Source organism: Gemmata sp. SH-PL17, from assembly GCF_001610855.1.
Lineage (GTDB): Bacteria > Planctomycetota > Planctomycetia > Gemmatales > Gemmataceae > Gemmata > Gemmata massiliana.
Genome location: NZ_CP011271.1, coordinates 2,072,803 through 2,298,353, shown reverse-complemented (window position 1 = coordinate 2,298,353; position 225,551 = coordinate 2,072,803). Strand labels below are relative to the sequence as shown.

Annotated in this window: 227 protein-coding genes, 5 tRNA genes and 1 pseudogene (2 of these 233 only partly in view); 96 read left to right on the top strand and 137 right to left on the bottom strand. The window is 64.7% G+C overall.

The features are described from left to right. The 4 genes from VT84_RS09645 to VT84_RS09630 all read left to right on the top strand — a co-directional run. Positions 1–1,610: the 3' portion of a proton-conducting transporter membrane subunit gene (locus tag VT84_RS09645; RefSeq protein WP_204249734.1), read on the top strand. 265 nt of this gene lie to the left of the window's left edge; the window shows 1,610 of its 1,875 coding nt (coding positions 266–1,875); its start codon lies beyond the left edge, outside the window; it ends in the stop codon at positions 1,608–1,610. Beyond that, complete coding sequence (locus tag VT84_RS40670) at positions 1,552–2,559, top strand: proton-conducting transporter membrane subunit (protein WP_315850305.1); 1,008 nt, start codon at positions 1,552–1,554, stop codon at positions 2,557–2,559. Before VT84_RS09645 ends, VT84_RS40670 begins: the two co-directional genes overlap by 59 nt. 80 nt (positions 2,560–2,639) lie before the next feature. After that, entirely contained in the window at positions 2,640–3,161 is a 522-nt protein-coding gene (locus VT84_RS09635) for a helix-turn-helix domain-containing protein (protein ID WP_052554143.1), read from the top strand. A 29-nt stretch (positions 3,162–3,190) separates the two neighbouring features. Next, complete coding sequence (locus VT84_RS09630; RefSeq protein WP_082839376.1) at positions 3,191–3,745, top strand: transposase; 555 nt, start codon at positions 3,191–3,193, stop codon at positions 3,743–3,745. A 217-nt stretch (positions 3,746–3,962) separates the two neighbouring features. Here VT84_RS09630 and VT84_RS09625 read toward each other — a convergent pair whose 3' ends face one another. Next, positions 3,963–4,601 carry an NAD(P)-dependent oxidoreductase gene (locus tag VT84_RS09625; protein ID WP_082839375.1) on the bottom strand — a complete coding sequence of 213 codons (639 nt, stop codon included), beginning with the start codon at positions 4,599–4,601 and terminating at the stop codon, positions 3,963–3,965. Between the two features lie 51 nt (positions 4,602–4,652). Then, positions 4,653–5,075 (bottom strand): Rrf2 family transcriptional regulator, encoded by a 423-nt coding sequence (locus VT84_RS09620; RefSeq protein WP_082839374.1) that lies wholly within the window; start codon positions 5,073–5,075, stop codon positions 4,653–4,655. Between the two features lie 833 nt (positions 5,076–5,908). Between VT84_RS09620 and VT84_RS09615 the strand changes: the two genes are divergently transcribed. Beyond that, on the top strand, positions 5,909–6,256 hold the full coding sequence (locus tag VT84_RS09615) for an antibiotic biosynthesis monooxygenase family protein (protein WP_410000390.1): 348 nt from the start codon (positions 5,909–5,911) through the stop codon (positions 6,254–6,256). 60 nt (positions 6,257–6,316) lie between these two features. Here VT84_RS09615 and VT84_RS09610 read toward each other — a convergent pair whose 3' ends face one another. Then, on the bottom strand, positions 6,317–7,678 hold the full coding sequence (locus tag VT84_RS09610) for an outer membrane beta-barrel protein (protein ID WP_052560031.1): 1,362 nt from the start codon (positions 7,676–7,678) through the stop codon (positions 6,317–6,319). Between the two features lie 480 nt (positions 7,679–8,158). Here VT84_RS09610 and amt point away from each other — a divergent pair, with 480 nt between their 5' ends. The 10 genes and pseudogenes from amt (at position 8,159) to VT84_RS09555 (ending at position 19,069) form a co-directional block, all read left to right on the top strand. Then, positions 8,159–10,636 (top strand): ammonium transporter, encoded by a 2,478-nt coding sequence (amt, locus tag VT84_RS09605; RefSeq protein WP_082839372.1) that lies wholly within the window; start codon positions 8,159–8,161, stop codon positions 10,634–10,636. A 118-nt stretch (positions 10,637–10,754) separates the two neighbouring features. Beyond that, on the top strand, positions 10,755–11,108 hold the full coding sequence (locus VT84_RS09600; protein ID WP_052560035.1) for a P-II family nitrogen regulator: 354 nt from the start codon (positions 10,755–10,757) through the stop codon (positions 11,106–11,108). A gap of 189 nt (positions 11,109–11,297) precedes the next feature. Next, positions 11,298–11,525, top strand: a pseudogene (locus tag VT84_RS42170) (Hpt domain-containing protein); the annotation flags it as partial. Between the two features lie 361 nt (positions 11,526–11,886). Then, positions 11,887–13,515, top strand: a complete 1,629-nt coding sequence (locus VT84_RS09585; RefSeq protein WP_239465757.1) for a chemotaxis protein CheW — start codon at positions 11,887–11,889, stop codon at positions 13,513–13,515. A gap of 42 nt (positions 13,516–13,557) precedes the next feature. Then, positions 13,558–13,989 (top strand): chemotaxis protein CheW, encoded by a 432-nt coding sequence (locus tag VT84_RS09580; protein ID WP_052560039.1) that lies wholly within the window; start codon positions 13,558–13,560, stop codon positions 13,987–13,989. A 25-nt stretch (positions 13,990–14,014) separates the two neighbouring features. Then, the gene (locus VT84_RS09575) at positions 14,015–15,997 is read left to right on the top strand and encodes a methyl-accepting chemotaxis protein (RefSeq protein ID WP_082839370.1); all 1,983 of its coding nucleotides are present in this window, start codon (positions 14,015–14,017) and stop codon (positions 15,995–15,997) included. Positions 15,998–16,309: 312 nt separating this feature from the next. Next, complete coding sequence (locus tag VT84_RS09570; RefSeq protein ID WP_052560041.1) at positions 16,310–16,684, top strand: response regulator; 375 nt, start codon at positions 16,310–16,312, stop codon at positions 16,682–16,684. Between the two features lie 2 nt (positions 16,685–16,686). Next, positions 16,687–17,790 carry a chemotaxis response regulator protein-glutamate methylesterase gene (locus VT84_RS09565; RefSeq protein ID WP_082839369.1) on the top strand — a complete coding sequence of 368 codons (1,104 nt, stop codon included), beginning with the start codon at positions 16,687–16,689 and terminating at the stop codon, positions 17,788–17,790. Further along, complete coding sequence (locus VT84_RS09560) at positions 17,787–18,611, top strand: CheR family methyltransferase (protein ID WP_082839368.1); 825 nt, start codon at positions 17,787–17,789, stop codon at positions 18,609–18,611. Before VT84_RS09565 ends, VT84_RS09560 begins: the two co-directional genes overlap by 4 nt. Next, positions 18,608–19,069, top strand: coding sequence for a chemotaxis protein CheX (locus tag VT84_RS09555; RefSeq protein ID WP_162271649.1), 462 nt, complete (start codon positions 18,608–18,610; stop codon positions 19,067–19,069). The genes VT84_RS09560 and VT84_RS09555 overlap by 4 nt, the downstream gene beginning before the upstream one ends. Before the next feature lie 36 nt (positions 19,070–19,105). On the opposite strand, the gene VT84_RS09550 is transcribed toward VT84_RS09555, so the two are convergent. Continuing rightward, the gene (locus VT84_RS09550) at positions 19,106–19,336 is read right to left on the bottom strand and encodes a hypothetical protein (RefSeq protein WP_082839366.1); all 231 of its coding nucleotides are present in this window, start codon (positions 19,334–19,336) and stop codon (positions 19,106–19,108) included. Positions 19,337–19,723: 387 nt separating this feature from the next. On the opposite strand from VT84_RS09550, the gene VT84_RS09545 reads away from it, so the two are divergent. The 3 genes from VT84_RS09545 to VT84_RS09535 all read left to right on the top strand — a co-directional run bounded on the left by VT84_RS09545 (position 19,724) and on the right by VT84_RS09535 (position 24,534). Next, on the top strand, positions 19,724–22,042 hold the full coding sequence (locus VT84_RS09545; RefSeq protein ID WP_082839365.1) for a PQQ-binding-like beta-propeller repeat protein: 2,319 nt from the start codon (positions 19,724–19,726) through the stop codon (positions 22,040–22,042). Positions 22,043–22,079: 37 nt separating this feature from the next. After that, complete coding sequence (locus tag VT84_RS09540; RefSeq protein ID WP_052560049.1) at positions 22,080–23,834, top strand: PQQ-binding-like beta-propeller repeat protein; 1,755 nt, start codon at positions 22,080–22,082, stop codon at positions 23,832–23,834. Positions 23,835–24,054: 220 nt separating this feature from the next. Then, positions 24,055–24,534 (top strand): MaoC family dehydratase, encoded by a 480-nt coding sequence (locus tag VT84_RS09535; RefSeq protein ID WP_052560050.1) that lies wholly within the window; start codon positions 24,055–24,057, stop codon positions 24,532–24,534. A 79-nt stretch (positions 24,535–24,613) separates the two neighbouring features. Here the strand turns inward: VT84_RS09535 and VT84_RS09530 are convergent, their stop codons facing one another. From VT84_RS09530 to VT84_RS09520, 3 genes are all read right to left on the bottom strand, one after another. After that, the gene (locus tag VT84_RS09530; RefSeq protein WP_082839364.1) at positions 24,614–27,160 is read right to left on the bottom strand and encodes a DUF4159 domain-containing protein; all 2,547 of its coding nucleotides are present in this window, start codon (positions 27,158–27,160) and stop codon (positions 24,614–24,616) included. A gap of 93 nt (positions 27,161–27,253) precedes the next feature. Then, positions 27,254–30,136, bottom strand: coding sequence for a phosphoribosylformylglycinamidine synthase subunit PurL (purL, locus tag VT84_RS09525; protein ID WP_082839363.1), 2,883 nt, complete (start codon positions 30,134–30,136; stop codon positions 27,254–27,256). Next, positions 30,120–30,965, bottom strand: a complete 846-nt coding sequence (locus tag VT84_RS09520; RefSeq protein WP_082839362.1) for a prephenate dehydrogenase — start codon at positions 30,963–30,965, stop codon at positions 30,120–30,122. The genes purL and VT84_RS09520 overlap by 17 nt, the downstream gene beginning before the upstream one ends. Positions 30,966–31,036: 71 nt before the next feature. Between VT84_RS09520 and VT84_RS09515 the strand changes: the two genes are divergently transcribed. Next, complete coding sequence (locus VT84_RS09515; RefSeq protein WP_082839361.1) at positions 31,037–32,425, top strand: DUF1501 domain-containing protein; 1,389 nt, start codon at positions 31,037–31,039, stop codon at positions 32,423–32,425. A 17-nt stretch (positions 32,426–32,442) separates the two neighbouring features. Continuing rightward, positions 32,443–33,108 carry a DUF1080 domain-containing protein gene (locus VT84_RS09510; protein WP_082839360.1) on the top strand — a complete coding sequence of 222 codons (666 nt, stop codon included), beginning with the start codon at positions 32,443–32,445 and terminating at the stop codon, positions 33,106–33,108. A 124-nt stretch (positions 33,109–33,232) separates the two neighbouring features. Here the strand turns inward: VT84_RS09510 and VT84_RS09505 are convergent, their stop codons facing one another. Then, positions 33,233–34,312, bottom strand: a complete 1,080-nt coding sequence (locus VT84_RS09505; protein ID WP_082839359.1) for a M24 family metallopeptidase — start codon at positions 34,310–34,312, stop codon at positions 33,233–33,235. 618 nt (positions 34,313–34,930) lie between these two features. Next, positions 34,931–35,575: a phospholipid scramblase-related protein gene (locus VT84_RS09500; protein WP_157469368.1), complete on the bottom strand. Its 645-nt coding sequence runs from the start codon at positions 35,573–35,575 to the stop codon at positions 34,931–34,933. Positions 35,576–35,644: 69 nt separating this feature from the next. Here VT84_RS09500 and ubiE point away from each other — a divergent pair, with 69 nt between their 5' ends. The 5 genes from ubiE (at position 35,645) to VT84_RS09475 (ending at position 41,614) form a co-directional block, all read left to right on the top strand. After that, complete coding sequence (gene ubiE, locus VT84_RS09495; protein WP_082839357.1) at positions 35,645–36,373, top strand: bifunctional demethylmenaquinone methyltransferase/2-methoxy-6-polyprenyl-1,4-benzoquinol methylase UbiE; 729 nt, start codon at positions 35,645–35,647, stop codon at positions 36,371–36,373. 118 nt (positions 36,374–36,491) lie between these two features. Beyond that, entirely contained in the window at positions 36,492–37,511 is a 1,020-nt protein-coding gene (locus tag VT84_RS09490; RefSeq protein WP_082839356.1) for a uroporphyrinogen decarboxylase family protein, read from the top strand. Between the two features lie 70 nt (positions 37,512–37,581). Beyond that, entirely contained in the window at positions 37,582–39,102 is a 1,521-nt protein-coding gene (locus VT84_RS09485) for a trypsin-like peptidase domain-containing protein (protein ID WP_082839355.1), read from the top strand. Further along, positions 39,099–39,911: a sugar phosphate isomerase/epimerase family protein gene (locus VT84_RS09480; RefSeq protein ID WP_082839354.1), complete on the top strand. Its 813-nt coding sequence runs from the start codon at positions 39,099–39,101 to the stop codon at positions 39,909–39,911. Before VT84_RS09485 ends, VT84_RS09480 begins: the two co-directional genes overlap by 4 nt. 314 nt (positions 39,912–40,225) lie before the next feature. Continuing rightward, entirely contained in the window at positions 40,226–41,614 is a 1,389-nt protein-coding gene (locus tag VT84_RS09475) for a neutral/alkaline non-lysosomal ceramidase N-terminal domain-containing protein (RefSeq protein ID WP_082839353.1), read from the top strand. On the opposite strand, the gene truD is transcribed toward VT84_RS09475, so the two are convergent. From truD to VT84_RS09460, 3 genes are all read right to left on the bottom strand, one after another. Then, positions 41,589–42,764: a tRNA pseudouridine(13) synthase TruD gene (gene truD, locus VT84_RS09470; RefSeq protein ID WP_082839352.1), complete on the bottom strand. Its 1,176-nt coding sequence runs from the start codon at positions 42,762–42,764 to the stop codon at positions 41,589–41,591. The genes VT84_RS09475 and truD overlap by 26 nt on opposite strands. Positions 42,765–42,930: 166 nt before the next feature. Further along, positions 42,931–43,734, bottom strand: coding sequence for a hypothetical protein (locus tag VT84_RS09465; RefSeq protein ID WP_157469366.1), 804 nt, complete (start codon positions 43,732–43,734; stop codon positions 42,931–42,933). 148 nt (positions 43,735–43,882) lie between these two features. Then, positions 43,883–44,908 (bottom strand): Gfo/Idh/MocA family protein, encoded by a 1,026-nt coding sequence (locus VT84_RS09460; protein ID WP_082839350.1) that lies wholly within the window; start codon positions 44,906–44,908, stop codon positions 43,883–43,885. Positions 44,909–45,595: 687 nt separating this feature from the next. On the opposite strand from VT84_RS09460, the gene VT84_RS09455 reads away from it, so the two are divergent. From VT84_RS09455 to VT84_RS09430, 6 genes are all read left to right on the top strand, one after another. Next, positions 45,596–46,984, top strand: a complete 1,389-nt coding sequence (locus VT84_RS09455) for an RNA polymerase sigma factor (RefSeq protein WP_157469364.1) — start codon at positions 45,596–45,598, stop codon at positions 46,982–46,984. A gap of 416 nt (positions 46,985–47,400) precedes the next feature. Next, entirely contained in the window at positions 47,401–47,820 is a 420-nt protein-coding gene (locus VT84_RS09450; RefSeq protein WP_052559698.1) for a hypothetical protein, read from the top strand. A gap of 146 nt (positions 47,821–47,966) precedes the next feature. Then, entirely contained in the window at positions 47,967–48,416 is a 450-nt protein-coding gene (locus VT84_RS09445) for a hypothetical protein (RefSeq protein ID WP_052559697.1), read from the top strand. 147 nt (positions 48,417–48,563) lie between these two features. Further along, positions 48,564–48,941: a hypothetical protein gene (locus VT84_RS09440; protein ID WP_157469362.1), complete on the top strand. Its 378-nt coding sequence runs from the start codon at positions 48,564–48,566 to the stop codon at positions 48,939–48,941. A gap of 95 nt (positions 48,942–49,036) precedes the next feature. Then, positions 49,037–49,489 (top strand): hypothetical protein, encoded by a 453-nt coding sequence (locus tag VT84_RS09435; protein ID WP_052559695.1) that lies wholly within the window; start codon positions 49,037–49,039, stop codon positions 49,487–49,489. Positions 49,490–49,622: 133 nt separating this feature from the next. Further along, complete coding sequence (locus VT84_RS09430; RefSeq protein WP_082839349.1) at positions 49,623–50,096, top strand: hypothetical protein; 474 nt, start codon at positions 49,623–49,625, stop codon at positions 50,094–50,096. A 70-nt stretch (positions 50,097–50,166) separates the two neighbouring features. On the opposite strand, the gene VT84_RS09425 is transcribed toward VT84_RS09430, so the two are convergent. Beyond that, a complete protein-coding gene (locus tag VT84_RS09425; protein ID WP_082839348.1) occupies positions 50,167–51,252 on the bottom strand; it encodes an NAD(P)H-dependent flavin oxidoreductase in 1,086 nt (361 codons plus the stop codon). Positions 51,253–52,293: 1,041 nt separating this feature from the next. Between VT84_RS09425 and VT84_RS39550 the strand changes: the two genes are divergently transcribed. From VT84_RS39550 to VT84_RS09395, 7 genes are all read left to right on the top strand, one after another. Next, positions 52,294–55,059 (top strand): spermidine synthase, encoded by a 2,766-nt coding sequence (locus VT84_RS39550; protein ID WP_162271648.1) that lies wholly within the window; start codon positions 52,294–52,296, stop codon positions 55,057–55,059. Further along, complete coding sequence (locus VT84_RS39545; protein WP_162271647.1) at positions 55,056–56,300, top strand: ATP-grasp domain-containing protein; 1,245 nt, start codon at positions 55,056–55,058, stop codon at positions 56,298–56,300. The genes VT84_RS39550 and VT84_RS39545 overlap by 4 nt, the downstream gene beginning before the upstream one ends. Beyond that, entirely contained in the window at positions 56,297–57,244 is a 948-nt protein-coding gene (gene mch, locus VT84_RS09415) for a methenyltetrahydromethanopterin cyclohydrolase (protein ID WP_082839347.1), read from the top strand. The genes VT84_RS39545 and mch overlap by 4 nt, the downstream gene beginning before the upstream one ends. Next, positions 57,241–58,095, top strand: a complete 855-nt coding sequence (locus VT84_RS09410; protein ID WP_082839346.1) for a RimK family alpha-L-glutamate ligase — start codon at positions 57,241–57,243, stop codon at positions 58,093–58,095. The genes mch and VT84_RS09410 overlap by 4 nt, the downstream gene beginning before the upstream one ends. 1 nt (position 58,096) lies before the next feature. Then, on the top strand, positions 58,097–58,993 hold the full coding sequence (locus VT84_RS09405; protein WP_082839345.1) for a triphosphoribosyl-dephospho-CoA synthase: 897 nt from the start codon (positions 58,097–58,099) through the stop codon (positions 58,991–58,993). 2 nt (positions 58,994–58,995) lie between these two features. After that, entirely contained in the window at positions 58,996–59,487 is a 492-nt protein-coding gene (locus VT84_RS09400) for a 6-pyruvoyl trahydropterin synthase family protein (protein ID WP_052559687.1), read from the top strand. 191 nt (positions 59,488–59,678) lie between these two features. Continuing rightward, on the top strand, positions 59,679–60,557 hold the full coding sequence (locus VT84_RS09395) for a sugar phosphate isomerase/epimerase family protein (protein WP_082839344.1): 879 nt from the start codon (positions 59,679–59,681) through the stop codon (positions 60,555–60,557). 273 nt (positions 60,558–60,830) lie between these two features. Here VT84_RS09395 and VT84_RS09390 read toward each other — a convergent pair whose 3' ends face one another. Then, a complete protein-coding gene (locus VT84_RS09390) occupies positions 60,831–62,138 on the bottom strand; it encodes a Gfo/Idh/MocA family protein (RefSeq protein ID WP_082839343.1) in 1,308 nt (435 codons plus the stop codon). A 136-nt stretch (positions 62,139–62,274) separates the two neighbouring features. Continuing rightward, positions 62,275–63,390 (bottom strand): formylglycine-generating enzyme family protein, encoded by a 1,116-nt coding sequence (locus tag VT84_RS09385; protein ID WP_052559683.1) that lies wholly within the window; start codon positions 63,388–63,390, stop codon positions 62,275–62,277. Between the two features lie 305 nt (positions 63,391–63,695). On the opposite strand from VT84_RS09385, the gene VT84_RS09380 reads away from it, so the two are divergent. The 5 genes from VT84_RS09380 (at position 63,696) to VT84_RS09360 (ending at position 68,593) form a co-directional block, all read left to right on the top strand. Next, a complete protein-coding gene (locus VT84_RS09380; RefSeq protein WP_082839342.1) occupies positions 63,696–64,607 on the top strand; it encodes an FAD:protein FMN transferase in 912 nt (303 codons plus the stop codon). A gap of 61 nt (positions 64,608–64,668) precedes the next feature. Then, entirely contained in the window at positions 64,669–64,875 is a 207-nt protein-coding gene (locus VT84_RS09375) for a hypothetical protein (RefSeq protein ID WP_052559681.1), read from the top strand. A 274-nt stretch (positions 64,876–65,149) separates the two neighbouring features. Continuing rightward, positions 65,150–66,499 carry an IS701 family transposase gene (locus VT84_RS09370; RefSeq protein WP_162271646.1) on the top strand — a complete coding sequence of 450 codons (1,350 nt, stop codon included), beginning with the start codon at positions 65,150–65,152 and terminating at the stop codon, positions 66,497–66,499. 316 nt (positions 66,500–66,815) lie between these two features. Further along, positions 66,816–68,036 (top strand): Gfo/Idh/MocA family protein, encoded by a 1,221-nt coding sequence (locus tag VT84_RS09365; RefSeq protein ID WP_052559680.1) that lies wholly within the window; start codon positions 66,816–66,818, stop codon positions 68,034–68,036. Between the two features lie 107 nt (positions 68,037–68,143). Beyond that, complete coding sequence (locus VT84_RS09360) at positions 68,144–68,593, top strand: transposase (RefSeq protein ID WP_052559679.1); 450 nt, start codon at positions 68,144–68,146, stop codon at positions 68,591–68,593. Positions 68,594–68,874: 281 nt separating this feature from the next. On the opposite strand, the gene VT84_RS09355 is transcribed toward VT84_RS09360, so the two are convergent. Next, the gene (locus VT84_RS09355) at positions 68,875–70,197 is read right to left on the bottom strand and encodes a glutamate--cysteine ligase (RefSeq protein WP_162271645.1); all 1,323 of its coding nucleotides are present in this window, start codon (positions 70,195–70,197) and stop codon (positions 68,875–68,877) included. A 659-nt stretch (positions 70,198–70,856) separates the two neighbouring features. On the opposite strand from VT84_RS09355, the gene VT84_RS09345 reads away from it, so the two are divergent. Further along, entirely contained in the window at positions 70,857–71,522 is a 666-nt protein-coding gene (locus VT84_RS09345) for a hypothetical protein (RefSeq protein WP_052559676.1), read from the top strand. Between the two features lie 26 nt (positions 71,523–71,548). Here the strand turns inward: VT84_RS09345 and VT84_RS09340 are convergent, their stop codons facing one another. Further along, positions 71,549–71,914, bottom strand: coding sequence for a VOC family protein (locus VT84_RS09340; protein ID WP_052559675.1), 366 nt, complete (start codon positions 71,912–71,914; stop codon positions 71,549–71,551). A 142-nt stretch (positions 71,915–72,056) separates the two neighbouring features. Here VT84_RS09340 and VT84_RS41655 point away from each other — a divergent pair, with 142 nt between their 5' ends. Together VT84_RS41655 and VT84_RS09335 are read left to right on the top strand one after the other, a co-directional pair. Beyond that, positions 72,057–72,188, top strand: a complete 132-nt coding sequence (locus VT84_RS41655; protein ID WP_255359539.1) for a hypothetical protein — start codon at positions 72,057–72,059, stop codon at positions 72,186–72,188. Between the two features lie 12 nt (positions 72,189–72,200). Next, positions 72,201–72,821: a DUF1559 domain-containing protein gene (locus VT84_RS09335; protein ID WP_082839340.1), complete on the top strand. Its 621-nt coding sequence runs from the start codon at positions 72,201–72,203 to the stop codon at positions 72,819–72,821. A 6-nt stretch (positions 72,822–72,827) separates the two neighbouring features. On the opposite strand, the gene VT84_RS09330 is transcribed toward VT84_RS09335, so the two are convergent. Beyond that, positions 72,828–74,183, bottom strand: a complete 1,356-nt coding sequence (locus VT84_RS09330) for a mandelate racemase/muconate lactonizing enzyme family protein (RefSeq protein ID WP_082839339.1) — start codon at positions 74,181–74,183, stop codon at positions 72,828–72,830. 103 nt (positions 74,184–74,286) lie between these two features. Between VT84_RS09330 and VT84_RS09325 the strand changes: the two genes are divergently transcribed. Then, positions 74,287–75,123, top strand: coding sequence for a class I SAM-dependent methyltransferase (locus VT84_RS09325; RefSeq protein ID WP_082839338.1), 837 nt, complete (start codon positions 74,287–74,289; stop codon positions 75,121–75,123). 152 nt (positions 75,124–75,275) lie between these two features. Here the strand turns inward: VT84_RS09325 and VT84_RS09320 are convergent, their stop codons facing one another. The 17 genes from VT84_RS09320 to lexA all read right to left on the bottom strand — a co-directional run bounded on the left by VT84_RS09320 (position 75,276) and on the right by lexA (position 95,871). Beyond that, on the bottom strand, positions 75,276–77,420 hold the full coding sequence (locus VT84_RS09320; protein ID WP_052559671.1) for an elongation factor G: 2,145 nt from the start codon (positions 77,418–77,420) through the stop codon (positions 75,276–75,278). Positions 77,421–77,549: 129 nt separating this feature from the next. Further along, positions 77,550–78,026, bottom strand: a complete 477-nt coding sequence (rpsG, locus tag VT84_RS09315) for a 30S ribosomal protein S7 (protein ID WP_052559670.1) — start codon at positions 78,024–78,026, stop codon at positions 77,550–77,552. Positions 78,027–78,133: 107 nt separating this feature from the next. Beyond that, complete coding sequence (gene rpsL, locus VT84_RS09310) at positions 78,134–78,508, bottom strand: 30S ribosomal protein S12 (RefSeq protein WP_052559669.1); 375 nt, start codon at positions 78,506–78,508, stop codon at positions 78,134–78,136. A gap of 186 nt (positions 78,509–78,694) precedes the next feature. Then, positions 78,695–83,095 (bottom strand): DNA-directed RNA polymerase subunit beta', encoded by a 4,401-nt coding sequence (gene rpoC, locus VT84_RS09305; protein WP_082839337.1) that lies wholly within the window; start codon positions 83,093–83,095, stop codon positions 78,695–78,697. A gap of 159 nt (positions 83,096–83,254) precedes the next feature. Beyond that, the gene (gene rpoB, locus VT84_RS09300) at positions 83,255–87,019 is read right to left on the bottom strand and encodes a DNA-directed RNA polymerase subunit beta (RefSeq protein WP_052559667.1); all 3,765 of its coding nucleotides are present in this window, start codon (positions 87,017–87,019) and stop codon (positions 83,255–83,257) included. A 500-nt stretch (positions 87,020–87,519) separates the two neighbouring features. After that, positions 87,520–87,906, bottom strand: a complete 387-nt coding sequence (rplL, locus tag VT84_RS09295; protein WP_082839336.1) for a 50S ribosomal protein L7/L12 — start codon at positions 87,904–87,906, stop codon at positions 87,520–87,522. Positions 87,907–88,086: 180 nt separating this feature from the next. After that, positions 88,087–88,632, bottom strand: a complete 546-nt coding sequence (gene rplJ, locus VT84_RS09290) for a 50S ribosomal protein L10 (protein ID WP_052559665.1) — start codon at positions 88,630–88,632, stop codon at positions 88,087–88,089. Positions 88,633–88,769: 137 nt separating this feature from the next. Next, positions 88,770–89,432: a 50S ribosomal protein L1 gene (gene rplA / locus VT84_RS09285; RefSeq protein ID WP_052559664.1), complete on the bottom strand. Its 663-nt coding sequence runs from the start codon at positions 89,430–89,432 to the stop codon at positions 88,770–88,772. A gap of 393 nt (positions 89,433–89,825) precedes the next feature. Next, a complete protein-coding gene (gene rplK / locus VT84_RS09280; RefSeq protein ID WP_052559663.1) occupies positions 89,826–90,290 on the bottom strand; it encodes a 50S ribosomal protein L11 in 465 nt (154 codons plus the stop codon). Positions 90,291–90,385: 95 nt separating this feature from the next. After that, positions 90,386–91,309: a transcription termination/antitermination protein NusG gene (locus VT84_RS09275; RefSeq protein WP_082839335.1), complete on the bottom strand. Its 924-nt coding sequence runs from the start codon at positions 91,307–91,309 to the stop codon at positions 90,386–90,388. A 37-nt stretch (positions 91,310–91,346) separates the two neighbouring features. Then, positions 91,347–92,324 (bottom strand): preprotein translocase subunit SecE, encoded by a 978-nt coding sequence (gene secE, locus VT84_RS09270; RefSeq protein WP_082839334.1) that lies wholly within the window; start codon positions 92,322–92,324, stop codon positions 91,347–91,349. A gap of 243 nt (positions 92,325–92,567) precedes the next feature. Continuing rightward, positions 92,568–92,639, bottom strand: a tRNA-Trp gene (locus tag VT84_RS09265). Between the two features lie 106 nt (positions 92,640–92,745). Beyond that, positions 92,746–94,047, bottom strand: coding sequence for an elongation factor Tu (gene tuf / locus VT84_RS09260; RefSeq protein WP_052559660.1), 1,302 nt, complete (start codon positions 94,045–94,047; stop codon positions 92,746–92,748). 81 nt (positions 94,048–94,128) lie between these two features. Next, positions 94,129–94,201: transfer RNA gene (locus VT84_RS09255), tRNA-Thr, on the bottom strand. A gap of 282 nt (positions 94,202–94,483) precedes the next feature. Then, complete coding sequence (locus VT84_RS09250; RefSeq protein WP_082839333.1) at positions 94,484–94,885, bottom strand: hypothetical protein; 402 nt, start codon at positions 94,883–94,885, stop codon at positions 94,484–94,486. After that, positions 94,882–95,196: a hypothetical protein gene (locus tag VT84_RS09245; RefSeq protein ID WP_082839332.1), complete on the bottom strand. Its 315-nt coding sequence runs from the start codon at positions 95,194–95,196 to the stop codon at positions 94,882–94,884. Before VT84_RS09245 ends, VT84_RS09250 begins: the two co-directional genes overlap by 4 nt. Positions 95,197–95,238: 42 nt before the next feature. After that, positions 95,239–95,871 (bottom strand): transcriptional repressor LexA, encoded by a 633-nt coding sequence (gene lexA / locus VT84_RS09240; protein WP_082839331.1) that lies wholly within the window; start codon positions 95,869–95,871, stop codon positions 95,239–95,241. Positions 95,872–96,038: 167 nt separating this feature from the next. Between lexA and VT84_RS09235 the strand changes: the two genes are divergently transcribed. Next, positions 96,039–96,374, top strand: a complete 336-nt coding sequence (locus tag VT84_RS09235; RefSeq protein ID WP_082839330.1) for a hypothetical protein — start codon at positions 96,039–96,041, stop codon at positions 96,372–96,374. Here the strand turns inward: VT84_RS09235 and VT84_RS09230 are convergent. Continuing rightward, positions 96,371–96,595 carry a hypothetical protein gene (locus tag VT84_RS09230; protein ID WP_082839329.1) on the bottom strand — a complete coding sequence of 75 codons (225 nt, stop codon included), beginning with the start codon at positions 96,593–96,595 and terminating at the stop codon, positions 96,371–96,373. The genes VT84_RS09235 and VT84_RS09230 overlap by 4 nt on opposite strands. Positions 96,596–96,723: 128 nt before the next feature. On the opposite strand from VT84_RS09230, the gene VT84_RS09225 reads away from it, so the two are divergent. The 7 genes from VT84_RS09225 (at position 96,724) to VT84_RS09190 (ending at position 99,723) form a co-directional block, all read left to right on the top strand. Then, complete coding sequence (locus VT84_RS09225; protein ID WP_082839328.1) at positions 96,724–97,062, top strand: hypothetical protein; 339 nt, start codon at positions 96,724–96,726, stop codon at positions 97,060–97,062. Positions 97,063–97,073: 11 nt separating this feature from the next. Next, positions 97,074–97,370 carry a hypothetical protein gene (locus VT84_RS09220; RefSeq protein WP_082839327.1) on the top strand — a complete coding sequence of 99 codons (297 nt, stop codon included), beginning with the start codon at positions 97,074–97,076 and terminating at the stop codon, positions 97,368–97,370. Between the two features lie 14 nt (positions 97,371–97,384). Further along, complete coding sequence (locus tag VT84_RS09215; RefSeq protein ID WP_082839326.1) at positions 97,385–97,831, top strand: hypothetical protein; 447 nt, start codon at positions 97,385–97,387, stop codon at positions 97,829–97,831. A 191-nt stretch (positions 97,832–98,022) separates the two neighbouring features. Beyond that, on the top strand, positions 98,023–98,226 hold the full coding sequence (locus VT84_RS09210) for a hypothetical protein (RefSeq protein WP_082839325.1): 204 nt from the start codon (positions 98,023–98,025) through the stop codon (positions 98,224–98,226). A gap of 235 nt (positions 98,227–98,461) precedes the next feature. Beyond that, on the top strand, positions 98,462–98,716 hold the full coding sequence (locus VT84_RS09200) for a hypothetical protein (RefSeq protein ID WP_082839323.1): 255 nt from the start codon (positions 98,462–98,464) through the stop codon (positions 98,714–98,716). A gap of 136 nt (positions 98,717–98,852) precedes the next feature. Next, positions 98,853–99,266: a hypothetical protein gene (locus VT84_RS09195; RefSeq protein ID WP_082839322.1), complete on the top strand. Its 414-nt coding sequence runs from the start codon at positions 98,853–98,855 to the stop codon at positions 99,264–99,266. 154 nt (positions 99,267–99,420) lie between these two features. Next, the gene (locus VT84_RS09190) at positions 99,421–99,723 is read left to right on the top strand and encodes a hypothetical protein (protein ID WP_082839321.1); all 303 of its coding nucleotides are present in this window, start codon (positions 99,421–99,423) and stop codon (positions 99,721–99,723) included. Positions 99,724–99,892: 169 nt separating this feature from the next. Here VT84_RS09190 and VT84_RS09185 read toward each other — a convergent pair whose 3' ends face one another. The 10 genes from VT84_RS09185 to VT84_RS09135 all read right to left on the bottom strand — a co-directional run bounded on the left by VT84_RS09185 (position 99,893) and on the right by VT84_RS09135 (position 106,942). After that, complete coding sequence (locus tag VT84_RS09185) at positions 99,893–100,345, bottom strand: hypothetical protein (RefSeq protein ID WP_082839320.1); 453 nt, start codon at positions 100,343–100,345, stop codon at positions 99,893–99,895. Then, on the bottom strand, positions 100,342–100,764 hold the full coding sequence (locus VT84_RS09180; RefSeq protein ID WP_082839319.1) for a hypothetical protein: 423 nt from the start codon (positions 100,762–100,764) through the stop codon (positions 100,342–100,344). The genes VT84_RS09185 and VT84_RS09180 overlap by 4 nt, the downstream gene beginning before the upstream one ends. 40 nt (positions 100,765–100,804) lie before the next feature. Further along, positions 100,805–101,209: a hypothetical protein gene (locus tag VT84_RS40665; RefSeq protein ID WP_239465756.1), complete on the bottom strand. Its 405-nt coding sequence runs from the start codon at positions 101,207–101,209 to the stop codon at positions 100,805–100,807. A 136-nt stretch (positions 101,210–101,345) separates the two neighbouring features. Then, positions 101,346–101,741, bottom strand: coding sequence for a hypothetical protein (locus tag VT84_RS09170; RefSeq protein ID WP_082839318.1), 396 nt, complete (start codon positions 101,739–101,741; stop codon positions 101,346–101,348). A gap of 30 nt (positions 101,742–101,771) precedes the next feature. Next, positions 101,772–102,374: a hypothetical protein gene (locus tag VT84_RS09165; RefSeq protein WP_157469360.1), complete on the bottom strand. Its 603-nt coding sequence runs from the start codon at positions 102,372–102,374 to the stop codon at positions 101,772–101,774. Beyond that, the gene (locus tag VT84_RS09160) at positions 102,371–103,924 is read right to left on the bottom strand and encodes a hypothetical protein (protein ID WP_082839316.1); all 1,554 of its coding nucleotides are present in this window, start codon (positions 103,922–103,924) and stop codon (positions 102,371–102,373) included. Before VT84_RS09160 ends, VT84_RS09165 begins: the two co-directional genes overlap by 4 nt. Next, complete coding sequence (locus VT84_RS09155; protein ID WP_082839315.1) at positions 103,921–104,769, bottom strand: M12 family metallopeptidase; 849 nt, start codon at positions 104,767–104,769, stop codon at positions 103,921–103,923. The genes VT84_RS09160 and VT84_RS09155 overlap by 4 nt, the downstream gene beginning before the upstream one ends. 130 nt (positions 104,770–104,899) lie before the next feature. Then, a complete protein-coding gene (locus VT84_RS09150; RefSeq protein WP_082839314.1) occupies positions 104,900–105,604 on the bottom strand; it encodes a hypothetical protein in 705 nt (234 codons plus the stop codon). 10 nt (positions 105,605–105,614) lie between these two features. After that, the gene (locus VT84_RS09145; protein ID WP_082839313.1) at positions 105,615–105,983 is read right to left on the bottom strand and encodes a hypothetical protein; all 369 of its coding nucleotides are present in this window, start codon (positions 105,981–105,983) and stop codon (positions 105,615–105,617) included. Between the two features lie 485 nt (positions 105,984–106,468). After that, positions 106,469–106,942, bottom strand: a complete 474-nt coding sequence (locus VT84_RS09135) for a GNAT family N-acetyltransferase (protein ID WP_082839311.1) — start codon at positions 106,940–106,942, stop codon at positions 106,469–106,471. A 149-nt stretch (positions 106,943–107,091) separates the two neighbouring features. Between VT84_RS09135 and VT84_RS09130 the strand changes: the two genes are divergently transcribed. The 8 genes from VT84_RS09130 (at position 107,092) to VT84_RS09100 (ending at position 111,954) form a co-directional block, all read left to right on the top strand. Beyond that, positions 107,092–107,325 (top strand): hypothetical protein, encoded by a 234-nt coding sequence (locus VT84_RS09130; protein ID WP_082839310.1) that lies wholly within the window; start codon positions 107,092–107,094, stop codon positions 107,323–107,325. 183 nt (positions 107,326–107,508) lie between these two features. Next, on the top strand, positions 107,509–108,210 hold the full coding sequence (locus VT84_RS09125; RefSeq protein WP_082839309.1) for a hypothetical protein: 702 nt from the start codon (positions 107,509–107,511) through the stop codon (positions 108,208–108,210). Then, complete coding sequence (locus VT84_RS09120; protein WP_082839308.1) at positions 108,195–108,686, top strand: hypothetical protein; 492 nt, start codon at positions 108,195–108,197, stop codon at positions 108,684–108,686. Before VT84_RS09125 ends, VT84_RS09120 begins: the two co-directional genes overlap by 16 nt. Further along, a complete protein-coding gene (locus tag VT84_RS09115) occupies positions 108,683–109,672 on the top strand; it encodes a hypothetical protein (RefSeq protein ID WP_157469356.1) in 990 nt (329 codons plus the stop codon). Before VT84_RS09120 ends, VT84_RS09115 begins: the two co-directional genes overlap by 4 nt. Next, positions 109,669–110,349 (top strand): hypothetical protein, encoded by a 681-nt coding sequence (locus VT84_RS09110; protein WP_082839306.1) that lies wholly within the window; start codon positions 109,669–109,671, stop codon positions 110,347–110,349. Before VT84_RS09115 ends, VT84_RS09110 begins: the two co-directional genes overlap by 4 nt. Beyond that, complete coding sequence (locus VT84_RS09105; RefSeq protein WP_082839305.1) at positions 110,343–110,609, top strand: helix-turn-helix domain-containing protein; 267 nt, start codon at positions 110,343–110,345, stop codon at positions 110,607–110,609. The genes VT84_RS09110 and VT84_RS09105 overlap by 7 nt, the downstream gene beginning before the upstream one ends. Further along, a complete protein-coding gene (locus VT84_RS39540) occupies positions 110,603–111,223 on the top strand; it encodes a hypothetical protein (RefSeq protein WP_162271644.1) in 621 nt (206 codons plus the stop codon). Before VT84_RS09105 ends, VT84_RS39540 begins: the two co-directional genes overlap by 7 nt. Next, positions 111,217–111,954 carry a phosphoadenosine phosphosulfate reductase family protein gene (locus tag VT84_RS09100; protein WP_162271643.1) on the top strand — a complete coding sequence of 246 codons (738 nt, stop codon included), beginning with the start codon at positions 111,217–111,219 and terminating at the stop codon, positions 111,952–111,954. Before VT84_RS39540 ends, VT84_RS09100 begins: the two co-directional genes overlap by 7 nt. A gap of 8 nt (positions 111,955–111,962) precedes the next feature. Here VT84_RS09100 and VT84_RS09095 read toward each other — a convergent pair whose 3' ends face one another. After that, the gene (locus VT84_RS09095; RefSeq protein ID WP_082839303.1) at positions 111,963–112,232 is read right to left on the bottom strand and encodes a hypothetical protein; all 270 of its coding nucleotides are present in this window, start codon (positions 112,230–112,232) and stop codon (positions 111,963–111,965) included. A gap of 133 nt (positions 112,233–112,365) precedes the next feature. On the opposite strand from VT84_RS09095, the gene VT84_RS09090 reads away from it, so the two are divergent. The 5 genes from VT84_RS09090 to VT84_RS09075 all read left to right on the top strand — a co-directional run bounded on the left by VT84_RS09090 (position 112,366) and on the right by VT84_RS09075 (position 113,844). Continuing rightward, on the top strand, positions 112,366–112,602 hold the full coding sequence (locus VT84_RS09090; RefSeq protein WP_082839302.1) for a hypothetical protein: 237 nt from the start codon (positions 112,366–112,368) through the stop codon (positions 112,600–112,602). Between the two features lie 91 nt (positions 112,603–112,693). Beyond that, positions 112,694–112,876: a hypothetical protein gene (locus VT84_RS09085; protein WP_082839301.1), complete on the top strand. Its 183-nt coding sequence runs from the start codon at positions 112,694–112,696 to the stop codon at positions 112,874–112,876. An 86-nt stretch (positions 112,877–112,962) separates the two neighbouring features. Further along, on the top strand, positions 112,963–113,136 hold the full coding sequence (locus VT84_RS38330) for a hypothetical protein (RefSeq protein WP_157469354.1): 174 nt from the start codon (positions 112,963–112,965) through the stop codon (positions 113,134–113,136). A gap of 64 nt (positions 113,137–113,200) precedes the next feature. Next, positions 113,201–113,566 carry a hypothetical protein gene (locus VT84_RS09080; RefSeq protein ID WP_082839300.1) on the top strand — a complete coding sequence of 122 codons (366 nt, stop codon included), beginning with the start codon at positions 113,201–113,203 and terminating at the stop codon, positions 113,564–113,566. 71 nt (positions 113,567–113,637) lie between these two features. Beyond that, on the top strand, positions 113,638–113,844 hold the full coding sequence (locus tag VT84_RS09075; RefSeq protein WP_082839299.1) for a hypothetical protein: 207 nt from the start codon (positions 113,638–113,640) through the stop codon (positions 113,842–113,844). Between the two features lie 88 nt (positions 113,845–113,932). On the opposite strand, the gene VT84_RS09070 is transcribed toward VT84_RS09075, so the two are convergent. Genes VT84_RS09070 through VT84_RS09045 form a run of 4 tightly spaced genes read right to left on the bottom strand, consistent with a single transcriptional unit; the run spans position 113,933 to position 119,336 of the window. Beyond that, entirely contained in the window at positions 113,933–116,383 is a 2,451-nt protein-coding gene (locus VT84_RS09070; protein ID WP_082839298.1) for a glycosyltransferase, read from the bottom strand. Between the two features lie 22 nt (positions 116,384–116,405). After that, positions 116,406–117,728, bottom strand: a complete 1,323-nt coding sequence (locus tag VT84_RS38325) for a hypothetical protein (RefSeq protein WP_157469352.1) — start codon at positions 117,726–117,728, stop codon at positions 116,406–116,408. Further along, positions 117,725–118,819 carry a hypothetical protein gene (locus tag VT84_RS09050; RefSeq protein WP_082839294.1) on the bottom strand — a complete coding sequence of 365 codons (1,095 nt, stop codon included), beginning with the start codon at positions 118,817–118,819 and terminating at the stop codon, positions 117,725–117,727. Before VT84_RS09050 ends, VT84_RS38325 begins: the two co-directional genes overlap by 4 nt. 31 nt (positions 118,820–118,850) lie before the next feature. After that, positions 118,851–119,336: a hypothetical protein gene (locus tag VT84_RS09045; RefSeq protein ID WP_082839293.1), complete on the bottom strand. Its 486-nt coding sequence runs from the start codon at positions 119,334–119,336 to the stop codon at positions 118,851–118,853. 116 nt (positions 119,337–119,452) lie between these two features. Here VT84_RS09045 and VT84_RS09040 point away from each other — a divergent pair, with 116 nt between their 5' ends. Genes VT84_RS09040 through VT84_RS09015 form a run of 6 tightly spaced genes read left to right on the top strand, consistent with a single transcriptional unit; the run spans position 119,453 to position 122,600 of the window. Next, a complete protein-coding gene (locus VT84_RS09040) occupies positions 119,453–119,878 on the top strand; it encodes a hypothetical protein (protein ID WP_082839292.1) in 426 nt (141 codons plus the stop codon). 12 nt (positions 119,879–119,890) lie between these two features. Then, positions 119,891–120,286 carry a hypothetical protein gene (locus VT84_RS09035; RefSeq protein ID WP_082839291.1) on the top strand — a complete coding sequence of 132 codons (396 nt, stop codon included), beginning with the start codon at positions 119,891–119,893 and terminating at the stop codon, positions 120,284–120,286. Between the two features lies 1 nt (position 120,287). Next, a complete protein-coding gene (locus tag VT84_RS09030) occupies positions 120,288–120,632 on the top strand; it encodes a hypothetical protein (protein WP_082839290.1) in 345 nt (114 codons plus the stop codon). Further along, a complete protein-coding gene (locus tag VT84_RS09025) occupies positions 120,629–121,207 on the top strand; it encodes a hypothetical protein (protein WP_082839289.1) in 579 nt (192 codons plus the stop codon). The genes VT84_RS09030 and VT84_RS09025 overlap by 4 nt, the downstream gene beginning before the upstream one ends. A 38-nt stretch (positions 121,208–121,245) precedes the next feature. Further along, positions 121,246–121,521, top strand: a complete 276-nt coding sequence (locus tag VT84_RS09020) for a hypothetical protein (protein WP_082839288.1) — start codon at positions 121,246–121,248, stop codon at positions 121,519–121,521. Continuing rightward, positions 121,488–122,600: a hypothetical protein gene (locus VT84_RS09015; RefSeq protein WP_082839287.1), complete on the top strand. Its 1,113-nt coding sequence runs from the start codon at positions 121,488–121,490 to the stop codon at positions 122,598–122,600. Before VT84_RS09020 ends, VT84_RS09015 begins: the two co-directional genes overlap by 34 nt. On the opposite strand, the gene VT84_RS38320 is transcribed toward VT84_RS09015, so the two are convergent. After that, positions 122,597–122,986 (bottom strand): hypothetical protein, encoded by a 390-nt coding sequence (locus VT84_RS38320; RefSeq protein WP_157469350.1) that lies wholly within the window; start codon positions 122,984–122,986, stop codon positions 122,597–122,599. The two genes, VT84_RS09015 and VT84_RS38320, sit on opposite strands and share 4 nt — an antisense overlap. A 667-nt stretch (positions 122,987–123,653) precedes the next feature. Between VT84_RS38320 and VT84_RS42165 the strand changes: the two genes are divergently transcribed. Both VT84_RS42165 and VT84_RS38315 read left to right on the top strand, forming a co-directional pair. Then, a complete protein-coding gene (locus VT84_RS42165) occupies positions 123,654–124,163 on the top strand; it encodes a DUF6575 domain-containing protein (protein ID WP_082839286.1) in 510 nt (169 codons plus the stop codon). After that, positions 124,163–124,663 carry a hypothetical protein gene (locus tag VT84_RS38315; protein ID WP_157469348.1) on the top strand — a complete coding sequence of 167 codons (501 nt, stop codon included), beginning with the start codon at positions 124,163–124,165 and terminating at the stop codon, positions 124,661–124,663. Before VT84_RS42165 ends, VT84_RS38315 begins: the two co-directional genes overlap by 1 nt. Here the strand turns inward: VT84_RS38315 and VT84_RS09005 are convergent. Further along, positions 124,660–125,403 carry a hypothetical protein gene (locus VT84_RS09005; RefSeq protein ID WP_082839285.1) on the bottom strand — a complete coding sequence of 248 codons (744 nt, stop codon included), beginning with the start codon at positions 125,401–125,403 and terminating at the stop codon, positions 124,660–124,662. The genes VT84_RS38315 and VT84_RS09005 overlap by 4 nt on opposite strands. Further along, positions 125,400–125,771 (bottom strand): hypothetical protein, encoded by a 372-nt coding sequence (locus VT84_RS09000; RefSeq protein WP_082839284.1) that lies wholly within the window; start codon positions 125,769–125,771, stop codon positions 125,400–125,402. The genes VT84_RS09005 and VT84_RS09000 overlap by 4 nt, the downstream gene beginning before the upstream one ends. Before the next feature lie 76 nt (positions 125,772–125,847). On the opposite strand from VT84_RS09000, the gene VT84_RS08995 reads away from it, so the two are divergent. After that, a complete protein-coding gene (locus tag VT84_RS08995) occupies positions 125,848–126,453 on the top strand; it encodes a hypothetical protein (protein WP_157469346.1) in 606 nt (201 codons plus the stop codon). Here VT84_RS08995 and VT84_RS08990 read toward each other — a convergent pair. The 9 genes from VT84_RS08990 to VT84_RS08945 all read right to left on the bottom strand — a co-directional run bounded on the left by VT84_RS08990 (position 126,443) and on the right by VT84_RS08945 (position 138,084). Next, positions 126,443–127,516, bottom strand: coding sequence for a hypothetical protein (locus tag VT84_RS08990; RefSeq protein ID WP_082839282.1), 1,074 nt, complete (start codon positions 127,514–127,516; stop codon positions 126,443–126,445). The genes VT84_RS08995 and VT84_RS08990 overlap by 11 nt on opposite strands. Further along, on the bottom strand, positions 127,516–127,755 hold the full coding sequence (locus VT84_RS08985; RefSeq protein ID WP_082839281.1) for a hypothetical protein: 240 nt from the start codon (positions 127,753–127,755) through the stop codon (positions 127,516–127,518). Before VT84_RS08985 ends, VT84_RS08990 begins: the two co-directional genes overlap by 1 nt. A 55-nt stretch (positions 127,756–127,810) precedes the next feature. Continuing rightward, on the bottom strand, positions 127,811–128,317 hold the full coding sequence (locus tag VT84_RS38310; protein ID WP_157469344.1) for a hypothetical protein: 507 nt from the start codon (positions 128,315–128,317) through the stop codon (positions 127,811–127,813). Between the two features lie 4 nt (positions 128,318–128,321). Further along, the gene (locus VT84_RS08970; RefSeq protein ID WP_082839278.1) at positions 128,322–133,202 is read right to left on the bottom strand and encodes a fibronectin type III domain-containing protein; all 4,881 of its coding nucleotides are present in this window, start codon (positions 133,200–133,202) and stop codon (positions 128,322–128,324) included. Then, a complete protein-coding gene (locus VT84_RS08965) occupies positions 133,202–134,032 on the bottom strand; it encodes a hypothetical protein (protein ID WP_082839277.1) in 831 nt (276 codons plus the stop codon). The genes VT84_RS08970 and VT84_RS08965 overlap by 1 nt, the downstream gene beginning before the upstream one ends. An 80-nt stretch (positions 134,033–134,112) precedes the next feature. After that, positions 134,113–134,598 carry a hypothetical protein gene (locus VT84_RS08960; RefSeq protein ID WP_082839276.1) on the bottom strand — a complete coding sequence of 162 codons (486 nt, stop codon included), beginning with the start codon at positions 134,596–134,598 and terminating at the stop codon, positions 134,113–134,115. Positions 134,599–134,691: 93 nt separating this feature from the next. Then, positions 134,692–135,804: a major capsid protein gene (locus VT84_RS08955; protein ID WP_082839275.1), complete on the bottom strand. Its 1,113-nt coding sequence runs from the start codon at positions 135,802–135,804 to the stop codon at positions 134,692–134,694. Positions 135,805–135,885: 81 nt separating this feature from the next. Beyond that, the gene (locus tag VT84_RS08950; RefSeq protein WP_082839274.1) at positions 135,886–136,647 is read right to left on the bottom strand and encodes a hypothetical protein; all 762 of its coding nucleotides are present in this window, start codon (positions 136,645–136,647) and stop codon (positions 135,886–135,888) included. Positions 136,648–136,719: 72 nt separating this feature from the next. Then, on the bottom strand, positions 136,720–138,084 hold the full coding sequence (locus VT84_RS08945; RefSeq protein WP_157469342.1) for a hypothetical protein: 1,365 nt from the start codon (positions 138,082–138,084) through the stop codon (positions 136,720–136,722). A gap of 100 nt (positions 138,085–138,184) precedes the next feature. Here VT84_RS08945 and VT84_RS08940 point away from each other — a divergent pair, with 100 nt between their 5' ends. The 3 genes from VT84_RS08940 to VT84_RS08930 are packed head-to-tail and all read left to right on the top strand — an operon-like array spanning position 138,185 to position 139,584. Beyond that, positions 138,185–138,661, top strand: a complete 477-nt coding sequence (locus tag VT84_RS08940) for a hypothetical protein (protein ID WP_082839272.1) — start codon at positions 138,185–138,187, stop codon at positions 138,659–138,661. Then, the gene (locus VT84_RS08935) at positions 138,661–138,891 is read left to right on the top strand and encodes a hypothetical protein (RefSeq protein ID WP_082839271.1); all 231 of its coding nucleotides are present in this window, start codon (positions 138,661–138,663) and stop codon (positions 138,889–138,891) included. Before VT84_RS08940 ends, VT84_RS08935 begins: the two co-directional genes overlap by 1 nt. An 18-nt stretch (positions 138,892–138,909) precedes the next feature. Further along, positions 138,910–139,584 carry a TIGR02996 domain-containing protein gene (locus tag VT84_RS08930; protein ID WP_082839270.1) on the top strand — a complete coding sequence of 225 codons (675 nt, stop codon included), beginning with the start codon at positions 138,910–138,912 and terminating at the stop codon, positions 139,582–139,584. On the opposite strand, the gene VT84_RS38305 is transcribed toward VT84_RS08930, so the two are convergent. From VT84_RS38305 to VT84_RS08890, 10 genes are all read right to left on the bottom strand, one after another. Beyond that, positions 139,581–139,727, bottom strand: a complete 147-nt coding sequence (locus VT84_RS38305; RefSeq protein ID WP_157469340.1) for a hypothetical protein — start codon at positions 139,725–139,727, stop codon at positions 139,581–139,583. The genes VT84_RS08930 and VT84_RS38305 overlap by 4 nt on opposite strands. A gap of 3 nt (positions 139,728–139,730) precedes the next feature. Beyond that, positions 139,731–141,866 (bottom strand): hypothetical protein, encoded by a 2,136-nt coding sequence (locus VT84_RS08925; protein WP_082839269.1) that lies wholly within the window; start codon positions 141,864–141,866, stop codon positions 139,731–139,733. Continuing rightward, complete coding sequence (locus VT84_RS08920; RefSeq protein WP_082839268.1) at positions 141,863–144,259, bottom strand: DUF935 family protein; 2,397 nt, start codon at positions 144,257–144,259, stop codon at positions 141,863–141,865. The genes VT84_RS08925 and VT84_RS08920 overlap by 4 nt, the downstream gene beginning before the upstream one ends. Continuing rightward, on the bottom strand, positions 144,259–144,591 hold the full coding sequence (locus VT84_RS08915) for a hypothetical protein (RefSeq protein WP_082839267.1): 333 nt from the start codon (positions 144,589–144,591) through the stop codon (positions 144,259–144,261). The genes VT84_RS08920 and VT84_RS08915 overlap by 1 nt, the downstream gene beginning before the upstream one ends. Positions 144,592–144,665: 74 nt before the next feature. Beyond that, a complete protein-coding gene (locus VT84_RS08910; RefSeq protein ID WP_082839266.1) occupies positions 144,666–144,845 on the bottom strand; it encodes a hypothetical protein in 180 nt (59 codons plus the stop codon). Positions 144,846–144,997: 152 nt separating this feature from the next. Then, positions 144,998–145,120, bottom strand: a complete 123-nt coding sequence (locus tag VT84_RS41650) for a hypothetical protein (protein WP_255359537.1) — start codon at positions 145,118–145,120, stop codon at positions 144,998–145,000. Between the two features lie 202 nt (positions 145,121–145,322). Then, entirely contained in the window at positions 145,323–146,252 is a 930-nt protein-coding gene (locus tag VT84_RS08905; protein ID WP_082839265.1) for a hypothetical protein, read from the bottom strand. Then, on the bottom strand, positions 146,189–146,704 hold the full coding sequence (locus VT84_RS08900) for a hypothetical protein (RefSeq protein WP_082839264.1): 516 nt from the start codon (positions 146,702–146,704) through the stop codon (positions 146,189–146,191). Before VT84_RS08900 ends, VT84_RS08905 begins: the two co-directional genes overlap by 64 nt. Then, entirely contained in the window at positions 146,704–146,916 is a 213-nt protein-coding gene (locus tag VT84_RS08895) for a hypothetical protein (RefSeq protein ID WP_082839263.1), read from the bottom strand. The genes VT84_RS08900 and VT84_RS08895 overlap by 1 nt, the downstream gene beginning before the upstream one ends. Further along, positions 146,903–147,556 carry a terminase small subunit gene (locus tag VT84_RS08890; RefSeq protein WP_157469338.1) on the bottom strand — a complete coding sequence of 218 codons (654 nt, stop codon included), beginning with the start codon at positions 147,554–147,556 and terminating at the stop codon, positions 146,903–146,905. Before VT84_RS08890 ends, VT84_RS08895 begins: the two co-directional genes overlap by 14 nt. Positions 147,557–147,637: 81 nt before the next feature. Here VT84_RS08890 and VT84_RS08885 point away from each other — a divergent pair, with 81 nt between their 5' ends. Then, on the top strand, positions 147,638–148,552 hold the full coding sequence (locus VT84_RS08885; RefSeq protein WP_157469336.1) for a hypothetical protein: 915 nt from the start codon (positions 147,638–147,640) through the stop codon (positions 148,550–148,552). Here the strand turns inward: VT84_RS08885 and VT84_RS08880 are convergent. The 21 genes from VT84_RS08880 to VT84_RS08780 all read right to left on the bottom strand — a co-directional run bounded on the left by VT84_RS08880 (position 148,538) and on the right by VT84_RS08780 (position 164,129). Then, on the bottom strand, positions 148,538–148,720 hold the full coding sequence (locus tag VT84_RS08880; RefSeq protein WP_082839260.1) for a hypothetical protein: 183 nt from the start codon (positions 148,718–148,720) through the stop codon (positions 148,538–148,540). The two genes, VT84_RS08885 and VT84_RS08880, sit on opposite strands and share 15 nt — an antisense overlap. Further along, the gene (locus VT84_RS39535) at positions 148,717–149,811 is read right to left on the bottom strand and encodes a DUF5131 family protein (RefSeq protein WP_162271642.1); all 1,095 of its coding nucleotides are present in this window, start codon (positions 149,809–149,811) and stop codon (positions 148,717–148,719) included. Before VT84_RS39535 ends, VT84_RS08880 begins: the two co-directional genes overlap by 4 nt. A gap of 1 nt (position 149,812) precedes the next feature. After that, on the bottom strand, positions 149,813–150,247 hold the full coding sequence (locus tag VT84_RS42160; RefSeq protein WP_082839259.1) for an endonuclease domain-containing protein: 435 nt from the start codon (positions 150,245–150,247) through the stop codon (positions 149,813–149,815). A 109-nt stretch (positions 150,248–150,356) separates the two neighbouring features. Further along, a complete protein-coding gene (locus VT84_RS08865; protein WP_162271641.1) occupies positions 150,357–151,202 on the bottom strand; it encodes a DNA adenine methylase in 846 nt (281 codons plus the stop codon). Further along, complete coding sequence (locus tag VT84_RS08860; RefSeq protein WP_082839257.1) at positions 151,199–153,151, bottom strand: DNA cytosine methyltransferase; 1,953 nt, start codon at positions 153,149–153,151, stop codon at positions 151,199–151,201. The genes VT84_RS08865 and VT84_RS08860 overlap by 4 nt, the downstream gene beginning before the upstream one ends. Before the next feature lie 185 nt (positions 153,152–153,336). Then, positions 153,337–154,044 carry a hypothetical protein gene (locus VT84_RS08855; protein ID WP_082839256.1) on the bottom strand — a complete coding sequence of 236 codons (708 nt, stop codon included), beginning with the start codon at positions 154,042–154,044 and terminating at the stop codon, positions 153,337–153,339. Positions 154,045–154,077: 33 nt separating this feature from the next. After that, positions 154,078–154,440 (bottom strand): hypothetical protein, encoded by a 363-nt coding sequence (locus VT84_RS08850; RefSeq protein ID WP_082839255.1) that lies wholly within the window; start codon positions 154,438–154,440, stop codon positions 154,078–154,080. Between the two features lies 1 nt (position 154,441). Beyond that, complete coding sequence (locus VT84_RS08845; protein WP_082839254.1) at positions 154,442–154,675, bottom strand: hypothetical protein; 234 nt, start codon at positions 154,673–154,675, stop codon at positions 154,442–154,444. A gap of 54 nt (positions 154,676–154,729) precedes the next feature. Next, on the bottom strand, positions 154,730–155,920 hold the full coding sequence (locus VT84_RS08840; protein WP_082839253.1) for a hypothetical protein: 1,191 nt from the start codon (positions 155,918–155,920) through the stop codon (positions 154,730–154,732). After that, entirely contained in the window at positions 155,908–156,207 is a 300-nt protein-coding gene (locus VT84_RS08835) for a hypothetical protein (RefSeq protein ID WP_157469334.1), read from the bottom strand. Before VT84_RS08835 ends, VT84_RS08840 begins: the two co-directional genes overlap by 13 nt. Before the next feature lie 5 nt (positions 156,208–156,212). Then, a complete protein-coding gene (locus tag VT84_RS08830; protein ID WP_082839251.1) occupies positions 156,213–156,587 on the bottom strand; it encodes a hypothetical protein in 375 nt (124 codons plus the stop codon). Positions 156,588–156,591: 4 nt separating this feature from the next. After that, the gene (locus VT84_RS08825; RefSeq protein ID WP_082839250.1) at positions 156,592–157,560 is read right to left on the bottom strand and encodes a DUF1376 domain-containing protein; all 969 of its coding nucleotides are present in this window, start codon (positions 157,558–157,560) and stop codon (positions 156,592–156,594) included. 29 nt (positions 157,561–157,589) lie between these two features. Further along, positions 157,590–158,852 carry an AAA family ATPase gene (locus VT84_RS08820; RefSeq protein WP_082839249.1) on the bottom strand — a complete coding sequence of 421 codons (1,263 nt, stop codon included), beginning with the start codon at positions 158,850–158,852 and terminating at the stop codon, positions 157,590–157,592. A gap of 35 nt (positions 158,853–158,887) precedes the next feature. Further along, positions 158,888–159,958, bottom strand: a complete 1,071-nt coding sequence (locus tag VT84_RS08815; RefSeq protein ID WP_082839248.1) for an AAA family ATPase — start codon at positions 159,956–159,958, stop codon at positions 158,888–158,890. A gap of 41 nt (positions 159,959–159,999) precedes the next feature. Continuing rightward, positions 160,000–160,860 (bottom strand): PD-(D/E)XK nuclease-like domain-containing protein, encoded by an 861-nt coding sequence (locus tag VT84_RS08810; protein WP_082839247.1) that lies wholly within the window; start codon positions 160,858–160,860, stop codon positions 160,000–160,002. Positions 160,861–160,920: 60 nt separating this feature from the next. Beyond that, on the bottom strand, positions 160,921–161,850 hold the full coding sequence (locus tag VT84_RS08805) for a hypothetical protein (RefSeq protein WP_082839246.1): 930 nt from the start codon (positions 161,848–161,850) through the stop codon (positions 160,921–160,923). A 357-nt stretch (positions 161,851–162,207) separates the two neighbouring features. Continuing rightward, on the bottom strand, positions 162,208–162,432 hold the full coding sequence (locus VT84_RS08800) for a hypothetical protein (protein ID WP_082839245.1): 225 nt from the start codon (positions 162,430–162,432) through the stop codon (positions 162,208–162,210). A gap of 7 nt (positions 162,433–162,439) precedes the next feature. Beyond that, on the bottom strand, positions 162,440–162,670 hold the full coding sequence (locus VT84_RS08795) for a hypothetical protein (protein ID WP_082839244.1): 231 nt from the start codon (positions 162,668–162,670) through the stop codon (positions 162,440–162,442). Positions 162,671–162,702: 32 nt separating this feature from the next. Beyond that, a complete protein-coding gene (locus VT84_RS08790) occupies positions 162,703–163,410 on the bottom strand; it encodes a hypothetical protein (protein ID WP_082839243.1) in 708 nt (235 codons plus the stop codon). 12 nt (positions 163,411–163,422) lie between these two features. Next, a complete protein-coding gene (locus VT84_RS08785) occupies positions 163,423–163,641 on the bottom strand; it encodes a hypothetical protein (protein WP_082839242.1) in 219 nt (72 codons plus the stop codon). 41 nt (positions 163,642–163,682) lie between these two features. Then, positions 163,683–164,129, bottom strand: a complete 447-nt coding sequence (locus VT84_RS08780; protein WP_082839241.1) for a hypothetical protein — start codon at positions 164,127–164,129, stop codon at positions 163,683–163,685. Positions 164,130–164,297: 168 nt separating this feature from the next. Here VT84_RS08780 and VT84_RS08775 point away from each other — a divergent pair, with 168 nt between their 5' ends. After that, entirely contained in the window at positions 164,298–164,600 is a 303-nt protein-coding gene (locus VT84_RS08775) for a hypothetical protein (RefSeq protein ID WP_157469332.1), read from the top strand. Between the two features lie 7 nt (positions 164,601–164,607). On the opposite strand, the gene VT84_RS08770 is transcribed toward VT84_RS08775, so the two are convergent. From VT84_RS08770 to VT84_RS08755, 4 genes are all read right to left on the bottom strand, one after another. Continuing rightward, positions 164,608–165,930, bottom strand: coding sequence for a tyrosine-type recombinase/integrase (locus tag VT84_RS08770; RefSeq protein ID WP_082839239.1), 1,323 nt, complete (start codon positions 165,928–165,930; stop codon positions 164,608–164,610). 150 nt (positions 165,931–166,080) lie between these two features. Further along, a tRNA-Gly gene (locus VT84_RS08765) sits at positions 166,081–166,152 on the bottom strand. 181 nt (positions 166,153–166,333) lie between these two features. Continuing rightward, positions 166,334–166,416: transfer RNA gene (locus tag VT84_RS08760), tRNA-Tyr, on the bottom strand. 67 nt (positions 166,417–166,483) lie between these two features. Beyond that, a tRNA-Thr gene (locus tag VT84_RS08755) sits at positions 166,484–166,555 on the bottom strand. 387 nt (positions 166,556–166,942) lie between these two features. On the opposite strand from VT84_RS08755, the gene VT84_RS08750 reads away from it, so the two are divergent. After that, positions 166,943–168,118 (top strand): alpha-hydroxy acid oxidase, encoded by a 1,176-nt coding sequence (locus VT84_RS08750; RefSeq protein WP_082839238.1) that lies wholly within the window; start codon positions 166,943–166,945, stop codon positions 168,116–168,118. A gap of 710 nt (positions 168,119–168,828) precedes the next feature. Then, a complete protein-coding gene (locus VT84_RS08740) occupies positions 168,829–169,407 on the top strand; it encodes a hypothetical protein (protein WP_082839236.1) in 579 nt (192 codons plus the stop codon). A gap of 51 nt (positions 169,408–169,458) precedes the next feature. Here VT84_RS08740 and VT84_RS08735 read toward each other — a convergent pair whose 3' ends face one another. The 4 genes from VT84_RS08735 to VT84_RS08720 form a co-directional block, all read right to left on the bottom strand. Further along, entirely contained in the window at positions 169,459–170,829 is a 1,371-nt protein-coding gene (locus tag VT84_RS08735) for a hypothetical protein (protein ID WP_157469330.1), read from the bottom strand. Between the two features lie 132 nt (positions 170,830–170,961). Next, positions 170,962–171,888, bottom strand: a complete 927-nt coding sequence (locus tag VT84_RS08730) for a hypothetical protein (protein WP_157469072.1) — start codon at positions 171,886–171,888, stop codon at positions 170,962–170,964. Positions 171,889–172,022: 134 nt separating this feature from the next. Next, positions 172,023–172,313, bottom strand: coding sequence for a hypothetical protein (locus tag VT84_RS08725; protein ID WP_052551189.1), 291 nt, complete (start codon positions 172,311–172,313; stop codon positions 172,023–172,025). Between the two features lie 112 nt (positions 172,314–172,425). Continuing rightward, on the bottom strand, positions 172,426–173,661 hold the full coding sequence (locus VT84_RS08720) for a hypothetical protein (RefSeq protein ID WP_082839234.1): 1,236 nt from the start codon (positions 173,659–173,661) through the stop codon (positions 172,426–172,428). 193 nt (positions 173,662–173,854) lie between these two features. Here VT84_RS08720 and VT84_RS08715 point away from each other — a divergent pair, with 193 nt between their 5' ends. From VT84_RS08715 to VT84_RS08705, 3 genes are all read left to right on the top strand, one after another. Then, the gene (locus tag VT84_RS08715; RefSeq protein ID WP_052559655.1) at positions 173,855–174,334 is read left to right on the top strand and encodes an MmcQ/YjbR family DNA-binding protein; all 480 of its coding nucleotides are present in this window, start codon (positions 173,855–173,857) and stop codon (positions 174,332–174,334) included. A gap of 195 nt (positions 174,335–174,529) precedes the next feature. Beyond that, positions 174,530–175,711: an acyl-CoA dehydrogenase family protein gene (locus VT84_RS08710; RefSeq protein WP_052559654.1), complete on the top strand. Its 1,182-nt coding sequence runs from the start codon at positions 174,530–174,532 to the stop codon at positions 175,709–175,711. A gap of 117 nt (positions 175,712–175,828) precedes the next feature. Beyond that, entirely contained in the window at positions 175,829–176,506 is a 678-nt protein-coding gene (locus tag VT84_RS08705; RefSeq protein ID WP_052559653.1) for a ComEA family DNA-binding protein, read from the top strand. Between the two features lie 19 nt (positions 176,507–176,525). Here VT84_RS08705 and VT84_RS08700 read toward each other — a convergent pair whose 3' ends face one another. The 21 genes from VT84_RS08700 to VT84_RS08600 form a co-directional block, all read right to left on the bottom strand. Then, on the bottom strand, positions 176,526–177,560 hold the full coding sequence (locus VT84_RS08700; protein WP_082839233.1) for a hypothetical protein: 1,035 nt from the start codon (positions 177,558–177,560) through the stop codon (positions 176,526–176,528). Positions 177,561–177,615: 55 nt separating this feature from the next. After that, positions 177,616–179,277, bottom strand: coding sequence for a urocanate hydratase (hutU, locus tag VT84_RS08695; protein WP_082839232.1), 1,662 nt, complete (start codon positions 179,275–179,277; stop codon positions 177,616–177,618). Beyond that, positions 179,274–180,224 (bottom strand): formimidoylglutamase, encoded by a 951-nt coding sequence (gene hutG, locus VT84_RS08690; RefSeq protein ID WP_052559650.1) that lies wholly within the window; start codon positions 180,222–180,224, stop codon positions 179,274–179,276. Before hutG ends, hutU begins: the two co-directional genes overlap by 4 nt. Then, positions 180,217–181,449: an imidazolonepropionase gene (hutI, locus tag VT84_RS08685; RefSeq protein ID WP_082839231.1), complete on the bottom strand. Its 1,233-nt coding sequence runs from the start codon at positions 181,447–181,449 to the stop codon at positions 180,217–180,219. Before hutI ends, hutG begins: the two co-directional genes overlap by 8 nt. Positions 181,450–181,494: 45 nt before the next feature. Then, positions 181,495–182,142 (bottom strand): SCO family protein, encoded by a 648-nt coding sequence (locus VT84_RS08680; protein ID WP_052559649.1) that lies wholly within the window; start codon positions 182,140–182,142, stop codon positions 181,495–181,497. Between the two features lie 99 nt (positions 182,143–182,241). Further along, positions 182,242–183,207 carry a heme o synthase gene (gene cyoE / locus VT84_RS08675; protein WP_052559648.1) on the bottom strand — a complete coding sequence of 322 codons (966 nt, stop codon included), beginning with the start codon at positions 183,205–183,207 and terminating at the stop codon, positions 182,242–182,244. 53 nt (positions 183,208–183,260) lie between these two features. Beyond that, positions 183,261–184,427, bottom strand: a complete 1,167-nt coding sequence (locus tag VT84_RS08670) for a hypothetical protein (protein ID WP_052559647.1) — start codon at positions 184,425–184,427, stop codon at positions 183,261–183,263. Between the two features lie 52 nt (positions 184,428–184,479). Next, entirely contained in the window at positions 184,480–185,652 is a 1,173-nt protein-coding gene (locus VT84_RS08665; protein WP_082839230.1) for a c-type cytochrome, read from the bottom strand. A gap of 24 nt (positions 185,653–185,676) precedes the next feature. After that, positions 185,677–186,024: a cytochrome C oxidase subunit IV family protein gene (locus VT84_RS08660; protein WP_082839229.1), complete on the bottom strand. Its 348-nt coding sequence runs from the start codon at positions 186,022–186,024 to the stop codon at positions 185,677–185,679. 89 nt (positions 186,025–186,113) lie between these two features. Beyond that, positions 186,114–186,809, bottom strand: coding sequence for a cytochrome c oxidase subunit 3 family protein (locus tag VT84_RS08655; RefSeq protein ID WP_204249732.1), 696 nt, complete (start codon positions 186,807–186,809; stop codon positions 186,114–186,116). Then, positions 186,799–188,559 carry a cbb3-type cytochrome c oxidase subunit I gene (locus VT84_RS08650; protein ID WP_157469328.1) on the bottom strand — a complete coding sequence of 587 codons (1,761 nt, stop codon included), beginning with the start codon at positions 188,557–188,559 and terminating at the stop codon, positions 186,799–186,801. Before VT84_RS08650 ends, VT84_RS08655 begins: the two co-directional genes overlap by 11 nt. Before the next feature lie 3 nt (positions 188,560–188,562). After that, on the bottom strand, positions 188,563–189,666 hold the full coding sequence (coxB, locus tag VT84_RS08645; RefSeq protein WP_239465755.1) for a cytochrome c oxidase subunit II: 1,104 nt from the start codon (positions 189,664–189,666) through the stop codon (positions 188,563–188,565). Continuing rightward, positions 189,663–190,712 (bottom strand): SCO family protein, encoded by a 1,050-nt coding sequence (locus VT84_RS08640; protein ID WP_082839228.1) that lies wholly within the window; start codon positions 190,710–190,712, stop codon positions 189,663–189,665. The genes coxB and VT84_RS08640 overlap by 4 nt, the downstream gene beginning before the upstream one ends. Continuing rightward, positions 190,709–191,437: a hypothetical protein gene (locus tag VT84_RS08635; RefSeq protein ID WP_082839227.1), complete on the bottom strand. Its 729-nt coding sequence runs from the start codon at positions 191,435–191,437 to the stop codon at positions 190,709–190,711. Before VT84_RS08635 ends, VT84_RS08640 begins: the two co-directional genes overlap by 4 nt. Further along, complete coding sequence (locus VT84_RS08630) at positions 191,424–192,938, bottom strand: hypothetical protein (RefSeq protein ID WP_082839226.1); 1,515 nt, start codon at positions 192,936–192,938, stop codon at positions 191,424–191,426. Before VT84_RS08630 ends, VT84_RS08635 begins: the two co-directional genes overlap by 14 nt. After that, positions 192,935–193,789 carry a c-type cytochrome gene (locus tag VT84_RS08625; protein WP_082839225.1) on the bottom strand — a complete coding sequence of 285 codons (855 nt, stop codon included), beginning with the start codon at positions 193,787–193,789 and terminating at the stop codon, positions 192,935–192,937. Before VT84_RS08625 ends, VT84_RS08630 begins: the two co-directional genes overlap by 4 nt. After that, on the bottom strand, positions 193,786–194,391 hold the full coding sequence (locus VT84_RS08620; protein WP_239465752.1) for a DUF3341 domain-containing protein: 606 nt from the start codon (positions 194,389–194,391) through the stop codon (positions 193,786–193,788). The genes VT84_RS08625 and VT84_RS08620 overlap by 4 nt, the downstream gene beginning before the upstream one ends. Continuing rightward, positions 194,388–195,770, bottom strand: coding sequence for an NrfD/PsrC family molybdoenzyme membrane anchor subunit (nrfD, locus tag VT84_RS08615; RefSeq protein ID WP_052559637.1), 1,383 nt, complete (start codon positions 195,768–195,770; stop codon positions 194,388–194,390). Before nrfD ends, VT84_RS08620 begins: the two co-directional genes overlap by 4 nt. A gap of 144 nt (positions 195,771–195,914) precedes the next feature. Then, positions 195,915–199,256 (bottom strand): TAT-variant-translocated molybdopterin oxidoreductase, encoded by a 3,342-nt coding sequence (locus VT84_RS08610; RefSeq protein WP_082839224.1) that lies wholly within the window; start codon positions 199,254–199,256, stop codon positions 195,915–195,917. 116 nt (positions 199,257–199,372) lie between these two features. After that, positions 199,373–200,125: a cytochrome c3 family protein gene (locus VT84_RS08605; RefSeq protein ID WP_082839223.1), complete on the bottom strand. Its 753-nt coding sequence runs from the start codon at positions 200,123–200,125 to the stop codon at positions 199,373–199,375. A gap of 107 nt (positions 200,126–200,232) precedes the next feature. Further along, on the bottom strand, positions 200,233–200,562 hold the full coding sequence (locus VT84_RS08600; RefSeq protein WP_157469326.1) for a hypothetical protein: 330 nt from the start codon (positions 200,560–200,562) through the stop codon (positions 200,233–200,235). A 455-nt stretch (positions 200,563–201,017) separates the two neighbouring features. Between VT84_RS08600 and VT84_RS08595 the strand changes: the two genes are divergently transcribed. Next, the gene (locus tag VT84_RS08595) at positions 201,018–201,206 is read left to right on the top strand and encodes a DUF6496 domain-containing protein (protein WP_082839222.1); all 189 of its coding nucleotides are present in this window, start codon (positions 201,018–201,020) and stop codon (positions 201,204–201,206) included. A gap of 66 nt (positions 201,207–201,272) precedes the next feature. Here VT84_RS08595 and VT84_RS08590 read toward each other — a convergent pair whose 3' ends face one another. The 3 genes from VT84_RS08590 to VT84_RS08580 all read right to left on the bottom strand — a co-directional run bounded on the left by VT84_RS08590 (position 201,273) and on the right by VT84_RS08580 (position 203,865). Further along, on the bottom strand, positions 201,273–201,533 hold the full coding sequence (locus tag VT84_RS08590) for a DUF2171 domain-containing protein (RefSeq protein WP_082839221.1): 261 nt from the start codon (positions 201,531–201,533) through the stop codon (positions 201,273–201,275). Positions 201,534–201,598: 65 nt separating this feature from the next. Beyond that, positions 201,599–201,820, bottom strand: coding sequence for a YqaE/Pmp3 family membrane protein (locus VT84_RS08585; RefSeq protein ID WP_082839220.1), 222 nt, complete (start codon positions 201,818–201,820; stop codon positions 201,599–201,601). Positions 201,821–202,419: 599 nt separating this feature from the next. Then, entirely contained in the window at positions 202,420–203,865 is a 1,446-nt protein-coding gene (locus VT84_RS08580) for a c-type cytochrome (RefSeq protein ID WP_082839219.1), read from the bottom strand. A 185-nt stretch (positions 203,866–204,050) separates the two neighbouring features. Here VT84_RS08580 and VT84_RS08575 point away from each other — a divergent pair, with 185 nt between their 5' ends. Further along, positions 204,051–207,851 (top strand): PQQ-binding-like beta-propeller repeat protein, encoded by a 3,801-nt coding sequence (locus VT84_RS08575; RefSeq protein WP_082839218.1) that lies wholly within the window; start codon positions 204,051–204,053, stop codon positions 207,849–207,851. Positions 207,852–208,023: 172 nt separating this feature from the next. Beyond that, positions 208,024–209,073, top strand: coding sequence for an AAA family ATPase (locus VT84_RS08570; protein WP_082839217.1), 1,050 nt, complete (start codon positions 208,024–208,026; stop codon positions 209,071–209,073). A 305-nt stretch (positions 209,074–209,378) separates the two neighbouring features. Here the strand turns inward: VT84_RS08570 and VT84_RS08565 are convergent, their stop codons facing one another. Further along, positions 209,379–210,482, bottom strand: coding sequence for a DUF1573 domain-containing protein (locus VT84_RS08565; RefSeq protein ID WP_082839216.1), 1,104 nt, complete (start codon positions 210,480–210,482; stop codon positions 209,379–209,381). A 161-nt stretch (positions 210,483–210,643) separates the two neighbouring features. Next, positions 210,644–211,504 (bottom strand): sugar phosphate isomerase/epimerase family protein, encoded by an 861-nt coding sequence (locus VT84_RS08560; protein ID WP_052559629.1) that lies wholly within the window; start codon positions 211,502–211,504, stop codon positions 210,644–210,646. A 147-nt stretch (positions 211,505–211,651) separates the two neighbouring features. On the opposite strand from VT84_RS08560, the gene VT84_RS08555 reads away from it, so the two are divergent. Together VT84_RS08555 and VT84_RS40660 are read left to right on the top strand one after the other, a co-directional pair. Beyond that, positions 211,652–211,906, top strand: a complete 255-nt coding sequence (locus VT84_RS08555; RefSeq protein ID WP_052559628.1) for a hypothetical protein — start codon at positions 211,652–211,654, stop codon at positions 211,904–211,906. Positions 211,907–212,181: 275 nt separating this feature from the next. Next, a complete protein-coding gene (locus tag VT84_RS40660; RefSeq protein WP_082839215.1) occupies positions 212,182–212,535 on the top strand; it encodes a transposase family protein in 354 nt (117 codons plus the stop codon). 146 nt (positions 212,536–212,681) lie between these two features. Here VT84_RS40660 and VT84_RS08545 read toward each other — a convergent pair whose 3' ends face one another. The 4 genes from VT84_RS08545 to VT84_RS08525 all read right to left on the bottom strand — a co-directional run bounded on the left by VT84_RS08545 (position 212,682) and on the right by VT84_RS08525 (position 217,992). Then, positions 212,682–213,944 carry a DUF1501 domain-containing protein gene (locus VT84_RS08545; protein WP_239465749.1) on the bottom strand — a complete coding sequence of 421 codons (1,263 nt, stop codon included), beginning with the start codon at positions 213,942–213,944 and terminating at the stop codon, positions 212,682–212,684. 158 nt (positions 213,945–214,102) lie between these two features. Then, entirely contained in the window at positions 214,103–214,561 is a 459-nt protein-coding gene (locus VT84_RS08540) for a hypothetical protein (protein ID WP_082839214.1), read from the bottom strand. Between the two features lie 952 nt (positions 214,562–215,513). Then, on the bottom strand, positions 215,514–216,011 hold the full coding sequence (locus VT84_RS08530; RefSeq protein WP_157469324.1) for a ParB N-terminal domain-containing protein: 498 nt from the start codon (positions 216,009–216,011) through the stop codon (positions 215,514–215,516). 355 nt (positions 216,012–216,366) lie between these two features. Beyond that, complete coding sequence (locus VT84_RS08525) at positions 216,367–217,992, bottom strand: DUF1549 domain-containing protein (protein ID WP_082839211.1); 1,626 nt, start codon at positions 217,990–217,992, stop codon at positions 216,367–216,369. A gap of 127 nt (positions 217,993–218,119) precedes the next feature. Between VT84_RS08525 and VT84_RS08520 the strand changes: the two genes are divergently transcribed. Beyond that, on the top strand, positions 218,120–219,307 hold the full coding sequence (locus tag VT84_RS08520) for a hypothetical protein (protein ID WP_082839210.1): 1,188 nt from the start codon (positions 218,120–218,122) through the stop codon (positions 219,305–219,307). Positions 219,308–219,324: 17 nt separating this feature from the next. Here VT84_RS08520 and VT84_RS08515 read toward each other — a convergent pair whose 3' ends face one another. The 3 genes from VT84_RS08515 to VT84_RS08505 all read right to left on the bottom strand — a co-directional run bounded on the left by VT84_RS08515 (position 219,325) and on the right by VT84_RS08505 (position 222,009). Next, positions 219,325–220,248 (bottom strand): DUF58 domain-containing protein, encoded by a 924-nt coding sequence (locus VT84_RS08515; RefSeq protein ID WP_239465748.1) that lies wholly within the window; start codon positions 220,246–220,248, stop codon positions 219,325–219,327. A gap of 87 nt (positions 220,249–220,335) precedes the next feature. Continuing rightward, complete coding sequence (locus tag VT84_RS08510) at positions 220,336–221,556, bottom strand: BBP7 family outer membrane beta-barrel protein (protein ID WP_082839209.1); 1,221 nt, start codon at positions 221,554–221,556, stop codon at positions 220,336–220,338. 138 nt (positions 221,557–221,694) lie between these two features. Then, the gene (locus VT84_RS08505; RefSeq protein ID WP_239465745.1) at positions 221,695–222,009 is read right to left on the bottom strand and encodes an AAA family ATPase; all 315 of its coding nucleotides are present in this window, start codon (positions 222,007–222,009) and stop codon (positions 221,695–221,697) included. Between the two features lie 245 nt (positions 222,010–222,254). On the opposite strand from VT84_RS08505, the gene VT84_RS38290 reads away from it, so the two are divergent. The 3 genes from VT84_RS38290 to VT84_RS08485 all read left to right on the top strand — a co-directional run bounded on the left by VT84_RS38290 (position 222,255) and on the right by VT84_RS08485 (position 223,702). After that, the gene (locus VT84_RS38290) at positions 222,255–222,635 is read left to right on the top strand and encodes a hypothetical protein (RefSeq protein WP_157469322.1); all 381 of its coding nucleotides are present in this window, start codon (positions 222,255–222,257) and stop codon (positions 222,633–222,635) included. A 124-nt stretch (positions 222,636–222,759) separates the two neighbouring features. Beyond that, positions 222,760–223,215 carry a transposase gene (locus tag VT84_RS38285; RefSeq protein ID WP_157469320.1) on the top strand — a complete coding sequence of 152 codons (456 nt, stop codon included), beginning with the start codon at positions 222,760–222,762 and terminating at the stop codon, positions 223,213–223,215. Then, a complete protein-coding gene (locus tag VT84_RS08485; RefSeq protein WP_082839206.1) occupies positions 223,160–223,702 on the top strand; it encodes a transposase in 543 nt (180 codons plus the stop codon). Before VT84_RS38285 ends, VT84_RS08485 begins: the two co-directional genes overlap by 56 nt. Positions 223,703–224,055: 353 nt before the next feature. Here VT84_RS08485 and VT84_RS08480 read toward each other — a convergent pair whose 3' ends face one another. Both VT84_RS08480 and VT84_RS08475 read right to left on the bottom strand, forming a co-directional pair. Then, positions 224,056–225,219: an AAA family ATPase gene (locus tag VT84_RS08480; protein ID WP_082839205.1), complete on the bottom strand. Its 1,164-nt coding sequence runs from the start codon at positions 225,217–225,219 to the stop codon at positions 224,056–224,058. 95 nt (positions 225,220–225,314) lie between these two features. Next, a protein-coding gene (locus VT84_RS08475; RefSeq protein ID WP_157469318.1) for a PQQ-binding-like beta-propeller repeat protein crosses the window boundary here: on the bottom strand, positions 225,315–225,551 show its 3' end. 801 nt of this gene lie beyond the right edge of the window; the window shows 237 of its 1,038 coding nt (coding positions 802–1,038); its start codon lies off the right edge, out of view; it ends in the stop codon at positions 225,315–225,317.

Here is a 225,551-nt window from a genome sequence, read left to right as displayed (position 1 = left end):
ACTACCACTTCGCGGTGAAGTTCGAGTTCGACCGGCTCTCGGTCCCGCTCGCGCTGCTGTCGTTTACCTTGTGTGGAACGATCGGCGCGTTCGCGGTCAAGTACCTACACCGCGAACCGGGGTACAACCGGTTCTTCGTGCTGTTCTCGGTGTTCCTCACCGGAATGGTGACGGCGTCGCTGGCCGACACGATCGAGACCCTGTTCGCGGGGTGGGAACTGGTCGGGCTGTCGAGCGCGCTTTTGGTCGCGTTCTTCCACGAGCGCCCCGCGCCGTCGCGGAACGGGCTGCGGGTGTGGATCGTGTACCGCGTGTCCGACGCGGCGCTCCTGTTCGCGGCGGTCGTGCTCCACCACGTGACCGGCGAGGGGGACTTCGACCAACTCATGGGAGCCGAAGCGTGGCCCTACGGGCGCGTGGCACTGCCCGAACTTCAAGCCCTGGGAATCGGGTTGCTGCTGTTGCTCGCGGCGGCCGGGAAGTCGGCGCTGGTGCCGTTCTCGGGGTGGTTACCGCGGGCAATGGAAGGGCCGACGCCGTCGAGTGCCGTGTTTTATGGCGCGCTGTCGGTTCACCTCGGGGCGTTCCTGCTGCTCCGGCTCAGCCCGCTCATTGCCGTTTCCATGTGGCTCGCGCTGGCGGTCGTGGCGCTGGGGCTTACCACCGCGGTGTATGCCTACCTCGCCGGGACCGTTCAGACGGACATCAAGAGCGCGCTGTCGTTCGCGTCGCTGGCTCAAGTCGGGATCATCGTTACGGAGATCGGGTTGGGACACTGGGTGTCGTTCCTGTGGTACGTGGCCCTCGCCCACCTGCTCAGTCACGCCTGTCTGCGAACGCTCCAGTTCCTCCGCGCCCCGACGCTGTTGCAGGACTACCGCATTCTCGAAAACGCGATCGGCGGCCGGCTCCCGCGCCCGCCCGGCCCCTGGCCGCGGCCCCCGGCCCGCTGCGCACGCGGCTCTACCGCTTCGCGCTCGAGCGCGGGTACCTGGACACGTTCCTGGCCGACTTCGTGGCGCGGCCGTTCGTACTCGTGTTCCGGTGGTTCGACCGGTTGGAACACCGGTGGACCGCGTTCCTCAACGGGACGCGCGAGCCGGCCCCGCCGCCCGCACCGCCCGCCGATAAGCTCAAACAGGTTCCGGAACTCGCGGAGCATCAATCATGAACTTCGCGTCCGTTCCCTGGCTCGAACTGGCGGTCGCGGTCCCTCTATTCGGCGCGTTCTGCCTCGCACGGAGCCGGGACGCATTGTCGGCGTCGCGCTGGTGCCTCGGGTTCCTGGGGGCCGGGTTGGTGTGCGCGGTCACGGCCTGGGGCGGGCTCGCGGGCGGGCTGACCGCCGATGGGACGAGCCGCTTCGACCTGCTCCCGCTGCTGTTCGATCGCAAGGTGTTTTCCCTGGACGCGCTCAGCGCGCCGTTGGTCCCGTTGCTCGCGCTGCTCCACTTCCTGACGGCGCTGGCCACCGCGCGAACGAAGATGTCGCGCTTCTCGTTCGCGTGGCTGTTGGCGAGTTCCGCGCTGCGGATCGCGGTGTTCTCGTGCATGATGCCGTGGGATCTGGGCGTGCTGCTGGTGCTTGCCGTTGTACCGCCGTACTTTGAGCTGCGCCGGCGCGGGAGCCCGACGCGCGTGTACGTCATCCACATGGCCATGTTCGTGGGGCTGCTCGTCGCGGGGCTGATGACGGAAGGCGAACTCTCGCTGGCCCTTTTAATGGGGGCGGTGCTGGTGCGTAGCGGAACGGTACCCGTTCACGTTTGGGTGACGGACCTGTTCAAGAACTGCTCGTTCGGCACCGCGCTCCTGGTCGTTACGCCGATCACGGGCATGTACGCGGCCATGCGACTCGTTCTGCCGGCGCAACCACCGGAGTGGGTGCTGCAGGGGATCGGCGGCGTGTCGCTGCTCACCGCGGTCTACGCGGCGGGCATGTCGGTGGTACAAACGGACGCGCGGCGGTTCTTCGCGTTCCTGTTTTTGAGCCACGCATCTCTGGTGCTAGTCGGGCTGGAATTGCATACCACGATCAGCCTTACAGGGGCGCTGGCCCTTTGGGGATCGGTGATCGTATCGCTGGGCGGGTTCGGGCTGACGCTCCGCGCCATTGAAGCCCGGTTCGGGCGGCTCTCGCTGTCCGAGTTCCGCGGGCTGTATGCAGCGTCGCCGTCGCTGGCAGTGTGCTTCCTGCTGACCGGGCTGGCGAGCGTCGGGTTCCCGGGGATGTCCGGGTTCGTGGCGGCCGAGTTGCTGGTGGACGGAGCAGTAGTGGCGAGCCCGGTCGTCGGGTTGGTCGTACTCGTTGCCGCGGCGCTGAACGGGGTCGCGGTCCTGCGTGCGTACTTCGCGCTGTTCACCGGGGACCGGTACACACCGCGTGTCCCGCTGGGCATCACCGTTCGTGAACGCGGCGCTGTGCTGGCGCTCACGGTGCTGATCTTCGCCGGCGGATTCTTTCCGCAAACCTACATCGAGTCCCGTCACCAGGCCGCAGAAATGACGCTCGAAGACCGGAGTGCCGAAAAGCCGGCGGTGGCACCGGCTCATCCGTGATAGCAGCCCGCCAGGGGTTGCGCTAGTGCAGCCTAATTGCTGACCGTTTGCGAATCCGGTCGGGGTCGTATGTTGTCGGGATGAACAAGCCCCGTAAATTCGTCCGCACGCTCACGGCCGCCGAGCGGCGGGCGTTGGAGCGAGGCCGTAAGTCGGCCGATGCGTTCACCGTCCGCCGGTCGCAGATCCTGTTGGCGAGTGCCGGGCGGATGGGGCCGGCCGAAGTCGGGCGGGTGGTCGGGTGTACCGCCCAAGCGGTCCGCAACGCCGTCCGGGCGTTCGAGACCGACGGCCTGGGATGCTTGGGCGCCAAGTCGCATGCCCGCAAGGATCCCGGCCGGGTATGGGACCGGGGGCGGGACGAGGACCTCAAGGATCTACTCCACCGCCGGCCCCGAGAATTCGGCAAGCCGACGAGCCTGTGGACCCTGGCGTTGGTGGCCGAGGTGTGCCACCAGAAGGGATGGACGCCCCGGGTGCTGTCGGTCGAGCCGATCCGACAGGCGTTGAAGCGTCTCGGGGTCGGGTGGAAGCGGGCCAAGCACTGGATCACCAGCCCGGACCCCGAATACGTCAAGAAAAAAGGCGTCGGGACCGGCTGATCGCTGAGGCGGCGAAGCATTCGGACTGGGTGCTGGGCTTTCAAGACGAGTGCTGGTGGACGCGACTGGCCCAGCCCGATCTGTTCGCCTGGACGACCTCCGGCCCGCTCCGGCTCGGGGGCAACGCCCGGGATCCGAAGGGCGGCGGGCCCGAGCCGGTGGCGTGCTATGGGGTGCTGCGGGCCGACACGGGCGGGATGATGCTGCGGTTCTGCGACGGGCGCCCGGTAAGTGCCACCACCGAGGCGTTCCTGGGGTGGGTGTGCGAGGTGCTGGCGACCGAGGGGAAGGCGGTGTTGGCCCTGGTGTGGGACAACGCCGCGTGGCACGTGAGCCGGCGCGTGCGGCGGTGGATCGAGGCCCACAACCGGCGGGTCCGGCGAGCGAAGACCGGGTGCCGGATCCGGGTGTGCGGACTTCCCGTGAAGGCCCCGTGGCTCAATCCGATCGAACCCAAGTGGGTCCACGGCAAGCGGGCCATCGTCGAGCCCGACCGGAAACTTACCGCCGCTGAGGTACGGCAACGAGCGTGCGACTACTACGGCTGCACGCTCCACCCCACATTGCCAAAACCTCAGCCATGATCCTGCACTAGCGCGTCACCCGAGCCATCCCCGGTGTGAGGCACGGCAGTCCGCCAGGGGTTGCGCTAGCGCTCCACCCCTGGCTACTCGCTTCCGCCCCTACCGGGGCTAAAACGCGCTCTATTGTCTGATCCGCGTTATCGGCGTTATCCGCGGCTCTTTTTCTGCTTCTCACCCACCGCCCTTGCGGGCGGGGTTCACCTACCAACACAAACCATTAGTACGCCACCGTGAACCGCTTGCGGACGTGCTTCGGTGTTTCGACCTCGTCGACCAGCGCGATCGCGTAGTCTTCGGCGGAGATCCGGCTCTGGCCGTTCGCGTCAACGAGGAGCTGGTCGCCGCCCACGCGGAACGTGCCCGTTCGCGTGCCGGGTTCGATCAGTGCGGGTGGGCTGATGTAGGTCCATTCCAGGTCGTTGCCTTCTTTCCGGTACACTTCGAGCGCGTCGCGGTGCGCCAGAGCGATCCCCTTCCACGCGGCCGGGAACTCGGGCGTATCGACCACCTGCACGCCCGGCGCGACTTCGAGGCTCCCCGCCCCGCCGACCACGATGAGCCGCTTCACTCCGGCATCCTTCAGCCCCGCGATCTGTGCGCGAGCCGCGTCGACCGTCTTCGATGCGTCCTGACCGCCGCTCGGACCGAACGCGCTCACAACCGCATCGTGCCCGTTCGCCACACTCGCGAGGCTCTTGGCATCGAGAACATCGCCCTTCACGGCTTTCACCCGGTCTTGCGCCGGGACTTTGGACGGGTCGCGTGTCACGGTGGTGACGGTGTGGCCGCGTGAGAGCGCTTCGGCCAGGATGCGTTGACCGATCGTTCCGCTCGCACCAATCAGTAGGATCTTCACGGCTGGCCCTTTCTGTAATCAATTCAGTTACAGTAGCGAGTAAAAAAACACCTATTTTGCTGTTTTCACTTGGCGAACAACGTCCGCAACGGTCGTCTGCGCGAGGCTCTTGGTCATCGCTTCTTCGGCCGCGTCGAGAGCGGGCGCGAGTGCTCCCTGAATGTGGCACCCGACCGGGCACGCCGGGTTGGGCGGCTGCGGGTGCGAAGCGAACAACTCCCCCGTCTCGACCGCGCGGTACACGGAGAGCAAGTTGATCTCCTCTGCCGGCCGCGCGAGCCGCGTTCCGCCTCGCGCCCCCTCTTGTGTCGCCACCAATCCCGCCTTCGCGAGCAGCGCTAGGATGCGGCGAATGACCACTGGGTTCGTATTGACGCTCCCCGCGATCCAGTCGGACGTGAGCGGCTCACCGTCGCCGTGCGCGAGCAAGGCGAGAACGTGCGACGCGATCACGAATCGGCTGCTTTTTGTCATGACTTCCGGCACGTCGTTGACTGTGCCAATCTTAGTTACAGTTACCTCGAACCGCGCCGGACCTTTCAGGAAATTTGCGAACAGAATCCAGACCGCAGCGAACTCCCTGTTGTTATACCCGCGCTTGCTCTGGGGGTTGGTTCGGGTAAGCTGTGGATGTTCTCGTGGTTCGTTTAGCTCGCTGCTCTGTAGCAGGCTGATGTTGCGTCAGCCGAGTACATTCCATCACACCCCGCGCGCGGAACGCTGTTCCAGCACCGCTTTCGCCGCAGATCCGCGGCGCGGCGGCTCAGGCTGGAACAACCCCGCCGGTCGTGGTTCTGAGCCGCCGCGCCGCGGATCTGCGGCGAAAGCGGTGCTGGAACAGCGTTCCGCGCTCCAGGTCGAATAGTAGACGCCACGAGAGCACCACGGTCCGGGGAACCTCTTCCCCGGACCGTGTCATTTCTGTGTCCGCGTTCACGATGGATTAAACCACTTGTATTCTTTTGTTCACATGCGTAAAATCCAGTACACTTTGAACCCGACACACGAACGCACCGCGTTCTGCGCTTTTGAAAAAATGGAGGCGAGTCGCGTGATTGTTAGCTTAATGGGGTGACTGATCCCCACACACAAGCCGGTAATCGCCAGTTTTTTGATGCATTGCAGCAATTGTTAGCACGAAGTCGTCGCGTTTTGGATGACCCACGAAGGGAGCCGGCGTCGAGAGTCTTGGAATTCTGGCAACTGAGACATCAGTCGCCTTTTGACCCGATTAATGCGCCCGATGCGGTCCCAAAAGGTTAGCAATTGTTAGCCCGAAGCCGTTTGTCGCGGAAATAGTCCGGAGGATCAACGTGCCCGAGCCACCGTATTACGCGATCATCTTCACGTCGCGCCGCAGAGTCCAACCGGGCGACGGGTACGGCGAAACGGCGGACCGCATGGAGGAACTCGCGGCACAACAGCCCGGGTTCCTGGGCGTCGAGTCCGCACGCGGCTCCGATGGACTCGGAATCACGGTCTCGTACTGGGCTACCCTCGCCGACGTCCGCGCGTGGGGACGCCATGCGGAGCACCTGCTGGCCCAGAAGTTCGGCCGCGAGAAGTGGTACCAGTGGTTCGCGCTGCGGGTGAGCCGCGTCGAGCACGCGACCGAGTTCACATACTCGGCAGACGCCCCCACACAAGAGGGGTGAAAACGAACAACGGCCGGGTTTCCCCGGCCGTCGCGTGCGAACGAATCGCGGTCACTCAGATCAGTAGCGGATGATGACGTCCATCGCCGCGGTGAACAGGTTCGAGCTGCCGTCGAACGGGCGGCTCGTGTTGTTGTGGTCGTAGCGGACCGTCGGGCGGAGGATCACCGACCGCGTCGGCGAGTACGCGAGGCCGTAGGTCACCTCGGTGTACAGGCCCTTCGACCCGGTGCGGAACCCCTTGGTGTCCTCGAACAGTTCCACGCGGAAGTTGCTCGTCACCTGGTCCGTGTGCTTGTAGAGGAGGTAGTTCGCGGCCCCGTACCACGTCGCCGACCCGGACGCCCCGCCCTCGCTCGGGAGCGGCGCCCCGTCGATGTGCGAGAACGAGGAGTCGAAGACGTAGGTCAGTTTGTCGGTGAAGTTGTGCGACACCTGGAAGTTGTACACGTTGTAGAACGGGTACGAGCCACTGGTCGAGAACCGCGGGTCGGTCGCCATCACGTTCAACAACGCGGTGGTCTTCCCCTCCTTCGGCGCCCACTTCAACTGGCCGATGTAGGTGGGCTGCGAGGTACCGAAGAAGTTATCGGCCCCCAACACGAGCCCGTTGCTCACGGTCCAGGTGTCGTTGAGCGGGGTGATCGCCCACGTACCGGTGTGGGTGAACGGGTTGTACTGAAACAGGTAAGCGCGTTGCAGGAACGGCGTTTCGGCCCCTTGAACGAGTTCGTACCCGATGTGGGTGGCGAACTTACCGACGCGGAGGGTGGTACCCTTCGGCCCGATGTTCGGCAGGAACGCATCGACGTAGGCCTGGAACAGGTCGACCGGGTAAGCGTCCTTTGCACCGGGGGCACCGACGCCGTTCTGGTTCGAGAGCAAGCCGCGGGAGATCGAGTACCGGGCGTCGGTACCGGGCAGGATCCAGTCCGTGCGGAAGCCCAACTGGAACTCGCTCTTGCTCGTGTCAACGGTCTTCTCGATCTTGAGGTAGTTCTGGTTGAACTGCCAGAAGTCGGAGCGGTCGTTGAACGTCACCGGTTGGTTGTTCCGGCGGGCGGTGCTGGTCGAGTAGTTACCCTGCAACCAACCGGAGATCGTGATCCCGTTCTCTTCGAGACGGGCACCGAACCGGGTGGTCGAGAGGATGCGCTGCAGCGCGTAGGGTTCCGGGGGCGGCGTCTGGTCGTCTTCCTTCTTCTCTTCTTCCTTGGCGTCGCCGTTGCCGTTCGCGGGCGGCATACCGGCCGGTGGCATCCCGGCGGGAGGCATGCCAGCAGCGGGGGGCATCGGCTTCACGGGCTGAGCGGCCGGCGGTTGCGCCCCGGCGAACTGAGCCGGCGGCAGGTAAACACCGGGCGGGGGAGTATCGGGCAGTTGACCACTGGCGAGGGCCGTAAACAGGATGAGCGAATTCATGAATATCTTCCTTGAAGCTGCTGGAGCAGCGGGACTCGTCGGAGTGATCTCACCCGACCCATCCGTGGACCGGGAAGAACGTTTGGTGTGACTCCAGCGAGGTTACGAATCGGCACGTCTGAATTGGAAGTAAGAGCCGAACCAATAATCTCCGTCCGAATTGATCGCTGAAAGTATCGATTGTTCCGGCTGTGCCGAGAGCGAGTTCTAAATTGCACCGAAGGCACTTCAAGTTGCACATTATCGATAGGCACAGTTGCCCACGAATTAGGCATGCCAACGAGTTGGGCATTTCGTGTTGAACCCTGTCTCACGCCACAACATTCTGATTTCACAGTAGTTAAAATTATTCCCGCACTTTGACACAGCACGGCACCTGTCGTGCTTTCCCGCACCAGATGTATCACCGAACTTATTGTTCGTGACTCGTGCTGAAGTATTGGCTTTCTCCCGCTGAATTGTGCGTAACCAAGGTGCGTAATGCAAGTTCGTCGCCTCTCGTTAGCCCTCCTCCTCTTCGCGGGCTGTAGTATGATGCCCGGTCTGTGGGCACCAATGGGAGGAACTGCCTCCGCCCAGGACGAGAAGAAGTCAGCGGCCAAATCCGATCTGGCGGCTGTCGAAAAGTCGATTGCAGATCTGAAAAAGGCGTTCGACGCCACTGAGAAAGAACTCGCCAACACGAAAAAGGCTCTCGGCGATCTGAAGACCAGTTCGAGCGCGGACGCGAAAGCCGCGGCCGACAAGGTCACCGCGCTCAAGAAGGAGATCGACGCAGCCACGACGACCGGGCTTGTCACCAAAAAGGATCTCGAAGGCCTCACGACCAAGGCTAACACCTTGACCGCAGAACTCGCCGCGGTCAAAGCCGCTAGTGGCGATCCGAAAGCTGCGGCCGACAAACTCGCCGCGCTCGAAAAGGGCGCGGAAGAACTCAAAAAGACCGCGGACAAGGGCGTGTCCGACGCGGGAACCGCTCGGGCGCGTGGCGACACTGCCTGGATGCTAACCTCCAGCGCGTTCGTGCTGTTCATGGTGCCGGGTCTGGCGCTCTTCTACGGCGGTATGGTGCGTCGTAAAAACGTGCTGGCCACGATGATGCACAGCATGGCGGCTCTCGCAGTCGTCGGTGTGTACTGGGTTGTCATCGGGTACGCGCTCGCGTTCGGTCCGTCGGTCATCAAGATCGACGTTGCCGGCGTCACGGACGGCGGGTTGTTCGGGTGGAGCTGGGATCTGGTATTCCTGAAGGGCATCGAACCGGGCGCGACGCTCGCGGGTTACGACATCCCCGTTTACGTCCACGTCATGTTCCAGGGCATGTTCGCCATCATCACCCCGGCACTCATCAGCGGGGCGATCGCGGAACGCATCCGGTTCTGGCCGTTCTGCCTTTTCATGCTGCTGTGGGTCACGTTCGTGTACTGCCCGCTGGCCCACATGGTTTGGGCGTGCGACTGGTTCGATACGAGCATCCCCGCGGGTAAGCGCGGCGTCGCAATCGGGCTCTTCGGGAAGATGGGGGCTCTGGACTTCGCCGGCGGTACGGTGGTTCACATCGCCGCGGGTATGGCGGGTCTGGCGTGCTGCCTCGTGATCGGGAAGCGGGCCGGGTACCCGAAGCAAATTGCCCACCCGAACAGCATGGTGCTCACGCTCCTCGGGGCCGGGTTGCTGTGGTTCGGCTGGTTCGGGTTCAACGGCGGTAGTTCGGGTCGCGGCGACAGTCTGGCCGGGTCCGCGTTCGCGGCGACGCAAGCCGCTGCTGCCGCCGCCGGGTTGGGGTGGATGTTGGTCGAATGGCTCCACAAGGGCAAGCCGACCGCGCTGGGTCTGGCGTCCGGGATCGTTGCGGGGTTGGTCGCGGTCACGCCCGCGAGCGGGTTCGTGTACATGTGGGGCGCGGTCCTCATCGGGTTGGCCGCGGCCGTGCTCTGCTACCTCGCGGTCGCACTGAAAAACGTTCTCGGGTACGACGACTCGCTCGACGCCTTCGGCGTCCACGGGGTCGGCGGGTTCGTCGGGGCCATCCTGACCGGGGTGTTCTGCTCCACGTTCGTTAACTCCGCCGGCACCGACGGCCCGTTCGCGTTCTCCGCACACCGCAGCCGTCTGGAAGCGCTGAAGAAAGACGACGGCAAGATGATTAAGGACGCGAAGGCAGAAGCCGAAAAAGCCGCCGCCGACGCGAAGGCCAAAGAAACAGAATCCGCGTCGCAAATCGAGGCGCTGACTAAGGCTAAGGAAGAAGCCGAAAAGAAGTTCGCCGACGCGACCGTTGGAAAGCGCGACGCCGAAGCCAAGGCGCTCACCGAAGCCAAGGACAAGCTGAAGGAAGCGACCGATCCGGTGGACAAACTCAAAGACGAGGCGGCGCTGAAGGCCGAAGCCTTGAAGAAACTGGAAGACGATCTGCCCGTGCTGCAAGCACTCGCGGACAAGCAAGATGCGGACGGTAAGTCCGGACTCTCGCAGGTGTTCATTCAGATCAAGGCTTCGGTGTTCTCGGTGGTGTACGCCTTCGTGCTGAGCATCGGCTTGGTGCTGCTCACGCAGGCGATCACGCTCGGCAACTTCAAGACCGACCCGAAGTCGGAAGCCGAGGGCCTCGACCGCACGGAGCACGGCGAAGTCGGGTTCGACTTCAGCGGTGCAACGGAATCGGTCACCGTTGCGTCTGCTGAACCGCGGCCGGCGAGCGTGCCCCGTGGGAACGGGCGCTTCGACGTGCAGATCACCGGCGCCGATCCAAAGGAGCTCATGGCGATCTGGTCCGAACTGTGCAAACCGACCGACGGGGCGCCGGACAAGGACTTCATCGCGGTTTACCCGCACGTGACCACGATCCGCGGGACCACGTTCCGCTGCCGCGACGGTGACGCGGAGGCGATCGCGAAGCGCCTGTCGGCGCTGTTCACGCGCCTCGCGAAGAAGCCCGTTACGGCCACGAAAGTGTGAGTGCGGGCGCGTAAGTGAGTGGGAGCGAGGGGCCGACCGACGGCCCTTCTCTTCCGCCCACACGCGCGCCCCTCACGCTGGTTCCTCCCCTAATACACTCACACTCACATTCACTCTCATGAAGCTCATTGTTGCGATCATTCGCCCGGAAAAGCTCGAAGACGTGCAGAAGGCGCTCGCGGAGCGCGACGTGTACCTGATGACCGTGAGCGACGTCCGCGGGTGCGGCCGGCAGCGCGGGTACACCGAAGTGTACCGGACCACGGAAGTGCAGATCCGGCTCATCCCGAAGCTGAAGCTGGAAATCGCGGTCAACGAGGCGTTCGTCGAGGCCACGGTGGAGGCCATCATCCACGCGGCCCGCACCGGCGACACGGGGACCATCGGCGACGGGAAGATTTTCGTGCTGTCGCTCGAAGACTGCGTTCGCATCCGGACCGGTGAGCGCGGGTCCGAAGCGATCGGCCCGTGACGTCACAATCCGCGTCGCTCGCCTGAACCGGGCGACGCGGAAGGGTTGTAGGGCCGGCACGTTCGGCAAATTGCTCTTACTCACGTCCCGTTTTCTTGCACAGTCCTCCCAAGTTACCAAGAATACCGGTACTCACCTCCGGCACGGGTTTTCTCGTGCCGCGGGGCCGTTTTCCGCTCGTGATGTACCGTGAACGACATCATCCGCGAGTTCCTGGTCGAAAGCCACGAGAGCCTCGCGCAGCTCGACCTCGACCTCGTCACTCTCGAAAGAGAACCGGGGGAACGGGAGACGCTCGCGCGAGTGTTCCGGATCATTCACACGGTCAAGGGCACGGCCGGGTTCCTCGGGTTGATGAAGCTCCAGGCCGTCAGTCACGCCGGTGAAACGCTTCTGAGTAAAGTTCGCTCCGGTGCCCTCACATTCAATGCTGAGATCGCGACCGCACTGCTAGGCGTTGTGGACGCGATCCGGAAGATCCTCGCGGCCCTCGAAGCGACCGAAACCGAGGGCGAAGGGGATTTTTCAGCCGCAATCCAGGCGCTCGATCGACTGCTACCGGTCGCTCCCGCGCGCTCACCGGTACTCCCCCCACCCGCAGTTCGAGAAGCTCCGGTTGTTCCTCCCGCTCCCCCACCTCCGCCTCCCGTTGCGGTCGTTCCTCCACCACCGCCTCCGCCCCCGGTCGTGGAAGTCCCGAGTGAGCCGGTAAAGCCCCCCCCCTGCCCCACGACCAAAGCAGCCTGCACTCGAAACATCCGAAGGGCGCGGATCGGCCGTGTCCGGCTCCAACATCCGCGTGGACGTCGGTTTACTCGACAAGCTCATGACACTCGTGGGCGAACTGGTTCTCGCGCGAAACCAGATCGTGCAATACAGCAACGGACACGAGGACTCCGGGCTCCAGGGCGCGGTCCAGCGCCTGAACGCGCTCACGACGGAACTGCAAGCGGGCGTGATGAAAACGCGCATGCAGCCGATCGAGAACGTGTGGGCGAAGTTCCCGCGCGTCGTGCGAGACCTGGCCGTCGCGTGCGGCAAACAGGTCCGGCTCGAAATGGACGGGCAGGAAACGGAACTCGATCGGACCATCATCGAAGCCATCCGCGACCCGCTCACGCACATCGTTCGCAACGCGGTCGATCACGGGATCGAGGCCCCGAACATCCGCGCTGAGCGGGGGAAATCGCCCGAAGGCCGGTTGCTCCTTCACGCGCTCCACGAGAGCGGCAAAGTCGTCATCGAGATCGCCGACGACGGGGGTGGAATCGACCCGCAGCGCGTGCGCGACAAGGCGGTTTCGGCCAAGATCGTGACGCCCGAAGTCGCCGCGCGCATGACGGACGCGGAGTTGCTCAACCTGATCTTCCTGCCAGGATTCTCGACGACGGACCGAGTGACGCACTTCTCCGGCCGCGGCGTGGGCATGGACGTGGTGCGCACCAACATCGAGAAAATCGGCGGTACAGTCGACGTGGAGAGCCGCCCCGGGCACGGCACCACCGTCAAAATGAAGATCCCGCTCACGCTCGCGATCGTCCCGGCCCTTACCGTCGTCACCGGCGGCGACCGGTACGCGATCCCGCAAGTGAACCTGCTCGAACTGGTCCGGCTCGAAGGCGATCAAGTTCGCAGCGCGATCGAGTTCGTCCACGGCGCACCGGTGTACCGGCTCCGCGGGCGCCTGCTCCCGCTGGTTTATCTCGCGCGGGAACTGCGCGTCGAATCGGTCCCGAACCCCGACAACGAAGTTAACATTGTCGTCCTCCAGGCCGACGATCGGCGATTCGGGTTGGTGGTCGATGAGATCCGCGACACCGAAGAGATCGTGGTCAAGCCGCTGCAAAAGCTGCTCAAGAGCCTCACGGTGTTTGCCGGCGCGACCATCATGGACGACGGGCGGGTCGCTCTGATCCTCGACGTAATGGGACTGGCAGTGCGCGCGAACGTCGTGCGCGGCACGAGAGAAAGGGCGCTCGTCGACCGGGCCGCTGAGGTCACGGAACGGGCCGGCACGCGCCCGATGCTCCTCTTATTCGCGACGCCCGGTGACGGGCGCGTGGCGGTCCCGCTGGACCAGGTCGCGCGCCTCGAAGAGTTCGAGCCGGAACGCATCGAAACGGTCGGCGGCGAGGTCATGGTTCAATACCGCGGAACGATCCTGCCGCTGGTTCACGCGCTCGGGGCGCCCGCGCCGAGTACGGGCGAACTGGTTCAGGTGGTGGTGTTCGCGGGGGCGGGCGAGCGCGTCGGGCTGATCGTCGAGCGCGTCCTCGATATCGTCGAATGCCCGACCGTGAACCGGTCGAAGGCGACGCGCCCCGGTGTGCTGTTCAACGCCGTGGTCCACGACCGCATCACCGAGTTCCTCGACGTGGACGCGATCACCCAACACGCGCGCGGATGAAACGCGCTTCGACGGTAGCAGCGAGAGCGCCCGGAGACCGCCGTGAACGAGTCGCACCAGTTCTGCACGTTCTACCTCGACGGCCATTATTTCGGCATCGACGTGCTGAAGGTGCAAGAGGTGATCCGCTACCAGGAAATGACGCGGGTACCGCTGGCCACGCCCGTTGTGCGCGGGCTGATTAACCTGCGCGGGCGGATCGTGACCGCGATCGACCTCCGGCGCCGGCTGGAACTGCCGGACCGCCCGCTCGATCAGTGCCCGGTGAACATCGTCATCCCGACCACCGACGGCGCGGTGAGCCTGCTCGTGGACGACATCGGAGATGTGCTGAACGTTGCGGGGGCGCCCTTCGAGCCGGTGCCCGAAACGCTCGTGAGTGCCGCCCGCGAGTTGATCCGCGGGGCGTACCAGCTCGACGAACAGTTGCTCCTGATCCTTGATGTGGCCCGTGTGATCGCCGAACCAAATTAAACGTTCACATACAAACGAGTCCGCCATGACCCGCCCCGTACTCGCGCTCCTCACGAACGTCCCGATCGGCCCGCGGCTCGTCGGCGGGTTCTTTCTGATCGCCCTGATCTGCGCGTTCGTCGGCTACTGGGGCGTGCGCTCGATGAACAAGGTGAACGCGATGCTGACGAACTCCAGCACCAACCTTGTGCCGTCCATCTACGCGATCTCGAAAATGCGGGCCGGTGTGCTCACCGCTCAGCGAGCCGAGCGCACGACCCTGATGGCGATCCGGGCCAAAGACGAAGGGGTACGACTCTCGACCGTGTCGGCAAAAGAGACCGCGTGGCGGAACATCCGCGAGGGCACGGCGGAGTACGAAGCCCTGCCAATGACCGATCGCGAGAAGCACCTGTGGGCGCAACTCCTCCCCCGGTTCGACGAGTGGAAACGGGACTACGACGCCTCGGAAACGGCGGTCCGGGCCGGTGAACTGGACCGCGCCGAGCGGATCATTTATTCCGAGATCCCGAACGCGACCCGACTGAACGAACTACTCAGCGAGCTGATCGAGTGCCAAAACGAGCAAGCCAAGGCACAACAGGACCAGGCCGTTGAGTTACACACGAGCACTCAGGCAACCCTCTGGAGCATCAGCGCGGTCGGGGTTCTCGGGGCCGTCGCATTAGGCGTGGTGCTCACGGTGTCTGTAACCCGGCCCCTCGGCCGGGCGATGACGGTCCTCGAAGCCGTTGCCAAGGGCGATCTGACCCAACGGGCCGAGATCCGGTCGCGCGACGAGGTCGGCCGCGTCGGTCACGCACTGGACACGGCCATCGGCGTGCTCCAGACCGCGCGCGAGCGGGACGCTTATTACGCGAGCCAAATCGCGGCCTTCGGGCGCGTTCAGGCGGTCGTCGAGTTCGAGTTAGACGGCACGGTCGCGAACGCGAACCCGAACTTCCTTCAGATGATGGGCTATTCCATTGAGGAGGCCCGCGGACACCACCACAGCATGTTCGTACCCGAAGCCGAGCGCAACAGCCCCGCGTACCGCGAGTTCTGGGCGCGATTGGCGCGCGGCGAGTACCAGACGGGCGAGTTCCGGCGCGTCGGTAGGGGTGGCAAGGAAATCTGGACCCGCGGCGCGTACTTCGCCATTCTCGATTTGAACGGGAAGCCGTACAAGGTCGTCAAGTATGTCACCGATGTGACGCACCTCAAGAAGATCGAAACGAGCCTGGAACAAACGGTGGAATCACTAGCCGGTTCCGCCCGCGAGTTAACGGCCGTGAGCCAACAAATGGCCGCGAACGCCGAGCAGACCGCGAACCAAGCGAACGTCGCGTCCGGTGCCGCCGAACAGGTGAGCGAGCACATCGGCACCGTCGCGGCGGGCACGGAAGAGATGGGCGCTAGCATCAAGGAAATCGCCAAGAACGCGAACGATGCCGCGAAGGTCGCAACCACTGCGGTGAAAGTCGCCGAGAAGACCAACGCAACCATTGCAAAACTCGGCGAAAGCAGCACGGAAATCGGCAACGTAGTGAAGGTCATCACGTCGATCGCTCAGCAAACGAACCTGCTGGCCCTGAACGCGACCATCGAGGCCGCCCGCGCCGGTGAAGCGGGTAAAGGGTTCGCGGTCGTGGCCAACGAGGTCAAGGAACTCGCCAAACAAACCGCGCGGGCGACCGAGGACATCAGCCGCAAGATTGAGGCGATTCAAACCGACACGCGAGGTGCGGTCGAGGCCATCGGCCAGATCGGGAAGATCATTAACCAGATCAACGACATCCAGAACAGCATCGCGTCGGCGGTCGAGCAACAAACGGCCACAACGGGAGAAATGAGCCGCAACGTGTCCGAGGCCGCCCACGGGAGCGGTGAGATCGCACTAAATATTACGGGCGTGGCTCAGGCCGCGCGCAGCACCACCGAAGGCGCTAACGACACGAAACTGGCTGCCGATGAGTTGGCCCGCATGGCGATCGGACTCCAACAACTGGTCGCGCAACTCAAGGTATAGACGCGGTGTGAGTCGCGCCGCGGGGCGAATCGGAAGCGCTCTGTGGCGCGAAAATTACCACCGGGGCGTATGAGCACCTGTTTCGGTCACAAGCGTTTCGATCCTTCCGTTCGCGCCGGCGCGATGCACCCCGAATCGCGCCCTAGAAATCGGAAGCCGCATTAATGCGCCCAGAGCGCGTCGGCTCCTCCCAAATGTGACGAACCCGTTTCCAACCGAGACGTTCGGTACAACGGTAGCAAAGTCGTCTGGAAGCTCAGGCGGTGCTCGGCCCCGAGCGCTTACCGAACCCGGTTTACGGGAGAGTGACGAATGCGCGCGATGGTGCTCGACGACTCCCGAACGGTCCGACTCATCATCGGCCAGATCCTCACCGAAATGGGGATCGAGGTGATCGAGGCCGGGAACGGGCGCGAGGGCCTGGACCAGATGCGCGCGACCCCCGATCTGGACCTCGTGCTCGTGGACTGGAACATGCCCGAACTGAACGGGCTGGAGTTCATCAAGGCGGTGCGCGCGACGCCCGCATACGACCCGGTCCGGCTCGTGATGGTGACCACGGAGACCGAGCAGGAGCAGGTCGTCCGGGCGCTCGACGCGGGGGCCAACGAGTACGTGATGAAGCCCTTCACCAAAGAGATCCTCGTCGCCAAGTTGAGCCTCCTCGACGTCTTCGGGGAGTCGTGAGCGTGCCCAAGATCCGCGTCTTCGTCGTGGACGATTCCGCCCTGTTCCGGCGCATGGTCACGGAAGAACTGTCCGCGGACCCGGCCCTCGAGGTCGCGGGCACCGCGGCCAACGGCAAAATCGCGCTCACCCGGCTCGCGCAAGTGAAACCCGACGTCGTGCTCCTGGACGTCGAGATGCCCGAACTCGATGGCCTCGCGGCGCTACGCGAGATCCGCAAAAAAGCTCCTCAACTCCCGGTCATTATGTTCAGCGCGCTCACCGAGCGCGGCGCCACAGAAACTTTGGAAGCGCTTTCGCTGGGCGCCACGGAATACTTCACGAAGCCCGCCTCGGCGGGCGGTTTGGAAGACTCGCTCCGCATCATCCGCAATGAGTTAATCCCCGAAATCAAAGCAATTTGCGGCACGCGGGCACAATCGCCACCGTCCGGTGTGTACCGGTCCCTGTGCCAGACCCCACCGAGCACCAAGCGCCCACTGGTCAGTCCGTCCGGGACGCTCCCCGCGCTCCCGGCGCGCGTCGACGTCGTTGCCATCGCTGCTTCGACCGGTGGACCGAACGCGCTCACCACCCTGTTCGCGGACCTACCGGCGGACCTCGGGGTTCCCGTACTCATCGTCCAGCACATGCCCCCGGTGTTCACGGGACTGCTGGCCCAGCGCCTGACCGCTCAGAACCCGTTACCAATCGAAGAGGGGCGCGCCGATGAACTCCTCGCCCCGGGGCGCGCGTGGCTCGCTCCCGGCGACTACCACATGGGTGTGGAACGCAACGCGACCGGTACGCGCCTCGTTATTGACCGCAATGCTCCCGAGAACTCGTGCCGCCCGGCGGCCGACGTGCTGTTCCGGTCGGTCGCCCGAGCCTACGGCCCGAACGTACTCGCCGTGGTCCTCACAGGAATGGGACAAGACGGGCTGCGCGGGTGTGAGGCGGTAAAGGCCGCCGGCGGACAGGTCGTAGTTCAGGACGAGGCCACGTCGGTCGTTTGGGGGATGCCAGGGTTCGTGTCGCGCGCGGGACTGGCCGACAAGGTCGTACCGCTCCCATTGATCGCCCCCGAAATCGTGCGCCGGCTCCGCGTCGGTCGGGAGGCGAGATGACCCCCGAGGAATTCGACTACGTTTGCAAGTTCGTCCGCGAGCGCAGCTCGATCGTGCTCGAACCGGGCAAGGAGTACCTCGTTGAAACCCGGCTCGCACCGGTCGCGCGCGAGTTCCAACTCGAGTCCGTGAGCGCGGTCATCGCGCAACTCCGCGGCGCGCGTGCCGACCTCCAGACCCGCGTCGTCGAGGCGATGGTCACGACCGAGACGCTGTTCTTCCGCGACCGCGAGCCGTTCGAGAGCATCCGGACGACGGTCCTCCCGGACCTGATCCGGCGCCGGGCCGACGAGCGCCAGTTGAACGTGTGGTCGGCCGCGTGCTCGACCGGCCAGGAGCCGTACAGCTTCGTGATGCTGGTCCGCCAGCACTTCCCGGAACTGGCCGATTGGAAAATCAATGTCCTGGCGACCGATTTGTCCGAGGAAGTTCTCGCGAAGGCGCGGGCGGGGCGGTACAACCAGGTCGAGATCAACCGCGGGCTACCGGCCCCGCTCCTTGTGCGGTACTTCAAACAGACCGGAACGACGTGGCAACTGGCCGACGACGTGCGCCAAAGGGTCGAGTTCCGCGCGATGAACCTGACCAAACCGTGGCCGGCGCTCCCGCGAATGGACCTCGTGTTCCTGCGGAACGTGATGATCTACTTCGACTTGGACACGAAGAAAGCCATCCTCCAGCGCGTGGCCCGTGTCCTACGCCCGGACGGTTACCTGCTCCTGGGCGGGGCCGAAACGACCCTCAACCTCGACACCGCGTTCCAGCGCGCCGAGAGCATCAAGGGCGGATTCCACCAATTCGCGAAACAGGTGTCGCGGTGAATACGTCGGACGAACTGGTCGCGACTCTCCATGAAGCCGTTACGGGCGCTCTCCGCGCACTGGGCGACATTGAAGTTTCGGTGCGCGAGGCCCGAAACACATTCGCACTCGAAGGGTTCGCGGACGTATCCGCGGTCCTGAAAGTGACGACGCAAGCCGGCGAGGGGTATTTCGTACTCAGTGTGACCGAAGCCATCGCGACCGCGCTCGCAAAGTTGGTCTTAGCCGGAGTTGTGTCCGAACCGAACACGGGAATGGTGCGCGACTGCCTCGGTGAGATCGTGAACGTCGTCGCAGGTCAGGCAAAAACGCTTCTTTTTGGTACCCCCATCCACTTCGTACTCGGCACCCCGACTGTTGTGACCGGCACCCCAACGCTCGCGCCTCCCGAGCGCGTGTTCGTCACTTTCGCCAGCGACTTCGGCGAATTCGCGCTCCACGTCCGCCTGCCGGCGTAACCGAGCCCCACGTCGCAAAATGGCGTATTGGTGAACTCAATCGAACCGCGCGTTCGAGCGTTTGGGGCGAACTCGGGGCCGAAACGCCGGCGCGAAGATCGTACCGAGGACCAAGCCCCCGACGACCAACACTGCTAGAGTTAAACCAGCGGCGATCCCGCGCGAGATGAGCCCCAAACCGGCCGTGGCAAGTACCGCCAGCGCCACGACGGTAACGAAGGTACTCGCCAGGATTAGGCCGAACAGACCGCGCACGTCCGATCGCATGAGGAGTTCCCGTCCGCGTGAGGGGTCCGTCCGGGTTAGAGAGGCCGCGACAACGGTCCCGAGTTCGCGTCCCCTACTTCACTTCGCAACTCGGGGATGTTCCTTGCACCAAATCTTTGATAACCTCACCCAACGAACGGGCGCCGACCCGACGAGCCTTCTCGTACAATTCTGGGAGCCGTGTGTAAGCGCAGGGGCGCAGCACGGTACGGTCGAGAAGCCAGTCGGGAATGACGTTTCCGGTTCCCACCACAACACGGTCTCATCCGTACCTTATCTCCCACTTAAGGACGCGAGCGCTCTGAGACCGCGTCTCCTCGTCCGGCGCCGGCCCAAAGGCGCCACGAGACGCTAGTAACGACTACCTGCCACACGTGAGGAGTAACGATGTCCCTCTCGCGAAATCTTCCTCTCTTCCTGCTCTCGCTCGCATTTGTTACGGCCGGATCTTCGGCGCGGGCCGCGGACTGGATTCACTGGCGCGGGCCGGAACAGAACGGGTTCTCGCGCGAGAAGAACCTTCCCGGCGAGTTCAACCCGGCGAATAAGGCGCAGGGGAACGTCGTTTGGACCGCGCCTTACGGCGGGCGTTGTGCGCCACTGGTGATGGACGGCCGCGTGTACGTCCTCCAGGGAACCGGGAGCGGCTTGGAAGAAGCCGAGCAGATGGTCTGCGTGAACGAGAAAACCGGAAAACTGCTCTGGACCTACCGCGTCAACGTTTTCCACACCGACATCGTGTCCACGCGGCTCGCCTGGGCACCGCTCACCGGCGACCCGGCCACCGGACACGTCTATGCTCAGACGACCGGCGGGCTTTTGCTCTGTATCGATAAGGCCGGCAAACTCGTCTGGCAGCGCAGTCTGACCGAAGAATACGGTCGGGCCAGTGGTTACGGCGGGCGCATCCCGGCCCCGATCTTCGATAGCGGCCTCGTCATCGTTGGGATGATTAGCTCCAGTTGGGGCGACTTCGCACGCGGTACCAATCGGTTCGTCGCACTCGACGGCAAAACCGGGCAAGTGGTGTGGTGGTTCGATGCGGGGTTCCCCAGCAAGGAAACGTACTGCTCTCACCCCATCGTTGCCGTTCTGAACGGTCAGCGCGTCCTCCTGAGCGGGGGCGGTGACGGTTACCTACACGCATTCAAGGTGCGAACCGGGGAGCGCGTTTGGAGTTATCAATACTGTGCTGGGGCAACGAACCCGGCCCCGATGGTAGACGGCAACCTCATTTACGCCGTCCACGGCGACGAGAACCCGGAAGGCGGTCCCTACGGTCGCATCATCTGCCTGGACGCCTCGAAACTCGATAAGAGCGGCAAGCCGACGCTCGTGTGGGAGTTCCGGAAGTCCGTGCGGTTCGGCCTCGCGTCCCCCGCACTGGCGGAGGGCCGGTTGTACGCCCCGGACGATGTCGGCGACCTACACTGTTTTAACGCGAAAACCGGCAAACCGCTGTGGAAGTATCGCTACGCGAACGAGGTTCGCGGCTCACCTCTCATCGCCGACGGGAAGATCTACATCAACGACGTTCAGCGCCGGATGCACATCATTACGCTCAAGGGTAATGAGAAGCCCGACGCGCTGGATACATTCGAGTATCAGTTCAAGGAACCCAAGGGGATCTACTCCGAAACCAACGGCACCCCGATTGCGGTAAACGGACACGTCTACTTCGTTTCGGCCGCGAGTCTCTGGTGCCTCGGCCTACCGGACGCCAAGCCGGAACCCGCGAAGTACACGCCGATGCCCGAGGAAACGCCCTTCAAGGAGAACGCGATCGCGGGAGCGCGCCTGTTCCCGGCCGATGTGGTGCTGAAGCCGGGCGAGAAGGTGCAGTTCCAGGTGGTGTTCGTGGATGCGAACGGTCGCGAGGTGAAAGACAACCGCCCGTCCCCCGCGGCCGTGTGGTCGCTCCCGCTCCCGGCCAAGACACCCACGGGCGCCCAACCGCCCGCACTCCAGGGCACCGTCGCGAACGGCGAGTTGACTGTTGCCCCGGTGCCGTCCCAACAGGGGCATGTTGAGTTCGATAGCGGCGGGATCAAGGCCCGCGCCCGCGTTCGAGTTGCGGCGCTGGTTCCCTGGAAACAGGACTTCGAGAAAGCCCCCGCGGGTTCGTCCCCGGGCGGATGGGTGAACGCTAACGGCAAGTTCACCGTTGTGAAGCTCCCGGACGGCAATCAAGCCCTGATGAAGAACAACAACGACCCGCGCCCGCCACTCGCCAAAGCGAACGCCTTCATCACCATGCCGGACGCCGCGAACTACACGATTCAGGCCGATCTCATGGGGACGCAGGTGCGCGGGGGCATGGGCGACTTCGGGCTGATTAACTCCCGCTACACGCTCGTTCTTGACGGGAAGACCGACCCGGACAGCAAGAAGCGCCAGCTCCGACTGGTATCCTGGGAAGCCCGGCCGCGGATCACGCGCGTCGAGGACTTCGACTGGCAGCCCGACGTGTGGTATACTGCGAAACTCACGATCGAGCACAAGGAAAAGACGGCGATCATTCGCGGGAAGGTGTGGAAGAAGGGCGATCCGGAACCGGAGGCCTGGACCGTCGAACTCGAAGACCCCAGCCCGAACCGGGTGGGCGCTGCCGGACTGTATGGGTACGTGACGAACAGCACCGCCGTCGAGACCGGGGCCAACTGCTACTACGACAACATCGTGATTACCCCCAACGCCAAGAAGTGACCCGATCAAACTCACACTCCGACCTCAGGAGCGAAAAATGATGCACGTTCTCCGATCGAGTCCGCCCCGGTTCGCCGCTCTTGTCGCCCTGGCCGCGGGCGTCCTCGCTCTGACCGTTGGGGGCACGGGCGAAGCGTGTCCCCCGAACCCGCACCAGTCGGTGAGCACCTTCGTGGCGGGCGATCCCCCCACGAGCGGTAAGAGCGCTGTGGCCATGTTCGGCGGGACCGTGGCCCGCAACATGGTGAACCTCACCGACAAGAACATCCCCGGGAAGTTCGAGGCCGAAGACAAAGAAGTTCTCTTGTGGAAGGCCGACCTCGGGTCGAAGGCCTACGGCGGGCCGACCGTGGCCGGCGGGCGCATCTACGTCGGGACCAACAACCAGCGCCCGCGGAACGACCGGGACGTCCACCGTGCAAAAGACGGGGCGATCGAACCGGTCGATAAGGGCGTGTTGATGTGCTTCGACGAGAAGACCGGGAAGTTCCTCTGGCAGGCGGTCCACGACAAACTGGAATCCGGGCGCGTGAACGACTGGCCCGAAGAAGGGGTCTGCGCCACGCCGACGGTCGAGGGCGACCGCGTGTACTACGTCAGCAACCGCTGCACCGTGATGTGCCTGGACGCCAACGGGTTCGCGGACGGGAACCAGGGGTTCCAGGGCGAGAAGTACAAGGAGAAGACCGACGCCGACATCGTCTGGCAGTACGACATGATGAAGGAACTCAACGTGTTCCCGCACAACATGTCGGCCGGGTGCCCGCTTATCATCGGTGACATCCTCTTCGTTCACACCGCCAACGGCGTGGACGACGGGCACTTGAACCTGCCCAGCCCGAACGCCCCGAGCTTCATCGCGCTCGACAAGAAGACCGGCAAGCTCCTGTGGAAGAACAGTCTGCCGGGTAAGAACATCATGCACGGCCAGTGGTCGAACCCGGCATTCGCCGAGATCGACGGCGTCAAACAGGTGATCTTCCCCGGCGGCGACGGATGGATTTACAGCTTCGTCCCCGAGACCGGCGAGCTGATCTGGAAGTTCGACGGGAACCCGAAGGACTCGGTGTACGAACTCGGGGGAACCGGCACCCGGAGCGACTACATCGGCACCCCGGTCATTTACGACAACAAGATCTACATCGGCCTGGGCCAGGACCCGGAGCACAGCACGGGGATCTCGCACCTCTTCTGCATCGCCCCGAAGAAGGACAAGAAGGGTGACATCTCGGGGGTGCTGGAAATGCGGACCAAGGGGGCGGACGGCAAGGACGTCATCAGCGAGAAGCCGAACCCGAACTCGTGCGTCGTCTGGCACTTCGGCGGTGAAGAAACTCGCAAGTTCGCCCCCCGTGACTTCAAGTTCGGCCGCACGATGTCCACCGCGTGCATCGTGGACGACATCCTGTACATGTCCGAGTTGGCCGGTCAGATCCACTGCATGAACGCGAAGACCGGGGAGCACTACTGGAAGTACGACACCAAGGCGTCGATTTGGGGCTCGGCCTACTACGTCGACGAGAAGGTGTACCTCGCCACCGACGCCGGCGACCTGTTCGTGTTCAAGCACGAAAAGAAGCCGGCGAAAATCGACGAGTTGGAGGGCATCACGGCGACCGAACTCAAGGAAGCTCGCAAGCAAATCAAGGCGCGGCAAGCTCAAGTATCCGACAAATATCTGCTCGCCAAGATCGAACTCGATGCCCCGATCCGGTCGACCCCGATCGTTTCCAGCGGTGTCCTGTACGTGATGACCGAGAAGACGCTGTACGCATACAAGGCAAAGAAGTAACAGCGCCTGCTGTGTTCCCACCGCCACGGGATACATGTCCCGTGGCGGTACTATTTAACGAGCCTTTCTCACCTCTTTATCCGTTCCCAATCACCTTCCCCGCCCCTCGCGTTGAGCCGAAAACGAGTTCACCCGTTCGGGTGGGTTCGCCTTTCACCAATTCCGCACTCCGGGTATGACAATTCCCGCTGGGCCGAGTGACCTGGAGAGAGCGGGACAAATGAGCGACGAACTGCTGTGTTTCGAGGAATTGGACGTCGGTCGCGAGTGGGTGTCGCCGGAACGGGTCGTGAGCACCGAGGACATCGGCTGTTTTGCCGGACTGACTGGGGACCGGAACCCGATTCACCTGGACCCGGAGTTCGCCCGCACCACGCCCTTCCGCCGGTGCATTGCGCACGGGCTACTCGGTCTCTCGCTGGCGGGCGGGCTGGCGGCGGGGTCACCGCCCGTGCGAACGGTCGCGTTCCTGGAACTCCGAGAGTGGCAGTTCCGCGCGCCGATTTACCCGGGTGATGCGATCCGGGTGACCAGTCGCGTGTTGGAGAAGCAGCCCCAGGGCCGGGGCCGCCGCGGAACAGTGGTGTGGCAGATCCGCGTGCTCAACCAAGACGACCGCGTGGTGCAGGAGGGCGTTACGGCGACCCTCGTTGAAACGGCACAAAAGATAGCGCGATCCCCGAATTCGGCCGCCGCCTGACGGCGCCGCTCGCGCTTCGGTGGCACGAGCAGTCTTGGAATCGCCCCTTCTCGCCCAGCCAATCTTCACACCGTTCTGTTCACCGCCGCAGCGAGTACAGCACGACGGCGCTCGCGATACGAAGGGCGCTCTCCTTGTCGTGCCCGAGGCAGTCCGCGGACTTGTGCCCCTCGATCGCGCACCCGATATCGTACTTGCTGTAAACCGCGACCCATCGCCCATCAATCTTGATCCCCTCCAGAGCCACCGGGTAGGTCCGCAGCTCCTTTTCGGCCCCGGTCCCCTCAGCGTTCTCGCGCCGGCACCGAACGCTCCCAATATCGATCCCGGCTTGGGCCGCAATTCGGAAAAGAGGGTCGGTCGCGGGGATCGTTACGAGCTTCTGGTCCGGGAACATCTTCGCCATCGCTTCGCGGAACGACTGGTCGAACACGCGCCACTGTTTGATGTCGTTGCACGCCGCGTCCGCGAGCAGCAGCCCGCCGGTTTGCAGGTTCGCCTTCACGTTGTCCAGTTCGTCGGGCGTGAACTGGACCGGTTTGCGCCCGTGCAGGTACATGAACTTGAACTTCGTGAGTTTGTCGTCGGACGGCGCGAGCACCTCACTGGTCAGGGCCACGTCGAGTTTCGCGTGCTGGCCCAGGTACGACATCAGGTTTCGCAGCGCGTCGAACGCCGGGGGCTGCTGGGCGCTCGCGTCACTGATGTACCGCAGTTGCAGCGCGCGGAACTTGCTCCGGGCGATCCCCGTGTTCTCGACCGTCACCAGTTTCGTCTGTGTGAGCTTGGGCTTGGGCAGTTCCATCCCGGTCGCGTAGGCGAGGACGTTCCGCGCCAGGCAGAACGCCTTTTCCCCGCGGTTCTTCGGGTCGCGCCCGTCCGCGGGCATGAACCGCCGTTCTTCCCAATACCCGGCCAGTGGGCTGGGGCTGAAGATCGCGACCGTGCGGCACCCGCGGTCCAAATACATCAGGTCCGGGAAGTCGCCCGGGCCGACCCCGGGGAACATCTGCCAGATCGCGTGCTCCGGGGGCACCCGTTTGAGCGTGCTCCCGGGGAACAGGCGCCCCACAAGGCGCTCGAACGACTTGGCGAACTCCTTGTCCCCGCAGCACGCCTCGGCCAGTAGGAACCCGCCCTCCTCGACGTACCGTTTGAGGATCTGTTCAGGAACTTCAAGGGCCGCGTCGGTCGACGGCACGAACGGCATCGAACCGTGCCCGTTGAGATACACGACCGGGGACTGCAACAGCAGCCCGACCTCGGAGTCGATCTTCGCCTGCGTCGAGAGATCCTGGAGGCGCATATCGTACACCTGCCACGACAGCGGGGCGCCGTCGAAGATCTCGCGCTGTGCGAACTCGACCAGATTGCGGCAGTCGTTGTGCTTGCGGTTCCAGTTCGGCACACCGGTGATCCCACCGTCGGGGTTGCGCTCGGTGAGGATCGCCTGATCGCCCTTACCGACCTCGCCCCGGATGTAGTTGCCCCACGCGAACTTGCTCACGAGTACCGGGGTGCGCCCCTTCGACAAATACAGCAGCGCGAACGAGGTCGTGATGATCGGGTAGTTACTGTCAATACTCCTTCGGGCACCAGCAGCCGAGTACGCGAACGAGCCGTCGGGTTGTTGAAGCTTGAGCAACTCGACGCAGCCCGCGCGGTACCAGTCCATGCGGCCGATGAACCGCTGCCCGGAGAGGCGCCCCAAGCGTTCGATGCCGTAATAGTTGTAGAAGTACGACTTCCCTTCCTCGAAGTTGAAGTTGGCTCCGACGTAGAACAAGCCCTTCGCGAGTTCGGTGTTGTCCGCGTAGATCCCGCACCGGGCCGCGACCCCGGTCGCGGGGTCCAGTTGCTGCTCGCTCTGGTCCAGTCCCATGTTGGCGATGAGCAACCCGCACGCCCCAGCCACGGTCATGGAGAAGCTCGCGTCGCGCTCGAGCGTGGTGTACTTCCAGAACCCGGACTTCGGGTTCAGTTTGTCCGGGTACTGCGTGCGCGTGTAATACTCCTGGATCTCCTTCCAGAGTTGGTCCTCGATCTTCACGCCCGCGGTCTTTGCGGCGTAAAGTCCGAGCAGCGCGTACTGCGAGTTGGAATTGTCCGAGATGTTGTTCCCGGGATAGCTCCACCCCTGGAGCTTCCCCCCACTACGAAGTGCCTTTTCTTTGAGCCACTCCGCGTTCTGGGCGAGTTTGGGCAGATCTTTCTTGTCCCGCGACGCAAGCTGAGCTTCGGCCAGCGCCATCGTCTGAAGTGCAACGACGTAAGTCTTGGTCGGGGTGATCTTACGGAGGTAGTCGAGGCCGCCCTTCACGGTCGGATCATCGACCTTCACACCGGAGTTGAGGAGCGCGAGCACAGCCAGTGAGGTGGCCCCACCGTCCATGTCAACAAGGTTCTTCAGAACGAGTGTTTCCCAGTTCCCGTTACTCTTCGCAGCTTCGGACTTGAGGAATGCGACACCACTATCGATGGACTTTTTCACCTTATCGACGAGTTCGACGTCCGAGTTCGCGCCCCGTGGTGGGGCGGGAGCGGGCTGTGCGACAGTGGGCGTGGGAGAAACGAGCAATAACCCGACACAGAGGGCAAGACCGGCGGCCAACAGCGAACGGGTCATAGCGGACTACCTCCGAGCACCAACCATCCCGCCCGCCGTATCACATTCTCAGTGAATCCAGAGGGCATGATCGTTTGGTGCCCCATTATACACTCACCACCGCAGCGGTTTCTGCCACGCCTCCTTGAGTGTCGCCAATTTAACCCAGAGGAGCCATTCGCCGTTGGCGCCGGCGACGCGCAATCGGGGGTCCGACACGGTGGTGCCCACCCGCGCAATCGTTACACCGGCTAGAGCCGCCTCGAACGCCGGAGCGTGTTCCGGCTTCACTTCCACGAGGAACCGGGTCGGCGATTCGCTGAACAGTTTCGCCTCGTCGGACAAGTTTCCGGGCAGCGCCGTGATGTCGGCCCCGATCCCGCCCGCGAACGCCATTTCCGCCGCCGCGACCGCGAACCCGCCCTCACTCAAGTCGTGGCACGAACGAACCAACCCCTGAACAATAGCAGCGTGTACGCCCGCGAACACTTTCGGTGCGGTCGCGAGATCGACCTTCGGCACGTTCCCGCCCGTGCGCCCGGTCACGAGGTTGAAGTGCGAGCCGCCGAGTTCGTCCTTCGTGGTTCCCACGAGGTAGAGCGCGTTCCCGGTTTCTTTCAGGTCCATTGTGACGCACTTGCGAACGTCCGGCACGCGCCCGAGTGCGGTGACCAGTAGCGTGTGCGGGATGTCGAGCCGCTCGCCGCTCTTGCCGGTGTAAGTGTTGTTCAGGCTGTCTTTACCGCTAATGAACGGCGTGCCGAATGCGACCGCCACGTCGCGACACGCTTCCGCGGTGCGCACGAGCGCGCCGAGCACCTTCGGGTCGTGGATGTTCCCCCAACAGAAGTTGTCGAGGATCGCGACCCGCTTCGGATCCGCGCCCACCGCGACCACGTTGCGCACGGCCTCGTCGATGGCGGCCGCCGCCATCCAGTACGGGTCGAGGTCCGCGAACCGGTGGTTGATCCCGCACCCGACCGCGGCGCCGGTCCACGAACCGAGTACCGGCACGACAACCGAAGCGTCCGACGGCCCGTCGTTCATCACGCCCACGAGGGGCTTGATCGCGCTGCCCCCTTGCACCTCGTGGTCATATTGGCGGATCACCCATTCCTTCGAGCACACCGAGTAGTGCCCCAAGATCGCGACGAGGGCGTCTTGTGGCGTTTGCGCCGCGCCGGTGCTCGGTTGCGCCGAAAGTGATTCCGCTGGCGCCCATTCTGCGTTCTTGACGACGGTGGGGCGCCCGTCGTGCAGGAAGTGCATGTCGAGATCGGCGACAACGTTCCCCTGGTACGACAACTTGAGGCGCCCGCTGTTCTCGAACGTACCCAAAACGGCGGCCTCGACGTCTTCGCTCGCGCACAGAGCCTGGAGTTCCGGCCACTTCTCCTGTGGCACGGACAGCACCATCCGCTCTTGCGATTCCGAGATCCAGATTTCGGTGTAGCTCAACCCTTCGTACTTGAGCGGCGCCTTGTCCAGATGCACCGTCGCGCCGAGATCCGCGCCCATCTCCCCGACGGCCGACGAGAACCCGCCCGCGCCGCAATCGGTAATCGCGGTGAACAGGTTGCGGTCGCGCGCCTGGATGATGACGTCCTGAACCTTCTTCTCGGTAATCGCGTTACCGATCTGCACCGCACCGCCGCTCACCGTTTCCGATTCGTGCGTGAGTTCTAGGCTGGAGAACGTCGCACCGTGAATCCCGTCGCGCCCGGTACGGCCCCCGACCGCGACGATCAGGTCACCGTCGTGAACCTTCTTGAACGCCTTGTCGCACGGGATCGTACCGATGGTGCCGCAGAACACGAGCGGGTTCGCGAGGTAGCGCTCGTCGAACAGGATCGCCCCGTTTACCGTGGGGATGCCCATGCGGTTGCCGTAGTCGCGCACCCCGGCCACAACCCCGCGCATCACGCGGCGCGGGTGCAGTACACCCTGCGGCAACTGGTTCGGGTCGAAGTCCGGCGGCGCGAAGCAGAACACGTCGGTGTTGCACACCGGCTTCGCCCCGAGACCGGTCCCGAGGAGGTCACGAATCACCCCGCCCAATCCCGTGTTCGCGCCGCCGTAGGGTTCGATCGCGGACGGGTGGTTGTGCGTTTCGACCTTGATGCAGATGTGGAAGTTGTCGTCGAACTTCACGATCCCCGCGTTATCGGCGAACACGCTCACGCACCAGTCGTCCGCCCCGAGCTGCTGGCGGATGGTCTGCGTCGCACCGAACACGGTCTCTTTAAGGAGATTCTTGTATGTGCGCGTTTCGCCGGTGGACTGGTCCCGGAAGGTAATGGTACCCTTGAGCGTTTTGTGCGAGCAGTGCTCGGACCACGTCTGCGCGATCGATTCGAGTTCCGCGTCGGTCGGCTCACGGTTCAGGTCGCGGAAGTGCGACTGAACGACCTTCATCTCGTCCAACGAAAGGGCAAGTGTGTTGTCCTTGCTCAACTTCACCAACCCGGTATCGTCGAGATCCCGGACCGGTACAGTGCGCAGCTCGAACTTGTACGGCGCCCCGAACCCGAGGTGGTCCGCCTTGACCGGACCGGACACGATGTGCTCGATGGCGTCGTTCGCGAGCACCTTGCGGAACAGCACGTCGCGGTCGAGTGACGGCAGTTCCGGCGGGCCGAAGTAGCGCCGGAACGTGCGCACCGCAGTTACGGGGATACCGAGCAACTGGACCGCTTCGAGTACCGTTTGCGCGACTGGTTCCATTACACCGGGTTTGAGGAGCACCGTGTACGAGTGCGCGGTCCGCGTGCCGACCGGGGCGAACTCGCCGACCTCCACGAGCGGGTCGACGAGCACCTCTTGGGTCAGGCGCGCGCGGTGCTCGTCGGTCAGGTCGCCTTCGAGCAGGAACCCGCGGGCGGACGCGCTAACGAGGTCGCCGCCGCGCTCCGCGTGCGTGAGCAGGTCGAACTCGTCACACACGCGCTCGCGCTCGCCGTCCTTACCGAGCGGGCGGATTTCAAGTTCCCAGAGCATCGCGTACCTTTTTCCCTTCGGTTAACCACTGCACGAGTCCGGCGTGGTCGCCGGCTTCGAGCAATTTCCGGAATTCGGCTAATCGGTCCGTGAACGCGGCGAGTGCGGACAGCGTCGCGTCGCGGTTGGCCTCGAAAATCGCGGCCCACAACTGTGGGTCGCCCGCGGCCACGCGGGTCACGTCGCGGAACCCGCCCGCGGAGAGCCGGAGCCACTCGGTCGGTGTGACGCCCGCGACCGCCGACGCGACCGCGTGCGGCAGGTGGCTCGTCACGGCAACGGTGCGGTCGTGCTCCTCGGCGTTCATCAGCACGACGCGGGAACCGAGCGCCTCCCAGAACCGCCCGACTGCGACCGTTCGCTCCCAATCTGCGCCAAACTTGCTGATAATGACGACCGTGACGCGGTTCTGGAACATGTCCGCGCGCCCGTACTCGGCGCCGGCCTTTTCGGACCCCGCGAGCGGGTGCGCGGCGATATACTCCACGTTCGCCGGCAGCTTCCCCTGCAGCGCGGACACGATGCCGGCCTTCGTGCTCCCACCATCCGTGAAGCGCGTACCGGGCCGAACGTGCGGCGCGGCGGCCAAAATGACCTCGGTGATTCGGTCGACTGGGGTACACACGACCACGAGGGACGAGTTTGCCACGCCCTCGGCGAGACTGGTCGTTCCCGCATCAATCGCACCGAGCGCAACCGCCTTCGCGATGGTCGCTTCGTCGCGGTCCACGCCCACGACGCGCCCGGCCACCCCGCGCGCCCGCGCCGCGAGACCGACCGAACCACCGATCAGCCCGACACCGACAATTGTGATCTGATCGAACAGCATGCTGAGATTATAAGAACGCGGCCACAAGAAACCGCTTGCCGTGACCGCCGGTTATCAGAGATAACGGAGTCATGCCCCGCACCACAGCAGTCACCGGTACCTCCGTCACGCTGTCGCGCCGCGACTGGCTGCGGATCGGCGTTCCCGCGACCCTGGGGCTGTCTGCGTCCCGAGTCCACGCGAAACCCGCGTTGGGCGCTGCGGGTTTCGGCCGCGCGAAGTCCGTTGTGGTCGTCTTCACGAGCGGCGGACAGAGTCAGCTCGACACTTGGGATCCGAAGCCGGACGCCCCCGCCGAAATTCGCGGCGCGTTCCGCTCGATTCAAACGCGGAACCCGGGACTGCGGGTCTGCGAACACTTACCACGCATGGCGGCACTCGCGGACCGCTTCGCTGTGCTGCGGTCCATGACGCACAACGACCTCGATCACGGCTCCGCGTGCTACCTCGCGCTCACGGGGCAATTTCACCCACAAAGATCATCCAACCCGCCCCCGCGCCCCACTGACTTTCCGGCCCTCGGCGCGGTGTTGAAGCGAATTAGGCCCGCGAAGCATTTTCCGCACACCGCCGTTCACGTCAACGGCCCACTACTCGCGCCGATCGAGGTCAGTCCGGGGCAGTACGGCGGATTCCTCGGACGCGGGTACGAACCCGCGGAACTCGGCAACGTCACCGATACCGACCGGTTGGTCGCGTCATTGAGCCTGCCCCTTGATGTACCCATCGAGCGCCTCCATTCGCGCCGCGATCTGCTTGCGAAACTCGATCCCGGCACGAAATCCAATCCGCTCGCGTTGAAAGCGTTCGAGCTGGTGAACGCCCCGCGCGTGCGAGCGGCACTCGATCTCGACCGCGAACCCGAAAAACTCCGCGACCGGTACGGCCGGCACCGATCCGGGCAGGCGTGTTTGATGGCGCGCCGACTGGTCGAGGCCGGGGTGCCGTGGACAACGGTGTTCTTCAACCACGGGATCCGTGGACAGGACGATCACCCGGACGACACCGACGAGTACGGCTGGGACACGCACAACGACATCTTCGACTCGCTGAAAGCGCATCTGCTCCCGCGCTTCGATCACTCGGTGTCCACGTTCCTTGAAGACCTGACCGACCGCGGGCTATTGGACAGCACGCTGGTCGTCGTGATGGGCGAGTTCGGGCGGGCGCCCTTGGTCGCGGTGGAAAAGTCCTTCGCCGGGCGCGGGTCGCCGGGGCGCAAGCACTGGGGCGCGTGCTACTCGGTGCTGCTCGCGGGCGCGGGGATCGTGCCCGGCGCCCTGTACGGCAAGTCCGATCGCATCGCTGCGTACCCTCAATCGGAACCGACCGCGCCGGGCGATCTCGCGGCGACAATGTTTCACGCGCTCGGCATCGAACCGGAAGCACACTACACAGACGCCACCGACCGCCCGTACCGCGCGGTGACGGGACACCCGGTCACGAAACTGTTCCACTGACCTCGCTTAGAACTACCATGCGTACCCTGCTCTGCTTTGCCGCGTTCGCGCTCCCCTCCTACGTGTCCGCGGCCGACGCCGACGGCTTCACGCCCCTCTTCGACGGCAAAACGCTCGACGGCTGGACGTTCATCGTGAAGCCGGACAAGGAGGGCAAGAAAGCCGACCCGAAAACCACCTGGAGCGTGGCCGACGGCACCATCCGCTGCACGGGCAAACCCAACGGCTACATGGTGACCAAGAACGAATTTTCGGATTACGTTCTGCGCGTGAAGTGGCGTTTCCCCGCGGACGGTAAGGGTGGCAACACGGGTGTGCTGCTCCACGTTCAGGACGAGAAATACTGGCCGACGTCGATCGAGGCGCAACTTCTCACCGGCCGAGCCGGAGACATCTTCCTCACGAACCCGCCGGACGCGAAGCTCGACGTGGACAAGAGCCGCCAGAATCCGAAGCTCGAGCGCCAGTTCTTCCGACTGGAAACCAAAGAACCGGTCGAGAAGAAGCTGGGCGAGTGGAACGAGTACGAAATTACCTGCAAGGGCGGCGACATCACACTGGTCATCAACGGCGTAAAGGTGAACGAGGGCAAGAACGGCAATCTGACAAAGGGCCGCATCGCGCTGCAATCCGAGGGCGCGGAAGTTCACTTCAAGGACGTGCTGGTGAAGAAACTGAAGTAACTACCAGCAGCGTACCCTCCACAGGAAACATGCTGGCGAACCCCACCCGCAAGGGTGGCGGGTGCGAGCGGTGCCAGAGTTCGCGTACTACCCACCGCCCTTGCGAGCGGGGTTCACTTTTCGACTACACCAGCGCGATCGTGTGGTTGCTCAGTTGCTCGCTGCCGGTTTCGGTCACCAGGTAGTTGTGTTCAATGCGCAGCCCACCCACGCCGTCCACGTAAAGACCCGGTTCCAGAGTCACCACATCACCCGCGACCAGTGTTTCGGACGAGTGGCGCACGATGTACGGCGGTTCGGGGTGCGAGATCCCCAACCCGTGCCCGCCGTGCGTGGTGAAGTAATCGGCCATCCCCGCACCTGCGAACACGTTCCGCATCGCGTCATAGACCTCCTGGCACGGCACCCCGGCCTTCAGGTGTTTCGCGCCCGCGGTGATCGCAGACAGGCTCAGGTCCATTAACTTCTGTTGGTCGGCGGTCGGTTTTCCGCCCACGCAGATCGTGTTCGTGAAGTCGCTGCGGTAGCCCTGCACGATCACCGAGTAGTCGAGGATGAACAGTTCGCCCACTTCGAGTTTGTGCGGTGTCGGCGGCCCCCCGCGCTTCTTCCCCCCGACCGATATCGTGAAATCCCCGTACACAACGGCCCAGTGCCCGAGTGTGGCGAATACCGCGTTCGCCACGCCCGAGTAGACTTCGAGTTCCGTCATCCCGGGGCGAATGTTCGCCCGGCCCCAAGCGTGCCCCGCGTCGCACGCCTTCATGCACGTTTTTAGGAGCGCGACCTCGTCCGGGTCTTTCCGCCGGCGCAGTTCGGTGACGATACCGATGATCGTGGCCCCAAGCGGGTCCGCGATGGAGTCGTGAATACGCCCGCCGTTAGCATCGAGCGCGGGTTTGAGAACCAACCGGCGCGGGGCGAGTTCCGGTTCTTGCCCGCTATACCACACCAGCGGCTTGCGCTCGTCGACCTGCGCGAACTCGACACCCTTTGGGAGCTTACTATCGTGGTACAGCGTGGCGTGACCGTCTTCGCGAATCACAAGCAGCGCGCCGAAATCCGCGCTGGAACTGATCCCATCGACGTAAAAGTTGGCGAAGTACCGCAGGTGGAGCGGGTCCGCGAGTACGACCGGGTGCGACGGCTTCAGGCGCTCCAAAAAGCGCTGACGACGTGCCTTGCAGCCTTCGGCGGTGAGCATCGCGGACCTCCCGAATTAATGAGCGAAATACCGGAACCGATCGATGATATGGCCGGTCCCGAATCGCACAAACTGATTTGCCCGATTTCCGCCCTAAAGCAGCCACGGCGGAACACTTGCTGCGGCAGCCCGTACCTCGTCATCGGTAACCGAGGCCCAGACCACCTCACGAACGATCACCACAGCATAGGGCTCACCGACACCGCTCCACCCGCCGGCCACCTCGCGAAGTCGACTGGCCAACCAGCCGTGTTCGGCAAACTGACCGCCGCACCGTTCCGCCCACGCGACGGCCTCGGTAGACGACAGGCAGGTGGCCTGAGTCCGATGACGTTCAACTTTATTCGGTCCGGGGACCAAATCACCCATCAGCCAACGGTCCACCCACTCCGTGAAGTACACCACGGGTAGTGATAGGGCGTGCTCGCGGATCGAAGCACAAAGTTAATCTACTGCTACGGGGTCAGCAACCGAGCGCCACTCATCGAAGCGGGTCGCGACGGCGATCGCAGATTGCCCGGCGAGCGTTGCCACCGTCAATCTCTGCGTCGCCATCCCGCGACCTCTCATCACCAGACAACTTAATGATGCCCGAATTCGTGGGCAAAACTACCCGTATTACTCGTTGTCGCTTTCACCGCCGCTGCTGCCACCGCCCTTGGTGCTCATCAGCGAGTCGATCGCGACGGCCGCGCCGAGGATCAGCATCTTCACCGTCGGCTGGTCCGCGAGTTGCGGGGCGATCTGAACCGCGTAAGTGTCAGCAGAAGTGAACATTTCCTTCATCGCCCCGGCCCACTTCTTCGACACCTTCCCCATTTCCGTCTTCCCGTCCGGCTGGAAGAACGTGTATTCCGACTTCAACAGCTTCCCGCGGATCTCCGCAACGTGTTTGCCGGCCCCGTCGTACACGTGGAACCCACCGGCCAGACTGAATTTCTTCGCCTTGTACAGCCCGATCACCGCCCCCTGCGAGTCGAGCACTTCGACCTTCTTGAGGAGCAGGCCCCGGCGGCGCACGGTGAACACGAGCGAATCGTCCGGCTTCTCGCGGAACTCGATCTGCGTGGCCGGCGGTCCCATCAACGTGCCCAGGAGCTTCGCGAGGGGCGTCGTGGACTGTTCCGCGGTGCCGACCACCGTGCCGGTCTCGTCAAGAATCTCGAACGAGGCGCGGGAGGAGAACAGCTTCGTTTTTTGCTTGACGACCAGCGTGTTCCGTTCCAGCACGGGCCGCTCCTTGAGCGTTGGGGGTGTTAACACGAGGGCCGGACCTCGGTTGAGGTTATAAACCAGCGCTCTCAAGGCTACCAGCGTTCACGGGATCATTACGTGTCTTCACAGTTGCTCGACAAGCGGGAAGTTCGCATCCGGCGCATGTTCGGTCAGATCGCGCCGTGGTACGACTTCCTGAACCACTTACTCTCGCTGAACATCGACAAGCGGTGGCGCGACCGTACCGCCCGGCTCGTACCGCCCGGCCCCGCGAGCCTCGGCCCGATCCTGGATCTCTGCACCGGCACGGGCGACCTCGCGCTCACCTACGACCGCGACGCGCGAGGGGCAGTGCCCGTCGTCGGGGCCGATTTCGCCCACGAGATGCTGGTTCTCGCGGCGAAGAAGGCCGACGCCGCGGGCGCGGGGGGGCGCGTGAAGTTCGTGGAAGCCGACGCACAGGCGCTGCCGTTCGCCGACGACACGTTTCAGCTCGTCACGAATGCGTTCGGCCTGCGCAACGTGACCGATACCGATCGTGGGCTGGCCGAAATGGTCCGCGTCACGCGCCCGGGCGGGCGCGTCGCGGTACTGGAGTTCTCGAAGCCACGCAGCCCGGTCTTGGGCCGGCTCTACGGCTGGTACTTCCGCTACGTGCTCCCGCTCGTCGGCCAACTCGTCTCGCGCAGCGGCGAGAGCGCGTACCGCTACCTCCCCGCGAGCGTGCTGAAATTCCCAGATTACGAAGCCCTTGCGGACAAAATGCGCGCGGCCGGACTGGGCGAGGTGAAGTACGTGCCGTTCACCTTCGGGGTCGCGACCCTGTACGTTGGTGAGAAGCCGTGAGTGTGAAGAAGAGCCTAACCCCTTCCCTAAGAAGGAAGGGGGAGTAAGACAGGAGACTGTTTACTCCCCCTTCCTTCTTAGGGAAGGGGGGCCGGGGGGTTAGGTTCTTCGAGAAGCCATGCCCGATTCATTCCACGACAAGCACCTTCTGGTTCGCGCAGCAAACGGCGAGCGCGTCGAACGGCCCCCGGTGTGGGCCATGCGCCAGGCCGGACGCTGGGACCCGGAGTTCCAAAAGGTCCGCGCCGGCAAACCGTTCTACGAGTTCTCGGCCGACGTCGAGGGGTCGGCCCGCGCGTCGCTGTGCCCGCGCCGGTTCGGTGTGGACGCGATCATCCTCTTCTACGACATCACCACGCTGCCGTTCTCGATGGGGGTGCCGTTCGAGTTGCAGCCCGGCGCGGGACCGGTCCCGGACCGCCCGATCCGCACGCGCGCGGACCTCGACCGGCTGAACCCCAATCCGCAACCGGAGTCCTACGCCCACATTCGCGCGCTACTGAAGCGTGTCAAAGACGAGTTGCAAGGCGATTTGCCGGTGCTGGTGTTCGCCGGCGCCCCGTTCACGGTGGCCACGTACTGCATCGGTACCGGCAAGGACGTGGACGCGACCCGGCGCTTCGCCGCGGAAGAACCGGCCGTGTGGAACGGGTTGCTCGAACGGCTCTCGGGGGCCACGGTCCGGTTCCTGCGCACGCTGATCGCCGACGGCGCGGACGCTTACCAGCTCTTCGACTCGTGGGCCGGCGGACTGTCTCTGGACGAGTACGACCGCTGGGCGCACCCATTCCACGCGGACATCATCACGCGAGCCACGGGCGTTCCGCGCATCCTCTTCGTAAAGGAAGGTCCGTACCTGGACCGGATGTGCGATTCGGGCGCGGAAGTCATTAGCCTGGGGAGCGTTCACGACCTCGCCGCCGCGCGCCAGAAGTACCCCAACCTCGCGTTCCAAGGGAACGTCGACGAAGAGATCCTCCGGAGCGGCACTCCAGAACAGGTGCGCGACGCGGTCAAAGCGTGCCTCCGGGCAGGCGGCGGCGAGCGCCACATCATGAACCTGAACCACGGCGTCGATAAGGGCACCCCGGTCGCGAACTTCGAGGCCTACGTGAGCGCGGCGCGGGCCGGTCTGTAGGGGCACCGCTGCTGGCGTTCGCGCCCCCGGGCGGGTACAACGGAGTCACCTTTCCGCCCGGAGGCGGTCCATGCGCGCTGCCGTGTCACTGCTGGTGCTGTCCGCGTTCGCCCTGGCGCTCCCCGCCCAGGACCGGGAAACGACCGCGGACGATCTGCTCCGGGCCGTCGAGCGCAAACTCGTTGCCGCGAACGAGCGCGCCGGGCCGTGCGTCGCGTGCGTGGTCGTGTCGCGGAGCGAGAAGTACCCGAAGCCGACCAGCGACGTACCGGGCGCGCTCGGCGCGTTCGACCCGAAGCAGTTCGCGAAGGACAATCCGAACGGGGGCGAGCAACTGGCCAAGGCGCTCGACCTGTCGGACCCACGAGCCGTCGCCGACCACGGGTTCGCGTGCGGGGTGGTCATCGACGATAAGGGGCTCGTCCTCACACCCTACCACGTCGTCGACGGCGCGACCAAGATCTACGTCCACTTGCCCGGCGCGGCCGGGTCTTACGCAGACATCCACGCGGCCGATGCGTGCCACGACCTCGCGGTGCTGAGGCTACTCACCCCGCCCGTGGGGTTGAAAGCAATCAAATTCGGAGACGTCCGGCTCACGCAGCGCGACGGCCCAAGGGGGAACGTTACCACCGGCAAGCTCGCCGTACTGGTCGCAAGTGCTTACGTACCAAATCTCCCAATTAATAAGCCAAGTGTGGCGCTCGGCAGCGTAACGAACGTGCGCCACCACCTCCCCATCCAAGGCTTGGACCAGCGCCAGAGACGGTTGGATGATTACTACCTCCACGGCCCGTTTTTGGAACACGATGCCAAGCTGAATACGGGCATCAGTGGCGCCGCGCTCCTGAACCTCGACGGCGAGATGATCGGCCTGACGACGAGCGCACCGGTGCCGGGACTTGGCGAAAAGCAGCCCGAGTACGCATTCCCTTTAACGGAACAGCGCCTCCGAGTCATCGAAGTTCTGCGGCGCGGGGAAGAAGTTGAAATCGGGTTTCTCGGCGTGTTGCTGGGCACCAACTTCGCATCCCTCACGGTGAGTGGTACGACCCCGCTCGGCCCGGCCGCAAAAGCCGGTATCAGCCCCGGGGACGTCATCACGCACATCGACGGTGCCACGGTCCGAAACTACGACGATTTACTGGGCCACATCGGGTCAGCCCTTGCCGGTACAAAAGTGACGCTCACAATTGGCAACACGCGCGACGTCACTCTCGCACTGGGTAAGTGGCAGCACACCCGCCCCGTGATCGCCTCCGTTCGCCCGGACCCGGTATTCGGGCTGCGCGTCGACCACGACAGCATCCTCGCGCAAACTGTGGGCGAGCGCGCTCGAGCGACCACACCCAGGAACATTCCTAGCGGCGTATCGATCGGCACCCTCGTACCGAATTCGCCCGCTGAGGCGGCCTTCAAGAAGCTGGGAGACGACCCACAAAAGCGCTGGCTCGTCACGCACGTGAACGACAAAGCGGTCACGACCCCCGCCGAGTTCTATGCGGCCGCGAAGGGCCAAAAGGCCATCAAACTGACGGTTATCGACCCGACCGAAGCGAAGCGCCAGGAGCGCGAAGTGAGCTTCCCATGAAATACGCCATCTGCAACGAAACGTTCGAGGGCTGGGAGCACGCCCGTGTTTGCGCCCGGATCGCGGAATTGGGCTACACCGGGCTCGAAGTCGCACCGTTTACGCTCGCCCCGCGCATTACGGACGTGAGCACCGCGCGCCGGTCCGAGCTGCGCAAGCAAGCGGAATCAGCGGGCGTGCAGCTCATCGGGCTCCACTGGCTGCTCGCAAAAACAGAGGGTTTTCACCTGACTTCGCCCGACGCCGCGACCCGCAAGCGCACGGGGGAGTACCTCGCCGAACTGTCGCACGCCGCGGCCGATCTGGGCGGCGACATCCTCGTACTCGGGTCGCCCTTTCAGCGCAACCTAGCCGTAGGGATCACCCGCGAGCAGGGTGAAGCGTTCGCTGCGGACACACTCACTCACTGCCTCCCGGCACTGGAACGCGACCGCGTGTACCTGTGTCTGGAGCCGCTCACACCGGCGGAAACGAACTTTATGACCACCGCCGCAGAGGGCGTCGCTCTCGCGCGGAAGCTGGCCCACCCGTTCGTGAAACTGCACCTCGACGTGAAGGCAATGGCCGCGGAGTCCGCACCCACGCCGGACGTGATTCGCGCGAACCGCGAGTACATGCACCACTTCCACGCCAACGACCCGAACAAGCGCGGACCGGGCTTCGGTAACACCGACTTCAAACCCGTCTTCCAGGCACTCAAAGACGTGAACTACGCCGGTTGGGTGTCGGTCGAGGTGTTCGACTACTCCCCCGACCCCGATACCATCGCCCGCGACAGCATCCGCTACATGCGCGAATGCGCGGGGTAGGAGCGAAATTCGCCGCGGATTACGCAGATAATACGGATCAAGGCCGAGAAATCAGAAAGGCAAAAGAGTGTATTGGTTAGCCCCGTTAGGGGCGTAGGCGAGTAGCCAGGTGAAGCGAGCTACGCGAGCACAACCCCCTGGCGGACCACCCGGCGCACGTGCCGTTCGCCAGGGGTTGCGCTGCGCTTCACCCCTGGCTACTTGCCTACGCCCCTAACGGGGCTGAAAACTAACACACATCGAGTCTCTGATCCCTGTCTTCTGTTTTGATCTGTGTGATCCGCGGCTCTCCCTCAATCTTTCCGAGAGTTCTCATGCGATTCGCCTCCGCGCTGTGCGTGCTCCTCTCCTTCGCTCTCCCCGGTTCCGCGGGGGAGTTCAGTGTGGGCTTCGGTGAAGTGGACGTCACGCCCGAAGTCGGGAAGAAGCCGGTGTACATCGCGGGGTTCGGTCAGAACCGCAAGGCAACGAAGGTCCACGACCCGATCACGGCGCGGGCCGTCGTAATGGGCGACGGCGACGAGAAAATCGCGTTCGTGTCGGTCGACGTGATCGGGCTGTTCCTCCCGAGCGTCGAGCGGATCCGCGAGAAAGTAACCGGGTTCAAGTACGTGCTCGTCTCTGCGACCCACAACCACGAAGGGCCGGACACACTTGGCCTTTGGGGGCCGACGCCGATTCAAACGGGAATCGATGCCGACTACCAGAAGAAACTGGAAACGGGCTGCGCGGACGCGATCAGGGCCGCAGACAAAGCCCGCACACCGGCCACCGTGCGCATCGGGAAGGCGAGCGATCCCGATCTGCTACTCGACAACCGCAAGCCGGTCGTGAAGCACGACGAACTGGTGGTGCTCCAGTTCCGCGAACCGAAGACCAACAAGTCGCTCGGCGTGTTGGTGCAGTGGAACTGCCACCCGGAATCGCTCGATTCGCGGAACACTGAGATTTCGGCCGACTTCATTCACTACACGGTGAAGCACTTGCGGGAATCGCACAAGTGCCCGGTGGCGTACTTCACCGGGACCGTCGGCGGGCTCATGACCACGCTGAAGCTGCCGATCAAGGACGAGAAGGGCAAGGAACTCGCCGACGGAACGTTCGAGAAAACGGAGCGCTACGGCCGACTCGTTGCCGCCCTCGCGGACAAGGCGCTGAAGGACGCAGCGCCCGTAAAACTGACGCCGTTCACGGCTCGCACGCAGGAGCTTCTGGTGCCGGTGGAGAACGCCGTTTACCGGCTCGGGTGGTCGCTCGGCACGCTCGACCGCACCATGTACGCCTGGGAAGGGACGCCCACACCGAAGAAGTTCACTGCGACGAAGGACGTTACGAAGCCTGTCGCGGTCAAAACGGAAGTCGGGTACCTGAAACTCGGCGAACTCGAAATCGCCGCGATACCGGGCGAAATCTACCCCGAACTGGTGCTGGGGAAGGTCCAGAACCCGGCTGATCCCGGAGCGGACTTCCCCGACGCCCCCATCGAACCCGCCATCTACGAACAGTTGAAGGGCAAGCACCGCATGCTGATCGGCCTCGCGAACGACGAACTGGGGTACTTCATCCCGAAGCGCCAGTGGGACGACAAAGCCCCGTTCTGCTACGGGCTGAAGAAGTCCCAGTACGGCGAAATGAACAGCGTCGGGCCTGAAGCCGCCCCCATCATCTGCGGTACATTCAAGGAGTTGGTGAAGGGGAAGTAACGCGTTTTACCAGCATCGTCGCGTAGCTGCCGCGCGGGAGGTCGAAGCGGAGCACCAGTTTCTTGCGCCCGCGGTTCAGCTCGTCGGCCTCCGCGGTGTGGCTCAGGTTCTCGGGGCGCACGCACGCGGAGCGGTCGCCCTTCGAGAAGAACGGCTTCTGCATCCCCTTCACTTTCAGTTCCGCGAGCGTTAGGCCCTCCGACTTCAGCGCCTCTTCAACGATCGGCAGCCACACGGCATCGGGAGCAGGCTTCACGCGCGCGGAGGGGAGCGGGAGTGTGAGTGATTCCCACGCAGCACGGTGTTCCTCCGACACGCGCACCGGCGCGGGAACGCGCCCGAGCTTCAGTTCCACTGTGGTCAAATTCTCCGCGCCGAGCGTCGCGGTGAGCCACGCGGCCAGCATCTTGTTCCAGAGGTAGCTCTGGTACGCAGACAGATACAGGCCCTGAAGTTCCGGCCGCAGCCGCGCGACCGCGCCCTTGAAGTCGGTCGGGTGCGCGGCGAGGTAACTGACCAGGCTGCGGGCGTGGCCCTTCGGCAGTTTCGCCTGGCACTCGGGCCACTTGCCCCACAACTCGATGAGTGTGGCCTTCTCGCGCTTCGCATCGGCCCGGTCGAACTCGTAGGGCGCCGCGAGCGCGAGCCACAGTGCCCGCTCGAACCGCCCGAACACCATCTCCTTCGCGACGAACTCTTCTGCCTCCCCGACCGAGCCGAAGCGCTGATCGTCGAAGTAGTTCGGCACTCCCGCGCCGGCGACCTCGCGGAGCGCGTCTTCGGCGTGGGTGATGGCGCCGTCGCTCAGGGAGCGGAGCGCGATCGTGAAGCGGTTCGCACGGATGTTGGCCGCGGTAAACGGCTCCGCGCACTGACCGAGGTACGTGAGCGTCACGCGCTCGTGGGACAGGTTCCGCTTCGCCCCGCGGAACACGGTGACGTGCTGTGAGGTCACCGCGTGGCGATCCTTTAGCCCGCCGTAACTCAGCCGGCGGAAGTCGAGTTGCCAGCGCCGGCGGATCGCCGCGAGCGCGTCCGGCGTGGTCCAACCGGTCTTGTCGAGCCGGTACAGCGCGAAATCGCCCGCGTCGGGCACGGTGTCGGTCAGTTCCTCGACCCGGAAGTCCTCCGGCTGCTGCTTCAGTTTCATGTGGTTATTGAAGCAGCACGGCCACACCCGGACGAGGCCATATCGACTCGTTTTGATTGCCTTCTGTAGCCGGCCTCTGTGAGGCCGGGCTATCCACGGTTTGTGGCTCACCGGCCTCGCAGAGGCCGGCTACAGAAGATCACCCATCCGCACGATTTGGTACCATTCACGGTTTCTGCACGACCGCACCCGACGCGGCCGGGGCCGACGGCACGGGGCGAGTGCTCACGTGGGTGCCGATCGCACGCACGGGACCGCGGTCGGAGAGGAAGCCCCACTCGCCGCCCGACTGTTGGTTCGGGGCGCGCCGGGCGACCGTGCCGGGGGTGCTGCTGTCCGGGGTTACCTCCAGCGGCGGTTCGCAGTTCTGGGCCGCGATGTTGTTGAGCAGGTCCGTAATCACCGCTACCGTTGTCGGGTGCGCGGGCAGCCCGAAGTGACTGGCGTTGCCCACCACGACGCGACTGGAGTGCGGGACACTCGCGGCGCACGTTCCGCTCGTGATGAGCAGCGTGCGGGAGCCGCACGGTTCCGCGGGGCAGCCCATCGGGTCGAGCAGCACGACGGCCTCGACGGGGATCCCCTTTGCGGTGAGGTCGCGGGAGAGCGAAACCGCGGTCGCGGCCCCGAGGTCGTACCCGAGGAGCACGAACCGCGCGTCCGGGTCGGTGCGCCGGATGCAGTCGATCTCCGATTTCACCCACCCGCCGTGGCACAGCTCGCCCATGCCCACCTTGGCGAAGCCGGCGTCCCCGAGCTTCATGCGGAGCGCGTTCAGCCCGCAATCCGTCGTGGGCGTGAGGCCGTGCATCATGAACACGTGAACTTCGTTCCGGCACTGCACCGGGAGATCGAGGTCGGGGCCGTGATTCAGCGTCTTCTCGTACCCCTTCGTGCAGCACAAAACGCACCCGGTGCTCGCCAGTACGGTTGCCAGGATCACACAGATTGCCCAGGAACGCGCATTCATCACCGGTCCCTCGCCTTGACTCTTCGGCTCTGCCTGTTCAGATCGGCAGAACTCGCGAAGTCGCGAGAACCGTTGCAACTTAACGCGCCACATTCCCGTGCAATCGGTAAGGGTCGTTCCGGTTATCGAGGATGGGCGCTTTGGGTAACTAGCCGATGGCGACCGGCTTACCCAGTTTCACAGACTCGATTTCTCGGTGGCACAACACCAGCGCGTCCCGCGCCAGTTGCCCACTCAACAGTGCCGGCTCCGTCCCCGTGGTTACGCCGGTCACCGCAGCTTGGAGTTCGTCCGAGAACGCCGAGAGTGCGTCGCCCCCACCAGCCAGCTCGGGCTGCGTAGAGCGCCCGTCCGCCGTCAACATCGTCAACGGGACGCCACCGGAGTCGTACAGCAGCGTCGCTTTCTCCAGGTAGATCTCGTAGCCGTGAACGAACGGGCGCCCGCCCATGCTCACCGCCCCGCTGGAGCACGTCACCGCGGGACCGCCCGGGCCGTAGAGGTAGGACGTGGTGAGATACGTCACCGCGTCGCTCTCGACCGTGCCCACCGAGAACACGTGCTTGGGCACGCCGCACACGAGGCCGATGAAGTGCGTGTCGTGGATGTGCAGGTCGACGGCCGGTCCGCCGGTCTTCGCGGCGTCGCCGATGTCCGCGGACCAGTCCGGTTTCGCGATCACGCGCTTGAAATGCGCCCCGACCACTTTCCCGTACAGCCCGCCGGAAATGACCTCGGCCGCGAACCGGAACTCCGGGAAGAACGGCAACACGTGCGCGACCATCAGGAGCTTGCCCGCGCTCTTCGCGGCCGCCACCATCGCGTCGGCGTCCTGCGGCGACAGCGCGATCGCCTTCTCCACGAGTACGTGTTTGCCGGCCTTGAGCGCGGCGAGCACGATCGGCGTGTGCTGGTCGGTGACCGTACACACATCAATGAGGTCGATGTCGGGGTCCGCGAGCATTTCGCTCAGGTCCGCGTAGGCCTTCACGCCCGTGAGATCGACCTGCCCGGGTTCGGGACCGAAGTTCCCGCGCGTGTTGCGCCAGTCGCCCGCGCGCTTGGCCGCGTCGCGGCTGCAAATGGCCGTGACCTTCGCCCCCGTGAGGCGCTGGCTCGCGAGGAAGTGAATCCGGCCCATGAACCCGATGCCGACGATACCGATGCGCACCATGTCGATGACTCTCCGGCGAAAGCGTGTGGCGTAGTTATCGAACAGCTCGCGACCAGAAGCAAGCGCGATGACGGCACCGGCCCGCGATCAGCGCACCGCGCCGGGTGAATCATCCGACCTCGCGGTCCGTGTGCGACTCGGGTCTCGGATAACATTTGCTAACATTTCCCGCCTCCCGGACCCGGGCGCCGGAGGCAAAAGCCCCGGCAAAAACGCACCCGGCACGCTAACATCAGGCTAACATCACCTCTCGTTTCACCCCGTTTCAGCCCTGCAAATGTGTTGAACACGTCGTTTTTGGGGGTGTTTGGTTACAGAATCGACGACTTTTGGGCTGTTCTGCGTCGAGCCGTTACGAAGCACGCAACCACAGGTCGTCGCGGGAGCGGTAGGTCGGGCTGTGCCCGACGCTGTGTGTACCCATCACGCACGGCGCGTTACTGAACGACATAACGACCTCCTACCGGATAGTGGACAAATTAACAAATTCGATTCGGCTTAGCAATACCTCCCTTGTCGAAATATGGACAAAATACCACTTCCTTCAGACGCGACGTGAAACGCCACCGCAGCCCTTTCCGTGGCAACCTCAGCACGACGCTGGGAAACAAAAAAAGTGGAACAAATCGCTCTCCTCGACCCAGTATGAAGGGGTGAAAGGAATCCCATCCTCCGAGGAGAGGAACGGTGCCGACGCAATTGAGTGGGGCCGTCCGACGGCTGGGTGATGCGCTGGCTTGCCGACACGCAGCGGGCTTGGCAGACACCGAGTTGTGGGAGCGCTACGTCCGGAACCGGGACGGCAGCGCGTTCGAGGCTCTTGTCCGCCGGCACGGTCCGATGGTGCTGGGCGTCTGCCGACGCATTCTCCGCAACGAGCCGGACGCCGAAGACGCCTTCCAGATCACTTTTCTCGTGCTCGTCCGCCGGGCGGCTTCCCTCCGGGCGCCCGACGCCATCGCCAACTGGCTCCACGGGGTCGCCACCCGCACGTCTCTGGAAGCCCGGGATGCGACCGCGCGCCGTCGGGCTAAGGAAGCGACGGTACCCCCGCGAGGGGCAATTCCGGAGGGGCCGTCGACCGAACTCCGGCACGTGTTGGACGAAGAACTGGGGCGACTGGCGGAGCGGTACCGGGTCGCGGTCGTCCTGTGCGACCTGGAAGGTAAGACGCGCAGGGAAGTGGCCGAGCAACTCGGATGGGCCGAGGGGACGGTGGCGAGCCGGCTCGCGCGCGGGCGGAGCATTCTGGCCCGGCGGCTGGCCCACCGCGGGTTCGCCGCGGCTCTGGTGGCGGCCGCGCTTGCAGGTGGCACGACCTCGGCCGGCGTCCCCGCCGGACTGGTCGCTTCGACGGGCCGGGCCGCGACCGACGAAGCGAGTATGAGTGCCGTTCTTTCGGGCCGGGGTGTTCCGTTAACGGAAGGAGTAGGGCGATCCATGTTCCTCACGAAACTCGTGACTGCCGCGGCTCTCGTCTTCGGGGGCACCGTGCTGGGGCTGGTTTCGACGACCGGGGCGACCGAAGCGCCGGCACAGGAGAGCACGCGGGCGAATCCGGACGACGTGCGCGAGCGCGTGGCGGAGGTGAAACAACAACTCCAGCAGCTCCAGCAGAAGCTCGCCAAGCTGGAGCAGGAGGTTCCCGCCGGGCGCGACGGGGCCGCAGCAGCCGGCGCGCTGGCTGAGCGGTTCAAGCACCGGGTCGCGTTCGAGATCGGCGACACGGAGACGCGCGACGGCTGGCGCATCGAGATCCGCGAGGTCTGGGGCACGCGGCCGAAGATCGAGGTCGGCGGCCAGTACCTGGTGCGCGGGAAGTACAAGCTGCCAGCCGGTCAGAAGGGCAAGCTCTACTTCTACCTGACGGCGTCGACCACCGCCGGGGCCGTGACGGGGACGCTCGACCTGCAAATGCAGAACCTGGACAAGCCGGAGGGCGAGTTCACGCTGGTACACGGCATGGAGAACCCCGGGCACTTCCACCTGATCCTGACGGACCCGGACAAGTATTCCCGGTGGTTCGCGAACGTGTACTTCGGGACCGGTGACACCGTCTGGCGGAAGAAGCCCTGAGCGACTGGGTGAGCCGGCTTGTTCATTGCCCGCGACCCGGCTGTCACGTGGCACGCGAGCCCGCTTGACGGCGCAGGGGCTCCGGGAGCGGCGAGCACCCGAGCCGGGCAAACGAGTACAACGGGGAGCTTTCTGTCGACCGGAGCGAACGAGCACAGGCTGCTACCTGCTTGAGCGCAGTAGCGAATATGTTACCCTGCTGGACATTACACCAACGGTTGCCGGTCAGTGCCCGTACTCGTTTGCCACATGAAGCAAACGAGTACGGGCACTGACCGGTGAACCCGTTCTAAGTTCGGTGCCGGAGGTGCGAACCCCGATGGGATTGTGGTGTCTGAAGGTGTTGTGACGCCGGCGCGGGGCGGCGGCTCGAAAGGTACATTCCCAGACAACACGATTTGATCGGAAGCGTGCGTATGGCCGCCACATTCAAGCGGATGGGTTGGGAGGATCGCGAAGTCAAAGTAAAGCGAGATGAACTGTTGGCGGTTCTCCGCGAGAACCGCGAGCGCCACATTCGCGAGTATAAGGCCGCGTGTATCGGTTACCGGGAGGTCGCCCTCGGCCGGCTCGAAGAGAGCTTCCAAGAGGCCCGCGAGGTTGTGAACCGGTTGAAGGAGGGCCAGACGGTTTCCGTCGTTGGTTTCCGCATCAGCCTGTCGGTGCCCGTGAACTACGAGAAGGCCTACGACCAGATCATCCGAATGATGGAAATGAGCGTGGACACGGAGATCGTCCTCACGGCCAGTCAGTTCGCGTGCTTCGTGATGGACGACTGGGAGTGGAAAGAGGACTGGGCCGCCAGCATCGCTCAGTACCTCCAATCCGGCAAGTAAACCTGAGCGCTCGAAGGCACGCCGAACGGGGCGCGGCACCGGACCCAACCGCGTGATTCGTTCCTATTGCTCACTGACTGGCCGTTGTCGCGGATTGGCTTTGCGGCGGGCCGGTGAGCTATTTGTTCGACGGCGGAGGGGCCGTAGTGGAAGCAAGCGAAGCCCTGCGGCAAGCACTCGGCGGCTACCGGGCGCCCACCCTGGCAGATGTGAACGAGCTGGCGCGGTACCACTGCGACTTCCACGTCCAGTCGTTCGACGGGCTGCGGCTCGTCGTCGTGGGTAGTTTCGACCTGTGCTACTACCACGGCTTGGAACTGCATTTCGTCGAGGTCGCCCGGATCGACTGCCCGGTTCGGTTCCACAACCCGACATTCGCGGATGAGGGGCCGGTTAGCGCTCACGACGGGAGCGCGGCCGGGCCACGCCGGTACGCGATCCGCAGTGACGAGGGGGCGCATACGATCCTTGCGGGGTCCGTGGAGATCGTGTTTGGTACCGTGTACTATTACGACCGCGGTGCGGCCCTCAAGTCGGGCGAGCGCATCGCCCCTTGGGTCAAACGCGCCAAAACCGAACCCGCCCCGGCCACGTAATTGGTATTGAGTTACTCACCGCGCGTCGTTGTGGCCGGTTGCGATCCCGGCCGGGCCGGTGGGCGGTGTCGTTCGGCAAGAGAGGGCTTCCGGATGGGCGACGGGCGGCCCCTGATCCTATTCAAGTGCGCCGTGTGCGGAGTGCCGGTGACCCGACCGGTTCGACTTCTGGGCGAGGTGCCGGACCCGTTGTCGGGTGACGGAGTCGATCTGCTCCCCGAGGGGTGCTGCTGGCGGGACGCCCGCCCGGGCAAGTCGTGCGGCCGGTTCCTGCTCAACCTCCGGGACATGGTCAACACCGGCTACCACCCCGACGGACGGCGAGTGAGCGGGTGTTGCGGGCTGTCCGGCATCGACGGCGTCAACACACTGTGTGCCAACGGCCACGAGGTGGCGACGGAGTCGTCGGACTGTTGGACGGGGCCACACCACGTCGAACTGGAGCCGTACACATACATTCTCGTGGAACTGGCTGACCGCGTCCCAGAAGCCGAACTCGGCGCTGCGCCTGACCCGACCACGTGAACTGCGTCTCGTTGCTCGCCGATTGCCCGTGTGAGCTGGTTGGTGTCCCGGCCGGGGCATTGGGCTCGGCTGTTCGGCAACAGGAGGCGAAGCGGATGCGACCGGTTTATCTCCGGCGTGACTACGAGCGGTGCCTGCTGTCGCTCGGCGGGCACGATTACCCGACCGATTACCGTTGGCTCCGGGCTCACGGGTTCCGTGGTTTCACTCCGTGGCACTGCCTGGACGCCGCTGACCGGGCGGACAAACTGCGGCGGGAGTTTCTCACGGAAGTCGACGGTGGGTCGATCCCGGTTCAAGATTTCCTCCCGTTCGCCGAAACTCAACACATGGACGAGGTGGCCGGGTTCGTGGTCGCGAATGGGGTAGCCACCGTACAGGTGTGCGTAGTCCACCTGACGTGGCGGGGGCGGGCCGAGGCACCCGGTTGGCCGTCGTACCAACTCTTCTCCAACATCTGGGAGTGGTTGACAATGGCCTGCGCCGAGTCGCGGGAGTGGTGTTCACCCGAGGAACTGGCGGACTTGGTCGCAAACGTCATGGATTGAGGAGCCGGGCCGAACCGGTCACTATACCGGACCCGACCGCGTGATTTATCTTGTGCCCGCCTGCTTGTAGTTGTCGCGTATTGGTACCGCGGCCGGGCTTGTGAGCTCGATGTTCGGTGGCGGAGGTGCGTGGGTGGGGAAGTTCTGTGACTTCTACGTCGTCCCTCACTTGGAGGCCGGCCCTGCGGCCCGCTCGATGGGCTGGTCGAAGCAGTGGCCGCACTACCACATCAAGCGGGTCGATGTGTTCCAGGTGGCGGCGCTGTACGAACTGCTCCGCGGGGTAGCCGGCGAGAGCACTTGGAAGCTGTTCGAGCAGCGCGTGGAGCCGGATCTCGCCGACGAGGTGGTTGGGGAGACGGCCGACGACGATTATGACGGGCCGTTGTTCCTCGTCGCTACCTTCCCGACGGGCTTCACCGAGGGCCTGGCGGGGCTGAGCGAGGCCGATCGCAGTACACTGGCCGAGCGGTGGCAGGTTCACCCGGAGTTCTTCTGGTCGCGGAAAACCGGGATGGCGGCCAAGGTCGTGGGCGAGTTGTGCCGCCTCGCGGCCCTCGCGGTGCAGCGGCAGGAGATCGTCATCCTGGCCGAGTCGGGAGAGTAGGGGACGTGGCACCAACAAGCCGGCCAAACCCGGCATGCCCCCGGATTCGGCCACGTAACAGACTGCCCCGTCACCGATTCTCGATGGAGGACATTCGCGTGATCGCGTCCCGGCACTCCTGCCACAGCAGTCCGACGAGTTCGCCCGCGGGTTTCTCCCGTGCCCGTCCGACGCCCTGACCGGCCCACTGAGCGCCGTAGCCGTATTCGCCCGCCGACTTCGCTGCCGCGTGGAGCGCTTTCCCGGCATCGTAAGCGATCGGGTAATCCGGGACGCTGTCGTTGCCGAATTCCTCGCCCAACGCGGTAAACCGGTTCGACAGCGAGCGGGCCGGGCGACCGGAAATGGCACTCGTCACGGTGGTGGCGCGGGTCGGGCGCTCGGTCATCGCCCGCCGATAGCCGGAATCGGCCGCGGACTCCGGGCAAAGGATGAAGGCGGTACCAAGTTGCGCGGCCCCCGCTCCCAGCGCGAGCGCCGCCGCGATCCCAGCTCCGTCCATGATCCCCCCGGCCGCAATAACCGGCAGTGAGAGGTTCGTGACGAGTAGTCGCGTGAGCGCCATCGTTCCGAGTCGCTCGCCCGGTGCTTGTGGGTCGAACACCCCGCGGTGCCCGCCGGCCTCGTACCCCTGGGCGACAACCGCGTCGATGCCGGCGTCCCGGATCGCGTGCGCTTCGGCGAGGTTGGTGGCCGACGCCAGCAACCGGATGCCGGCCTGTTTCAGCGCGCGGATCCGGTCGAGCGGCGGCAGCCCGAAGTGGAAGCTCACGACCGCGGGGCGCTCGGTGAGGAGCATCGCGAGCATCTCGCCGTCTTCGACGAAGCTCTTGTAAATCTCCCGCAATGCTCCGGGCGGAGTCGCGCCGAACCGGGCGAAGTGTGGCCTGAGCCGGGCGAGCCAGTCGGCCTCTCGTGCCGGGTTCGAGACGGCCGGGGCGTGACAGAAGAGGTTCACGTTGAGCGGGCCGGCGGTTCGAGCGCGGACGGCCGCGATCATGGCTCGGGCGCCGACCGCGTCCACGTTCCCGACCCCGATCGAACCCAGGCCGCCCGCGTTCGACACCGCAGCGGCCATCTCCGGGGTCGAAACGCCGGCCATCGGAGCCTGAATGATCGGCAGACGGATTCCGAGCACCGACAGCAAATGGTTCACGGGATCTCCTCCTGGGCCGGGTTCATGTACACTGCCGTCAATCGATCCCGAAGGGTCGAGTATCCCATCTCTTACTCGTATCTACACGGCGCGACCGACTTATTTACCGACGTGGGTTGGCGAACGCGAAAATCGCGGGTAGAGTGTGATCGAGTTGTTCGCGGTCGCACGAGCTAGCGCAAACTACGGTGTTACGCCGTGGGCGGTCCTCAATGCCGATCAGTTCAATTGTCCTCCCGGCACGGTACTACAGATCAGTACCACGCCGGGAGGCGTGCCGAAGGGACGAAAGTAGCCGGCCGCGAACAACTCACAATTAATGCCCCGAGCGCACCCGAAGTTAGCGGATGCTGCGGCGCTACGCCGCGGATGATTTCTGGTGCCCGACTATCACCGTTGAATGCCCGCTTGCTACGCAGTGCTACGCATATGGGCATTCAACTGCGGTACGAAGCAAGTAGCCGGTGCGACCGGGGCACCTTTTGAGACACCCACACGGAGGCCGCACAGGGCTCCCGCCCTGTACTTGTGCTGAAACATCGGTTCCGCCGCTACGGAGTTAGCGTTTTCTGCGGCGTTACGCCGCGGGTGGTTTGTAGTGCCGGTCAGATTACGGTCACGGCCCGCGCGGACACACAGGTTGTACGCACGGGCCGACCGTGTAACGGTAGGACAGTAGCTGGGCGGCGGAACCGATTCGACATTCAATCCCACACGAGGACACCCCGTTTCACCGCCGCCTAGAATTAGCTCGAACTGCGGCGTTACGCCGCGGGTGGTTCGCAGTGCCCTTCAGGTCACGTCGCCCCGGCAGAGCCAAGTGGCATCCACCGGGGCGGCCCGGCCTGCGGCTCGTAAGTAGTCCCGGCGGTGGAACCGGCGAATCGCCTCTGAATCCGGTCGATCCTGTTGATCCTGTCGGAAACTCTTCTCCTCGACCGCGGCTTCTCATTTCTCGAAACTACTCGCACGTTTGGGTGTTCGATACACTTCGAGGAATCCGCCCCACACGTACTCGTGCCCGCTCCCGGAGTCGCACCCGTGCCGTTGTTGTTCGCCGTCACGATGTTCGTGAGCGCGTCGCTGCTGTTCATGGTTCAGCCGATGGTCGCCAAGGCCGTTCTGCCGCTCTTGGGCGGCAGCCCGGCGGTGTGGAACGGGTGCATGGTGTTCTTCCAGGCGCTACTGCTCCTGGGGTACCTGTACGCGGACCGACTCACCCGGCGCTCCAAAACGGGCGAGCAGTGGGTGATCCACCTCGCGGTGCTGGCGCTCCCGGTGGTCGCGTTCGCACTCGCGGCCGTGTTCGGCACGAAGCACACGCCGATCGCCGTGATCGAATCGCTCGCGCCGCGCGACGGGTCCAGCCCGATCCTCAGCGTGCTTGCGATCCTGACGGTGGCGATCGGCGTCCCGTTCTTCGTCTGCGCCACGACCGCGACGCTGCTCCAGAAGTGGTTCACTTACACCGGGCACCCGTCCGCGCGCGACCCGTACTTCCTCTACGCGGCGAGCAACTTCGGCAGCCTGATCTCGCTCCTCGGGTACCCGTTCTTCGTCGAGCCGTACATGACGCAGGGGGGCCAGGCGTGGTTCTGGGCCGTCGGATTCGTCGGGCTCGCCGCGCTGATCGCGTTCTGCGGTAAGGCCGCCGCGAACCCGCTCGGCGTCCCCCCGTCCGGCAAGGGCGCCGAGAACAAGCCGGCTGCGGGCGCCGCGGGCGGGGTACAGTCCCTGAACGAACCGCCCCCGAGCCTGGGGCGCATGGCGAAGTGGACCGCGCTCGCGTTCGTGCCGAGCAGCCTGATGCTCGGGGTCACGTTCCACATGACGACCGACATCGCGAGCATCCCGCTCCTGTGGGTCGGGCCGCTGGCGCTGTACCTCGTCACGTTCATCGTCGCGTTCAGCCGCGTCCCCGCGTGGTTCCGCATCCTGATCGGCAACCTCGCGCCGGTCATGATCCTGCTGCTGGTGTTCCTGCTCATTTCGGACGTGAACCCCGGGGTGGGTCTGAGCCTGCTGTTGCACCTGCTCACGTTCTTCGCCGCGGCGCTGATGTGCCACTACGAACTGGCGCGCGACCGCCCCAAGCCGCAGCACCTCACGACGTACTTTCTCGTCATGTCGCTCGGCGGCGTGCTCGGGGGGATCTTCAACTCGCTCCTAGCCCCGGTCCTCTTCACCGGCGACTACGAGTACAACCTCGTGCTGGTGCTCTCGTGCCTCCTGGTGCCGCGCCTGAACGACGAGGACGGGGGCGTGCCCGAACCGGGCGACCGGCGCCGGCGCGCGGGGCTGATCCTCGACATCGTGATCCCGGTGCTGGCCGCGCTCGCGTACTGGCAGTTACAACGGGCCGGCGGGGTCGACACTTACGTCCGGAGCGTCGGCAAACTGGGACAGGCGCTCGGGGTCGCGGGCAAGACGATCCACGTCATCTTCGCGTTCGCGATCCCGGTCATGGTCTGCTTCTTCTTCGTGGACCGCCCGCTCCGGTTCGCGCTGTGCGTGGGCGCGATCCTGGGGATCAGCATGTTCCGCGGGTACAACCGCGACGTGGTGTACACCGAGCGCAGCTTCTTCGGGATCTTAAAAATCGACTCGGAAGAGACGTACTTCGACACGTCCTTCACGGACCCGGACGGGAAGCCGATCTACGGGGGCGGGTTCGAGTACCTGCGCCTCGTCCACGGCACGACGCTGCACGGCACCCAGGCCAAGAAGCTGAGCAACCGCCCCAAAGACTTGCTGTTCATGTCCACGCTGGACCCGTGGAACAACATCGCGGTGACCGGGACGCTCACGAACTTCAACATGCGCGAGGAACCGCTGACGTACTACCACCGCACCGGACCCGTGGGCGCGATGTTCAACGCATTGCGCTCGCGGAAGGGCGGCGCGGACGCCCGGGCACACGTCGCAATGGTCGGCCTCGGGACCGGGAGCGTGTCGTGCTACGCGCTCAAGGACCAGAAGCTCACCTTCTACGAAATCGACCCGACCGTGAAGCGCCTGGTCGCGGACACGGACCAGTATTTCACCTACGTCAAGGACGCGGAACGGCGCGGCGCGGCGCTCGATTTCCGCCTCGGCGACGCCCGCCTCAAACTGAAGGAAGACACCGACCGCAAGTACGCGCTGCTGCTAGTGGACGCCTTCAGCTCCGACTCGATCCCGGTCCACCTGTTGACCACGGAGGCCGTGCGGCTGTACGTGGACCGGCTCACCGACGACGGCATCCTGGCACTGCACATCTCCAACAAGTACGTGAAACTGGAGCCGGTGGTCGCCGCGATCGCCAAGGAACTCGGCCTCGTGGCGCGCGTGTGGAGCGACGACGCGGAGGGGCTCCCGGGGAAGACCGGGTCGGGTTGGGTGGCCCTGGCCCGCAAGCCCGAGGATCTGGGCGCGAAGATCGGTTCACCGCTCGCGGAACTGGTGGGCACCTACGGGATCGGCGGTCAACTGATCGACGTCCTCAAGGGCACCTACCCGGACCTCGCGCCGCTCCTGGATCGCGCGCCGCTCAAGCAGCAGGACACGCTGCTCGAGTACCTCGACAAGCGCACCGCGGACCCGCAGGCCCAGATGTACGCGGGCCTCGTCCGCAAGTACACGGCGTTCGACACCACGATGACCGTGCTGTACAAGGAAACCGGGTACGGGTTCCGCCCGGTAGTGTTCGACAAGGACGTGCCCGCGTGGACCGACGACTTCGCCGACGTAATGCGGGTAATGCTGATCCCCGAGCTCCAGAAAATCCGAAAGTTCTTCAAGCTGCCGACCCCGGTGTTGGACCAGTGACAGTGGTCGGTGTCGTCGGGACGAGCGCGCGGGCGGCGGTCCACTCCCTCGCCCGCGCCGGGTTCCGGGCGTGGGCCGTGGACCTGTTCGCGGACCGCGACCTGAAGCGCACCGTCGCCGACTGCGCCGTGTGCCCGCACGACCGCTACCCCGACGCGATACCCACCCTCGCCGCACAGTTCCCGCCCGGTCCGGTCCTCTACACGGGCGGCCTCGAAAACCACCCACACATCGTTGCAGAACTCGCGCGGACGCGCGAACTGTGGGGCAACCCGCTCGAGGTTCTCGCGCGCGTCCGCGACCCGTTCGCACTCGCCTCCGCCCTGACTGCGGCCGGGCTCGCGACACCGAAACTCGTTCCGACCGGCGAGTCGTGTCCGCCGGACGGGCGCTGGCTCCGCAAGCCGCTGCGGTCCGGCGGCGGACTCGGCATCCGCTTCGCGCAATCGGGCGATGCACCGTCGCCGCACCACTATTTCCAGGAGTTCATCCCCGGCACACCGATGTCGGCCATTTTCGTTGATGGCGCGTTACTCGGCGTCACGGAACAACTCATCGGCGAACCGTGGTTGCACGCGCCGGCGTTCGCGTATTGCGGGAACATCGGCCCCGTCACCGTCGACACGCAAGTTGCAAACACGATCACGCGCCTCGGTCAGATGCTCGCCGCCGAAATGGGTCTGCGCGGCACCTGGGGGTTGGACTTCGTCCTCGTGGGGAGTGTGTCCTTCTCCCTCGAAGTGAACCCGCGCTACACGGCCGCGGTCGAGGTGCTGGAGTACGCGGGAGGGAGAGCAGAACCTACCCCCCCATCCCCTCTCCCTGAAGGGAAGGGGGAGCAAAGGCAACCTAACCCCCTACCCCCCTTCCCTAAGAAGGAAGGGGGAACAGAACCAAACATACAGACAACCGCATCACAAGCACCGGTATTAAGTCCCTCTCCGTTTAGGGGAGGGGCTGGGGAGGGGTTGCAGACACGAATCATCGGCAAAGCGATCTACTACGCCCTCCACGCGATCACGTTCCCTCCCCGGGGGCCGTGGGACGCGGACCTCGCAGGGGCGTTCGATCCGTGGCGCGTGCCCGCATTCGCAGACATCCCCGAACCAGGCAGCGCAATCGAAACCGGCTGGCCCGTGCTCACGCTCTTTGTGACCGGAACCGCGCACGCCGAGGTCCGCGAGCGGCTACAATCACGCGCGGCGGAACTCGATCGCCTCTTCGCGGAGCACTCTCCATGACACTCAACGAACGCGCCCAACTCATCGCCGACGAAGCCGAGCGCAACGCGACCCAGTTGCGCGTACACGTCACGAAGGTCGCTGGGGCGCGCGTGATCGATTGCGGCGGCGCGGTCCAGGGGAGCCTCGCGGCCGGGTTGCTGCTCGCGCGGGCGTGCCTCGCGGACGCGGGCGAGGTCGCGTATGTGCCCTACCCGGTGCCCGAGATCGGCGGCCCCGCGGTCCAGGTCACCACGGACGATCCCGTTCGCGCGTGCCTCGCGTCACAATACGCGGGCTGGCAGGTGACCGCGGGTAAGTTCTTCGCGATGGGGTCCGGCCCGATGCGGGCGCTCGCGGCGCGCGAAGAAATCTTCCAGCACATCTCGGCGAAAGAGGAATCGCCGTTCGCGGTCGGCGTGCTGGAAACGCACAAGCACCCGACGGAAGAAGTCATCGCGGCGATCGTCGCGAAACTGCCGCTGGTCGCGGAACACCTCACGCTGATGGTTGCGCCCACCAGCAGCATCGCGGGCACCACGCAGATCGTCGCGCGGTCGGTCGAAACGGCCCTGCACAAGCTCCACGAACTGAAGCTCGACGTGAACCAGGTCGTCAGCGGGTACGGTATCGCCCCGCTCCCGCCGGTCGCGACCGACTTCGTTCAGGCCATCGGGCGCACGAACGACGCGATCCTCTACGGCGCCAAAGTCGTGCTCTGGGTGCGCGCGGACGACGAGGTGCTCGAACACATCGGCCCGAAAGTCCCCTCCGCCGCGTCGAAGGACCACGGCAGCCCGTTCGCCGAGGTGTTCGCGCGGTACAATGGCGACTTCTACAAGATTGATCCGCTCCTCTTCTCGCCGGCCGAGATCGAGTTCCGCAACCTGAAGACGGGGCGCACCCACCGCTTCGGCCGTAGTGAACCCGCTTTGCTCCGCAAGTCGTTCGGACTGGACGAATGAGAATCGCGATCCTCTCCGGTGGAACCGGCTGGCACGTTCAGGATCTCGTGCGCGGCGCGCACGAGCTGAAACACGAAGCGGTTCCGGTCGACTTCCGGGCACTCTCCGCGCGGGCGAACGCGGGAGGCGACGCGCTCGCCCGCTTCGACGCGCTGGTCGTGCGCACGATGCCGGCCGGCTCGCTAGAACAGGTCGTGTTCCGCATGGACCTGCTGCACGAAGCCGCCGCACGCGGAATGCCCGTCCTGAACCCACCGCGCGCAGTCGAAGTGTGCGTGGACAAGTACCTCACCACGGCCCGGCTCGCACGCGCGGGAATCGCGACTCCGCCCACCGCGGTGTGCCAAAAAAGTGACGATGCGATGACCTGCTTCGCGGACCTGGGCGGCGACGTCGTGCTGAAGCCGCTGTTCGGCTCCGAGGGGCGCGGGATGTGCCGGATCACCGACCCCGAAACCGCGTGGCGCACGTTCCGCGTGCTGGAACAGACGGGGCAGGTGATTTACCTTCAGCAGTTCGTGCGGCACCCTGGGCGGGACTTCCGCGCGTTCGTCATCGGCGACCGCGTAGTCGCATCGATGCGGCGAACAGCCGTCAACGACTGGCGCACGAACGTGGCCCAGGGCGGCACCGCCGAACCGGTCGTGCTGAGTACCAGCGAAACGGCGCTCGCGCTGCGTGCGGCAGAAGTCGTCGGCTGCCCAATCGCGGGCGTGGATTTACTCCCCGGTCCCAACGGCGAAATGTTCGTGATCGAAGTGAACGCGGTCCCCGGCTGGAAGGCCCTCGCCCCGACGTGCGGGGTGGACGTGGCGAAGGAAGTCGTGCGGTTCCTGGCGGAGGGCACGTGAGATGGGCGTGTATGACCGCACACTAATAGAAATCTCCGTTCACACGGCCTGTGTCTGGGAGGCCACGAGCCGGAAGGTCGGTAACGTCCACCGGTTCGCCGATTTCGCGGACACGAGCTACCTCGATTTCGTCCTGTCCGCCGGCGCGATTATGGGCACTCTTGGGAACGCCGCGAGCACTCGGCGCGTCGGGGAGACGATCAATTTTGCCGTGCGGCACGTGCGCGAAGCCGTGGGGACTAACACCAATTTGGGGATCATTCTCCTCCTCGCGCCTCTCGCATCGACCTGGGAAGTGACGAATGTACCGGAGGGGCGCGCGGAACTCTCACGGCTTCTCGCCCGGCTCTCGATCGAAGACGCACAGCAAGTCTACCAGGCCATTCGGATCGCGAAACCCGGCGGGCTCGGCGACGCACCCGAGCAAGACGTCCGCGACGAGCCCACGGTCACGTTGCTCGAAGCGATGAAACTGGCCGCGGACCGCGACATGGTCGCGCGCCAGTACGCGAACGACTTCGCGGACGTGTTCGACTTCGGCGTGCCCGCGTTCCTGGACGCGCTCGCGCGGTTCGGCAGCGTCGAAGCGGCCATCATCGATTCACAACTGCGGTGGCTCGCGCAATACCCGGATTCGCTCATCGCACGTAAAAACGGCCCCGCGGTCGCTGAAGACGTGCAAAAGCGGGCGGCAGAAGTGCTGCGTTTGGGTGGGATCGCCACCCCGGACGGGCGCGCTGCGGGGGTGGTACTCGACAAGCACTTACGCAGCGACGGTAATAAACTGAACCCCGGCACAACGGCCGACCTGATTACGGCCTGCCTGTTCGTCGCGTTGCGGGAGAATAAGGTGACTCCCTCCGCCCCGTTCCGGTGGCACGTTCCGGATTGGTTGTAATCATGCCGAGCGAGCGCTTCAAAGTCCGCGTTACGAAAGACCACCTGACGTTCTGCTGCGGGCACTTCATCAGCTACCGCGGGCACCAGTGCGAGCGGCTCCACGGCCACAACTATCGCACCGCGGTCGAGGTCGAGGGGGTGCTGCAAGAGGACTACTACGTCTTCGACTTCATCGCCCTCAAAAAGCGCACGAAGGAAATTACCGACGAACTCGATCACCACATGCTACTCGCCACCCGCAACCCGGTCATCGCGGTCGACGACACGCCCCGGTGCGTGCGCGTGAAATACGAGGACCGCGAGTGGCAGTTCCCGCGCGGCGACTGTATCCTGCTCCCCATCGAGAACACTACTGCGGAATTGCTCGCGCGCTACATCGCGGGGCGCCTCTGGGAGTCGCTCCGGACCAATGAGAACTTCACGCCGGAAGTGCTGCGCGTCGAGGTCGAAGAGGCCCCCGGGCAGTCCGCAACGGTCGAGTGGCGCGCGTGATTGTGCCACCCGACTGGGCCACCTAAACTACCCGGATTGACAGCCCCTAATTTATCTAACCTGGCGCTTGCGGAATACTCTCGCAACCGTCACAATTCGGCCAACCGGTGCGGAGCGCCGGGACGTCTCCATTTACTCGCGACGGAGAGACACGGAACGGACGCCGCAAACCTCGGTACGGGACCACTATTATGAACCGTCCACTCGGGCGCCGTGATTTCTTGCACACCACCGCCGCCGTCACCGCTACCGCGGTCACCGGGTCGTACCTCTTCTCGGCCGAGCAGAAGAAACCGAAGCTGAAAAAGGCCGTGAAGTACGGCATGATTCAGCTCAAGGGGACGCACCAGGAGCGGCTCGAACTCGCCAAAAAGTGCGGGTTCCTGGGTGTAGAAATCGACAGCCCGGGAACGACCAAACTCGACGAACTGGTGAAGGCGAGCAAGGACACCGGCGTCGCGGTCCACGGCGTCATCGACTCGGTCCACTGGACCGACACGCTCTCCAGCCCGGACGAGAAGGTCCGCGCGAAGGGTCTGGAAGCCCTGAAGGGCGCGCTCGAAGACGCGAAGACCGTCGGCGCGGACACGGTGCTGCTCGTGCCCGGCGTGGTCAATAAAGAGGTGAGCTACGAGCAGTGCTACGAGCGCTCCCAGGCCGAAGTGCGGAAGGTGCTGCCGCTCGCCGAGAAGCTGAAGGTGAAGATCGCGATCGAGGTCGTGTGGAACAACTTCATCACGAAGCCCGAGCAGCTCGTTCAGTACGTCGACGACTTCAAGAGCGAGTTCGTCGGCGCGTACTTCGACTGCTCGAACATGGTCAAGTACGGCGTCCCGTCCGCGGACTGGATCCGGAAGCTCGGTAAGCGGATGCTCAAGTTCGACTTCAAGGGCTACAGCAAGACCAAGCAGTGGGTCGCGATCGGCGAGGGCGACGAGGACTGGCCCGAAATCCTGAAGGCGCTCGCCGAGATCGGCTACAACGGCTGGGCCACGTCCGAGGTCGGCGGGGGCGGCGAGGAGCACCTCAAGAAGATTTCTGCGCAAATGGACAAAGTCCTGGGTCTTTGAAAAGACCCAGGAAGGCAAAAGTGAAAAGGTAAAAGGCAAAAAGGAAAAGCAAGCAAAGGCGGGGCGGAAGAGAAGGCATTGCCTCTTCTTCCGCCCCGCCTTTTGTATCGCCCGCTCGTGCTAGCGGTCGGTTCGCCTGATCTGTAGCAGTTCCACCCGCTCGTTAACACTCGCGGTTCGCCTTAGCGCTTGGCGAACCGCGAGTGTCAACGAGCGGGTGGCATTTTTGCCTTACTTCTGCTTTTACCTTTTACCTTTTCACTTTTTACTTTATTAGGCGCGGGGAGGGAGCTTCCACGTGCCGGGGACCGGGGCGCGAGTCGCGTCCAGCGGCGTGTCGAGCGCGTAGCCCTTCGGCATCGTGTCTTCGGCCGAGGCCAGCGCGTCTTCCCAGTTCAGCGTCTTGCAGCCGTAGCAAGCGTTACGGCCGAGGATCGCGGTGAACGTCGAGTCGGTCACGTTCTTCAGCTCGTTCAGCGGCGAACCCGCGCGGATGCTGTTGAGCAGGTCGATGTGCTCCTGCACGTAGGCGGAGATGTTGTCCGAGCCGGACGGCTTCTTGTTGATCTCGTAGTACCCGTCGCGCGTGTAGCACTTGCCCTTCGAGCCGTACAGCGTTTCGGACACGTCGTCGTCGCCGGGGAGGTGGCGACAGTAGCTCGACAGGCGCACGCCGTTCTTGTACTCGTACTCGACCGCGAAGTGGTCCCAGATCTGGCCCCCTTCCTTCGGGCCACCGGGGTGCCGGACCGCGCGCCCGCCGAACCCGACCGCCCGGACCGGGTGCTCGCCCATCGCCCAGTTGATGACGTCCAGGTTGTGGACGTGCTGTTCAACGATGTGGTCGCCGCACAGCCACAGGTAGTGGTACCAGTTGTAGAGCTGGTACGTGCTGTCCGCCATGCCCTCGGGGCGCTTGTGGAACCACGGCTCGTTGCCGTTCCACGAGCACCGGGCGGAAACGATGTCGCCGATCGCACCGTCGCGGATGTGCTTCATCGTCTCGATGTAACCCTTCTGGTGCCGGCGCTGCGTCCCGGCCACGATCGCGATGTTCTTTTTCCGCGACTCTTCGACCAGTTCGTAGCACTTGCGGGCGCCCGTGGCGTCCACCGCGACCGGCTTCTCGCAGAAGATGTTCTTGTTGGCTTTGACAGCGGCCTCGAGGTGGTACGGGCGGAAGCCCGGGGGCGTCGCGAGGATGACGAGGTTCACATCGGTCGCGAGGAGCTTTTGGTAGGCGTCCAGCCCGCTGAACGTGGTGTCCGGCGTGACCTTCACCTTCTTCGTGAACCGGCCGTAGTCCTTGCTCTTCTCGTTGGTGAACGTCTTGACCGCGTTCTCGGACTTGTTCTTGAAGACGTCCGCGACCGCGACGATTTCGACCTTCCCGGCGGAGCCGTTGATCTTCTCTTCGGCGTTCAGGATGTCCTTGACCGCGCCCATACCGCGCCCGCCGCAGCCGATGAGCCCGACCTTGATCGTGTCGCCGCCGCCCGCGAACGCGCTCGCGAAGTTGTTGGCGACTGCGACCCCGCCCGCGGCGGCGGTCGCCTTCAGGAAATCACGACGGTTCGACATGGGGAGAGCCTCTTGAATGGTGTGGGTGCGGCCCACAGGAAAGGTGGTGCGGAGCGGGCCACGGCCCGCCCCACGGAAAATGGCATCAACGGTGCTTCCAGTATCGGCGAGCGCGAATGCGCCCGCCGCACGAAAATTACTCGGACTTCTTGATGACCCGGGGCTTCAGGTCCGCGAGTTCGGGCTGTTCTTCTTCCGCGAGTACCACGCGGAACCCGATCACGTCCATCCGCGTGAGCCACCAGATGCTCTGCGGCTCCTGCGGGTCCCACTTCATCCAGGTCGGGTCCGACACGCGGCGCGTCGCGCTGCGGCACCGATCGGCCTTGTCCGCCCACGAGCCGCCGCGCACCACGTGCGCCCACTTCTCGTCGGTCGGCACGGTCACCGGGCGCAGGCTGAGTTCGTTCTTCGCGAACTTCGTGTAAGCCTTTTCGTCGTACTGGTCGAGAGTCCACTCCCACACGTTCCCGTGCATGTCGTGCAGGCCGAAGGCGTTCGGCTTCTTGGTGCCCCGCTTGTGCGTGGTGCCGGCCGGCTTCGCGTCGGTCGAGGAGTTGTCCTTGTACCAGGCGTACTCGCCGAGGCCCTTCGCGTCGTTCCCGAAGCTGTACGTCCCGTCCTTGCCGGCGCGGGCCGCGTACTCCCACTCGGCCTCGGTGGGCAGGCGGTACGCCCGGCCGGTCTTCTTGCGGAGCCACGCGCAGTACATCATCGCGGCGTGGTGGGTCATGCAGAGGGCCGGGTGCCCCTCGCGCACGTGCCCGTAGGTGGCGTCGACGAAGGCGTTCGTCGGGCGCGTGATCGCATCCGCGCCGAGCTTCTTCACCGCGACGTCGTCGGCCTTCAGGAAGTTCTCGTCGTACCAGAAGGCGTCGTACTCGTCCCAGCCGCACTCGAGCTTGGCCATCCAGAAGCCGTTCACCTTCACCTTGTGGCGCGGACCCTCGAGCGCCTCGCGCCCGGCCTCGGCGTCCGGGCTGCCCATCGTGAACTCGCCGCCCGGAACCCAGACCATCTCGAACTGGGCGTTCATGTCCTCACGGTGCGTCTTCGGCGGCTCACTGTCGGGGTCGTCCACGACGGTCTTGAAGCCCTTCGTCTTCTCGACGAAGTTCTTTTTCGGCTCCAGTTTGGCCGGTTTGGGAGCGTCGGGCGCTTTGCTCGCGGACTTCTCGTCCGGCACGGTGGCGAGTGCGAAGACCGGAACCGCGGCGCAGAGTACGGCGGCAAGGGTGTTTCGGAGCGGCATTCTGCTAGATTCTCCGAAGAGAGAGTTACTGTCAACGGGCGGGGTGTCAAATGAGCTACTGCATAGCGGGCGCTATACTGTGCCATCTTATGACAGCGACCGCCCTCCCCCAACCCCATTCCCGGGGGGGAGGTTGTGGCTGTAACCCCTCCCCAACCCCTCCCCTAAACGGAGAGGGGCTTAAAACCACCGTTGATTGTTTCGTACCTGTTGTATTTGGTTTTGCTCCCCCTTCCTTCCTAGGGAAGGGGGTTGGGGGGTTAGGTTCTGCTATCCCCCAGCGCTTCGAGTTCGAGTCGAAGCACATGGGCACGACGTTCCGCATCGTGCTGTACGCGCCCGACAAGGCTACGGCCAAGAAAGCGTCGGACGCCGCGTTCGCGCGGGTCGGCGAACTCGACGGCATCATGAGTGACTACAAGAAGGACAGCGAACTCATGCTGCTGTGCAAGACGTTCGCGACGGAAGTCGGCGATCCGGTGAAGGTCGGCGACGATCTGTTCTTCGTCCTGCGCAAGGCCGATGAGTTGTCGAAGAAGTCCGACGGCGCGTTCGACGTGACCGTGGGGCCGGTGGTGCAACTCTGGCGGCTCGCTCGGCGCACGCAGCAATTGCCCGACCCGAAGGAATTCGCTGCGGCGCGCGAGAAGGTCGGCTACAAGAAGGTGAAACTGGACGCGACGAAACAGACCGTACAGCTCCTCACACCGGGAATGCAGCTCGACCTCGGCGGGATCGCGAAGGGCTACGCGGCCGACGAAGCTCTGAAGCTGCTACGCGACAAGTTCGGCATCAAGCAGGCTCTCGTCGCGGCTTATGGGGACATCGCGTGCGGCGATCCCCCGCCCGGTGAGGACGGCTGGAAGGTCGAAATCGCCCCGATCGCGAAGAGTCAGAAACCGCGCCCGCTCAAGCTCGCGAACGCGGCCGTCTCCACGTCGGGCGATCTGGAGCAGTTCGTCGAGATCGGCGGCGTGCGTTACTCGCACGTGCTCGATCCGAAAACCGGGTTGGGGTTAACCGGTCGGCGCAGCGTGACGGTAATCGCGCCCAACGGCACGACCGCGGATAGCATGACCAAAGCGGTGAGCGTGCTCCCGCCCGAGCAGGCTCTGAAACTCGTCGAAGAGACGCCCGGTGCCGCGACCTACATCGTGGTGCTGGACAAGGACGAGAAGCCCGTCGCGACCGCGAGCAAACGGTTCCCCAAAGAGTGAACGACCGCCGGTGCATTCGGCACCGGCGCGGGTAACGACCACACACATCGGGAGGTCTACCGTGGACGAACTCATCAAGTCCGTGAGCGAAAAGGCCGGCATCAACCCGGAACAGGCGAAAGCCGCCGTGAACAGCGTGGTGGAGTTCGTGAAGAACAAAGTGCCGGCCGTCGGCGAGCACCTTCAGGGGTTACTGTCTGGCGGCGGGGACGGCGGGAATCCGCTCGCGGGCGCTGCGGACGCACTCAAGAAGAAGTTCGGCTTCTGAGCTACACAGATCGTGTTTCAATGCCCGCGTGACTGAAAACCGCCAAAAACGGAAATCCGCGGGCACGGCGACATATGAAAAATCGCCTCCGGTGCGGTCTCATTTCTCTTTCATTGCCGAATACTTTTCCCCACCTTTTCCCGACGGAAATGAAAGTCCGTGAAACTATTCGACGGATTAGTACTACAGCGCAGATCCGGCTGCTCTTCTACGCGAAGAGCCGATGGGGTACAAGATGAGCCCTTTCGGTCATCATGTGTGTGGGGTCGGGCTCATGGATGAGCAACAGTTGAAGGCGCTGAAGCCCGAGTTGGATCGGTTCCTGGACCGGTACGCTCCGCTGTTCGGTCGCGACGGGAACCGAGCCCACGCGCGTCGGTTCGTTCAGGGGCTGTTGCGTGGGGGCGACCGGCGCAACACCGAGAACATTGCCGAGGCACTCGACGGCGGCCCGGTCCGGTCCCTCCAAGCGTTCGTCACGACCGGGGCGTGGAAGGACGCGGATGTCGTCGCCGCGTTGCGTGGCCAGATCTTGGATGCGTTGGGCGATGCGGACGCGGTGTGGAACTCGGACGAGACCGGGTTCCCCAAGAAGGGCACCAAGTCGGTCGGGGTCAAGCGCCAGTACTCGGGCACCCTGGGGCGCACCGACAACTGCCAGGTGGCCGTGTTCGCCAACTATTGCTCGACCAAGGGGCACACGTTCGTGGATCGCCGGCTGTTCCTGCCCGAGGACTGGGCCGACGATGTGGACCGGCGAACGGAGGCCGGGGTTCCCAAGGACGTGATGTTCCGCACCAAGCCGGCCCTGGCCCTGGAGATGATCGCGGGCGCGGTGGCCGCCGGTGTCCCGTTCCGGTGGGCCGGCGGGGATTGCGTGTACGGGGACAACCCGACGTTCGTGCAGGGCGTGCGGGCGCTGGGCAAGTGGTACGTGCTGGACATCTCGTCGGATACCCAGGTGTGGACCGCGGCCCCGCAGGTCACCCCGGCCGACCAGCGCCCGCGACCCGCGCGCGGGCGGCAACCGACCAAGCCGCTGGTGGTCGGGGACCGACGGCGTGTGGATGAGATCGCCGCGTCCCTCCCGGCCGGCGCGTGGCGCCGTGTGGTCGTGGGCGAGGGGAGTCAGGGCCCACGGGTGTGCGAGTACGCCGAGGTGCCGGTGTGGTTCTGCGAGGACCAGTTGCCCGGACCGGGCGAGCGCCTGTTGGTGTACCGCTCGCTGAGCCAGGAGCCGGAGCTGAAGTACCACCGGAGCAACGCCCCGGCCGAGGTGCCGCTGGAGAAACTGGCCCAGGTGCGGGGCGTGCGGTGGACGATCGAAGAGGACATCCAGTCGTGTAAAGGCGAGTGCGGGTTGGACGAGTACGAGACCCGAGGCTGGGTCGGGTGGCATCACCACACCGCCCTGTCCATGCTCGCCTTGGCGTTCCTGGTGCTACGGAAGCACCAGTTGGGGGGAAAAAGAGCCCCAGATGACCGTGCCCGAAGTGCGGGCGCTACTGACGCACCTATTGGACGTGCGGACCTGGGGCATCGACGAGATCCTGAAATGGTCCCGGTGGCGACAGGAACGCAATCGCCGCGCCGCTCTCAGTCATCGCAAGCGGCGCCTCGCTGAACGCGAGCCGTCAAGTAGGTGATAACGTCCTGCGCTGTAGTATTAGGGTGTAAGAAAGAAGAACCTGCCAATTGCGGACTCGCCTGCCAGCGATTCGCTCCAGAATTCTCAAGCGACTATCAAAGATTCGGGCTCGTTTTGCCCGATTTTATCCCGAGATTCATTCTCCCGTAAATCGGATAGATTTTTTTCTCCCATTCAACGGATGGGTCGCCTTCATCCGAACCCCCGCGGGTACTACCTGCGGGGGTTTTTCTTTTCTCGACTCGTGATGCGGCTTAATGTGGGGGCACCTTCTCCCCACGAGGTTGCGCCAATGTCTTCCAACCGTCGCACGTTCCTCGCCTCTTCCGCTCTCGCCACGGCTGGTCTACTCGTCGAAGGCTCGCGCGGGTTCGCCGCGAACGACACGCTCCAGGTCGGGCTGATCGGCGTCGGCGGGCGCTGCAAGCACCTGCTGAAGTCCTTCCCCGCGCTGCCGAACGTGAAGATCACCGCCGTGTGCGACGTGTTCGATGACAACCTCGACGCGGCCCGAAAACTCGCCGACCCGAAGGCGTTCGCCACGAAGAAGCACGAGGAGTTGCTCGCGCGCAAGGACGTGGACGCGGTGCTCATCGCCAGCCCGGACCACTGGCACGTCCCGCTCACGGTGGATGCGTGCAAAGCGGGCAAGGACGTGTACGTCGAGAAACCGCTCACGCACGACGTGTCCGAGGGCAAGGCCGTGATCGCGGCCCAAAACGACAACAAGCGCGTGGTGCAGGTCGGCACGCAGCAGCGCAGCATGACGCACATCCTCGAAGCCCACAAGCTGCTCAAGGCCGGCACGATCGGGAAGGTTCACAAGGTTCACTGCACCTGGAACCGCAACGCGAACCGGTTCCAACGCGGCAAAGACCCGCTCGACGCCGGCAAGGTGGACTGGAAGCGGTTCCTGGGCGCGGCGAAGGCCCAAGACTTCGACGCCTACAAGTTCCGGCAGTGGCGCTGGTTCTGGGACTTCGGCGGCGGGATCTTCACCGACCTGATGGTTCACTGGATCGACGTGGTCCACTGGTTCCTCGATCTCGATCACCCGGCCTCGGCCGCGAGCGTGGGCGACTGGTTCGCGGCGAAGAACGTGTGGGAGACTCCAGACACGGTGCAGACGCTCCTGCGCTACCCGAAGCAGGAGGCGCAGGTGTACTTCGAGGGGACGTTCAGCAACAACCGCAACGGTTCGATGTGCGAATTCATGGGCACCGAGGGCACGCTGTACCTCGACCGCGGGCGCTACGAGATCATCCCGGACCGCGACAAGAAGAAGCCTGAGCCGTCGTCCCTGGTCCTCGGCACCGACCCGCGCAAGGGACTGGACTTTTACGACAAGCCGGACGGCGAACTGCTCCACTTAGCGAACTGGATCGAGTGCATCCGCGACCGGTCGAAGAAGGTGGCCTGCCCCGCGGAAGCGGGCGTCAGCGCGGCGAGCGCGGCCCACCTCGCGAACCAGTCCGTGCGCAGCAGTCAAATTGCAGTGTGGAAAGACGAATAACGCATCCACCACCAACGCAGGCCGAAGGTCTGCGATTCCCCAGCCCAGGGCAACGCCCTGGGTTCTGGATGCCCACCGGAGACCACTCCCACCGAGGAACACCCGTTGTGTCGCAATCCGTCGCCCGAAACCTGATTCATCTGGTGTTCAGCACGAAGTACCGCGAACCGCTCATCACCGGCGACTTGTACCCGGCGATGTTCGCGTACCTGATCGGCGCGGCGAAGGGAATCGATTGCCCGGCGATCATCGCGGGCGGGATCGCGGACCACGTTCACATCCTCTTCGCGCTGCACAAAACGGTCGCGCTGTGCAAGGCAGTGGAGGAACTCAAGAAGCAATCATCGAAGTGGGCAAAGGAAAACGGCGGGGCGAGCAACTTCTACTGGCAGAACGGTTACGGCGCGTTCTCGGTTAGCCCGCAGAACGTGCCGCGGGTCTCCGCGTACATCGCGAATCAGCCGCAGCACCACGCCGAGCAACCGTTCCAGGACGAGTTCCGCGGTCTGCTCCACCGCGCCGGCGAGGAATGTGACGAACGGACCGTCTGGGATTGATTCGCACTGCCCTCGGCCCGAACCAAAACCGGGGCATTGTCCGCGTCCGTGTCCCAGATGTGTTGTCCCCGCCCGGATCCCAGGGCGTTGCCCTGGGCTGGGGAATCCCACCCCGTTGGGGTGAATTATCGGGCAGGCCGAAGGCCTGCGATTCCCCAGCCCAGGGCAACGCCCTGGGTTCCGGGCGGGGACGTCACGCACACACGATTCCGGGCCGGGACATCGCACGCGCAGGCTTCGGCGGCAACACCCGGGATACGGGCGGGAACCCGTTCGACCCATTACCCCCCGTATTCGCACGCGGCGAGCGCCTCGGGCGCTCCGCCCTTCGGCCATACGTCGCCCGGCGAGCGCCCGGACGCGAGCACCGCACGGAGCGGGTCGAGGAACGTCGCGTCCTCGTCCTGGTGTTTCAGGCCCGCGTCCGCGATCGCCACGATTTCGCGGCACCAGTCCGTCAGCGGCTTCCCGCGGTATTCCGCACGCAGCCCCGCGCGCGAAGCCATTTCCGAAAGCGGGCGCAGTTCTTCGGGTTTGAAGTGGCGCGCGAGATCGGTCGCGGCGCCGAGCGCGTCCGCGTCGTAGAGCAGCCCCTTCCAGATCGCGGGGACCGCCAGCGCGAGCGGGGCCGGGGTCGCGTCCGCGCCGCGCACTTCGAGGAATCGCTTGAGGCGCGCTTCGGTGAACATCGTCGAGAGGTGAACGTCCCAGTCGTGCCGCGTCGGGAACCGGCCGTCGATCCCGTGGTTCAGGAACGTGCGGAACGTCACGCCCGGCGCGGGCCGGAGCGATTCGCCGTCGGTGAGGAGCAAGAGCGGCACGTCGAGAACGAGCTGTACCCAGCGCGCGAACGTGACCTCACCCGCGAGCAGGTCCGTGAGCAGCCCGCTGCGGTCCGGGTCCATGCCGTGCCAGACGTGCCCCCGATACGACACGAACTCCGTGCGCCGACCCGCGAACATTGGCGCGTTCGCGAACATCGCATTCACAACGGGACCGAGCCGGAGCGCGAGCGCGAACTTGCGCCCCGCATCCGCTTCGTCCGCGAAGTCGAACGTGACCTGCGTGCTCGCGGTTGCCTTCATCATGTGGAGCGCGAACGCGCTTCGAGTCGGCAGATACTCGGCCATGAGCCGGTGCCGCGGGCGCGGGTTCAGCGGGATCTCGGTTATTGTGCTGACCGGCGTGACGCCGCTCGCGATCCACGCGACCCGCGCCGGGTCGGTCACGGCCCGCAGTTCGTTCAAGTGAGTGTCGAGTTCCGACCGCAATTCTGCGAGGTTTTCCGAGGGCGCGGTGGACAGTTCGAGCTGCCCGCCGGGTTCCACGGAAACTGTAGATCGACCGCGGGTAAGGGTCGTGAGCCGCCCCGATTCGTAGTGCGGTTCCCAGGAAAATAGAAGCGCGAGCGCGCGCAGAACCGTTTCGATACCGTCGTCGAAGCCGATTTGCCGGCCGGTCGAGCGATCGGCGGCGATCTTCTCGAACTCCGCGCCGACGCGCCACGCAGAACGCGGTTTCGCGCCCTCGTGGAAGTACTCGACCAGGTCGCTCTCAGCGACGGGCGTGTCGTCGATGCCGGTCCCTGGCAGGTGCGTACTCATTGCGGTATCGGCGCTCCGTGGGGCCGAGAGAGGAAGCCCCACAGCAAAAATACGAGCGGGCATCGGTAAAACCAACCCGTTCGATAGGTCATACCGGACCGCGCGAATATCTTTCTGTCGCTACGTTAGCGGTCCGGATTTCTTGCAATATGGCTCAAGATCGGGGCTTTCAAAACGAAATCATTAGACATGGGTCACTTGCGCGCCGATAATTAGATATGCCCTCTCCTCGGCTCCATCGCCTCGCACAATTCGTGCTGGCTCTGTTCCTCGTCATCCCTTCGGTCAGTTGGGCCGGGCCGGAATCCCTCGCACGTACCACCACAGAATCGGTCCCGAGCGAAGATCAGGACGACGGCCGCGAGATCGAACTCGCCGCGCCGACGAGCCGCCAAGCACTTAATACCGAACGCCCTGCCCTCGACAGTAACCGCCCCACGCGCGCTGCGCCCGCATCTGGCGCCCGCGTTGTCCGCGACAACGTTAGCACGCGACACACACCCACCGACCCACTCTGCGCACGTCTGCGCTGTTAGAGCCCCCCGTTAACCACCCGTTTCCGGAGCTTGGCGCCTCGCGCCCCGTTCCGGCTTTCCCATTTTCGGGTCTTCCCGCTCGTTTACGGCCGCGCGCCGACGTGCGGGGACGGAGGGGCGTTCATGTCACTGGTCGAATCAACGACCGGCCCTCGGGTCGGCAACCGAGAAGTACGGTGTGCGGCGTGCGAATACGGTCCGCTGGCGACGACGCGCAAGCGCGTGGCGGTGGCGTGCCGGTGCGCGGGGTACGCGCTCGGGCTGTACACCGACCACCGCATCCGGAAGATGCTGGACGTCGGCCGCGCGTACACCAACCGGTTCGTTCCGCTCGCCGCGCTCGTCGCAGCGCTCCGCGAGGCCGAAGCGGGTGCGACGGAAGCCGGCCGACGGGCTGTTTCGGACGTGTGGAGCATTTTCGAGGGACTGCGGGCGGGCGATGCGCGGGAAGCGTCTCGCGCATCACACACCGCGGTCGGGGCAGTGCAGTGGGCGCTGGGGATGGGAGGGGCAGTTCCGCCGGTCCCGCCGAAATGGGTTTGGGCACAAACAGCGATCGCCCGATCCGCGACCGCCCCCGTGTTCGCCCCCGAATGGCGCACGCATGACGTGCAGGCCCTCGCGCGACTCGCGCAGATCGGTGATTTGGGCGCGCTGCCGATTTTGGCTGACGCGCTCCAGGACGCGGGCTGCGAGGACGAACAGATCCTCTCGCACTGCCGCGACCCGCACGAAGACCCGCACACGCCCGGGTGCTGGGTGCCGGACCTGATCCTCGACGTGGAATAGACGCCGGGTGCGCGCTGGGTAAGCCGTTACTTCGGCTCCCACAACTCGAACCGGTTGCCTTCCGGGTCGGTCGCCCAACCGAAGCGGCCGTACTCGTAGGTCTCGACCTTGTCCTCGACTTGGGCGCCCGCGGCGCGGAGTTGCGTCAGCATGGCGTCCAGGTTCTTCACCCGGTAGTTGACCATGAACATCGCCGGGCCGGGGCCGAAGTATTGCGTGTCGGTAGGGAAGGTCGACCAAACCGTCGTCTCGCCCGCACCAGACGAGGTCAGCGCCCCGTAGGTTTGGTCCGGGTCGACCGGGACTCCGAGGTGGTCCCGGTACCAGGCTGCCAGGGCTTTCGGATCACGGGCCTTCAGGAACACGCCACCGATCCCAACAACTCGCTCCATAACAACCTCCTTGAGTTGGTTGGGAAAGTACGCGGTACGCCGCGGAGAGTCGAGGTCAGCAGGCGCGGGATAGCTCCACCCGCTTGACCGAAACTTCAACGAACGCAATAATGACTCCCGTAACAACTCTGGGAGTTTTGCGATGGCACTTCCAATCTCGCGCCGGCAGTTCATCAGGCTCTCGGTCGCGGGTGCGCTCGGCGCGGGCGGGTACGGGTTCGTCCGCGCCGTGCAGAAAGTTCGCGACGCCGCCCGGCGCATGGCAGACGACTGACACCTCAAGCAACTGGGGTTGGCGGTCGCCACCTACGCAGACGCAAACGGGCACTACCCACCGGCGTACCAACTCGGGCCGGACGGCCTGCCGTGGCACAGTTGGCGCGTCCTCATTCTACCCCACCTCGGGTACGATGACTTGTTCCAGTCGTACCGGTTCGATGAGCCGTGGAACGGACCGAACAACAGCCACCTCGCCCCGCGGATGCCAAAGGCATTGGCCCTCCACGGAACTGAATTTCCGACCACAACAACCAACTACCTCGCGGTCGTGGGCACGGATACGATGTGGCCGGGCACGAAGGGGCGCAAACCCGAGGAGATCAAGGACGGTACGAGCTGGACGATTCTGATCGCCGAGAACAACGGGCTCGACGTCCACTGGATGGAACCACGCGACCTCACCTTCGATACGATGGATTTCCGCGTCGACACGCCCCACGGCATAAGTAGCTGGTACAAGCAGCCCGCGGTAGTTAACGCCGACGGCGCGGTCCTTCGGTTGTCCAAAGAAACCACACCCGAAGCACTCCGAGCAGCCCTCACGGTGAACGGCGGCGAAAAGATCGGTGAGGAAGACGGCGTCTGGACCGTCATCCCCGACGGGCGCGCCCGCGAGCGCAAGGAATAACCGTTCTCACACCGCTCCCAGACCCGGACCGTTGAGAACGGCGGTGTTCATCGTGCCGTCCGTGATGGCGAACACGCCCGGGAACTTCGACTTCCACGGCTCGTTCGCGACGGGACAGTATTGGCGCCCGTTCGATTCGATCGCCGCCACGCCCGGCACGTGCGCCGCGATGCTCGCGGAATGAATCAGCGACGCCCCCACGCACGTCAGGTCTTGCACGCACCGGAACAGCCCGTACTTCTGCGCGGCTGCAGCCAGTAGCAGTGTCTGCGTTTGGCCCTTGCACGCCTTGAATGCCACACCGGTGTAGCCCATCTCCATCGACAGCTTCAGCGATTCGAGGTCGAGCAGCGATTCGTCGATCACGACGGGCACCTGCTTCGCCACCGCGTGCATCTTGTTCTCGGGGTGCGCCTTGAGGTCGCGCGCGGTCGGCTGCTCGATGTACTGGACGCGCTCGAACCCCGCTTGCGACATCCCGAGCTTGGCGAGCAGAATAAAATCGAGCAGGTAGTTCACGTCCCGGCACCGCTCGTTGAAATCGAGCGAGTACCACCACTTCGTCACCCCCCGCTTCCGCTGCGCCTCCTCCGTCACGCGGTGAACGGCCGCGACGCGGTCCGCGTCCCACCGCAAGTCGTCGCCGTTCAGCTTGATCTTCAGGTGCGTCAGCCCGTCGCGCGCGATCCATTCCGCGAGGTGCTCGGGCAACCCGTCGCCGATGGGCTTCGTCACGTCCGCGGGGGTAACGGGATCGAGCGCGCCGACGAGATGGTACAGCGGCATCCGGGGCTTGGGTTCTTCGGTCACGAACTGGCTCAGATGAAGCCCCTCGAACCCCGCGCCGAGGTAGTGATCGAGGTCGTTAGGCAGGAACTCCCGGCTGTACGTGCGGAAGCAGTTCAGCCCGTGGAGCTTGCCGTAAGCATCGTGAAGGGCCGCGTCGAACGCGGACGCGACGACGAGCACCGCGAGCTTCGGCACCGGTTCCTGCCACTGGTGCAGCGCGGTGAAGTCGTCCCCGGCGAGCAACAGTTCCGGTTCCAGCCGGTGCGTGATGTCGATAGGGTGCCCGCTCAGCCCGCACAGTTTGTAGTCACCGGCCACGCGCGACGCGAGGTAGCGCATCGCGCCGAGCGTCTGGTCGTAGGTGAATACGCGCGACGGAAACGCCCACACGTTCCCGAGCGGCATCGACCCGAACCCGATCGCGGTCTTCCCGGCGCCGCTCTCGACCTCCATTCGCACGTTCAAAATCGTAACGCGGTCGAGCGCGACCCCGCCGAACTTGATCGGCGCACGGTAGCGGAAATCTTCGTAATCGAAGTACACGTCGCGGATACGAATATCGGTGCTGCGCACGTCTGGTCCTTCGTCGATGGGCCTACGTGTACCGGAGGGAGAGGGACCGGTACATTGCTCAGTATGCACGCGGATCGACCGCAGACACAAGGACTAATGGCTAATGGCAATTCCCGATTGGCAGCTCCCTCCGGGCGTCGACCGCGGTTTGTGGGATTACTTCCACGCCGCCGACATGGTCGCCAACTACGACGACCAGATGCGCACCTCACCGCTCGCGTCGGCGGACGTCGCGTTCTGCGAACAGAGCTTCCCCGCGCCCGGGAAGTTGGTGGATCTGGGGTGCGGTACCGGGCGCCTGTGCGTTCACTTCGCCGCGAAGGGGTACGACTGCGTCGGGGTGGATCTGTCGGACGAAATGCTCGCGAAGGCCCGGGAAAACCTACCCCCCCATCCCCCTTCCCTAGAAAGGAAGGGGGAGCAGAAACTGGGCTCTGAAGCCCCTCTCCCATTGGGGGAGGGGTTGGGGAGGGGCTCTGCGTCCTTCGTCAACGCGAACCTCGTCGACCTGTCCGCGTTACCCGAGGGATCGTTCGATTTCGCCGCGTGTCTGTTTAGCACGCTCGGAATGGTGCGCGGACAGGAGAACCGCGCGAAGGTGCTGGCCAATGTGTTCCGCCTGCTGAAGCCGGGCGGACGGTTCGTGCTGCACGTCCACAACCGGTTCTTCCGCGGACTGGGGCTTTCTCGGGTGGGCGGTCAGTTCTTCCGCACGCTGTTCGAGCGTCCGTCCGCCGGCGACATCACCATGTCTCAAGCCTACGGCGGCGCGCCGCTCACGCTTCACCACTTCATGAAACGCGAGGCAGTCATGATGTTATGGGAGGCGGGGTTCCGGACGCTCGACGGGCTTCCGCTCGCGGCCGAAGGCACCCGGGCCGGCTGGCCCCGGGCGCTCCGCGCTTACGGCTGGCTGTTGCTCTCCGAGCGGCCGGAGTGAGGCAAATCGGTATTTTTTCTGGTGGCACAGGCCTCTGGCCTGTGTGAGTGTCTCCACAGGCCAGAGGCCTGTGCCACCAGACCAAGAACCAAAGTCACCCGCACGCGAACAACGATCGGGTATAGAAGATCCCCACATCGTGCGACGTAGGGTCACTCGCCCATCAGTTGGCGGAGCACTGAATCCGGGGCCGGTTCGTAGCTGTGCGGCTCCATGCCCATCGCCGCACGGCCCTGGCTCAAACTGCGCACTTCGTTCGCGTAGGTGAACAGTTCCCGCAGCGGGACGCGAGAAATGAGTTCCACCATATCGCCGTTGGGACTCATCTCCTGGGCGTCGATCTGCCCGCCCCGACGAGTGAGGTCGCCGAGAATCGACCCGACGAACTGATTCGGCGTCGTTACCGTCACCTTCATGATCGGTTCGAGCAACTGCACATTGTCCTGCGTCGCCTCGCGGTACGCCCGGATCGCCGCCGCAACGAAGGCGTCTTCCGTGGACACTTGCGGGTCGAACTTCGCGTCCAGCAGGCGTGCCTGGGCGTTCATCATCGGGTAGCCGAGTTCGCCCGTCTGGAGCGAATCGAAGAGCGCCTTTTCCGCCGCCGCGAGGAACGCCACCGGGACCGGGTTCGCGTCCGTGTTCACCACGTTGAACACGGAGACCGGCTTGTCGGTCTTGAAGTTGGTGAATGACACCTTCAGCTCCGCGAACGCGGGCTTGTCGCCGAGCTTCTCGACCTTCACGTCGACCGTCCGCGGCGCCTTCAGCATCTCACGGAAGCTCACACGCGGCGGGTACGCCCGCACCTTGAGCCGGAAGTCGCGCTCGAGCCGGTGGCGCTTCACTTCGAGGTGGAGCGTGCCCATCCCGCTCATCACCGTCTGCCCCTCGCTCACCTTCAGCTTGAACGTCGGGTCTTCGAGTTGCAGCACCTCGAGGGCGTGCGCGAGTTTGTCCTTGTCCGCGCCGCTCTCCGGCTCGATCGACTGACTCACGACGGCTTCCGCGAACGTGATCGTTTCGAGCAGGATCGGGTGCGCGGTCTCGCACAGTGTGTCACCCGTGACCGTGTCCTTCAGCCCTACGACGCAGACGATGTCGCCCGCCGGACCGTTCTCGACCTCTTCCAGCCCGCGGGCCGGGTCCGCGTGGACGTGGAACAGCTTCGCGACGTTCTCCTTGGTGTCCTTGCCCGGGTTGTACGCCCGCATGTTCGGCTTCATCACGCCGGAATACACGCGGATGAAGAACCGGTTCCCGTTCGGGTGCCAGGACGCCTTGAACACCAGCCCGCAGAACGGCTCCTTCGGGTCGGGCTTCCGCTTCTGCTCCTTGCCCTTCGCGTCGGTGCCGACCACGGCTGGACGGTCGAGCGGGCTGGGCAGATAGAACGTGACCGCGTCGAGAAGCGGCTGAATGCCGATGTGTTCGCGCCCGCTCCCAGCCAGCACGGGGTAAATCTTCCGCGCGAGGCACTGTTCGCGCACGAGCTGTCGCAGCTTCGCGGGGTCCGCCTCCGTGCCCTCCAGTCGCGCGGATGTGATGAGGTCTTTTAGCGCCGCGGTCGCGACGAGATCTTTCTCGTCGTGATCCGTGATGGCGTCTAACAACTGCTCGCGGTACTCCTGTGCCTCAGCCAGGTTCTCTTCCGGGATGTCCGCGATGCGCACGGTCTTCCCGAAATCGCCCGCGTCGAAGAACTTGGCCTTCATCTCGATGAGGTCGATCACCCCGCCGAACGGCGTGCGGCTGTCGGCCGCGCCGCCCGAACCGATGGGGATGATGATCGGGACCGGGCGCCCCTGCTCTTCCGGGTTCGGCGTGAGCCGCGAGCGCACCGATTCGAGCGTGCGCGCGAAGTTCGCGCCCACGACGTCCATCTTGTTGACGAACACCATGCGCGGGACGCCGTAGCGGTTCGCCTGGCGCCACACCGTTTCGGACTGGGCCTCCACGCCCTTCTGCCCGTCGAACACGACCACCGCGCCGTCGAGCACGCGGAGCGAGCGCTCGACTTCTGCCGTGAAGTCGACGTGCCCCGGGGTGTCGATCAGGTTGATGGTGTGCCCGGCCCACTCGAACGGCACGCACGCGGAGTAAATCGTGATCCCGCGGGCCTGTTCTTCGGGGTCGTAGTCGGTATCGGTCGTACCCTCGTCGACGCCCCCGAGCTTGTGCTTGGCGCCGGCGTAGTACAGCAGGTGCTCGGTGGTCGTGGTCTTGCCCGCGTCGATGTGCGCGATGACCCCGAGGTTCCGCACGCGGGTCAGGTCAACACCCGTATTTTTGGCCATTGTCGCACCCGTGTTCGGTTCTCAGTGCCCAGTTCTCAGTGTACCCACAGCGGACAAAAGGAAAGTGGTCAGTGACCGGTGCCGGGTTCGCGGCGCCGATCACTGACCACTGGTAGCTGGCCAATCAAATCACCAAGCGAAGTGGCTGAACGCCTTGTTCGCTTCGGCCATCTTGATGGTCTGTTCGCGCTTGCTCATCGCTTCGCCCTGGCGCTGGAAGGCGGCCATCAGCTCTTCGGCGAGCCGCAGGTGAGTCGGGCGGCCGGCCTTCGCGCGGATCGCCGCCAGGATCCAGCGGATCGCGAGGCTCTCGGCCCGCTTCGGCTTCACCTGCATCGGCACCTGGTAGTTGGCCCCGCCGACGCGCCGCGAGCGCACTTCGAGCGACGGCTTGACGTTCCCCAGGGCCTCGGTGAAGACCTGGATCGGGTCGACGTCCGGCATGCGTTTCTTGATCTGGTCGAGCGCGTCGTACACCACCCGCGTCGCGACGGACTTCTTGCCGTCGTGCATCAGGCAGTTGATGAACTTGCTCAACAGGAGCGACCCGTAGCGGGTGTCCGGTGCGAGTTTGTCGTAGCTGGCCGTGCGTGTTTTGGAGCCCATGTTTCTCAGTCGAAAGTCGTAAAGTCGAACAGTCGTAAAGTCCAGAAGCGTCAGTGGCCGGTTCCGACCTCGTGACTTTCGACTTTAAGACCTGCGACGGTGCGGGTTTACTTGCCTTCCTTCTTCGTACCGTACTTCGAGCGGGCCTGCTTCCGGTCCTGCACGCCCTGCGAGTCGAGCACGCCGCGGACGATGTGGTACCGCACGCCCGGCAAGTCGCGGACGCGACCGCCGCGGACGAGCACGATCGAGTGCTCTTGCAGGTTGTGCCCCTCACCGGGGATGTACGCGGTCACTTCGATGCCGTTCGAGAGCCGGACACGGGCCACCTTCCGGAGCGCCGAGTTCGGCTTCTTCGGGGTCATCGTCTTGACGACCGTACACACGCCGCGCTTCTGCGGGCACCCCTGCATGGCCGGGTGCTTGGGCTTCGAGCGCTGCGGTTGACGCGGGCTTTTGATCAGTTGGTTAATCGTCGGCATTCGTCTGGTCCTGTTCAACCGTCGGCGGCGGCCGAACGGGAATAAGTATGTTAGTGTCCCGCTCGCGAGCGGGAAGTCCCCCATTTAAAAAAGCGCGAACGGGGGATTCGGAACGCGGGGCGAACGAGACGCGAACTAACGCCCCTTTTGTCTTCAGTTCCGCGCTCCGACTTCCCCGTTCACGAATCACGCGCCCGTGGATTCCGGGGCCGGCGGCACGTCCGCCTCGGTCAGCGCCGGGGCCGGGAACCCGCCGCCCGGGACGTTGATCTTGACCTCGGCCTCCTGGTGCGTCTTGAACCCGGTACCGGCCGGGATCAAGTGCCCGAGGATCACGTTCTCCTTCAGGCCGACGAGGTAGTCGACCTTGCTGGCGAGCGCGGCCTCGGTCAGCACCTTCGTCGTTTCCTGGAAGCTCGCGGCGCTGATAAAACTGTCCGACTGGACCGCGGCCTTCGTGATCCCGAGCAACTGGACCTCGCGGTCGGCCTGTTCGGGGATCGTGAAGGTCGGCTGCTGCTTCTTCTTGTCCTTCTCGATCAGCACCCGCTCTTCGTCGAACGCCTCACGACTGTACACGCGCCCGGCGACCAGGGTCGTGTCGCCCGCGTTGACCACCTTCACGCACTCCTCGGTGAGCCGGCGGTTCACCTCGTCGAACGCGAACTTGTCCATCACCGCGCCGGGCAGGAGCCCCGTGTCGCCGGTGCGGGTCACCTTCACCTTGCGGAGCATCTGCGCGACGATGATCTCGATGTGCTTGTCGTCGATGTCCACGCGCTGGGACCGGTACACCGACTGCACCTCGCGGACCAGGTACTCCTGGACCTCCTGCTCGCCGCGGATCTTCAGGATGTCGTGCGGGACGAGCGGCCCGTGGACGAGCGGGTCGCCCTCCTTCACGTACTCGCTCGGGTGGACCCGGACGTGCGCGCTGGCCGGGACCAAGTGCTCGCGGGCCGAGCCGAGCGACTTCCCGTCCTCGGTCTCCTGGATGACCTCGATGATGCGCTTGCCGCGCTTCCGGGTCGGGTCAATGCGCACCCGGCCCGCGACCTCGGCCATGACCGCGGGGTTGCGCGGGCGCCGGGCCTCGAACAGCTCCGTCACCCGCGGCAGACCGCCGGTGATGTCCTGCGTCTGCGACACTTCGCGGGGCGTCTTCGCGAGCATGGACCCGGCCGACACCTTCTGGCCGTTGACCACCTGCAGGTTCGCGCGCTCGTGGATGTAGTACACCCGGTCGTCCTTGCCCTTCCCGGTCTCGACGATGATCTGCGGGTGCAGGTCGCCCTTGTGCTCCATGATGGTGAGCCGCTCGACGCCCGTGGCGCGGTCGATCTCGCGGCGCACCGTCACGCCCTCCTTGATGTCCTTGAACCGGACGATCCCGGACTCTTCGGCGATGAGCGGCACCGAGTGCGGGTCCCACCGCACCAGCGCCGTGGTCGCCGGCACCTCTTGCCCCTCGGTCACGAGCAACTCGGCCCCGTGCGGCACGCCGTACCGCTCGGCGATGTCCTTACCGCGGATGATGACGACCTCACCGGTGCGCGGGGCGAGGGCGATGTTCTTGCCCTCGTCGTTGGTGACGACCGTGATCCGCTCGAACTGGACGATCCCGCCCTTCTTGGTCTTGTGCTCGTTGTCGCCGACGTTCCCGCGCGACTGGGCCGCACCACCGATGTGGAACGTCCGCATCGTGAGCTGCGTACCCGGTTCACCGATCGACTGGGCCGCGATGATCCCGACCGCCATCCCGTCCTCGACGATGGAGCCGGTCGCGAGGTCCATGCCGTAGCACAGCCGGCACACGCCGAGCGGGGCCTCGCACGTCATGGGGCTGCGCACGGTGATCTTGTCGATCCCGATCTTCTCCAGTTCCTTCGCCTTCCCCGGGGTGATCATCTCGTTCTCGGCGAGGATCTCGCTCCCGGTCGTCGGGTTCGGGATCGAGTTGCGGCTCACGCGCCCGCGGATCGCGTCCGACAGCGACCGGTCCACCTCGTCGCCCTTGTACATCACGCCCTTGCTGATGCCCTTCGTCGTCCCGCAGTCGTGCATCGTGATGACCACGTTCTGCGCGACGTCGGCCAGCTTGCGGGTGAGGTACCCGGAGTCGGCGGTCTTGAGCGCGGTGTCGGCCAGACCCTTACGCGCGCCGTGCGTACTGGAGAAGTACTCCAGCACCGTGAGGCCCTCGCGGAAGTTCGACTTGATGGGCGTCTCGATGATCGCCCCGCTCGGCTTGGCCATGAGGCCACGCATACCGGCCAACTGACGGATCTGCTCGATACCGCCACGGGCACCGGAGTGGGCCATCAGGTAAATCGGGTTGAGGTACGGCACCTCCTTGCCCGTCACCTGGTCCTTGCGCCGGTCGTCCCGGAGGTCCGTCATCATCTTCTTGGTGATGAGGTCGCGGGCCTCCATCCACAAGTCGATCACCTTGTTGTAGCGCTCGGTCTCGGTGATGATCCCGCGGTCGAAGTTCTTGCGGACCTTCTCGACTTCCTTGTCCTTGTCCTTGAGCACGCCTTCCTTGTTGTCGGGCGTGCGCAGGTCGCTCGCGGCGAACGACAGGCCGCTCCGGGTGGCCTGGCGGAACCCGGTCTCCTTCATCCGGTCGAGCAGCGAAATGGTCTCGCGCCGGCCCAGCACCTGGTAGCAGTCCGCGATGATGCGGCTCAGGTGCTTGCTCGACAGCGGCAGGTCGTAGAACGCCATCTTCGGGTGCAGGATGTCGTTGAAGATGACCCGGCCGACGGTGGTGCGCACGAGGCCGTTGGACTTGCGCGGCAGCTCCTCGGCCCGCGGGTTGCCCTTCTCGTCCTTCACCTCGCTGATGACCTTCTTCTCGATCGGCATGCGCACGCGGACCTTCGCGTGCATCCCGAGCTTGTGCTCGGCGTGCGCGCGGAACAGTTCGAGCGGGCTGTGGAACACCATCCCGTCGCCGGCCTCGACCGCCTCGTCCTCGGCCCCGCGGCTCGCGGTGAGGTAGTAGCACCCCATCACGATGTCCTGGGACGGCGTGATGATCGGGTTCCCGTTCGCGGGGCTGAAGATGTTGTTCGTGGACATCATCAGCACGGTCGCCTCGACCTGCGCCTCGATCGAGAGCGGCAGGTGGACGGCCATCTGGTCGCCGTCGAAGTCGGCGTTGAAGCCCTTACAGACGAGCGGGTGGATGCGGATCGCGTTCCCTTCGATGAGCACCGGCTCGAACGCCTGGATACCCATCCGGTGCAGCGTCGGCGCCCGGTTGAGCATGACCGGGTGGCTCCGGGTCACCTCTTCGAGGATGTCCCACACCACGTCGTCCTTGCGCTCGAGCATCTTCTTCGCGGACTTGATCGTGTCCGCGTGGTTCAGCTCCTTGAGGCGCCGGATGATGAACGGCTGGAACAGCTCGAGCGCGATCTTCTTCGGGAGCCCGCACTGGTGCAGCTTGAGTTCCGGGCCGACGACGATCACGGACCGCGCGGAGTAGTCGACGCGCTTGCCGAGCAGGTTCTCGCGGAACCGGCCCTGCTTACCCTTAATCATGTCCGTGAGGGACTTCAGCGGGCGGTTGCTGCTCCCGAGCACCGGGCGCTTGCACCGGTTGTTGTCGAACAGCGCGTCCACGGACTGCTGGAGCATCCGCTTCTCGTTGCGGATGATGACTTCCGGCGCGTTGAGGTCGACGAGCTTCTTGAGCCGGTTGTTCCGATTGATGATCCGGCGGTACAGGTCGTTCAGGTCGCTGGTCGCGAAGTTGCCCGAGTCGAGGAGCACGAGGGGCCGCAGGTCCGGCGGGATGACCGGGATGCACTCGAGCACCATCCACTCGCACTTGTTGGAGCTGTCGCGCAGGGCCTCGACCGTCTTGAGGCGCTTGACCAGTTCCTTCTCGCGCTGCTTGGACTTCTTCTCGCCGCGCGCCACTTCCTTGTCGAGGCGCTCGCGCAGGTCCACCGAGAGCTTCACGAGGTCGAGGCGCTCGAGGAGCTTCTTGATCGCCTCGGCGCCCATGTCCACTTCAAACATGTCGCCGTGCTCGCCGCGCTTCTCCTTGTACTGCTCCTCGTTGAGCAGCTCGCGCTCCTTGAGCTTGGTGACCTCGGTGTCGCCCGGGTTGATGACGACGTAGTCCTGGAAGTAGATGATCTTTTCCAGGTTCGTGGTCTTCATGTCCAGGAGCGTCCCGAGGCGGGACGGCATGGCCTTGAAGAACCAGATGTGGACCACGTGCGCGGCGAGCTGGATGTGCCCCATGCGCTTGCGGCGCACGCGCGAGTGCGTGACCTTCACGCCGCACCGGTCACAGATCATGCCCTTGTACTTCATCCCGCGGTACTTGCCGCAGGAGCACTCCCAGTCCTTTTCCGGCCCGAAGATCTTCTCGCAGAACAGCCCGTCCTTTTCCGGCCGGTACGTGCGGTAGTTGATCGTTTCCGGCTTCTTCACCTCGCCGTGGGACCACGAGTGGATGTCCTGCGGGCTGGCGAGCGAGATGCGCACGGCCCCGAAGTCGTTGATCCGCTCGTAGCTCGTGCCCTCGGAAGCGTCGGCGTTCTTGTTGTTGTTCGCGGCGGTGCTCATATCGAATCCCCTTTGCGGCAGGAGGTCGCGTTCTGTGTCCCGAGCCCAGGGCGTTGCCCTGGGCTGAGAAATCGCAGGCTTACAGCCTGCACCGGCGTATTTTTAGCCCCGGAGGGGGCGAGACTCCTCGGCCCGGGGCAGTGCCCCGGGCGCCCGCGGTTACACCCGCTTCTTTTCCAGGCACATGTTCAATCCGAGGCCGCGGATCTCGTGCGTGAGCACGTCGAAGCTGGCGGGGGTGCCGGCCTCCAGCGTGTTCTCGCCCTTCACCATGCTCTCGTAGATCTTCGTGCGCCCCTCCACGTCGTCGCTCTTGACCGTGAGCAGCTCCTGGAGGATGTACGCGGCGCCGTAGGCCTCGAGAGCCCACACTTCCATCTCACCGAACCGCTGGCCGCCGAACCGGGCCTTACCGCCCAGGGGCTGCTGCGTGATGAGCGAGTACGGCCCGGTCGCCCGCGCGTGTACCTTGTCATCAACAAGGTGGTGCAGCTTGAGCATGTAGATGTACCCGACCGTGACCGGCTGGTCGAACGCCTCGCCGGTGCGCCCGTCGTACAGCACGCTCTTGCCGGTCGTCGGGATGCCGGCCTCTTCGAGCGAGGACTTGATTTCCTCCTCGGTCGCGCCGTCGAACACCGGGGTGACCGCCTTGAACTTGAGCTTCGCGGCGGCGTACCCGAGGTGGGTCTCGAGGATCTGGCCCACGTTCATACGGCTCGGCACGCCGAGCGGGTTCAGGAGGATGTCCACCGGGGTGCCGTCCTTGAGGAACGGCATGTCCTCTTCGGGCAGCACCTTCGAGATGACCCCCTTGTTCCCGTGGCGCCCGGCCATCTTGTCGCCGACCGAGATCACGCGCTTGGTCGCGACGTAGACCTTCACCATCTGCTGCACGCCGCTGGGCAGTTCGTCCCCGCGGTTGAGCGAGTTGAGCTTGCGCTCCTGCTCGTCGATGAAGAACTGGATGCGCTCCCAGTGGCGCCCGTAGATCTTGTGGGCCTTCTTCTGGCTGTCCGGCGTGCGGATGTCGAGCTTCTCGAGCTTGAACTCCTTCGCCTGCTCCGCGACCACCTTGTCGTCCTTGTCGGACGCGAGCTGCTTGCCCGTGTTGGGATCCTTCAGTTCCTTCTTGTCGAGGACTTCTTCGAGCGCTTTCACGAACTCGCGGAACTGCTCCGCGATCTTCTTGTTGAACTGCGTCTCGATGTCCTTGCGCTCCTTGTCGATTTGCTTCTTCTCGTCCTCGGTCATGTGCGCCCGGCGGCTGAACCGGTGTGCGGCGATGACGAGCCCTTCCGTACCGGACTGCACCTCGAGCGAGTCGTTCTTCACGTCCTCACCGGCGCGCCCGAAGATCGCGTGCAGGAGCTTCTCTTCCGGGGTCAGTTCGGACCGCGACTTGGGCGACACCTTGCCCACGAGGATGTCGCCGGGGCGCACGTAGGTACCGATCTGGACCACGCCGTGCTCGTCGAGGTTCGCGAGCGCCTTCGGCGAGACGTTCGGGATGTCGCGCGTGAACTCTTCCTTCCCGAGCTTCGTCTCGCGGATCTCGATGTCGAACTCCTCGATGTGGATCGAGGTGTACGTGTCGTTCTTGACGAGGCGCTCCGAGATGATGATCGCGTCCTCGAAGTTGTACCCCTCCCAGGACATGAACGCGACCAGCACGTTGCGCCCGAGCGCGAGTTCGCCGCTCTTGGTCGCGGCACCGTCGGCGATGATCTCGTTCTTCTTGACCTTCTGCCCCATCCGCACGATGGGCTTCTGGTTCAAGCACGTGCGCTCGTTGAGGCCGTGGTACTTGCGGAGCACGTACTCGCGGACGATCTTGTCCTTCTCTTCGAGCTTGATGCGCTCGGCGTCCACGAACACCACCGTGCCGTCTTCCTGGGCGCGGACGAGCATCCCCGAGTGGCGCGCCACGTCGATTTCCAGGCCGGTGGACACGAGCGGCGGCTCCGGGATCAACAGCGGCACCGCCTGGCGCTGCATGTTGGAACCCATGAGCGCGCGGTTCGCGTCGTCGTGCTCCAAGAACGGGATCAGCCCGGCGGAGACGCCGACCATCTGCTTCGGCGAGACGTCGATGTACTCGACCTTCTCGGCCGGGATCATCATCAGTTCGCCGCTCTGCCGGCCGCTGACGCGGTCCGCGGTGACCTTGTCGCCCTCGGTCGGGGTGTCGGCCGGGGCCAGCACCGCGTCGGCCTCTTCGTCGGCCCGGAGCTTCACGACCTCGTCGGTCAACTTCTTGCTGTGGACCTTCTTGTACGGCGTGATGAGGAACCCGTACTCGTCGATCTCGGCGTAGATCGAGAGCGACGAGATGAGACCGATGTTCGTCCCCTCCGGCGTCTCGATCGGGCAGATGCGGCCGTAGTGCGAGATGTGGACGTCGCGGACCTCGAAGCCCGCGCGCTTCCGGTTCAAACCGCCCGGCCCGAGGGCCGAGAGGCGCCGTTCGTGCGTGAGCTGCGCGAGCGGGTTCGTCTGGTCCACGACCTGCGACAGTTCGGACCGGCCGAAGAAGTACTCGATCGCGGCGCTGACGCTCTTGGGGTTGATGAGCGACCGCGGGCTCATGTCCTGTTGGTCGCGGATCGCCATGCGCTCCTGCACCGTGCGGCGCAGTTTGAGGAACCCCTTGCGGAGTTCGTCGGCGGCCAGTTCGTCGATGGTCCGCAGGCGCCGGTTGCCCAGGTGGTCGATGTCGTCCACGTGGCCCTTACCGGCTCGCAGGTCGAGCAGGTACTTCACCGAGTTCACGAAGTCGACGCTGCGGAGCGTCATCTCCGTTTCGGCGACAGTTTGGTCGAACTTCCGGTTGATGCGGAACCGGCCGACGCGCCCGAGGCGGTAGCGGTTCGCGTCCTGGAACTTCTCCTTGAAGAGTTCCTTGGCCTTTTCGAGCTGCGGCGGGTTACCCGGGCGGAGGCGCTGGTAGATCTTGAGCAGCGCGCCTTCGTGCGAGTCCTTGGAGTCGACCGCGGTGCCGACGTCCTCGGCGATCGCGTTGAGGATGATCGGGTCCTTCGGGTACGGCATCACCTGAACGGAGCCGACCTGCGTCACCGAGATCTTGTCGAACTTGTCGGACGTGAACGGCTTGCCCGCGTCGAGGTACACCTCGCCGTTCTCCGGGTCGATCACGTCTTCCACCGCGATGTACGGCATCACGTTGGCGTCGGGGTCACCAACGAGCTTGCCGCGCGCCTCTTTCGCGTTGAGCTTCACCGTCTCAATGGCGTCGCCGAAGAACTCCTTGATGATGCTCGACGTCGTGGAGTACGCCGGGTCCATCGCGCGCAGGAGCGTCACCGCGGAGAACTTGCCCGACTGGTCGATGCGGACCCCGAGCGTGTCCTTCTTGGTCGCGTTGATCTCGATCCAGCTCCCGCGCTCCGGGATGATGCGGCAGGAGTGGAGGTCCTTGTCGGCTTCGCGGGTGACGACGAAGTCTACGCCGGGCGAGCGGTGCAACTGAGATACGACGACGCGCTCGGCGCCGTTAATAATGAACTCGCCGCCCCCGATCATGATGGGCATGTCGCCGAGGTAGACTTCTTCCTCGACGGGCTCGCCCTCGGTCTTGCGGAGCCGGAGCCACACGCGGAACGGGCGCCCGTAGGTGAGGCGCAACTGGCGGCACTCGTCCGCGTCGTAGCGCGGCTTGCCGAGTTCGTACCGCAAATACTCGAGCGAGATGCGCTTGTCGTAGCTCTCGATGGGGAAAATTTCTTGCAGCACACCCTCGAGTCCGGTATGCGTGCGCCGGTCGTAAGACGCATCGAGTTGCAGGAACCGGTCGTAGGACCGGGTCTGCACGTCGGTGAGGTCCGGGACGTCCACGGCATCGCCGAAACGACCGAAGTTACGAACGGTATCCGGCGTAATGATCCGCTGGGCCGGGATCGGCATCGGTGTGCTCCTTACCCAGGTTGAAACGATGGCACGACGTATGGGCCACCGTCGCCCCTGGTGGCAACGGGCCTTGCGTCGTTGAGCAGCGGGCGTTATTGAGTGACGATGTAGGCGGCCCCGGCGCGAGTCGCACCTATCGGGGGCACAGAAAATACGACTCCCCCATACAGACCCGCCACAATAGCTGCCGGGTTCGGATGAGGGACGTCAACGGGCATCGGCATGGTGTTGAATCGAGAAGGTACGACACATCGAAGCGAGTGGGTTGTGTGCATTTTCACCACTGGCTACGCGGAATCGCCCCACTTCACCCGCTTCGTACACATCATGTGAGGAAGAGAGCGGAGCGGGAACGCTAGGGTCGTAACAGAGCGAAAGCGGGAAACCCGCCATACAATAATAATACCCAGGCGGGACAGAAAAGTCACCCCACCTGGGCATTTTTTTTGCAGTCTGCCAAAAACGCCCACTCATTACGAGTGGAACGCGGCTCCCACTTAGCCGGCCGGCTTGATGGTGACCTTCGCGCCGGTTTCTTCCAGTTTCTTCTTCACATCTTCAGCGGTCTTCTTGTCCACGTTTTCCTTGATGGCCTTCGGCGCGCCTTCAACGGTCGCCTTGGCTTCGCCCAGCCCCTGGCCGGTCAGTTCACGGACGACCTTGATCGTCTTCACCTTGTCGGCGAAGCTATCGAGGATCACGTTGAATTCGGTCGGCTCAGCCGCCTTTTCTTGCGTAGTATTCTGTTGCGGGCTGCTGGACATCACAACGCCGCCGGCGGCGGGTTCGATCTGGTACTTGTCCTTCAGGTAGTTCTTCAGCTCGACGGCTTGCGCGATGGTGAGGGCCGCGAGTTGGTCGCCGAGTTCGGTAACGGATGCCATGTCTCAGTTCCTTTAAAACAGCGCCGGGTGAAGCGGTCCGGCTAGGAGCGTAATAGCTGGTCGGGTTAAAGCCCGGGTACTGCCCCGGGCTCCGTTTTATTCTTCAGCCCTTGAGGGCTATTTTTCTGAGTTCGGGCCAAAGCCCCGGACAACTACAGACAGCGGTCACGACTCACGGGTTCAGCCCGCGGCCGGGGCCGGAGCGCCTTCGCCCTTCTCTTCGATGGCCTTCAGGATGCCGGCCAGTTGGGTCGCCGGACCGGTCAGCGCACCCACGATCGAGGAGCCGGCGCTGAGCAGAGCGTTGAGCACGTCGCCGATCGCCTCCTGGCGAGTCGGGATAACCTTGAGTTGGTCCAGCGGCATCAGTTCGCCGTCGGCGATCCCGGTCTTCGCCTTAACCTTCTCGGGCAGCTTGGGATCGGGGCGGAGCTGCTTCAGGACCGCGTCGACCGCGGTGCCGAGCGCCTTCGGGCTGTCCGCGCCCCAGCACAGGAGCGTCGGGCCGGAACCCGGATCGACCTTCATCCCGTTCTCGTCGAACACCTTCTTCACGAAACTGTTCTTGACCATCTTCACGCGAACCTTCTTGTCGCGCAGGTTCTTCCGCAGCGTGTAGTCCGCGGCGGAGTCGAGTTTCAGCGGCTCCAGCAGGACAAAGTCCCGCACGCCCTTGAACGTCTTGCGGAGATCGTTCAGCTCCAGTTCTTTGATCTTCTTGCTCATTGTGGACTCGCAGTTGGCTCGTATTTGGTGTCGGTGTGGGGTGCTTAGCCTCGGCCCCTGTCCGGGAGCGTCGCGGGCGACTCCGCCCCGAACCTCTATCCCAGCGCGAGGGACCAAACACTAAACGCGAACACAACTCAGACCGTCAGCCGGATGCCCGCCGACATGGTGGCCGAAAGGACGACCCCGTTGATGAAGTTACCCTTGACCCCGGACGGCTTGACCGAGCGGATCTGCTCGACGAACACGTTGATGTTCTCGACCAACTTCTGCTCGTCGAAGCTCATCTTCCCGACGCCCGCGTGGATCTGCCCGGTCTTGTCCGACCGGTACTCGACCTTACCCGCTTTGAACTCGCGGACCACGCTCGCGAGGTCGCCGGTGGCCGGGACCACGGTACCGGCCTTCGGGGTCGGCATCAGGCCGCGTGGCCCGAGCACCTTACCGAGGCGCGACACCTGACCCATCATGTCCTGCGACGCGAGGGCCACGTCGAAGTCGAGGAAGTTCTGCTTCTGCACCTTCTCGACGAGGTCCGCACCGCCGACCACGTCCGCACCGGCGGCCTTCGCCTTCTCGACGTTGTCGCCCTGGCAGAACACCGCGACGCGGACGCTCTTCCCGATCCCGTGGGGCAGCGGAATGGCGCCGCGCACCATCTGGTCCGATTGGGTCGGGTCGATACCGAGGTTGATGTGGATCTCGACCGTTTCGTCGAACTTCGCGCGCTTGAGCTTCTTGAGTTCGGCGACCGCCTGCTTCACGCTAACCGGGCCGGCGTCGTGGAGCTTCTTTTCCACGTTCTTGAGGTGGTTGCGGAGCTTCTTCCCGCGGCGCGGCGGGACGCCGGGCTTCTTCTTGACCTTCGGGTATCAATCGCGTCGGCGGCCTTCTTCTCGCCACCGGTGGGGCAGCGACCGGGGCAGCAGGGACAGCAGCGGTGGCTTCCGCCGGCGCCGGAGCAACTACGGGATCGCCCGCCGGTGCGGGTTCTTTGTCGTTTGCCATAACTCCAAAACCTCTCGTGTCGGGGCTCATCGCGAATCGCGACTACGACCCCTTCCGCCGCACCTGAGCGCGGCGGTAAGTGAGAAGATAACGATTACAACACCAAACAAGTGTTGGCAACGGCGACACGCCGTTTTTCTCTTGACAGCGACCTGCGTGATCCGAAACGCGATCGGGCGGGAGGGTTACTCGACCACCGTGATGCCCATGCTGCGGGCGGTGCCTTCGATGATCCGGGCCGCGTGATCGACGTCGCTCGCGTTCAGGTCGGCCTGCTTCTGCGTGGCGATGTCCTTTACCTGCTTCTTGGTGACGGTGAAACCCTTGTACTTGCCGCCCTTCTTCGAGTCGGCCGGGATCACTTCCTTGCCCGCCTTCTTCGCGTGCGGGATCTTGGCCGCGAGCTTCAGCAGGATCGCGGCGGGCGGGCTCTTGATTTTGAACTCGAAGCTCTTGTCCGAGTACACGGTGATGACCACCGGCAGCATCAGGCCCTTCATTTCGGGCTTGTTCGTCTTGTCGTTGAACTGCTTCACGAACATACCGATGTTCACGCCGTGGGCACCGAGCGCCGGGCCGACGGGCGGTGCCGGGGTTGCCGACCCGCCGGGGCACTGGAGCTTCACTTGGCCCGTCACCTGCTTCGCCATTGCTGCACCTGGAACGGATGGTCTTTGAAGAATTAACTGTTGTAGTGCCGGCGCCGGGCGGCGTCCACAATTACGTCAACCCGGTGCGCCTCGCGCTACACCTTGGCAACCTGCCAGTATTCGAGTTCCACCGGCAGCGGCCGGCCCCAGAACGTGACGACCACCGTGATCTTCGGGGCGTCGGTCGGATCCTTCGGCTCACTGATCGCGGTGACTTCGCCCTCGGAGTTCGCGAAGGAGCCCTCGCGGATGCGCACGCGGTCGCCCTTCTCGAACTCGATCTTGATCTTCTTGCCCTTGTTGTCCACCCCGGCCTGCTTCTCGCCGGTGAGCATCTGCTGGACCTCCTGGTCCGACATCGGCTCCGGGGTCGGCGGCTCGTTGGGCTTGTTGCGCAGGTTCAGGAAGTCCCCGACCCCGCTCGTTTCGCGGAACAGGTACAGGATGCGGTCGTTGAATTCCAGTTCCGCGAACAGGTACCCCTGAAACTTCTTGCGCTTGCGGGTGACCTTCCGCTCCACTGTCACGGTGTCGCCGGTCTTCTTGTCCTTGACCTTGACCGCCTTCTTCTCGATCACCTCTTCGTAGGGGATCATGATCTGGCCGAAATATTCTTCCAGCCCTTCGATCGCGACTTTACGAAGAATCGCGGCCTTGATCGTATCTTCGCGCCCGCTCTGGACCTTGATCGCGTACCACTTCTTCTTGTTTTCGGGTACCGGTTCGGCGGGTTCGTCGTCATCGTCCGACGCGGCCGCCACCGGTTCGGGCTCTTCGTCTTCCTCGGACTTTTTAGCCGGCCGCGGCTTCTTGGTCGGTTGGGACTCTTCGGCCACTTCCGGAGCCGCCTCGAACTCGGCGGCACTTTCGTCAGACGAATCACCCGACTCGATCAGATCCCGCGTCTCGCTTTCGGCGGGCGCGGGGGCAGAAACAGTGTCGTTCGAGTGCGCATCAACGACCGGGGCTGCGGGTTCCGGTTCGTTGGTCGCGGGGACATCGTCGGTGTCTTCAATCATGTTGACCCTCGGCCGCCTCGCGGTCCCGCGTTACACGTTACCACTTCTGTTCTTGTTGGACCTGCGCGCCCTTGTCCGCGTTGGTCGGCCGAGCCGGGAGCACCCCGACCGTGTTGCGACTCAACAGCCAGCCCCAAAAGAGGTCAACGGCGAGCAGGAACAGTGTCATCATAAGCGTGGTGATGAGCACCACGACGGTATCCTGGGCCAACCGCTTGCGGGTGGACCAGGACACTTTGTTCATTTCCGCTTCGGTCGCGATGAGAAACTCGGCGAAATCGGGTACGTTCACCGACCGGAACCCGACCCACAGCGTCACCGCGATAATGAGCACGAGCACCACGACTTTCGCACCGATGCTCAGCAGGAACCCGTTCATCAGCGGGATCGGCTGGATGCCGAACGGCATTGCGAGCAACATCTGCGTCGGGACCAGACCGTTCACGTAGAGCGACCACGCACCCGAGCCACCGACGAGCAGGATACCGAGAATGGTGAGGCGCCGAACCTTCACGCCGAGCGACCGCTTGTACTGGTGCGAGGAGAACCACCCCTGCTCTTCCAGTGCGACCATCCACCGCTTCCCGGTCGGGCCGGCAAAGAACCGCGCGGCGAGGTACGCGAGCCCGGCAACAACCAGCCCGCTGATCGCCATCCCCGCCGGCCCGTCGATGTTCATTGCGAATGCGCGGGCCAGGAAGAAGATCGTAATGACCGCGGAGATCATCAGGAAGATGCCGCCGTGCACGCCCTTCGGGGCGTCGCCCGCGATCTTCCCGCCGAACCACACCAGCGTCACCAGCGCGGCGCACTCGGCGATGAACCAGAACAAGTAGTCCGCCGGCCGGTTGGCCAGGCTCGGCGTCACGTACTCGGCCCACGTCACCGGGATCAGGTAGAACACGATCGCGAGCGCCGCGCACACGTAGATCGCACCCAGGAGGCTCGCGATCGGCAGGCTCAGCGTTTGGCCCGGCGTACTGGGCACGGAACTGGGTTCAACAGCGGTCGCCATGCTCCGTCCTCTCCATCCCGTCTTGGGTACGTCCCCCACTTGCGTGTGCGGCACAATCGCAACGGGAACGGGCGTATTTCGTTCGCGTCTCGCCTTGGAACCACTTGGAACTAAGTGCGAGCCGAACCGGTCCACATGAGCCAACCGGCCGCTGAACCGGGTATTCTTCCCTGTTCGGCGGCCGGTTGCGTATCGACTGCGTTTGCGCTTCGGGCACCGAGAGACCGCCGGCACCCGAGACAGCACGAGCGGAGGGATTTGAACCCCCAACCGACGGTTTTGGAAACCGTTGCTCTACCGTTGAGCTACGCTCGTAGAGCCACTTGGCACCGGCAACACGCAGTTAATTCATAAGGGACGGCGGCACCAACCGATCTCGCCGCCCCGATCAACTTGCTACCGGAGCCAACGGCTCCCCAAATCAGGCAATGATCTTCGTCACGACGCCGGAGCCGACGGTCTTGCCGCCTTCGCGGATCGCGAAGCGGAGCCCTTCGTCCATAGCGACCGGCATGCCGTCCATCAGCTCGACGGTGATCTTCACGTTGTCACCGGGCATGCACATTTCGACTTCCGCCGGCAGCGTGATCGAACCGGTCACGTCCGTGGTGCGGAAGTAGAACTGCGGCTTGTAGCCCTTGAAGAACGGCGTGTGGCGCCCGCCTTCGTCCTTGGACAACACGTAGATGTTGGCCTCGAACTTGGTGTGCGGGGTGATGCTGCCCGGCTTGGCGAGCACCTGACCGCGCTCGATCCCGTCGCGATCGATCCCGCGGAGCAGCGCCCCGACGTTGTCGCCTGCGATGGCCTTTTCGAGCGTCTTCTGGAACATTTCGATGCCGGTGAGCACCGTCTTCACGTTGTCCTTGCGGAGCCCGATGATCTCGACTTCGTCGCCGACCTTCGCGGTGCCGCGCTCGACGCGCCCGGTCGCCACGGTGCCACGGCCCTTGATCGAGAACACGTCTTCGATCGACATGAGGAACGGCTTGTCTTCTTCGCGCTGCGGGAGCGGCACATAGGTGTCGAGCGCGAACATCAGGGCATCGATCGAGAGCGAGCCCGGGTTTTCCGAGGTCGCATTTTCGAGAGCTTCCTTCGAGCGACCGAACACGATCGGGATATCATCGCCCTTGAACTCGTACTTGTTGAGCAGGTCGCGGAGCTCCATCACGACGAGCGGGATGAGTTCCGGGTCGGCCTTGTCGCACTTATTGAGGTACACGACGATGTTCGGCACACCGACCTGCTTGGCGAGCAGAATGTGCTCGCGGGTCTGGGGCATGGGGCCGTCGTCGGCGGCGACCACGAGGATAGCGGCGTCCATCTGGGCGGCGCCGGTGATCATGTTCTTGATGTAGTCGGCGTGGCCGGGGCAGTCGATGTGGGCGTAGTGTCGGCCCTTGATCGTCTGCGAGTAGTCGAGAGTGTCCGCACCCGGGTAGTCGAGCAGATCCTTGTACGGCAGGGCGTCCTTGTTCGCGTAGGTGCGATCGTTGGACTCGTACTCGACGTGGGACACAGCGATGGTGACGGTCTTGTTCGCGTCGCGAACGATCCCGCCCTTCGCGATTTCCGCGTAGGTCTTGAACTCTTTGATCTTGTTCACATACGCGTTACGAGCCATGATCGCAGCGGTCGTGGTCGTTTTGCCGTGGTCGATGTGACCGATCGTCCCGACGTTGACGTGCGGCTTGGTGCGCTCGAATGTCCCCTTAGCCATCGCTCCTCACTCCTCGACGGTTTAACGTGGTGGTTGCAGGGGTCGCGGCCGAACGGCCGTCTTCCCGTTTCGGTCCGAGAGAGCTGCTGATGGGACTTGAACCCATGACCTCCTCCTTACCAAGGAGGTGCTCTACCAACTGAGCTACAGCAGCAATACCCAGGTACAGGGTAAAAGGTTCGGACCAAAAGTGAAGGGGCGGACGACCGGGGGGCTGAACTTTCCTTTGAACTTTTTCCCGTTCCAGTTTCCCGGCCAGAGCGGGCGATGGGATTTGAACCCACGACATCTTGCTTGGAAGGGAACCGGGATTCAGCCAAACCCCTTTAAAACCAAGCAAATCCGCACATCACCATTTAGACTTCACCGCACCGTTTCCCGGTTAATGCTTGCAATTAAAGCGAAATCGGTGCGGCCGCACAAGGTGTACAGGCGCCTATAAATCGGGCCATTTTGAGAGTCGCACCCGCGGCGGATCGCGGTAAACGCGGGTGGGGATGCGGGCCTCGTCCGCGAGCTTCAGGAGCCGCGCCCACGGCCCTGGGTCGCCGATCACGACGATCGCGTGCGACTGGAAAATGATCTCGCAGTCGCGCTTGACGACACCCGAGCACAGCGGCACGAGATGGATCGGCCAGTTCTGCCCGGAGGTCAGTTGCACTTCCGGGCCGTCGCTCGTGACGAGGAGTACGATTCGGTTCCCGCCCTGGTGCCGGGTGAGCAGCCGGTCGAGCAGCGCGCCCAGCTCGCGCGGCGCTATCAAGTCGGGCGCGCCGACCACGGCGACGTAGAAGGCGCGTTGGGGTTCCGGGTTGTTGGCGTCCTTCTTCGCGCTCAAGCTGCCTCCCCTCCCTTGCTCGCGGTCCGGCACTTCACGTGGACCTTGACGCCGTTCGGGAGCTTAACGAGATCGAAGCCGTCGTGTGATCTCAGCAGTTGGCAGAGCGCGCCCGGGGCGTACCGCACGCGCCCGGCGACTTCGGTCTGGACGAGGCGCGTCGGCTTCGGCCCGACGTGCTTGCGCCCGGTCTTGGCGTCGGTGACGAGCATGGGTTGGCTCCAGGGGATCATGAGGCCCTGAATTGGTGCGGACCATTCGCCGACGACGAGGATGGTCACGGGGCGCGGGGCGGGTGGCGGGTTGAGCACGGGCGAATCTCCGGGTGGGCAATGGGGCAGGAAAGGTAGGAATCAGCAGCAGCCCTTTTTGGGCACGCGGATCACGCCGGCGTAGACGCCGAGGATCTCGTCGCCGTTGTCCGGGTTCAGGAGGAACGGCTTCATCTTCGCGTTGCACGGGTGCAGCCACTCCTCGTAGGCGCCCTCCGAGCGGCGCCGCACGAGCTTCTTGAGCGTGATGTCCCCGCCGACGCGCGCGACGACCGTGTCGCCGTTCTTCGCGCTCTGGCCCTTGCGGACCGCGACCAGGTCACCGGGCTTAATGTGCGCGTCGATCATGCTCTCCCCGCGCGCCTTGAGCAGCGTGATCGTGTCCGGGTCGAACAACTGTTCGAGATCGATCTCGTCGGGTTCGCCGTCGTCGCACGGCATCGGCTCGCCGCACGCCACCTCGCCGTAGACCTTGAGCGTGAGGCGCCCGGCCACGCCGACGATCGACAGGTTCCGGTGCCCCTCCCCGCGCACCACGTACCCTTTGCGCTCCAGCGCCTCGATGTGGTACGCCCAGGCGCGCGGCGAGGCGCAACCGATCAGTTGCGCGCCCTCGACGTTCGTCGGCGGGCGCCGGTTGTGTCGCATGTACTCGCGCAGCTTCGCGAGCGCGTTCGATTCCGGTTCGGTCAGCGGCAGTTGCTCATCGCTCATTGCGTAATCCTTTCATTTATCCGAATCGATAAAAGCCTTCTTGACACCCCAATCGGACCAAGTTATTCAATTAGATAACTGACGCACGCGATGGGATCAAGCGGATTGTTTCGATTTCACGGAGGATGACTATGGAAGGTCGCCCAAGCGCCGCTCCGACTCTACACATGCTTCGCGTTCGGACCGCCGAGGAGGACGTGTGGGAGGTCAACGTGCGGGCCGTGCAGGACGTGGAACTGGCGGTGCGGCTCGCGTACACGCTGCGGGCGTTCCTCGCGCAGCCGGTGACAGACTACACGTTCGCGCCGCGCTGGGCGTTCGAGATCCGGGCATCGATCGAGCGGGACAAGGCGGACCCGGCAACGTGCGTCGTGGAAGTGGCGCGAATCGACCGCGGGTGGCGCACCCGGTGGCGGGTGATCGCGGAATTCGATGTGAGCGACGATGAAGCGGACGGGGTCGCGGGGCGCGTTCTGCCGCACCCCTGTCGGCGCGGCGATTAGGGCTTCTTGGGCTTCTTCTGCTCTTTTTTAACGTCTTCGAGCATTTGGTTTTCGTCTTCGTCCAGCAACACACCAAACCGCTCAAGAGCGTAATCGCCGGGGTCAACGCCCCGGTGCGCGGCGATGCGTCTAATGCGTTTAACCATCGACGCGGGCAGGCGTATCGGCTCGGTCGGCTCGGTTTTCTTCGGGCGTCCCATGACGGCCAGAGTACGCACCATCTGTTCTTCTCCAAGTGTAACTGGCCATCAGAATCATAACTGGCGATTCTGAAAAAACAACACAATTAGTTATTGACATTCTGTAACAGAAACTTTATTATCTCGATACCTCGCTAACGGAGCCTCGGATGACCGCGACTGAAACACGCCCGAACGCGGTGGATTTCGACTGGGTGCCCGCCCTGCCCTCCGACACCGAGTCCTCGCCAATCGCGGGCTACCTGCGGATCTACGCGGCCCGCGCGACGACGCTGTACCGGGTCGAGGAGTTCCCCGCAGACGAGGGCCGGGGCTTCCAGTTGGTGAAGTCCGAGCACACGGCCGGCACGGACCGGGAGGCCGCGGAGTACGCGGTGTTCGCCGGGCGCGACGGCCGAACGCGGTGCGAGTGCCGCGGGTTCCTCCGCTGGTCGCACTGCAAGCATCAAGAGGCGGTCGCGGAACTGCTCGACAAGGGCCAACTGTAACGGAGGCACCCGTGATCGCTCCTGCCATCGTGCAGTACCGCGTGCGAATCCACGCCCCGCACCTGCCCTACCGCGTGCTGGTGCTCAGCCCGGAGGGGCACGCCGGGTGGACGCTGTGCGACCGCACGGCGGACGTCCACACGGCCCGGGTGCTCGCCAGCGTGTACCGCGCCGGTAACGTGGTCGCCGCCGTCGTGCGGGTGAGCGAGGGGTTGGTACCGAAAATCGAAGTCGTCGAGGCGAACGTGCCCCGGCCGAAGAACCTGACCGCGGCGCCCGGGTTCCGCACCGTGGCAACCGCCCTTTAACTGGAGATCGCCCCATGAGCCAGATTGCGAAGCACAACCCCGCACCGTGGGAACGAGAGACGGTACAAAACCGCTCTGAGCAGACCGCCTACGAGGTCGTCAAAGATGCGAACGGGAAAATCCTGTTCGACACGCTCAACAGCGACGTGGCGGAGATTCACACGGAGCACGATGAGGATGGTGCGATCCGTTGGGACGAGACCGGGCGTATCAACCTGGCGCTCGCGGCCGTGGCGCCTGATCTGCTCTCGCTCCTCGAACAGTATGTGGTTTTTGAAGCATCGACCGAAACCGTGTTCCACTCACACGAGTGCAAATCAGGGCGGTACGACCCGAACTCCTGTCGGTCCAACGGATACCCGCTGAACCCACTTGAGCGCGGGGAATTAATTCCTGCGCCCTGCGCCTGCCGACTTTGGCACTCTCGCGAGGTTATCGCCAAAGCCAAATGCGGCCGCTGAGAAAGCCGCCCGGCGGGGCACGGACAGCGTGAACTGCGATGTTACGTCGCGGGAACCCGATGGCGCCCGACAATTGTACCGCTCTCGGCGCGCACTCGCCCGTTGCGCGTCCCCCAGGGTGGCCCCTCCTTCGCGAGTGGGAAGCAAGTGACCGCCCCGCCGGGCGTGCGAACAACTAACCGGAGACGACCATGCCCACGGAAACCGAATCGCTCCCCCAGACCAAGGCGCTCACCCCGCACGAGCTACGGGACCAGGAGCGCGCGGCCGATGCGCGCGACGCGCTGGCGCTCTCGAAGCTGTTCCGTGTGGTGCTGAATGGCGGGCTCCGGCCCGACTGCCGGCGGCTGGGTCACACGCGGGTGAACCCGAAGAAAGGCGTGAGACGGAAATGACTTCGGCTGAATTGCTCGCTCGCGGGCGAGAGTTGTTTGCTTCGCTTGCGTTGTCCGAGCGGGACGCTCTTTTGGCTGCCTACGCCGCATCCGGCGCCCGCCGCCTCACCGACCTCGCGTATTCGCCCTTGATGCGGCGGATGCGCACCGACTGGTGCAACCAAACGGGGCGCGAGTGGACCGAGCCCGAGTTTTACTACTGTCTTTATGCCGCAATCCGATCCGGAGACCGCCCATGAACGACGATACCGACTCCCTGGAGCCGACCGACTGGGAGCACGAAGACGTCTACGACGTGGCCCGCTGGCACGGGTACGCGAACGTGGCGCCGACCGACAGCCGCGAGATCCTCGTGCGGCAGTTCGGCCCACTAAGTGCCGAGCAAGCCAAAGCCGCGGGCCAGGGGTACGCGGTCGGGCGCAAAGAGGCCGTGGAGCACGCGGCGGAACTGACGCGCCCGGTACCGAGATCGTCCGAAATTCCCTTTTGACACACAGTGTCTACGGCGGGCGGGGTAAGGGGCCACTCATGCCTTTCTGGGTGGCCCCGACGGGTGCGTTGCCCGGCGGATTTGGGTGTTACTTGTTACCGTTCCCCGTCCGCTGTAGTGATTTATCGAGGCCCAAATGATCACGTTCCCGCACCTTTGGATGACTGATCCCGCCACCGGGCAACTCCGGTGCTTCCGCCGGAGGGCGGACAAAGAACCGCTCACGCTGGCCGAGGCCCTCGCGAAGCGGATGCGCAGCGCCGTGTGCCACGCGGTCGTGTCGAATGTCGACATCGCCGGGGCGCAGGTGCGGCTCCACGGGTACGGAGAGGTCAGCGGGGACGGGGTCGCGGCCCTCCTCACTCGGCTTGCTAAGCTCAATGGCGACCACGTGAACGCGATGTCCGCGGCCGAAGACGAGCTGCTGAAGATCATCGAGGGCTGGCCGAACGGCGCGCCGGCCGATTACCTGGGAGCCAAAGAAGCGGCCCGGGAGCGATTCAAAGGGCGGTACCCGAACGCGAACCCGGCAATGTTCGACGTCTTTTGACCCCCGTACACGGCGGGCGGGGCCGGGCTGTCGCGTCCCCCTATATGCGGCACCCCGGACAGCGCACGGATCGCGCGACGATTTCTTACCCCAAAAATCGGCCCCTGCCCGCCGTTTGTTCACACACTGAAACCCAACCGCACGCGAGGCGCCCATGCTAATGCCGATCAGTCACGAGACTTGGCAGCAACTCCGAGTATTAGTCCGCGCGGGCGACAAGCCCGTCCCCGGCCGGGACATCCGCTACACCCGGTCGAGGGTATCGAAGACCGGTAAGTTCCTCGACGCTCTGGTCGCGAAGGGGTTGCTCGCAAAGGGCACCGAAGAACCCATCACGTGCGTAACGGAGCGCCGGCAGCCGGTCCAGTTCCGCACGCTCTACACGCTCACCGAGAAGGGCCGGCACGCGGCCGAATACGGCGAGTACGAGCGCGAAACAATTCGCGCGATCGGCTAACCGTACACCCTGAGATCACCGGCATGGCGCATGACGCGCCCCCGGTGTACCCCCTCCCCAGGTGGGAGGGGGAATCGCCCCGCCTCACGCACGGACGCCTGGGGCGGCGTGAAATACAACGGCCCGCGGGGGAGTTCCCGCGGGCCGCGCTCGTTCACCGACCCTCACTTCACCGCACGGGGTCGCGCAGCACGACCTCGTTGCCGTACTGGGTGCTCCCCACCAAACGCGGGTACCGTTTCATGCTGATCGCAACGCGGTAATGGATCGGCCCCCATCTCCCTTGGTTATCCGGGTTAAATGCCCACTCCGTAAGGTGGAGCACCCCGTCGCGGACCTCCCAGGTGCCGTGCCAGATCGTACCCCCGCTCGGGCCGCCGAGAATTGAGCAATAAGACCCGTCGGGATAGACCCAGATCGTACCCTCACTTTTCTCGTCCCAATCGTACGCCCACTTCCCGACCAGGATCTCCGCCGACAGCTTCGGAGGCGGCGGGAGCGGCGCGCCCACGGCGCGCGGGAGCCGCACGCACATCTGCAGCGCCACCGCGATCCCGGCGAACAGGATCGCGGCGAAGAGCCCGACGGTAACCAGGCGGACGAGCGGGCCGAAGCGGATCATTTGGCACTCTTTGAGGTGATCATTCCGAGGACACGCGGGCCGACCACCGCCCAGTCGACCATCGGGCGGTTGCCGGCCTTGCGGCTCTCTCGCAAGGGGCAGTTGAACCCGGCATCATCCACGTAGACGTGGGCGTATGCCTTGGGCGACTGCGTCCAGGACGCCTGGCCCGGGTTCTGGTTGACGCCGAAGAACTCCACGCCGTTGGCGCGGCAGAACTCGACGGCCTCGGTCAGCACCGGCCCGTTCTCGCGCGAGCCGTCGCCGGACCGCCCGTCGCTGCGCATCGTCCAGAGGATCAGCTTCGCGCCCGCCTCCTGCCACCGTTTCATCCACTCGAACGCGCCGGGCACGGGCGCCCCGATGTCGGGGAACTCGTGCTCCGCAATGGTCCCGTCGAAGTCGATGGCAATTAGCACGGGCGCGATCCTGTAGGGGCAATAGGGCGAGCGGGCCGGGTTACGCGGCGCTCGGCAGGGAGGCGCCCGCCGGGAGCTTAATCACCCCGAGTTTGACCAGGAAGGCCACGAACTGCGGGCCGTACTGAGCGATCAGCGCGAGGATTTTCCCGTCCCCGATCGCGCGCTCGCCCATCGGGGCGTCCGCTGCGGGCGGCACCCCTACACCCTGGGGCGGCGAATAGGTCGCGGCGATATCGTCGGTGAGTTTGGTCAGCGCGCCCTCCACGGCACTCTTGCTCTCGATCTGGGTGGAGAGCGCGGTGTTGACGCTCGACTGGGCCAGCGCGAGGGCGGCGAGGCTCTCGGTGACCTTGCCGGTCGCGGTCTGGTAGGCGTCGAACTCGGCCTGCACATCGGCCAGGGCTGCCTGAATCGCTTCGGGAACGTTGCTCAAATCGGCCACGGGTTGAACTCCTGGAACAAAGGGCGAGGTGCGCATTCACTGTTGCGCGTGAAAACGGGCCGCGCAAGTCGGCCCGCTGGGGATTGAGACACGGACGATCAGCCGGCGTGCGCGCGACCCGCGCCGCCGAAACCGCTTACCGGACCACGGTGCGCTGGAACGAGAGCGACCGCTGGCGCTGCACCGGGGCACGCTGAACCACGACGGGCGCCCGCTGCACGAGCTGCTTCTGCACGACCACCTGACGCTGGACGACGACGGGCGCGGCCTGGACCACGACCGGCGCCTGTTGCACGACGACGGGGGCCGCTTGCACTACTACGGCCTGCTGCTGTACGACCTGCACCTGGGGCGCGCCCGGCACGACGAACAGCGCGGTCGGCACCGCGACCACTTGGGCCTGAACGACCGGGGCCTGCTGCTGATAGAAGTTCGCGCCACCGGGAATCGTCAGGACCGGGGATGCGCTGCACTGCGCGAGTGAAACGGAAGCGGTCGCCAGAACCGCTGCCAAAGCAATCAGAGTCTTCATTCGATCTCTCCAGAAACGGGGTTAGAAACGTCACCAGTTGAACGCGGCTTGCTCGTCCTTCGAGAGCTTGCCGTTTTTGGGCATCGAGCCGTCTTGCACGGCCTGTTTGACCGCGCGCTTCTCGGCCCCGTTCAGGGGCTTCAGCGCGGCCGCGGCGTCGTCGGCGAACAAGATGAAGCTGCCGCCCTTCGCCTCGGACTTCCCGGGCGTGTGGCACGCGGCGCACTTCGCCTTCGCGACGGTGAACAGGTCGGCTTTCTTCTGCGCCTGCGGGAGCGGGGCTTCGAGCTTGATCGCGATCGCGCGGAGCAATTCGTTACTCTCGCGCTGGAGAACGAGCCGCTCCTCTTCGATCTCCAGGAGCCGCTTCGCGTCGGCCGCGGACATGCCACCTTGCTGGCCGAGCAGTTGGAGCGGCACCCCGCCGTAGGCCGGTACGGAGTACGATTGCACCGGGGGCATGGACGCGATCGCCGCAGTGCCGGCCACAAAGAGTGCAATCGCGATTGCGACCCGGCCCGAACGTACCACGTGCTGTCTGGGCAAGTCCCGCAGCAACAAACTCCCGATCCCTCCGCAGGTACCGAGTACCAGCGCAGTAGCCGCGCACATTACGACGCCGTCACTGTTCACGGTGTCGCACCTCCCAAAATGAGCATGAGCACGGGAAACCGCTCCTCGAAATACTCCCGGCGAATCGGTGGCGCGTCGTCTATCAGGTAGCCCACGAGCACCGGGTCCACGACCCGCTTGGCTCGCGCGTAGTCGCGCAGTTTGCGTTGCAGATCGGCGACGGTAGCCCCACATTCGGCCGCGGCGCGCTCGATGGTAACGGGGTCGTCGAGGTATCGCGCCCACTGGCGTTCGTATCCCTTGCCCAGCGCCGCGGGCTTGAGCCCCGAAACCTGTTCGACTGCGTCCGCGTAGTCGCCGCTGTCGCGCTTGTACGCCTTCTCCAGAGGCCCGAGGTACACACTCTCCAGTCGCTTCGCCCTGAGCGGGTCGAGAGCCACCGCTGCCAGCGACACACCCGTCTCCGGGTCGTACAGCTTCCGCGCATAGTCCCTCACCGGCTTGAGCCCCGCGTCCTGGTGGCACGCGACGCACGAGTACCCGACGTGAACGCGGCGGTCGTTGTTCGTGCTCCGACCGTCCGAAGCAATCGTGTCCGGGGCCGTGTCGACCTGGTTGCCCTTCGCGTCGGAGAGGTAGAACCCCGGCAGACCGTTCGGGAGCGTGAACACGATCTCTTCCGCGTCGTGCTGGTAGTCTTCGAGCAGGTTCGCGACCGCGTTCCGCTTGTCCGCACTGTTGTTCGCGTCGCGGCTCTCCCACCACGAGCCGGTTATGGTCGCGTACCGGAACACCTGCCGGTTGTTCGGACTCACGTTGGACACGGGCACAATTGCCGCGAGTTCGCGGTACAGTTCCTCCGCCTTCTTCCGGTCGAGTGCGGCGAGCTTTTCCGCGTCGGCCCGCTTCGTGAGCGCGAGCCAGTCGTAGTACCCGTGCCCCTTACGGTCCGCCTGGGCGCCGGTGCGAAATAGGAACTCGTCGGCCCGCACGATGGGCGTGGGCGAGCCAGCGAGCGCGACCAGTTCCGTCATCTCCTTCACTGGGAGCCACGGCGCGGGAATGAAGTCCTCTTTCGCCGGGGTCGCGGTGCCCGGCTCGGTGTACTCCTCGTTCGCCTGATACGACCGACCGTACTGGTCGTATCGCGTGACCTGCCGCGTCTTCGTGACGGGCACCGCGGCAACGGATGCGGTTTGGGCCTTGATCGCGAAGTAGTGGTTCGCCCGCTTCAGTTCGTCCCAGACCTTCGCGTCCCAGCGGTAATCCACCAAATCAACCGCCCACAGCCACTCGGTGACCTTCCGCGGCGCGACGAGCTTCGACTCGCGCGACAGCCCGTTCACGTGGTAGCTCACCACAGCGTAAAGTTCGCGCCGCTCGCCCGCCGACAGGTGTGCCGCGGACAGGTACCGGGTGCGGGCCGCGATCTCGACGGGCAGCGACTTCGCGTCGGCGTGGGCGGCGCCGACGATCTCCGCGAACCCAATGGGTGCGGCATCCTTCGGCGCGGGGGCGCGCTCGGCGCCGCTCGCGATCAGGCCGAACAGGGCGCCGAGCGCCAGCGCGACGAGGCACGCGACAATCAGGTTGGCGACCTCTCGCTTCATTTGGTGACCGTGTACCCGAGGGCCTGGAGCTTGTTGATTACGTCCGAAACGAGCGCGTTGAACGAAATCGTGCCGCTCGCGACCGGGGGCGGAGGGGGCGCGGGCGGCGGGTCTTGGGGCTTCGGGTACAACTTCGACATGAACGCGAAGTCGTTCTCCGTGATGTCCACCCCGCCCACGATCGGCTTACCGTTCTTCGTGATGCCCGCGGGGAGCTGGTAACACATCACCGAATCCTGGTCCGTCGTCGAACTGGCCAGCAACGACCGTTCCTCGATCGCGGTCAGCACCTGCTGCCGCGTCTCGTTCGCGCTCCACCCCTGGGTCTGCGCGAAGTAGTTGATCGTCTTGTTCACGTCGAGCAGGTCGACGATCGCGCGCCGCATGTGCTCGTGGGGACAACCTAAAGAGTGCCCGGTCTCGTGGCGCACGACTCGCCTGTATTCGCTGTCGGGCGTGTTCTCGGTGAACCCTTGCAAATTCATCGTCGCTTGGTTCGACGGGATGCTCAGGATGTCCGTCCCCAAGTAGCTCCAGTACCCCGTGCCCCCGCGCGTGATGCGGATCTCGCCCTGTGCGCTTTCCTGGAACGAGACGCTGCACCGGGAGTTCCAGGCGTTCATGTGCGCGAGGATCTTGGTGCGCGTCGCTTGGTTCGGATTGTCCAAGAACTGAACGCCGAACTTGCGCCCGCCCGTGCCCCAATACTTCGACGTGACGACGGAGATGGCCCACCGGTGAGCCTCTTCGCCCACCAGGGCAATTCCGATCAGAGACGCAAGGGCGCCCGGGGGCGGCGCGTTGGCCGGGTTGTGCTCGACCGCCCGGGCCGCCGCCGCGACCATCTCGCCGGGCTCCAGGCACTTGAGGCAACACGGGATAAAGGCTCTCGACCGACTCTTACGCGCGACCATCACACGGGTTCCTTTTCGTTGGGCACGGCTCTTGGGCGCGACTTTCGGGTTTGCTATGGGCCTACTGCGGGTCCGAATCTTCGCGATCCGCAACGACTGGCGCGACGGGAACGCGCCCGACGGCTGGCGCGGAAACAGATTCAGCCGGCGCCACATTCCCCCGGATAAACGGATAATTGAACCCCGTCTCGAACGAAGCGTCCGGAGCGGGGAACGGGTGCGGACGGCCGCTGATTTTGCGACTCACGGTGCCACCTTTGCGACGGAGGAACAGGAACGACACGAGCCACCACGACGCGAACACCGCGACGCCTTGAGCGAAGTGAGCGGCACCAATCGCCGGTTGGAGGATCAGCCACGCGATCGCCACGAGGAGCGGGTAGTTCACGCTGGTGGCGATCCCGGGGTTCTCGATTCGCTCCCCGTCGGCCCCGCGCCGCCGCGCGAACACGAGCGACAGTCCGACGTGCGACAGCGCGAAATCCGCGAGCACCAAGCCAAACAGCCGCGCGAGCCACTTCGCGTTCACCCCGCTGTCGTGGACGAGCGCGAGGTACGCGACCGCGTAGAGCGCCAGTTCGAGCCCGACGAACGCGGGCCAGCCGATCCAGTCGGGCACGCGGGGCCAGAAGAACCGACCTGAGTAGCTCCAGAATGATTCGCCGCCCCACGCGCCGCGCTCCTCGCGCGAGTGCAACCGGATCGCGAGAACGAAGGAGCCGAATAGGGCGAGGGGGGCGAACTCGAGGAGCACACCGGCGATCATGCGAGTAGCCTCAGTCGTTGCTGGGGCGCCGGCGGGCGCCGGCGCCCGCGTGGTGCTCGTCGGTACGATCCTTGAGTCTCTTGACTTCGGTCACCAGATCCGCGAGCACTTCGTTGTTCCGCTGGAGCGCGTCCACCGCGCTCGACGCGGTTTCGGCGGCCTGCTTGCACACCACGTCTCGCTCGCGCAGGTACGTCTCGTGGCGCTTATCCTTGTCTTCGAGGAACGTCACGGCCCGGGGGATGAAGTCGTTTTTCACGTAGCGCAGGAACATCACCCCGCCGATGATCGCCGCCAGCACGATGACGCACACGAGGCCGAACGAGCCGTACCGCTCGATGAGGGTGACTCCGGTAGAGATCTCGTCAGCCAGCAGCATCACGGCACTCCGTCCGTCTGGAGGGTCGGGGCGAAAGCGGCCGGGCCGCGCATTATGCCGGGGATTGTGGCGGGGGCGGTTGCCTGTAGAGATGGGCCGGCGCGAGGTGAAGGGTTGCGCCGGACGGGAAATGAAATGGCCCGGAGGTGATTGCAGTCATCTCCGGCCCCGCGTCGTAGGGGGTCAAGACTTCGCACGAGAGATTAGGTAGCACGTCTTTGACAGTGTCCAGACGCCGATTTTTTGCTTCTTGGTCCACAAGACGCGGACAGCGCCGGTTCCAACTGCCACAACGGTTCCTGTGTGCCACTCACCCAACCCTCGCGGAGCCCGAACGATGTCGCCCTTCTTGGTTTCGCGACCGTCCGCATAGCTGTTCTGCTTGCGAAACAGCTTGCGCCAAAAAGCCCGGTCGCTCATCGCTCGCATCCTCGGTTCGGGGTGAGGGCCGAGCGACTCACCCGGCCCACATCGTCCACTCGTCGTCACACCTTCATCACCATCGCCACTCCCGCCTCGTCCGTGTCCCAAAACTCCCCTCGCAACACCTCCACGGCCCTGAACCCGCACGCTCGCAGAAACATCAACCCACCCGTCAGGCTCTCGCGCACCGTCGACGCGACCCGCTTGCCGCTCAGGTAGTACGCCTTGTCGCCCGCCTTCTCGACCAACTGCCGACCGATACCCCGCCCACGGTACTCGGGGGCAACCCCTAAGGTGACGATCTCGATGCGATCGCGGTGCAGGACGTACACCATGTAACCCACGATCACATCGCCGACTTCGGCCACCATGAGGACGCAATCGCGACGTTTCAGTGCGGTCATGAAATCGCGGTGGTCCCAGGGCGACTCGAAGCTTGAGGCGGCAATCTCGACGACGCGGGGGAGGTCCAGGCGGCACCCCCAACGGAGGTCGACGAGCGTGGCATTCGAGCGGAGGTAGCTAAAGGTCGACATGGGAGACTCCGGAAGGTGGTTGGTTGGCTCGACACATCAATATATACGTCGCGACGGGCTCTTTATTCAAGTCCAGTTAGTGGTTTTCTGGGATTTATTTTTCCGCCGCGGCGGGTACACTGTTTGCGTACACATCACCCGGAGGAGCAATGATCCGCATTCCGCTCTCAGATATGGGGCTGATTTCTGTCGATGACGCCGCACAGCGCCGGAACGTGAACGAGAGGACGATTCGGATGTGGATCGAAAAGGATCTGCTCCCCGTAATCGTAGTGGGGAGTGGCAAGCGAGAGAGTTACCTGCTCCGGGCCGCAGACGTTACCGCGCTCGTGGCTCCACCCCGCGGCGCTCCACGGGGAAATCGCAACGCGAAAAAGAAGTGAGCTTACTCGACGGGCGGCGCGGCTCCCCCGCCTGCTTTCCTCGGGCGCCCGGGCTTGCGCCTTCCCGACCCCTCTGCGGCCGCAATGATCGCTTTTACGATCTCGTCCAGGGCCGCGATCCGTTCCGCGTTATCACTTACGACCGTGCGGGCCGCAGGCAAACCGGTGCGGAACTATGTCCGCATGGACGCTGATGTCATCAGAACGGCACCCCACCTCTTCGCCGTCGCGCACGGCCGCGAGGCGATCGGTGCCGAGCGGTGTTGCTACTGCGGCGCGCCCGCCTCCGATCCGCACGAAATCCCCGACTCCTTTACCGCGATCGACCAACTCGCCGCGCCCGGTTCGGGTCACCGGTGTAGCGGGTGCGCACTGGCGATGACCGCGACCGCGGGCCAGTCCCCGGACGGCAAACCGTGGATGTGGTCGTGGGTAATCACCCGAGCCAACGCCGATCGGCGCGCGCTCTGTGTCATGCTCGGGGGCGATCGCGTAGCCGCGGGTCGAAATGCCCTTCGTGCCGCCTGTCTTGCCCCGCCCGAGCCGCCCTACGTGATCCTGTTGTGCGAGGCCGGGCGCACGCACACGATGTTCCGCGCGCCGGTCAACCGCGGGGGCGCGCTCGCGTCCCTGACGCACGACGGGCGCACGCTGCACTACCGGCCCGACGAATTGCGCGCCCGCATCCGGTTGTGCGAAATGGTGTCGCGTACCTACGGCTCGAAGACCGCCCGGGATCGGCTGCCGATTAGCCCCGGGCGCTGGGACGTGGACCGAATCGAGCTGCTCGAAGAGTGGCACGCGGTGCGGGACGAGCTACTCACCGTCGCCGCGGCGTGCCTGTTTGAAGCCCCACCGAAGGAGGAACCGTGTCCGAACAATTGACGCTCCCGGTGCGATCCCGGAGCGAGTTCCGCCAGGCCTTGGCCGAGATCGTGGACCCGGACCGGCAGATGAGCGCGATGGACCGCGCGAGCTTTCAGCCCGTCGCGAACCGGGCCGTCGTGCTCCTGTGCCGCGTTTTCGGTTCGGTACTCGACAAAAAGACCCTGTGGACCCGCATCGACAGCGGGCTGGTGAGCGCGTGCGCCAAGGTGTCCGACGGCGACACCGAGCAGTGGCTGTGCCTGCTGTTCGATCACGTGCGCGGCGAGATCGGCACCCTCGAGGAGCACGAACACGCGGACCTGCTCGGGCTGCTGGCCGACCTTAGCCACCGGGACGCGACGTACCGCAAGGGGTTCGTGCGCTGGGTCGAGACCCGGCGCACCGCGGTCATGGCGCACGGGCGCCAGGCGTGGGCCGAGTGGAAGCAAACCAACAGCGCGCCGGCGGCGGCGCGGGAAGGCGGTGCCGCGTGAGTTCCGCACGAATCGTTTGCTTGTCGCGGGCCGCGGCCCCGATCACCCACATGGCCGGGACCGCGGGCAACGAGTCGCTCATATTGCGCACCCCGGTGCAGCAGCCGGACGGCACGGACCGACAGGTTCCGGCCATCAGCGGGAACCACATGCGCAACCGGACCCTGCGCACGCCGGGGGCGCAGTGGCTCGTGGACGAGTACGGGTTGCGCGGGTTCTGCACCCTGACGCAACTCAACTTCCTGTTCCACGGCGGCTCGCTCACGGACTCGACCGGGCGCGAGAATACGGCGCTCATCGCCGAGCTCCACGAGTGCTCGCCGCTCTTCAAATTGCTCGGCGGGTGCCGCCCGGAACAGATGCTCGGGGGCAGCGCCCGGGTGTCCCACGCCTGGGTGTGCTGCGAGCAATCGCGCACCCCCGTCGGGGCGATTCTGGGGGACGAGGCGCTCCGCGAGCTGCCGCCGCTGCTGCCCGCGGAGTGGTTCGTCCGCAAGTACCAGAACACCACGTCGGGGGTGCGCGAGAAGAACCCGGCGCTGGCCGAGTCCGCGCCCGATTTCGCCGAGAGCGAATCCGATCCGCGGATGATCTACACCGGCGAGTGCGTGATGACCGGTGCGTACTTCGCGCACGACTACACGCTGATGGACCCGACCGTCCTCGACATCGGCGCGGCGCTCTGGTCCCTGGACCTGTGGCAGCGCTCGGGCGGTGTCGTCGGGGGCATGGGCGCGAAGGGGCACGGCAAGCTCTTCACCCGCGTCCTGATCGAGGGGTGCGACGTCCCCCCGCAAGAGTGCGTTACCGCGTACCTGCGGCACGCGCGGGGGCAAAAGGACCGGTTCCGCGCGTGGCTCGAAGCGGCGTTCGGCGCGCCGAAGGAAAAGAAACCGGCCAAAGCGAAGGCGCCGCCGAAGGGCAAAGCGAAACCGGCCCCGGAACCCGCTCCGGGAGCCGAACCGACGGGAGACCTGTTCCAGTGACCCCACTGAAGATCACCGCCGAACTCGCCGGGCCGGTCGCGGACTACGCGCCGCGGCTGGACGGCCTCTTGGTCGAGGTCGCGTTCCACCGGGAGCGGCGGCCCAAATCGGAAGTGCCGCGCCGGTGCGACCCGGCGCCCGACCCGATGCGGTGCCCGGAGATCCCGGTCGCGCGCGAGGAGATCGGAGGCTGGCCGGTGTTCCGCGCGTCCGACCCGATCGCGCGCCGCTCGGCCCCGCACGTGGCGCATTTCGGTAAGCGCATCGGGGTCGAGCGCGCGGGGCTGCTCCACCCGTCCGAGCGCAAAGTAGTCGTGACGTCCAACACGTGGACGAAGAGCTACCGGCTCCCGGTTAATGTGCTCACGCCCGATCGGGTCGTCTGGTTCGCGCTCGGGGACGCGGTGCGGCTCAGGGATCTGCTCCGCGACGTGGCCCAGATCGGGCGCAAGGTGGCACACGGGTGGGGCCGGGTCAAGCGGTGGCGCGTCGAGGACTCAGCCGCGGACTACTCGTGGTACGCCCCGGGGGGAGACGGGCGCCCGGTGCTCATGCGGTCGCTGCCGCTGTGCCCGGCGCTGCCCGCGGACCTGGACGGGTGGCGCGCGGGCTACGATTCGTGCTGCCCCCCGTACTGGCACAGTGACCGGTACACGGAGGTCGTCAAACCGTGCTAGAGCGCGTCGCGCGGCTCACCGCGGCCGGGTACAGCCAGCGGGACATCGCCGCCAAACTCGATATCCATCAGACCACGGTGGGCAAGTACCAGAAAAAGGCGGGCGTGGCCCCGAACGGGCACACCAGTGAGCGCCGTAGGGACAAGGCGCGCCGCAACTACCGCGAGGTGTGCGCGGCGTTCGGGGTGGGCAACTTGTTCAGTATCCCGGGGCTGCGCCGCCGGGTCGAGGCCGCCAAGAAGGGGGTGGTGCCGTGCTGAGTTCGGGTGCCGGTGCCGTGTCGTTCGTCGTGCAGGCGCACCCGTCGCGCGGCGCTGCGGTCGGGCAACTGCGCGCGGAACTCGCGAGGCAAGGGTGCCCAGAGCCGCGCGTGGAATGGGACACTGGTCGCGGCGCCGTTGAAACGTGGCGGGACTGCCTGTCGGCCCCGCCCGCGGCCGGCGGGTGGCTCGTGTACCTGCAGGACGATGCGTGGCCCGCGCCGGACTTCGCGCCGCGACTCGGGAACCTGCTGGCCCGCGGGCCGTTCGCGGTACTCATGCTCTACTCCGCGCGCAAAGAGGCCGCGCCGGTGCCCCGCGGGTACGCGACGGCCAACCCCACGGCCATGTGTAGCGCCGTCGGGCTCGTAGTCGCGTCCGGAATCGTACCCGCGTTCGCGGCGTTTTATCCCGATTGGCTCGCCGCGCAACCGAACCACACGTTCGCGAACGATTTGGCCCTCGGAGCGTTCTGCCGGCGCGAGCGACTGCCGGTTGCGATTGCGGCCCCGCCGCTCGTGCAGCACCGGCCGCTGAAATCCTTGCTCGGGCACCGCCGGGGCCGCGAATCGAAGCACTACCGCGAGCGGTACGGCGAGGTGCCCGAGTGTTAATCCCATCCCCCAGACACGCCGCCGCGGACCGGGAACTGTGGGCCGATCTGGAAGCCGCCGATCGCGCGCACGCGCCCCGCATCGGCCCCAAGGTGGAACGGTCGCTGGCTGCCCTGCGGCTTTTTTTGGATGGCGGCCCGGCGTACTGTGGCGTCTCGTGGGGCAAAGATTCGGTCGTTGTCGCGCACCTGTGTGCGACCGTTGCCCCCGCCGTGCCCCTGGTCAATTTACGGTGCTCCAACCGCAACCCGGACTGCGACGCGGTCTGCAACGAGTACCGCGCCCGATTTCCGGATCAGAGGTACATTGAGCACCCGATTGATTACGAGGGGCTGCACGCGCGCAACCTGCCCGCTGGGGCACTGGACCGCGAAACGGACCGTCGGTGGTACGCCGGCATTCGGCGTCTGAATGATGATCTCGGGCACCGGCACATTCTGGGCATCCGCGCCGGTGAATCGGCCGGGCGGAAGATGCGGTGCCGGGTCTGGGGCGAAAACAGCCCGAACGGGTGCGCGCCACTGGCATGGTGGACGACGGCTGACGTGTTCGCCTACCTCGCGACACATTCGCTCCCGGTTCACCCGGCCTACGCCATGCTGGGCGGGGGCCGGTGGGGCCGGGAGCGCCTACGTGTCGCCGAAATAGGCGACACACACGGCACGGGCGGTGGCCGCGCCGAATGGGAGCGCGAGTATTACGGCGATGTACTGCGCCGACTCGCGCGCTAGCAATCACCTCACCCCTGCATCACTTCCCGCAGTCGCTCCGCGCTCACCCCGAATGTGCCCGCCACCAGCTCGTAATCCGCGTCCGTGTGCAGCGACCGGCACAGCCGCAGGTGATCGAGCGTCGTCACCTCGCACGCGAGCCACGCGGCCAGGGCCACGTCATCCCATTGGCGGGCGGTGGCGAATACGTGCAGGTAGTGGCCGAGGAAGAACGAGCCGGTGAGCACACGCGGATTGGTGGCGAGCCGGTGGAATGCGACGGGATCGGGTGCGGACATGGGAGCCTCCTGTGTGGGGTACACAGAGAGTTCCGGGCCGCGGGCGAAGTGCGACAAATCAGGCGGGATTATTTTCCGGGCGACGTTGTACCCACACGACCGTGTGGGTACAGTGGCAATTTACGGAGGGATCATGCCACCAAAACCACGCAAAAAGAAGCCGTCCCAGGGGCGCCCGGACCGCGGGACCAAGGCGAGCAAATACCGCCTCACGGATGACACCCTCGCGAAGATCGCGGACATCGCGGCGCACATCGGCAGCGTGAGCCAGGCAGAGGGTGTGCGATACGCAGTAGATCGCACGCACCGCGAAATATGCGGCGGTGAAAACCCTGCGATTTCTAGCGATTCCGAGAAATTTGGAAATTAACCGCCAACTCGTATTGACCGTGTGGCCACACGGGTGTAATATTACATCACAAGGCCGACGCAGATACCAAACACCGAACCGAGGAGCGACGATGAAAGGCTTTATCCGAGTGTGGGGCGGCGAATTGAGCGAAACACAACAGTGCGAGATCGACAGCCACGGCAATTTCTGCGGCGGGGCCGAAGTGCCCGATCAGGGCGAAATCGAATCGCAGATCACGAGTGGGCAACGGAGCGGCAAGACGGAATCGGGCGTGCGGTGGGAATATCGCTGATTCACACGGGTGCTGAGCGGCATCGGGGAGCCGGCAGCACCACTCACGCGAGGTCACACCGGCCCGCGACAAAGGGGGATGAGACGATGTACCAGATCAAGTGCGAATGCGGTTATGAGATTCGGGTCATCGGCAAGGGCGAAAATGGGTTGTGCAAGGTGGTCAAGGCTGACAGCAACCACGAGGCATTCAGCGGCACCTACGCCCAGTGCGAGAAGTGGCTGAGCGACCGCGGCGTTAAGACCCTGATGTCGAAGTAGCCCCACACCCCGGCCAGTGGCACTCGCCGCCACGGGCCACGCTCACCCAACACAGGAGCCTCGCGTGGGTCCGCTACTGCTCGACCGGCTCGTCAATCTCGACCGGTACATCACCGACGACCTGCCCTCACTCACCGCGGAGGGCGAGCCGGCCGAATGGCTCACACTCGCGAACGACGGGGAGCCGGTGACGATCCGGCTCAACGGTCGCCTGGGCGCGCTGCTGTGCTTCACGTCGGCCACCTGGACCGACACCGAATTGACCGCGGCTGTGGACGCGGTGCGGATGGCCGGCTGGCCCGGTATCACCGGGGTCAAGGGCGCGCATCGGGACACAATCGAGTTCGCGCGGGCGGCGGGCACCGTGGTGCTGCTCGACGCGCCACTGGCCTGCATCGTCCACGTCGTGGGGATTGAGATCCGCGACTGACCGCCACCGAGTCTGTCACTGACACCGCGGCACCTGCGTAGAGTGGGGCCGCTTGCCGAGGAGAACGACCGATGATCGTGCGATACATGCGGCCCGACGAGTCGCCGTCCGCCGTCACCTACGCCATCGAGTTGGACCGCCCCACCCGAATCGATCCGGACGGCTCGCGCTGGTGCGAAATCGACCCCGAGCCGCACCCAGGATCGGGCAAGCCCGCAGTAATGGGCGCCCCAGTGGACGACTACTGCCCGCGCCTCGACGGTCCGCTCCCGGGTTGACTCGCCGCCACGGGCACAAACGCAGCGTCCCGCGGGGACCGATCCCCGCGGGACATGATCGTTACGAGAGGGAGCTAACCGGTTGCTCTCACGCGGCCGCCTTCCACTTCGGTTCCCGGCCCTTCTTCGCCAGGCCGCACGTTTCGGTCGCGAGCGGGAGTTTGGCTTCGAGGGGGCACCCGCACGCGGCGCAGGCGTCCAGGGCGCGATCCTCGCACGTCGCGCAGTGCCCCTGGCGCTCCTCCAGCACCTCCAAACTCACCACCGGTGACCCTGCCGCCTTGTGCCGGATCATGGCCGCGGTGTAGTTCATCGCCTTGCGCCACAGCGACGGAAGTTGCTTCACGTCCTCGGGGCAGCGCGACAGCACCATCAGGCCGTGGTTGTTCCGGTCGTGGCGCTTCACGACCCACTCGGGGTGCTTCAGGCAGAACGCACGGAGCGCGTGCATCACCCCGGGCGCGTCGGGCCTGTCCCCCGTCTCGCCGAAGGTCACGGTGCAGTGGACGACGAGGTATTTCGCCACGCGCTCGTGGTGCGCCTCCAGGAGCGGCATCAGGGCGTTTGCGGTGTGGTCCGTGTCGATGAACAGCAGGTCCGTGGGGGCCACGGGCGCCGACGCCGGGTCCGCGGCGAAACCGGTGAACCGCCCCCCCATCCACTTCGTGAGCCGGTCCCATTGCGGCTTCGGGCGCGGACAGATACTGGTGAAGGTGCCCGGGTTGATCTCGCTCTCCAGCCCGAACGCGATCGCCACGTCCGCGGGCTTTTGCCACAGGCTCAGTTCCGTCGCACTGTCACACATCTTGGCCAGATCGCGGAGCGTGCCGACGTGCTCGTGGAAATCGGACGGCTGCGCACTTGCCCCCGCGAACCACTTCGCCAGCGTGTCGTGCTTGTTCGCCTCGCACGCGCCGCAGCCGCTCGGCGCGACCACCTGGGCGACGTTCGCCACCGTGGTCATCTCACCCGGCCACCAGTGCCGGGCCTCGCCCCAGTGCGGGTGCGTCAGGCTGTACCCGCGCGGCTCGTAGCACACGTCGCCGTGCGACGTGAATCGGCCGTGCGTGTGGTTTACGTGGACGGACGGCATCGGGGTCGAGTCGCCGACCGGGAGCCGCGCCCAGTTGGTTCGCTGCCCCCCGTGGTCCGGTTCCAGAATCACCGGCTGACCGGTCTTCGCTTCGCGCTCGGCCCGCGCGAGGTTCGCCTGAAACACGTCCCAGCGCAGGGTGAGTTGGTGGAGCGGCTCGTGGCGCTCGCGCACGCGCTGCCACCCGGTTCCGTTCAGGCCGATGTAGTCGAGATTCGACACCACCGGCGCGGTCGGGTTCGCGGCCAGGGCGTCCCCGATCCGGTCGAAGTAGCTTGGCGGGTAGAGCACGTCGTGTTCGCAGAACGCCACGGCGTCGTATGTCTCTCCGCGGCCGGTAGCATGCGCGACGGCCTGGCGGATCTGAGCGACGATGGTGTCGTACCCGCGCCGCTTCTCGCCGCTGTAAGTGCTGTTGAATTCGGGCTTCCCCGTCCCGATGTACGGATCCCACGCGCACTGGCTGACGGTGACGTCGTGGCGCCCGGTCTGGGCCGCCGACGCCGTCACCGACAGAATCGACTTCGCCAATAACTGTTTCGGGGGCGCGCTGTCCGAGTACCACACGGCCAGAATCCGCTGGCGCTCGATTTCGGGGCGCGGGCCGCCGAACGGTTGCGCCGCCTCGGACCGGCTCACCAGGTCGCGCCACGTGCCTTCGGGTAGCCGTCGCCCGAAGTGCTCGTGGATCTGCGGGAGCGCGCCGATACCAACCTCACGGTGCCCGACGAGCAGGTTCCAGACGTGGTCCTCCAATCGCAACGGGTACGGGGGCGCTGTGAACCCGCTGGTGTCGCGGAACTTGTGCCTCCAGCGCAGGGCCGGCAGACACATGGCCCGGCCGCCGCGCTGACGCACCAATTCGTGCGTGTACCCCTCCTCGCCACCGAACCCGCGGAACAGTGGGTTAAAGCCGGGCCATGCCTCGCGCCGCATCATCCACAGTCCCAGGCCCATCATGGGGATCTCGAACGGCGCGCCCGCCGCGTCGCCACCTCGGGGGTCGCGCTCCCACATCCCCCACAGGCCCGGGGCGGCCGGCTGGTTCCAGTGCGTCGACAGGCCCGCGCCGTCGTCGTGGATCATCGGCCCCTGGATGATGTCCCGGCTGTCCGGGTGCGCGCGGGCGTAGTCGATCGCCGCGGCCACCGCACCCGTCTCCAAAATCACGTGCGAGTCGATGCACATGACCCACGGCGTTTCGGCGAACCGGAACACCGCGTCCCGTGGCGCGCTCGTGCCCGTCAGGTCCGGGCGGTGGTAGTACGCGCCCCCGACCGCGCGCGTGATGCTCTCCGTGCGCCGGCACCGCTCGGGGGAGTTGTCCACCACGACGTAGCGGCACCGCGGGTGGTTCGCGTGCAGGGCCGTGAGCGTGAACCACACGTGGTCCGGCTCCCGGTGCGTGGCCATGCCGATCGTCAACACGTCGCTCGGAGTGCTCATAGTTCCTCGTTAGGGGGCGCAGTTATGGGGCGCAGTTCGTGATCGCCACGTCGACGCCCGAACACCCGCCCGCCGGCGGTACGCATTCGCACACGCCCGTGCACGAATTGCCCGTCAAATTCCAGGTGCCCTCGACGCAGTTCCAGCCGCACGTCCCGCAGGCCGGGGCCGGCGTGGTGGTGGTGAGCGGCGGGGCGGCGGTGGTGGCCCCCGCGATGCACGCGCCGGCGAGGAAGCTCCCGGGTACGCAGGGCGTACCACCGAAGGCGTCCGCGCACCCGCACCCCGAGCCGCAGGCGGAGGAGAAGTAGTGGTACCCGATCCCGGTGTTGTTGCACTGGTACACGCAGTTACCGCACGGCGCCACCGTAGTCGTCGTGGTGGTTGTCGGGGCCGCGGTCGTCGTGGTCGTCGTAACCGGCGCGATGCACGGGGTCTCGACGGCCGCGCCGGGGGACGGGGGCGACCCGACAGGCGCCGCGCACCCGCACAGGGCGCAGAAGCGCGTAATAATGTCCCAATTGTCGCCCGTGGACGTCCCCCACACGCACGTGCCCGAGCACCCCGGACCGGCGGTGGTCGTCACGGGCGGGTAGCACGGGTCGCCCCCGCCGCCCGGCCCGTGGACGTAGCACCCAGTCGACGCCTCCTGCGCGCAGACAGTGCCGTCGCTCGCGGGCGGGTCGCAGTAGCAGCTGGGGACGTTCACGCCGGAACAAGAGTCGGACAGCTTCTCCCACGCGGTTCCGGTCCACACCCAGCGGCAGCCGCCGCTACAGGAGGGCGGCGTATACACGCACGCCGTGTGGCTCGACGAGCACGCGGTACACGACCCGGACGGTACGGGGCACGGGCACGCCGACGAGCACCCGTTGGAGGTCTGGACCCACCCGCGCGTCGGGTGGCAGTACCAGTCGCACCCGGCCGCGCACGCCGAACTGGTCGTCGTGGTGCACGGGCCGGCGGTCGTCGTGGCCCCGCCGCAGTGCGGCGGGAGCTGATCCGTGGAGAAGTGGCCGCACGCGGTAGTAGTGGTCGCGTCGGCGTCCGCGCAGTACGTCGGGGCCTGGCACGCGCACCCGGAGGCACAGGTAGAAGCGGCGCGCGCCCAGGTCTTGGTCGAGGCGGTGTAGGCCCAGGTGCAGGCGCCGGGGCAGGGCGCCACGGTGGTGGTCGTGGTTGTTGTCGTGTTCGGGGTCGCGACAGATATGACCGTGTTCCCCGCGCCCCGGTGGAGCGACAATGGGGCGGCGACGGACAACCGCCTCCAGCGTTCCACCTCCTGATACATTTCGTTCAGGCGCTGGGCTTCCGACGACGTTATTTCACCGGGCCGGAAGTTCATGAGTTGTTCGGGGATTGGAACAGTTTGATGTAGTCATAATCTTCGACCAGGCGCGGATCAACCGACGCCGCTCCCGACCCGCCCGTCCGCGTCGCCAGGAACCACTTCCCCGAATTGGTGTCGCCCGCAACCACGGGCGAAGGGCCGCGCCAGGGCATGTTGTTGTGGCCCAAGTTCGTCGTGATGTTAAAGCCGGACGCCTTCCCCTTGGTCGGGTTGAAGTAGTTCATCAAGAGCTCAATGTTGTACACGTAAGCGCTCTCGGTCCCCATCGCGAGCGCCCACGGCACCCGGTTCAGTTTCGCGCCGAGCAACAGCAGCGTGCCCGCCGGGTACCCGCGGAACTCGTCGCGGTTCACCTTGCCCATCCCGTCGAGGATGTTCTTGGGCAGGTCCGTGTCCGTTTTGAGCACGAAGTCACTGGGCACTGCCCCCCAGTGCAAGACGATGTCGGGCTTGACGAGGATCTGGCCGAACGGGGCCGGGTAGTCGGTGCCCTTCGGGTTCGACACCGGTGGCGCGTTCGATTCGCCTTCGGCGAACTTGAGGGTGAACCCGTCCAGGCTCAGGAACTCGATTCGCGGCTCGACGTCGACCCAAACGTTTCGCTTCCACTCCTGCGCCAAACGGTCGATCTGATCGTCCTGGAACAGGTTGTGGACGAGTGGGGTAAACCGGGCCGTGATCTTGGCGTACTGGTACGCCGCTCGGTTCCCGACGTTGGTTGCGGCGAGCGCGAACCCGTTCGCCGGCACCTTTAGTCGCGTCTGCGAACTCAGCGTCTTGGTCCCGGGCTTGAACTCCTCTTCGGCGACGCTCGTGCAGATGAGTCGCGTGTACCGCGGGTGGTACGCGGGGTTGGTGCGCTGGATCAGGTACGTACCGGCCAGGTATTGGACCGCGTTGTACCCGAGAAAAAAACGTAACGCGCCGCGCACCCGGTCGCCCGAAATGATCCCCTCGAGCACCGCTTCGGCGCCGGTGGAACTGAACGAGTTGGCGCCGGACGGGCGGAAGTTGCGAACCGCTTCTTTCCAGTGGCTCGCGTCAAACGCTTCGGGCCCGGCGGCGAGTGGGTCGGGGGCTGGCATGTGCACAGGTTGGCGCCGCCAGTTGCCTGCCCTATTCCGCCCGCGGCTCGCTCACCTCGTACCGGAAAATCATCCCGCTTACCGTGACGATCGCGCCCCCGGTACCGCTCGTGTCGTAAGTCGATCGGTTTCGGTTCTGCACGTTGACCGGGCTCACCCCGCCCGCGCCCGGCTTGTAGAGCCGGCGGCGGATCGCTTGCCGCTTCTCCCGAAACTCCTCGTCTTCGAGCAGCACCGGGCTTTCGCCGCCCTGGGTTACCGCGGCCGACGCTTTCACGAACTCGATGAGCACGTTATAGGTGACGGTGACGTTCTCAAAATCACCGTCCGCGTCCACCTCTTCGGGCTCGTTCGAGGACAACACGAAGCACGGGAGTTTCCACCCCGGGTTCCACCCGCCGTTCGGGGGCTTACCACCTGCAACAGGGCGCTTGGTGCGGTAGACGGAAATCGTGGGGTAGAGTTCCGCGAGTACGGATTCGACCCCGTTCACGATCAGTGTGACGTCGGCTGCCATGTGCGCAGTGTCACCCCACGGGTTGCCTCTCGGGTGTACCGTGCATGGTGCGGTGACAGGCAACCCGCGACCGGATAATCGGCCGGACTCCCTCCGCACACGCCCGGGGCACCGCCATGATGACTCTGCTGCTCGCTCTCGCGGTCGCGATCTGCTTCGGCGCCCGGGTGGTGACCCACACGTTCACGTTCGGGCACGCGGGCGGCTCGGTGTCGCTTTCCGATTCCGTCCAGGTGACCGGGGAATTAGCTACCGAAGCGAACATCGCCGTCGCCGCCTCGACGACGAACCAGCAAGAGAACATCGCGTTCAACCACACGAACCTCCAGGGCGTCTACATCAAGTCCGACGTGACCGTGACGCTCAAGACGAACAGCAGCGGGAGCCCGGACAACACGATCACGATCACCGCGGGCAAGCCGTTCGTGTGGTACGCCGGCTGCGGGATCGCGAACCCGTTTACGGCGGCCGTGACGACCACGTACTGGACCAACGCGACGGCGGACCCGGCCACGATCTACATGCGCACCCTGGTGAGCTAATCGGAGGTACCAATGGCATTCCTGCCCGGCAAGTTCGCCCGGTTCCGCGCGCCGGCCGCCATCGCGGGCGCGTTCCGGTGGAACATCGGGTTCCGCCGCGAGCGCCTCGACCTGACGAACTTCGAGAGCGCGATCAGCGTCAGCGGGAACAACGTCCACAGCGAGGGCGCGACGGGCGTTTTGGACACGACGTTCACGGTCGAAATGTACCTGAACGATATCACCATCAACGCCTTCTTCCCCGAAGCACAAGGGGTGTGCGACCTGTTGTACCGCAAAAATGTGGAACTCGGGTACAAGGGCGTTGTGGCCGACGTCCTCGAGTTCCAGCCCAGCACGACCGTCCGCGACCGCGCGATGGGTACGGTCCAGTTCCAGGCGAACGGGCGCGTCCTTCCGGCGTTCTAACATGCCCATCTACGACTGCCGAAAAGACGGTCGCGACCCGCGGGCACGATACTTCCCGTGCCCCGTTCGCGTCATCAACCCCGCCGACGGCGAGCGCATCCCCAACGTGTTCTTCCTGGACACCGAGCGGTGCCAAATCGCCCGGTTCATCGTCGACGCGAAGGGCGAACCGCTTGTCTCCCCGCAGCGCAAAAAGCGGATGGTGGACGACGGCCGCGGCGGGATGAAGCTCGAAATTTATTACGACCGGCTGGAGACCTGGGAGCGGCGCCCGTTTATCGCGCTGCGCCTGAACCCCGACGGCACCACCGGTGAAGTTGTCGCCAAATCTGAGGACGTTCCGTGAGCAAGCGAGATCGATCGAAGGAGCAAAACAAACGCGGCAAACGAGCGCCGTCGACCCAATTCATCACGATGACCCCCGGCCCGACGATCGAGGCAGACGGGAAGACGTGGCGGCTCGGGTTCAACACGCAGAACGCGAAGGGGCGGTTCGAGGAACTAGTCCGCGCGCACGTGCTCCGCGACGCAATCCGCACCCGCCAAGTTCTTGGAGACGACGGTGAGACGTACTACCAGGACGTGCGCGACTCGCTAACGGCGGGTCACTACGATACGTTCGAGCCGGGGTGGGTGCGAATCCTTAAGTCGAGCGCCGGGAGTCGCCTGTTCCTCCTGTCCCTCCTGCAAAAGCACCACCCGGACGCGACCGAAGCCGACGCCCAAAACCTGCTCACTAATCATCGTGCTGAGACGGAGGCGGCGCTGGCCGTGGTGAGCCCGGATTTTCTTCAGGCGGTGGCGCGACAGACGGCCCTGGAAAAGGGCGCGACACCGCAGGCCGCAGACGCCGTCGCCGCCGAACTCGCAAACAAGATGCACGGAGAACTCGCCAGCGAACCGGCTTCCGCTACCGCTTAATTTGGGTCTATAAGACGCTCCTCGCGGATCCGTTCCGTGTGCCGCGAGCGGAGATCGGCGAGCTGACCGACTGGCACGTGTGGCAACTGTACATCAGGCCGGCGGTGCACTCGGCACGTAAGAGCGGGCGGCGGGACGGTGGCAGGCGGCGGAATCGCAAGGCGAGCCGGCTCCCGACCCGCGAGGAGTACATCGCCACCGGCGCGCACCTCGGCGGCGATCCGGAGGCACTGGGAAGCGAGTACGACACGTGGGCGGCCAGTGAAGAAGGCCAACGACTATGTACCCGAACCAAGACCTCGAAAACTGGCTGATCAAAATCACCGAGTGGACACGGCGCACCGCCGAGGCCCTGGAGAAGAACGCGGGCGCCGGCGGCAGCGGCAGCGGGAACGGTTCGTCCAATGACCCCAAGAACACTTTCCTCACCGGGTTGACCACCGGCGCCGGCAAGCTCCTCGGGGTATTCGCGGCCCTGGAGAAGTCCGTCACGTCGTTCGGTTCCGCGCTCGCCCGGTTCGTGGGCCAGGCGTCGCCCGTCACGATCATGCGGTGGAACCAGGCCCTCGCGGACGCACAGGCGGTCATCGGCCGGGCGCTCATCCCGATTCTGGAGAGAATGACGGGAGCGGTACGTGCGGTCGCGGATGCGTTCGTGAACCTGTCCCCGCAGGCCCAGCGGCTGCTCACCGGGTTGGGAGTGGGCGCCGGGTTGGGGGCCGCGATCGGCGGGATCGTCGTCGCGGTGAAAGCGGCGATCGCGGTGTTTGGTGGTGTGCCGGTCGCGATTGGGGCGCTGGTCGCGGCGTTCGTGGGCGTGGCTTCGACGATGGACAGCGGGAAGAGTATCTTTGAGGCGTTCAAGGCAGCACTGGGCGGGGCGGTAAGCGTAATTGAGGCGTTAGCGCTCGCGATTACTCCGCTGATCGATTTTGTGATCACACCTGTTCTTCGTCACCTGGCCGAAGAAGCAAACAAAGCCGCCGTCGCCTTAAGAGATTTTGTGAACGACGTCCGGGAGATGGTGGGCAAGGACAAGCTCCCCGAAAACAAATCGAGCGTCGGCGCTGCGGTGCGAGGTGCCCAGATCGGCGACATCCAATCGTACATCAACCGTGCGTACACGAGTGCATTTTCGGCGGGAGTGGGGAAATCTGTTGAAGAGAAGCAACTTGAGGAACTGAAAGGCATCCGGGCCGTCATTGATAAAAGCGGATACGCTCCCAACTCGGACTCTTGGGCCAGTTCAAAGCGCGGGGGGGAGCAAGTGGGGAAATGGGTAGGCGCGCCCGAAACTGGTCGACGAATCGGCCGTTTGATGGACTATGCTCACGGGCCAGTGACGCTGGCACCACGAGCGATAGTTGAGACACTCCGGCAGCTTTTTGGCTAATTGCGCTCGCGTGATACAGTCGTGCACACATCATCAACAAATTCAAGCGTTACGCTGAACAGAAGCGACCGCCAAGTTCCGTAGACAATCTTTCCGCCATGTTGTCGATCAATGTCTTTAGGCCGCCCCAGCACCTCGGTAATTTCTTCCTTGGTTTTCCCAACTATTGGGCGAAGAGATCTTACCTTTTCTTTCAGTTTCGCTGCAGGAAGTGCCACGAGTAGACCAATAGCGCCCGCCCCACCAAACACAGCGCCGATCAGCAATGTGGAACGATTCCATGTCCTGATGGTGGCGAATCCCCGCTCGCCCGATGACTCTTCGATACTAACAACTCCAATAATAAACAATATGAGAGAAATTATCGCAATGTGACTTGAGCGCATAAGCCGCCTGCCGCGGGCGCACCACCAGAGCAGGCGCGGCCCGCGCGCAGCTACTCGCCCGATCGCTTCACGCCTCTGCCATCGCAACCGGGCGGTAAGAGTGATTCGTTCGGTCGGGGTGGTGATTAGAACGCGCGCGGGCGGGCAGGGCAAGGAGAAATGAGAGGGTCAGAACCTTCGCGATCAGTGGTGCAGTCAAATTTTTTGCACGCCATTGCATTCGACCCGTAGTTATGACAACATCTTCAAGCTCGCCCAGTAAAGCTCTTTCGGAACCAAACACAACGGAGCAGTTCGCCCATGCCGGACGGCGAAAGTGCCACAAATGCAAACGCTCAGTACCCCGACTTTTACCCACAACAGTGCCCGCCGCCCGAAGCAGTTTCGGCGAACGGGTCGGCTTTCCGTATCCTAAAAGAAAATCGTGTATCTCCAACGGATTTCCTTTCTCACCAAGAACTTGGGAAAACATTCAGGCGAAAGCCAAGCCCTCTTGACCGCTGCACTTGGTGCGGGCTATCTGTTTTTCCAACGATTGAAGGGGCACGGCACGCATTAAAGGCCGTACCCACACTAGGAGCGGCTATTGCAGGAGCAAAATTGACCCCGGATCGCGGGCACACGATGCCGACGTACAAACCACCTCATATGACTTGGTGGTGCTATAATGGGTGCCAAAGGGAACAGGGATTTTATCTCGTGGAAGGGTCAGAAGATGTGGGCGGTTAAGGGCCAAAGGCGACGGCCGTCGAGTATAAAAATCGAACCGGCCACCGTACTTTATGAGTACGATGGCCCCCGCATTTTCACGTGCGACGTTGGAGGGAAGTTGTTTCTCGCTTACCAGTGCGGTGAAGACGAGAAGAGGCTTCGCTTTCTGTTGGTTCCCACAACTAGTTACGCAATTTGGACACTCGTGAAGGGTTACCAAGATCTTCGATCAATGATCGCCGTTAAAGGTGCGAGATTGGTCGACTTGGCTTACGACGGCGAAACACAAAGCTACTGGGATGTTTCCGTTTTAGACATTCCGCACGACGTGTTACCCAAACATGGAGTGATGTTGTGGCCACAACATGCTTCAATTGTGCGGCCATTTAGCATTAGCAATGCATCGGCGAGCAATTTCTCTACCGTTTCTCTAAAACGAAAATTCTCTTACGCCCAGAGCTTCTAATGCCATTGCCAGTTTACACACTCTTGGCCCGCGGACTGCTCGAAGACACGTCTACTAAACTGGTGACGGCGTACAATTTGGTGGAAATGATTGATATTCACAAAATATCCGAAGAGACAAACCAGCCAGACGGAACGAAAGTCATTAGATGGAATCCGCTATTTATCATATCCGCGTGGATGATTGACCTAAAGAATAACGAGACTGAAAAAGACAGATTTATTCAAGAGATTTTCTTTGAGATTCCTGATACCGACTCGCCACTGGGATTTACAAAACTAGATCTCATCTCAAGTGATTTTAAATTCGCTCCTCAAAACGGCATGCTAATAAATAGAACTACAGTGCAACTCGATAGCCCCATTCCATTCGCTGGCCCCGGAATTATGTGGGTGGCCAGTCGGATTAAACGAGACGGCACAGAAGAATGGACGACTCAAAAATATCCAGTTGTGGTGCGTGAAAGAATCCAAAAAGAAACTGATGCTCCCGCCGGCTAATACCTCCCGTACCTTCTCTCCGCCTCGCACACCGCGCTCACCATCCCATACCCGATTCCCCCGACCTCACTCGGCCCCGGCGCCACCGGCTCACCGCCAATCAACAGCGCCGTCATGTCCTTAATCATCTTCCTCGGGTCCAACCACTCCACCGCCTTCAAATCGTAGCTCGCCAGTGCCGCGCCTCTCCCCAACGTGAAGTACGCGGCCAACCGCTCCGTCCAGATCGGCATTTGATCAGCGGACGCGATCTGCGCCCCGGAGTAGCCCATCGTCGCGATGATCGACGTCAGGTCCGCGGTCGCGTCCCGCAGCGACTGGGCCGACAGCGACAACCACTCGTTGGCGAGCTGCGCGACCGGCACGTGGAGAGAATCGGCGACGCGCTGGAGCACGGCCGCCTGGATCGTGTACCGCGGGTCGCTCAGGTCGAGGACGCCATACGCGACGACCGTGCGCGCCCCGTCGTCGGTGCGGCGCACCTCGAACCGGTGCTGTTTGTAGTACGGGAGCGCGGCCAGGTTCAGGCCCGCGATCGTCGCCGTTATCACCCGGTTCGCGGCGTCGGTGATCGCCACCGAAACCGCGCCGACCACCTCCTGGCCCGTCTCGCCGTTCCACAACGTGCCGGCGAACGCCCAACCGGACGCGATCGATCCCGTGCCCTCGACCGTGATCGTGATCGTGTAGTCTTCCGAGACCGCCGCCGGGCGGCACTCGATGTACCCGTTGTTCGTCATGGACTGCTCCCGTCGTCGCCACCGATCGTAAATCGCGCCCCACCGCGCCCCACCGCGCCGAACTGTCGCCCGCCGGACTGGTAAACGACCGTCACCTCGGCCGACTCGCTGCCGAACTCGTCCACCGCGCGCACCCCGAACACGTCTCCGTAAGCCGCCGGCAGGAAGTAGTACGGCGAATCGGCAACACCCGTCGCCACCACGTCCCCGTTGCGCGTCAGCGTCGCCGTGATGACCGAGCCGCCCCCGGGCACCGGATCGGGGAGCACGAAATAGAGCGGTACACCGGAAACCGTGCGCGTGCCGACGTGGACGCCGGTCGGAGCGGCCGGGGCGATCGCTTCGCCGGAGAACAGGAGTAACAGCATCGCGCACCTCGTGTCCGGCGCGAATTACCTTGCGGGATTCGGCGCGCCTTGCTCTAATACTGTCGATTCAGATGTTATGTTCACTACAACCACGTCAGGAAGCCGCCGCATGCGCCACCTCTCTCTCGCCCTCGCCCTGTCCGCTGCCACGGTGCTGATGTCCACGGGCCGGGCGGATGCCGCGTTCACGGTGACGTCGCCCGATCCGTTGAACTCGATCGGGTACCTAGCCGATATTCTGGACAAGAACAGTCTCGTTTCGGGACCGCTGCCTGTTCCGAGCGGTGGGTTCACGACGTTGCAAATTGTCGGGTTTCAGGACATCACGGTGGTCAGTGACTACTTGGTTGCCAAGACCTCGAACATCACCTTTGACCTGTATGCCGTGAACGGCACGACTCCGGATACGTTTCTCGGTTCCTACAACTACGGGATTACAAACGATAGGGGCGACGGCACTCTCCGAACGAACATCACACTGCCTTTCCCCAATATCGCCCTCTCGCCATCACAGCTCAACGCAACTCTTGATGTCGGCACCCCGTCGCTCACGTTCTACCTGACTAACTTCCGAGAAACCGATATCGTCACGCCAACCCCTGCGCCGGCCGGTCTCATCTTGCTCGCGTCCGCTCTCCCGTTCGCGGCGCTGCTTCGCCGCAAAAAATCCATCACAAGTTGATGATAATCGGCATCTGAACGCCGCCACCGCCCGAGGGAAGCTCTGAGAAAATCAGGCCGAATGCCGCGGGCGTTTCCGTTGTCGTTTTCGTCCACGAGACGCTCCCCGCGGTGACGTCCAGAGTCGTAACCATCGCTAAGTTTGCGGGTATCAGGTCCGCGGACACGGCGACCGCGGTGGACAAGTTGTACCGGTTCGTGCTGACGGTTCCCGTGTTACTCTGCTGCACGAACGCTTGGTACGTGCCCGGTTGCAACGTGACCGGGCCGCTGTCGAACAGGAGCCGACCCTGGCGAGTGTTCGACGTGGCCAGTATGTCCGCGAACAGGTTCGTGGAGACCGCCCCGCTCACCGGCGTCGATCCACTGTAGATCTTCGCGAGCAGATCCGAAGGGGTACCGGTGACGGACATCGCTCCGGCGTCGATCCCGTCGAGCACCGCGGGGGCCAGGAGCGTGAACTCGAACCCGACGGCACGGGTGCCGTAGATCTGCTGCGTCGTCCCACTGACCGCGTAGGGGCACATCCCTTCGGTGACGATCGAATCGTCATCGAGCACGAGGGCGCAGATCGGAGCCGCGCTCACCACAGCGAAGCTGCTCCGGGTCGATGCGGTTGTGGTGGTGAGGGGGGCGACCGGGGACGTGTTGACGCTTATCGACGACCGGAGCGACAACGCCGTGCTGGAACCAGCAGTGATGAGGACAACGCAGTAGCGCCCCCCCACCGTTCTGGCCGTAGTGGGCAGCACATCGAACTGCACGAACTGCCAGCCCGCAGACGGCGTGAAATCTTTGGTCGCGTTCGCGTCGTACAACGTGCCTGAAGGTTTCCCGTTGCTGTCGGTCGTCTCGTACCGCAACGTCACCGTGTTCGGCGATGTTAGGGGCGTGGCCCAGTTGATCCACACGCCTTTGGGTTTTCGGACACTGCGTGCCTTGTGCCGGGCTGCCCATCCGACGTCGGTCCCGGTCATCACGAACGTGGTCGCCACCCCACCGTTCGCAAACAACAACCCGAACGGGTCCGCGGTGCGCCCGCGTGAAAACGCTCCGACGGCCATCACTCACCATCTTTCTTGTGTTGACACAGCGCCGCCACATGCGCACAAGGGCTGTGGGCCTGTTTGCAGCCGCGGCACACGTTCACGCGCGCGCCGTCCACGAGGTACGTGTTGTGGAAGTCGGTGCCGTCCTGGGGCCGCTCGCAGCACCCGCACAGGAACGTACCGACCTGGAGGGCGCACCGGGCGACCGTGGTCTGGGCGCGGATCTCGGCGCGGATACGGTCTTTGGAGGGCATTAGGAACCCGCTTTCTTCGGTTCGGGCGGCGTGTAGAGCGGTGCCCACTCGCCAGTCATCTGGGACAGGGGGACCGGATCTTTGAGACCGGGAATCCGCACATGCAATTCGCCCTGAACCACTGGCCGGCTGAACGCAACAATGACAGGTTCGCTCGAACTATCGAACCGCCACCACCAACGGTCGCCCGTCTTCGCTTCGGGCTTCTGCGCGGAAAACTCCGTCGGCCCCACAGCTTTTGAGCAAACTCCCGAAACTCGATTGCAACAACGTGGCCTTCGTCGTACTGACTGCGGCACTTGCTCTCTTGCCGGTCGGCTTCGGCGAACATCTCGTTCGCGATCCGCTTGCGCTCGGCCGCGAGGACTTCTTGTTGCTTCTCAACTGCCGCATTGAGTGTGCTGTAGGCCGAAGAAAGCTCCCGAGCACGCGATCGTAATAGGCTCAGATTCTCATCTGTTAAATGGCTTCGTGTGATCAGAACTGGCTGCAGCATCGCGTTAATGGTTTCGCTAACCACTTGTAACGCCATATCAGCGGTCATCTCTTTTTGCTCGTCCATTGTCCTACACTCCCGTTAGCACGATCGTGTGACTTCCGGTCCCGCTCACCTGGATCTCGCCCGCGGCCCCGATGCGCGCCGCGTCGCCCCAGTCGACGCTCACCGCGAGCGACTGCGCCCCGCCCCCGTCGACCGTGTACGTCCACGTCTTCGCCGGGTCCAGGTTGGCGAGCACGACGTTCGTGGTACCCGCCACCGCGGTCCAGGTGACCGTGTACCCGCTCGATTCGACCCTATTAAACGTCGTCGCGGGCCACAGCCCACTTGAGGGCGCGGCCCCGAACATCACGAGCAAATCGTTTTGCGCCGACCGCGTAACGAGCGCCCCCGCTGCTTTCGTCCCGCCGGTCGAGTCCTGGACGAGTGTGGCGGTCTGGGTCGCGGGTCCGCCCGACACGTCCGCCATGAACACCACGTTCAGGAACGTGTCCCACGTGTTCGTTGTGTCCGCGGGCCAGGGCGTCGACGGCCACACGCGGACCTGGTACCGCGCTTCGGGCGAGTACGCGCTCCCGTCCGCGACCGTGCTCAGGTTCGCGTTCCCCGCGATCACGTCGCGGTATGGCGGGTAGAAGATCGCCGCCTCGGAGTAGGTCGCGACCACCCGGCTCGCGGGCAGGAGCGGCACCATCTTCAGGTTCGAGCCCGGGGACGGGTACCCGGTGGCGCCGGCCGTGCTCCAGGTGATGTCCGCTCCGCCCCCGTTGATGGTCGGGACCGCGGCGGCGTGGACGATCAGTTGCTTTAGCGCGGGCGTGCCCGGGCTGGCGGGTACCGTGGTACTCGCGCCGAGCGGGACGTTCGAGACCGGGTTCGAGGTGATGCGGGTACGGTCCGCCAAACTATCACTCGCGCGGTACGTGGCGTAGAACCCGACCCCGGTCCCGGTGCCGCCCCCGTTGGGCAACAGGATCGGGTTCTGCGCGAGCACCCGGTCGAACGTGACGACCACGTCCGACTTGCCGTCGGTGGAGGGGACGTACACGACGGCCGGCGTCCACTCGTGGCAGAACGCGGGCGGGGTGCCGCCGTAGATGACCGCGACGTCGTAGTAGGGGCCGTAGGTCTCGCCCACGCAGTAAGCGTAAGCGAACGCCGACCCGAACTTGTACGCGAGCGGGCGCTGGGTGCCGCGGACCACCGCGCCGTTCGGCCGGAACAAGTTGCCGAACTGCCCGAGCCCCCCGATCATCATCTGGTTCGAGCAGTCGGCGTAGATCCCCGGCCCGCCGTACCCGAGCGGGCTCGTGAGCGCCCACCCGCCCTTGCGGTACACGCCGTGGTTCCGGAACTGAAACGCCTGGTGGTCGGTGCCGTTGACCGGGTTCATCAGGCACGCGAAAAAGCTGTCGTCGGCTCCCGCGCCGGTGTGGTAGGTGACCATCCCCTGCACCGGGTCGCCGTGCCCGGCCGGGAGCGTGCTACGGGCCGCGGTGGTCGCGTAGGGGTTCACCCGCACGAAGTACCACCAGTAGGGCGTCGTGCTCCCGCCCCACGGGGCCGCGTTGTTCTTGTCGTAGATCTCGCGCGCCAGTCCCAGGGCGGCCGGCCCGATTGTCGCGTTCCCGCGCGAGACGTTGCCGGCCAGCGCGAGCGGCCCGTGGCGCCCGCGGACGAACCCGTTGGACCCGATCCCGTGGGTCACCCCCTCGTCGCCGAACTGGTACACCTGAAGCAGGTCCGGCGACCACTCGGAGACCTGTGCGAGCGCCGATTCACGCACCGCGGTGCGGGCGAGCGGGTGGTAGTCCGTGTTGTCCCCGGCGAGCGACCGCGCCTCGCGGATGGCCGTCTCGTTGAGCGCGTAGGCCACCGCGGTCTTGCCCCCGTACTCGCTCGATTCCGCGGGCGTGCCGCCGGAGAGCTGCTGCGCCCACGTGCCCCACACCTCGTTGGCGAACGTGTTGTTGTTCGGGCTGCCGGTCTGGGTCGCGTAGGCCGGCTGCAACCCCCCGTAGGGGACGAACTGGCTCTGCCGGGTCCACGAGCCCGCGGACGGGGCGCGGCCCAGTGCGTCCCAAAAAGCGGGTCCGAAATAGCCGACCGCGAACGAGTTGTGGTTCGTCTCCTGCGCGGGGCCGATGCGCACCCCGCCCGTGTACTGCTTCGTGTTCCAGCCCGCGGTGTACTTGATCCACGCCTCGATGCCGGCCCGGACGTTGGCTCTCTGGTTGGTCGTCCACGCCCCCTGGCACCAGTCGTACATCATGATGACTTGCTGCAGCGTCGCGCTGACGAAGTTCAGTGCGGGCGCGCCCCGGAGCGTCCACACGGGGCGCACGAGCAGTTGCGCCCCGAACGTGCTCTGCGCGCCGGCCGGGTTCGCCGCGAGCATCGTGTACGCGGCCTGGGCGTACACCGCCGTCCCGGTGATCTGGTACATGAGGGCGGCGTACCAGCCCACGTCGCCCCAGGCGTCGAGGTACCCGAGGCCCGCGGTGGTGCCCGACGAGTGGTACGCGACGGACTGGTCCGCCAGGGTCTTGATGCGCGCGAACTGCTGGCCCCCGTGGTTGATCGGCGAGCCGTTGTTGTAGTCGATTTGCATCTGGCGGTAGATCGCCAGTTGCTGCGGCGGGATCATGACCGTCGCCGGCGCCGGGGCCAGGTCCAGATCGCCCGTGTACGTGTGCCCGGCCGCGAGCGTGGAGACCGTGACCGTGTTCGAGTAGGACGAGTACCCGCCCGCGCTAAAGGTCCGCGTGCGGACCTGGTAGGACGAGGACGCGACGAGCCCGGTGACGTAGCAGGACCAGACCCACTTGCCCACGGTGGTCAACTGCGCCCAGTCCGCCCCGCCGTTCGTGGACACCTCGATCGCCGTACCGAGTTCGTCCTCCGCGTTCAGCTGCCACTCGAGGCTGACGCGGGTGTCGTCGTAGGCACTCGCGGTCAGGTTCGTGGGCGCGGTCGGCGCGCCGCCCGACGTGCCCCCGAGCGTGACGCCGGCGGACACCGTTGATGTCGCGGACTGCCCGTAAGAGTACGTTTGGTACCCGGTCTGGGTGCGCCCGGTAAACGGGGTCACGCGCCACTTGTACGTCGCGCCCGGGGCGAGTCCGGAGTCCACGAGGTAGACGCACCCGGGGTACATGTTGGGCGCGGCGACCTGCCACGTGGTCCCGTTGTCGGCCGTGCGCTCGACCAGGATGCCCTCTTCGACGCGGTCCGTCTGCAGGGTCCATTGCACGAGTGCGGACACGGCCGTGAGTGCGGTACCGGTGACACCGGTTGGTGCCGTGATGGTGGGCGGGCTCAGCGGGAGCGTGATCGGGCCGACCACGTTCGACGGCGGGCTCGCGGCCCCGCTGTTCGCGTTGACCGCGCGGAACCACAAGGTGCTGCCGGGGGTCAAGCCCGCGAAGTGGAACCGCTGCGGCGCCGCGCCGTAGGTCGCCTGGAACGTGTTGTAGTAGCCCTGGGTCTGGACATCTGTGGTGTTGTCCGGGATCTGGGGCCACACGTTCGCGGTGTCGCCCGGGGGCCAATCTTCACCGTTGGTCGACATCTGCCAATTCAGGAACACCGCGGGCGGGTTCGTCGCGGAATTGGCCGTCAGGTCGATCCGCACGAGCGTGGGCGAGAGGGCCGTGGCGGAGAGCGTCCCGCCCGGTGCGGCGGGCGCGTTCGGTTTGGACTGGAGGTACCGGTTGTTACTTCGCCCCTCACCGAACCCGTTGACCGCCGCGACCGCGTAGTACCAGTACTTTCCCGCCGGACCAGCGTTTGGGTCGGTGTAGGTGAGCGTGTCGGCCGGGAGCCCGGTGGCGATCGCCTCCATACTCGTTGGAGCAATGCCGCGGTACACGGTGTACGACTCGGTATTGGTCGCGTTGGACACCCACACGAGCGTGATGTGTGTCGCGTCGCTCGACGTGGGCTGCGCGAGCGTCGGCGCGGCGGGGGCCGATGAGCCGCCCGATTGCGTGGTGCCGCTCCGCACCAGTGTGTAGGCCGAATCTCCGAACCCGTTGTAGGCGCGGACGCGGAAAAAGTACGTCGTGGACGAACTGAGCCCGGTGGCCTGGTAGGTCGTGACCCCGGCCAGCACCGTATCGATCTGCGTCCACCCGTCGATCCCGTTCAGCGACCGTTCGATCTTGAACCCGGTCTCGTTGACCGAGTTATCGACCCACGACAGGTTGAGCTGCGTCGCCGCGGCGCCGCCGGACGGCAGGGAGACCGCGAGGTTCGTCGGCGCGTTCGGCGCCTGCGCGGGGCTCTGTGTCTGCGCGGTGACGATCGGCGTCCAGTCGGACGCGCCGAAGCCGTTAAACCCGCGCACGCGGAAGTCGTAACTCGTGCCGGTCACGAGCCCGGTGACGGACGCCCCGGTCGCGTGCGGCGCCGTGAGCGGGAGCGAGGTCCACGTGTCCGCGTCGTGCAGCGAATACTGGACCTCGAACCCCTGGTCGGTATCGTCCGCGGGCGTCCACCCGAGGTCGATGCGCTCGCTGGACAGGACGAGCGTGTTCAGTCCGACGGGCACGCCGGGCGGGAGCTGGGGCGGGTCCGAGGTGACGACGGTGATGACCGGCGCGGTGGCGGAATCGACAGAATCCCCGTTGAACTCCACCTCCGCGAACGCGCGGAAGAAGTACAGAGTGGCCGGTGTCAGGCCGCCGACCGTGACGAACGTGCCCCCGGCCGCCGTGTTGCCCCCGTTGCTCCACGACTCCCCGTCGAGCGAGTATTCCGCCCGGTAGGTCGCGATACCCGCGTTGGCGTCGGTCCACGACAGCGTGACGCTGTTAGTAGTCGGGGTGCCGGAGAGCCCCGTGGGGGGAAGCGGGCGCACGGCGACGCCGAACCCACGGGAGTGGTACGCGCGGGCCACCCGCTGACGCGGCACCAGCGCCCGGAGCGACTCGGGGCGGTCCGCCATTACTTGTACTCCACGATTACCAGCATGTCGTTGGCGTCGGTGAGCGCCGTCGTGTTGGACGGGAGGAATCCTTTGGTGACGTAAAACGAGATGCCGGCGGCGAACTCCAGACCGTTCGCTTGCGAGTCCCCGACGACGGTGGGTAGGATGGACGAGGACGCGGCGGGTACCGCGAGCGTGGTCTTGACGGTGGTGGTGCCGGGCGTGGGGGCCGATGCCGAATCGCAGAAGTGAACGTACCGGGGCTCCGCGGCGTTCGTGTTGATTGCGATGACCTTGTACCGTTGACCCGCCGACGCCTTGACCACGGTGGCGTTCGTGCTCGCCGCCATCGTGTACTGAACGCCCTGGGTGCCCCCGCTGGTCGCGGTCGCGAGTTTCGCGGTCACGCTGTCGAGAGCGGCACTGAGCGCGCCCGGGTTCGTGTACAGAACACTGTTCACGTCGGTCGGGAGTTGCGCCGTTTCGCCGTCCGTTAGTGTCGGCAACGAGGCGCTGTACTTGCCCCCTACCTTCAAGATTGCCGCCAGCCCCGCCACGACGAGCCGCAACCGGTCGTTGACCGTGTTCGCGGCGGGCGCGCTGTCCACGATGCCGAGGATGGTCGCGAGGGTCGCGATTGCGGCGTCGTCGGTCGCGAGGGTGATGCGCTGGGTGCCCGGGGTGACGTTGCCCGCGCCGCCGATGATGTCGTAAGCGACGCCCGGACCCGCGTAGATCGATTGGATCGTGCGCTGGAAGTTGCCGAGCGGGACCGTCTGACCGTTGAGCGACGTTACCGCCTCAACGTTGACCGGGCTACCGGTCGCGGGCAAGTTGAGGTTGGCCATGTGCGGTCACCAAACGGAATGGGCCGCCGCATGACGCGAGCGGCCCGGGTGCGGGTCGAATACGAAAGCGCGCTCGCCGGCTACTTCTTAGTGGTGTCGCCGGGTGCCTGCGTGCCGGGCTTGGTGGCGTTGTCGAGGTCGGTGGTGAGTCGGGCGACTTCGGCTTTCAAACTCGTCACTTCCGCTTCTAAACGGTCCTGTACCTTCTGGTGCTCCTCGCACGCGCCCTTCAGGTGCTCGGTCTCGACCGTGTACTCGTCGCACTTCTTCTTGAAGGCGTCGCGCTGCTTCTCCAGTTCCTTCACGACCCCGTCATAGGTCGCGTTCCGCTTGCGCAGATCCGTGTTCTCGTCCGCGAGCCGGTTCCGCTCGTCGATCACCGTGTCCGGCGCCTTCTCCGCAACCGGCTTTGGGATCTCAAGGGGCACGTTGACGGCCTTGTCCGTCGGGCTCACCAGTCCGAGGTCCACGAGCCGCGGCAGGTCGTGCCCGACGAACACGTGTTCCGGCACAACGCTCTTGGGCGCGTAGGCCCCGAACTGACAGCCCAATTCGTAGTTCTGCACGGCGACGACTCTCGCTGAGGGGTTTTGAGGGGAGTAGCGGTGGCACCGGTTAAAAGTGCCACCGCTACCGCGGGTCGATCCGGGGCGCGCGGATCAGGTGTAGGTGATGACCGCGAACGCGGACGGGAAGAACATGACCGGCAAGCCGTTCCAGCCGCTCTCCAGCTCGTACCCGTGGGGCTGCTTGTTGTTGTAGTGGCACCGGACGTACAGGCCCTTGCCGATGTCCGCGTCGTCCCCGCCGATGCTCACCTCGTCGAACCCGCCCTTGCCCTGCTCGACGAGCCCGGCGTGGCGGGTGAGTTGCCACTGGGCGCGCTGCTGGCCCTCGGGCCGGGTGCCCTGCCAGAGGATCGTTTGGTTCGGGACGAAGTAAGTCCAGTTCGTTTTCGCAATCGCGTCGGCCGCCGTCGGGTAGTACCCCTCGTCGTAGATCTCGATCTGGGGCAGCACGAACCCGTCGTCCCCGCTCTGGCCCGCGATCTCGGCGTTGTACTTCGCGAGCCCCAGGATCGACCCGCCGTAGTCCAGCTTGTACGTCGAGATGATCTGGGTAATCGAGAAGAAGTCGGTCAGGGTGTTCGAGTTCATGAGCCACTTCGAGCCGCGCCCGAACCGGCTGTCGGTGCCCTTCTGGAGCGCGGCCTTCCACCCGAGCGCGTCCTGGATCGGGGTCGCGGTCGTGTTGCTCGACTTCCAGGCGGTCCCGGGCACCTTGATCTGGCCCGCGTAGTTGTCGACCTGATACTGGAACCGGCGCCCGCGCGTGTCGGTGATGTCGATCTTGCCCGTGGCCCACAGGTCCGCCGCGCTCTTGCGGGCGCGGTTCAGGATCATGGTGGCCGTGTCGGTCATGTAGATCCCGAGCCGGTTCGCGACGTTGATCGGGTCGCCGAGGGTGCCCGGTTCGACCCCGGCCGTGATCTCGCCCTCTTCGAGGAGCGTGGTCTGGCCGAAGTAGGCCGGGTCCGCGAAGTACCGCTTCCACCCGTTGAACTGGACCACGTCGGGCTTCGCGCCCATCCCGCGGAGCGGGGTCAGGCCGAAGTTCGTCTCCCACTGGTCCCAGTACACCTTGGCGCTGTCCACGTAGCTGAACGGGAACGCCGACAAGATCGCGTCGCCCCGGGACTTGGCGGCGCGGCGGGCGTAATCGGCCATGAGGATGCCGATCGCCTCCTGGAAGTTCTGCGTGAGCGTCGCCATCGTCGGGGCCTCGTTCAGGGTGTTCGGGTGCGAATCGTCTGTACGGTGAGCGCGGGCGCCAGATTCGGCCCGCGGCGCGGGTCAGATCAAGCGGGCCAGTCCGCCCGGCATCTTCGTGAGCTTCCCGAGCGTGTAGGCGTTCGAGTCCAGGCCCACGAGGTCCGACTCGTTGAAGACGCCCTCGAAGTACACGGTCGGCTGGCTGGGCTGGTTCGGGGACGTGAACGGGGCCGCGGCACCCGGCGCGACGACCGACCCGCCCGGGCTGAGCGTCACGTCGTACTTGAGGAACGCATCCACGCGGTTGTTGGTGGACGAGTTGTAGACGTCGAGTTGGCCCGGGCCGCACGAGCCGCGTGTGGTGCGCGCCCACGCCCCGGCCGGGGACGAGCCCCCGGTAAGGGCGGTACTGACCACAAACAACCCGCCGATGCGCTGGTTCGCGAGGTTCGTGTTGAACGTGCAGGTGTACGTGCCGCCGGTGCCCGAGGTGCTCGCGGTGCCCGTTACGGTCAGGTTCCCGGCGAACTCCGGGACGGCCGCAATCAGGGCCGCCTGGAAGTTGGCGAGCGAGATGTTGTACGCGAGGTTCGGCGTCTGGTAGACCTTGTCACCGATGAACGACACGTTGAACGTGCCGCCCGTAGCGGCACCGGTGAACGTCAGCGTGGCGACCTCGCTCTGGGCCGCGACCTGGACGTCGCCCAGGGCCTGCCCCTGCGAGAACGCGAGCCCCGTGCCGGTGGGCCCGCCGAAGGGTAGCGCCCCGACGCGCGGCACCGCGAGTTCCGGGCTGAGCGCGGGTTGGAGACCGAACATGCCGAAGCGAACTGGGGCGCCCATGCGTGTGTACCTGTGGTTCGGGTGCGGTTACTACCTGTGTGCGGTGCCGAGCGCGAGCGGCGGGCGCGGGGGTTACGCCGCCGCGGGCTCGCGATACGCCTTCGCCAGTTCCGGGCTGAGCCGGTCGAGGACGGTTCCCTTCGCGGTCATGGCCGCGATAACGGGGTTGCTGTTGGCGAGCGCGGCCGGTGTTTGCTTGACCGCGGGTCCGGCAGTAATCGCGAGGCGCGGGTCATCCGGCATCGCCGCGAACCCGGCGAAGTAGTCGTTGAACGCCTTCACGCGATCTGTTTCCGCGGAGAACGTCTTCGCCGTGAGGATGTTCATCGCGGTCGGCTTGACCACAGATTCCATCAACTTCGGTTCGACCTTCTTCGAGAGGGCGAGGCACGCCCTGTTCACCTGGTCGGAGAACGCGGCCATTTGAGCTTCGGTAGTCTGCTTCTGTTGCGCGTCCGCGAACGCCGCAAATTCGCCCTGGCGCTTCTTGACCTCGTCGACCTCGGACGACATCTTTTTGACGCAGTCCGACATCTCCTTCGCCCACGGCGGCATCGCGTTCGCATCGCTCATGGTCGGGTTCGTCGCGGGCGGGCTCGGCACCGCGGCAGCGCCACCTCCAGCGGGCAGCGCCGCTTTCATCGCCGCGATCTGTTCCGGGGTGAACCCGGCCGCCTGGAGAGCCGCTTCTTGTTCGGGAGTCATGGTGGGTCCGGGGTCCGGGTTGGAATCGAAATCGCTGAAACAAAGTGTGTTGGCCGCGTAGCTGCGCCCACGAATCCGCACGGTCCGGCGGTCCGCGGAGAACTCGCCACCTTGCTCCGCGGCGATGTCGTCGCTCACTTCGGCGGCGAGGTTCAGCCAGCGGGCCACGTCGTGGTTCGGGGGCACCTCGGAGCCGTCCGCGAACGTCGCACGGGGCACCGCTTTGGCGCGTAAGTGCTCGGGCCAGTTCTGGACCGCCGGTTGTTCTTCACCGAGGAGCGAGATGCCCGTGAGTACGTCGCCGGGCAACTCGCGAGCGGGGTCTTTCGGGTCACGCTGGTGACTCTTGAGTTCCACCGACGAGCCGCGGAGCAGCCCCGCGTTCACCTTCGCGCCGATCTCGGTGGGCACGTTGTCGATGTCGACCGCGAAACAACCGCCGCCGACCGGCACGCACTTCGTGACCATGCCGACATTCGGGAAGCCCAGCGACTGGGCGTATCGCTGCTGCTTGTCGTGCCCGATCTTCGCGAGCGGGATCGGGCGCCCGCCGGTCGCGGCGTAGTTCGCGGCGATCTGGTCGCAGCGCTGCGGCGAGTACAGCTCGTTCTTGTGGTACCCGGGCCCGAACGCTACGAGACCGCGAATCGCACAAGTCGCCGGTAGCGCAGCCGCACAGGTAGCGGGCATCGTGGGTGTAGCGGTCGCGGCGTCCGGGGCTGGCGCTGGCATGCAATGAGAATGGCGAAGGTGGTTGCCTGCGTGGAGGTGGGGTTGCGCGCGGGCCGATAGGAGGTAGGATTCGGTGAGCAGCTAACGACGGAGACCAATCATGTCGAAAATCAACAACGTACACCACGTACCGACAGACAAAGCACCGCCAAGAATGCGAATCGGAGCTGACGTCTTGGACACGACGCGCGGGCTGAATGTCATCGGCCATGTCTCAGCCGTCAACCCGGACGGGTCATACGACGTGGCCCTCAACGAAGTCGGTCAGCGACTGGCCCTCGACCAGCAGAAAAATAACTGGCCGCCCTTCAACTTGAAGTTCTCGACCAACTCAATCGGAAACGACCCGGCCTACGGCGAGAAGAAAACACCCGCCCATACCGACAGATTTGAGTGCGAGGGGTGTCAGAGGAACGAGGCGATTCGCGAGGCGGTAGAAGAAGAGCGTGAACGCCTCGCTGAACTCGCGAATCAGTTGGGGGCGTTCTACAAAACCACCGAGCCAAACCCTGATCCACCCGGCGGTGAGGTCGTCAGCTATCACGACTTTGCTGACGCGATTCGCAAAGGTAACTAATGCAAACTCCATTCGAGCGCGCGAAGGCGGCGTGGGAATCACCCGACCGCGAAAGCGAACTGAATCGCGTCGTCGAGGCAATGGCGAGTGAAGGGGTTGCGCGCGATGAACTCGACAACGCACTCGGCCAATTACTCGACGAGGTGCGCGACGCAGGCGCAGATGACGAGACGGAAGAAATAATCAATAACGTCGGTGACCGACTTCACGGATGGTGCGGAAACCGTTGATTTTAGGACAGGTGGCCGATGAGTGAACACGATGCCCTTCTCGCCGCGATCCTGGGCGCGCCGGATGACGATACGCCGCGGCTGGTGTACGCGGACTGGCTCCAGGAGAACGCGGGCACGGTGAAGGTCTGTGGCGACTTGCCGCCGCACAACTGCTGGAAGTGCTTCGTTCCCGACGGGCGCGAGGTGCGGGCGGAGTTCATTCGGGTGCAGTGCCAAATCGCCCGGACGGACCCACACGACGCCGTGTGCGGCAAGACGCTTCAAATTCTGTCGCATGGTGGCGGGGCTGTGCTCTTCACGCCGCGGTGCCGGTGCAAGCCCTGCTCGCTGTTTCGGCGCGAATACATGCTGGGGCGCCGTCACGTGGTGTGGGATTGGTGCAAGGGGATTCCCGCCGGAAGCGTGAACACCTACCGGCGCGGGTTCGTCGAACAGGTGCGATTGGTCTCCGATGATTTTCTCGCACACGGCGAATCCATCCTCGCAGCCCACCCCGTCACGACGATCACGCTGCCGCCGTTCCGGGTGGAGATTGATGCACCGGGAAAGGATTACGGCTGGCAGATATACTACTACGAGCCCGGCACAGATCGCGACATCGCGAGCAGCCTGGGCATCGGGCCAAACCGCGCCGACATGATCGCCCGGCTCATGCAGGACGTCCGCGACCTGCAGGCCGAGTTCGCCTAATCCTCTACCGACTCCTCCACCTTCCCTTCGCCCAACCCGTCCGCCAGCACGTCCGCGGCCTCCTCGTCCCCGTCGGCGAGGAGGATGAGAAGGGCGTCGAGAACGTCGTCGTTATCGTGCGCGTCGTCAGTGTCTTTGGGCACGGGTCACTTCTTCTTTCGCGACTTTGACTGTTGTTTCGCCTTCGGTGTAGGCTCAGGCGGCGCAAACGCGGCCCGCAACCTCTGCATCACGTCGTCGTCGCTCAGGTGCGAGTGCGCGAGGCCCAGAGCGTCAAGGGTAGCGCGGGCCTGAGAGTGCGGAGCGGGCGTGGTGCCGATCGGTTTCGGTACCGACGGCTCTTTGGCTGGTGCTGTTGATAGCGCAGGCGGTGCCGCAGTAGTTGGTTTAGGCGACGGCTTCAACCGGCTCAAATTGAGCATCAGTTCGCGCCCTTCACGGATCGCAGCCGATTCCTGTTCCGGAGTTACTCCACCGCCACCACCCGGAACCGAGTACCGCTCGTCCGATCCCAACTGGAACTCGCGGTCGCGGCGCAACTGCTGTACGGCCGCGTGTATTGCTCGCAGCGGTACGCCCGGAAGGACTTCACGGATCTTGTGAAGCCCGACGAAGTTATTTTTGTCCTGCAACTTGTCGAATGCGCCGCGAACCTGGTCCATCACGTCCGGATCAGCCTGACCGAGATCGGGTCCGCCCCGAAGCCTAAACCTGTCGCCTTCAACTGTCGCGAACCCGTTTCGGACCATCGCGTTGACGCGCTCTGTTGGGCCACTCAGATCACCCGAATCTAGTTGGTCAGACGCGGCGAGCGCGCGAACGGCGTCGCGCACGGATATCTCACTAGAGCCTTTGGAGCTCTGCAATTTTGAAGCATCCGCACCCGCAGATTCGTACTCCGCATCAAACGCCCGATCCGTAGGGGTCTGCTTCGCGGATTCGTCTCCCGTTCGTGATTCGTCTCCCGTTCGTGATTCGCCCCCGCGCGGCGCCTTCGCCACGTACACCTCTTTACCGCCCGCGCCCTTCGTGTGCCACGCGCCGCCCATACCGCCGTGCTCGTCCTCGATGTCCTGGCCGTGGTCCGTGCGGGCATCCCCGCGCAGCAACCGCCCCGCTTCGTTCGCGTGGGCGCCATTGGCCGCGCCGAGCGACGGGTGCTTGCTCACCAGTTGCGGCGGTTGACCCGGTCCCGCGACGGTGTACACGCCGTAATCGTGGCCGTTGTGCGCGGCGAGGGTCTCGTGAGCGGCATCGAGATCCTTTTTTAGCTCCTGAATGCGCGGGTCGTACTGGTCCAGTTCCGCGCCGAGTTTGTCCCGTTTTTTGCCGGGCGGCAACTTGTTGAACTCGTCGGTGAGCGGCTGCACGTGGGCCAATATCGCGTCGAGTTTCGCTTTGGCTTGCTTCGCGCGAGACGACGGGGAATCTGTTGGCGCGGCCGTGGGTGAGGAGACCGGTTCAGGCGCACCGCCTCCGCTCGCCTTGATCTTCGCCCTCGCCGCATCGATCAGCGCCTGCACGCGCACCGCCTTCGTGCCGGTGAGCCGGGTCTTGCGCTCCTCCGCGATCGCGCGCAGCTCGTCACCGGTGTGCGTCGCAAGGAGATCGTCTTTGAGGGCGGCGAAGTGCTCCGGGGTAAGCTTCGAGGAATCGGCGAACGCCGCGTCGAGGCGCGAGCGCACGTCAGCCTTTGAAGGCTTGGACGGCTTAGCGGGTTCCGCTGCGGGCGCTGGGGCAGACTCCGGTTCTTTCTTCGGCGCAGGTGTTGGTTCTTTTTTGGTCGCGCCATCTCCTCCCGCGCCGCCATTCTCCGGACTGTACCGCACCGTGCGCCCGCCCTCGCGCTTGTAGTGCCGGCCGTTGGTCACCCAGCGCTCGCCCTCCTTGCGGTCGGAGAACTCGTTGACCTGATCCAGCGAGAACATCTCCACGTCGGCGTCAGACTGCGGTTGCGCCGCGGGCCGCTTCGCCCAGTTCCACACCAGGTTGCCGCCTGGCCCGACCGACGACTTCCGCACGAGCTTCGTCTTGTCGGCAAACTCACGCACACTCATCCCGAAGTGCCGGTGCAATGTGTGCGGATACGAGCCGTTGTCGTCCGCGAAGTAGTCGCTGTAACGTGATGCGTCGTCCGGGCCGAACGCAGCCTTGAACTGTGGCGATTCGTCCGACTCTTCCGCGAACGTGGTGGTGCGCTCGGATTCGAGGCGGGCGCGGGCCAGTTCGATGAGCCGAGCCGCGTGGGGGCGGAGGAGTTTCGCGAGTTCGGCGTCGGTCATACCAGCAACTCCTCCAGCAGACCACCGAACACACGGTCCATTTGCTCCGCACTCACTTCAATGTGATCGTCGCTGAACGTCGCGGCGGATTGGCCGTCATCGTCGTCGGAGAACTGCTTGCGCTTCACGCTCAGGTTCAACCGCCCGCCGCCCGGCACCATCGACGTGTTCAGCGACCGCGATGCCGTACCGCCGCCCTCCAGCGCCTCGCGGCACAGCGCACGAATCGTCTGTGCGAGGATCATGCGGGCCAGTTCCGGCGACACGTTCAGCTTCGCGGCAACGCGATCCGCGTGTTTTGCGGCCTGCGCGTCGGCCCACTTGTCGGCCCGAGCGAGCACGGCTTGCGACTCGGGCGACGAGGCGGCTTTGGTAGCGACGCGCTGAACGGCTTGTTGCTTCTTTTCGGGCGGGATCTTCTGGAGAGCGGCGGCAACGGCCTGGGCACCTTCAGAGGGTTGCTGTTGGCGCGCGCGCTGCTGTTGAGGCGTCTTGAGTTGAGCCGCCCGCGCGTTCAGTTGATCCATCTTCGCTTGCAGCGCCTTCACCTTCGGATCTTGCGCCGGGTCGCGTTTTTCAACCGCAGCGAGTTGAGCGCGAACCCGTTCGACTTCCGTGTTGGCGCGATCGAGCTTCTTTTGGTGACCGCGGAAGAGCCGGTCGTCGCTGTCGCGGTCGTCTTGGTTCCCATAGAGAACGCCAGGATTTACGCGAGATGGGTACTGCGGCGCCGGCGCGTCATCATCATCCGGGCGGTGGCCACGGACCCACCGGTGGCGCGAGCGGTCGAATACTGCACCGGGGAACGGGGGCGGACCAGTGCCAGGGGTGCGACCGGACGCGAAGTCCTGCGAGAACGCGGACGTATCGCCAACATCGCCACCGTCTACGCCCAGCGCATCCAGCGCCGCCGCAACCACCTCATCCTGCGTGCCGGTGGGATCGGCCTCCGACCCGCCACCCGGCGCGCTCGCGGGTTGGCTCGGGTCGCCCGGTTGCGCGAGCATCTGCTGTTGTTGCTGCTGGGCCTGCATTTGCGCCTGTTGCTGGCGCTCCTGCGGGCTCACGAGGCGATCGTTCTCGTCACGGGGGGCGGGCAGCGTGGTCGCTTCGTGGACCCATTCGGCGCTCACCTCGACGCCCGCTTCTTGCGCCTTGGTCACGACGTCAATAACGGTGCTGATCTGCTGCCAGTCGGTGCCGCCAAACCGCACGCGCGGCATGCGCGATTCGTCGAGGTCGAAGTTCGGCCCGACCAGCCACGGGATGAGCTGACGGTTGATGACGTCCGCGATGTTGTGCGCGATCCGCTTCTCGCCGGCGTTGGACGTGCCCTGTTGAACCTTGGTGTCGCCGTGCGCGTTCTGGCCGCCATCGCCTTCGACGAACGGCTGGGCAACCCCGCGTGTTGCGAAGAAAACGTCTTCTCGTCGCGTGTCAACGAAGTCCTTAAAACCGGAAAGCGCCGCACCAGTGGCCAGATCGATCGCCTCGATCGCGTCCTTTTCGTCGGTGAGAACCGCGTACCCGCCGCCGCGGAGCGCGGAGAGCGCCTGCTCCATCAGTGCGCGCTTTTGCGACGTCGTCTTCCCGACCATGTAGGGCAACCCGTACACGGTGAGCGCGATCTTCCAGAGCATGTACGCGGTGGAAATCGACTGCGACGCCGCGACCGCGGCGCGCCCGTCCGAGCGCCCGAACGGGTTGTTGAACATCCCGTTGTGGGTGTACAAAATATAACCGGATGGCTCGTAGTATTCGAGCCCGCGCACCAGGTTGACGACCCCGACGACGTTTCGATAGACGTCCAGTTGCAGCCTAATATGGCAGGTATCAAGACTGCGACAGTGCGCGAGCCCCCAGAGGCTGCGCCCCTTCCAGAACTGCTGCTTGAGGCGCTTTTCCAGGACCGAAAACCCGTCGATACTTCCGGGCAAATAAATGCTATCGATGAGACCGGGCCAACCGCCCGGGGCCATTGAAACGGTCCACTTCACGAACTCGGCAGCGGCGTTCGCCTCCCAATCGTCCTTGTCGCTGGCGAGTACCGTCGGCTCGAGGGCCTCAATGTCGTCAGCCTTACCGCGAACGGCGGCGAAGAACACAGGAGAGACGCCGTACTCTTTGCGATACGCTTGCCGCTGGGCCGCGGTCTCACACCCATCGCGATCCAGATCTAACGGCCCACGGTACGGCCCGTTGTAGACGTCCGACACCATGCGGTCGTGCGTAGGATCGGCGGCGCCGGGCGCGCCGAACATGCCCATGAAAAGGCCGTTCCACTGCGCCTGATTCTGGGGGATCGGCATCAGGGTAGTGACGCCGGCGCCGTTACTCTGGGCGGCAGGTGCGCCCGAGAGACGATTCGCGATGTTGTTGAGGCGGCCGAACATCACTTACCCTCGCCGTCGGTCATGGCTCGCATGTCCCGCCACCCGTCGCGCGCACCGAAGACGATGAGAGCCACGGCCGCGGAGCACACCCACGCGAGGCCGTAGAAGGGGGCGATGAGCGCGATACGGCCCCATGCGGAGATCCGAGCGGCCGATGGCTCAACAGGTTCTGCAGGCGCAGATGATGCAGATGGGGTTTCCGCAGTGGCGGGAGCAACAGGCTCGGAACCGGAACTATCACGGGTAACAAAGCGGATGATGAAGTAGGCGCAGACCGCGATGAACACCGCGGCGGAAAGGAGAGCACCGCAGAACCAAAGCACCGCCGCCATCGAATGCCCTCAAAATGCAGTCTGCGAACTGGTCGTGATGGAGCCCGCAATCGGGGCAGAAGGAGAACGCGCGCTCAGATGCGAATTCGCGGCATGCTGTGGCTGTTGCTGTTTGCGAACGCCTCATCGTGCTTCCGGTTAAACTCGCGATGGTCCGCGATCATGCTCGCCAACATCACGAACGCGATCCCAAGGAAGAAACCAACGCACAAAGTGACGACGCACAGAATGACGCACAACCAGGTCGCAACCATTAGTCACCTCATGATCTTCCGCGGCTCAATATTCCGCTTCGGATCGTCACGCGGATCTCGCACAACCCGGTCGCGCGTCAGGTCCGCAAGCCGGCCGCAGTACGCGCACTTGTGCCGGGCGATCTGCGCGCCGCACCCGTGACAGTTCTCGTTCATTGGGCCATGCTGACGCATTCGACCTTTAGCCCCTCTTCGAGGATGAGGCATGGGGTTTTGCGGTCGAGCCAGTCCTGAACACGCTGGTTGATGTCATTCTTCTGAGTTTCGGAACTCACTCGCGAAGCTGGTCCGGTTATCACGATGAGGGTTCGTGACGGCTTCACAACCGTCACCGGCAAAGCCGTATCCGTGCGCGAACACGAAGCGCGGCCAATAGCGTTTTCTTCTTTCACAACGAGACCCTTCGAGGGCGAGATGCGCGATAATCGCCAGGAGCCTGAACCCTACCCACACCAGTTGCCTGCCCTCCGCCCTGCACTACCACCCGAACTGCGGGCGCGGCACCAGCGGCTCGACCTGCGGCGCGCGGTAGTTCGGGTCCGGCGCAGCGTAGTTGCTGCTCACCCATCGCTCGGCGTAGCGCATGGCATCCGCGCCGTGATCGTTCTCCGCGATCGGCTCGTCCTTTAGAAAATCCTCGTCCCAACGGTACTCGACCAGTTCCGCAATAGTGCATGATGGCGTACCGCGCTCTTCCAGGTTCGGGTCCGGCTCGTGCGCGAGCGCGTCCTCGACGAAAAAGATCCTCGGCCTCCCCAACGTGCCATCCGGGTTCGTCTCGCGGTCGAACCGGCTCTGCGTCGCCTCGATCCCCTTATCCCGGTCCGCCTTGTCTGCCAGGTCCAGCGGCAGTGCGCTCGCCTTCTCGAACTCCTCGCGGCGCTCCTGGTCGTGGTCACAGACGATCGCGAGCGGGTGCGGCTCCCGGCCCGATTCGAGCTGCTCTTTCGCCCACTTACCGAGGAGGTCCGGGCGCGTGTTCGTGCGGAAGAACTCGCGGTACAGGTACATGCGGCCGGGCGGGTCAATGGCCCACATCTGGAGCACGGTCGGCGACGTCTTGCCCCAGTCGATCGACCACACCCGCGGCCACTCGCGCGGCGCGACCCACCCGCGCGGCAACTGGTGCAGGTCCGGGTCGAAGGCGTACACGACACCTTCCGCGGCCGCCCACAGCCCGAGGAGAAACCGCTTGCGGCGCATCCCGGTCATCTGGAGCAGGCGCCCCTTCACGTACCGGACGCCCGCTTCGGTCCACTTCCGGGCGTCGGCGTCGTAGTACCGCGGGTTCTCGTGGTGCTTCGACTCGTACAACTTGCACTTCTTCGCGTCGCACCGCTTCTTCAACCAGTGGTGCGGCGTGGTCGGGTTGCAGTCGCCGAAGAGCTGATCGTAAGGGCCGGCCATCGCGCGCAACCGGCCCCGAGCGTCTCCCAGTCGGTGAGCTCGAGGTCCGTCGCTTCCGGGACGTAAATCAGATCCCACTCGGACGAGAGCACCTTGTCGGGCTTGTCGAGACCGGCCGTCACGAGCACCGAGCGCTGCCCGTTCTTCACCGGGAACTTGTACTCGTGCCGGTTCATGCGCTCGCGCACGGGCGTAATCATCGGGTGCCCGGAGCCGAGTACGTCGCGCTCCCATGTGACAAGTGCGGTTTCGGTCAGGCTGTGCCGGGTTTTACGCAGGATCAGCATCCGAGCGCCGGGCCAGTCCTGACCGAATTTCAGGATCTTGAGCAGGTTGGCGAGCGTCTTTCCGGTACCGGCCGCGCCCGAAATGAGGTACTCGCGCGAGTGCGTGTCCTCGAACGCGCGCAGGTTGCCGCCGCACAGTTTGAAGGATCGCTCTCCGACGGCCATTACTTCGCACCCGGCAGCGGTCCCGCGGCCTCCACCTTCCGATACCCGAGGCTCAGCGCGACCTGCAGAGCCTCGCTCCACGTCGGGAACGGGCGCCGGTTTTCGCGCTTGTACCGGTCCATCGCCTTCATGAACTCGGTTTCGGCGTCGGTGTAATCGACCGCGGCCGCCGAGTCGATGCGCGCGCGCTTGGGGAGCCTAGGCGGGGGCATCGGCGGGCGCCTCCAAGTCGTCCGGCGGGGGGATGTGGGCCGGGCCGCGCTCGATCACGAGGGGCGCGGCGGACTTATTCTCCTGCACAGCGGCGTCGGTGCCGATCATGCGGCGCCACGCGGCGAGCGTCTTCTGCGCCTCGGTGCGGTTCGTGGTCTTCACCTTCCGCACGTAGCCGATCAGCTCGCGTGCGCGAGCCATCTTGCCGGTATCGGGGTGCGGGCGCTCGACCCACTCGTACAGTTCTTCGGTCTCCACGCCCTCGATGACCGCGGCCAGCTCGTCGGGCCACTCGTGGGGGGGCTTGATGCATCCGTTCGCGTCGTAGAGCTTCCGCAAGTCCTTGTTCGCCGAGCGCGCGAGCCCCTGGGCGATCACCTCGATTGTGGCTTTTGCAGCGTCCGCGGCGGCGGTTTGGAGGTTGCGGATAAAAGCGGAAATGTCGGGTTTTTTGAGCAATTCTGACGCGGCTTTGGCCGTCGCAACGCGGTTCGGTTTTTCCGGGAAACCGGCGTCGATGTAGCACTGGGTCGCGTTCTTCTTGTCCACCCACAGGACGCAGAACCGCACCTCGGTCGCGGACAGAGGGGGCTTGCGCTTGTGGCGCCGCTGGCGCTTCGTTGGAAGTGGATCGCTCATCGCAATCGGCACTTTCACCGCCCCAGTTGCCTGAGCGAGTGCGGGTTGCGCCCGTCCTGGTGCGGCGCTATGGTGGGGCGCATGAGCTCCGTCGCTTACCTCCGGCTTTGCGATCCGCACGCAGGCAACCTGCCATTCTGCAATCCCGGTATCGCCCCGGGGGACGCGAACATGGGTACAGGCAAACGGGTTGCGTGGGACGAGGACGACGATCGCGACAACAAGCCGGACAACCGGAGGGTGACAAAGGGCGGAACAACCCTGTCGCTGTTCGACGGCGCGGAGGACGATACGGAGCCCACTTACGAGATCAAGTGCCCGAAGCGCCCAACCGGTTACGCGGCACAGGTGTGGGCCGATGACGGCTATTGGGAGTTGCGCGGGCTGTTCAGTTGCAACGCGGCAGCGCGCGTTGCGGCCCAAAGTGCGGCGGCGAACGGGCTGCTGGTGGGCAAATCGTGCGAAGGGGCCGTGTGGCACAAGAAGCGGTTGCGGAACCCGGACCGGCGGTACAAGTACGTGCGGCAGGTGAAGGGCCGGGCGTGGCAGGCGCGGGCGTGGCTCGGCGACGGGCGCGGGTCACTGAACCTGGGGCTGTTCACGGTGGAAGCGTGCGGCGAGGGGCTGGCGGAACGGGCTGCGGGGCTGGTGGCCGAGGCGTTCGACCGGGAGTGGTACGGGGAGCGGACGGTAGGTGAAGTGGTCGAAATGCTGAAACGAGCGCGGAAGGCGAGCGAGCGCATCCCGTTGGGGGTGACCGTACCCGAACACCAGCGCGGGTTGCTGAAAGTCGAAACCCGGCGCGAGTACAAAGCGGCGGAAGCGGTGGCGCGGGTGGCGCGCGACAACCTGTTCGGGGAGAGCATCACCCCGGAGAGCGTGCTAGAGAAGTGGCACCGCGAGGAGGAGCGGCGCGAGGAGTACTTCGACGACTTCGCGCAGGGCCTGGAGGAGGGGGAATCGGTCGAGGATCTGGTAGAGTTATTGGCCGGGTGACTTTGCCTTCCTGATCGCGTTCCGGCTCACGACGTGCTTCTCGCCGCCCTCGAACTCAACGAGCGCACTGTTCATCGTGCCGCGGGCGAGCAGCCGGCACCGCTTGCCCTTGAGTTCCGGGCGGTACCGGCGCCACCGGTAAACTCGGTCGTAAACGGGTACGGTCATGCTGCCACCTTGGGGAATTCGCGGACGCGGAGATCCGCGGGCCATTCGTCCGGGTTCCCGCCCTTGTCGTCGAGCAACCGGAGCGCGATCGTGTCCTCGTTCGGCCCCTGGCGGAATGACCGAACGTCGCCCGGGAATTGGTCGAGCGGGTCAATGATGTTGGTGGCGTGGATGAGGGCGCCGAGTTGTTTCACGAACACGGGCGTGTCGGAATGCTGGCACTGCTCCACAAGTGAGCGAGCCCATGCCAGTTGCATCGGTCGAGCGCCGTGCCCGGACTCGCCTCCGACGATCACCCAATCAAGTCGGTGCCACGCGAGCGATTCTGCACCCTCAACGCAGCACTCGCACCGGATGTTCGGCAGGTGCAAACAGTTGATTTGCGGGACCACACCACACTGACGACACCGCTCCGGCCCGCCGTCGATGTGCTGAAGATCGATCGACCCGAGGAGCGGCTCGCAAGAGAGGAAGTGAACCGCCGCCGGCGCGGTGAGCAGGTGCGGGATACGCGCGTCGGCCTGCTCTTGGTTCTCGACCGTGGTTCCAAGCCAGATGTTCGGGAGCTGTTCGGCCACATCGTGCGCGTCGATCCGCCCAAACGTGCCGAGGATGTTCTCCGGGCGTTTCGTGAGGAGCAACCAATCCAGGTTCGGCGTGTCGCGGATCAGGAAGAACAACCGCTCCCGAATATCGTCCATCGTCACCCACCGGCAGCCCGGTTCGAGAACACCGTTCCACGCGGCCGGGACGGGCGAATTGCTCATCGACCCGTGACACCACCACATCGGGTTGCCCTTCGCATCAATCATCGGGCCGCCCCACGCCTCGAACACGTCCGCCATCGAAGCGCAGAACACGCGGCGCCGTTCGCCCGCGGCTTCCGCGTCACGGTCCCACTTCAACGGTTCGCGCCACATCGCTTCGGACGCGACCACGCGCGTACCGTTCGGCCCCCAGATCCCGAGCACCTTGGGGTTGCGTTTCGCCTGGGTGTCGGCATAGCAGTTCTGGCACCCAGCGCTGACCTTGGTGCAGCCACGCCACGGATTGAACGTGTGATCGCACCAAGCTATTTTCGTGTTTTCCATGTCACTCTTTCTTTCCGCGGTTGAGGTAAGCTGTCGCCTTTGACAGCAAGTCCAACGAGTCTTTGAAAAGGCCGAGCCCTTTGTTGCACTGCCCGCACAGCAGCCCTCGCACGGCGCCCGTCGTGTGATCGTGATCCACTTCAAGTTCCTTTCGGCGACCACAGATCTCGCACTCATAGGCTCCGGTGCGAAGCTGACGGGCCTCCTCGACAGTGATCCCGTAACGAGATGCCGTAGCCTTGTAGCTAACACACTGTTTGCAAGCCGAAGTGAGCCCGTTGCTTCTGGAACTGTCCACGCCGAAGAGATGAAACGCTTGCCACTGCCGACAGCAGTAGCACCAGGCCTCACCGTTCGTGCGTCGCCGTTCCCATTCCTCGAATGTCACGCCGATCTTGGTTGCCGCGCCTTTGTTAACCCCGGATGAGCTACCCATTCGATCCCCTCAGCTAGACGATGAAGCCGAAATGATAGCGCGTAGCATCGGCGCTCAGTAACTCAGTTGGGTCCGGGATGTGTCCATTGGATCTTGCTATTTTCGGCCATTACGCGGCTTCCTTTGCAGTTTGGGTGATGGGGGGCTGGTTCACGAGCAGCACCTCGGGAGCCGTGCCGCGCATCGACCGGCTCGCGTTCGCCATTGCGCGGTGGACTGGAATCGCGATCTTGCCCCAGCCGGGGTACAACTCCGCCAGTTTCGGGTGGTCGTAATAGCTCACGACGCACCGCGTGTGTTTGAAGCGACCGATCGCGGTCGCGAGGCGCGCGTGGTCGGGATCGGTGAAATCGTGCTGGTAGTCGTCGGATTTCTTGAGGTACGGCGGGTCGAGGTAGATCACCGTGCCCGCCTTGTCTTCGACCTTTGTGCACAGATCGATCCCGTCGCCCTGGTAGATCGCGACCGTGCGCAGCCGCTGGTGCCACCACGGGAGGGAATCAACGGCCGCCGCGAAGCGTACCGCCGGGCACCCGCCGTTGCTCGTAAACCGGCGCGCGAAGTTCGAGCGCACCGAGGTTCCGGCGACACCGTTCATGCCCATCCACGAGCGGACGAAGTATCTATAGGCGCGCTCGACGCCCTCCTGATCGGCCGCGGGATCCTTGAGCCAGGTAACCGTTTCCCGGTACAGCCCCTCGTGGACCAGCGTGCGGCGCAAGCGCCACTCGAGATCGGGCGCGAGTTTCGGGTCGGCGACAATTCGCGCGAGGTTGATGAGATCGTTGTGCAGATCGTTAACGGTCTCCTGGCGCGACGGGTCTTTCGCGAGCAACACGGCCATCGAGCCGCAGAACGGCTCCCAGTAAACCGAGTGCGGGCCCAACTGGTGGATAATGCGGGCCGCGAGGGTGCGCTTCGACCCGTACCACGGCGCGAGAGCGGTGATGTTCACGCTGCGGCCCGTCCTTTCGCGATCATGTCCGCACAGTTGGCCCGCACGATCGCCGCGGCGACATCGGGACACACGGAATTGCCAATTCTTTCAACCTGATTCGTGTTCGTGCCGGTGAGCACGTAGTTCTCGCCGAACCCCTGCGCGCGGGCCAGTTCGCGCGGGCGGAGCATCCGCATTCCGATGTCCACGATCACGTAGGGTTCGCCCTCGATCTCGACGGTGACGAGGCCGAAGCGATCTTTGCCCGTGACCGTTGGGGCCGGCGCGTCCACCTCGCACCCGATCGCGGTGCCGAAGTATTTGACCAGGAAGGAGTAAACGAGGGCCGCGTGCCCGCCCGTCGTGACGGTGCGCATCGGTTCGTCGGTCCCGCTCCACTGTTTCTCGCCGTGGTTCATGTGGACCAGGTTCGCGACCGTGAGTTGATTCTGGGCGCCGCGTGCGGTCGTCGTGGGGAGCGGGGTATCGGCCGGGACGCCGACCATACCACCGTAGTGTTTGGTGACGAGCGCCGCGACGACGGCCGATTTGCCCTGGCCGCCGCCGGTGACGGTCGGGGCCGGAGCGTCAGCAGGCGCGCCGACGGAGCCGCCGAAGTGTCTCGCGAGGAACGCGGACACGAGCGCGTGCTTGGGGGTTCCGACCGCGGTGCCGAGGGGCTTGTGCAGGTCGAGGGCGCGGGGCGATTGCCCTTCTCGCTCCCCGTAACCGACTTGAACGAGAGACGGCGCGACGAGCAAGTGCTCGGCTTTGCTCGTCAGCGTGGTGACGGGTTCGTCAGTTCCGTTGCTGTACGCGCCGTTCCCGCCCGTTTGCCCGATGCGCGCGATAACGGGGGCGACGAGACCGAGTTCGCCGCGGTTGGCCCCGGTGACGGTCGGGAGCGGTTCGCCCGGCGGGTGCGAGCGGCGCTCGCCCGCGTGGGTGAGGGGCGAGACGATCGGGGTGACGAGGCCGAATCGCGGGTCGGCCGTGATTGCGCCGATCGGCTGGCCCAGATCCCTGGAATGGTTGTCGCTGGCGCCTTTCTCCGTGTTGTACCGCACGATGAAGGGTTGCGGGTTGTCGAGCACGTACCGCTTGATCCCCATCGCGATCCGCTTGAGGGTCTTTTCCGCGAGCGGCTTCTTGCGGCTAAAGATGCTCGGACACGGCACCGACCAGTCGATGCACTCCGCGGCCGTGCGCCACGGCTTGAGTTCCGAGGAGAACAGGTCGCGACCAATCTTCGCCGGGTCGCCGTGGGTCGGCTCCGGCCAGACGATCGGCCTTTTGTCCCGGCGGGCGATGAGGAACAGGCGCCGGCGGTGGGTGGGCGCCCCGTAGTCAGCCGCGTTCAGCACCTGCGTTTCGACCTTGTACCCGAGTCCCTTGAGCCGGCCGCAAAACTGCCGGAACGTTACGCCCTTCCGGTCCGGGTCGGGCACCTTGTGCTCGGTCTCCCGGACGGCCGCAGCGTCGCACCGCGGGCACGCGCGCTTGCCCCGCCGTTTCAGGCACACCTGTCCCTCGGTGCCGCGCCACTGGCACGCGGCGCAGTCCCAACGCGGGCACAGCGGCCCCCACTCCTGGAACTCGCGCACGTTCTCCAGGATGATGACCCGGGGCGCGACCTCGGCCGCCCACTTGATGACCACCCATGCTAGCCCGCGGATCGATTTCTCGACCGGCTTCCCGCCCTTCGCCCGGGAGAAGTGACGACAGTCCGGGGAGGCCCAGAGGAGGCCGACCGGTTTGCCGGCCGTGACCTGTCGCGGGTTCACCCGGAACACGTCCTCGGTCAGGTGCCGGGTGCGCGGGTGGTTGGCCGCGTGCATCGCGATCGCGCCGGGGTTGTGGTTGATCGCGATGTCCGGCCCGCGCCCGAGCGCCCGGGCAATGCCCTCAGACGCCCCGCCCCCGCCGGCGAAGCTGTCGATGATCAGTTCTCGCGCCGCCCGTGCCATTCGCTCTTCCTTGTTGGGTTTCCGGTCGCTATCACAAGCCCGCGGCCCGGCGGTACCGGACAGCTTCACTGCGGCGTTACGCCGTGGACGAGTTTCAGCCCTTCACAACTGCGACTCGCGCCCCAAGGCGGCAGACCGCATTGGGGCGCGGCAGGTGGCCAGTTAGTGACCAGCCGCCGGGCCGCTTACGCTGCCTTCAGCGGCGCGAGCACGGCGTCGCACTCGTTGCAGACCCAGTGCCCCGCGCGCCCGCTCTGGCTGGGGTGCGAGCACACGGGCGGGATGCTGGTCCCGGTTAACGTCGCGAACCGCTGCAAGAACTCGCGTTCCGCCCGCTCCGGCGCCCACGGCTCAATGAGTTCCGGGAGGATCGCGAAGCCGTTCGCAGGGACGTGGTGCCAACCGTCGGTGAGCGGGGACATGAGGTCGCGGGCTTCGGTCACCAGCAGAATCTCGTCAGCCTTGGCCACCGGCCCCCACGCGGCTTCGTTCGATGCCGGGGGCCCTCCGAGGGCGACAACGAGAACATCCAGCAAACGGTCCTCGGCGCCCTTGAGTGTCGATGAAAACGTGTCGCCGTCGGCATCCCGAAACGTTATGCTCAAAAACCGTTTCCAGGGCCTGGCGATATCACCCATGTATGCTTCGGCCGCGTCGTGCAGGAGAGCGGCCAGAGCCGATTCGGGCGGCACGATCTGTGACGCGAGAACGCTGTGTTGCGCGACCGAGTAAAAGGTTCGCGAGTGCCCGGTGAAACGGCACAGGAGCGAGAGCGCGTGGGCGATGTCCCGCACGTCCACGTCCTCGGGGCGCGGGTCTAGGGGCCAGAACTTGCGGCCCGTAAATGTTTGCACCCAGTCGCCCCGGCGCTCAGATTGAACTGCAGTAACCATTTGGCACTCCCTCCTGTTTGGTTTCCGGTCGTGTCAGTTCCGTTTGCCGGTCAGTTCCGCGTAGATCGCGAACCAGTGCTCGGGCCGCCACCGGAACACCCGCGTGCCGGCTATGCTCTCGAACAGCGCGAGCCACTTCTCCTGGTCCGCGGTCGTTTTGTTCCGCCCGACCTTCAGTTCCGCGACGACCAGCACGCCCGTTCTGATGACCACCAGGTCCGGGAACCCGGCCGGGCACAGGCGCGAGTCGTACACGTGGAACCACTCCCAGCCCTCGGCGGTCGCGAGCGCGGTGACCTTGGACTGGAACTTGGCCTCGGACAGCCCGAGGACCGGGTTCACGCCCGCCTGGGTGAGCATCTTCAGCTCGAGTGCGGGCGCGACCCTGGATCCCACGTTAGTTCCCTTTCACGAGTTCGAGCAGCGCGCCCTCGGCCGGTACGCCGCACACGCGGTACCCGTGCGGGTACTTGTGCTTGCGGCCCGTGGCGTGAGCGTCCGCTTCCGCGCGGGTGCGGTACACGCCCTCGGTGGTCCACTGGTCGTGTTTCGTGCGCTTGCCCTTGGGCTGCAACCGCACCTGGAACAGGTACACGTGCCCCTCGTCGATCGGCGGTTCGGGCGCGGGCATGAGGGCCTCGGTCGGGTGGTCCGGCCGTCCCTGGCCCTCGGTTGAGTTTTGTGGTTACGCCGCCATCCACCGGGCGCTGGTGCCCTTGAGCCAGGCGCCGATCTCCTTGGTTTCCTGTGACCAGTAGCTCGTCATCCGGCGCGCCATGAACGCCGCGAACATCTGGTCCACGATCTCGGCCAGGTCGCGCACCTGCTGGAGCCGGTCGAGTTCGCGGGCGCGCTGTTCGCCCTCGGCGTCCGCCTGCGGGAGCTTTACGCTTGAGAGCGCGAGGGTTTCGGCCTGGATGATGAAGCTGAACTGTTCCGAGTTCCGGACGACGGTGAGGGCGGCCTTGCGGGGCAATTTCCCGGCCCGCACCGCGGCCTTGGTCTCCGGGAGGCGGATCGCCTGGTCGGAGTTCATCGTGTCGTTGCCGGTGGTCCCGCGCGGGCACTCGAGCTTGATGCCGCCCTGGAACACGAACGTGATGCGGGAGCCGTCGGGGGAGGTGATCGTGTCCCCCTCGCACTCCGCGAAGTACCAGAGCCAGAGCAAAAACTCGTTGCCCAGGAACTGCGGGACGCCCTCGGTCGGGCACCACGCCGGGTGATCCTCGGGTGTGACACCGGGGACGAACGGCGAGAGGTGCTCGTGCTCGGCCTTCGGGTGCAGCGCGCAGGCCAGGCTCGCCGCGGTGACGGGCGCGAGCGACCCGGCGAGGGCCTCGGTCTGGGTGAGGTTCGCCGGAAAGGTCTGCTCCCAGAGCGCCATGAACCGGGCCGCATCGGTCGCGCTCGTGGACCCCAGGAACGCGCAGTTGGTCACCGCGTCCCAGAGGCACGGGGACAGCTTCCACTTGCGATACCGCCCGTCCCGGGCCTCCTGGGTGAGCCGGTCCCGGGCGCTCTCCTTCGCCTCGCGCTTCTGCCGGGCGCTGGCGAACCCGCTCGGGTTGTCCTTCGAGAGCGCCTTGAGTTCGGTCTCGTAGTACGCCTTGAGCCGGTCCCCCGGGAGCCGCTCGGACCGCACGCAGAAGTCGAACAGCAGGTGGTCCGTGTACACGTTCTTCAGCTGCGTGAAGTCCGTGTCCCAGATGTGCGCGCCGGCCGCCCACCCGGTCTCGACGCCGTCGGCCGACGCGACCTCCTGGCGCCCGACCGCGTTCTGGGCGAGGCGCTCGAGGTGGGCCTCGTCGAACAGCCGCGGCTTCGGCCCCGCGACCCGGAACCGCTGGAACGTTAACGAGCCCTTCAGGAACGACATCGCATTCTCCGGTTTGGAACCTCGGTACACCCGTCACGGACGATTGTGAACACCCGTGGCCCGCGCCCGCACTCCGCGGCCCACCAGCGCGGGAGCCGCTCCAATTGGGCCGCGACCGTGGCCTCGACTTCCGCCGCCGTGGGCTCGCGCGGGGGCGGCCCGGGGCGCTTGGGCGGGGTCGCGGCGAACACCGCCGGGTCGCGGTAACACACCCAGCACAGGCCCCGCCCGGCCGGCTTGCTGCGGAGCGCCTTGCCGCAGTGGGCGCACGCCCGGGGCTTCGGCACGGGAATCACTCCCCGCCCGTGTACGCGTGGCGCTCGTCACCGCCCGCGGCGCTCGGGTCGAACAGCTTCAGCCCCGGCCCCGCGGGCGGCGCGGGGAACGGCAACACGGCGGGCGCCTCGAACACATCGAGCGCGGCCGACACGTTTCGGCCGATCCGCCGGCACGCGCGATCGGCGACCGTGGCGCACTCGTCGGCCCGCTTCGCGCCCTCGATCGCGAGCCCGGCCGCGTGGGTCGCGCGACCCGCCTCCACGGCGCTCTCGCGCGCCGCGGCGGCGGCCCGCCTCCGGTCCCTCCGGCACGCGCGCACCTTGCGGGCGAACACGATCAGCACCGCGGACTGGCCCGCCAGGAGCGCGGCCTGCAACAACTCGGTCATGGGGTCACTCGGGTGGTTTGAACACGTCGCCCAGTTTTTGGATCAGGCCCGTGGGCCGCTTCGCCAGGTCCGCTCGCGCGGCCGCCCGGGCCGCCTCCTCCCGCTGGCGCTGCGCGAGGATCTGTGCCGCTTTCGCCGCGTGGTCCACGACCGGGGGCGCGACCGGGGCGCCGTCCTCCCAGCGCCGGCCGTTGAGCCAGGTCGTCGGGTGCGGGACCGTCGACCGCCCGTCCACGAGCCGTGGCGCGAGCGGTCCGCTCCCGAGCTTCTGCGCCTCGATCGCCCGGAGCATCGCCTCGAGCAGCTCTGCCGGAGGGTCGATCCGCGCGAACGCCTTCGCCGCGTCGGCCCGCTTCTCGTGCCGCGGGTAGGCGGCCCAGAACCGCTGGAACCGCGGGTCCGCTTCCGCCGCGGTGGGGTCGGCCCGGGCGCGCCGGGGCTTGGGCAGCTCGGGTGCGGCCGCCGCTCCGCTCCCCCGCTCGGGGGGGGGTAGGGGGGTCTTTTCTTCTTCTTTCTCTCTCTGACTCTGAATTGCATTGCTCGGGCAATGCCCGGGCATTGGGGTGGCTATAGCTACCCCAATGGGGTGGCTATTGGCATTGGCGGTCGCGCCGGTTCTGCCGCCCGTCCACCGCTTTTCGGCGCCCGCCCGCCCGTGTTCCCGGGCCAACTTCATCCGCTTAAGGGCCTCGTCGTACTCCCGCCGGAGACGCTTGCTATGCAACCTGCCGTCCGTGCCAAGTCGGAACGGGACGAGGACGCCGGCCTTCACTTCCGCCCAAGTGACCGCGTCGAGGCGCGCGAGGCGCGCGAGGACTTGGTCGTCGTTTGGAAGCGAGGCCGGCGGCTCGGCCTGCCACGCCTTGCACAGGAGGAGCATGTAAGCACCCACTTGCAGGGTCGACATTGCCTCGACGTTGATGTCGTTGGCGAAGTCGGTGGGGTAGAACGCGAAATACGGGGGCCGTTCCATCACGAACTCACGGTGTCGAACTGGTCCCTTTACGCCGCCTTCGTGGCCGGTTCCTCGCCCGCGACTTCCCCGTCCACGATCCGGACCCCGACGGCGTCCCCGTCGGCCACGCGCTCGATGAGCACCTGCGCGCCGGCGCCCGCGGCCAGTTCTTCGAGCAGCTTGAGCCCGTCCGCATCGAGGAGCGACCCGTCGCGGATCAGCATGAGCTTGAGTTTGGGGTTGAGCGCGAGGCCGATCGCGACCGAGGTGCGCAGTCGCTCGGCCCCCGAGGACTGGCCGAACGGGATGCCGTTGAGTGTGACGCCGCCGTCTTTCAGGCCGAGGCCGGGAACCGGCAGAGCCGCGGCCGCGAGCGTCTGTGCGAACTGCTCCTCGGCGTGGTTCATCTGGTCCGTGAGTCGCTTCGATTCGGCCTCTTGCGCGGTCACTTCCTTTTCGCGGTTGGCGCGGATCTGCTTGGACCGCACGGCCTTGTTGATCCCCTCGGCCCCCTTCCCGCGCTGGCGGATCGGCTCCAGGTCGGGCGGTGTGGGCATTGCGTTGGCCGCGTTGCACGCCGCCAGGGCCCGTTCCCCGGACTGGGCCAATTCGGTCTCGGCCTCGGCGAGCTGGGCGCGGAGGCTGTCGACCTTGCGGCCCGCAATTGCGACCGCGGTTTTCATGGTCTCGACTGCACGTTTTGCGGCGTCGAATTCCTTGCGAGCCTTGTCCGCGGCTGTCAGTTCATTGAGGATCTCGGCGACGCTGACCTCCTCGTCGGGTGTCCCCTCGGGCACCGGGGCCATGAGTGCAAGCGCGCCCCTCAGTTCCTTCACCTGCCTGTTGATGTGGGCGCGCTGGTCGAACAGCTCCTTCTTCGCGGCCTGGTGCGACTCCAGGTCGATCCCCGCGACCCGCGCGATCGTCCCGGCCTGTTCGCCCGGCTTCATCCGCCCGAACGCGAGCGGGTCGAACATCAGTTCGCCCACGAACTTGTCGAGCACGGCCTGCGGGCTCTTGTAGCTGAGCCCGTCCTTCGCCAGCACCTCGAGGCTGGAGCCCTTCGCGGTCCAGCGCCGCTTGACGACGATGTCGCCCAGGTCCACCTCGACCGCGGCCCGGTCCTGACCGGCGCGGATCGGCATCTCCGGGGCCTGCGTCCCGCCCCCGAGCGCCGCCGCGATCGCGTCGAGCACCGAGGTTTTGCCCGCGCCGTTCTTGCCCGTGATCGGGGTGACGGGGCCGGTCGGGGCGACGCGCACCGCGACCAGTTTCTTGAAGTTCTCGGCGCGCAACTCAATGAGCCGCATAGATCCTCCGTGTGTTTGGGAGCGGTTCGGGTGAATCAGTCAACGGGCCGGTCAGATGGGTTGTCGAATAGGGACTTCTGTGGTTCGCCGCCGAAGATCGTGGCGCCGAACTCGTCCCTCTCGACGCCGTCGTCCGTCGCTTCCGGCGCGGGCTTCTCCGCGACGCGCTTCCGCGCCGCCTCGCTCGCGGCCTTCAGTTTCACTTGGGCCGGGGGCGGGAGCTGGTTCCAGACGTCGCCGCGCTGCTGCTCGAGCTTGGTCAGCGCCTCGTCCGTGTCGCACGCGGCGTACTGGTCGAGCAGTTCCTTGACGGTCGGGAGCGACTTGGGTGCGGAGCCGGCCGCCCACTGCGCGAGCTTCTGGCCGATCTCCTCCGAGAGCGGCTCGGGGCGCGCGAAGATCTCCCGAAACTGCTCGGGGAGTTTCATCGCCATCGCCTCGCCCGGGTAGTCCGATTCCCAGGTCGGCACGCCCCCGGACTTCGGGAGCAGGAGCACGTTGGCGGTCATCTCGAACACCAGTTCGTCGCCCGAGACCGGGACGAACCCCATCTGGACCACTTCCGTCTTGCCGTTCTGCTTGAGCGGCTTCGACACGGACTTGGCGCGGAAACAGAAGATGAAGTTGCAGTTGAGTTGGAGCAGCCCGCCGATGAACTTGCGCCGGGCCGCTTTCGGCTTCGCCCACGCGAGCATCTTCATGCGCTCGCGCTTCTGGTAGTCGTCCCCGGCCATCCGGGTGAGTTCCTGTTCCTGGAAGTCCACCATCCCGCCCGGCCCCTCGTGCTCGTGAGAAGCCGAATCAATCACGACGATCTTGGACCCCGCGGCGACGCACGCCTGGATCGCGGCCAGGTAGTCGAGCGAGCCGAACGGGGCGCGGAAGTCCAGGTGCCGGAACCGGAACCGGTCGCTGTAGTGCAGCGCGCGCCGGGCCTCGGTGTCGATCACGGCGATGTCCCCGCCGGTGACGCGCTGGATGCCGGTCGCGACGCGCAGCGCGCTCCACGTCTTGCCGCTCCCGGACGGGCCGACGATCCCGATGAGGAGCGGCACCTGTTCGCGGACGGCGGGCTTGATCTCGAACGTTCGGGCTGGTGCGGTCACGGCTCAATCTCGTGTGGTTCGGGAATAGTTTTTGGCGTGCGCTACTCGGTGCCGAGTTCTTCTTTCAAAGCCCACACCGGGGCCTCGATCTGAACCGGTTCCGTCGCATACGCGGGCCAGTGGCCCGTTTGCAGGCACTTCGCCCACAGCTCGCACGCGCGCTTCCACCGGCTGCGCCCGTGCTCGCGGAGCGTGCCGTCGGGCCGCGCCACGGTGAGCGCGACCCGCTTCGGCGCGCCCTCGGGCAGCTCCTCCGCGAGCAACCACACGAAATCCTCGCGCCCGGCGATTTCCGGGTTGAGCTTGCGGAGCGCGGACGTGTACGCGGCGAACTGGATGTCGTAACCGAAGTCGATGGCCTTCTTCGCGAACTTCTTCGGGTCCGCGCACGTGTTCTTGAGGTCCAGGATCGCGCCCGCCTGGATGCGGACGGCGTCCATCATCCCGCGGCACAGGACCGGTCCGAGGCCCGTCTCCTCGTACCAGAACACCGGGGCCTCGGTGCGGAACCCGGCCAGGTCGAACCCGGCCAGTTGGATCTCCGTGACCAGATCGCGAGCGATCGCCGCGAGGCTCTCGTACTTGTGCACGAGGACGGGAATCAGCCCCTCGGCGCGGGCCGCGTCGCGGGCGGCCTTCGCCGCGTCGGTGCGGTAGTCCTTGAAGTGGAGCACCTCGACCACCGGCCCCTTGCCGAGCAGCATCTCGTGAACGATGGTTCCGCTGTCCATTTCCTCGGTCGCCTCGCCCCGCAACCCGCCGAACTTCGGGTGCTTGAGCCAGGCGTGCAGCGGGCTCTCGTTGAGGAGCACTTTGGCGATCGAGGCCGATAGCGAGGGTGACGGACAGGGGTCACGGTGGTACTCAGCGGCGGTCATGTCGACGATGCACGGCGGGTTCATGGCTGCTCCGGTGAAAGGCGCCCGGGCCGTCCCTGGCCGGGGTCGCGGTAGCTGCGGGAATCAGAACGGGATGATCGTGGCCGCCGGGTCGTACCGGAGCGCGCCGCCGGCCTCGACCACGCACGTGGCCCGGACCTCGCACCACGCCTTGGCCGCGTCGAGCGAGAGGAAGTCGGGCGACGAGCGAATCGGGGCCATCGGATCGCCGAGTCCGAGGCGCGAATCCGTGGCCCGGAAGACGGCGCTGTTCAGAACGGCGCGAAACACGCGCCACTCCGCGCCCGCGTCGCCGTAACCGACCCAGCCGCCGTCGGCTCCTTCCCGCACCCATCGCAACCGGTTGGTTTCGAGCCGCCCCCGGCACCAGTCGAGGGCCGAGGACTCGTTCGCGAGGGGGCCGGTGGACTCGCCGGTCCAGTGGTCCGTTGCGATGTAGTAGGCGCCGGAGGTGGCGACGATCTCGAACCGGCCGTTGGCGCTCGTCTTCCGAATCGCACTCGTTTGGTGCCACGTGATGCCCGCGCGGTCGGCCGCCGCGTGCGGGTCTTGTTCGAGCGTGAGGAACTCGTCGGTGCTGTCCGAGACCGACGGGGCCGGGTTAGTCGGTGGCGAGAAAATGCTCTCCGGGTCGGCGTCGGGAGTTGCGGCGGAGGGCTGTTTCGGTGCCGTGGGTGCGACCTTCGCAGCGGGTGGCGCGCCACCAATCGGTTCGGCCCGCACGACGAGCGCCGGGTTCACCTCGATGACCATTCCCGCGACGACCAACTGGTACCGCACGCTGAAGCCGAACAGCTCGTTCGTCTCGACCACGGCGACGATCGGGAACGCGGCCCGGTCGCCCAGCGCGCCGATAAACTGCGCGAGCGCCGAAGACACTACCGACAGCGAGCGGAACCGCACGAAGTCGCCGGCGCGGTAGATCTCGGTCGGGGCGGGGAGGGCCACGGGCGCGCGCGGCTCCGCTGGCCCGCTGTTCGCAGGGGCTACCATGCTCGAACTCCTAAGTGTGAAAAGAATTAGCCTGCTACTGGCTCAGCCCCGAGTCGAACGGGGTAGTGATCCTGCCCGCACTCACCAGTACCCCCACCCCGCAAGCAGATGGTTGATGCGGTTTTGAACCGCCAGCGGCAGGACTGTTGCTGAACGGGTCACCGTGCCCGCACCTGAACCAACGCCCCGATTAACTCACACGGCTCGGGGCCACACCGCTCGCGACCTGAGCGGGCCGCCTTTCCCCTCGGCCCGCCCCGTTGTGATTCGGCGCCCCGATCGATCTCGCACAGCTCGGGGCCACACTGCCGGAGCGAGGTTCGCCACGCTCTCTCCCGTGGCTACTCCCGCCGCGATTCACTCGATCGTCTTGCGAAAACCCTGCAACATCATGTCTTGAATCGCGCTCGCTTCGGTCGGCTGTAGGTCCGTCACGCCGAACCGGAACAACAATCGGTCGCGGTCCCGTGTGTTGAGTTCGCCGACCGCGTACAGCACGAGCACCGCGCGCACGTCGGGGTTGCGGGAGAATCGCTTGAGTTGGGCGCTCGTGTACCCGCGCGCTTTTTGTTTGGTCGCCACGTCGCCCTCACGCCGCTTTGCGGCCCTTGACCCGTTCGGCGTGCGCCGCGACCACCGCGTCGCACTTCTCGCGCGCCGCCTGGTGCAGCTTCGCGAAGTCGTCGGCATCCATTCCGAATTCGGTTGCCGCCGGCCCGAGCCCGATCTGCCCGAGCGAGACGGCCATAATGAAGGGCCACACGCGCGGGTTCTGGTCCAAGTGCGCGCGGGCCTCGGCCAGCGAATTCAACACGACCACGGGTCGCCCTCCGTAACTTCCGGTACCGGTGGTTAGGCCGCTTGCTTCTTGAGCCGCTCGGCGATTTTGACGAACCGGGCGAACGGGATCGCGCGGAGTTCGCTCATGGTCTTCACGCCGAACGCTTTCGCGTAATCGATCTTGTCGTTCTTGTTCGCGATCAGATCCTTCGTGATCGCGTCCCGTTGTTTCCGCTCGGCTCGGTCCAGGATCACGAGTTCGCGGGTGATCGCGTACCGCCTTTTCACCTTGCGTTCGTACTCGCCATTTCCCTCCGCAGGGTGGTACGAACACGCGATCGCCGCGCCCTTGTCGTTGAAACTCGTGACCTTCACCCGCTCGCCGCGCCACTCGAACGAGCACCCGACGTGCAGCCGTTCGCTGGTCCGGTCGCCGCTCAAGTGGGCGTAACTGTCATGGCGCTCGGCGGGGCTCACCTTGTCCGCGATGATCGGCGGGCGCCCCATATATTCCTCGAAGGCCGCGGCCGCAGAGTAGTTGCCTTCGGCGACGGCCATCGAGTAGACCCACTCCCCGTCGGCCCCGATCCAGTAACTGTGCCGGAACTTCGCGAGCCCCTCGAAGTCCGTCTTTGTGAAGGCGAACCCGGCCCCAATGGTGAGGGCGAGCGCCTTCCGCATCGCGGTGTTGAGCCGCTCCCACGAGTGGCTCGTTTCGCTCTGGCAGTTCGCCCACACGAGTTCGAGCAGAGCGGTCGGGGGAGACGTTTTCTTCGCCACGGTTCGCCCTCCTTAGCTAAAGGCCGGTTCCAGTTCCGCCGCTTTACCCGCCTCGATGCTTTCCGCCGCTTCGATCAGCCGGTCGCGCGTCTCGCGGTCGCTCAGCACGCGGAGGAGCGTGGCCAACTTGCGCTGGCTGTGGAACCGCACGTCGCTCCCGGCCGTGATGGTCAGCGAGGTGCAAAATTCCGTCGCGTCGCCGCCGTGTTCGTTCTCGCCGTGTACGCGCATGGTGCGGGCTCCTTTCCTGGGGTCGGGCGATCGGTCGAGGCTCAGTCGGTGTCTTTGGGCGTGCCGCCGCACGCGATGATTGCGTCTCGCTTGGCGCTATGGCCGCGCGCCCGCGACTGGGCGACCGTCTCTACGACTTCCGTGGTGCAATTCCGGTCCGCGGCCATCTTCCGAAGGAGCCGAATAAGCTCTGCCGGTGCGACTCGAAGCCCGTCGGCATGGCTGGGTGAAAACACCCGAACCCGAAGCAGCCCCTTTTTTCTCCACGAGTGGAGGGTGTGGACCGGAATCCCAGTCACAAGCGAGATGTCACCGAACGTCACATCGAGCGGCCCGGTCCGGGTCTCCCACTCCTTGACCTTTCGGGCCGGGATGCGGACGAACGATCCCGTCAGAACGCCCCCGTCCTCGTCCGGAAGCTGCCAGGCCCGGGCCATTTGAGCTGGCGTCAACTCCACCATCTCCTCCGGCTCTTTTTGGCTCTTCATCCGTAACCCTCTGTGTGTCGTGTGCTGTCAGTATTCCATATCGTTTGGCCTATATCAGCACCTTGAGAGAATATCAAAGGCTTTTCATCGACCTAAACAGTGAATTATTCGGCTTTTTTGGTCTGTTCAGATTGACCCGGATTGGCCGGTTGACCCAAAATCTCCCCCATGCCTAGACCGCGCGTGCGCTACGACGACAAAGGGGAGCCTTTGCCCTGCAAGCTCTTCGTTCCCCCACACCTGGCGAAGTTCCTTTACCGCCAAGCGGCCAAGGCGCGCAAAGGGGACGGGCTCAAGGTCGAGGAGACGGACATCGTCATCGAGTTGATTGAGAAATGGGCAGCGGGCCAGCCGCCGGTGGACTGGCCCGCGCTACTCACCGAGCTTCAGGCGGAAGAGAGCAAGGACTCGGGCACGAACGTGAGGGGGAGCGGCAAGAAGATCAAAAAGGGGCCGCCCAAAGAAGGGTAGCCGGCGCTCACCCCGTCGCTTCGGCGATCCGGCGCGCGACCGATTCCCCGGCCCGGTCCGCGTACACCTGCCGCGCCACTTCGGGCGAGTTGCCCAGTGCGGCCGCGGTCGCCTGGTCGCTCTCGTAGGTGTCCATCAGCTCCGTGGCGCGCGTGTGCCGCAACTGGTTCGGCGCCCAGTACGTGACGCCCGCCGATTCGCACGCCTGCTGGACGTAGTAGCGGTACCGCTGCGGCGTGACCGGGGTCGGGCTCGCGCCCTTACGAGCCGGCGGCAGCACGAAGACCGGGCCGCTCGGGTGCTCCTCAATGAGCGGGGCCAGTATCGCCCGGGCCTGCGGTCCGAAGAAGACGACGCGGGTCGTGTTCCGGTGCAGCATCTTGTTGAAGTCCGTCACCACGCACCGCCACGGGGATTTCCGGCGGTCGATCTGATCGGCCGCGAGCGAGCACGCCTCCCCGGGCCGCATGTTCCCCAGTAGTTGGACCCGGATCAGGGCGGCGAGTACCGCGCGGCGCCCTGGATCGCGGTGCAGGTGTGTGCCGACCAGGACCGCGTCCACATCTTCGCGGGGCGCCGGGTCGACGCCCTCCCCCTCCTCCACTTCGTCCCGGCGCCCCGCCGCGATCGGCTCCACGAGGGCGATCGCGGTGTGTACCGCGGCCGGGACCATGAGTTCCGTTGCGGCCCACGCGAACGCGCGGATGATCCGCTTTACGTGGGCGTTGATCGTCGGCCGCACCCACTCGCGGTCGATCATGGCCTCGCGCACGGTGCGCAGTTTGGGCGCGGTGAACTCGCGGGCCGGTTCGTCCCCGAATAGCTCGGCGAGCGGCAAGAGCGCGGCCCGGTTGCAGTAGAGTTCCGATGTGGGCTTCCCGTACTTCCGGTACGTGCGCTCGCAGTGGGCGAGCCAGGCGCTAATCAGGTCGCCGATCTTCGGCTCCGCTTTACCCCCGGGCGCGTTTACTTCGCCGCCCTGCCGGTTCGCCCAGTCGAGCGCGAACCGCCGGTACTCGAGCTTGGCCTCGTTGCTCCCCCACTTCCCGAACGTGCGCCATTTCGCCTGCCCTTTTTCCGACCACCGACAGTACGCCCGGCCGTCGGCGTGCTCTTTCATCTCCGGGCACGCCCGAACCGATCCGGATTTTTTTCGCCCGCCCCGTGCCAATTTCCGGTTCGGTGGCGTGGTTAGGGCGCGGTCGACGGGCCACTTGAACCGGAAAATCCGGCTCCGGATCGTGGCTGCGGGGATGCGGGTTTCGCGGGACCAGGCCGCAATTGATTGCGTGCGGCCCGCGTGAGTAAGGTCGTGGGACGGGTAGGGCATGACGTTCCTCCGGTTCGATGGGGAATATCGGCCCGGGAAGGCGTCTCGCGCGAGCTAAAGTGGAATCTGTGCGGCCGCACGTTTTGCGGCGTGCGGTAAAAATAAGAGGTGAAATGCAAATACCCTGGGATTCCCAGGGCATTTGCGGAGAGCGGGCGAAGGGATTTGAACCCTCGACATCTTGCTTGGAAGGCAAGAGCTCTACCGCTGAGCTACACCCGCACGAAGGATCGCGAAGCTCGGAGTCAGAAACGCGGAACAAGATACCAAAGCTACCCAGCATACCGCCGCAAGCCCATTCACTCTCCTCGCCTTCGCCTGGTCACTTTCACTTTTCGCTTCAAACTCTCGCGGCTCACGCTCTCACTCCGCGATCTACGATCCGCACTCCGCGTTCGATCAGTGGGTAGGGAGGGATTTGAACCCCCGAATCCCGAAGGAGCCAGATTTACAGTCTGGTGCAATTGACCACTCTGCCACCTACCCGTGAATCACCGTCACCATTCTCTTTTACAAGCACTCTCGATTGTATGAACCGATCCCAGCAGTGAAAAGCTCGCGGAGGGAGTTGAACCCACGACCAGCGGTTTACAAAACCGCTGCTCTACCACTGAGCTACGCGAGCGGAACGCCTTATTTCCAAGTACCTCGCAGACATCTGGTGTTTCAGCTCCGCGGCCCAACACCCGCCAGGACACTCACTATTCTCGGGAACGGCCGCGTGAAGATCAACACCACGCGGCCCGAACCAACGACCGCTTTCGAGAAGCGGCGGTCGTGTCTAAGACCGATTCTATAGCGCCCGGGTTCGCGAACAAGTCTCAGAAACCACAGAAGCCATTCCCGGGCTCCGCCCTTCCCTTCAGCGCCGGCACCGGCCGCGCCCCGCTTCGCACCCGAAACGCGCGGCCCGAATGCCCTTCCGACGGTAGAGTTGTACGTTTAGCTGTGCGACCCGGCGCGAACCGTGTGCCGGCCCACCGGAATCCGAATCTCCCACGCCATCGGACCCATGAATCTCAGCTACCACACGAGTTACCCCGGGATCGACGACCTGCGCGAGCGCGCACGACAACGGACCCCGCGGTTCGCGTTCGAGTACCTCGACGGCGGGTGCAACGAGGACGTGAACCTGTTCAAGAACACGGACGACCTGCGCCGGGTCGAACTGAAACCGCTGTACCTGACGCCGCACACCACATCGAACCTGAAGACCGAGCTGTTCGGCCACGAGTACGACGCCCCGTTCGGCATCGCCCCGATCGGGCTCCAGGGGCTGATCTGGCCGGGCGCACCGGAGATCCTCGCGCGCGCCGCCGCCGAGCACAACGTCCCGTTCGTCCTCAGCACCGTCACCACGGCGAGCATCGAGCGGATCGGCGAGATCACCGGCGGGCGGTTCTGGTACCAGCTCTACCACCCCGCGGACAACGCGATCCGCGACGATATCCTGAACCGGGCCGAGGCCGCCGGGTGCAAGACGCTGGTCCTGCTGTGCGACGTCCCGACGTTCGGCTTCCGCCCGCGCGACATCCGTAACGGGCTGGCGATGCCCCCGCGGATGACGCTCCGCAACATCCTCCAGATTTTCGGGCGCCCGAGCTGGGCGGTGCGGACGCTGCTACAGGGCACGCCGAACTTCGCCACGATGGTGAAGTACATGCCCAAGGGCCTGAACATGAAGCAGCTCGGCGCGTACATGAACGCGACGTTCTCCGGGCGCCTGAACGAGGCCAAGATCGCCCCGATCCGCGACCGCTGGAAGGGCAACCTGGTGCTCAAGGGCGTGGCGAGCGAGGAAGACACGGAAACCGCGGTCCGGCTCGGGCTCGACGGGATCATCGTGTCGAACCACGGCGGGCGCCAGGTGGACGCGGGCGAATCGACGATCCGCTCGCTGGCCCCGATTGCGGCGAAGTACCGCGGTAAACTCCGGATCATGATCGACAGCGGGCTGCGGAGCGGACCGGACATCGCCCGCGCGCTGGCGTGCGACGCCGATTTCACGTTCCTGGGCCGGACGTTCATGTACTCGGTCGCGGCCCTCGGTCGGGCCGGCGGTCAGCACGCGATCGCCATGCTGAAGGTCCAGTTGAAGCAGGTGATGGAGCAACTGTGCTGCCACCGCGTCGCGGACCTGCGCCAGCACCTGCTGCGGAAGCCCGGCGAAACCCTACCGACCGCGTGATCGCGCCGTTGGCGTCGAGGCGAACGGCCGGTGTAAGCCCAATGCTGTTCGGCTCGAAAGTTGCGTTCGTGGACCCGCATAGCAGCACCACGTGGCCCAAGTGGAGAGGCGCTCATGGGCACGGCGGGCGCGGACCGGTCACCAGCGGAAAACGTGATCCGTCGCGCCCGAGCGTGCCGGTTGTTCGAGTTGCTCAAGGACACGGGACCGAACGGAACCGTGCGCTCCGATACTCGCACTACGCGCTCTGCACCTGCTGGCTCTGTTACACCCGAATGCGTGCACGTCGCGGACGCGGGTACGAGCGCGACGCCCTGTTCAACGCGATCGATCGCGTTGTTCTTCCGGTTCCTCAAATAGGCACTCGGGTTGAGGCGCCTCATGCCGGGCCAGCCCAACGCGATCGCATGCGTGCGGCTCGCCGAAGCGGTGGGCGGCCCGTCACCGGTACCGAGTTCTGGGTCCTCACCTTGGGCGTCCAGAAGTGGGTTGAGGGCGACGAACTTCGAGACTACCTCGACCAGCGGTACAAGAAGGGTAACACCGCTCTGGACAAACGTCGAGCCGAACAGCATTGGGTACAATGCCGGCCGTTCGCCTCTGTCCTTGTTGGCCGCCGCCTCCCTTATAATTTTTGCAATAATATACTATTAATTATATAAATACCTCCAATCTCACCAAGACTATCGTACTCTTTACCAGCCGTCGTCATGTTCTGGGATCTCTTCACATCGCGTTCGATCGCGTGCGTCGAATCAGCGAGCGTCGTGCGTGTGAACCCGCGCCCACTCGCGATCATGCCCGGGTCGTTTAACCCGCTACACCACGGGCACACCGGCTTGGCCGCGGTCGCGGCGCGGCGCCTCGGGACCGAAGTTCATTTCGAGTTGTCGATCACCAACGCGGACAAGCCGGAGTTGCCGCGCGAGGAAGTGGAGCGCCGGGTATCGCAGTTCGCGGACGTCGCCCCGGTGTGGGTCACGCGCGCTGCGGCGTTCGAGAAGAAGGCGGACCTGTTCCCGGGGGCCGCGTTCGTGTTGGGGTGGGACACCGCGGTCCGTGTGGTCGATCCGAAGTATTACGGTGGGGAACACGGGCGCGACGCGGCGCTCCGCAAACTCCAGGCCCGCGGGTGCCGGCTCGTGGTCGGTGGGCGCATGGACGCGACCGGCACGTTCCGCGTGTGGGACGACGGGTTCCTACTCGCGGAATTCGCGGACCTGTTCGTTCCGTTAACCGAGGCCGATTTCCGGGCCGATGTGTCGAGTACCGAGCTACGCGGGAAATGATAACGGCCGCCTCAAGTGGGCGGCCGTCACGTTTGCACCTTCGGGTCACTTTCATTTGCCGGGTTTGATCGGCAGAATGAGATCCTTCGCGGGGCGCTTCAGGTTGTCCTTCAGTTGGTACCAGCCGAATTTGACGAACGCGGCCGAGCGCTTCTCCTCGGACGTGAAGGCGTACTGGCCCAGCCCGGCGGGGGTCGGGGTGAAGTTCGAGTTCGGCTGGGTCTCGAACCCATAATCCTTCATGTTTTGCCCGGACTGTGTAATCAGGAACGCGAACGCGACGTCGCGCAGGGTGACCGTGTGCGTGTCCGCAACACCGCCGTTGAGGTTCCGCTGGAACCAGACCTGCGTCACCATCCCGTCGCTGCCCACCGTGGTCAGTTTGTCGGGGTTCTCGCCCTTCTTGAACACGCCCGGGTAGTCACCCACGCGCACCTCGTTCTTCATGATCGCTTTGAGTAGCGGCGCCTCCTCTTTGGCGCGCTGTTGGATCAGGTAAATCAGCGCCTGCCCCTTGGCGTACCCGGGAACCGTATCGAGCAGCGTGATGCGCCGGAGCAGCGTAGCCGATTCCGGGAACTGTTTCAGGTTGCCGTTGCTGAGCAGGTAAACGAGTTGGGCCAGGTCCTGCGGGTCGTCGCGGGTTCCGAGCCACTTGCCGACGACGGTTTTAAAGATCTCGGCGTGCGCCCCGGTACCGTTCAGCGCGGTCATCGCGGCGCCGCTCTGCTGAAGCAGGGTCACGCCGCTCACCTGGTTCCACTGAATGGTGGTCCGCGGGATGAGTTCGTGGGGGATCTCGCACTCGCCGAGCAGCACCGCGGCGATGTCCGCCAGGCTCGGCTGCTTCGGGGGCGTGGGCCGCGCGCCGCCGAAACCGTTTCGTTGGATCATGTCGCTGAACAGGTTGTTCCGCCGGTCGGAGACGGCCCGCCCACCTTCGACGGACCCGCGGTCCATTGCGGCGAACATTTCCAGGTTGTACGGCGACTTGAGGATCTCGACGTAAAGCTCGCGGGCCTTCGGGGTGGCGCCCAGGTTCTTACGGAACATCTTCAGACCGGGCAGGTCGTGATCGAACTTTCCGTCCTTGTCCTCAAGGAACGTGTCGACGCGGGCCTTCAGGTCGTCGGCCTCGGCCTTCGGCAACAACCGGGTCGCGCGAGCGCGGATCTCCGGGTCCGTCTCGGTAGTCGTGGCCTCAACGAGCGCTTGTTTGGCGGACCGGCCCATCTTGGCGAGTTCGCCCTGCGCGTCCTCGCGGTCGCGGTAGTTCTCGTTCCCCATCCGGCGAACGAGTTCACGCGCTTTGGACAGATCTTGCGCGGGGATTTCAAGAGCCTTCGGGTCCGGGGACGCGCCGAAAGCCGGGACCGATGCGAACACCCCGCACGCTAGCATCATCATCCGGAGCCGACGCATGTGTTGCCCTCAACGCACTCTCGGTGTGTTCACTCGTTTAGCGCCACCTTACAAAGATGACGCATAATGGGGCCGGCGCCAACCACAATTCGGATGCCCCGGCGCCGGTGGGTGTATCCAAATTCTCTGGGGTCATGCCGCCAAGCTCCAATAGGCCTGCCACTGGATGGAGTTCCGCACGCAGACCAGGCTCGCCATCGGTCGGACGTTCTTCTTGAGCCAGCGAGCACCTCGGGCTTTCAAACGCAATCCCAGGGTCTTGGCTTGTCCTTCCACCGCACCGCTGCCGATGGCCTGGCCACGGGCCAACCGATCACGATACGCCAAACGATTCGTGTGCTTGGCGAAGTAGCCCAACAACTTCTCCGTCGCCTTCTGCCTTCGTGTCCGTTCTTCGAGAGTCTCGACGGACAACAGTTCTGACACCCACACGCACACACCACCCCAACCCTCACGCAACAACACGTCGCGACCGCGCTCAAAAGCAGCACGGGCCTCGTCGGTCCCCTGGCCGAATATCCTCTGCGCACAAAGGCTCAACCGCTCACTGGCGTGGTAAATGTCCAGCGTCTCTCGACAACCCGGCAGCACACGATTGACCGACTTCCAAATCCAACTGGCCCCGTCACCCAACGCATGGACGCTCGACCACTGCGCCACACCCAACTGACGCAACGACGGACCCCAACGGCGTCGAAACACTTTCGATTTGGCGATCATCGCGAACGACACGACCGCACCGGCCGGGGGCAAGCGCTCGTCGTCCTGCCACTGCTCGGGTGATACCGCCGTGCCGGCCTCACGCTTGGAAATCACTGCGATCTTCAGGTCTTTCCAGCCTTCTTCGCGGGTATTGACCTTGCCCGCGTCAATCGCCAACTCGATCTCGCCTGGGGTTTGGCGAAACGTCTGGGCCGTGGCGTGATCCTGGGGTTGGAACGTCGTCATCGCCCGGCCATGCGTTCCCACGAGCTGGCGCGCGGTCTCGGGGGCCAACTTCACTCCCAGCAACTCCCGGAGATGTTCGCGGGTCTTGGCGAACGACACATCGGCAGCCAAACGACAGCAATGCTTCTGAAGAACCGTGCTGAATCGCTGCGTCAGACCGATGACGGCATCGGCTGCGTAAGCTCCTTCGGCTCCACAGCGGCATTGCCAATAGTGTCGCGTGAGGTTCAGAGGGCCGACAGTGGTCACGAACTGCCGGGGCTTTTTCCCGCGGTCTTCTTTGGCTCGCCCGCAGTCGCAGATTCGGATCGGCGACCCTTTTTTTCGGCGGCTTGGATGCGTCGGGTGACCGCATCGGCCAAGAGGTTTTTGGTCAGTTCGCGTCCCTTGGGTATGACCGCCGTTTCGCAGGCGTCCAAGACCGTGCCGTTGGCCGCGGAGAGCGCCAGAGCTTGGAGCTCTTCGTGGACGGCCAATAGCTGCCGGACTAGCGCTTCGCTTTCGGCGGGGATTTCAATCGTGACGGTCTTGCTCATAGAACATCCCTGTTCGCATCCGAGAACACCCCACTTACCCAAATTCCGCCAACCCCACCAGAGAAGTTAGTTACACCCGCGCCGGTTACAACTTCAGACGCGGACCTCCGCCTTATGGATTCTTTTCCCGCCACGTCTTCCACTTCTCGGCCGCGTCCTTCCGCTTGTCCTCGGGGATACTGAACCGGGTGTAGCTGATCGACGCCGTCCCACTCCCCTTAAAACGGTCCTCGATGCCGTAATCCTCGACCTTTTGCTCCGTAATGAGCACGGCCGCGGCCAGGGCCATGTCGCCCACCGTGATCGTCGTGCGAACCAGGTTTCCCCCGACGTTGGTGGTGATCGTGGTAATCACCGTGCCGTCGCCGATGAGTTTTTCGACCGTCGGGAGGTGCTCTTTGGACTTGTTCCGAACGAGGGCCGCGAACGCCTGGCCTCGGTAAGCGGCCGGAGCGCCCGAGGTTCCGAGGAGGCGCACGGCCATGCGCCCCGCGGCCTCGGTGTTCTGAGTGTTGGTCGCGAGGTTAAGGGCCGTGTACATCTCATAGGGATCGGTGCGCGAATCGAACCACGCGGTCATCACCGTCTTCAGTGCCCGGGCACGATCGTCGGTCCCCTGAGCGGCCTGCGCGATACCAGAGGTGGTCAAAACACTCGCGAACAGACTGTTCCGGGGGCCGCCCTTAAAAGGAACCTGCGAGTCCGCGAACATGAGGACGGCGACCTCCATCACGGTCGGGTTCCGCGGGGCGACGCCCCCGACGCGCGGGAACTTCGCGTAGTACAGTTCCTGCTTCATCGTGGCGATTTCCGCGCCCAAGTCGGTCGTGCCGGACCCGAGGGCCGTGAGCAATTTGCGCCCGCCGGGGGCGTTGAGGAGCTCGACGAACAGTTCGCGCGCGGCGCGGTCAACGGAGGTTCCCGCCCGGGTGGTCCACGACCAGCCGAACATCGACCACTCGCCCCGCGCGACCGAGCGTAACTTGTTCCAGCCCGGGAGGTCGTGTTCGTATTTACCCTCGGTGTCGGCCAGGAACGTGTCGAGCCGGGCCTTCATTTCGAGGGCGTTGGCCCGTGAGAGCATCGAGCGCGAACGGGCGCGGATCTCGGGGTTCGGGTCGCTGTTCGCCCCGTCTTGCAGCGCGGCGCGAGCGGCGCGCCCCATCGCGATCAGACCGTGTTCCGCGTCTTCGCGGTCGACAAAGGTCTCGCTCCCGAGCTTCTGCACGAGTTCGCGGGCCTTCGACAGTTCCTCTTGCGGCACCGCCAGCGATTTCGGATCAGGCGACGGCGGTGCCGGAGTAGTGGTAACGAACACAGCAGCAAGGGCGAGAGCGGCGTGCAGCATGAACGTCCCTCGGCAGCTTAATTGGAGAGGCGAAACCAAAGAGGCGGCGGGATCGGCCGGAGGGAAGCGCGCAGTGAGGGCGCGATGAGAGCCCCGGCAGACTCGAAATTATATCGGACGAACAGCCACCTGTCGATTAGTCAGCAATTTTCTGCAATCGTATCGTGGTGCCCCGCGTCCCCCGGAGATTCCCATGCCCGATGCCGACCCGCTCGCGCCGACCGAAACCGCGCTCCGCGACCTGGCGATGACCTATCCCGGAGCCACAGAAGACTTTCCGTGGGGGCACCGGGCGATCAAGGTGAAGGCGAAGATCTTCCTGATCCTGGCCCTGAACGACGGGAAGTTATCGGTCACGATGAAGTTGCCCGATTCCGGTCGGTACGCACTCACACAGCGGTACGCCCAGCCGACCGGGTACGGGCTGGGCAAAAGCGGCTGGGTCACCTGCACGTTCCATCCAACCGACGATCCGCCGATGGACCTGCTCGAAGAGTGGATCGAGGAGAGCTACCGCACAATCGCGCCGAAGAAGCTAGTTCTCGCACTGAACGCTCGGCTCGGGGGCGCGGAACCGCCGCTGGCACCGCCTCCGCCACCAGCCGTGAAAAAAGCCCCAGCCGCCAAGAAACCCAAAGCAAAGGCTGCCGCGAAACCGCGAAAGAAGAAATAGCCGCGTGCGATTCTGCTTTTCACCCCAATTGGGCCGCGAATAATAGTTTCAGAGCCGGGGTTCTGGTACTGGCGAGGTCGAACGGGACGAGCAATAGTGTGTAATCGATCGCGCTACGGTCATCAGATCCCAGGTTTCAGTCAGGGCTACGATCCACCGCCCCGCTAAGGCGGAGAACCACCCGAGGAGTCGGTCATGGCGTTCGATCCCGTCAAGTTGGCCGAAGACACCGAAGCGTTCTGCCAGGCGGTGCGCCCGGCCGAGGAACTGGCTTACGCAGAGCGCAAGTTCAACGACCAGGTCGTGCCGCTCGCGAAGAAGTACAACCTGCTCGGCATGAACGTCCACCCCGAGTACGGCGGGCGCGGCGCGGACGCCGTGAACTACTTCAAGGCACTCGCGCGCATCGGGCGCGAGGGAACCACCGTCCGGACGTTCTTCTCGGGGCACCTCAGCATCGGCGCGTACCCGATCCAGACGTGGGGCAGCGAGCGGCTCAAACAAAAATACCTACCCGCGGCTTCGCGCGGCGACAAAGTTCTCGCGTTCGGGCTCACCGAACCGGATGCGGGGAGCAATCCCCGCGAAATGACCACGACCTACACCAAGAAGGGCGACGGCTACGTTCTCAACGGTGTGAAGTACCTCATTTCTAACGGCGGGATCGCGCACGCGGTCATCGCGTTCGGGTACCCGGAGGGGCAGGTCGGCACGGGACGCATCTCGGCGTTCGTTGTGGACACGGACGCGAAGGGGTTCGAGGCCGAGAGCTTCGCCGTGAACGCGAAAATGGGCATGCCCACATCCAACACCGCGATGTTCGAGATGCACGACGTTGCGGTGCCGGCCGAGAACCTCCTGGGCACCGAGGGCGACGGGTTCCGGATCGCGTTGGGCACGCTGGTGAGCGGCCGGCTCAGTGTCGCCGCGGGCTGTTTGGGCGTGATCGAGGACTGCCTCGCGGAAGCGATCGAATACTCGAAGATGCGCAAGCAGCACGGGAAAGAGATCGCCCGGCACCAACTCGTTCAGGACCACATCGCGCACATCGAAATGGACCGCGTCGCGAGCGAATCAATGGTGCTCCGCGCGGCCGAAATGAAGGACCGTTCCGCAGCCGCGCCGGGCGACAAGGAACTGCTGCGCCAGGCCGATCTACTCGCAGCTCAAGCGAAATTCTTCGCGACGAATGCCGCCTGGGACGCGGCCGACCGCGCGGTTCAGGTGTTCGGCGGACGCGGGTGGAGCACACTCTACCGCCCGGGCCGGCACCTCACGGACGTTCGCGTGTGCCGCATCTACGAGGGCACCGACGAAATCCTGAAGCTGAAGATCGCCGCGTCGGTATTGGGGAAGGAGTGGGAAGCGTTTAAGTAACAGGGGGCGCGTACTGTGATTTACTCGCGCCGCGTGACCGTTTTAGGGACTAGCACCGGTCTGTACGGGCGATTAGACTATCGGGGTTGTGCGGATTGCACCGCTTGAGCCGCTCCGATGAGTACCGCCTCGTTACCGCCGGTTGCGAATGCGTCGGGCGCTTCTGCGCCCTCGCGTAGCGCACAAGCGGCACTCGGCGTGTTCCTCGCGGTTCTGCTCGGCTTGCTCGTCATCCGCGGGTACGGCAACCGCTTCGGGGCGCGGCCAACGGAACCCGTCGCGGTCGATCTCACCGACCTGAACACGGCCAGCCAAATCGAACTGGCCCAAGTGCCGGGTGTCGGGCCCAAAATGGCGGAAGCGATCGTCGATCACCGCCACCTTTACGGACCTTACAAGTCTGTGGAAGAGCTGAGAAGTGTGCGCGGCATCGGGCCAATTACATTCGAGAAGGTCCGAGCACACTTCCGCACCGGTGCGCAGACGAACGGGCCTCTCGCAGAAGCGCCCACTTCACCCGCACCACCGGTGACTCGCGCGACCACGCCAATCCCAGCACCGCGGTCCGCATCGACTAGCGCGAAGAAGATTCAACCGGGTGAAGCGCCGATCAACGTGAATACCGCGCAGCACGAAGAACTCCAGCGCCTCCCGAGCATCGGCCCCGTGATCGCACAGGCGATCATCGCGCACCGAACACAGTCGCCGTTCCAGACCGTCAACGACCTAGACAAAGTGAAGGGCATCGGGCCAAAGACGCTCGATAAACTGCGCCCGTTCGTCGTAGTAAATTGAGTGTTCACCGACGGGCGACTTACGGCGCGGTCTTCAACGTCCAGCCCTTCTCGCTAACTTCGAGTCCCTGGTTGCCCGCGAGTTCGTCGTACACCTTTTCCATCTCCTCGACGGAATCGAAGTACCCGACGATGAACGCGGCCCCGAACGTATCGCCGGCTTTCACCGCGCGCCCGCCGATCTCTTCGATCATGCACACGTAGCCGCGCTGGTGGCACCACGCTTCGTAGACGGCCGACGGGTCGAGTGTCATGCCCGCCAACCACGGCCCATCCTTCCCGGTCTTCGGATCGCGAATGTGGTACGCCCGGATGATCCGCTTGGGAACCTTCTTGTCGTCGCGCGTGTAGAGAAACTTCTCGTCCGGGGCAAAGTCTTTCTCGAACTCCTTTGGCGCGATCGTTCCGTGGTAGCTGAGGTACACTTCGCTAAACGTGTCACCGCCCTTGTGCTTGACGTGGCCGGGCATGTCGATGCGGAGGAACATCGCGTCACTCGCGTTCACCGCGGTGATCTTATCGGCCGAGATGAAGTAGCGCTTGCCGGCCGGGAACACGATCGTCTGTTCCCACTTCGAGCCGGTCTTCTTGCCCGGCGCCGCGAGCGTGTAAGTGTGGTTCTGCTTCACCGCGACGAAATCCTTACCGTAAACCACCACCGGTTTCAGTTCCTTCGCCTGCGTACAAATTTGCGGGCCTTCGATGCAGCGTTTCGCACGCTTGCCGTGATAGAGATTGTCGAAAACGTAGGGCAAATCGCCCGGAAGTTTGTCGCGGTACTCTTCGTCACTGCCGGGTTCCATGACCCAATCAACGATGTCCAGCCCGAACCCGAGATCGCGTGCGCCAGTTTTCGTGTCGAGCAGACTACCGGCTTCGACCCCACTGACGTATCCCCTCTTCTTGATTGATGCCTCCAGCGCGCCCCCTGCGATACGAATGCGATCCCCGTCCTCGGTCACTTTGAACGTCGGTGATTCCGGCGCAGCAGGCGCGACGCCGACACCCACAACAAGCGCGAGCACAACGATCTGGAAGTAGTGAAGTGAGTGCATGGCGAGAGGTTCCGTAATAGGACGGAAGGATGCCCTGTGCTTCATCGTCCGTGTGTCATTCACCCAACATCGGCAGGTCCAGCCCGTTCTCCTTCGCACAGCGAATCGCGCTGTCGTATCCCGCGTCCGCGTGGCGCATCACGCCGGTGCCGGGATCGTTTCGTAACACGCGCCCGATGCGTTTGGCAGCTTCTGGCGTCCCGTCGCACACGATCACCACACCCGCGTGCTGGCTGAACCCCATACCGACCCCGCCGCCGTGGTGCAGCGACACCCACGTCGCGCCGCTCGCGGTGTTCAGCAGCGCATTCAAGAGCGGCCAGTCGGATACTGCGTCCGAGCCGTCGCGCATACTCTCGGTTTCACGGTTCGGGCTGGCGACCGAACCCGAATCGAGGTGGTCGCGCCCGATCACCACCGGGGCCTGGAGTTCCCCCGACGCGACCATTTCGTTGAAAGCCAACCCGACACGAGCGCGGTCCTTCAGTCCGAGCCAACAGATGCGCGCAGGTAACCCCTGAAACGCGATACGCTCCTTTGCCATATCGAGCCAGCGATGAAGGTGAGGATCGTCGGGAATCAGGGCCTTCACCTTCGCGTCTGTACGTGCGATGTCTTCCGGGTCACCCGAAAGTGCGGCCCAGCGGAACGGTCCGACCCCCTCGCAAAACAGTGGGCGAATGTATGCAGGAACGAAGCCGGGGATATCGAAGGCGTTCGCGACTCCGTTTTCCTTCGCGGCCTGTCGAATGTTGTTGCCGTAGTCGAGCGCGACCGCCCCGCGTGCCTGAAGTTCGAGCATCGCGCGCACGTGATTTGCCATCGAGCGTTTCGCCGCCGCAATCACGTCTTGCGGAGCCGTTTCCGCCTTCTCGCGCCAATCAGTGAGCGTCCACCCTTGTGGCAAATAGCCGTTCAATGGGTCGTGAGCGCTCGTCTGATCGGTGACGACATCGGGGAGAATCCCCCGCGTGACCAGTTCCGCGCACACGTCCGCCGCGTTACCCAGCAACCCCACTGACACGGGCTTCCCCGAACGCACGAGCGCGAGTGCTTCATCGAGGCTGTTCGCTTTGCGATCGAGGTACCGCGTGCGGAGTCGAAAATCGATGCGCGTTTCATCACACTCGACCGCGAGCATGCTGAAACCGGCCATCGTCGCAGCGAGTGGCTGAGCGCCACCCATCCCTCCCAGTCCGCCGGTCAGAATCCACTTACCCACCGCGTTTCCGCCGAAGTGCTTCTTGGCAACCGCGACGAACGTCTCGTAGGTGCCCTGCACGATGCCCTGCGTGCCGATGTAGATCCAGCTCCCCGCAGTCATCTGACCGTACATCATCAGCCCGGCGCGGTCGAGTTCGTGGAACTTCTCCCACGTCGCCCAGTGCGGCACCAGATTCGAGTTCGCGATGAGTACGCGGGGCGCGTCCGGATGCGTCGGGAACACGCCCACGGGTTTGCCCGACTGCACCAATAGCGTCTGGTCGCTCTCCAATCGACGGAGCACGTCCACGATCTTGTCGAAGCACTCCCAGTTCCGAGCCGCGCGCCCGATCCCGCCATACACGACAAGCTCGGCGGGGCGCTCGGCCACCTCCGCGTCGAGGTTGTTCATGAGCATCCGGAGGACCGCTTCCGTCTGCCAGCTTTTGCACGAAAGTGAGTTCCCGCGCGGCGCGCGGATCACGCGCGCGGCATCGTTTCGGGTGAAGGTCATGGCTGCTTCCTATCGGGCTTTCCTGTGCTCAAGAGGTGCCAAACTAACCGAGCCGCGAGCCGGGCGCCCTGTCCGTTGATGTCGTGCAGCGGGTTCAGCTCCACGACGTCCGCGACAAACAATTTCCCGGTGCCAACAACGGCGTCGATAATCGTCTCCACGGACTCGATCGCCACGCCCCGGGCAGCCGGCGCACTAACCGCGGGCATCACCGTGCCGGGCAGCACATCCAGATCGATGCTGAGGTACAGGCAATCAACGTGGTCGGCAAAAGCCTTTACATCAGCCAGCACGCGGTCCAAGTTCCAGGGCACGAGGTTCTGGTCGAGATACCAACAAGCATTCAGCGCGCACGCCCGATCAAAAAGCGCACGTGTATTCGATGGCACGGAGATCCCAAGTGCCATGTACCCGAACCAACGGTCGCGTATCTGGCACCAGTCCGCCATCTGGCGAAAGGGAGTTCCCGAATTTCCGGGCTCATCGTCCCGCAAGTCGAAGTGCGCGTCGACGTTGATGATCCCGACATTCGCCCCCGGCCAAAACGACGTCAACCCCTGATACGTCCCCCACGCTGTTTCGTGCCCCCCACCGAGTACCAATGGGCGGTGGCCAGCAACGAATGTGTTCCGAACGGCCTCAGCGAGCCGTACCTGTGCCCCCTCCATGTCGCCGTCGTCGCACCGCACATCACCCGCATCATAAACCGGCAGTTGTCGGTGCCACGCGAAGTTCGCGAGTACCTTGCGAATCGCACGCGGGCCGTCCTTCGCACCGACGCGCCCACCGTTCCGGCGCACGCCCTCGTCACAGGCGAAACCGATCAGCGCCAGGCCGGGCGGCGAATCCGGAGCGAGTGGCTTCACCATCTGGTGCCACCGCAGCGCGGTCGGGCCGTCCACGGTATCGACCCGACCGGCCCACACGCTCATGTCGGGTTCAGGCATCGCAGTTCTTCCCACTCACAACACGACCGACCAGCGGTGTAACACCGAGCTGGCACACGATCTCGGCCGGATGCGTCACGTCCCACACAAGGAAATCCGCCCGCTTGCCCGCTTCGAGCGTACCGAGCCGCTCACCGCGCCCGAGTGCTTTCGCGGCCTCGCGCGTGACGCCAGCGAGCGCCTCTTCCGGCGAAAGACCGTACAGCACGCACGCCATGTTCATCGCCAGACGAATCGACGCGAACGGGCTTGTACCAGGGTTGAAGTCACTCGCCACGGCCAGCGCCACACCCGCGGCGCGAAGCTTCTCGACGGGTGGCTTCTGCTTCTCACGGAGGAAGTAAAACGCCCCCGGCAGCAGCACCGCGACGGTGCCACTTTTCGCCATCGCCGCGATTCCGGCGTCGTCCAGGTGTTCGAGATGATCCGCCGACCAGCCACCGTGCCTAGCGACCAGTTCCGCACCGTGCGAGTTCGTGATTTGCTCGACGTGCCCTTTGATCGCGAGTCCGTGCGCCTTCGCCGCGGAAAAGATGCGGTCGCACTGAGCCGACGTGAACGCGATCGATTCGCAAAACACGTCCACCGCGTCCGCGAGCTTCTCGCGCGCGACCACCGGAATCATCTCATCCACAATGAGCGACACGTAGTCATCCGCCCGCCCCGCGAACTCCGGCGGGACCGCGTGCGCGGCGAGTAGTGTTGGCGACACGTCAACGTTGAGCCGCTCACCGAGTCGGCGCGCGACCCGAAGCATCTTCAGTTCGTCATCGAACGTCAGCCCGTACCCGGATTTGATCTCGACACACGTTACGCCTTCGCGAATGAGCGACTGAACGCACGGAACGGCCGACTGAAACAGTTCCTCTTCACTCAGCCCCCGCGTCGCGCGCACGGTCGAGAGAATCCCCCCGCCACGTTTCGCGATCTCGGTGTAGGGAACGCCCGCGAGCCGCAACTCCCACTCCGCGGCCCGTGACCCGCCCCACACACTGTGCGTGTGACAGTCGATGAACCCCGGAGTAACGAGTTTCCCGCCACAATCCGTGACCGCGCCGCGGTGTGATCGCACTTCGGGCGCACTGGAAAGCAAAACAGCCGCGATGCTGTCGCCGCGAACCGCGATGGCGTGATCTTCGAGCAAGCCGCACGGCGTAGGTACGCGCGGATCGAATGTGGCGAGGCGCGCGTGAATCCAGACGTGGTCGAAGGGTTCGCGGTCCATGTTGCCATTGGACCGGCACCGCCCGCGCGGTGCAACGGAAAATGCTTACTTCAAGAGTTCACGAACGCGATCTTTCAGTCGATTGAGGCTGTCTTCAAAGCGGGCTTTGCCGTCCGGGAAGTCTTCGTTCGGCAGCCCCTCGTACATCGCCCGGATCACCCCGTTCTTGTCCACAAGAACGAGGCGCGTGCTGTGGCCGAACTCGTCGCCGGGTCGCACGTCCGGACCGAGCTTGCGTTCCACCGCTTGCTTGAACTGTTCGTTCAGGAGCTTGTGGACGGTCTTCTCGTCGCCCGTGAGAAACAGCCAGTTCTTCGGGTCCGCACCGCGGGCGGTCGCGTACTCGTTCAGAGACTTCAGATCATCGCGCGCGGGATCGACCGTGAACGTGACGAGCTTAAACTTGCCAGTTTTGAGTTCGTCAGCAAGGTCGCGCTGGAGCGTGGCCATTGTCGCCGTCACTGCGGGGCACGGTCCGTTGCATCGTGTGAAGATGAACGACCCGACCCACACGTTCCCTCGAAGATCCTGATCTGTGACGGTCTTCCCACCGCGCTCGGTGAGGGTAAACGTGCCGACGGGGTATTCGAGGTCCGGTTCCGGTGTTGATTGAGTCGGCTGCGTCGTGCGCGACCCGGCCCACGCGCCGCACCCGGCGAGAAGCAAAAACGTGTACGGCAATAAACGGCGCATTGGAATCACAGAGGAAGAGCGGAGTTTTGACAGGATTAACGGGATCAGAACGAATCACATTTCAATCTTGTTGATCCTGTCAGAACTCGGCTTAATTTATTACTTCAAGAGAAGCACGTCGATCATCAACAGCGCGAACACGCCCGGCAAATAGAAGAGCGAAGAGTGGAGCACGCGGCGCGCTTTGCGATCGGTGCGGTCCCGGGCGAACTCGACAGCCCGGCGCAGGAACATCGCGCCGAAGACGATCGCACCTACCGTGAAGAACCAACTACCCAAGCCCGCGAGCGGCACCAGGAAGCCGAGCGGGATTAGCGACGCGGCCGTCAGCACCATCACGAACGCGGTGCGCTTGCCCGAAGGGTCGCAGCCGGGCAGCATCTTCAGCCCGCCGGCAGAGTAATCCGCCCGGTACATCCACGCGATCGCGAGGAAGTGCGGGATCTGCCACAGGAACAGGATCGCGAACAGCGCGAGCGCCCCTTCCCAGGCCAACTCACCGCTCCACCCCTGGGCCGCGAACCAACCGATGACCGGCGGCAGCGCCCCCGGAACGGCCCCGACCACCGTGTTCCAGGCAGTTTTGGTCTTCATCGGTGTGTACACGAACGCATACGCGATGAACGTAGCGGCAGCAGCAACAGTCGCGGACAGGCTCACCGTTGCCGCGAGGTACGCCAAACCCGCGCCGGCCAACCCCGCACCGAACGCGGCCGCTTCTTCGGGCGAGATGCGCCCCGCCGGGAGGGGCCGCTTCAGGGTGCGGCGCATCCGAGCGTCGATCCGGCGCTCGAAGAGCTGGTTCAGCGCACTACCGCCGGCCGCAACCAGACCCGCTCCGAGGAGCGTGTGGAGCAGAACGCGCCACTCCGCGGCCCCGCCCGCGGCGAGCAAGTAGCCCGCGCCCACGGTGAACAGGGCCATCACCGCGATCCGCGGCTTGGTGAGTTCGAGGTAATCGGAAAATCGCGAGGGGCTATGCACGCGCGGCGCGCTCACGGCCGAAGCCGCCGAGGTCAGCGGCTTCAGCGTGTCGGTTTCGCCGGTGAGCGTCACCTTCATCATCGCGCGTCTCCGCGTAAGTGATTTGCAACGATTTCTGGTTCACGAACGAGGATCTAATCCTGACCCGCGGCGCGGACCGAAACGTGTGGATTTAGTGTATTGCCGAGCACGGGCGCCGGCCGCCACAGGCTCAGTGCGAGGGCCAGGGCCGCGGCCCACACGCCGCTCCCCACGAGCGCGTGCAGCGTGCGAATCGCCCCGCCCTCGGGCGTGATCGGCACCAGTTCCGGCAGCATGTACGCACCGAACTTCGCCAGCCACGCTTCGATCCCGAGGTACAACTGCACAACGAGCAGCGCGGTAAGCGCCCAGGCGAACCACCCGGCTCGTGCCCGCGAGACGGGGTCGACGAACACCGCACGCAGTGCCCACACCGCAAGGGCCGTGGCCACGAACGCCGTCGCAAAGTGCAACCGCTGCGACAGCGGAATCGGGTAGTGTCGCACCATTGCACCGAACGCGACCTGCACGAACACCAAGAGCGCGAGAACCCACGCCCACCAACCGAGCCGACGCGATTCCGCGCTCGCGGTCGATGAAGCACGAGCCGACAGCACCGCGATGGACGTGAGCAACCCGAACACGATCTGCGCGAAGATCCCGTGGAACGCCGCGAGGTCGGTCCCCACGAGTTCGTTCAATTTCACGCGGAAGCCACCGAGTAGCCCCTGGATCATTACCGCAACGAGTGCCAATCCCGCGAGCAGGCGCAAACCCGCCCCTGGTACCCGTGCCAGCAGCCCCCATGCGGCAACCGCCAGCATCGTCCCGAGGCCCGCGAGCGCAACGCGGGCGGCGCCCATCGGCAACTGTATATCCGCGGTGGGCTCATTGCGCTGGGCTATCAGCCCCCGGTGGAAATCACCGTAGCCGGTAATCAGTACGAAGGTGCCCGCGAGTGCGATCCACCGTGCGGGTTTGCGCGGCTCGGTCCACCATACCCCGAGGCTGAGGACGATCACCAGCCCGCCGATGGTGTAACCCGCGATACGGTGCGAGTGTTCGAGGAAGAACCGATAATCTTTGCGGAACCGCTCCTTCTCCGTGTCGGTCGCGGTGCGGAACACGTACCACGGTTCCGTCGGCCACACCGGATCAGCCATGCCCGCGGCGAAGCTCGTCACCAACTGGCCGATCGCCAGGAGCACGAGTGTCGCAATCACCGCGAGGACGGCCCACACGTGCAGCCAGCGCGGAACGGGTCGGAGCGAATCGGTCATCGATGAAAAGCTCGGGGCGGCACGTCAAAGGGGTAGTTTCAGCCTACGGATTCTACTTCGGGTAAACAGCGCTCAGCACGTCGGGCGGGAGTTGGGCCATATAAGGCGCGGAGCGCACGAACCGCACCAGATCCCACACTTCGCGGTCGGAGTACTTCGGGTGCGCCGGCATCCCCACGGCCGGGATGCCCCCGCGAACACGCGCGAACACGTCCTCCGGGCGCGAACCGCTCTTCAGCGTGAGTTGGGTGAAGTCGGCCGGCTTCGCGACCGTCCCCCACACGTCGTACCGCAACACCGGTTTGCGGCCAAATTCACCGTGACAACTGACGCACGAGTTATCGACCTTCGCGGTGAAAAGAGCGAACCCGCGGCGCACGGCTTCCTGGTGTTTCGGCCCGCCCACCGGACCGTCGTCCGGCTCGGTCGGAGTCGGCGGCGCGGATTCCGCTTTCTCCCACTCAGCGAGCACCGCCTTCAGCCGAGCGCCGGGATCGTTCGGCTCCCCTGCGGCCAGAGCACGCAATGACTCGAACTCGACCTGTCCGCGAATCGCGAGGTAGGTCACGTACCCCGCGAGTAGATCGCGTTCGCCCTCCTGAAGCAGCCCGAACGACGGCATCGGGGTCGCTTTCAGACCTTCCGCGATGGTGCGAACCAGATCGGCCCGGCGCGGCTTCCCGCTCTCGCCACTCGACACGAATTTGAACTGCCCCTGTCGGTAGTCGCGCGGGAACGGGATCGTGGCCCCGGACGTTCCGCGGCCGTCGCCCGCCATGTTGTGGCACTGGAGACAGTGCCGGCGATAGAGTTTGCCCCCCTCGGCCAGGTGCGCGTTCGTCAGTTTGAGGTGCGTCACCGTTTCGCTGGTGACCGCAATCGTCGGTGCGGCCGGGGTGCCGAACGTGTCCTTCAGAAACGTGTCCAGCACGCCGCGAGCCTCGGCCGTCAGTCCGGTAACAACCGCGGTCTTGCCACCGAGCGAGTCGAGCGCGGCGATCTCTTCTTCGCGCTTGCCCGGGTCATTGGTCGCCGGGGCGGGTTTGTCCGGGAGCTTGAGCACGAGCCGATCGGCCCGCGTGGGAAACGTGAGGTTCGGTGGATAGTCGGGCGCGCTCGTGCAGCCGCCGCACCCGGGAAGAAGAATCAGGGCGGAGCAGGTCACGAGCAGCGCGGTCGATACCGCGACTCGAAACCGACCCCGCCCAAGATACGTAACCGCCATCCCGGTCCGGCCCTCCGGCACGAACTACGAGCCGACGACGAGGTGCCGCGTCATGTAGTCGCCCATGAACAGTACGAACAGAATGCCCATCCAGAACAGCGACGAGAGGGCGGTGAGGATCACCACTTTGTCGCCCTGGCGCAAGTGCATGAAGTAATAAGCCACGAGGCCCGCTTGTACGGACCCGATCGCTAGCTGTAACGGCAGCATGAACTTCGTCGGCCCGACCTGTATCGAGATCCCGATGTTCGCCAGTGCCAGCCCGATGATGCAGGCGAACACCGCCAGGAGCAGCCCGGGGCTATCGGCGCTCGCGCGGATGCCGTGCGGGTCGTCGGACGTTGTCGTGCCGTGGGTCGTTGGATTGGCCATTGGAATCGTCCGGGCAACGCGGGAATTCTTAGGTATCTCATCCGTGGCGCGGACAGGATCGCCCGCGCCACGGACCCAGAGACGTTACGCTAGTGGTGCGGCACGTACCCGCTACCGGCACCGGCGAGGTACAGGAGCGGCATCAGGAACAGCCAGATGGCGTCCACCAAGTGCCAGTAGAGGCTGACCACCTCAACGGTGGAGTAGTTCTCGGGCGGGATCGTCCCGCGCCACGCTTCCCACACTAGCCACAGGATGCACCCGATGCCCACGAGGATGTGAATCCCGTGGATGCCGGTCATGATGTAGTAGAAGCACAAGAACAACTGTACCTTGCCCGGGTCCAGTCCGTGTTCAACGGCCTTCCCGCCGATCTCGTGGCTGAACGACGGACCGGGCACGAGGTGCTCGTGGAAGTCCTCTGCGTACTCGAACCCCTTCACCACCATGAACGCGGTCGCCAGCGCCGCGGTGATGAGCAGGTTGCGGATCAGCGCGCCGCGGTCGCCGAGCTTCGCGGACCGGATCGCCAGCGTGATCGTGAGGCTGCTGGTGATCAGGAACATCGTGTTGATGGTCGCGAACGTCCGGTTCAGCTGCGAGCTGGCGAACACGAATTCTTCCGGGTACCAGAGCCGGTACACCGTGTACGCCCCAAAGAGGCCGCCGAAGAACAGGATCTCCGTGGCCAGGAACATCCACATTCCCAGCCGCTCGCAGGCGTGCTGCTGACCCAGGTCCTCGAAGTGGTGCTTCAGCACCGGTGAGTGGGTGCTAGCCGACAACTTCGGTCTCCTTCTTCATGGGTCCAGAAGGTCCGGTGCTGCCGTCCCGGTGGGCCGGGTCGTCTTGCGCGCCGGGGGGTTCGGGGAGCCCGCGCCCCATTTGATCGACGCCGATGGCGTACTCGTAAGGCCCGCACACGACGACGGGCGTGGCCTCGAAGTTGTGGACCGTCGGGGGGCTGGGGGTGGTCCACTCCAGGCCCGTCGCGCTCCACGGGTTGGCGCCCACCTTCTTGCCGAAGAACAGCGACAGCGGCAGGTAAATCCCGGGCAGCAGGTACCCGAGGCCCAACACGCTCGACCCGGCGGTGGACATCACGTTGAGGATCTGGAACTCTTGCGGGTAGTTCGGGTACCGCCGCGGCATCCCGTGGTACCCCATGATGAACTGCGGCACGAACGTGAGGAAGAACCCCACGATCATGATCACCGAGGCGACCCGGCTCCACCAGTCGGAGTACATCCGCCCGGTCATCTTGGGCCACCAGAAGTGGATCGCCGCCATGTACGCGATCACCATCCCGCCGACCATCACGAAGTGGAAGTGGGCCACCACGAAGTACGTGTCGTGCAGGTGGACGTCGGTCCCCAGCGTCGCGAGGAACAGACCGGTCAGCCCGCCCACGGTGAACAGGACCAGGAACCCGATCGAGAGCAGCATCGGGGCGTGGAACGTGATCGACCCGCGGTAGAGCGTCGCCGTCCAGTTAAACACCTTGATGGCGCTCGGGACCGCGACGAGCATACTTAGCAAGCTGAATAGCAGGGCCGCGTAGAAGCTGATGCCGGCCACGAACATGTGGTGCGCCCACAGCAAGAAGCCGACGACCGCGATGCCCATGCTCGACCACGCCACCGCGTGGTAGCCGAAGATGTTCTTGCGGCTGAAGCACGTGATGATCTCGCTGACCACGCCCATCCCGGGCAGGATCATGATGTACACGGCCGGGTGCGAGTAGAACCAGAACAGGTGCTGGAACAGGATCGGGTCGCCGCCGATGGACGGGTCGAAGATCCCGATGCCCGCGGCCCGCTCGACCATGAGCAGGACCAGCGTGACGGCCACGACGGGCGTCGCCAGCAACTGGATCAGGCTCGTGGCGTAGAGGGACCATACGAACAGCGGGAGCCGGCCCCACGTCATCCCCGGGGCACGCATCTTGTGTACCGTGACCATGATGTTCAGCCCGGTCATGATCGAGCTGAACCCGGAGATGAACGCGCCCATCACGCCGGGGATCACGTTCGATTGCGACGCCCGAGAGCTGTACGGCGGGTACAGCGTCCACCCGGTGTCGATGCCGCCGATCAGCACGGCCCAGGCCGCGAACGCGGCCCCGATCATGAACACGTACCAGCTCGCGATGTTCAGCTTTGGGAACGCGAGGTCTTTGGCCCCGATCATCAGCGGGATGAAGAAGTTCCCCATGACCCCGGGCACGGCCGGGATCAGGAAGAAGAACAGCATCATCACGCCGTGAGCGGTGAACGCCCGGTTGTAGGCGTCCTCGGAAAGAAAGGCGCCGTTCGGCAGGAGCAGGTTCGTTCGGATCAGGGCGGCGAAGATGCCACCGATCACGAAGAACACGCTGATCGACCCGAGGTACAGCAGCCCGATCCGCTTGTGGTCGACGGTGAACAACCACGACCAGATCGTGTGCGAGACGTTCAGGTAATTAACGGGCGCCGGGGCCGGCTCCGGGGGGACCGGCGCCGCGGCCGGTCCGCTGTGAGTAACCGCGATGCTCATGAATCATTTCCCTCCCGGCGTGGGCACGGTGGACGGGGTCCGCTCGGTCGGCGCGCCGACCGGAGCCGGGAACCGCTGGGTGTTGTCCGGCGTGGTGCCCTTCTTCAGGCTCCGAATGTATGCCACGAGCGCGTTCATTTCTTCGGCCGACACTTGGCTCTCGTCGTAGGCCGGCATGATCTTCTCCCACCCCTCGACGGCCTTCAGCCGCGGGCGGCGGATGGACTCGATGATGTAGTGGTCGTCCGCGATCTCGGCCCCGCCCCCGGCCAGCGGCACGCGGCTCCCGTACAGCCCCTCGAGCACCGGCGCCTTGGCGGTCGCGTTCGCCCCGTGGCAGTTGATGCACTGGAGCTTCAGGAACAGTTGCCGCCCCTCGTGCGCCAGTGAGCCGTCCACCGCGTTGTCCGACCCCTGGAGCGGTTTGAAGCCCTGGAGGAAGTCGCGGTAGTCCTGTTCCGGTACGACGGCGATCTTGCCGACCATCAGGGAGTGCCAGGTGCCGCAGTACTGGTCGCAGTAGACGTGGTATTCGCCGAGCTTCGTCGGCTGGTACCAGACCGTCGTGTAGCGCCCGGGGAGCACGTCGATCTTCGAGCGGAACGCGGGCACACCGAAGTCGTGGATCACGTCTTCCGAGGTGAGCGTCAGCTTCACCGGCTTGTTCAGCGGCAGCACCAGTTTGCCGATCGACTTCCGCTCGGCCTCGGTCATGTTGGCCGGGTTCCCGCCGATGATGACCCGCTGGCCGTTGGGGTACTGGGCCTTCCACATCCACTGCTTGCCGATAACGAAGATCTCTTCGGAATCGGCCGGCGCGTGCGCCGCGTGATTGTACACGAACATCCCCCACGCGAAGAACGTGAGGAACACGAGCAGCGGGACGACGGTCCAGGCCAGTTCCAGCCGGGTCGACCCCAGGATGCGGGGCGTGGACCCGCTGGTCGCCCCGCGCCGGTACCGGACGCAGAAGTACGCCAGTGCCGCGTACACCCCCAGCCCCACGACCCCCGTGGTGATGGTGATGTACCAGAACAGGTACTCGAACTGGTCGGCCAGCGTGGACGCCCGCTCGGGGATGAACGGTAACATGCTCAGGGTCGTCATGCGGTCCCCCCGGAGGGTAACACGTTGGACGGGGCGCCGGCCGCGCCGTCGGGCAGTGCCGGCGGAAGGGTGCGGGACCGGCGCTCGCGCCGCAGCGCTACAAAGACACCGATCGCGAGTGCCAGGAGCGTCAGAATCCCCCCGGCCTGAACCACGCGGAGCACGTTGAGCGAGTAGCCCTTGTGCAGCGAATCGTAGCGGTAACACAGGAGCGTAAGTTTGTCGAAGAGCGACCCGCCCTTCCCGTCCGCGGCCTCGATCAGCGAGAGCCGCAGCGTGGTGGTGGGGCGGGTGTAGTTCCGGCGCTTCTCCGGGTCCGTCTCCATCCGGGCACGGAGTTCGGCGTCGGTTAGATCCGGTCTCGCGCCGTTACCCTGCCACTTAGATTGCTCGGGCAGTTCAAACTCGCCGTCGTAGCTGATGCCGTAGAAGTACCGCGTGACCTTCCCGGTCGGCGAGAGTATGACCAGTCCGCTCGGGTGGTCGTACTCCTTCAGCATTTTGTCGAACTCGTAACGGTATCCGATCGCGTTCAGGAGCGCGGTGCTCGATTCCTTCGTTCCCGTCAGGAACCGCCACCCCGCTTCGGCCGCCGGCCCCGGCCGCGCGTACAGGCCGACGTAATTGGCCTTCTTTTCCTTCGCCAGCCCGCTGTGCTCCTTCGGGTCCATGCTCACGGTCACGACGTTGAACTGTTCACCGATGGAGAAGTTCTCCGGCATGGCTCGCATCGTGTCGAGCAGACCGTTGAGCATCTTCGAGCAGAGCATCGGGCACCGGTAGTACACCGGCACGAGGATCGTGGGTTTCCCCGCAATGCAATCCCGCAACGCGATCGGCTTGTCGTCCTCGTCGCGGAACACGAGGTCCAGTGGCACCTGTGCCCCGATCTGCTCGTCGATGCGGGCTGCAGAGAGCGAGGGGTTCTTCTGGTCGTGCGCGGGCACGACGCCGTCGTTACCGGCGCGTACCGGCAGCGGGAGCGCGACCACTCCGAAAAGGGCCGCGAGCAGAGCGACAGGAGCGAAGCGGCTCGCGCGTGTCACTTCTTGTTCTCCTTCCCCTTCGGTGTCGGAGCCGGCTCGGTCGTTTTCGGCGCCGGCGGCTTCACTTCGGGCACTTTCGGCACGACGGCTTGCGACCCTTCGCCCCCGCGCCCGGCGTTGGACCCGCTCGGCGCGAACCGCGACGCCTCTTCCACGAGCGGCGGGGCGGACGACTTGAACAGCGATTTCAGCGCGTCGCCGTCCAGGGCCATCGTCTTGTCGAGCCCGATGCGCCCCTTGTCCGTTGCGTACAGTTCCGGGAACCGGTCCTTGTTCGGGACGAGGTCTTCCGGGTGCAGTTCCGGCGAGTTCCCGGTGGGCAGTTCCGGTCGGGTGATCGCACGAGCCTCTCCTGACCGCATCCGGAGCGGTTCCAGGCGCGGCTGGTCGACCTCGCCACCGCGGTGAATGCGCCCCAGGCGGGTGTTGAGATCCGCCGCGTTCCGCGCCTTCGCTTGCGGGTGGGCCTTCGGGTCCACGGTCGGCTTCGAGTACACCGAGAACAACACGGTGACGGTGCCGAACGCGAGCACGAAGAACAGCACCACGAGCAGCGGGACGCTGAGGACCGTCTTGGTGTCGTACTTGTCCTCTTCGTAACCGCGCTTGATCGTTTCCGCGGACGGCGGACCACTCAGATCGTGGTCGTCGTGCGCCGGCGCGCCCGGCCCCTTCGGTGCGAGTTTCACGACCGGGTCTTGGGGTGAGGGATTAGTGCTGCTCATGGTGGTGCCCCTCCGGCAGCAAGAACGCTTGGTTGTCCGGGAAAATCGGCCGCTGCTTCAACTGGTAGACGAAGAACATGAGCCACACCCCGCCCACACCGAGGACCGCGCCGACGTCCATCAGGTACGTCGGGAAGCTCCCGTGCGTCGGGGCGCTCGGGGCGACCCACCAGATCACGTCAACGGCACAAATAACCATCAGGTACAGCGCGACGATCCGCAACCGCTTCGGGTGCAGTTTGATGTTGCGGAACAGCAGCAGCACGAACGGCAGCGCGAAGTGCAGCGCGATCAGCGCCGCCGACACGAACCACCAGAACGACCGGGCGCCGTGCTCGTTCGACCGCTTCAGGAAGAACGGGATCTCTTCGGGCAGGTTCCCGATCCACACCAGCATGAACTGGCTGAACGAGGTGTACGACCAGAACAGCGTGAACACGAGCATCAGCGTGGCCATGTCCAACTGGAACTTGGGCCGCATGAACCCCCGGAACGGGGGCCGGTCCGCGATCAACAGGAACATCGACACGCCGAACGCCATCGTGGTGAGGAACGTGTTCACGGAGAAGATCACCGGGAACATCGTGCTCGACCACCCCGGTTCGAGCGACATCGTCCACTGCGTCGCCGCGGACGTGGTGATGATCGCGAACAGGATCAGCCCCGGCCCCGAGATGTTCTGGAGCTTGATCAGCCCGCGGTCCACGACCCGCGGGTCGGTCGCGTCGGAGGTCTCCTTGCCCCACTTGTTGAGGAAGAAAATCAGGATTCCCCACACGCCGAACACGATCGCGCTGTTGATGACGAACCCCGGCACCGAGAGGTAGCCGTAGATGTTCTCGTCGCGTTCCTTGCGCTCGGCCTCCTGGCGATCGGCGATGGCCTTGTTCAGGTGCAACTTGCCGAGCTTTTCGGCCTGCTGCCGCTTGTCGCCGGGATCGGCGTGCGCGTCGTTCTTGACGTCGTGCGATTCGTGCGCCGCGTGCGCCGGGCTGGACCACCAGTACGGCGAGAGCGGGGCCTCGTGCTTGTCGTCGTGGTACGCGACAGCACCGACGATCGGCAGGAACAGCAGGATCGTGAGCGGCAGGGTCCGCGTCGCGGCCTCGAACGGGCGCGTGAGCAACAGCCCCCACGACGTCTTGGCGACGTAGCGGATCATGAGCAGCGCGAGCGCGCCCACCGGCAGGCTCAGCCAGTAGGTGAACCCGGACAGATACGCGACCATGAACCGCGACTTCGAGTCGTGAACCTCATCGTCGGCGTGGGCCTTCTCCGCCTCGGCCTGCGCGAGACCGTCCGGCGTATTTTCGGTCTTAGCCTTCTCGACCTTCGCGGCGGCATCGACCGCGTGCGAACTGGCCGCGCCGTAGTTAACGAAGCCGACGATGGCGAACAGCACCCAGCCGACCACGGCCATGATGAGCGCGACACGGGTGTACCCGGACCAGTCGGGCTGGTCGGCGGGCGCCGGCGGTGCCGCTGCGGGAGTACTACTCACTTCTTACCTCCCGTCTCGTCGAGCAATTTCTTGATTTCCGGCGGCAGTTTCGCAGCGTCGGCGCTCTGGCTCAACTGCAGCGCCCGGATGTACGCGATGATCCGCCACCGGTCGGCGGCAGGAATCTGGGCCGAGTAACTCGGCATCCCGCCGTACCCCTTCGTCATGACCTCGAAGTAGTACCCGACCGGCACCTCGTCCATCGGGATGGAAATGCCCCAGGTCGAGTACCCCCGCGACATGCCCAACCCCTGCGGGTTCTTCACGTCCAGTTCGCTCGGGGACACTTTCTTGGTGTGGAACGAGGTCGGCACCAAATAGCCGCGCTCCCAGATCTTGCCCTGGCCGTTACCGAGCGGCCCGTGGCAGACGGCGCAGAAGATCGTGAACCGCTCCTGGCCGCGTTTCAGGTCCGCGTGCGTCATCTGGAACGGATACTCGTCCACGTACACCTTCGGCTTGTCGGCGGCCTTCGGGTTGTACCGCGGGGCGCCGACGGAGCGGAGGATCCGGTCCTCGGCACTGAGCGCGGGCACCTCGACCTTGGGCGGCACGCGGTACTCGTAGCTCCGCTTCCACTCTTCCGCGGTCAGCCCGGTGACGAGCGGGTCGGTTTCGAGGCGCTGGGCGCGGTGAATGACCCCGCGCTCGAGCGGCCGGCTGGCGCGTCCGTCCTCGAAAAAATCGGTGGCTTCGAGCGGCCGGTAGTACGGCTGATCGGCCATCTTCTGGCGGCACCCCACTGTGGTGGGGAGCAAAAGGGCAAAAGCGAAAAGGTAAAAACCGATTGATCGGCTCCCCATTTTTCCTTTGTCCTTTTTCCTTGTGCCTTCACAAAGCGCGGTGGTCATTCCATTACCTCCTCGACCGATAATGGGTGGAGGTCGTTCAGGAAGGCCCGGGTCGCGGCGAGATCGAACTTCGGGTCGGTCGCTTCGACGCACAGGAAGAAGCGGTCCCGCGTCGCCCGATCGAACGCCGTCGAGTTAAATAGCGGGTGGTTGTATCGCGGCAGCCCGCAGAGCGCCATGAAGCCGAACAACCCCGTGAGCGCGGTCGTGAGCACCATCATCTCGAACGTGATGGGCACGAACGACGGCCAACTGAAGTACGGGCGCCCGCCGATGTTCAGCGAGTACCCCCAGGTGTTCGCCCAGTACTGCATGGTGAACCCGGCGCACGCCCCCGTGAGACCGCCGATGAACATGATCGGCCCCATCTCCGACTTGGGGAAGTTCAGCGCGTCGGCCGCCTCCCCCACCGGGTACGGGCTGTAGGCGTCCATGTGCGTGTACCCGGCGGCGGTCGCTTTCGCGGTCGCGTGGGACATCTCGTCGGCGGTCTCGAACTCGGCCAGGAGCCCGTAGGTGACCGGTACGGTCGGGTCCGCGTGGCCGTGGTCGTGTGCGTGGCCCGGCTCGTGGCCGGTGCCGGGGGTGACGGTGGTACTCACGGCGCGTTCTCCATGATCGAGTGGCCGCCGCCGCCGCCCTGCTTCTTCGGCAGCAGTTCGCGCATCTCGGTGATCGAGATCATCGGCAGGTATCGGAGGAACAAGAAGAACAGGAACAGGAACAGCCCGAGCGAGCCGACCATCGTGGCGTAGTCCCACAGCGTCGGCGCGTAGTGGCCCCAGGCACTCGGGAGGTATTCGCGGGCCAGCGTGATCACGATCACGTACCGCTCGAACCACATCCCGATCAGCACCGAGATGCAGATCGCGGACATCCAGAACGGGCTGACGCGCATCTTCCGCGACCACAGCGCCGTGAGCGGGAACACGCAGTTGAACCCGATCAGGCACCAGTACGACCACCCGTAGGGGCCGAACATGCGCTCGATCGTCGTGCCCCACTCGTAGAGGGTGTGGCCGTACCACGCCATCCAGAGCTCACTGAAGTACCCGTAGGTGACGAGGAACCCGGTCGCCAACATCACCTTGCCCATGATGTCGAGGTGGTGGTCACTGAAGAAGTCTTCGAGCTTGTACCACCGGCGCACGGGGATCGCGATCAGCACCACCATCGCGAAGCCGGAGTAGATCGCCCCCGCGACGAAGAACGGCGGGAAGATGGTCGCGTGCCACAGCGGGACGATCGACACGGCGAAGTCAAAGGACACGACCGTGTGAACCGAGAGCACGAGCGGCGTGCTGATCCCGCCGAGGATCAAATAAACCTTCTCGTACCGGCGCCAGTGGATCGCCGACCCGCGCCAGCCGAGCGCGAGCAGCCCGTAGGCGATGCGCTGCCAGCGCTTTTTGGCCTGGTCGCGGAGGGCCGCGAGGTCGGGCACGAGGCCCAGGTACCAGAACACGAGCGACACGGTGAAGTACGTCGTAACGGCGAACACGTCCCACGTGAGCGGGCTGCGGAACTGGGGCCACACGCCGGCGACGTTCGGGAACGGGTAGAGCCAGTACGCGAACCACGGGCGGCCCATGTGCAAGAGCGGGAACAGGCCCGCGCACATGACCGCGAAGATCGTCATGGCCTCGCTGAATCGGTTGATCGACGTGCGCCACTTCTGGTGGAGCAGGAGCAGCACGGCGGAGATCAGCGTCCCGGCGTGGCCGATGCCGATCCACCACACGAAGTTGACGATCGCGAAGCCCCAGGCCACCGGGACGTTGATGCCCCAGATCCCGACGCCCATGTAGAACAGCCAGCACACCGCCAGCGCCAGCACCTGCAGCATGGCGAAGCCGGCCAAAAAGCCGATCCACCAGCCGCGCGGGTGGTTGCCGTCGAGGACGACGTTGCCGATCGCGTCGCCGACCGTCACCAAGTTGTGCGGCTGCCCGGTGTGCACGCTCTTGACGAGCGGGTGCATCTCGGGTTCGAGCGGCAGCTCGGTCGATCGAGCAGGAGGTAGTTCCGCTGTCGCCACGTCAGTCCCTCTAGGCATTCTTGTGGGGCAGGCGTTCAACCTGCCAGAGCAGAGCCGCGGCGGGCGCGCGCCCGCCCCACAAACACGTCACTTCGGCATTGCGGGGTTCGGGTTGCGGATCGCGGCCATGTGTGTGAGCCGCGGGCGCGTGTTCAATTCGGCCAACAGCCCGTAGTTCGCGGGCTCGTTCTTCCAGCGGGCGACCGCGCTGTCGGCGTCGTTCAGGTCGCCGAACACGATTGCATTGGACGGGCACGCGGACTGGCACGCGGTCAGGATCTCGCCGTCGCGGATCGGGCGGTGTTCGCGCTCGGCCACGATCTCGGCCCCGCGGATGCGCTGGACGCAAAACGTACACTTTTCCATCACGCCGCGGCTACGGACCGACACTTCCGGGTTGCGGCCCAACTTGAGCGTGTCAGTGTGCCAGTCGTTCCCCTCGAACGTGAGGAAGTTGAACCGGCGGACCTTGTACGGGCAGTTATTCGAGCAATACCGGGTGCCGACGCACCGGTTGTAGGTCATGTCGTTGAGGCCGTCGGTCGAGTGGACCGTCGCCCCGACCGGGCAGACGATCTCGCACGGGGCGTTCTCGCACTGCACGCACATGACCGGCTGGAAGTACGTCTTGATCGCGCCCGCGTCCTTCGCACCCTTCATGTCGGCCGTGGTGCTCTCGTAGTACCGGTCGATGCGGATCCAGTGCATCTCGCGGCCCTTGGTCACCTGCCGCTTGCCGACGACCGGGATGTTGTTCTCGCTGACACACGCGATCACGCACGCGCTGCACCCGTTACAGGCGCTCAGATCGATCGCCATGCCCCAGCGCCGGCGCTGCTCGTCTTTGAGGCCCGGGGACAGGCCCTCGGCGGGCTTGTACATGTTCAGCGGGTGCAACCGCTCGTCGTGCGGGTGGTGCCCGTTCTTGCCGGCCTTCTGCTTCGGGAGCGGAATGTTCTGGTTGATCTCGAGCGTTTCGGCCGCGGCCATCGGCGGGATCTTCGCGAACGCCGGGTTGCGTTTGTACTCGTCGAGGCTACCCTTACGAACCGGTTTGCGGTCGAGCAACTTCCCGGAGACCGGATCCTTTTCCGCCATCGCCCAGTGGCCCTGGGTGCACGCGAGAACGTACTTGCCCCCGCTGACGACGCTCACTTTCGCTTTCGTAACCCACGGATCCTTGGAAGTGCGGATCGGGTACGCATTGAACCCGCGGGCCGGCTTACCGTCAACGTTCAATTCGTCCGGCGTAGTCGCGATGCGGCCGACGCGATCCCCGTCGCGCCCGTGGCCGAGGTGAACCGTGACGGCCCCGTCCGCGTGCCCGGGAAGGATCCACACCGGGGCCTTGATCTTCTTACCCTCGACTTCGATCTCGATGACGCCGACCTCGGCCCGGCCGTGCTCACCGGCGCCCTTGTTCCACTCGTAGTAGGTGTCCATGATGCCGAGCGCGTCGGCGGTCTTCGGGCTGAGGAACGCGGCATTGTCCCACGAAATCTTGGTCAGCGGCTTGGGCAGTTCCTGGAGCCAGCCGTTGTTCGCGAACCGGCCGTCGTGCAGCGCCGGGCACGCGCGAATATTGAGTTCGTAATCGCTCGCCCCCTGAATGGGCGGCGAAGCCGGGGCGCCCGCGGCCCAGTTCGGTGCGAGGGCCGCGGTCACGGCCGCCGGCGCGGAGCCGGAAACGACGCCGGACCGCACGGACTCTTGCCAGAAGGTGTCGAACGCTTCGGTCCGCTTCTGCCCCTCGAACCACGCCTGCCACGTCGCGCGGACGATGTCGAGCGGGTCACGCGAGGTCGCGGGGACGCCCGGTTCGTCCTTCAGAATCGCCCCGATGAGTTCGATCGCGGACTTGCCGTGGTGCAACGGTGCGATGAGCGGTTGCTGAATCGAGGCCGTGCCATCGTACCCGCGGATGTCGCCCCACGCTTCGAGGTAGTGGGCCTCGTTGACGTGCCACTCGCACAACACGCCGGTTTCATCTTGGCGCTGGCCGAGGTGGAACGTGAGTTTGGTCGAGTCTTTCGCCAGAGCCGCGAGCGCCCCGGCGAAGTCGATGTCGGCCGGCGCGGTGAACACGGGGTTCGCGTCGCCGACGATCAGGAGAACGTCGACTTGGCCCGCGTTCATCTCGGCGACGAGCGACTTCAGGTCACCCGTCTTCCCGGCAACGGTTACCTCGGACGAGGGCACGAGGCGCACCGTCTGGCCGATATTGCCCAGGTGGGCGTTGATCGCGAACGCGAGGGTGTGCAGCGAAGCCGGCGCGTGTTCACCGACGACCACGATCGTCTTACCCTTACGGGCTTCCGCTTTGAGATCGGCCGCGAGGGGCTTGATCCACGCCTTCGCTTCGTCCGGCAGGGCGCCCGCCGCCGGCGCACCGGCAACACCGAGTTCGGCCGCCAGAGCACGAGTAAACGTTTCGAGCTGAGCACTCAGGAGCGGCAACCGGTGGTCCGCGACGGCCCCGGTGTTCGTCGGCATGCACTCGACCGCGTACAGCCGACTGACTTGGTCGGCCTGCACCCCCTCGGGTAGACGCTTGCCTTCGGCAATGGCCTTCGCGTCTTTGCCGTGTTCGCGGATCTTGCGGCGATCGGCAAAATCGCGGCTGTATCGCACGTGCCCCGGGCCGCTCCCGAGGAAGTCTGCGTCGAGCGAAAGAATGACGTCGGCTTTGAGGAAGTCGTAGATCGCCCGGAGCGGTGAACCGAACGCCTTCGCGGTACCGGCCCGGACGTTGTCACTGCTAATCGGATCGTACTGAATCCACTTCGCGTTCGGGAACGTGGCGAACAACTTCGTGAGTTGCGAACCGAGCGTCGGCGAAGTCGTCGTTTCGCCGAGAATGCGAACCCGCACGCCCGCGTTCGCGACACCACCCGGGTAGAGCTTCGCACGCAGCGCGGCGAGAGCTTCGTCGTAACCAACACTGGTCCCGCGCCGCGTGACACCGCGAGAACGGTCCGGGTCGTAGAGATCGAGGACCGATGCGAGGGCGTGAAGGCTCGCCCCACCGAGACTGGAAGGATTGTCCGGGTTCCCTTCAACCTTGATCGGGCGCCCCTCGTGGCTGCGAACCAGTACACCTTGCCCGTAACCACCGAACGGAGCAGAAGTTGCAAAGTACAGCGGGACGCCCAGAACAATTTCGTCGGGCTGCGTCGTGTAGGGAACGATCTTGCGTTGCGAGGCGGGACGAACGTTGCACCCGACCCCGGTCGTGAGGGCGAGCGAAGCGCCCATGAGAGCGAGGAACCGACGGCGGCTCGGCTCGTCCGCGAACTCGGTCGCGCCTTCGGGGAACTCGTTCAGAGCCGCAGCCTGGTACTCCGGCGAATCCGCGAGTTCGTCCAGCCCGCGCCACAACGGGAGCGAGACAGACGTGGTCGCGGGAGTTTCCGTGCTATCGGGATTCATCGCTACCTCGCGTTAGCTCTTGGCTCTTTCGCTACCGGCGGCTCACCGCCCGCGTCGACAGCGGGCGGACCTGAAGTTGGCACACAGCCAACGGCTAACTGCACCAAACCAACCGCTTAGCGGTGGCACATCGAACAGTTGGTAAGCGTAACCGCGTCGCGAACGTGATACTCTTCCTTCAGCAGCAACCCCAACTCTTTCTGATTGGTGGGGCGGGGCTTACCGATGAGTGGGTTGAGCGAACCGTCGGCCTGGCGCCCCATTTTGGGGAAGTCCTCGGCCACCCATTCCGCTTGTTTCTTGGGGTCGTAAGTCAGGTTGAAGACCTCGGACTTCGGCCGCAGATTCTTTTCCGGGGTCCGGTGGCACGCGATGCACCACTCCATCAGGAGCGTGCTGTTCTGCTTCGTCAGGTTGTTCCACTGATCGAGGCGCCCGTGACACGACTCGCACCCGACACCCTTGGCGACGTGGATCGAGTGATTGAAGTAGGCGTAGTGCGGCAGGTTGTGGACGCGAATCCACTCGATGGGCTTGTCTTCCTTGTAGCTGTTGCGCACCGGCTCGAGGAGATCCGTCCCCGACCAAATCTGCTGGTGACAGTTCATGCACGTCTTGGTCGGCGGGATGCTCGCGAACCCGGAGGACTCGACCGACGTGTGGCAGTAGACGCAGTGAATCCCGAGCTGCCCGACGTGGTGCGAGTGGCTGAACGCGACGGGCTGCGGCGGAACCTCGCCCACACCGGTCGCGTAACTCGACCGGTAAAACGCGGCCCCAGTCACGCCCGTCCCACCTGCCAGGAGCGGCGCGGCGAGAACGAGCATTTTGGTGATCGGGTTCAGCGCCTTGGGGAAGATCTGGGGCATCGCGAGCCACCTTTCCTACGTGTCCGACCTCAAACTCGCCGAGAACCGACTGCTGCACCGCCCGCGAGAACCGGGGCGAGCCACGACACGCTACGACTGCGATCCGCTCACCACAGCCACGGGAACGAGTCCCACTGGGCGTATCGCAGCCCCTGGTTCAGCGTTACCGTGATTGTGAGACTAGTCGCGCACAGAATGGTGCCGACCATCGCGTAGTTCTCACCACGCAGCCCGCCCTTCACGCCCCGCAGGACGGAAATGAGGCCGAGCGTCAGGCCGACGGTTGCGAGGATCGAGGTGAACGGCGTCCACCAGAACACGCACGCGGAGAAGAAGCCCATGCCGACCGAGGCACCGGCCAATCCGCGAGCAACGTATGAATCGTTCGGCGAACGGGTGCCGGGAGCGGACGCAGGGGCTGCGGGGGGATGTTCCACAATCAGGCCTCCGACCGGGGTACTTGCCCCGAGACCCGGAGCCGGGAGCGGCTCCGAACACTCGATCGCAACAAACCGGGGAACTTCACCCGCATGTGACACGGGTGAAGCTCTTTACGTAGCCGTTCTGATAATCGCGAGGTGGTACGGAAACGCGAGTTTCCAACCTTTCGCCGGCGGGGAGAGGAGGAGTTGCCACCTGTCCGCCGAATGGTGCTGGTGAATTACGACCCGGCCGCGGGAGTGTCCACACGACTTTGCCGCTCTCTTCACAAAGTCGAGATGCTACCCCGCTGTAAACAGAAGACAACAGAAAAAACTGGAAAAATCACGAAGTGACAACGCAGTGTCACTTCAGCGAGCGTCACAATTTTACCGAACCGGCTCCGGCACGTCAGGTGCTGCATATCGGAACGTGTCAAATCCCGCCCGAAAACGCGGTTTGGAGAGTGCTCATGGCTCGCAAATACAGTGAGAAGGCCCAGGAAAAAGTCGGCGAAGTGATGCACGAGTTCAAGCGGGGTAAGCTGAAAAGTAGCTCCGGGAAAAGGGTAACGGACCCGAAGCAAGCCATCGCAATCGGGCTTTCGGAAGCCCGAAAAAAAGGACTGAAAGTCGCTCCACGGGCCAAACCCGAGCGATAAGTCACAAAACAAAAGCGGCGGTCGGTAAATCCCGACCGCCGCTCACTTTCTTGTTTCCGACCGAAATCAGCGCGCTCCACCCGTGGTCACCGATTCGCTGCGCCACTCTTTCACCGCTTGCCCACAGTCCTTGTTGAGCCGCACCGCGTTGTCCACGGATTCCACCCACCCGAGCGGAATCCAATGGTGCTGACCGTTCGCCTTCGCACCACTCCGGGTGAGTTTGATCTCGTTGCCCTCGACGTGGTCCACGGTACCGAGTTGGTTCCCGCAGGAACCGAACACGTCCATGTGCTCACGGATGTCACTGTTGTTCGTACCCTTCATAGCGAGTACCTCCTGGCGACCGGAGGGAGTTCCGGTCCCAGCGACGACTCGCAATCAGCGCGCCACTACGCGGCACGAAGGGAGCGGACCGGTTCAACGCGGCGGTCGAGCGCGCGCATCAGCGAGGCGTACTGGCGGTTGGCACGGTACTGGTCGACTGTGGACCGCGCGTGCAGCACCCCGGGAACGTACAGCAGGAGCGTAAGGCCGAAATTTTTAGCGGTTTGCGACGGAGCGGTCAGGAGCACCGCGAGCGGTGGGCACAGGACGACGAGCACGACGAGCATGGGGGAACTCCGATACCCGAATCCGTTCGGTAACGCATGGGCTGCTTCCAAATTACACGACGAATCGTTAGTACCCGCTTAACGAGTCCTGAAGGACTGGTGATAACGGGCCTATGTGCGCGAACGAAACCGGCAGCAAATCGCTCATCGGTGGGCGAAGTGATACCGCACAAGCCGGTTACACCGGTTGCACGGCCGATCCGATATGCGTGTACCTGATTCAACGCATTCCCGCACGCACCGTTTGTAACGCGCGGAAACGCCCGTTCATGTAACGTCTGCCTTGCAGACCCATTTCATAAACCCGACACGAGCCGGGCACTGAGCTTCATCAATCAATACCGCCTGCGCAAAACTACCTATCACCCCCGACGACACACACGGCGTGAGAAGTTATTCGGTGGAACGAGGGTTTACTTGACTGAAATCTGAACGATTGGCGCCGGCTCGCGGCGTGGCGTGAACAAGTCCGCTCGGACTACAAAAATCCGAGCGAACCGCGTCGATGAGGTGAAGTTATTCGCGCCACCGCGTTACGGGCTTTGGGCGGCGCGTTGTTCCACTGCCGTGGTCACTGGAAAGGCAACAAACCCCATTTCTTACGGATCGAATTTCACCTCGCGGTCAAGTTCCTGCATCCGGCGGCGGTCGCTGGAATCCGCGAGCGCTTGCAGGAAGTGAACGATGTCCCAAATTTTGTCCGGCTGCCCCGGGGTCGCGTTCGCGATGCGGTCGTGGAACGCGGTCATCCCCGACGGCGCGATACCGCCGTAGATGCGAGCGTACAAATCTTCCCCTCGGCGCCCGCCGCGGTACACCCCGAGCGTAAGGTTCCGCGGTTGCACCACGGTGTCCCACGCATCCCACTTCAGTTGCTGCGCGCGGCCGTAGTTGGCGTGGCAGCTCGCGCACCCGAACTCGGCGGAGTTGTACAACTTGAACCCGCGGATCGCCGACTGGATGCGCTCGGTCTCCGTCATCGACTTCTCGGTCGGCACCGGGATCGGGCTCTTCGCCGCGATGCCCCAGTTAATCAGCACCGCGAGTTGGTGTTGCAGGAACAGCCAGTCCAGTTCCCCGCCCTCGGCGATCGGGTCGTCGCCGCCCGGCTTGATCGCCTTCACGAGCGTCGCGAACTCTGTCTCCCCGCGAATGCTCAGGTGAATCACGTAGCTCACCACGTCTTCGATTTCCGCCTCGGTCAGCGCCGCGAACGAGGGCATCATGGACCCGTCCAAGCCGTTGCGCACGGTGCGCTTCAGGTCCTCGCGCCGCGCCTTCCCGCTCGCCCCGAGTCCGGACTTCTTCGGCGCGTTCGGGGGCGCGAACGCGGTGGTGAACTTGAACACGCCCTGGCGGTAGTCGCGCGGCATCGGGCCGGCCTCGATCGCGTAGGCCGCGTCCCCGGCCCCGCTCGGGCCGTGGCACTGCATGCACCACCGGCGGTACACCAGCGACCCACGCGCCAGGGTCGCGTCGTCGAGCTTGAGTTCCGCTTTGGCCGCGGTCGCCGCGGTCCAGTCGGCGGTCCAGTCCTTCACTTTCGCCTTGCCGAGTTTGCCGCGAATTTCCTTGAGGTTCGCACCCAAGCTCGTGGACTGGTCGAATCGCACGACTCCCGCCGCGACCATTTGGTCCCACGTCGGTACCCGCACCGCGGGGGTAGCGGGGGTACCAAAATGGGCGTCGAGGAGGCGCGTCAGCCGGTCCGCCTGGGCCGGCATCCACACGTCCTGCTCGTAGACGGTGGGGTCGAGCACCACCTCGCGCCCCTCCGCACGCAGGTCCGTAGCCAGATCCCGGTCCGGCGTGTTCGGGAACAGCCGGACGCTGCGCAGCGGCGGGAACTGGGGGGAGTACCAGCGCGGCTGGGCCTTTTTGGGCGTCGCGAGCGCCATTAAGTCGGTCCGGGCCTGGTACCGGCCCGACGGCACGGTAAGCGCGGCAGCCGGCGAAGGCGCGTCCCGGTCCGCGTAAGACCCGCAGCCGGCACAAGCGGCGGCTGCGAGAGCGGCACAAGCGAGTAAGAAGCGAGGTTGGTTCATGGCAAAACAGTACACAGTGAGGTAAGGCTGGGGCGCTCGATCCGGCCCGAACCCGCCACCCCGCCGAAAGCACACCCGAATCCGTGCGCCATTTTTCACCGAGTGGCGCTTGTGCTTTCGGTCGGAATGTCAACAATGGACCCACAGTCCCCGACGGACAGCCCTGGGACCACGGACCACATTCTATGAACCGGGCCGTTCGCGCCGCAGCAACACTTTGTCTGCTCCTAGCCGCCCCCGCCGCCCGTGCCCAACCACCGGCACAGACCGCACCGGAACCGGCGAACCTTCGGGGCGAGTCCGCTCAAACCCGCAAACGACTCCTTGAGATCGAGCAAAAGATCCTCGCCGGTAAGCACGCGGACGCGGCCGACGAACTCCAGCGCGTACTCGATGAATCCGGCAGCGATCTGATCCTCGTCGGCGCGAACCAGGCACGACCGGCGCGGTGGTTCGCGCACCAGTTGCTCGCCAAACTCCCGGGCGACACCCTGAAAGCGTACCAAGACCGCATCGACCAACCCGCTAAGCAGTTGCTCGCTCAAGCGAAGCAGGCGCGCGACCCGCGCCCTCTCTATCAGCTCCAGGACCGCTACTTCGTCTCGCGCCCCGCGGACGAAGCGCTCCTCCTGTTGGGCGACCTACTGTTCGAGCGCGGCGAGTTCCGAGCGGCCGAAGATTCGTGGCGCCGGCTCTTGCCGGCCGGCGGCGCGGACGTGACGTACCCGAATTCCAAAGCCGACCACGCCCTAGTGTGGGCGCGGGTCGTGCTGGCGGCCATTTTCGCGGGCGACACGCCGCGCGCGAAAATCGAGTTCGACGCATTCAAAGCCAAGCACGCGACTGCAACAGGCACGCTCGCCGGTAAAACCGGCCCACTCGCGGACACGCTCCGAACGTTCCTCAGCGCGCCGCCCAAACTCGCTTCCGAATCGCCATCGCGCTCGTGGGCGACTTACGGCGGTGGTCCCGAGCGGACCGGGCGCGTCGCCGGCGGCCTCCCGCGCTTCGAGTCCTCGGTTCCGTGGAAGCAGATCACCATTGAACCAAAAGGCGGCCATCCGCCCGCGCGCCCGCCGCTCGGCCACCCGGTTATCACGAACGGCGAGGTGTTCGTCGCGGACTCGTCCCGGGTGTTCGGCTTCGACCTCCGAACCGGGACGCGCACCCGTGAGGTCGCACTCGATCCGAATGTCAGCCCGCCCAATAACAATCAGACCAATCCTCCCCCGGATTCGTGCTGTTCGTTGACCGCGGCCGATGGCCTACTCTACGCGCGTTTCGGCCCCCCGATCGTTCGCGCGCCACTAAATGCGAACAAGACCAACGAGTCATTTCTCTGCTGCCTGCGCCCGGAGGGGCGCGATCTGAAGATCGCATGGAAACTCGCACCACCAGAAGACCCAAAAGTGCCCGCCGCATGGGAGGGTGCCCCGATCGTGGTCGGGAAGCGCCTCTGGGCGGTGTACGCCAAATTCGAGGGCGGGCGCGTGATCCACGTGGCAGTCGGTTACGATCCGATCGATGGTAACGCCGAGCCCCAGCGTCCCGCGTGGGCCACGGAACTGTGCGACAGCGCCCCGTCCGTTACGAGCAACGCGCGCCAGGAACTTCTCACGCTCGCGGGCCGGCACCTCGTGTTCTGCTCGAACAGCGGCGCGGTGGTAGCCGTCGACTCGCACACAGGTCAGCGTTCCTGGGCCTACCGCTACCCCCGAGCGCGCAAGTCGGCGAGCGCGAGCAGCGACCCGAGCCCGGCCGTCGCGTTCGACGGGCGCGTGTTCGTCGCCCCGGCCGACGGCGAGCGCGTCTACGCCCTTGACGCGCGCACCGGTCAACTCGTGTGGGAATCGGGACCGACCGAAGGAGCGCGAATCGTCGGCGTCGCACGCGGCCGATTAATCGTCAGCGTGTCCGGCCCGCTCCGGAGCCTTCGCGCGCTGGCGCTCGATACCGGTTCGCACCGTCGGGAAGACGGCGGATGGGTACTAGGTGGAAGTGGAACGCTCCCTTACGGGCAGGGGTTCGTCACGGACGACATTATTGTCTGGCCGTCGCACCACGGACTGTACTTCTTGCAGCCCGAAGGTGGGCTGCTCCCGCCCGGGCGCCCGAACCCCTGGCAGGCACCGCTCCCGCACTTCCTCGCGCGGTACTTCGGTAACCTCGCTTACGCGGACGGTGTGCTCGTCGTAGTCACCCCAACGCAGGTGTGGTTCTACCGCGCGGAATCAACGAAAATCGTCCCGCGCCCCGACAGCACGCCCCGCGACCGGTTCGACTGGATCGTCGAACGCGCCGAGCGCCAGTTCGCCGCCGGCGACCGCCCCGCCGCAATTGCTGCGTTAGCGCAAGTTGCGACCGGCGGGCTCCCCGCTCCGATGCGCGCGTGGGCGGCGGCACGCCTCCTCCAGTGGTCGCCGCAAGTAACCTCGCGCGACCAGCTCGCGCGAGAGGTTCAAGACGCGCTCCGCCCGGAGCTTGTGAACGAGTGGGTCATTGCACCCGACGGACTTCCGGTGACGCTCGGGGACTTCCTCCAAAAGCGCCTCGGCCGCACCCCCGTGCGTGCGTTCCCGCCCGCGCTCGTACTGGCCACGAAATCGTGTACCCCGGACCTCACACCGGAATCCGAATTCGCACACACGCAGAAGCTCCCCACCGAAGTATCACCGCTCCCGGCCATGAGCGGTGAACCCGGACCACCCAAGCACATCTTCGCCGCCGGGCTTCAGAAAATCATCGCGATCCCGCTCGACCGGGGCGCAGAAAGCGAGCACGTCGCGGTCGACCTTTTCACGCATGCCTCCGATGTACGTGACGGGTTCGTGGCGGCCGGCCCGCGAGCCGTCGCACTCTACGGAGCGGCCCGCGACCCGATCTGGGTGTTCCGCTTGCCCGCAACCGAGCGCCTCCCCAACGGCCCGCTCCCCATTCGCGTGCTGACCGAAGGCCCCACACCGGTACCGGACCTGTCGTCGTTCGTCCTTTCGGGATCGTGGTTGTTCGCGCGCATCGGGGAGCACCACCTCGTCGCACTTGATCTTCAGGCACGGCGTGTGGTGTGGGTACTCGGCGCAACCGGGCGCAATGGGTACGAATCGCTCGCGTTCGCATCGACCCCGCGGTTCGGTCCGCACTTCGCGGTGACCGAAAAATACATCATCGCTCAACTCAGCGACGGGCGCCGGTGGTTCATCAAACTCGAAACGGGGCGCCCGGCCGCACAACCGGTGCTCGGCGAACGGACCGCCCGGGTGAACTGGCCGCACGCACCCGCGACGTTGAGCGAGAACCAACTCGCGCTCGCGGACGGTCCCGGGCTTGTTCGCCTTGTGAGTCTCGGCGGGCGCGTGAGGTGGGCCTACGAAGTGGAGCACGAAGACGGGCTCGCGGGCGAGCCGCCGCAAGTGCGCTCGTGGGGCAATAGCGTGCTAATCGCGGTGCGCCGGAACTACGGCGTCGATATCGAGTGCGTAGATGCGACCACCGGCAAACCCGTGTGGAACGATCCGGCGTTCGCCGACGCCTTCCGCATCGACCTCTTCGCCAGCGCCGCCGACGCCGCCCACGTTTACGTCCCGGCCGAGAACACGTTACTCGGTATCTCGCTCGACACAGGCAAGACCGAATGGACCGCGAACCTGCCCGGTCTGCCCGATACCACGTGGACCGTTCGCGCCGGGAAATCGTGCGTGATCGCGTACCCGACGCGGGCGATCCCGCGCGAGTCGATGGACACCGTCCTCGCGCGCGTCACGCGCTCGTTCCGGGCGGAACCGCTCGTATGGCGCCTCCCCGGACTCGCGAGCACACTGTATGATGCGTGGGTCGATCGCACGCTCCCGGTGCTGCTGCTCGACCCCAAAACGGGCAAGCGGATCGGCCGCTACGAGATCCCGGCACGAGGTCCGGCCGTGCGCGCGTGGTTCGACGCGGACACCGCGGTTTTCGCCACCGGCGATCGCGTCGTGTGGCTGAAGTAATCGAGTAAGATTGGCCACAAAAAACAGAGGCCAGAGAACAGAGAACAGAGAACAGAAAATCAAATGCAGAAACATAAACCAAATAAACGACGCACGTGCCTTCTGTTTTCTGTTCTCTGACCTCTGTTTTTTGTGGCCAGCCAGCCTTCCTCTTAATGTGTGAGGTAAGCCCGTGCCGGTGAGAGCGGAACCCGTCGGTCTGAGCGGTGACGACGCGCACGCAGTGGACCAACTGCGAGCCGCCAGCGAGCGCATCCTCGAAGAGTGCGGCAAGGTTATCGTGGGTCAGCAGGACGTGATGGAACTGCTGCTCATCGCGCTCCTGGCGCAGGGCCACGCGCTGCTCGTGGGCGTGCCCGGGCTGGCGAAGACGCTAATGATCCGCACGCTCGCGGACAGCATGAACCTCACGTTCAACCGCGTGCAGTTCACCCCCGACCTCATCCCGACCGACATCACTGGTACACGGATGATCGAGGACGACCCGGAAACGCACCGCCCGGTGTTCAAGTTCCTCCCCGGTCCGCTGTTCGCCAACGTGGTGCTCGCGGACGAGGTGAACCGCACGCCGCCCAAAACGCAGTCGGCGCTGCTGGAGGCGATGCAGGAGAAGCAAGTCACGGTCGCCGGCGTCCGGCACCAACTTCCCGACCCGTTCTTCGTACTCGCGACCCAGAACCCAATCGAACAGGAAGGGACGTACCCGCTGCCCGAAGCACAGCAGGACCGTTTCATGTTCACGGTCAACGTGGGTTACCCGAACGAGGAAGAAGAGTTCCGGATCATCGAAGCCACCACGTCAGCGGTCCGTTCACAACCTCAGCGTGTGGTGGGTGGCGAAGAACTCATAGCGATGCAGCGGCTCGTGCGCAAAGTGCCTGCGGCCGGGTTCGTGATCCGCTACGCGATGAGGATCGCCCGCCTCACGCGCCCGGGCACCCAGGACGGTGAGGCGCCGGACCCGAACGTGCCGGACTTCGTGAAGAAGTACGTGACGTGGGGTGCGGGTCCGCGGGCCGGGCAGAACCTGATCCTCGCGGCGAAGGCCCGTGCCCTGCTCCGCGGGCGCACCTATGTCGCGACCGAGGACGTGAAGGCCGTCGCGATGCCCGTGATGCGCCACCGCGTCGTCACCAACTACAACGCCGACGCCGACCGGGTCACACCCGACGAGATCGTGCGAAAGCTCCTCGCGCTCGTCCCGGCGCGAGCCACCGAGTAACACAAACAAGGATTCGCCAAATCCTCACAAACGCGCAATCTAAGGAGGCTCATGAGGCATCAGGGGTGGTGCGTAGCATAATGCGGAGTGCGTCGGGTACCGCACGCTTGAGCGTTGTAGCTCCACGGGAAAACGGCCACGTATTGATCGAGGTAATGCTTACTGAGGCTCATGAGGCGGTAGAGGTGGAGGCTGGTCGCAATTCGTTGCCCGACAGCGTCCTGCACTAAACCTCCACCTCTACCGCCTCATGAGCCAATGTGTTCAACGGGAAGGGTTTACGCCGGCCGTTCGCCCGAACAACCTCACTTCGTTCCTTCGGCCTCGACGGGGAGCAGCGCACCGCCTTCGCCCGGTTGATCGGTGCGAATACGCAGTTGACGAGCAACAGTTCCCGCTGTCTTTGGCGCGAACTTCACCACGACCACCTGAACCGGGAGCGCGGCGGGCGCGGCGGGGAGTTCGACCGTGATCCCGTCGCCGGCGCCGTCCACGCCCACGATCTTGAACGGCTTCGCGGCCCGCACCAGAATCCGCTGCGACGCGGACTCGCCCACCTTCGCTTCGAGCCGTGCTTTACCTGGCGCGAGTTCCAGCGGCGCCACCACGGTGCCGGTCACCCCGATTTGAATGAGCGGGTTCGTCGGGTCGTTCGTCTTCAGCGTGATCTGTTCAGAGATCGGGCCGGGTGCCGCGCGCCCGCTGAGCGTCACGTCCACCTGATATTCCGCGCCCCCGCGGAGCGGCCCGCCGCGTCCCACCTCGGACAGTTTCACCTCGAACGGCCAGTTCCCCTGCACCACCTCGGTCACCTTCCAGTCGCGAGTGCGGCCGGAATACTTTATCTGGACGGACTGGTTCAACCGCGTGCCCTGCGGGACGGTGCCGAACCCGATGGCCCCAGGGGTCAGGCTCACGTCCGTGCGGCTCGTCGCGGATACGCGAATCGCGGCCGTGGACACGAACTTGGGACCGAACGTGACGTAAAAAGTCTGAGAGTTCTGGCCGACGAACTTGGCGGTGTTCATCGTCACCGTGAACTCGCCCGTTTCGTTCGGCGCCAGTTCCTTCGTCATGGGAACGTAGTCGAGGCACGAACACGTCAGACGCACGTCCGTGATCTGCATCGGAACGTCATAGATGTTGGTGACCGTGAACTTGTGCACGCAGAGCGTGCCGTGCGGCACTTCGCCGAAGTTGTGCGTGATGAGCGCGGGCGCGGCCTGCTCGCGGTTGTTCGCGATATCGGGCAGGAAGAACTTGTTGGCCCACGGCGCCTGCGTGCTCGGTTGTGCCGCGGCCGCCGCCGGTGCGGGCGGCGCGGGCTTGGTTGTTGGCCCGGCGAGTGACACCGTCGTCAAACCCAACCCAATCGCCGAAACCGCTATCGAGCGTAAAACTCGTTTCATTCGCGAACCTCCCGACCGACCGATCCCCGTTGGGCGATCAGTGCAGTCCTACATCGGCGGGCAAGGGGTCCGGGGTAACAACGAACGGAGCCCGCGCGACCACTCGCGCGGGCTCCGGTGTTGGACATCTGGTGAGTTCGCTACGGTCGCTACACGCGGATCTATCCGCAACACGTGCTCGAACCGCTCAACTGTTCCTTGATGAACTTGATGCCCTTCGTGTAAACGTCCTCCGCGGTCGGGAACAGGTCGCGCCACACCTTCGTTGCGGCGGCGATGTCCGGGAGCGCGCGCCCGAACGACTCGATCGTCATCCAGCCGTCGTACTTAATGTCGGCCAGCGCGCCGAACGTGTCGTCCCAGTTCACCTGACCCGTACCCGGGATGCCGCGGTCGTTCTCACTGATGTGAACGTGTGCCAGTACCGGAGCGATCGTGCGGATCGCCGCGGCCGGATCCTTCTCCTCGATGTGCGCATGGAAGCTGTCGTACATCGTGCGGAGGTTCGGGTGGTCCACCATCTTCACCAGTTCGACGGCCTGCGCCGCGGTGTTGATGAGGTAGCACTCGAACCGGTTGAGGTACTCGACGGCCATCATCAGGTTCGCCTGCTTCGCGACCTCGGCGACCTGCCGGAGCACGTCGGCGGAGTGCTTCTTCTCGTCCGCGGTCGGCCCGGTCCCGGTGAACTCGCCGATGGCCGAGTGGTACGGCCCGCACACGGTTTCCGCGCCGAGCACGTGGTTGATCTCGACCACCGTTTTGAGCCACTCCACCGCCTTCTGGCGCGTGGCCGCGTCCGGGCTGGCGGCGTTCGTTTCCTTCGTCAGAATGGTGACGGTGGTACACTTCAGCCCGAGCCGGTCGAGTTCGGCGCGAACGGGTTTGTAATCGCTCGGCGCGCCCCCGAACACCGGCAGCTCGACGCCGTCGAACCCCGCGGCCTTGAGTTTGGCGAGCAGCGGGAAGTGCTCGGCGGTCACCTGACCGGTCCAGAGGAGCAGGTTCATCCCGAGTTTCATGCGGATCTCCAACGGGAAAGGTTTGCGGCATTGTCCGGCACGGTGAGCGCCGCGGCAACGGGCGAGCGGAAAAACGTGAGCCACCAACCGCCGTGCTTGACGCAATAAGACGCGGACCGACAATCGGTCATCCCGGAGCCGCAATCTGTGGCCGTCTACTTCGTGTACCGGTGCCACTACGGAGCACCAAGTGAGAAGCACGTCCGACGATTCGAGCACGACACTATGCTCGACTGGGCGAAAGACGTGTGGAAGTTGCACGGCACTCGCGCGAAGGCGAACGAGTACGGCAAGCAACTTTTCACCGGGTTAGACATGGACGCCTTTCACACGCTATTTCACCCCTACGACGAATACCCGATGTCGCACCGCCCGCGCACGATGGCGGACGTGAAGCGCTAGTTTTCTGCGTTCTACTACGAAGAAGAGGCGCACAGCCCGCACCACATTCAGTGTTTCACAAACATGGGGTGACAATCAACGTGCGATCTACGTGTTTGACGATCACGATCACTACCGACAAAAGAAACCGGGCAAAGTGGATTCCTCCTACTAAACCGGGGCCTGTAGTTTCCGTGATTCCCTTGGGCTGAGCGGTTGAGGCAGGGTGCGCGCACTATGAACCCATGACGGCGTGAGGGTTTACAACTACATCGAGGGCACCAGGAGGCTCCCCGATGCCCTTGCCGCTCGCCACAGTGTTCGCCGACGTACCGGACCCGCCCCGCGACACCGAGAACAAACTCCACCTGTTGACCGACATCCTGACCATCGCCACCTGCGCGACCATTGCCGGGGCCGACGGGTGGGAGCAGATCGCGGCTTACGGCGAAGCGAAGAAAGCGTTCTTCGGGCGGTTCCTGGAGTTGCCCAACTGGGCGTTCGTGCGCGACACAACTGGGACGCACCGCGACGAGCGCGTCTTCACCACCGCCACGGCCCTCACGCCGGCCCGGACATTGGCCGTGACATTCTCCAACGTCCTGTGCGTGGGCCGCCGGTGGCTCTGGGGCGAGGCCGTTTTGCCATAGGTCGGGGCTCCCGGCTCGCGAAGACGTACCGCACCCGTGCAGGAATTCTTCGAGAGCCGGCCCAGCGGCTTGAGCACTGAGGTTCGGCACCAGTCGAGCTAAGATCGGTTCATCTGGCGCGCGGGCAGTGGCGATTGGTGCGCGCGTCAGCTCAGGATTGCGTCGATGGGCGTACCCTCGCTGCGAGCAAACGTGCGCCCGATCGGGCTGCGGAATGTTTTTTCCCAATCGATGCCGAGCGCCTTGAGGACGGTCGCGTGCAAGTTTGCCGCGGGGTGCTTGTCCTTTGGCTCTTTTCCACCGGCGGGGTCACTTTCGCCCACGACGGTACCGCCCTTAATGCCCCCGCCCGCCAGCGCCGCGGTGAAGTTGTGCGGCCAGTGGTCGCGCCCTCCGAGTGCGTTGAGCTGCGGGGTGCGCCCGAACTCGCCAACGCACAACACGACTGTGTCCTTCAGTGTGCCGCGGTTCGCGAGGTCGCGGATTAGTGCGGCAAAGGCCGGATCGAGTTCGCCCTTTAATCGAGTGGTGATGTCGTGATTGTTCGCGTGGCTGTCCCACCCGGCGAGCGTAACTTCGACGCACCGCACCCCGAGTTCGATCAACCGCCGTGCGGCCAGGCACCCGCGCCCGAACGGTGTGTCGCCGTACTCCTTGCGAACCGCGCCGGGTTCACGGGACACGTCGAACGCTTTGAGTTGGTCGGAACTCATCATTTTGCGGGCGCGGTCCATTGTGTCTTTGTGCCCGGTCGCCTCGACACGTTTCCCACGTCCCCTCGCGAACGCTTCTTCTACCACTTTGAGGTCTTCGAGGCGTTGCTCGAAACGCTCGGGTGAAACGTGCGGGGTTACGTCCGGCACGCCGTCCTTTGGGTCGTGTACTTTAAACGCATCAAACTGGGCGCCGAGCACCCCGCCGCGTGCGGGCCACTCGTTCGGCATGATGGACACGTGCCGGGGAATGTCGACGTTCTTATTCGGCAGGTCGTGACATACGATCGCTCCGAGTGACGGGTGCGCCACGGTCGCGTCGGGGCGGTAGCCGGTTTTCAGCGCGTAGGTGCCCCGTTCGTGGTCGCCCTCTTTGCTCCAAAGCGACCGTACCAGTGCGACGTGCTGCATCTGCTCCGCGAGTTGTTCGAGACCGGCCGCGAGTTGCACCCCCTTGACCGATGTGTTGATGGCTTTGGTGCCAGCGGCGATGTCGGTTCCCGGCTTCGGGTCGAACGTTTCCAGTTGACTCGGTCCGCCGCCCATCCACAGTACAACGACCGACTTCGCGGGTGCCCGATCCTTCTCCGCTGCGCGAGCTAGTGCCGTACCCAGCGGCGTGAGCCAAGCAAGGGAAGAGGCGCCCGCGGCCGCGAGGAAATGACGACGGTTGAAATTCGGAAGAAGCGGGTTCACAGTAGCTCCGCCGAATAAGATCGGGCCGGCACACTGGCAAATGTAGTACGGTGAAGAGATGTACCCGGAGATCGTGGGGAGAGTTTCAGAGAGCTGGAGCTGGGTGCGAACGCTGACGGGCACAATTTGTGCTAGTGGTGGGGCGCACTCAGAGTGTGCTAGTCCACGAAATAGTGGCGGTCTGAATCTTTCTTGATTTTGAAGCTTTTGAGTAACGGAACGATGCCCCCTTGGTAAACCGACCGCTTCCACCGCTCGCCCGTTGATTCTGTGTCAAAATTCAGTTCCGAAATCATGAGGTCCGCGATTTGCTTAACGTTCAGTCGGCCGTGCTTTTTTAGTAGCTGGACCACACCGTCTCGGAGACTGATCGGGTTCGCTTTCCTCCGGGCTCTGCCTTTAATCCCCCGGTCCTCTTGGATTCTCAGAATTCGTTTTTGTGCGTGATTGAGGATTCCCGCAAAGAAGTTGAAGAATTCTTCATCTTTCATCGATTTGTAATTGGCATCGTCCCCGGCCATTTTAACGGTACCGGTGCCGATACGGGCTTTGGCTTCCTTGCTCAATTCGCACATAAGCCCCAGGGCTTCCCACTCGGTCTGTTGGTGTAGTCGCATTCCAGCTCTCGCTACCACCAAATCGTTTAACATTATAGGTGACGCGCATTCTAATTTGCAAGCACCAATACTTACCGCGACATTCCTGAATGCTTACACCGGCTTTGCGTCCGTTAAAGTTACCAACTGGTTGCTTTCGCAATTTGGTTGCGAATTCATTAGCGGAGGTGTTGAGGGCGAATTCGGGCAATTTGTGAAGAGGTGAGCCATTATCGAACAGACCTCGACCGGCGTACCGGCGCGTGCTTCATAACACGCGGTCCGGGCTAACCTTCGGGAGAGTGGGCATTTATTTGGGGAGAGGTTGACGTGAGTTCGGAAAGGACCGGGTTGTCATCTATTCGCTGTGTGTTATCGACAATTCGTGAAAATAGGAGACTACACTCGGTCGATCGAACAACGCCCTCGAATTCTTCGCACCAACTCGGCCTCGGCCGGGTTTTGTGTGCGTTTCCCGCCGACCCGTTGGAAGAGGGACAGAATGTCTTTTCCGGTCAGGTGGACCTTGCTCCCACATTCTTGCAGGGCCGCGTGGATCGCGCGGCGGAAGGAAATGAGGTCTCGGTGACCCGCCTCGAACACGGCTTTCGCGAGTTCGGGCTTGGCGTGCTCCCAGGTTTCCAGCGCTTCGGAACATGCTTCCGCGGCTTTGCGAATAGCACTTCCTACTGCATTTGTCCTTTTCATTTTTTGGGGTTCCCTGTTTTCGCAGGGGGCGAAGTTACCTTATCGCCTGCTGCGCCATTCAGGTCAACCATAGGTTTTTAACAAATTCGGCGCCGCGAAACGGGGTAGCGGAGACTCGCGATTACTGCGGGGTAGAGTGCGCGATGTATTGATATGATAATTTTATTTATTTGCGAATGATTCGATAGGAAACGAGTAGTTTGGTCGTTTTGGTGTGAAGTTGCTCGTCATTTGTTCCAACTCAACTCGGTCGGGTAATCGCGAATTACTCAGATTTATCTGCGTATTTGAGCAGGAAGGCGGGGATTTCAGGAAACCCCAATTCGCGGAATGCGACCACCCGGTGAGTTCCTTCCCACACCGCCATCGGATCTTCGTTAACGAGGTGCTTCTCGATCCAAATCGGGTAGGCGAACTCCTTGGCTTGCAGCCGCTCTTTAATGGCGTGTATTCTTGCCCGTTGTGTCGCTCGGTGTTCGTCTGTGCTGTCTGTAAGTTTCGTTTCAACAAGCCGAAACCAGCTTCTGAACCGTTCGATTGGTAGTAAGCCGTATTCGATTACGATTTCACGCTCTTTGCCTTCTGCGTACATTTCTGTGTTTTTGTGGCGTCGTTTCCGACTTCGGTGAGGGAAATTGCCGATCGCTGCAGTGTAGTCATCTGAACGGATTCCTTCTCTTTGCTCACCGTGAGGAGCAATGAACCTGCGGACTTCAACCTCACGGTAAGTCTCACCGACGCTCAAGTCTGGAAGCAGAAACATGGGGAGTGCTTACCCTCGCAATAGGTAAGCGTTCGCGAATGCAGCCGCGCCCTCGACTGCTTCCCGTGCAGTCCGGTAAGGGTAGGGGGATTTTGCGACCAGTACCCCAGTCCCCGTTCGCCAGTCTCGTACCACTCCCCGATAACCGGTGATCGCGTAGGCGTTCGGCATGCAGAACATTTGTCCGTCTTGCGACCATCGAATAGGCGCGTGGATCTCTTCCACCGTGCACTCGTACACGGGTTGCTCCTTTGGTTGGGCGACTGTTTGTGAGATATCCTAAGCTTAATCGATTTGCAGTTGAGGCAATACACGAAATTGAGAAAAATGCTGGGAATTCCTGGAAAAGATAATGCTACCTATTTGTTGCCAACTCGGTCGAGTTGAACAGCACCCAGTACAGGTCCGCGAGCAGGCGCTTTCGGTCGTCGCCGGTGGTGTCGGCGAGTTTCGCCGTGAAGTGCTCCGTTTCCTTTTGTGAGGGGCGGCGCGTTAGTACGGCCAGGTACGCGGTTTCGACGGCTGCGGCGTCGTTGGGGGCGAACATCGCGATCTGTGTGGACGCGCTGAGCAATTCGTCCTTTGCTTTGCCGTCCACGAGATCGCCGTTCATCATCAACAGGCGCTGCGGGATGGTGCCATGTGCCCGTGCGAACTCGTCGTCGTCCGCGTCGCCGTAGCGCTTCACGAAGTCCCGCTCGTTGAAATACCGCATGGCCCGCACGAGGATGTGTGATTGCTGGTTGATCGTTTTCACACTCGCGGCCTGAATCACGTTGCCAATCACTTGCTCCGGGCGCAATCGCGTGAGCGGGAACACGGCCCAGGAATCGTCGTGCGTGTCCGTGATCTCGAATTCGGCCGCGCTGTCGAGTCGGAACACTTCCGTGGACGCGATGAGCAGGATCAGTCGGCGCAGGTCGTGGTTGTGGGCGGCGAAGTCGTCCGCCAGAATGCGCAATGCGGGTGGGATCTTCTCGGCGCTCATCTCATCGAGTGTTTGCGCTTCAACTCGTCGCAGGAGTGGGCGGCCGAACATCATGGCCCACACGCGGTTCACCGCGGCGCGGGCGAAGTAGACGTTGTTTGGGTCGGTGACCCACGACGCGAGGCGCTCGCGCCGCGTTCCGTGCTCCGGGAGCAGTTCGGGCGCGAACGGCACCGACGGCGCGATCTCGTGCGTTCCGCCCGCCACGCGGTCCTCGAACTCGTACTCGCCTTTGTTCGAGTCCGCGATGTTCGTGACCGCGTGCTTCGTTTGGCCGAAGAACGCGGCGAGAGCCTGGAAGTGCGTTTGCTTCCACGCGGGCTCCAGGAAGTGGTCGTGGCACTGGGCGCAATCGATGCGGAGCCCGAGGAACGCGCGCGTGACGCGGATCGCGAGCTTCTCGGCGTCCGGTGCCTTCTTGTTCTCGTCGAACGTCGCCGCGATGAAATTGACCGCGGGTGTGTCCGTGTTCAGGCCCTGGGCCGAGATCATTTGCCGCACGATTTCGGCATAGGACGTGTTCTTGAAGAGTTCGTCGCCGAGCCACGAGACGTACCGGCGCTTGCGGTAGGTGAGGAGCGGGCCGTCCTCGGTACCGACGAAGGCCCGAGCGAGTCGGTCCGCGAAGTAGTCCGCGAACCGGCGGTCACGGAGCAAGTGGTTCGCCCAGCCATCAAGTCTCTTTTCGGGTGGTTGCTGCTCGAACTGCCGGATCTCTTCCAGTGACGGAACGCTGCCAGTTAGCGCGATCGACAGCCGGCGCGCGACCGCGAGGTCGTTCGCACGCGACGCGGGTTGAATTTGCTTCTCGGCCCAATCTTCGCGGAACGAGTGATCGACTCGACTGACGACCGTGCGGAAATCATCCCGTTCTGTGTGGGCCGAGTCGAACTTGATCTTGCGCGATTCGGTGTACAGCGGGAACAGGCTTGCCCGCAGCGCGAACGTTCCGCCCGCCACAATCGCAATGAAAAGAAGGTTGCGGCCCCACATGGGTGCGATTCCGGTGGATGAAGACTCGCACGCACATACCCCGGCCCGCAGCGCCGCGTTTCACGAAACCGCGAGCTACCTTGAAGGGTAGCACGAATATCACACACCGCTCCACTCCGTGCGAATCATGGCCAGTGCCGCAATACCCGTCGCACCACCCCTTCTGGTCGAACCGGACTTTGAGGGCGAAGTTCCGGTCGTGATGCCGATCGCGCCGAAGAACCTGTTTCAGCGTGTGCTCGGTTCGGTTGGTTCCGCAGTGGGGTGGGCTTTCGGAGTCGCGGCGCTGTTTCTGGGGCTGTCCGTGTTGGCCGCGGTCCCGCTCGGTCAGTTCCTCGCGCTCGGGCACCTGCTCGAAGCGAGCGGGCGCGTCGCGCGCACCGGGCGCATCCGCGACGGCTTCATTGGAGTGCGCACCGCAGCTCTGTTTGGCGGAGCCGCGCTCGCGTGCGCGGTGATGTGGCTCCCGCTGTATTTCATGTCGCTCCAGGCCGAAGCCGCCCGCATTATCGACCCCAGTGGGCGGCTCGCGCGGCAGTGGGAAGTCGGTCTTACCGTATTCGCAGTAGCGTTCGCGCTTCACGCGGCGGGGGCACTGCTCCGCGGCGGGCGAATCCGGCACTTTTTGAACCCGATTAACGTTCCGTGGCTCGCGTACCGTGCGTGCCGCGGGGGGCTGTACACCGAAGCACGCGACCGGGTTTGGAATACAGTCGTCGGGTTGCGGGTGCCGTACTACTTCTGGCTCGGTGTGCGCGGGTTCGCTGGGGCGTTCCTGTGGCTCGCGTGCCCACTACTGTTACTCGGATTGGGGCACCGGTACTGGTTCGTGGGTGTGATGGGGGCGGGGTTGTTGGCGTGCGTGGTGCTGTACGTGCCGTTCATGCAGGTGCGGTTCGCACGCACGCACCGGTTCCGGGCGTTCTTCGAGGTGCTCAAGGTCCGACAGGTGTACCGGCGTGCCCCGCTCGCGTTCGCGCTCGCGTTGTGGGCTCACTTGCTGTTCGCGATGCCGCTTTATTTGCTCAAGATCGAACTGATTCCGCGCGATCTGGTGTTTCTCGAAGGGTTGGTCTTCCTGCTATTCATCTTCCCGGCGCGGGTGCTCGGTGGTTGGGCCTATGCTCGCGGTGCCCGCCGACCAGAACCGCGGCTCTGGCTCGCACGCTGGGCCGGGCGATTCGCGGTGATTCCCGTCGTGCTGGCGTATGTGTTCGCCGTGTGGGTTTCGCAGCACATCGGCTGGCAGGGCGTGTCGACGCTGTACGAACAGCACGCTTTTTTGCTGCCGGTTCCGTTCGTGGCGTGGAAGTGATTCCCGGACCGTCGGCGCTACCGCCCGTGGCGCTTCTGGAGGTACGCGGCGAGGTCGTGGCCGAGGTCCGCGTCAGTACGGAGCCGGACGTAGTCGATTTCGAGCCTCCGACACCCGGTTTCGATCGCGTCGATGTGGTCGTGAAGTGCTTTCAGGTAACTGTCGCGGATGCCGGACGGATCGGTGAGGATTTCTGGTAACCCTTCGAGCCCGCGGAACAGCGTGGTCTGCCGGAACGGGAAGTCGAGTTCGGCCGTGTCGAGCGTGTGGAAGAGGATCACTTCGTGTTTCTGATAGCGCAGGTGCTGGAGCGCGGCGAGAATATCGGGCACGTCGTCGAGTAGGTCGCTGAACAGAAATACGACCCCTCGGCGCCCGGTGCGCCCGGCCAGTTCGTCCACGCCGCGTGCGATCCCGCCTCCACCGGGAAACGGTCCGCTGCTCATGACGCGGCACGCTTCCCGGAGCTGGTTCATCTGACCGGACGGTCGAAGGACCGCGCGCACGCCGTTCGCGACCAGACTGAGGCCCACCGTGTCGGCTTGTTGGAGCACGAGGTACGCCATCGCCGCCGCCGCGGTGGACGCGAGGTCGTACTTCGTGCGGGTACCGGAGCCGTAACCCATTGACTCGCTCGCGTCCACGACGAGCCACGCGACGAGGTTAGTTTCCTGCTCGTACTGCTTGAGGAAGTAACGCTTGGTGCGCGCGTACACGGCCCAATCGATGTGCTTCACGTCGTCGCCGGGGGCGTACTCGCGGTGCTGGGCGAATTCGACGGCTAAACCCTGGCGCGGGCTGCGGTGCTTGCCCGCGAGGTAACCCTCCACCGCAAGTCGCGCCTCCAGTTCGAGGCGGTCGATGCGCGAGAGTACGGCGGGGTCGAGGGGGTTCGTCACGGTGGTGTCGCTTGGTGCCCGGATTGCGTTCGTGGAGCTCATGATACCGCAACGCGGGGCGAGCGTGTTGCGGCGAAACGCAATCCCTCCTTATCGCCAGCGCGTTTGGCGCGCGGCGACGGCTTATCATTAATACTGCACGCGGATACCGAAGGTCATGCCTTGAACGACGAGTTCCTCGGACCGCCACGCGAAGGTCGGGCGGGGAAGGGTGCTCGGCGTCGGTTGGGCCACGAACCGCACGTTGCTGTCGTTCACGATTGGGTCGATCGCGCGCCCCGGGCGCATCACCGCGCTCAGGTACATCAGCGAGTACCCGAACGACACCTGCACCCACCGGTTGAAGTTGTAGGTGAGCTTCAGGTCCAAGTCGTGCGAGTAGGCGAATTTCCCGCGCGTGAACGTCCCGGCGTTCAGCCCCCGGGCGTACAGCCCGCCCGATTCGGTATCGACCAACCCCGTCGCCGAGACGAAGGTGTTCGAGCCGACCAGTTCGACCCGTTGAGCCACTCCGCCGATCGCCGACTTCGAGGTCAGGTCGAGGCCGAAGCCACGGTCGTTCCCCCCGAACCGGCTGTTGAAGCCGATGTACCCGCCGTAAAACGAGTTACGCGCCCGGATCGAATCACGCACGTCGACGATGCCCCCGCTCGGGAAGAAAGAGGGAGAATCGATCACCAGACTTTCCTGTAGGTCGAGGTACTTGAAACCGATGAGAATGTCGGTCGAATCGGAGAGGAGCGAGTACCACGCGCGCCGGACGTTGCCGTCCACGCCCCACAACCGGCTTTGGGCCACGGCGGACACGCCGCCGGAATACTGGTTGGGGAGTGATGCGTAGAGTGAAGTAGGCACCCCCGAGCCGGCGGCGATGTACCCTTGGGCAATGGCTACCGGGGTGCCGTTGTTGAAGAAAGAGCCGGTCTCGTTTTTCCGCTCCAGTACAAACCCGCCCACTTCCGCACCGAACTTATCCCAGTTCGCACCAACGGCCGCTCGGGCGCCGCTGAACGCACCGAAATCGATTCGGTTGTTCTCCGGGAACACGGTGACAGCGCCGGTGGCCTGAGACGTGTTCGCAATGGCCGCGGGGACTGTTTGGATGAGCGGTACGGTCCGCATTGGGCTGTACCACATGAGCATGTAGTCGCCCGTCGCCCAGAAGCGCGGGCCGCTCATGTCGAACGGTCGCGCTTCGACTGGGGGCATGACCGTCGGCGCGCTCGTCAGCTCGGCAAGCCTGCTGGCCGGCTCGGGGGAAGTGGGGGGCGTGGTGGATGCAGCGGGTTGGGCACGCGCAGCACTAACCGTTGCCAGAAACAATGTTCCGGCCAGAAACGTGATTCGCATGGCTATATATTCCGCGTGGAAGCCCGCGGATACGGGCTGGGAGTGACACGCGGAATATATCGAATGAAGTGAGATGGGCTGTTTAGCGGTAATCCTTAGATTGCGCGTTTGTGAGGATTTGGCGAATCCTCGTTTGTGTTACTCGGTGGCTCGCGCCGGGACGAGCGCGAGGAGCTTTCGCACGATCTCGTCGGGTGTGACCCGGTCGGCGTCGGCGTTGTAGTTGGTGACGACGCGGTGGCGCATCACGGGCATCGCGACGGCCTTCACGTCCTCGGTCGCGACATAGGTGCGCCCGCGGAGCAGGGCACGGGCCTTCGCCGCGAGGATCAGGTTCTGCCCGGCCCGCGGACCCGCACCCCACGTCACGTACTTCTTCACGAAGTCCGGCACGTTCGGGTCCGGCGCCTCACCGTCCTGGGTGCCCGGGCGCGTGAGGCGGGCGATCCTCATCGCGTAGCGGATCACGAACCCGGCCGCGGGCACCCCACTGCGGTTGGCCGGGAACGTCCGCGACCCGAAGGGCGGCCCGGAGGCCGTCGCGTGTTACGGGGTGCTGCGGACACCGGCGGGATGATGCTCCGGTTCTGCGACGGACGACCGGTGAGTGCCACCACCGAGGAGTATCTGGGGTGGGTGTGCCGGGAATTGGCGACCGAGGGGAAGCGGGTGTTCGCCCTGGTGTGGGACAACGCCGCGTGGCACGTCTGCAAGCGGGTGCGGCGGTCGTTCTGCGGGCATCACCCGGACTCGGTTCGTGCGCGTCGACGGTTGAAGGGGCGATGGTGTACACGGATCAGTGGAAGGGGTGCAGTCGGTTGGCTCGGAACAATCGCGGGCATGCGACGGTGAACCACACGCCCGGTCAACGGGAGTGGGTCCAAGACTACGGGGACGGGATCTACGAAGTACATGACAACACGCACGAAGGGTTATGGGCGGCGTTGCGCACGTACCTGCGCCCGTTCGGGGTATCAGCCAGCACGACCTCCATCAGTACGTCGCCATCTTCCAGTGGGGGCTACAACCTCAAAGAGGCCACGCTCGACACACTAATAATTATATTCCAGATCATCTGACGCCTCGTAAGTCTCTATTAATGCCCTTGGCTCATGAGGCATCAGGGGTGAATGGGGCTATTTTCGATAGCGGGAGTAGTTACCCTTCGGGGTTGGCCTCGGTCCTTAATTGGAGCGCCCACGGATGGATTTCCCGATCCTCGGGCTAATGAGCGACGACGCCTGCGACCAGTTCCTGGTGGACACGCTCCACCCCGACGGGCTCTGTTGCCCGGGGTGCCGACGGGATGATGCGCGGTCCGTTCACGATCGCCATCGCCCACCCGTGTTCGACTACCGGTGCCGTCATTGCGGGGCCGTGTTCAATGCGTACACGGGCACCCCACTGCAGAAGACGCACCGCTCCCCGACCCAACTGGTCCTGATCCTGCGCGGTATCTGCCAGGGCACCCCGACCGCGCAACTGGCTCGCGAACTCGGATGTGATCGCAAGCACCTGCTCACACTCCGGCACCGACTTCAGGGCTTGGCTTTGCAAGCCGCGGAGCACATGGGTCCGGTGCCCGGTTCGACAACCGAGGCCGATGAAATGTTCCAGAACGCGGGGGAAAAAAGGCATTTGCCACCCGGACCCCGATGACCCGCCTCGGCGCCGGGCCAACAAGCAACGGGGCCACGGGAACTTCGACAACGATCGCCCGCCGGTGGTCGGAGTCGTCGGCCGGGGAAGTGGCGCGGTTGCCCTCGCGGTCGTGGGTCGAACGGATCAGGAGACGCTTACCTCATTCGTCGGCTCGTCGACCGTCGCGGAGGCGATGGTGTACACCGACGAATGGAAGGGGTACGCCCGGTTGGCGCAGAACAATCGCGGTCATGCGACGGTGAACCACACGCCCGGTCAGCGGGAGTGGGCGCGAGATGACGACGGGGACGGGATCCGCGAAGTGCATGACAACACCCGGGAAGGATTGTGGGCCGCGTTGCGCACGTTCCTGCGCCCGTTCCGAGGGGTCAGCAAGCACTACCTCGGCCAGTACGTCGCCGTCTTTCAGTGGGCCTACAACCTCAAAGAGGCGATACCCGACACGCTGAGAATTATGCTCCGACTCACCCCTGACGCCTCATGAGCCAAGCCTTCTTTACACATCCCCTCAGAGTGCGTATGCACGTCATGGTATTTTTGGTCCACTACCGTCAAACGAATCCCGCAGTAGCGAGTGCCGTACTCTATTGAGTGTCGAAGCCCTTCATTCACTCCCGATGCAATATCAGCCAAATGCAATTCTACGGCCCAAAAGTTCATCGAATCGGGTACGGCAACAGCATCAACGGTAATCTGCTCACATGTCGGTTCGGGTGATAGGCGGAAACGGAAGGGGCCATAGAAACGACGACCACCGAATAGTCGGCGGATGACGTGTTCGCCTTCCTTTGCTTCACGAACGGTGAAAAAACGCATATGCGACCCACGCCGTGAAGATCAATGCCCGCTGCCGTTGGCCGTAACTGTGGCCGCGGGGCCGAAGCCGACGGAGCGAGACTTCCGCGCCGCGAGTTCCTGGCGGTTCTCCCGGAACTGGTCCATCGCCCGGTCCCAGTCCCACTTACTGTCGTTGAGGAACAGCAGGATGAGCAGGTTCTTCACCTCTTCGATTTCCGCGAAGCTGAACCCCGCGGTCTGAGAAACGACGTGCTCCACGTCCACACCGGACTGAACGTCCGCGTGCCAGCGCCCAACGAGTTCGCGCCGGAGGGCCGCGTCCGGCGGTTCGAGGTGCAGCACCACGTCGATGCGCCCCGGGCGCTTGAACGCCGGGTCGATGAGCGACATCGAGCAGTTGGTCGTGAACACGTAGGCGATGCCCTCGTTCACCTCGATGCCGTCGAGCGCACTGAGGAACACCGCCTGGTCCTCGGTCTCGCCGACGGTGTTGCGGTCGCGCAGGGCGATGTCCATGTCGTCGAAGAAGATCACCCCGCGGCGCCCGACCGAGAACAGCTCCTTCACCGCTTCGACCGGGTCGTTGGACCCGCGGGCCGAGCGGTACGTGTCGGGCGTAACGAGCCGGTACTCGTAGCCGAGCCGCAGGCACTCGCGCCACAACCACCGGCACGCACTCGTTTTGCCGTTACCGGGCGGGCCGGTGAGCAAAATGCCGCGCTTCGCGCGCCCGCCCAGTTCTTTGATGCGCTGGAGGTTCTTGCGGTCGAGGAAGCCGAGCGTGTTCTGTTTGAGCGTTTCGAGTTGCTCGCTCAGGAGGACCGGCGCTTCGCCCTCGGGTTCTTTCGTGCGGTGCGACTTGATCGCCTGCCGGAACAGTTTGAGGTAATCGCCCTTCGCGACGACGAAGAAATCGTAGCTCCCGGACGCCCCGAACGGGGCCACGCAGCGCGCGAACGTGATCCCCTCGATGCTGTACTGTCGGATGCCGAATTGCATCCCGGGCCAATACTTACGGCTCACGCCGATCCAGTCGCGTGTGAGCACGCCGTCGAGCGGGAGGAGCGGCCCGCGGATCGCGTTCTGGAGCAGCGGGTAGTAGAGGCCACTGGGAACGAAGGCCACCGGGTCCGTGATCCCGGTGGCCTTCGCCACCGCGTCGAGGACGTACCGGTGGTTCGCGGTGTATTGTTCGAGTGTCATGCGGTTGTGGGCGGCCCGGCGTGTAGGGGTGTGTCAACGACACATTATTCTACACGCGGGTTCGCCCCAAGCGAACGCACGAAGCGTTCTCATCGCTACTTGGTGCCGAACAAGCCGGGGCTGAAATTGAAGATCTGTCGCGGTTGTGGGTCGACCCGGTCCGCGATCCGTACCAGCACTCCACCCCCGGACGCACGCAATTCGCCGTCCACGAGCACGAGGTCCGTGAGAGATTCATTGGCGTTCAATGAAACGGTTTGCTTCCAGCACACGCCCCCCGTCGCGGCGTTCACGCGGTACACCGCAGTGCCCGAAACAAAGTACACGCTGTC

What these genes read in the sequence shown, in the direction of transcription:
- VT84_RS40670 (WP_315850305.1), top strand. Translation starts at nt 1,552, where the DNA reads ATGATGCCGTGGGATCTGGGCGTGCTGCTGGTGCTTGCCGTTGTACCG.
- VT84_RS09635 (WP_052554143.1), top strand. Translation starts at nt 2,640, where the DNA reads ATGAACAAGCCCCGTAAATTCGTCCGCACGCTCACGGCCGCCGAGCGG.
- VT84_RS09620 (WP_082839374.1), bottom strand. Translation starts at nt 5,075, where the DNA reads ATGACAAAAAGCAGCCGATTCGTGATCGCGTCGCACGTTCTCGCCTTG.
- VT84_RS09610 (WP_052560031.1), bottom strand. Translation starts at nt 7,678, where the DNA reads ATGAATTCGCTCATCCTGTTTACGGCCCTCGCCAGTGGTCAACTGCCC.
- amt (WP_082839372.1), top strand. Translation starts at nt 8,159, where the DNA reads ATGCAAGTTCGTCGCCTCTCGTTAGCCCTCCTCCTCTTCGCGGGCTGT.
- VT84_RS09600 (WP_052560035.1), top strand. Translation starts at nt 10,755, where the DNA reads ATGAAGCTCATTGTTGCGATCATTCGCCCGGAAAAGCTCGAAGACGTG.
- VT84_RS09575 (WP_082839370.1), top strand. Translation starts at nt 14,015, where the DNA reads ATGACCCGCCCCGTACTCGCGCTCCTCACGAACGTCCCGATCGGCCCG.
- VT84_RS09570 (WP_052560041.1), top strand. Translation starts at nt 16,310, where the DNA reads ATGCGCGCGATGGTGCTCGACGACTCCCGAACGGTCCGACTCATCATC.
- VT84_RS09560 (WP_082839368.1), top strand. Translation starts at nt 17,787, where the DNA reads ATGACCCCCGAGGAATTCGACTACGTTTGCAAGTTCGTCCGCGAGCGC.
- VT84_RS09550 (WP_082839366.1), bottom strand. Translation starts at nt 19,336, where the DNA reads ATGCGATCGGACGTGCGCGGTCTGTTCGGCCTAATCCTGGCGAGTACC.
- VT84_RS09545 (WP_082839365.1), top strand. Translation starts at nt 19,724, where the DNA reads ATGTCCCTCTCGCGAAATCTTCCTCTCTTCCTGCTCTCGCTCGCATTT.
- VT84_RS09540 (WP_052560049.1), top strand. Translation starts at nt 22,080, where the DNA reads ATGATGCACGTTCTCCGATCGAGTCCGCCCCGGTTCGCCGCTCTTGTC.
- VT84_RS09535 (WP_052560050.1), top strand. Translation starts at nt 24,055, where the DNA reads ATGAGCGACGAACTGCTGTGTTTCGAGGAATTGGACGTCGGTCGCGAG.
- VT84_RS09530 (WP_082839364.1), bottom strand. Translation starts at nt 27,160, where the DNA reads ATGACCCGTTCGCTGTTGGCCGCCGGTCTTGCCCTCTGTGTCGGGTTA.
- purL (WP_082839363.1), bottom strand. Translation starts at nt 30,136, where the DNA reads ATGCTCTGGGAACTTGAAATCCGCCCGCTCGGTAAGGACGGCGAGCGC.
- VT84_RS09520 (WP_082839362.1), bottom strand. Translation starts at nt 30,965, where the DNA reads ATGCTGTTCGATCAGATCACAATTGTCGGTGTCGGGCTGATCGGTGGT.
- VT84_RS09515 (WP_082839361.1), top strand. Translation starts at nt 31,037, where the DNA reads ATGCCCCGCACCACAGCAGTCACCGGTACCTCCGTCACGCTGTCGCGC.
- VT84_RS09510 (WP_082839360.1), top strand. Translation starts at nt 32,443, where the DNA reads ATGCGTACCCTGCTCTGCTTTGCCGCGTTCGCGCTCCCCTCCTACGTG.
- VT84_RS09505 (WP_082839359.1), bottom strand. Translation starts at nt 34,312, where the DNA reads ATGCTCACCGCCGAAGGCTGCAAGGCACGTCGTCAGCGCTTTTTGGAG.
- VT84_RS09490 (WP_082839356.1), top strand. Translation starts at nt 36,492, where the DNA reads ATGCCCGATTCATTCCACGACAAGCACCTTCTGGTTCGCGCAGCAAAC.
- VT84_RS09485 (WP_082839355.1), top strand. Translation starts at nt 37,582, where the DNA reads ATGCGCGCTGCCGTGTCACTGCTGGTGCTGTCCGCGTTCGCCCTGGCG.
- VT84_RS09480 (WP_082839354.1), top strand. Translation starts at nt 39,099, where the DNA reads ATGAAATACGCCATCTGCAACGAAACGTTCGAGGGCTGGGAGCACGCC.
- VT84_RS09475 (WP_082839353.1), top strand. Translation starts at nt 40,226, where the DNA reads ATGCGATTCGCCTCCGCGCTGTGCGTGCTCCTCTCCTTCGCTCTCCCC.
- truD (WP_082839352.1), bottom strand. Translation starts at nt 42,764, where the DNA reads ATGAAACTGAAGCAGCAGCCGGAGGACTTCCGGGTCGAGGAACTGACC.
- VT84_RS09465 (WP_157469366.1), bottom strand. Translation starts at nt 43,734, where the DNA reads ATGAATGCGCGTTCCTGGGCAATCTGTGTGATCCTGGCAACCGTACTG.
- VT84_RS09460 (WP_082839350.1), bottom strand. Translation starts at nt 44,908, where the DNA reads ATGGTGCGCATCGGTATCGTCGGCATCGGGTTCATGGGCCGGATTCAC.
- VT84_RS09450 (WP_052559698.1), top strand. Translation starts at nt 47,401, where the DNA reads ATGGCCGCCACATTCAAGCGGATGGGTTGGGAGGATCGCGAAGTCAAA.
- VT84_RS09435 (WP_052559695.1), top strand. Translation starts at nt 49,037, where the DNA reads ATGCGACCGGTTTATCTCCGGCGTGACTACGAGCGGTGCCTGCTGTCG.
- mch (WP_082839347.1), top strand. Translation starts at nt 56,297, where the DNA reads ATGACACTCAACGAACGCGCCCAACTCATCGCCGACGAAGCCGAGCGC.
- VT84_RS09410 (WP_082839346.1), top strand. Translation starts at nt 57,241, where the DNA reads ATGAGAATCGCGATCCTCTCCGGTGGAACCGGCTGGCACGTTCAGGAT.
- VT84_RS09405 (WP_082839345.1), top strand. Translation starts at nt 58,097, where the DNA reads ATGGGCGTGTATGACCGCACACTAATAGAAATCTCCGTTCACACGGCC.
- VT84_RS09400 (WP_052559687.1), top strand. Translation starts at nt 58,996, where the DNA reads ATGCCGAGCGAGCGCTTCAAAGTCCGCGTTACGAAAGACCACCTGACG.
- VT84_RS09395 (WP_082839344.1), top strand. Translation starts at nt 59,679, where the DNA reads ATGAACCGTCCACTCGGGCGCCGTGATTTCTTGCACACCACCGCCGCC.
- VT84_RS09390 (WP_082839343.1), bottom strand. Translation starts at nt 62,138, where the DNA reads ATGTCGAACCGTCGTGATTTCCTGAAGGCGACCGCCGCCGCGGGCGGG.
- VT84_RS09385 (WP_052559683.1), bottom strand. Translation starts at nt 63,390, where the DNA reads ATGCCGCTCCGAAACACCCTTGCCGCCGTACTCTGCGCCGCGGTTCCG.
- VT84_RS09380 (WP_082839342.1), top strand. Translation starts at nt 63,696, where the DNA reads ATGGGCACGACGTTCCGCATCGTGCTGTACGCGCCCGACAAGGCTACG.
- VT84_RS09370 (WP_162271646.1), top strand. Translation starts at nt 65,150, where the DNA reads ATGGATGAGCAACAGTTGAAGGCGCTGAAGCCCGAGTTGGATCGGTTC.
- VT84_RS09365 (WP_052559680.1), top strand. Translation starts at nt 66,816, where the DNA reads ATGTCTTCCAACCGTCGCACGTTCCTCGCCTCTTCCGCTCTCGCCACG.
- VT84_RS09355 (WP_162271645.1), bottom strand. Translation starts at nt 70,197, where the DNA reads ATGAGTACGCACCTGCCAGGGACCGGCATCGACGACACGCCCGTCGCT.
- VT84_RS09345 (WP_052559676.1), top strand. Translation starts at nt 70,857, where the DNA reads ATGTCACTGGTCGAATCAACGACCGGCCCTCGGGTCGGCAACCGAGAA.
- VT84_RS09340 (WP_052559675.1), bottom strand. Translation starts at nt 71,914, where the DNA reads ATGGAGCGAGTTGTTGGGATCGGTGGCGTGTTCCTGAAGGCCCGTGAT.
- VT84_RS41655 (WP_255359539.1), top strand. Translation starts at nt 72,057, where the DNA reads ATGGCACTTCCAATCTCGCGCCGGCAGTTCATCAGGCTCTCGGTCGCG.
- VT84_RS09325 (WP_082839338.1), top strand. Translation starts at nt 74,287, where the DNA reads ATGGCAATTCCCGATTGGCAGCTCCCTCCGGGCGTCGACCGCGGTTTG.
- VT84_RS09320 (WP_052559671.1), bottom strand. Translation starts at nt 77,420, where the DNA reads ATGGCCAAAAATACGGGTGTTGACCTGACCCGCGTGCGGAACCTCGGG.
- rpsG (WP_052559670.1), bottom strand. Translation starts at nt 78,026, where the DNA reads ATGGGCTCCAAAACACGCACGGCCAGCTACGACAAACTCGCACCGGAC.
- rpsL (WP_052559669.1), bottom strand. Translation starts at nt 78,508, where the DNA reads ATGCCGACGATTAACCAACTGATCAAAAGCCCGCGTCAACCGCAGCGC.
- rpoC (WP_082839337.1), bottom strand. Translation starts at nt 83,095, where the DNA reads ATGAGCACCGCCGCGAACAACAACAAGAACGCCGACGCTTCCGAGGGC.
- rpoB (WP_052559667.1), bottom strand. Translation starts at nt 87,019, where the DNA reads ATGCCGATCCCGGCCCAGCGGATCATTACGCCGGATACCGTTCGTAAC.
- rplL (WP_082839336.1), bottom strand. Translation starts at nt 87,906, where the DNA reads ATGGCATCCGTTACCGAACTCGGCGACCAACTCGCGGCCCTCACCATC.
- rplJ (WP_052559665.1), bottom strand. Translation starts at nt 88,632, where the DNA reads ATGAGCAAGAAGATCAAAGAACTGGAGCTGAACGATCTCCGCAAGACG.
- rplK (WP_052559663.1), bottom strand. Translation starts at nt 90,290, where the DNA reads ATGGCGAAGCAGGTGACGGGCCAAGTGAAGCTCCAGTGCCCCGGCGGG.
- VT84_RS09275 (WP_082839335.1), bottom strand. Translation starts at nt 91,309, where the DNA reads ATGATTGAAGACACCGACGATGTCCCCGCGACCAACGAACCGGAACCC.
- secE (WP_082839334.1), bottom strand. Translation starts at nt 92,324, where the DNA reads ATGGCGACCGCTGTTGAACCCAGTTCCGTGCCCAGTACGCCGGGCCAA.
- tuf (WP_052559660.1), bottom strand. Translation starts at nt 94,047, where the DNA reads ATGGCTAAGGGGACATTCGAGCGCACCAAGCCGCACGTCAACGTCGGG.
- lexA (WP_082839331.1), bottom strand. Translation starts at nt 95,871, where the DNA reads ATGAGCGATGAGCAACTGCCGCTGACCGAACCGGAATCGAACGCGCTC.
- VT84_RS09235 (WP_082839330.1), top strand. Translation starts at nt 96,039, where the DNA reads ATGCTTCGCGTTCGGACCGCCGAGGAGGACGTGTGGGAGGTCAACGTG.
- VT84_RS09230 (WP_082839329.1), bottom strand. Translation starts at nt 96,595, where the DNA reads ATGGTGCGTACTCTGGCCGTCATGGGACGCCCGAAGAAAACCGAGCCG.
- VT84_RS09225 (WP_082839328.1), top strand. Translation starts at nt 96,724, where the DNA reads ATGACCGCGACTGAAACACGCCCGAACGCGGTGGATTTCGACTGGGTG.
- VT84_RS09215 (WP_082839326.1), top strand. Translation starts at nt 97,385, where the DNA reads ATGAGCCAGATTGCGAAGCACAACCCCGCACCGTGGGAACGAGAGACG.
- VT84_RS09210 (WP_082839325.1), top strand. Translation starts at nt 98,023, where the DNA reads ATGCCCACGGAAACCGAATCGCTCCCCCAGACCAAGGCGCTCACCCCG.
- VT84_RS09200 (WP_082839323.1), top strand. Translation starts at nt 98,462, where the DNA reads ATGAACGACGATACCGACTCCCTGGAGCCGACCGACTGGGAGCACGAA.
- VT84_RS09195 (WP_082839322.1), top strand. Translation starts at nt 98,853, where the DNA reads ATGATCACGTTCCCGCACCTTTGGATGACTGATCCCGCCACCGGGCAA.
- VT84_RS09190 (WP_082839321.1), top strand. Translation starts at nt 99,421, where the DNA reads ATGCTAATGCCGATCAGTCACGAGACTTGGCAGCAACTCCGAGTATTA.
- VT84_RS09185 (WP_082839320.1), bottom strand. Translation starts at nt 100,345, where the DNA reads ATGATCCGCTTCGGCCCGCTCGTCCGCCTGGTTACCGTCGGGCTCTTC.
- VT84_RS09170 (WP_082839318.1), bottom strand. Translation starts at nt 101,741, where the DNA reads ATGAAGACTCTGATTGCTTTGGCAGCGGTTCTGGCGACCGCTTCCGTT.
- VT84_RS09160 (WP_082839316.1), bottom strand. Translation starts at nt 103,924, where the DNA reads ATGAAGCGAGAGGTCGCCAACCTGATTGTCGCGTGCCTCGTCGCGCTG.
- VT84_RS09155 (WP_082839315.1), bottom strand. Translation starts at nt 104,769, where the DNA reads ATGGTCGCGGCGGCGGCCCGGGCGGTCGAGCACAACCCGGCCAACGCG.
- VT84_RS09150 (WP_082839314.1), bottom strand. Translation starts at nt 105,604, where the DNA reads ATGATCGCCGGTGTGCTCCTCGAGTTCGCCCCCCTCGCCCTATTCGGC.
- VT84_RS09145 (WP_082839313.1), bottom strand. Translation starts at nt 105,983, where the DNA reads ATGCTGCTGGCTGACGAGATCTCTACCGGAGTCACCCTCATCGAGCGG.
- VT84_RS09135 (WP_082839311.1), bottom strand. Translation starts at nt 106,942, where the DNA reads ATGTCGACCTTTAGCTACCTCCGCTCGAATGCCACGCTCGTCGACCTC.
- VT84_RS09130 (WP_082839310.1), top strand. Translation starts at nt 107,092, where the DNA reads ATGATCCGCATTCCGCTCTCAGATATGGGGCTGATTTCTGTCGATGAC.
- VT84_RS09125 (WP_082839309.1), top strand. Translation starts at nt 107,509, where the DNA reads ATGGACGCTGATGTCATCAGAACGGCACCCCACCTCTTCGCCGTCGCG.
- VT84_RS09095 (WP_082839303.1), bottom strand. Translation starts at nt 112,232, where the DNA reads ATGTCCGCACCCGATCCCGTCGCATTCCACCGGCTCGCCACCAATCCG.
- VT84_RS09090 (WP_082839302.1), top strand. Translation starts at nt 112,366, where the DNA reads ATGCCACCAAAACCACGCAAAAAGAAGCCGTCCCAGGGGCGCCCGGAC.
- VT84_RS09085 (WP_082839301.1), top strand. Translation starts at nt 112,694, where the DNA reads ATGAAAGGCTTTATCCGAGTGTGGGGCGGCGAATTGAGCGAAACACAA.
- VT84_RS38330 (WP_157469354.1), top strand. Translation starts at nt 112,963, where the DNA reads ATGTACCAGATCAAGTGCGAATGCGGTTATGAGATTCGGGTCATCGGC.
- VT84_RS09075 (WP_082839299.1), top strand. Translation starts at nt 113,638, where the DNA reads ATGATCGTGCGATACATGCGGCCCGACGAGTCGCCGTCCGCCGTCACC.
- VT84_RS09070 (WP_082839298.1), bottom strand. Translation starts at nt 116,383, where the DNA reads ATGAGCACTCCGAGCGACGTGTTGACGATCGGCATGGCCACGCACCGG.
- VT84_RS38325 (WP_157469352.1), bottom strand. Translation starts at nt 117,728, where the DNA reads ATGAACTTCCGGCCCGGTGAAATAACGTCGTCGGAAGCCCAGCGCCTG.
- VT84_RS09050 (WP_082839294.1), bottom strand. Translation starts at nt 118,819, where the DNA reads ATGCCAGCCCCCGACCCACTCGCCGCCGGGCCCGAAGCGTTTGACGCG.
- VT84_RS09045 (WP_082839293.1), bottom strand. Translation starts at nt 119,336, where the DNA reads ATGGCAGCCGACGTCACACTGATCGTGAACGGGGTCGAATCCGTACTC.
- VT84_RS09040 (WP_082839292.1), top strand. Translation starts at nt 119,453, where the DNA reads ATGATGACTCTGCTGCTCGCTCTCGCGGTCGCGATCTGCTTCGGCGCC.
- VT84_RS09035 (WP_082839291.1), top strand. Translation starts at nt 119,891, where the DNA reads ATGGCATTCCTGCCCGGCAAGTTCGCCCGGTTCCGCGCGCCGGCCGCC.
- VT84_RS09030 (WP_082839290.1), top strand. Translation starts at nt 120,288, where the DNA reads ATGCCCATCTACGACTGCCGAAAAGACGGTCGCGACCCGCGGGCACGA.
- VT84_RS09015 (WP_082839287.1), top strand. Translation starts at nt 121,488, where the DNA reads ATGTACCCGAACCAAGACCTCGAAAACTGGCTGATCAAAATCACCGAG.
- VT84_RS38320 (WP_157469350.1), bottom strand. Translation starts at nt 122,986, where the DNA reads ATGCGCTCAAGTCACATTGCGATAATTTCTCTCATATTGTTTATTATT.
- VT84_RS42165 (WP_082839286.1), top strand. Translation starts at nt 123,654, where the DNA reads ATGGGTGCCAAAGGGAACAGGGATTTTATCTCGTGGAAGGGTCAGAAG.
- VT84_RS38315 (WP_157469348.1), top strand. Translation starts at nt 124,163, where the DNA reads ATGCCATTGCCAGTTTACACACTCTTGGCCCGCGGACTGCTCGAAGAC.
- VT84_RS09005 (WP_082839285.1), bottom strand. Translation starts at nt 125,403, where the DNA reads ATGACGAACAACGGGTACATCGAGTGCCGCCCGGCGGCGGTCTCGGAA.
- VT84_RS09000 (WP_082839284.1), bottom strand. Translation starts at nt 125,771, where the DNA reads ATGCTGTTACTCCTGTTCTCCGGCGAAGCGATCGCCCCGGCCGCTCCG.
- VT84_RS08995 (WP_157469346.1), top strand. Translation starts at nt 125,848, where the DNA reads ATGTTCACTACAACCACGTCAGGAAGCCGCCGCATGCGCCACCTCTCT.
- VT84_RS08990 (WP_082839282.1), bottom strand. Translation starts at nt 127,516, where the DNA reads ATGGCCGTCGGAGCGTTTTCACGCGGGCGCACCGCGGACCCGTTCGGG.
- VT84_RS08985 (WP_082839281.1), bottom strand. Translation starts at nt 127,755, where the DNA reads ATGCCCTCCAAAGACCGTATCCGCGCCGAGATCCGCGCCCAGACCACG.
- VT84_RS38310 (WP_157469344.1), bottom strand. Translation starts at nt 128,317, where the DNA reads ATGGACGAGCAAAAAGAGATGACCGCTGATATGGCGTTACAAGTGGTT.
- VT84_RS08970 (WP_082839278.1), bottom strand. Translation starts at nt 133,202, where the DNA reads ATGGCGGACCGCCCCGAGTCGCTCCGGGCGCTGGTGCCGCGTCAGCGG.
- VT84_RS08965 (WP_082839277.1), bottom strand. Translation starts at nt 134,032, where the DNA reads ATGGCCAACCTCAACTTGCCCGCGACCGGTAGCCCGGTCAACGTTGAG.
- VT84_RS08955 (WP_082839275.1), bottom strand. Translation starts at nt 135,804, where the DNA reads ATGGCGACGCTCACGCAGAACTTCCAGGAGGCGATCGGCATCCTCATG.
- VT84_RS08950 (WP_082839274.1), bottom strand. Translation starts at nt 136,647, where the DNA reads ATGGGCGCCCCAGTTCGCTTCGGCATGTTCGGTCTCCAACCCGCGCTC.
- VT84_RS08945 (WP_157469342.1), bottom strand. Translation starts at nt 138,084, where the DNA reads ATGCCAGCGCCAGCCCCGGACGCCGCGACCGCTACACCCACGATGCCC.
- VT84_RS08940 (WP_082839272.1), top strand. Translation starts at nt 138,185, where the DNA reads ATGTCGAAAATCAACAACGTACACCACGTACCGACAGACAAAGCACCG.
- VT84_RS08935 (WP_082839271.1), top strand. Translation starts at nt 138,661, where the DNA reads ATGCAAACTCCATTCGAGCGCGCGAAGGCGGCGTGGGAATCACCCGAC.
- VT84_RS08930 (WP_082839270.1), top strand. Translation starts at nt 138,910, where the DNA reads ATGAGTGAACACGATGCCCTTCTCGCCGCGATCCTGGGCGCGCCGGAT.
- VT84_RS08925 (WP_082839269.1), bottom strand. Translation starts at nt 141,866, where the DNA reads ATGACCGACGCCGAACTCGCGAAACTCCTCCGCCCCCACGCGGCTCGG.
- VT84_RS08920 (WP_082839268.1), bottom strand. Translation starts at nt 144,259, where the DNA reads ATGTTCGGCCGCCTCAACAACATCGCGAATCGTCTCTCGGGCGCACCT.
- VT84_RS08915 (WP_082839267.1), bottom strand. Translation starts at nt 144,591, where the DNA reads ATGGCGGCGGTGCTTTGGTTCTGCGGTGCTCTCCTTTCCGCCGCGGTG.
- VT84_RS08910 (WP_082839266.1), bottom strand. Translation starts at nt 144,845, where the DNA reads ATGGTTGCGACCTGGTTGTGCGTCATTCTGTGCGTCGTCACTTTGTGC.
- VT84_RS08905 (WP_082839265.1), bottom strand. Translation starts at nt 146,252, where the DNA reads ATGGCCGGCCCTTACGATCAGCTCTTCGGCGACTGCAACCCGACCACG.
- VT84_RS08900 (WP_082839264.1), bottom strand. Translation starts at nt 146,704, where the DNA reads ATGGCCGTCGGAGAGCGATCCTTCAAACTGTGCGGCGGCAACCTGCGC.
- VT84_RS08895 (WP_082839263.1), bottom strand. Translation starts at nt 146,916, where the DNA reads ATGCCCCCGCCTAGGCTCCCCAAGCGCGCGCGCATCGACTCGGCGGCC.
- VT84_RS08890 (WP_157469338.1), bottom strand. Translation starts at nt 147,556, where the DNA reads ATGAGCGATCCACTTCCAACGAAGCGCCAGCGGCGCCACAAGCGCAAG.
- VT84_RS08885 (WP_157469336.1), top strand. Translation starts at nt 147,638, where the DNA reads ATGAGCTCCGTCGCTTACCTCCGGCTTTGCGATCCGCACGCAGGCAAC.
- VT84_RS08880 (WP_082839260.1), bottom strand. Translation starts at nt 148,720, where the DNA reads ATGACCGTACCCGTTTACGACCGAGTTTACCGGTGGCGCCGGTACCGC.
- VT84_RS39535 (WP_162271642.1), bottom strand. Translation starts at nt 149,811, where the DNA reads ATGGAAAACACGAAAATAGCTTGGTGCGATCACACGTTCAATCCGTGG.
- VT84_RS42160 (WP_082839259.1), bottom strand. Translation starts at nt 150,247, where the DNA reads ATGGGTAGCTCATCCGGGGTTAACAAAGGCGCGGCAACCAAGATCGGC.
- VT84_RS08860 (WP_082839257.1), bottom strand. Translation starts at nt 153,151, where the DNA reads ATGGCACGGGCGGCGCGAGAACTGATCATCGACAGCTTCGCCGGCGGG.
- VT84_RS08855 (WP_082839256.1), bottom strand. Translation starts at nt 154,044, where the DNA reads ATGGTTACTGCAGTTCAATCTGAGCGCCGGGGCGACTGGGTGCAAACA.
- VT84_RS08845 (WP_082839254.1), bottom strand. Translation starts at nt 154,675, where the DNA reads ATGCCCGCGCCCGAACCGCCGATCGACGAGGGGCACGTGTACCTGTTC.
- VT84_RS08840 (WP_082839253.1), bottom strand. Translation starts at nt 155,920, where the DNA reads ATGTCGTTCCTGAAGGGCTCGTTAACGTTCCAGCGGTTCCGGGTCGCG.
- VT84_RS08830 (WP_082839251.1), bottom strand. Translation starts at nt 156,587, where the DNA reads ATGACCGAGTTGTTGCAGGCCGCGCTCCTGGCGGGCCAGTCCGCGGTG.
- VT84_RS08825 (WP_082839250.1), bottom strand. Translation starts at nt 157,560, where the DNA reads ATGGAACGGCCCCCGTATTTCGCGTTCTACCCCACCGACTTCGCCAAC.
- VT84_RS08820 (WP_082839249.1), bottom strand. Translation starts at nt 158,852, where the DNA reads ATGCGGCTCATTGAGTTGCGCGCCGAGAACTTCAAGAAACTGGTCGCG.
- VT84_RS08810 (WP_082839247.1), bottom strand. Translation starts at nt 160,860, where the DNA reads ATGAACCCGCCGTGCATCGTCGACATGACCGCCGCTGAGTACCACCGT.
- VT84_RS08805 (WP_082839246.1), bottom strand. Translation starts at nt 161,850, where the DNA reads ATGGTAGCCCCTGCGAACAGCGGGCCAGCGGAGCCGCGCGCGCCCGTG.
- VT84_RS08785 (WP_082839242.1), bottom strand. Translation starts at nt 163,641, where the DNA reads ATGCGCGTACACGGCGAGAACGAACACGGCGGCGACGCGACGGAATTT.
- VT84_RS08780 (WP_082839241.1), bottom strand. Translation starts at nt 164,129, where the DNA reads ATGAAGAGCCAAAAAGAGCCGGAGGAGATGGTGGAGTTGACGCCAGCT.
- VT84_RS08775 (WP_157469332.1), top strand. Translation starts at nt 164,298, where the DNA reads ATGCCTAGACCGCGCGTGCGCTACGACGACAAAGGGGAGCCTTTGCCC.
- VT84_RS08770 (WP_082839239.1), bottom strand. Translation starts at nt 165,930, where the DNA reads ATGCCCTACCCGTCCCACGACCTTACTCACGCGGGCCGCACGCAATCA.
- VT84_RS08750 (WP_082839238.1), top strand. Translation starts at nt 166,943, where the DNA reads ATGAATCTCAGCTACCACACGAGTTACCCCGGGATCGACGACCTGCGC.
- VT84_RS08740 (WP_082839236.1), top strand. Translation starts at nt 168,829, where the DNA reads ATGTTCTGGGATCTCTTCACATCGCGTTCGATCGCGTGCGTCGAATCA.
- VT84_RS08735 (WP_157469330.1), bottom strand. Translation starts at nt 170,829, where the DNA reads ATGCGTCGGCTCCGGATGATGATGCTAGCGTGCGGGGTGTTCGCATCG.
- VT84_RS08725 (WP_052551189.1), bottom strand. Translation starts at nt 172,313, where the DNA reads ATGAGCAAGACCGTCACGATTGAAATCCCCGCCGAAAGCGAAGCGCTA.
- VT84_RS08720 (WP_082839234.1), bottom strand. Translation starts at nt 173,661, where the DNA reads ATGCTGCACGCCGCTCTCGCCCTTGCTGCTGTGTTCGTTACCACTACT.
- VT84_RS08715 (WP_052559655.1), top strand. Translation starts at nt 173,855, where the DNA reads ATGCCCGATGCCGACCCGCTCGCGCCGACCGAAACCGCGCTCCGCGAC.
- VT84_RS08710 (WP_052559654.1), top strand. Translation starts at nt 174,530, where the DNA reads ATGGCGTTCGATCCCGTCAAGTTGGCCGAAGACACCGAAGCGTTCTGC.
- VT84_RS08705 (WP_052559653.1), top strand. Translation starts at nt 175,829, where the DNA reads ATGAGTACCGCCTCGTTACCGCCGGTTGCGAATGCGTCGGGCGCTTCT.
- VT84_RS08700 (WP_082839233.1), bottom strand. Translation starts at nt 177,560, where the DNA reads ATGCACTCACTTCACTACTTCCAGATCGTTGTGCTCGCGCTTGTTGTG.
- hutU (WP_082839232.1), bottom strand. Translation starts at nt 179,277, where the DNA reads ATGACCTTCACCCGAAACGATGCCGCGCGCGTGATCCGCGCGCCGCGC.
- hutG (WP_052559650.1), bottom strand. Translation starts at nt 180,224, where the DNA reads ATGCCTGAACCCGACATGAGCGTGTGGGCCGGTCGGGTCGATACCGTG.
- hutI (WP_082839231.1), bottom strand. Translation starts at nt 181,449, where the DNA reads ATGGACCGCGAACCCTTCGACCACGTCTGGATTCACGCGCGCCTCGCC.
- VT84_RS08680 (WP_052559649.1), bottom strand. Translation starts at nt 182,142, where the DNA reads ATGCGCCGTTTATTGCCGTACACGTTTTTGCTTCTCGCCGGGTGCGGC.
- cyoE (WP_052559648.1), bottom strand. Translation starts at nt 183,207, where the DNA reads ATGATGAAGGTGACGCTCACCGGCGAAACCGACACGCTGAAGCCGCTG.
- VT84_RS08670 (WP_052559647.1), bottom strand. Translation starts at nt 184,427, where the DNA reads ATGACCGATTCGCTCCGACCCGTTCCGCGCTGGCTGCACGTGTGGGCC.
- VT84_RS08665 (WP_082839230.1), bottom strand. Translation starts at nt 185,652, where the DNA reads ATGGCGGTTACGTATCTTGGGCGGGGTCGGTTTCGAGTCGCGGTATCG.
- VT84_RS08660 (WP_082839229.1), bottom strand. Translation starts at nt 186,024, where the DNA reads ATGGCCAATCCAACGACCCACGGCACGACAACGTCCGACGACCCGCAC.
- VT84_RS08650 (WP_157469328.1), bottom strand. Translation starts at nt 188,559, where the DNA reads ATGAGCATCGCGGTTACTCACAGCGGACCGGCCGCGGCGCCGGTCCCC.
- coxB (WP_239465755.1), bottom strand. Translation starts at nt 189,666, where the DNA reads ATGACGACCCTGAGCATGTTACCGTTCATCCCCGAGCGGGCGTCCACG.
- VT84_RS08635 (WP_082839227.1), bottom strand. Translation starts at nt 191,437, where the DNA reads ATGAGCAGCACTAATCCCTCACCCCAAGACCCGGTCGTGAAACTCGCA.
- VT84_RS08625 (WP_082839225.1), bottom strand. Translation starts at nt 193,789, where the DNA reads ATGACCACCGCGCTTTGTGAAGGCACAAGGAAAAAGGACAAAGGAAAA.
- nrfD (WP_052559637.1), bottom strand. Translation starts at nt 195,770, where the DNA reads ATGCACCCGCTCGTCAAGAGCGTGCACACCGGGCAGCCGCACAACTTG.
- VT84_RS08610 (WP_082839224.1), bottom strand. Translation starts at nt 199,256, where the DNA reads ATGAATCCCGATAGCACGGAAACTCCCGCGACCACGTCTGTCTCGCTC.
- VT84_RS08605 (WP_082839223.1), bottom strand. Translation starts at nt 200,125, where the DNA reads ATGCCCCAGATCTTCCCCAAGGCGCTGAACCCGATCACCAAAATGCTC.
- VT84_RS08595 (WP_082839222.1), top strand. Translation starts at nt 201,018, where the DNA reads ATGGCTCGCAAATACAGTGAGAAGGCCCAGGAAAAAGTCGGCGAAGTG.
- VT84_RS08590 (WP_082839221.1), bottom strand. Translation starts at nt 201,533, where the DNA reads ATGAAGGGTACGAACAACAGTGACATCCGTGAGCACATGGACGTGTTC.
- VT84_RS08585 (WP_082839220.1), bottom strand. Translation starts at nt 201,820, where the DNA reads ATGCTCGTCGTGCTCGTCGTCCTGTGCCCACCGCTCGCGGTGCTCCTG.
- VT84_RS08580 (WP_082839219.1), bottom strand. Translation starts at nt 203,865, where the DNA reads ATGAACCAACCTCGCTTCTTACTCGCTTGTGCCGCTCTCGCAGCCGCC.
- VT84_RS08575 (WP_082839218.1), top strand. Translation starts at nt 204,051, where the DNA reads ATGAACCGGGCCGTTCGCGCCGCAGCAACACTTTGTCTGCTCCTAGCC.
- VT84_RS08565 (WP_082839216.1), bottom strand. Translation starts at nt 210,482, where the DNA reads ATGAAACGAGTTTTACGCTCGATAGCGGTTTCGGCGATTGGGTTGGGT.
- VT84_RS08560 (WP_052559629.1), bottom strand. Translation starts at nt 211,504, where the DNA reads ATGAAACTCGGGATGAACCTGCTCCTCTGGACCGGTCAGGTGACCGCC.
- VT84_RS40660 (WP_082839215.1), top strand. Translation starts at nt 212,182, where the DNA reads ATGCCCTTGCCGCTCGCCACAGTGTTCGCCGACGTACCGGACCCGCCC.
- VT84_RS08540 (WP_082839214.1), bottom strand. Translation starts at nt 214,561, where the DNA reads ATGCGACTACACCAACAGACCGAGTGGGAAGCCCTGGGGCTTATGTGC.
- VT84_RS08530 (WP_157469324.1), bottom strand. Translation starts at nt 216,011, where the DNA reads ATGTTTCTGCTTCCAGACTTGAGCGTCGGTGAGACTTACCGTGAGGTT.
- VT84_RS08525 (WP_082839211.1), bottom strand. Translation starts at nt 217,992, where the DNA reads ATGTGGGGCCGCAACCTTCTTTTCATTGCGATTGTGGCGGGCGGAACG.
- VT84_RS08520 (WP_082839210.1), top strand. Translation starts at nt 218,120, where the DNA reads ATGGCCAGTGCCGCAATACCCGTCGCACCACCCCTTCTGGTCGAACCG.
- VT84_RS08515 (WP_239465748.1), bottom strand. Translation starts at nt 220,248, where the DNA reads ATGAGCTCCACGAACGCAATCCGGGCACCAAGCGACACCACCGTGACG.
- VT84_RS08510 (WP_082839209.1), bottom strand. Translation starts at nt 221,556, where the DNA reads ATGCGAATCACGTTTCTGGCCGGAACATTGTTTCTGGCAACGGTTAGT.
- VT84_RS08505 (WP_239465745.1), bottom strand. Translation starts at nt 222,009, where the DNA reads ATGAGGATCGCCCGCCTCACGCGCCCGGGCACCCAGGACGGTGAGGCG.
- VT84_RS38285 (WP_157469320.1), top strand. Translation starts at nt 222,760, where the DNA reads ATGGATTTCCCGATCCTCGGGCTAATGAGCGACGACGCCTGCGACCAG.
- VT84_RS08485 (WP_082839206.1), top strand. Translation starts at nt 223,160, where the DNA reads ATGAAATGTTCCAGAACGCGGGGGAAAAAAGGCATTTGCCACCCGGAC.
- VT84_RS08480 (WP_082839205.1), bottom strand. Translation starts at nt 225,219, where the DNA reads ATGACACTCGAACAATACACCGCGAACCACCGGTACGTCCTCGACGCG.